The organism is Cellulosimicrobium funkei (assembly GCF_001019615.1).
GTDB classification, from domain to species: domain Bacteria; phylum Actinomycetota; class Actinomycetes; order Actinomycetales; family Cellulomonadaceae; genus Cellulosimicrobium; species Cellulosimicrobium cellulans_E.
Window position 1 is genome coordinate 171956 of the sequence record NZ_JNBQ01000001.1, and the last position, 226169, is coordinate 398124.

Here is a 226169-nt window from a genome sequence, read left to right on the forward strand (position 1 = left end):
ACGGCGGGGCGGGCCCGGGCGGGTCGGGTGCCCCGGCGCCGGGCTACGCGAGCCCGCACGCGCAGGCGCCGTACGACACCGACCCGTACGGCACGGGAGGTCGTCGGGGCCCCGGCCGGCCCGGCGACCCGCACGCCACGCTCCCGCCCGCGGACACCGGGGCGACCTGGCCGCCCGCGGGGACGGCGCCCGGGTACGCGCCGCCGCCCCCGCCGCCCGGCGCCCCCGCGGGCCCCCACGCGCACGGCGCCCCGTACGGTACGCCGACGGCTCCGTACGCCACCCCGTCCGGCCCCGCCTACGGCGCACCGGACGACGCGACGGTCGTGCCGGGGCCGCCTGGTCCGCCGTCGGACCCCTACGGCTTCTCCCCGTACGCGACGCCCCCCGGCCACGGCTCGCGCAAGTGGCTCGTGCCCGTCCTCGCGGGCGTGGGCGCGTTCGTCGTCGTCGCGGGCGGCCTCGGCGTGTGGCTCGCGGTGCGCGACGACGCCCCGCCCGCCCCGGAGCCGACGACAGCCGAGCAGGCGCCCGCGACGGACGCGCCGGTGGAGCCGGAGGCGACCGAGGAGCCCGAGCCGACCGAGGAGCCCGTCGACACCGACGTCACGGACGACGAGCCGTGGCTCGAGCAGCAGTACCGCGCGGGCGCGGAGATGGACCCGGAGTCGGGCCCCGCGCTCGCGCCGATGTCGTGGGACTACTTCTCCGACAACGACTACCTGGTCAACGAGGACCGCATCGCGCTCGTGGCGCGGCGGGACTTCGCGTGCGACGACCTGCCCGCGATCCCGGCGATCGAGGCGCTCGCGGGCTCGTGCCAGGCCGGGTTCGAGGCCCGCGTCGTGTCCGACGACGGCCCGACCCTCGCGCTCGACCTGGTCCTGGTGGACGTCGGGTCGGAGGAGGAGGCCGAGCGCGCGGCCGCCGCCTTCAGCGACGCGCCGGAGGGCGACCCCCTCGCGGACACCACGGGGCCCGCGCACCCGACCCTCGCCGCCGCGGTGCCGCAGCCGGGGTTCCAGGGCACGTACGCGCTGCTCGACGACGGGGACTCGCCGGGGGTCATGCTCAACACCGGGACCGTCGTCATGCTGTACCGGCTCGGCATCGACGACGGGCTGGAGCGCGACCAGATCCTGCCCGTCGCGCAGGCCGTCGGCTTCGTCATCACGGACCACGAGCTCGCGAAGTCGTTCGGCGAGAAGAAGTGGCTGGACACGAAGGCGGGCTGAGCGCGGGTCTGCCGGGCTGGGTACGCTGAGGGCGGTGATGGATCCCGCCAGGGCTAGCCGCCCGAACCGCCGCCAGGGCTGATGGTTCCTGTCTCGTCGCACGTCGGCGGGCAGGGTGCTGCCCGCGGGAAGAGGTCCGCATGAGAGCCAGACCCGTGCCCCAGCCCGCGCTCGACCGCATGGTCCCGTTCGCCGGGCACCCCGTGGTCGTGGGCGTCGTGCCGGGCGGCGACCCGCTCGTCGTCCGGACGGCCGCGGCCTGGGCGGGTGCCGTCGGGTCCCGCGTGGTCGCCGCGTTCGCCGACACCTCCCGCCACGTCGTGGAGGAGCGCCCCGACGGCTCGGTGACGCACGCGCCGCTCGACCCGGACTCCGCCGACGACTCCTGGCAGGACGTCGAGGCGCGGCTGCGGACCGAGGTCGCGGAGGCGCTGCGGGGCACGGGCGTGGCATGGGACCTGCACTATCTCGCGGGCCGTCCCGACCGCGCGCTGACGCACCTCGCGCGGGCGGTCGACGCCGCGGTGATCGTCGTCGGGACGCGCGCGCCCGGGTCGACGGCGCACCTGCGCGAGCTCGTCGAGGGGTCCGTCGCCGCGCACCTCGCCCACCATCAGCACCGGCCGGTGCTCACGGTCCCGCTCGCGGTCGTGGACTGGAAGGAGCTCCGCACGCCGTGGGAGAGGTGAGACGACGGACGCCGCTCCTCGCGCTCGCGGGGCTCGTCGCGCTGGGGGGAGCGGTCGGCACGACGGCGCGCGCGCTCCTCGAGCAGGCGTTCGCCCCCGTGCCCGGGTCGTGGCCGTGGACGACGTTCTGGATCAACCTCGCCGGGTCGTTCGTGCTCGGCGCGCTGCTCGAGACGCTGCTCCGCTCGGGTCCCGACGCCGGATGGCGGCGGGGCGTGCGGCTCGGCTGCGGGACGGGCGTCCTCGGCGGGTTCACGACGTACTCGACGTTCGCCGTCGAGGTCGAGCGGCTGGCGAGCGGGGGCCACGCCGCCCTCGGCGCGGCGTACGCGCTGGGGAGCGTCGTGCTCGGCGTCGCGGCCGCGGTGGCCGGCATCGCGCTCGCCGCCGCGGTCCGACGGCGCCTGGTCGCCCGGGGCGGTGGGGCGCGGTGACGGGCGTCCCCGAGCTGGCGCTCGTCGCCCTCGCCGGTGGGCTCGGCGCGGCGTCGCGGTTCCTGCTGGACACGCTCGTGGCCCGGCACAACCGGTGGTCGACGCCGCTCGGCACGGTCGCCGTGAACGTCACCGCGTGCTTCCTCCTGGGGCTGCTCACGGGCTGGGGAGCGACGCACCCGGGGTACGGCGACGCCGCGGCGGTGCTCGGGGTCGGCTTCCTGGGCGGCTACTCGACGTTCTCGACGGCGTCGGTCGAGGGCGCGCGCCTGCTCCTCGTGGGCCGCGGCGCCGTCGCGCTGGCGCACGCGCTCGGGATGCTCGTCGTGTGCCTCGCGGCCGCGGCGGCGGGGATCGCGGCCGGGAGTGCATGAGCGAGCGCGCTCTCGACACGACGCAACCGAGGGGTTGCGCTGACGGGATCCATGTGCAACTCTGAAGTTGCAGACAGACGTTCTTCGCAGCGGAGAGGAAGCACCATGACCACCACCAACGAGCCGGCCGTCGTCGACCGCGAGGCGTACACCGTGTCCCGGACCGTGACCATCGACGCCCCGGCGGCACGCGTCTGGGCGGCGCTCACCCAGGAGGACCTCATCAGCGGCTGGTTCGGCCAGCGGACCGAGCTCCCGGACCTGCGCGTCGGCGGCGAGGGCGTGTTCAGCTGGCCGGACGCGCCCGACGTCCAGGTGCGCATCGAGGAGTACGACCCCACGACGGCGTTCGCCTTCCGGTGGGGGACCCCGGTGGGGCAGGTCATGGACGAGACCAGCTCGACCGTCGCGCGCTTCACGCTCGAGCCCCAGGGGCCGACGACCGTCCTGCGCGTCGTCGAGACCGGGTTCGACCTCGTCGCCGACCCCGACGGACTGCTCGAGAGCCACCAGCAGGGGTGGACGAGCGAGCTCGACGAGCTCGTCGATCTCCTCGAGGGGGCGCTCGCGGCCGAGGGCGGTCGCGCGTGACCGCACCCGCGACGGAGCTCGCCCCCGTGTTCTCCGCGCTCGCGGACGACACGCGATGGCGGATCCTCCAGGAGCTCGGCAGCGCGGACCTCTCGGCGTCCGCGCTCGCCGAGCGCCTGCCGGTGAGCCGCCAGGCCATCGCGAAGCACCTGGGGGTGCTCGCGGAGGTGGGGCTCGTGGAGTCCGTCCGCGTGGGCCGCGAGGTCCGCTACCGCGCCGTCGGCGCCCGGCTGGGCGAGACCGCGCGCGCCCTCGAGGCCATCGGCGCGGCCTGGGACCGCCGGCTCGCGGCGATCAAGCGCATCGCGGAGTCGTAGCGGTCGTCGGTCAGGAGCCGGGGGCCGGGACCGGGTGCGCCTCGAGCGCCGTCGCGACGGCGTGCAGTTTGTGCGCCATGAGGCGGCCCGTCTCCCGGGCCCACTCGTGGCCGTGCCCCGTCTGCACGTAGTCGGGGCCCGGTCCGGGGCCCTGGTTCCAGTAGGTCCAGGCCTGGCCGGGGATCGTGTACCCGATGTCGGCCAGGGCGCCGCTGACCTCCGAGATGACGTGGTGCGCGCCGTCCTCGTTGCCCGTGACCACCACGCCCGCCACCCGGTTGTAGGCGACGGGGACACCGTCGGGGCCTTCCTCGGAGATCATCGCGTCCATGCGCTCGAGCATGCGCTGCGCGAGCGACGCCGGGCGCCCGAGCCACGTCGGCGTGAGCACCACGAGGATCTGCGCGTCCAGCAGCCGCTCGTGCACGCTCGGCCACCCGTCTCCCTCGCCGACGTCGGTGACGACGCCCGGTGGGACGTCGAGGTCGACGAGCTGGACGTGCTCGACCTCGACGCCGCGGTCCTGGAGCGCGTCGGCGACCACGCGCCCGAGCGCCTCGGTGTTGGACGGTTCCGGGGACTTCTTGAGCGTGCAGCTCACGAACAGCGCCTTCATGGGGTCCCCCCGTGTCGCCGGACGGGGCGACGGTGTGCACGTGCCTCCGCCCGGGCGCCGACGGCGGGTGGCTTCACCGTCCCGTCCAGCGTCACGGTGCAGCCCGCCGTCGTCCCGAGCGCGAGCACGACCACGAGCACGTGCCCCAGCACGGACCCGGATCGGGCGGTGCGCGCGCGACGTCCCACGTCAGCGATGGTCCCGCCCGGGGGAGGCCGCTCGCGCACGGACGACCCCTCGAGGCGGGTCGTCGCGACGCGCGGTCACCGTGCGCCGAGGCCCGCCTCGTGCGCGAGGATCGCGGTCTGCGTGCGGTTCACGGTGCCCAGCTTCGTCATGGCGTGCGCCAGGTAGGCCTTGACCGTCGACTCCGCGAGGTACAGCCGTCGCGCGATCTCGGCGTTGGAGAGCCCGTCCGCGAGCGCCCCCACCACCTCCCGCTCCTGCGGCGCGAGCGCGTCGAGCCGCTGACGCGCGGCGGCGCGCCGGGCGGGCACGTCGTCGCCCGCGGCGGCGAGCAGGTGCCGCGCGACGGCGGGGGAGAGGATCGCGTCCCCGGCGACGGCCGCGCGGATGCCGTGGTGCAGCTCTTCCGGCGTGGAGTCCTTGAGCAGGTAGCCGACGGCGCCGGCTCGCAGGGCGGGCAGCACGTACTCGTCGCTGAGGAAGCTCGTCAGCACGACGACCGCGGTCTCGGGGTGCTCGCGCCGGACCGCCACGAGCGCGTCCAGCCCGTCCATGACGGGCATCTGCATGTCGAGCAGGAGGGCGTCCGGGGCGAGCTCGCGGACGAGCTCGACCGCGCGGGCTCCGTCGCCGCCCTCACCGACGACCTCGAGGTCCGGCGCCGTCCCGATGAGCCGGACCACGCCGGCGCGCAGCAGCGCCTCGTCGTCCACGACCACCACGCGGATCATGGCGTCCTCCTCGGGAGCGTCGCCCGCAGCCGGTAGCCGCCCGGCGGCGTGGGTCCGGACTCCAGGGTGCCGCCCAGGAGCTCGACCCGCTCGCGCAGCCCGGTGAGCCCGAAGCCGCCGGTCGTGAGGCCGGTCGCTGGGCGGGTGGGCGGGCCGTTGTCGACCGTGACGCGGACGCCGCCCTCGACCGGTGCCACCTCCACGGTGGTGTCGGCGCCCGGGGAGTGCCGGACGGCGTTCGTCAGGCCCTCCCCGACGACGCGGGCCACCGTCCGGTCCACGAGGTCCGGCGGGTTCGACGGCGGCGCGGAGACGTGGACCCGGACGGGCTGGCCGGCGGTGCGTGCCTCGGTGGCCAGCGCCTCGATCGCGGCCGGACCGGGGGCGGCGGTCTCGTTCGTCGCCCCGTTCGCGCCCCGCGCGGGCTCGGGGGCGTCCGCCGCGAGCGCCGTGAGGACCTGCCGCATCTCGGCGAGCGCCGCGCGGCCGCTCGTGCCGATCTCGTCCGCGACACGACGGACGTCGGTGTCCTCGGTCGTGGTCGCGAGCACCTCCGCCTCGACGACGGCGTAGCTCACGCGGTGGGAGACGACGTCGTGCAGCTCGCGGGCGAGCCGGGCACGCTCGCCCGCCCGTGCCGCCTCCTCGGCGCTCGCCGCGGCCCGGCGGTCCGCCTCGGCGCGGGAGCGCTCGGCTCGTCCCGCGACGTACGCGAACAGGGTCATGAGCGTCGCGACCCAGAGGGTCGTCGGTCCCGACGGCTCGGCCGTCGCACGCCATGCCGGCCACGTCGCGGCGACGACGCCGAGCACCGCGGCCCCGCTGGTGCGGGCGGACCGGACCTCGGTCCCCACGGCGTAGAGCGCCGCGAGGGTCGCGACGGCCGGGGAGACGAACGACAGCACGACGCACGCGCCCAGGACGGCGAGGGGGTACCGCCGCCGCACGAGGAGCAGGGCCGACGCCGCGAGCTGGGCGGCGACCTCCGTCCCCACCGACGCCCATCCCAGACCGGACGACGCGCGCAGCACGACGAGGAGCGCCCCGGCGGCCCCGCTGGACACCGCGACGAGGACGTCGGCCCGCGAGACCTGGACCCCCACGCCGCTCAGGCTAGCCACGGGAGGGCGACCGGGCCCGCTGAGCGGGTCGCGAGGAGTCGACTTTCGGAGGTAGTGGTCGCCTCCGTTCGGGCGTGCCGGAGAGGTGCCCCCGGGGCGGAACGTGGAGTCATCGGGAAACACCCGCCACGACAGCCAGAGGAGCTCCACCATGAAGGTTCTTCGCACCGCCACGACGACCGCCGTCTCCGCCGCCCTCGTGCTGGGGGCTCCGCTGGCCGCGTTCGCGAACGACGGCGAGGCCCCGGCCCCCGAGGCGACCGCCCCGGAGGCGACCGCCCCGGAGGCCGCCGCCGACGCCCCCGCCGAGGAGGCCGCCCCGGAGCCGGCCCCCGCGCCCGAGGCGCCCGCCACGGTGACGACGGACGCGGCCCCCGCGCCGGTCGACCCCGTCGTGGCGCCCGCCGCGGAGGCACCGGCCGCGGAGGCACCGGCCGCCGAGACCGTGCCGGAGCCTGCCGCGGCCGGTGCGGAGCCCGCCGTCGAGGCCGACGAGCCCGCCGCGGAGAGCGCCGACGAGACCGCGACCGACGAGACCGCGACCGACGACGTCGTGGAGGGGCTGCCCGAGGACGTCACGGTCGACCCGGCCGTGACGGACGGCGTGGCCGAGGACGTCAGCACGGAGGCCGAGGCGTCGACCGACGCTCCCGCGGGCACGGACGTCGCGACCACCGTCGCCACGGCGGCCACCGCGGGCCTGCTGGGCGCGACGCAGGCCGCCTACCCCGACGCCGAGTACGAGCCGCACTGGCACGACGGCTACAACGAGGGCTTCTGGTGCGACTACTGGTACTTCCAGGAGCCGACCGAGGGCGGTTCCGGCCGTGACTGGTCCGGATGGGGGATGCCGCAGCTGCACGTCCTGCACCACCACCTGGTGGATGACGACGGCACGACCCACATGGTGTACGACCGTGACATCGCGAACTCGTGGTGGCACGCGTGGAGCGGCGAGGTCGCCAAGGCCGACCCGGACGGGATGCACTGGGAGAACACCTCGGCCCAGCAGACGATCCTCGTGAACGGGTTCAAGGGCGGCACCGACATGGGGATGCGGGCCGTCGACGCTCGGGACCTCCTCGCCCGCGCGGGAGTGTCCTCGCAGCGGTCGGACATCGACGACACGACCGCGGAGTACACCGCCTACGAGGCGACGCAGTTCGCCGTCTGGTACTTCTCCACCGGGCACGACGTGATGGGTCTGTTCTTCGACGTCGACGCGTCCAACCACGTGACGCTGAGCGACTTCGCCCGGCAGCAGCTGGGCGGCGAGTGGGCCTGGGGGCAGAGCGACCGCACCGCGACCATGGAGACGGCGGCCTGGCTCATCGAGAAGGCTCTGACCGAGAACGTCGTCATGCCGCAGCCCGGGTTCGTGTCGAACGGGTTCGTCCGCGGCACCGACGGGTCCGTCGACTACGGCTTCACCGCCACGCTCGTCGGGGGCACGGGTGACGTGCACGTCGAGCTGCGCACGGCGGACGGCTCCGCGCTGCCGGCCGGCGTCGTCCTCGTCGACGCGCAGGGACGCGTCGTCAGCACCGTGACCCCGGGGCAGAAGGTGTTCGTCCGGGTCCCTGCGGGGACGGACGTGGCAGCCCTCCCGCCCTTCCAGGTCTGGGGCTCGGCGGAGGGCACGGCGAAGGGCAGCCCGCACTTCTACACCGGTACGGACTACACGAGCGGCGCGCAGCACTGGCTCGTCGGCCTGGGTGAGCTGGACCGTCCGTCGACGGCCTGGGACTGGATCGGTGTGACGCTGGCCGACGAGCCGGAGGCCCCGACGGACCCGACGGACCCGACGGACCCGACCGACCCGACCGACCCGACCGACCCGACCGACCCGACCGACCCGACGGACCCGACCGACCAGACGGACCCGACGGACCCGACGGACCCGGCCGACCCGACGGACCCCACCGACCCGGCCGACCCCGCGGACCCCGCGGACCCGGGCCAGCCCGTCGAGCCGACGGCGCCGATCTACGCCGACGCAGCCGGCAACGTCGTGACGACCGCGGCCTCGTCGTCCGACCCGGCGAACCTCGGTCTGACGGACGCGCAGCCGGTCGCCGAGGTCGAGCGGGCCGCCGCGCAGCGTGACGCGCTCGCGACGACGGGCGCGGACGCGAGCATCCTCGCCGCGGGGGCGTTCATCGTCCTCGCCGGCACGGGTCTCGTCCTCGCCTCGCGTCGCCGTCGGTCCACCGACGCGCGCTGACGACGACGCACGGCCCCTCGGCCCGCCCGGTCCCGCACCCACGGTGCGGGGCCGGGCGTCGTCGTGCACGGGGAGGCGCGGCCTCGGTGGGCCGGCCGAGCCGAAAAGCCCGTGCCGGAGGCGCGTCGTGCTGACAGGCTCGCGGGGTGGAACACCCCGTGCCGATCGACCTCGAGACCTGGCCGCGCCGCGAGCACTTCGAGCACTTCCTCCACGCGTCGCCGTGCACGTACGCGATGACCGTCGAGCTGGACGTGACGGCGCTCGCGGCCGCGCTGGCCGCGTCGTCCCGCAAGACCTACGTCGCACAGGTCTGGGCGCTCGCGACGGTGCTGAACCGGCACGAGGAGTTCCGACTGCGCCTCGACGACGCGGGCGCCCCGGCGGTCTGGCCGGTGGTGCACCCCGCGTTCACCGTGCTCAACCCGGGGCGCGAGACGTTCTCGGCCGTGTGGACGCCGTACGACGCGGACTTCGACGCGTTCCACGCGGCGGCGTCGGCGCTGCTCGCCGAGCACCGGACCGCCACGACGTTCTTCCCGCAGGGCGCGCCGCCGCCGAACGCCTTCGACGTGTCGAGCCTGCCCTGGGCGTCGTTCACGGGCTTCACGCTCGCGATCCGTGACGGCTGGCGGCACCTCGCGCCCATCGTCACGCTCGGGCGGTACGTCGAGCGGGACGGGAGGACGTTCCTCCCGCTCGCGGTCCAGGTGCACCACGCCGCGGCGGACGGGTTCCACGTGGCGCGCCTCGTGAACGAGCTCCAGGAGCTCGTCGACGACCCGGCCTGGCTCGACTGACGCGGCCATGCCCTCCCCGCGGCGGGCGTGCGGGCCGCTCAGGCGGCCTGGTCCGCGCCCCCGAGCACTCGGTCGAGCGCCGGGCGCGGGTCCGCGCCCGCCGGGAGGTCCTGGGCGACCGCGACGATCGCCGCCGCGAGGTCGCGCACCTTGACGTTGGCGAGGCTCGACGAGCGCCGCAACGCCGCGAAGGCCGCGTCCGGGGTCATGCGGTACGCGAGCGCCACGACGCCCTTCGCCTGCTCGATCGCTGCGTGGGACTGCGCCCACAGGCCGATCTGCTCGTTCGCCTGGGCGCGCGCGCCCACGCCGACGACGCTCGTCACGTCGAGCACGACGCCCCGGGCGACGGGGACGCCCGTCGGGTCGCTCCACGCGACGTCCACGAGCACGACGACGGCGCGCTCGCTCCCGCGGGCGTCCTGGATGACCTGGACCTGGACGGGCGCCTCGCCGGACGCGGCGAGCGCGATCGCGGCGAGCGTCCTCTCGCGGTCCTTGCCCGTCGCGCGGTGGTGCCACAGGAGGAGCTCGGTCGTCGGCACGACCTCACCCGGGGCGTAGCCGAACAGCTCGACGAGCGCGTCCGACCACCACCAGGTGTCCGTGCCGGGGTAATAGCGGAACTCGCCGGCGGCGACCGCGCCGGGCGAGGCCACCCATGTCGAGAGGACGGCGTTGCCGGCCGATCCGTTCACCTCTTGCTCCTTGTGGACGACGGTGCGAGGGTGAGGCCGCTGCATGACCCCGTCGCACCGCCGCACATGGTCCCGCAGGACTGCTCCTGGCGACGAATCCCGTGCTCAGGGGCGCAGCAGAGCCTTGATCGCGCGGCGCTCGTCCATCGCGGCGTACCCCTCGGCGGCGTCGTCGAGCGACAGCTCGAGGTCGAACACGCGCGCGGGGTCGATGCGACGCTCGAGGACGAGGTCCATCAGCTCGGGCAGGTACTGGCGGACCGGAGCCGGGCCGCCCGACCAGTGCACGTGGCGGTAGAACATGTCGACGACGGGGAGCTCCACCCCGTGCGGCAGCCCGACGACGCCGACGTGCCCGCCGGGACGCACCGACCCGAGCGCCTGGGCCACGGACTCCGGCGTGCCGACGGCCTCGACCACGCCGTGCGCGCCGAGCCCGTCGGTGAGGTCCAGGACGCGCGCGACGCCCTCGTCGCCGCGCTCCGCGACGACCTCGGTCGCGCCGAACGCCCGGGCGAGCTCCTGGCGGGGCGCGTGCCGGCTCATGGCGACGACCTGCTCGGCCCCGAGCTGCGCGGCGGCGAGGACCGCGAGCAGGCCGACGGCGCCGTCGCCCACCACCACGACCGTCCGGCCCGGTCCCGCCTCGGCCGCGCGGGCGCCGAACCAGCCGGTACCCAGGACGTCGGACGCGGTGAGCAGCCCGGGCAGGAGGTCGTCGTCGGGGCGCTCGGGCGTCGCGACGAGCGTCCCGTCCGCGAGCGGGACGCGCAGCAGCTCGGCCTGGGCGCCGCGCACGGGCTCGCGGTGGACGCACGACGTCTGGTAGCCGGCGCGGCAGATCGGGCACGTGTTGTCGGAGGCGAAGAACGACCCGACGACGAGCTGCCCCGGGCGTACGGTCCGGACGTCGTCGCCCACCTCCTCGACGGTGCCGACGTACTCGTGGCCCATGGCGACGGGGTGCTCGATCCGGTTGACGCCGCGGTACGTCCACAGGTCCGACCCGCACACGCACGCCGCCTCGACGCGCACGATCGCATCGGTGGGCGCGAGCAGGCGCGGGTCGTCGCGCTGCTCGACGCGGACGTCGTACGGGGCGTGGATGACGGTCGCGCGCACGGTGGCTCCCTCGACGGGCGGACGGGACGCCGTCGAGCCTACGGCCGTCCGCGTGCCCCGGCCTGCCCGGAGAGGCACGCCCGGTGCGTGGGAGTCAGGCTTCCTCGGTCCGCCGTGACTGGACGGCGTTGCTCGCGTCGTAGGTGAAGCTCAGCCGTCGCCCGACGACCTCCGCGGCGACGTCCTCGAGCGTCGTCGACCGGGCGAAGGCGTGCGCCCGGAGCACGGCGAGCGCGTCGTGGGGTGCCACGCGGAGCTGGGCCGTGACCATGCCCGTCGCCTGGTGCACCTCGGCGCGTGTCGACCAGTCGAGCGAGTCCAGGTCGGCCAGCAGCGCGAGCCCGACGACGTCCGCCAGGAGCTGCACGTCGTCCGGCTCGCGCGCGAGCCGGGCCGAGGCGGTGAGGAGGCTGAGCACCCCCACCACCTGGCCGCCCGCGTGCATGGGGACGGCGTGGTAGGTCGCGGGGCCGCTGATCGTCGCGGCGACGCCGGCGAACACGGGGAACGCGCTCACGTCGTGGTTCCCGTCGACCTCGGTGACCACGACGCGGTCCTCGGCCAGCGCGAGCTGGGCCGGCCCCTCGCCGAGCGTCTCCTCGAGGTCCTCGATGCGGGCGGCGACGCCGTCGGACGTGGCGACCGTGAGTCGGTCGTCCGCCGTCGCGGCGACGGTGAGCGCGACGCTCTCGGCGCCGAGCACCGTGGCGCACGCCTGACACATGCGTGCGGGCGTCGACAGGGCGTCGTCGACGTCCGCGAGCGCGCGGGCCAGGAGTGTCAGCAGCTCCGACGCGCCCACGTCCGCCTCCGTCCGGTCCTCGTGCACCGCGGTCCAGTTTTTCACCACCTCGTGCGCTCGCTCGGCGACGCGACCTGCGTCGTCACATGGGCGCAGGCGTCGGGTTGCAGAACCCCGCCGCCGGACTAGAGTCCGGGAGTCGAGTCTGGACCTGGCTCACGACCCGCAGAACGACGACGGAGACGACCCATGTCCGTGGAGGACCACGCAACCCTGCACCCGCTGTCCCTCGGCGACGACACGACGCTGGGGCAGTACCGGGTCGACCTGGCGACCGACACCTGGTGGTGGTCGGCCGAGACGTACCGCCTGCACGGCTTCGAGCCGGGCGACGTCGTGCCGACGACGTCGCTCGTGCTGGCCCACAAGCACCCCGACGACCGGGACCGCGTCCGGGACGTGCTGGAGCGCGCGCGTCGCGACGGCGCGCCCTTCTCGAGCCTGCACCGCATCATGGACGCGCGCGGCCGCGAGCGCGTCCTCGTCCTCGTGGGCCAGGGCCGGCGCGACCGAGCCACGGGGCAGGTCGTCGAGCTGCTCGGGTACTTCGTCGACGTGACGCGACCCGTCCGGACGCAGGCCGGACTACAGGCGCAGCGCGACATCGCCGCCGCGGCCGACAGCCGGCGGCCGATCGAGCAGGCGAAGGGCGTCGTGGCCGCCGCGTTCGGGGTCGCCCCCGAGCAGGCGTTCGCGGTCCTCAAGCGCGTGTCGAACGACCGCAACGTCCGCCTGCGCGACCTCGCCCGGCAGGTCGTCGAGGAGGGTACGCGGCCCGACGCCGACCGCGTCGACCGGGTCGCCGCGCTGCTGTCGTAGCCGTCGTCGTCGGCGCCGCGGACGCGACGTCCGACGCCCGCCAGACGCCCCGCCCGCGCGCGACGAGGCTGGGTCCATGACCACCACCTCGACCCGTCCCGCCCCCTCGCACGTCGTGATCGACCCGGGGATCCTGTACTTCGGCACCCCCGTCGCGCTGCTCAGCACGGTCGCCGGGGACGGACGCGTGAACCTCGCCCCGATGTCGTCGGTGTTCTGGCTCGGCCGGACGGCGGTGCTCGGCCTGGGCGCGCGGTCGCAGACGGCGCTCAACCTCCTCGCGACGCGCGAGGTCGTGGTGAACCTGCCCTCCACGGCCGAGGTCGACGCCGTCGACCGCCTCGCCCTGACGACCGGGCGCGACCCGGTCCCGGACCGCAAGGCGTCCGTGGGCTACCGCTACGAGCCGGACAAGTTCGCCCGCGCCGGGCTGACGCCCGTCGCGTCGGACACGGTCGCGCCGCCGCGCGCCGCGCAGTGCCCCGTCGCGGTCGAGGCGCGGCTGGTGCACGCTCATCCGCTCGGTCGCGACGACGCCGCGCGCGCGGGGTCGCTCGTCGCGTTCGAGGTCCGCGTGACCCGGGTGCACGTCCACGAGAGCATCCGCATGCCGGGGACCGCGCACCGCGTCGACCCCGACCGGTGGCGCCCGCTCCTCATGAGCTTCCAGCGCTTCTACGGCCTCGGCCCGGAGGTGCACCCGTCGCGCCTCGCGACGATCGACGAGGACTGGTACCGCTGAGCGGGTCGATCTCGCGGAGGAGGGTGGCGAACGCCTGCTCGACTTGGTGGTCGCGCGGGGCGCCGTAGCCCACGACGACGGCAGGGGCACGGGACGGGGGCGGGCTCCCGGTCGTCGGGGCGCCCGCCCCCGGGAGCCCCGGCGCGACCGCGTAGGCGCCGAGCGCGAGCAGCTCCGCGCCGCGGCGTGCGGCGCGGTCGACCACCGCGTCCTCGTCCGTGCCGGGCGGGAGCTCGAGCACCGCCTGGAGCCCGGCGGGCAGGCCGAGCAGGCGGCCGCCGGGCAGGTGCTCGGCGACGAGCGTCGCGAGCCGCTCGCGGCGGGCGCGGTAGCGGGCGCGCGCCCGGCGGACCGCACGGTCGTACTCGTGGTCGGCGAGGAACCGGGCGAGCGTGAGCTGGCCGATCGCGTCCGGCGACCCGCCGAGCACGCGGCGCTGGGCGACGACGTCGTCCAGGAGCCCCGCCGGGACCGCGCCCCACGCGAGCCCGACGCCGGGCGCCAGCGCCTTGCTCGCCGTCCCCGCGTACACGACGTGGTCGGGGTCGAGCGCCTGCAGCGCCCCGACCGCGCGGCGGTCGTACCGGAGCTCGCCGTCGTAGTCGTCCTCGACGACCGTCGCACCCGTCCGCGCGGCCCACGCGACGAGCGCGCCGCGGCGCGCGGGGGACAGGGGCACGCCCGTGGGGAACTGGTGGGCCGGGGTGAGCAGGACGACGTCCACCGGGCGCTCGCGGCCGAGCGCGTCGAGCAGCGAGACGTCCGCGCCGCCGTCGTCCACGGGGAGCGCGACGACCTCGAGACCGGCCGCGGCGAGCACCGCGCGGTGGGCCGCGTGCCCGTACTGCTCGACGGCGGCGCGCCGGGCGCCGCGCGCGACGAGCGCCCGGGCGACGAGGGAGAGCAGGTCGGCGAACCCGTGCGTGACGACGACCCGGTCGGGGTCGGTCCGGACCCCCCCGGGCGCGGCCGAGGTAGGCGGCGAGCGCGACCCGCAGCGGCTCCGCACCCCGTGGGTCGCCGTAGCCGAGCGCGGCGTCCGGCGCGTCCGCGAGCGCGCGTCTCGCGGCGGCGAGCCACGGGCCGCGGGGGAAGGACGACGGGTCGGGCACGCCGGCCCGCAGGTCGAGCGGCAGGCGTGGCCGACCGGGGGAGGGCGGGGCGGGCGTCGGGCCGACGACGCGGCGCCCGACCCACGTCCCGGCGCCGACGCGGGACTCCAGCCAGCCCTCCGCGGCGAGCTGGGCGTACGCGTCGGCGACCGTGCCGCGCGCGACGCCGAGGTCCGCGGCGAGCGCGCGCGCCGACGGCAGGCGCGTGCCGGCGACGAGGCGGCCGTCGAGCACCGCCGTGCGCAGGGCGTCCTGGAGCGACCGCGCGGGACGCGTCGGCGAGAGCGCGAGGTGGAGGTCGAGGGCACCGGCGAGCGACGGATTGGCCCGTGTTTCTCCCACGACATTGCACTGTAGCCCTGGGCCTCTGCTCCGTAGCGTCGGAGGCATGACGACCACGACCACTGCCACGACCAGCGAGACCGCCGTCCCAGCCGACACCCCCGTCCCCGTCCCCGCCCGGTTCGACGTCGAGGCGCTCACGCCCGACTTCTACGCCGCCGTCGCCGCGGTCGACAAGGCGGCCGCCACCGAGGCGGAGCGCGCCGGGATCTCGCCGGTCCTCGCCGATCTCGTGCGGCTGCGCGCCTCGCAGCTCAACGGCTGCGCCTACTGCGTCGACCTGCACTCCCGCACCGCGCGCCGTGCGGGCGCGGACGAGCAGCTCCTCCAGGCGGTCGCGGTGTGGCGCGAGTCGGGCTTCTTCACGGCGCGCGAGCGCGCGGCGCTCGAGCTCACCGAGTCGGTCACGCGGCTCTCGGAGACGCACGTGCCCGACGACGTCGCGCGGGTCGCGCTCGACGCGCTCGGGGAGCAGGGGACCGCCGCGGTGCTCGCGCTGCTCGTGTCGATCAACGCGTGGAACGCGCTCGCCGTGACCGCCCGCACGTGGGCCCCGGAGCGGAAGACCCGCTGACTCCTGGCGCCGCGCGGCCGGCCGGTCAGCGCCGGCCGAGCGCCCGCACGACGGCCGCGACGTCGGCGGGGGCCTCCTCGGCCATGAAGTGCCCGGCGGTCGTCGTGAGGTGCTCGAGGTCGGTTGCCCAGCGGCGCCAGACGCCCGCGGCGTCGTACCCGAGCCGTGCGCCCCAGTCCTGCTGCACCACGGTGACGGGCATGGTGAGCCGGTCGCCGGCGTCGAGCGACGCCTGGTCGTGCTCGACGTCGACGGTCGCCGTCGCGCGGTAGTCCGCGACGATCGAGTCGACGGCGGCCCGGCTCGCCGCGAGGTAGTGCGCACGGACGTCGTCGGGGATCGAGGCGGGGTCCTGGGTCCACGCGTCGAGGAAGGACCCGAAGAACGCGTCGGCGCTGTGCCGGATCATCGTCTCCGGCAGGCCCGGAGGCTGCGCCATGAGGTAGAGGTGGAACGCGACCGCGGCGTCCACGCCGTGCAGCACGCCCCACGTGTCGAGCGTGGGCACCACGTCGAGGATGCCGAGGTGGCTCACGCGGTCCGGGTGGTCGAGCGCGGCGCGGAACGCGACGAGCGCGCCCCGGTCGTGGCCGACGAGGACGAACCGGTCGACGTCCAGCGCGTCGGCGAGCGCGACGACGTCGGCGCCCATCGTGCGCTTGGCGTAGACGTCGGGCGTGGTCGCGACGGGCTTGGCGCTGTCGCCGTAGCCGCGCAGGTCGGGCACGACGACGCGGTGGTCGCGCGCGAGGTCGGCGGCGACGTGCCGCCACATGTGGCGGGTCTGGGGGAAGCCGTGCAGCAGGACGACGGGCGTGCCCTCGCCCGCGGTCTCGGCGCGCAGGGTGACTCCCGGGGCGACCTCGACGGTGCGGGTCTCGAAGCCGGGGATGTGCATGGGTGGGTCCTCTCTCGGGGTGGTGCGGGCCGCCGCAGGTCGTGCCCGGGCGGCTCGTGACCATCCTCGGAGCGTCGGATCAGCATCCGATCAGTGCCGCGTGCCGCCCGGCCGCGCGCCCGCGCCGCGGCATCGGGTGCGGCGAGAATGGCGGGGTGGTGGAGCTGCGCGTCGAGGTGCTCGGGCCCGTCCGGCTGCTGCGCGACGGCGCGGAGGTCGACCCGGGCGGGCCTCGTCAGCGCGAGCTCCTGGCGCGGCTGGCCGCCGCACGCGGTCGCCCGGTCTCGTTCGAGCGGCTCGCGGCGGACCTGTGGGACGACGACGCGGAGCACGACCCCCGCGCCCGGCGCGGTGCCCTCGCGACGTTCGTCGGCGACCTGCGCCGCCGCCTCGAACCCGAGCGGGCACCGCGCACGCGGCCGCGCGTGCTCGTCACCGAGCACGGCGGCTACGCGTTGCGGCTCCCGGACGGCGCGCTTGACGCGGCGCGGCTGGAGTCGGCCGTCGCCCCGGTGGGTGGACCGACGACGCACGGTCCGGACGCCCCCGCGCCCGGCGCCACGCCGGGGATCGGGGCCGGGGACGCGCCGTCGGGCACGCGTGCTCTGCGCGACGCGGTCGCGGCGTGGCGCGGCGAGCCGTACGCCGACCTGCCGGACAGGGAGTGGGTACGGTCCGAACGGCGGCACCTCGCCGAGGCGCACGCGCGGGCGGTCGAGCTCCTCGCGGAGGCGCTGCTCGCGGACGGCCGCCCGGGGGAGGCGGTCGCCACGCTCGACCCGCACGCCGCCGCGCACCCGTGGCGCGAGCGCGCGTGGGCGCTGCTCGCGCTCGCGCTGTACCGGGAGGGTCGCCAGGCGGACGCGCTCGACGTCGTGCGCCGCGCGCGCCGTCGGCTTGCCGACGAGCTCGGCCTCGACCCAGGACCGGAGCTCGCGCGACTCGAGCGCGACGTGCTCGACCAGGCTCCGTCGCTCGACGGCCCGACGCCGGGGCCCCGCCTCGCGGTGACGGCCCCGACCTCGCGCACGCAGCTGCGGTCCACGGTCGACGTCGCGCGCACGCTCGCGATCGCCGGGGGAGACCACCTCGCGACCGCGCAGCAGCAGCGGGTCGCCGCGGCGCTCGCCGCCGAGGCGACGGGCGACCCGGTGCTCACCGCCCGCACGGTCACGGCGTACGACGTCCCCGCCGTCTGGACGCGGAGCGACGACCCCGAGGCTGCCGGCGCGCTCGTCGGCGTCGCGCGACGCACGCTGCGCCGCCTGGGCCCCGACGCGGCGCCGGTCCTGCGGGCGCGGCTGCTCGCCGTCGTCGGGATCGAGCACCGGGGGACGCGCGACGCGTGGGCGTGGGCGGCGGCGGAGGACGCCGTGGGGATCGCGCGCGACGTCGGCGACCCCGGCACGCTCGCGCTGGCGCTCAACGCCCGGTTCCTCCAGTCGTTCCAGCGGCCGGGGGCGGGCGCCGAGCGGGACCGGACCGGCGCGGAGCTCGTCGCGCTGGCGGAGGCTCACGACCTGCCGACGTTCGCGATCCTCGGGCACCTCGTCCGGCTGCAGGCTGCCGCCGGGGCCGGGCGGTTCGGCGACGCCGACGACCGTGCCGCCGCGGCCGAGGGCGTGGCCGCGGAGTACGAGTCGCCCGTGGTCCCCATGCTCACGGCCTGGTACCGGGCGATGCGCGACGCCGAGACCGCGCCGCCCGATGCCGCGGCACGCGCGTACCGGGCCTCCGACGACCTGCTGGCCGGGGTGCGCATGCCCGGGGTGCGGGACGGACTGCTCCCGCTCGCGCTGCTCACGGTCCGTCTGCGCCACGGCCGCCCGCTCGCCGGGCTCGGCGACCCAGGGCCGTACACGCCGTGGGTCGAGCCGCTGCTCGCGCTCGACGCCGGCGACCGTCGCGGCGCCGCCGACCTGGCGCGCGCGGTCCCGGAACCCCCGGCGGACCACCTGTGCGATCTGCGGTGGGCGCTCGTGGCCGAGACCGCCGTTCGGCTCGGGGACGCGGGCCTGGCGCGGCGTGCCCGTCACGCGCTCGCGCGCGTGCCGGACGAGCTCGCCGGGGCGGGCTCGGGGCTCGTGTCCGCGGGCCCGGTCCGGGCGTGGCTCGACCGCCTCGACGGTCGCCGCGCGTAGGGCTGTCATCGCCGCCGGGGGTTCGCCCGATCAACGCTCCGGGAGCAGCCCTGCCACGAGTGCGTCGATGACGTCGTCGGCCGCGACGCCGGGGTCGATCGGGGTCGTGAGCAGGTCGAGGAGCAGCCCGTCGATCGCGTAGTGGAACAGGGCGATCTCGCGGGGCCCTCCAGGCAGGCCGGCCGACCGGTTGAACTCGACGTCGGCCTCGAACCCCGCGCGCAGCCACGGCCCGAGCAGGGCGGCGAGCTCGGGACGGCGGCCGGACTCGAGCCGCAGCTCGAACAGGGCCCGCGTGACGTCGGCGTCCGCCGACAGCCGGCGCACGATGTCGCGGAGGTAGTCCGCGAAGAGCGCGCGGTCCGGCTTCTGGGCGGCGCGTCGCTCCAGGTCGTCCGGTGTGGGCGCGAGGCGTGCGCCGATGCGCTCGAAGAGCCCCGCGACGAGGGCGTCCCGGCTCCGGAAGTAGTTCGACGTCGTGCCCGTCGGGACGCCCGCCTCCTCGTCGACCGCGCGATGCGTCAGGCCGCGCGACCCCTCGCGTGCGAGCACGGCGATGCCCGCGTCCGCCAGGGCGCTCCGCCGGGTGGAGTTCTTCGCCATGCGCTGACGGTATCGCAACCACTGCACCTGTTGTAGTCTCATACCGACCACTTCACCTGTAGTAGTTGGAGAGATGATGCGAGAACTGACCTACTACGTCGCCGTCAGCCTCGACGGGTACATCGCGGGTCCGGACGGCGAGTTCGACGCGTTCCTCGCCGAGGGCGACCACATGCAGCCGATCTGGGCGCGGTACGGCGGCACCGCGCCGACGGACCTGGCCGCCGCCGCGGGGCTCCCGATCGTCGACAGCCCCTTCGACACGGTCCTCATGGGGTGGAACACCTATGCCGTCGGGCTCCCCGACCACCACCTCACGAACCCCTACCGCCACCTGCGGCAGGTGGTCTTCACCCGGTCGCACGAGGCGCCGAGCGGGAGCGAGGGGGTCGAGTTCACGGGCTCCGACCCGGTCGAGACGGTGCGGGCGCTGAAGCGCGAGGACGGCAAGGGCATCTGGCTGTGCGGCGGAGGCGCGCTGGCCGCGGTGCTCGTCGACGAGATCGACCGGCTCGCGCTCAAGGTCAACCCGGTGATGCTCGGAGCCGGGATCCCGCTGTTCGGCGAGCGGACCTACGCACCCCTGTCCTGGCGGTCGACGAGCACGCAGACGTTCCGCTCCGGCGTGACGTTCGCGGAGTACGAGCGGGCGTGAGGCCCGGCGTGGTGCGGGCGTGAGGCTAGACGTCGAGCGGTCCCCGCACGACGGAGTCGCCCGAGTGCGCGGGGTCGCCGTCGAAGTGCTCCTCCGAGACGTCGACGACGGGGAACTGCGTGAGGTCCAGGCCGTCGGGCAGGTCGAACCGGCCCTCCGCGCCGTCGAGCACGCCGAGGCTCACGAGGCCGCTGAGGTCCTCGGCAAGGAGCCACACCTCGCGATACGTGCCCTCGGGCACCGGCGCATCGACCGTCACGACGACCTGGCGCCGCCCGTCGGGCTGCTCCTCGACACGCGCGTCGCCGCTCGCGCCCTCCCAGTCGGGCAGCGGGTCGAGCGTCGCGCTGGCCACCGTCGTCTCGGGCGGCTCGGCCTCGCGCCGCTCCCACAGGACGCCGCCCGCGACGCCCACGAGGAGCGCGGCCGACGCCGCCGCGACCGGTACCCAGACCCGTCGGCGACGCGGTGCGAGCGGCACGACGACGGCCCCCGCGCGCTCGCCGTCCGGCGCGTCGGCGCGGGACGGGGTGACGGCAGCGGGCTCGTCGAGGTCCGTGCTCGCCGTAGGCAGGTCGAGCTCGGCACGGATCGCGGACCACACCGCCGGGGGCGGCTCGACGAGCTCGTCGGGCGCGTCGGCGCCGTCGAACGCGTCGGCCACGCGCGCGAGCCGGGCGGCGCCGTCGGCGCACTCCGCGCAGGAGGCGAGGTGCGCGCGCGCGTCGTCGTCGAGCACGTCCTCGCCGAGCGCGAGGAGCGCGAGGGTCTCGTCATCGATGTGCTGCACCGTCCACCTCCAATCGGTCGCGCAGCCGGATCAGGCTCCGTCGTACGTGGCTCTTGACCGTACCCAGCGGGAGGCCGAGCTCCTCGGCGATCTGCACGTGCGTCAGGTCACGGAAGAACGCGAGCTCGAGGATCGTCCGGCCGGGATCGCCGAGCCGCTGCAGCTCGTCGGAGAGGAGCACGCGGTCGGCGACGCGTCCGACGTCGGCGTCCTCGTCCACGGCGGGCCGCGGCTCCGTCGCGGCCGCCTGCTCGGACCGTCGCACCCGGGCGCGGGCCTCGTGCGCGTCGGCGACGGTGTGCCGCGTGATCCCGACGAGCCACGCGGGCAGCCGGGCGCGGTCGGGGTCGAACCGGGACCTGCTGCGCCAGGCGGCGACGAACACCTGCTGCGTCACGTCCTCCGCGTCGGCGCGCGTGCCGAGCGACCGCAGGGCGAGGGTGTGCACGAGCGCGGACCACCGCCGGTAGGCCTCCGCGAGGGCGCCCTCGTCGCCGTCCGCGAACGCGCGGCCGAGGCGCCACAGGTCCGGGTCGGGCGTCCCGGTCTCGGTCACGTTCAGGGCGGGTCCTCGAAGGTCGGCGCCGACCGCGCGGGCGGCAGCGGCGAGCGGGTAGCAGCGATCGTAGCGCCGGGGCGGTCGTACGCTCGCGGGGCGCCCCGCGGGCGCCTGCCGGCGAGGGGCGTCACCGGACGGGCGTCGCGGTCACGACGACGTTGTCCGAGTACGAGCGCCGGTCGCGGTCCCACGCGCCCCCGCACGTCACGAGCACGAGGCGGCGCTCGCCCGTGCGGTCGAAGAGCTCGTCGAGCGGGACGTCGGGCTTGGGGACGCTCCGCACGTCCGTCACTGTGTAGGTGTACGAGGCGCCCGTCGCGTCGACGACGTCGACGCGCGCTCCCGTCGTGATCTCCGCGAGCCGGGCGAACGGCCCGACGCCGTCGGGGTCGTCCACGTGGGCCGCGACGACCGTCGTGCCGGCGGGGCTCGCGGGTGCCGGGCCGAACCGGTACCACGCGGCGACGTCCCCGCTGCCCGGCAGCGCCATCCGCCCCTCGGGGTCGACCCCCGCCGGCTCGACGGGGAGGTCGACGTCGAGGTCGGCGGCGACGACGCGCGTGGGCGCGGGCGGCGCGGGGTCGGGCACGTCCTGAGCGGGTCGCACGGGCACGTCCCGGATGGGCCCGGACGGGCCTGCGGTCCCCGTCCCGCCCCGGCCGGGGGCCGGGACGGGCGGGGTGTCGGCCGTCGGTCCGAGGAGTCCGTCGGCCGGCTCGTCGGCGGACGGCGGGGAACATCCGCCGACGACCGCTGCGGTGACGAGCACCGCCCCCAGGAGGGTCAGGAGCCCGGCCCGCGCACCCCGTGCGGGGTGCGCGGGACCGGGGTTCGTGCGCTGCGTCATGCGTCCCGGTCGCTCCGGACGGGGTGCGTGGCGTGCGCGTGCTGCTCCCGCCATGCGCGCGCGAGCATGACGACCGCCGCGACGAGCAGCAGCCCGAACAGGGACGCGCCGAACGCGATCGCGACGCCCGTGGCGGTGCTGCTCGGTGCCTCGGCCGCGAGGCCGGAGAGGCCCGCGGGCACCCCGGACGGCGACGAGTGGAGCCCCTCGACCGTCTGCGTGGCGAGCGCGAGGTTGCCCGCCTCGAGGCTGCCCCACGCGTAGGCGATCGTGTTGACGCCCTCGGCGACCGTGAGGTCGGCCGGCCCGAGCACCGGGTCGGTCGTGCCGGCGGCGGCGATCGACGCCGACACCGTGCCGGCCGGCAGGTCGAGCACGGCCTCCTTCGGGTTCTCGAGGCCCGTGACGACCGCGGTGCCGCCTGCGAGCACGTCGACCGCGGGCGCCGCCGCGACGTGGCGGACGGTCAGGCGGCCCTGGCCGGCCGCCGTCGGCTCGGTCGAGTTGGTGAAGAGCGTCGCGGTCGGATCGCCACCCGCGTCGAGGTGCGCGACGGCGGTGTAGCTCGTCCCGGCCGCGAGCTCGAGGTCGACCGGGCCGATGACCGGGGAGCTCGTGTCGGTCGCGTCCGGCGCGGTGATCGCGACGCTGTACGCCCCGGCCGGGAGGTCGAGCGGGCCGGCGAGGTCGCCCGGCTGGAAGTCGTCGAGCGTGAGCTCGTCGTTCACCCAGACGTCGACGGGGGTGTCGGGCACGCCGTGCAGGACGGAGAGGGAGGCGCCGTCGGCGGTGGCGGCGTGGGCGGGGAGCGCGACGGCTCCTAGCGCGACGAGGGTGGCTGCGCCCGCGAGCGCGGCGCTGCGTCGTGCGGTGCGGTGCATGGTGTCCTCCGGTTCTCGGCCCGGTCGGTACCGGGCGCTCGGGCAGTTGACACCCCCTCTTCCGGCGGGGAGGCGGGTACGGATGCACCGTCGTGCCGCGAGTCTCGGCACGAGCTCTCGGAGGGTTGCGGAGCGTGGGGCGGACCGGTGTCGGGGCAGGGAACCGCGCCCGTCGGGCAGGTGAACTTCGCGGGCGGGGTCTTGAGGCAGCCCGGTCCGCCACGTACCGTGGGCGCGGCGAGGCGGAGCAGCCTCGGCACGACCCCCCCAAGGAGAACTCTCGTGGCCAGACCATCTGCCGCGCGTCTTGACAGCGCTGTCGGACGACGCGGGGCCAGCCCGACGTCCGACCCCCACCCCCGACGAGGCGGTCGCAGCCGGCTCGTGGGTGCCCTCGCGGGCGCCCTCACCGCCGCGCTCGCGGTCGGCGTCCTGCCGCCCGCCGCCGCGGTCGCGGCCCCCGCGGCGAACGCCGCCGAGAGCGACCTCGCGTCGCTCGTCGACGTGTTCGTCGGCACCGAGGGCGACTACGGCAACGACATGCCGGCCGCGCAGGCGCCCAACGGCCTCGCGAAGGTGAACCCGCGCACCATGCCGGGGCGCAACAACACCGGCTACGACTACGCGCAGTCGAAGATCTCGGGCTTCACGCACACCAACCTCGACGGGGTGGGGGGCTCCGGCGGCGGCGGTGACATCCTCGTGGTCCCGACGTCGGGGTCGTACACCGCGCGGCCGGGCACGGGCACGTACGCGCACCCGTTCTCGCACGACGACGAGCAGGCCGGCCCGGGCTCCTACGCCGTCGGGCTCGGCAACATCGCGGGCAAGGACGGCGCGATCGCGGCCGCGCCGGGCACGATCGAGGCCGAGGTCGCGGCGACCACGCGCTCGGGCGTGCACCGCTACGCGTTCCCCGAGGGCTCGACGCCGAGCCTCGTCGTCGACCTCGAGACCAACAACACGAGCCGCCGGTCGTCGTCGGTGCAGGTCGAGACGCGCGCGGACGGCACCGTGGAGCTGTCCGGGCAGGTCACGGGCTACTTCTACAACGCCGCCTACACGCTGTACTACACCGCGCGCACGCTCCAGCCCGCGACGGTGCAGACGTGGGGCGACGACGACAAGCTCGTCGACGCCACGGCCCAGGACGGCGTCGACACCGGCGCGATCCTCACGTTCGACCCGGCCGACGCGGGGGACGTCGGCCTGCAGGTCACGCTGTCGCCGGTGAGCGTCGAGCAGGCGCGGATCGACCAGCAGGTCGAGCTCGGGGACCTGTCCTTCGACGCGATCCGTGACCGCACGCGCGCCGAGTGGAACGCGACGCTCGGGCGGGTCGCGATCGACGCCTCGACGGCGACCGACCCGACGGGCGAGCTCCAGAAGCTCTTCTACACGCACCTCTACCGCATGTTCGCGATGCCGATGAACGCGACGAGCACCTCGGGGACGTACCGCGGGGTCGACGGCGCGGTGCACGCCGCGCAGGGCTTCACGTACTACGACTCGTGGGCCACGTGGGACGACTTCCGCAAGTTCTCCGTCATCGCCTACATCGACCCGGCGCTGTACCGCGACATGGTGCAGTCGCTCGTCTACCTGTTCGCCGACGCCGAGGCGACCGGCACGGGCAGCGGCCTCGGCGGGTTCGTGCACTCGGTCCCGACCGTCCGCTGGGAGCGGTCGTCCGTCGTGGTCGCGGACGCGATCGCCAAGGGCTTCGACGGGTTCGACCGCCTCGACGAGGCATACCCGGCGCTCAAGCGGCTCGTGGGGCAGTACAGCGCGGACGAGCTCCAGCGCGGCTACGTGGCGGGCAACCCCGGCGCGTCCGTGCAGCGCGGCTACGACCAGTACGGCCTGTCCGTGATCGCGGACGAGCTGGGCCTGACGGACGAGGCGCAGACGATGCGCGAGCAGGCGTCGTGGCCGATCGAGAAGCTCACCAAGCCGGGTGCGTGGACCGCGGCCGACGGCACGCAGGTCGGCCTCCTCACCCCGCGCGCCGCCGACGGCTCGTGGCAGAGCGCCGACTACGCGAAGTTCGAGGCCGCGAGCCTCTACCAGGGCACGCTGTGGCAGTACCACTGGTACGACGCGTACGACATGGACGCGCTCGTCGAGGCGATGGGCGGCCCCGAGGCCGCACGGCTCGCGATGCGCCACATGTTCGGTGAGCACGCGCCGGACGACGGCACGGCCATGCTCCACTCGAACGCCAACGAGATCGACCTCCAGGCGCCGTACCTCTTCAACTACACGGGCGAGCCGAGCCTCACCCAGAAGTGGACGCGCGCGATCTACACGCAGGAGACCTGGAACCGATACATCGCGACGGGCTCCTCCAGCGCCGTCCCGAGCGGCGGCGGCGAGTTCACGCCGCCCGTGAAGACGAAGGTCTACCAGCTCGACCCGCGCGGCATGCTCCCCACGATGGACAACGACGCCGGCACGATGTCGACGATGTTCGTCGCCGCGGCCGTCGGGCTGTTCCCGGTGACCGCCGGCTCGTCCGAGTTCCAGATCGGGTCGCCGTTCTTCGACGCCACGACGATCACCTACGACGACGGCAGCGCCTTCACGGTGACGGCCGACGGCGTCTCCGAGGACGCGTTCTACGTCCAGTCCGCGACGCTCGACGGTGCACCGTTCGGCAACACGTGGGTCGACTACGGGACCGTGATCGGGGGCGCGGACCTCGCGTTCCGCATGGGCGAGCAGCCGAGCGACTGGGGCACGGACACCGAGCCCGCGTTCTCGATGAGCACCGCCACCGACGAGCCGGCCGAGGGCCCGCGCGTCAGCGCCGACCCCACGACCGTGCAGACCGGCGACGGCGGCGCTCTCGACGCGACCGTGACGCTCACCCTCGACGGCGCGCGGCTCGCCGCGTCCGCCGGCACGGACCTCGTGGCGAGCGGGGCGGCGAGCGTCGTCGGGCTGCCCGACGGCGTCGCCGCGGCCGTGACGGTCGCGTCGCCGACCGCGCTCACCGTCTCCCTGACGGGGACGGCGTCCGCCGACGCGCGCTTCTACGTCCACCTGGGCGACGGCGCGCTCGCCGACGGCGTCGCCGCGTCGTCGCTGCGCGGGCAGGGCGTCTCGGTGCTCTCCCCGCTCCGCCTGTCCGTGGCGTCCGCCGAGCGTGACGCGCTCGCCGGGCTCGTCGACGACGCCGTGCTCGTGCGGCACGGGAACTACTCCTCGGTGACGTTCGACCGGTTCTCCACCGCGCTGACGAAGGCGCAGGAGGCTCTCGGTGACGAGTCCGCGACGAGCATCGCGCTGCGGTTCGCGGCCGACCGGCTCGGCGCGGCGATCGATGCGCTCGACCTCACGGGCGGCGGCTACCGCACGCTCGAGGCCGAGCAGTCCGAGGCGTGGTCGGGCGGCGAGCTGAAGAACGAGGCGAACAGCTCGTCCGGCAACCTCGGTGGCGTGCGCTCCGGGTCGTGGGTGCAGTACCGCGACATGACCTTCGAGACCGCCGCCGGGGACACCCCGCCGCGCTTCCTCACGGTCCGGTACGACACGAGCTTCGCCCCGACGGACACGCCGAGCACCGTGCGCGTGCACGCCGGCGACGTGAGTGGCCCCGTGGTCGCGACCGTGGACCTCAAGGGCACCAGCGGCTGGGGCAAGTACACCGAGGTGACGGCGGAGCTCGGCGACGTGCAGGCCCTGGTCGACGCGAAGGTCGTGACGTTCGAGCTCCTCGCGCCGTCGGGCCGGAGCTGGGTCGGCAACTTCGACTGGTTCCGGTTCAGCGCTGAGGATCCGACGGCCCCGGGCCAGCCGGGCGAGTCCCCGACCGTGACGATCCAGGCCGAGGACTGGACCGCGAACTCCGGTCGCGGGCTCAAGAAGGAGTCCTCGACGTGGACGAGCGGGCCGGTGACGAACGTCGGCGGCACCGCGGACGGTGACTGGATCGCCTACGGCGAGGTCGACCTCGGTGAGCTCCCGCTCGGCGAGCTGTCGGTCCACTACGTGCACAACTCCAACCGGTCCGGGAAGAACTCGGCGCTGTCGGTGTACCTCGACGCGTTCGACCCGGCGAACCCGGGCGAGCCGTTCGTCACCGTGCCGCTGCCGACGACCGGGTCGAGCTGGACCGCCGACGGGACGGCGACCGTCGTCCTGCCGGAGACGGTGCAGGGGACGCACGAGGTGTTCGTGCGCCTGACGACCGAGCCGTACGCCGACCACCCGTACGTCGCGAACCTCGACAGCCTGACGTTCTCGCCGGGCGGCCCGACGTCGGTCGTCGTCGAGTCCGAGGCCTGGACGTCGAACTCCGGCCGCGGGCTGAAGAACGAGAGCTCGACGTGGACGAGCGGACCGGTGACGAACGTCGGCGGCACCGCGGACGGCGACTGGCTCGCGTACGGCGAGATCGACCTCGGCTCCGCCGCGCTCGACCAGCTCGCCGTGCACTACGTCCACAACTCCAACCGGTCAGGTCGGAACTCCGCGCTGTCGGTGTACCTCGACGCGTTCGACCCGGCGAACCCGGGCGAGCCGTTCGTCACCGTCCCGCTGGCGAACACCGGGTCGAGCTGGACGACGGACGGGACCGCCGTCGTCGACCTGCCGAGCACGGTGCGCGGCAAGCACCAGGTGTGGGTGCGCCTGTCCACCGAGGCGTACGCCGACCACCCGTACGTCGCGAACCTCGACAGCATGCGGTTCTTCACCGACGCGTACGACGTCGAGGCTCCCTCCACGGACACCGCGGCGCTCGCCGCGTCCGTCGAGGACGCCGAGGCGTTCGAGGCGGAGATCGACCGCTACGGCCGGATCGACGCGGGCGTCTTCACGCGGGAGCTCGCCGCCGCACGGTCGCTTCTCTCGGACGCCGGCGCCACCCAGGCGCAGGTCGACGAGCGGGCACGGCGCCTCGGGCTGGCGACCGACCAGCTCGTGCCGGCCGAGCGCCGTCGTCTCGAGAACCTCGTGACGAGCGCGGAGGCCCTGACCGACGACGGGTACAGCCCCGAGTCGTGGCAGGCGTTCCGCACGGCGCTCGCCGCGGCGACCGAGACCCGGGACGACGCCGCGGCGTCGGACGAGGCGCTGCGCGACGCACGCCTCGCGCTCCAGGGTGCGATCGACGGCCTGGAGGAGCCGGCCGACATCGAGCTCGTCGAGGTCACGCTCACCCCGCGCTGCCTCGCCGGCAAGCCGTACGTCGCGGTCCGCGCGGTGAACGTCTCCGACGCCGCGGTGGACGTCGAGCTCGCCTCGGCGCTCGGGGCCAAGACGTTCACGGGCGTCGCGCCCGGAGCGAACGCCTACCAGTCGTTCGCGGCGCGCGGCGCGACCGGTGACCTCGTGGTCACCGTGACCGCCACCGGTCCGGACGGCGAGCAGACGGTCGAGCAGACGGTCACCGTCCCGACCTGCTGACCGCACCCGACGTGCCCGCGTCACGGCCTCACGCCGTGACGCGGGCACGGTCGTCTCTCGGGACGGGAGCGCGAGCGTCGCGTGAGGAGGTCACGCTCTGGAAGAGTCGGAGTGTGGCCAAGTGGACGTGCACGTGTGGAGTGACCATTCGGTCGAGTGGACCCATCCCGAACCCGATCGAATGGCTGCTGGTGTCGGATACGGACTTCGACGAGTTCAGTGGGCGGGCAACTGCCGACGACGTCTACGCCGCCGCTCAGCATGCGTTCCGATGCCCGACGTGCGATCGGCTGCACGTCTTCTGGTCCGGACTGGCAGAACCGTCGACCGTCTACACGCGCGAGGGCTGATGCCTTCAGGTGATGTCGGGACCCGGTCGGCAAGCCACGCTTGATCTCCGGTCCCGGTTCACAGGCGAACCGGAGAGTTCGCTCGGTTGCCCGATGCGCAGTCGAGAACCCCGGCCGTCCGGGCACTCGGTCACGTGCTCAGGTACGACCGGACCGTGTCGATCGTGTCGGCCTCGGCGGCGGTCTTGTCGTCGCGGTAGCGCAGCACGCGCGCGAACCGGAGCGCGAGGCCGCCGGGATAGCGGGTGGAGCGCTGGAGCCCGTCGAACGCGATCTCGACGACCTGCTCGGGCCGCACGTGCACGACGTACCCGTCGTCAGAGGTCTCGAGCTCGCGGAACCGGCGGGTCTGCCACTCCAGCATCTCGTCCGTCATGCCCTTGAACGTCTTGCCGAGCATGACGAACCCGCCGTCGGGGTCGCGCGCGCCGAGCCAGATGTTCGAGAGCCACCCCCGGCGCCGGCCCGAGCCCTGCTCGACAGCGAGCACGACGAGGTCGAGCGTGTGCCGCGGCTTGACCTTGACCCAGCCCGCGCCGCGCCGCCCGGCCGCGTAGGGGGTGTCGAGCGACTTCACGACGACGCCCTCCTGCCCCTCGGCCACGGCGCCCTCGAAGAACGCGGCCGCGGCGTCGGCGTCGTCGGTGACGAGGCGCCGGACGGCGTGCGTCCCGGCCACATCGTCGAGCACCGCGAGCCGGTCGCGCAGCGGCTCGTCGAGCAGGTCGCGGCCGTCGACGTGCAGCACGTCGAAGAAGAACGGCGACAGCTCGAGCGAGGCCGCGAGCTCGGCCTCCTCGGCGGCGCTGCGCTCGCCCTGGGTCGCGGAGCGGGCGGCGGTCTCCTGGAACGGGCGCGGGACGCCGTCGGGCCCGACGACGAGCGCCTCGCCGTCGAGCACGAGGGTCCGGGCCGGGAGGGCCCGGGCCGCGGCGACGATCTCCGGGACGCGCTCGGTGATGTCGTCGAGCGAGCGCGTGAACACGCGCACGTCGTCCCCGTCGCGGTGCACCTGGATGCGGATCCCGTCGAGCTTTACGTCCACGGCCACGGCGGTGCCCGACGGCGGGTGGTCGCCCGCGTCGTCGTCGCTGCCCGTCGCCGGGCCGGCGCCCAGCTTCTCGAGCGCGGCGCCGACGTCGGGCGCGGACTGCGCGAGCATCGGCCGGACGGGGCGGCCGACCGTGAGCCGGAACGTCGCGAGGGCCTCGGTCGCGGCTTCGGGGCTCCCGGCCGTGAGCGCGGCGCGCGCGACCGGTCCCGTCGCTCCGGCGAGCATGACCGCGCGGCGCACCGCGTCGGCGGGGACCCCGGCGGCCTCGGCGACGGCGTCGACCACGACCGAGTCCAGCGCGCCCTGCCGCAGCTCGCCCGAGACGAGCCCCGCGAGGAGCGACTGCTCCCGCGCCGTCGCGGCACCGAACAGCGCGCCGGCCTCGGCCTGGCGGGCCGTCGCCGAGCCCGGGCCGGAGAGGTCGGCCATGCGGGCGAACGCGGCGTCGACGGCCGTCAGCGTGAGGCTCGGCTCCTCGGCCGGGGTGGGCAGGTCGCGTAGGGAACGCCACCCGAGCCCCGTGCGGCGCTGGCGCAGCTCGCCCGCGAGGTACGCGACGGCGATCTCGACCTCGTCGCGCCTGCCTCCGTCGCCGCCGTCGTCGGTGTCGCCAGCGGTGCCGGACGGGCCGGCGTCGGCGGCGACGCGGCGCAGCAGGTCCGCGATGGCCGCGCGCTTGGCGAGGCGCGAGCGCGTGGCGGCGACGGCGTCGGACGTGGCGGCGACCTCGGCGAGCAGCATGCTCCATCCTCACGCCGACCACCCACGTCCGCCCGCGCTCCCTCCGGTGCCGGACCCGGGGTCGCTCCCGACGATCGCAGCCCCGTGGGGAGGAACCCCGGGTTCGGCGGCCCGGGGGAGCGCCCGATCGGGAGCGAGCCCCGGTTCGGCGGCGCGGGACGCCGGCGGCCGGTCAGCGGGCGGGCGCCACCACGACGTCGATCGTCCCGACCGACGGCAGCGCACGCCGCAGCGCGGCGTCGGCCGCGGCCGTGACCTGGTCGGCTGCGGCGACCGGCGTCTGCGGCGGCACGAGGACGCGCGCCTGGACGGCCAGGCGGTGGCCCGACCAGCGCAGCCGGACGTCGTCCACACCGTCCAGCCCGTCCACGCCGTCGAGCGCGTGGCGCGCCCGGTCCGTGAGGTCCGGGTCGACGCCGTCGAGGAGCCGGCGCCCGACGTCGCGCGCGGTGCCCCACAGGAGCACCAGGATCGCGGCGGTGATGAGCAGGCCGACCAGCGGGTCCGCGAGGGGGAGGCCCGCGAGGACGCCGAGCGCGCCGAGCACGACCGCGAGGGACGTGAACCCGTCGGTGCGCGCGTGCACGCCGTCCGCGACGAGCGCGGCCGAGCCGATGCGCCGCCCGACACGGATCCGGTAGACGGCGACCGCCTCGTTGCCCGCGAAGCCGACGATCCCCGCCGCGATCACCCAGCCCAGGTTGTCCACAGGCTGGGGATCGGCGAGGCGCCGCACCGACTCGACGCCCGCGACGACGGCCGAGAGGGCGATCATCGCGACGATGAACAGCCCCGCGAGGTCCTCGGCCCGGCCGTAACCGTGGGTGTACCGGCGCGTCGCGGCACGACGGCCGAGCACGAACGCGATCCACAGCGGCACGGCCGTGAGCGCGTCGGAGAGGTTGTGGACGGTGTCCGCGAGCAGGGCGACGGACCCGCTGACCGCGACGATGCCGAGCTGCGCGAGCGCCGTCGCGCCCAGCACGACGAGGGACACCTTGACCGCCCGGATGCCCTGGCCGCTCGCGACGAGCTCGTCGTCGATCGAGTCCGCGGCGTCGTGCGAGTGCGGCACGAACACCTCGTGCAGCCACCCGCGCAGCCCGGTCGGGTGAGGATGGTCGTGGTCGTGGTCGTGGTCGTGGTCGTGGTCGTGGTCGACGGCGGCCGGGCGGGTCGTGCTCACCGCCGTACCTCGGCATCCACAGCGTCCCCGGCGGTGGGGGAGGATCCGTCGAGCGCGGCGTGCGCGTCGTCGGCGTGGTGCGCGGGATGGTCGTCGACGGCGTGCTGCGCCTGGAAGACCGCCTGGGTCACGAGCGTGCGCGCGTGCTCGTCGACGAGCGAGTAGAAGACGCGGTTGCCCTCCTGGCGCGCGCGCACGATGCGGCCCCAGCGGAGCTTGGCGAGGTGCTGCGAGACCGCCGTCGGGGACTTGCCGACGATCTCCGCGAGCGCGTTGACCGGCAGCTCGGTGTCGCGCAGGGCGAGGACGATCCGGACCCGCGTCGCGTCCGCGAGCAGCGAGAACACCTCCGCCGCGAGCTCGACGTACTGACTGTCGACCCCGAAGGTGCACGCCTTCGTATCTTCACGCATACGCAGATACTAACGGAAGGCGCCGCGGCCCGTGGCGCCGTGTTGATACATGGTTTCATGAATACATGGGAGCGTGTACTGTCGCGTGCATGGTCGAGACGGTCACGCTCACCCACACCGCGGCGCTCGCGCGGCTGGGACACGCCCTGTCGGACGAGACGCGCACGCGGGTCCTGCTCGCGCTGCGGGAGGCGCCGGCCTACCCGTCCGACCTCGCCGACGCGCTCGGCGTCTCGCGCCAGGTGATGTCGAACCAGCTCGCGTGCCTGCGCGGGTGCGGGCTCGTCGAGGCGATCCCCGACGGCCGTCGCACCTGGTACCGCCTCGCGGACCCCCACCTGGCCCCCGCCCTCGACGACCTGCTGCGGCTCGTCGTCCAGGTCGACCCCACGTGCTGCGGCCCCGACGGGTGCACGTGCTCATGACGTCCGTCTCGATCGGCCGCACGCCGCCCGGACCCGCTGCCCCGACCGCCACGCGTCGTGCCGTCCTCGAGCGGAGGGTCCGGGGGGTCGTCGCGGCGACGATCACGTGGAACGTCGTCGAGGCGGTCGTCGCGATCACCGCGGGCCGCGTCGCGTCGTCGGCCGCGCTCGTCGGGTTCGGGCTCGACTCGCTCGTCGAGGTGCTCTCCGCCACCGCGGTGGCCTGGCAGTTCGCCGCGCCCGACCCGCACCGGCGCGAGCGGGCCGCGCTGCGCGTCATCGCGGTGTCGTTCTTCGGCCTCGCGGTCTTCGTCTCCGTCGACGCCGTCCGGTCGCTGCTCGGCGCTGCCGAGCCCGAGCATTCCGTCGTGGGCATCTGGCTCGCGGCGCTGAGCCTCGTCGTCATGCCGTTCCTGTCGTGGTTCGAGCGCCGCACGGGCCGCGAGCTCGGGTCGGCGTCCGCCGTCGCGGACTCGAGGCAGACGCTCCTGTGCACGTACCTGTCGGCGGTTCTGCTCGTCGGGCTCGTGCTCAACGCGACCCTCGGGTGGTCCTGGGCGGACCCGGTCGCCGCCCTCGTCATCGCTGCCGTCGCCGTCAAGGAGGGCGTCGAGGCCTGGCGCGGGGACGCGTGCTGCGCGCCCGCCGCGGCGCTGGTCTGCGAGGGCGAGGCAGCCACCTGCGCCGACGGGTGCTGCGCGCCCCGGGGCGACGGGCCGACGTCGCGCCCCTGAGCGCTCGTGGTCCTGCCGCGGGCTCTACGATCACGACGTGAACGCCTCGGGAGCACCGGCGCGCCGCCGCGTGCCGCTCTGGCTCCTCGCGGCGGTGGTCGTCGTCGTGCTGCCCGCGACCGGGCTGCTCCCGCCCGCCGACGCCCGAGACCTGCTCGCACGCACCGGCCCGGTCCTGGTCTTCCTCCTCGCCATCACCGTGGTCGCCGAGCTGTGCGCGGGTGCGGGCCTGTTCGACGCCGTCGCGGGCCGGGCGGCGCGGCTCGCCCGGGGGCGGCGCCTGGTCCTGTGGGGGCTCGTCGTCGTCCTCGCGACGGCGAGCACGGTCGTGCTGTCGCTCGACACGACGGCGGTGCTCGTCACGCCCGTCGTGCTCGCCCTCGCGCGCCGCACGGGCACGCGGCCCCTGCCGCTCGCGCTCACGGTCCTCGCGCTCGCCAACACGGCGTCGCTGCTCCTGCCCGTCTCGAACCTCACCAACCTGCTCGCGGCGCACCGGTTCGGCACCGGGTACGTCGGGGTGATGTGGGCGCCGGCGCTCGCGGTCCTCGCCGTCACGGTCGTCGTCCTCCTCGCGCTGCACGGCCGTGACCTGGGCGGGCGCTTCACCCTCGCGGGAGCGGGCCCGACGCCGCCCGACCGGCTGCTCCTGCGCGTCACCGCCGCGGTCGTCGCACTCCTGGCGGTCGCGTTCGCGGTCGAGCTCCCCGTCGCGCCGACGGCGCTCGCGGGCGCCGCGGTGCTCGCGCTCGCGACGTGGTGGCGGCGCGTGCGACCCCTCGTGCCGGTGCGCGAGATGCTGCCGTGGCGGTCGGCGCTCGTCGTGGCGGCGCTGTTCGTGCTCGTGGAGACGTGGCACGCGCACGGGCTCGGCGACCTCCTCGCCGCCGTCGCGGGCACGGGCGACGGGCCGGGCGACCTGGCACGGCTCGCCGCGACCGGCGTCGTCGCCGCGAACCTCGTGAACAACCTGCCCGCGTTCCTCGCGCTGCTGCCCGCGGCGGGGGAGAGCGTCGACCGGCTCGCGACGCTCCTCGTCGCGGTGAACGCCGGGCCGCTGATCACGCCGTGGGCGTCGCTCGCGACCGTGCTGTGGTGGCAGCAGTACCGCCGCCACGCGTTCGAGCAGGGGCCGCCGCCCGCATGGCACGTGGTGCGCCAAGGACTCGTGCTCGCACCCCTCGCCGTCGCGGCGGGGGTTGCGGCCGTCGCGCTCGGCTAGGAAGGGGCGGGCTCGTCACCCGGGTGCGTGGTCGGCGTCTCGCCGTCGTGCGCGCGGCGCGCGGCGTCACGTCAGAGGCGGTCGAACGGGGCGGCATAGGTGAACCGTCCCGCGTACTCGTCCCGCCAGGCGCTCAGGGCGCGCGCCTGGAAGTAGTCACCCCACGCCGGCTCGGGAGCCTCGATCCCCAGGGTGCTGGCGGGCACGAACCCGAACCGGGAGTAGAGGGCCGGCTCCCCGAGCAGCACCACGACGGGCTCCCCGAGAGCGTCCGCCGCACCGAGGATCGTGTGCATCAGGGCGGAACCGACCCCGCGCTGCTGGTGGTCGCGCCGGACGCTGAGGGGCCCGAGCCCGAGGGCCGGCCGGTCCCCGAGCCGCCCGCGGGTGGCGACGACGTGTCCGACGACCTGCGGGTCGGGCAGCCCGGTCTCGGCGACGAGCGACAGCTCCGGGATCCACCCGCTGTCCTCGCGCAGCCACCCGACCAGAGTGGCCTCGCCGGGCGCGCCGTCGGGCTCGACCGGTGGTGCAGAATGCTCGACCGCGGAGAAGGCGTCCGCGGTGACCGCCCGGATCGCCTGGACGTCCGACGGGCGCTCGCGTCTGATCAGCATGCCGACACACTCGACGGGTGCGCGCCGGGAGGCAACGGAAATTCGCCACCGGATCGCGGGCCGTCCTCGTTCCGGCGTGTCAGGTCTCCGGACAGTCCGCGGTGATCCGACCGTCGTGCCCGGATCGGCGAGCAACCTTTGGCGGTCCGGGACCGTGTTCTGTGCATGACTGTGACGGGGGGTTTCGTGGCGGCGATCGGTGAGGGCGACGAGGTCGTGCTTGCTGTCGGGGCGGGCGCCCGCACCCAGCGGGACGTGGAGTTCACGGCGTTCATGGTCGACGCGCAGCCGGCGCTCGCTCGGACGGCGTGGTTGTTGTGCGGGGACGTGCACCGGGCCGAGGAGCTGGTGCAGCACGCGTTGGTGCGCACGTACGTCGCATGGCCCCGAGCGCGCGAGGGAGACCCGATCGCCTATGCGCGGCGGGTGCTGGCGAACGCGCGCATCGATCACTGGCGCAAGCACCGACGAGAGCTCCTCACCGAGCCGCACGAGGTGCCCGCACGCGAGCGCGCGTCGGTGGAGGGCAGCCACGCCGAGCGAGACGCGCTCGTCCGAGCCCTGGTGCAGCTGAGTCCGCAGCGTCGACGCGTGGTGGTGCTGCGCTACCTGCTCGACCTGCCGGAGCGGCAGGTCGCCGACGAGCTGGGCCTGAGCCTCGGCGCCGTGAAGTCGGCGGCATCGCGGGGCCTGGCGCACCTGCGCCGGATCCTCGCGAACGAGACGACCACGACCGAGACCCTGAAGGAGGAGCGATGAACGACGAGGACTTCATCCTGAGGCTGCGCTCCGTCTCGCAGCTCACGCCCGACGTCGCCGTCGACCACACCCGGGTCCTCCGGGCCGGTCGCCGCCGCCGCGCGGGACGAGCGGTCGGCGTGACTCTCGGTGTCGGAGCGCTGTGCGGCGGCCTGGTCGCCGGCGCTCTCGCCCTGGTACCACCGCAACCACGCGATACCCCGGTCATGCCCGCCACGAGCACCACGACGACGAGCCCGGAGCCTGCGGAGAGCGCGACCGAGGAGCCGGCTCCGACGGTCGATGCCGCTCCCGCGCTCGGACCGGGCTGGCCCGACGCGCCGTACTGGCACCTGCGCCGCGAGATCCACGAGGTCGAGAGCAACGGGGACGAGCACGTCAACGTCCTCGACGAGTGGTTCGGCAACGACCGGCCGGGGCTGGTGATGAACGACGGCGACCTCGAGTCCGCCACCGGCGTCGGCCCGCACCCCTGGGGGCGCGAGCTGCTGCTGGACGGTGAGCTTGTGGACCTCGGCTGGGACACCTTCTACGCGCTCCCGACCGACCCCGCCGAGCTCGAGACCGTCCTGCGCGACAGCGTCCCCGTGCTGTACCAGCGGCCGAACCCGAGGGAGGACGAGGTGCTGCAGATCGCCGGTTCCTTCATCGGGCGCAGCCCGGCGCCTCCTGCCCTGCGGGACGCGCTGTGGACGGTGATGACGAACCAGCCCACGGCCACGGCGCTCGGCGAGGTCCGTGACCGGCAAGGACGCGTCGGAGTGGGGCTGGAGTCGGTGATCACCACCGGGGGCGAAGGGACCGAGCCCGTCCAGACCGAGCGCTACCGGTACGTGTACGACCCTGTCGAGCGCCGTCTCCTGGAGGTCTCGGGAACGACCACCGCCGGGCCACCCGAGGACTCCGGAGAGGTCGTGCTCACCTTGTGGGACACGTACCTCGAGGAGGGGCCTGTCGAGGTGCTGCCCAAGGAACCGCGCCTCGAGGACAGCCTCTGCCTCAACTCCTGGGATGACTGCTGACCTTCGGCCCGCACGACGACGGCGCCGCACCCCTGGTGGGTACGACGCCGTCGTGCAGACGGACGCCTGGCGGACGGTCGGGTCCCGTCACCTCGAGGGAGCCGACGGCGCGTCACGGTACGCGAGGGCCGCCGAGAGGGCAGCCGGGGTCGCCGGGAGCAGCGGGAGCCGCACGCGCGGGCTGGCGATGCGGCCCTCGGCGGCGAGGACGGCCTTGACCACCGCCGGGCTGGGCTCGGCGAACAGGGCGCGCGTGAGCGGGACCAGCGCGTCGTGCGCCGCCCGGGCGTGGTGGGCCGGCCCGTGCCTCCACGCGCTGACCAGCTCCGCGTAGGCGCGCGGGGAGACGTTGGCGCTCGCGGTGATCGCGCCGCGGGCGCCGAGGGAGATCAGCGGGCCGATGTACAGGTCGTCACCGGCCAGCACCGACACGTCGGGTCGCAGCGCGCCGAGGAACGCGACCGTCGTGTCGTCGATCGAGCCCACCGTGTGCTTGAAGCCGGCCACGCCGGGCAGATCGGCGAGCCGGTGGAGCGTGTGCGCGGTCAGGGACAGGCCCGTCCGGTACGGGACGTTGTAGACGACCAGCGGGACGGGGGACGCGGCGGCGAGGCGCCGGAAGTGCTCGACGACGCCCTCCTGGGAGGGGCGCGTGTAGGCAGGGACCGCGACGAGCGCCGCGGTCGCCCCGGGGTCGAGGTCGGCGATCAGGTCGACCGACGCGGCGGTGCTGCTCGTGCCCGTGCCGACGACGAGCTGCCGGTCGCGTCCCGCGCAGACCGCGGCGCAGACGTCGACGACCTGGCGCGCCTCGGTGGGGGTCAGCGTCGCCGGCTCTCCGGTCGTGCCCAGGGCGACGACGCCGGTCGCGCCCTCGTCGAGCACCGCTGCGGCGAGCGCTGTGAGCGCGTCGAGATCGAGGCGGTCGTCGTCGGTGAACGGCGTGACGAGGGGGACGTAGAGGCCGGAGAGCTCCATGGCCGCAACTCTCGGCCGTCAATTCCCCCCGGTCCAGTTCAGGTTCGTACGGCATGCCGTAAGTTCTTCTTATGCTCGACGTCCGCAGGCTCCGGCTGCTCCGCGAGCTGTCGCACCGCGGGACGATCGCCGCCGTGGCCGAGGCGCTCACCTACACGCCCTCGGCCGTGTCTCAGCAGCTCTCCGCGCTCGAGCGCGACGCCGGGGTGCCGCTCCTGGAGCGGTCGGGCCGCCGGGTCCGGCTCACCGCGGCCGCCGAGACGCTCGTCGGGCACACCGAGAAGATCCTCGAGATCCTCCGCGAGGCCGACGCCGACCTCGCGTCGGCCGCCTCGACGCTCCGCGGGACGCTGCGCATCGGCGTCTTCCCGACGGCCGTGCCGACCCTGCTCACGCCCGCCGTCGTGCGCCTGAGCTCCGACCACCCCGGACTGCGCCTCCTGGTCTCCGAGCTCGACCCCGCCACGGTCCCGGACGCGCTGCGCGGGGACGCGGTCGACGTGGCCCTGGTCCAGGAGTACGACCACGTCCCGCTCGCGGTCGGCCCCGGCATCGAGGCGGAGCCGTTGATGGAGGAGACTGTCCACCTGGCCGCGCTGGACGCGGGGTCGCTCGCCGACCGTCGGGACGCACCCTGGATCGCCGGGACGCCCGGGACCCTGTGCCACGCACTTACGGCCAGGGCCTGCGAGGCCGCGGGCTACGCGCCGAACATCCGTCATCACGCCGACGACTTCGGCGCCGTCCTCGCCCTGGTCGCGTCCGGGCAGGGCGTCGCCCTCGTGCCGGACCTCGCGGCCGGGGGCGCCCCGGACGGCGTGGTCCTCACGCCCCTGGCGATCCGCCGCAGGACCGCCCTGGCCTACCGCCGCGGGTCCGGGACGCACCCGGAGGTGGCGGCCGCCCGCGAGGCGCTGCGCGCGGCGGCGGTGTCGGCCGGCCTCGCGCACACCGCCCGGTAGCCGCGACCGGTCAGCGCGTCGTCACTCCTCGCCGCCGGCGCCCGGAGCGGGGACGTCGGCGAACACGGCGCCGGGGTTGCGCAGCAGGCCCAGGTGGGACAGGGGCCAGACCTTGGCGAACGCCGTCCCCACGACGTTGCCCATCGGCACGAACCCGTCCCCGGGCTTGTCCGTGTTGTACCGGGAGTCCGCCGAGTTCTGCCGGTTGTCGCCCATGACGAACAGCATGTCCTCGGGCACGGTGGTGTCGAAGGCGAGCTCGCTCGGCTCGGAGCCGGGCTTGATGTAGGTCTCGTCGATCGACACCCCGTTGACGCTCGCGCGCCCCTCCGCGTCGCAGCAGACCACGTGGTCGCCCGGCGTGCCGATCACCCGCTTGATGAGGTGCTCGCCGGTGTCCTGCGGCAGCAGACCGACGAAGGTCAGCGCCGCGCGCACCGCCTCCGACACCGGGCTCTCGGCCTGCGGAACCGGCGGCGGCAGCCACCCGCCCGGGTCCTTGAACACCACGACGTCACCCCGGTGCACGTCGAACGCGCCCGGCACGAGCCGGGACACCATCACCCGGTCGCCCTCGACCAGCGTGTCCTCCATCGACGCGCTCGGGATGAAGAACGCCTGCACCAGGAACGTCTTGAGGAGCAGCGAGAGCACGAGCGCGCTGACCACGATGATCGCCGTCTCGCGCAGCAGTGACGGTCGACGTGGGCGGCGCCCGGTCGGCGCGGCGGCCCCGTCGTCGTCGGACGCCGCACGGGCAGCGGTCTGCGTGTCGAGGGTCGGATCAGGGAGCGGATCGCGCAGCGTGGCGTCGTCGGGCACGGGCCTACCCTGTCACGTCGCCGCTCGGCCGAGCGCCACCCGGGGCCGACGGCGCACAGGGCACCGTCAGCTCTCGGGGTCGTCCTGGAACACGCGCACCTCCTGCCGGCACCGGCAGGCGACGGCGATCTTCGCGGCCCACCGGAGCGCCTCGTCGCGCGTGGGCACCTCCAGCACGGTGTAGCCGCCCTCGAGCCGGGCCGTCTGCGGGTACGTGCCGTCGGTGACGGTGCCGTCCCCGGCGACCAGGACCGGCGGGACGCTCTCGTCGATCCCGCCGCCGAACACCCAGACGCCGGCCTCCTTGGCCTCGCGCACGACCGCGTGCGCCGCGTCCGCGGCCGCCTCGAGGCCGCCGGGACCGAGGTCCATCTCGCCGCTGGGGAACGAGATCAGGTACATCGCCATCGCACGACTCCTTCGTCTCCGGGGATCCCGGTCCATCGTCGCGCCAGGTACCCGCTCCGCGCCCACCCTTGACGCCCCGGATGTCCGTCTCGTAACGTCCGTACTGCACGACGCAAGAAGTTGACAGAAGCCCAGCACAAAGCAGTGCACACGCTGCAACTCTCGAATTCCGCCACGGGTCCGACCGGTGACCATCCCTGACGGGTCGTTCGTGGCACTCCCGGCCGACCGGTCTCGACCTGGTTCGATCCCGGTCCCGACGCTGAACCAGCCCTGACCCGACCCACCCGTGACGGTGGCGCGGCACCAGCACGGTCGCGCCCGCCGTCGGGCACCGCTGCCCGCGGGTGGACGAGCCCGCCCTGGCGGGAGAACGAGGACGTTCATGAGAACCCCCTGGAAGCACACGGTCGTGGCGGGCGCCGCGCTGGCGCTCGTCGCGCCGCTCGGCGTCGTCGCCGTGGCGCACGCCGCGGACGCCACCAACCTGGCGCTCGGCAAGCCGATCGCCGCGTCGTCGGTGACGCAGACGTACGTCGCGGGCAACGCCAACGACGGGAACGCCGGCTCCTACTGGGAGGGCGCGGGCGGCCAGTACCCGTCGCACCTCACCGTCGACCTCGGGGCGGAGGCCGACGTCGACCGGGTCGTCGTCACGCTGCCCCCGCCCTCCGTGTGGTCGTCGCGGACGCAGACGTTCAGCGTGCTCGGCCGCTCCGACGGCGAGACGGCGTTCCGGACGCTCAAGGCGTCGGCGGCGTACGGGTTCGACCCGGCGAGCGGCAACAAGGTCGAGATCCCGCTCGACGCCGAGGTCGACGAGGTGCGCCTCGCCTTCACGGCCAACACCGGCGCGGGCAACGGCCAGGTGTCCGAGCTCCAGGTGTGGGGCACGCCCACGGGCGGCACCGACCCGACCGATCCGACCGGCCCGACGGACCCGACCGGCACCAACTACGCGAAGAGCCGTCCCGCGACGGCCTCGTCGACGGAGTGGCAGTTCGTCGCCGCGAACGCGGTCGACGGCAGCGCGACGACCTACTGGGAGGGCGCGGGCGGGCAGTACCCGTCGACGCTCGACGTCGCGCTCGCCGCGCCCACGCAGCTCAGCAGCGTCCGCGTCCGGCTCAACCCCGACGCCGCGTGGGGTCCGCGCACGCAGACGTTCTCCGTCTGGGGCCGCACCGGCACAGGCGCCTGGCAGGAGCTCAAGGCGTCCGCCGGCTACGCGTTCGCGCCGGGCAGCGGCAACCTCGTCGACGTGCCCGTGACCGGCACCGCCACCGACGTGCGCCTGCGCTTCACCGGCAACACGGGCGCGGGCAACGGCCAGGTCGCCGAGCTCGAGGTCTACGGCGCCCCGGCGCCCAACCCCAACCTCACCGTCACCGCGGTGACCGCGTCCCCGGCGTCGCCCACGGCGACGACCCCCGTGACGCTCACGGCCACGGTGAAGAACACGGGCGACCGCGCGTCGTCGGCCACGACCCTGGACGGGAAGCTCGGCGGGTCGACCGCGGGCTCGGCCGCCGTCGCCGCGCTCCAGCCCGGCGCGAGCGCGCAGGTCCAGGTCGCCGCGGGCACCCGGCCCGCGGGCGAGTACACGGTCGGCGCCGTCGTCGACCCGGCGAACACGGTGGCCGAGCAGGACGAGACGGACAACGCGTTCACGGCCCCGGCGAAGCTCGTCGTGGGCGAGGCGCCCGGTCCGGACCTCGAGGTCGTCTCGGTCTCCTCGAACCCGGCCAACCCGGCCGTCGGCTCGGCCGTGACGTTCTCGGTCCAGGTCCGCAACCGCGGCAACCAGCCCGTCGCGGCCGGGTCCGTGACACGCGTCGTTGCCGGCTCCACGACGCTCAACGGCACGACGCCGGCCGTCCCCGCGGGCGCGACCGTCACCGTCACGCCGAGCGGCTCGTGGACCGCGACGAACGGCGGGGTCACCGTGACCGCGACGGCCGACGCGACGGGCGTCGTCGCCGAGACGAACGAGGACAACAACACCGGCACGCTCGCCGTGACCGTCGGGCGCGGCGCGGCCGTCCCGTACACGACGTACGAGGCCGAGGACGGCCAGTACACGGGCACGCTGCTCCAGACCGACGCGCTGCGCACGTTCGGGCACACGAACTTCGCGACCGAGTCGTCGGGCCGCCAGTCCGTGCGCCTGACCAGCACGGGCCAGTACGTCCAGTTCACGTCCACCAACCCGACGAACTCGATCGTCGTGCGCAACTCGATCCCCGACGCCCCCGGCGGCGGGGGCCAGGAGAAGACGATCAGCCTCTACGCGGACGGCCAGTTCGTGCAGAAGCTGACGCTCTCGTCGAAGCACGCCTGGCTCTACGGCACGACCGACCAGCCCGAGGGCCTCGTCAACACCCCGGGCGGCGACGCACGCCGCCTCTTCGACGAGTCTCACGCGCTGCTCGGCCGGTCGTTCCCCGCGGGCACGGTGTTCAAGCTCCAGCGCGACGCGGGCGACGACGCGGCGTTCTACGTCATCGACCTCGTCGAGCTGGAGCAGGTCGCCCCGCCGCTGGCGAAGCCCGCGGGGTGCACGTCGATCACCGAGTACGGCGCCGTGCCGAACGACGGGCTCGAGGACACGGCCGCCATCCAGGCCGCCGTCACCGCGAACCAGAACGGCGACATCGACTGCGTGTGGATCCCGGCGGGGCAGTGGCGCCAGGAGAAGAAGATCCTCACCGACGACCCGCTCAACCGCGGCATGCACAACCAGGTGGGCATCCGCGACGTGACGATCCGCGGTGCGGGCATGTGGCACTCGCAGCTCTACAGCCTCATCCCGCCGCACCTCGCCCCGGGCGTCATCAACCACCCGCACGAGGGCAACTTCGGGTTCGACATCGACGACAACGTCCAGATCTCCGACCTCGCGATCTTCGGCTCCGGGACGATCCGCGGCAACAACGCCCAGGAGGAGGGCGGCGTCGGCCTCAACGGCCGGTTCGGCAAGGACACGAAGATCAGCAACGTGTGGATCGAGCACGCGAACGTCGGCGTGTGGGTCGGGCGCGACTACTCCAACATCCCGGAGCTGTGGAACCCGGGCGACGGGCTGGTCTTCTCCGGCATGCGGATCCGCAACACCTACGCGGACGGCATCAACTTCAGCAACGGGACGCGCAACTCGACGGTGGTGAACTCGACGTTCCGCAACACCGGCGACGACGCGCTCGCCGTCTGGGCCAACCCGTACGTCAAGGACCGGGCCGTGGACATCGGCCACTCCAACACGTTCCGCAACAACACCGTCCAGCTCCCGTGGCGTGCCAACGGCATCGCGATCTACGGCGGCTACGACAACTCGATCGAGAACAACCTCGTCTACGACACCATGAACTACCCCGGCATCATGCTGGCGACCGACCACGACCCCCTGCCGTTCTCGGGGACGACGCTCATCGCCAACAACGGGCTCTACCGCACCGGCGGGGCGTTCTGGAACGAGGACCAGGAGTTCGGCGCGATCACGATCTTCCCGCAGACGCACGACATCGTCGGCGTCACCATCCGCGACACCGACATCGTCGACTCCACGTACGACGGCATCCAGTTCAAGAACGGTGGCGGGAACATGCCGGACGTGAAGATCACGAACGTGCGGATCGACCAGTCCAACAACGGCTCGGGCATCCTCGCGATGGGCGGCGCCCGCGGCAACGCGATCCTGTCGAACGTGACCGTCACGAACTCGCGTGACGGCGACGTCGCGAAGGAGCCCGGCTCGCAGTTCACGTTCACGGGCCAGTAAGGGGGCCGGACCACCCTCGCGGTGCCGAACACGACATGGGGGTCGTTATCCGTCGGATAACGGCCCCCAGGTCGTGTTCGAGGGCGGGGAACGTCGTGGTCGACGGCGCCCCGCTGGGCTGGCTCGCGACCTACCGCACGCCGGTGAAGGTCGCTCACCTCGCGAACAACCCGCACGCGAGCTTCTCCTACTGGGCGCCTCGCGGGAGCGACTTCGCGGCGGCGGACGTCGTCGCCGAGTGGGTCGACGACGAGCGGGACCGCCGCCACGTCTGGGACCTCTACGCGCGAACCAGCCCGGAGGGTGCCGGCTATGACCTCGGCGCCTTCTGGACGTTACCGGCGGACCCGACGCTCCACGTCCTGCGCCTCGACCCCTACCGCGTCCAGGTGATCCGCGGCCTCGATCTGCGCAACCGCATCTGGACCCCGAGCGACGGCCCGTCCGACGCCCCGGCCGTCGCTCCACGAGGGGTCGTCGCCACGGCCTGATGCGCAGTCGCCCCGGTGAGGGGCCTCCGGGGTCCTGGGGTCTGGCACGCGGCCCGGCACCAGGTCGTCTTCCGCTCGGAGAGTGCACCTGTGAGAAGCCCGCGCCGATCCTGTGCGCGGCCGATCTGACGGGCGTGAAGGCATCTAGGGTGCGGAGCGTGACGACGCCCCACCGTCCCGGTGCAGAGCCGATCGGCGACCTCGATCCCGGCGCGGGTGACGGCGCCGTGGCCGGTGACGGGACCGTCCGCGAGCCGGCGCCGCGAGACCGACGGCGGCGGGCCGGGACCGTCCTCGCGGTGTTCGCCGCGGCGGTGCTCGCGACCGGTGCGCTCGTCCCCGCGCTCGCCGACCGGCTGCTGCTGGTCGGTCCCGGGGGAGCGCTGGACCCGACCGTGACCTCCCTCGCCGCGCTGGGGGTGGCCGCAACAGCCGGCGTGGTGGCGCGTGCCCTGCTTCGTCGTCCCGGGCCGGTGCGCGTGTGGGAGGGCGCGGTCGTCTGGGTCGGGGCTGTCGCGACAGCCCTCACCGCGGTGCTCGCGCTGACGGGCGGGTGGTGGATCGCGAGGATTCTGCAGGCGCTGCTCGATCTCGCCGTCGCGCAGGCAGGATGGCCGCTGGTCGTCCTCGTCCTGGCGGCGGTGCAGGTCGGCGCGGTCGTCACGAGGGCGCGGCAGCGTCAGCGGGGCGTGGCGGTCATGCCGTTCGGGCGCTTCTGGGCTCGGGTGGGATGCGCGGCCGGTGCGCTGCTCCTGGTGGGGACCGTGACCGGGCACGCCGTGCGAGCGACCGGCACGGACGTCGTCGTCGCGCGCGACCCCGCGGGTGCCTGCACGATCGTCGTCCGCCAGAGCGAGGACATCTTCACCGGGCCGGTCACGCTCTACTCCGGGTCGGGGTCGGTCGTGACGCGCGTGACGACGATCCCCGACCTGGTCGGCTACCCCCTCCGCGACGGTCGGTACGCCGTGGGCTTCACCGCGGACGGCGCGCACGTCCAGCTCGCCGACGTGACCGAGACCCGCTCCGCCCTGCTGCCCTGCGGCTGAGGTGCTTCACGGGCAGTCGACCCGCACGACCTCCCACGGGGTCTCCTCGTCGGAGGCGTCGAACGAGAGCGTCGCGCCGTGCTCGTCCCAGGCGAGGTCGTACGCCGAGAAGGCCGGGGGCTCGCGGAACGGGAAGCGCTCCTCGAGAGTGACCGGGCCGTCGGTCAGGACGCTCGTCGCGACGACGTCGCCGTGGGGCAGAGCGAGCACGTCGACTCCACCCGTGAACAGGAACGTCCACTGCTCGACCACGACGTCGCACGTCGCCCCCGCGCGCGCCGGGAGCACGAGCGTCGTCGTGCCCCCGGTCAGGGCCAGGTCGAGCGCCGCGCCTCCGAGCAGGCCGACGCCCACGAGGCACCCGGCGACCTCCGCGCCTGCGGGAAGGCGCCACGAGCCCTCGGGTCGCCGCCCCCGGACACTGAGCACCCACGACCCGGCCAGCACGAGCCCGAGCCCGGCGGGGACCAGGACGTTCACCCAGGCGGCCCGGAGCGCGACGCCGTGCAGCACGAGCAACCCGTCGCCGGAGAGCGCGCGGACGGCGACGTGCGCGGCGAGCAGCGCCGTCCCGGTCGCGACGGCCACCCACGGCCCGGTGCGGCGTCGGACGAGCGTGTCGTCCGTCGCCTCCCGCGTCCTGGGCTCCGCGGACGTCGGGGTGCGCGGCCCGACGGGCGTCGAGGTGCTCGGTGGAGCCGGCACGCGCCGTCGGGCGGCGGCGACCACGAGCCGTCCGACCCCGACGACGACCGCCAGCGCAGCGATCAGGACGGCCGCGTACTGCGCGAGCCCGGCGAACAGGCCGACCAGACCGTGCCGGTACCAGAAGGACTCGTCGGTGCCGAGCTGCGTGGCCGCCACCGCGCCGATAAGCACGAGGGCGACGAGGAACGACGGCGACGCGCGGCGTGCCGCGTCCGCGAGCCGGCTGCTCGGCCCGGTATGCGTCGAGATCGCCCCGGTCACGACGAGGGTGGCGGCGCACAGGGCGACGAGCGCGACCGTGTCGGCCGGCGAGAGGAGCATGGGGACGACCTTGGCGCACCGTCGGGCGCCGCCGGTGCGCCCGACGTGCGAGGTTCGTGCAGGTAGCGATCAGCGCGGCGGCAGCCGGTCGGCGACGGGCTCCGGGGCCGGGGGCACGGTGTCCTCCACGAAGCGCGGGCGGCACGCGAACCAGCCGCCGACGACGCCGGGGACCGCGGTGGCGGCGAGCACGAGGAGCGGGATCGACCACGACCCGGTCGCCTCGCGCAGCAGGCCGAGGCCGATCGGGCCGAAGCACGCCAGCGCGTACCCGAGGCCCTGGACGAAGCCGGACACGGCCGACGCGGACTGCGGCGTCCGGGTCCGCCGGTTGATGAGGGTCATGCACAGGGGGAACGTGCTCACCCCGATGCCGAGCGCGCACATCCAGAGCACGGTGCCGTCGAGCGGGGAGAGGAGCAGGCCGAGGTACCCGGTCACGAGCACGACGGCGCACACGACGACCACGACGAACGGGTTCGCCAGCCGCGTGGCGAGGTGCGGCACGACCAGCGCGGCGACCATGCCCCAGGCGGAGTAGAGGGCGACCATGGTGCCGCCGAGCGCGGCGCTGCCGCCCGCGTCGGTGAGGACGGCCGGGACCCAGGTGATGATCCCGTAGTTCGACAGCGAGATCGCCGCGAACAGGACGACGAGGCCCCACACGGTCGACGACCGTCCGATCCGCGGCCTCGTCCCGGAGGCGGCGGTCGCCGCGGGTGCGTGGTGGTCGGCGGGCAGGCGGGTCGCCAGGACGAGCCAGACGACGGCGGCCAGCGCCGCCGGGCCCGCCCAGATCCCGACGGAGAACCGCCAGCTGGTCGCCTCGGCGACCGGGACGGCCAGGAGCGGGGCGACGAACTGCCCCGTCTGCATGAGGATCAGGTAGAGCGACGTCCACAGGGCGATCCGGTCGGGGAACCACGCCTTCACCAGGGGGACGATCACGACGTTCGCCGCGCCGATCCCGGCGAGGGCCAGCACGGTCGACGCCACGAGCCAGCCGGTCGACGGGGAGACGGCGCGCAGCACGAGCGACAAGGCCGTCAGCCCCAGCGCGACCGTGGCCGTGCGCTCGAGGCCGAACCTGCGCGTCACCACCGGGGCGAGGAACCCGAAGAGACCGAACGACACCGCGGGGACGGTGCCGAGCAGCCCGGCGACGGCCACGCCGTAGCCGAGGTCGGCGCCGATGGTCTCCAGCAGCGGGGTGAACCCCGTGACGGCCGTCCGGAGGTTGATCGCCGTCAGCGCGACGGCCAGCCCGGCCCACAGGGTGAGGCGGACACGCCCTGCGGGGACGCGGGTAGGGGAGAGTGTGGCCATGAAGAGCTCCGCTGTGAGGTCGGCCGACGATAGGATCATGGGATGAATCCTGGGCAGTCTGACACGCGCGAGCCGCTGCGTCGAGTAGGACTCATCGACCAGGCGGCGGCACGGTTCCGCGACGAGGTGGTCTCCGGTCGCTGGCCGGTCGGCGAGCGCATCCCGACCGAGGTCGCCCTGGTGGCCGAGTTCGGCATCGGGCGGAACACGGTCCGCGAGGCGCTCCAGTCGCTGGTGCACGCCGGCCTGCTGCGCCGCGAGCAGGGGCGCGGCACGTTCGTCATCTCCCGTTCCGAGCTGACCGGCACCCTCGAGCGCCAGCTCGCCGGGGGGAGCCGCCGCCACTACCTGGAGCTGCGCCTCGCCCTGGACAGCACCGCGGCGTCGCTCGCCGCCGCGAGCCGCACGGACGCCGACGTCACGCTGCTGCGCGAGCTGCGCGACCGGCGGGAGGCGGCGTGGTCGACCGACGACCTCGACGCGCGTGCGAGCGCGGACCTCGACCTGCACCGCGCGATCGTGGAGGCGACGCACAACCCCCTGTACGTGACGCTGTACTCGAGCATGCTCGACGTCTTCGCCGTCCACATGCGCGACGAGGAGAACGAGGACGAGGACGCGGCGCACCGGCACCACCACGAGCTGGTCGAGGCGATCGCCGGCGCGGACGCCGACCGCGCCGCCGAGGCGGTGGCCGCCATCATGGACCCGTTCCTGCGCTGAGCCGCAGCGCGGCGAGCGGGCTCCGCGGTCAGCAGTCTCGGGGTCAGTCCAGGCAGAACTCGTTGCCCTCGACGTCCTGCATGACGATGCACGACTCGTTCTCCTCGTCCGCGACCATCACGCGCACGCACGTCGCGCCGAGGGCGACGAGCCGGTCGCGCTCGGCCTCGAGCGTGGCGAGACGCTCGGCGCCGACGAGCCCGGTGCCGACGCGCACGTCGAGGTGCACCCGGTTCTTCACGACCTTGCCCTCGGGGACCCGCTGGAAGTACAGGCGCGGACCCGCGCCGGTCGGGTCGCTGCACGCGAACCACGCGTCCCGCTGCTCGGGCGGCAGCGCGGTGTTCGCGTCGTCCCACGTCGCGAAGCCCTCCGGGGGCGACGGCGGGACGTAGCCCAGCACCTCGCACCAGAACCGGGCGACGCGCTCCGGCTGCGCGCAGTCGAACGTGACCTGGACCTGCCTGACCGTCGTCGTCATCCCGCCACCCTAGGCGCGCGGGTGCTCCTGGTCGGAGGGCATTTCCGTCACCGCCGCGTCCGTCACCGCCGCGTCCGTCACCGCTGCGTCCGTCACCGCCGCGGTCGGCGCCGCGGGGAACGTGCGCCGCGCGACGAGGACCACGACGAGCGCCACGGCGACGATCCCCGCCCCGACGAAGGGGACGACGTCGAGGCCGGAGCGGGCGAGGACGAGCGCGCCGAGCGCGGCGCCGCCGCCGATGCCGACGTTCGACGTCGCGTTGACGAGCGCGCCCGTGAGATCCGGTGACGCCCCGTGCGCGCGGATCGCCGCCGCCTGGAACACCGGCGCGACGGCGCCGAAGCCCGCGCTCCACACCCCGATCGCGACGAGCACCCCGACGGTTCCGGGGAACGCGAGCCCGACCGCGAGCATGCCCGCCACGACCGCGACGAGCGTCACGACCGTCGTCCGGCGCGGCCGGTGGTCGAGGCGCGCGGCGGCGAACGCCGTCCCGACGAGGCCGAGCGCCCCGAGCACGAGGAGCGCCGGGCCGAGCGCCGACTCCTGGAGGCCCGCGCCCAGGAGCAGGAGCGACACGAAGGTGTAGACCGTGTACTGGCCCAGGTACGCGAGGGAGTTGGTGGTCGTCGCCACCGCGAGCGCGGAGCGCCGGCTCCCGCTCGACGCGTCCGACGGCGGAGCCCCGCCCCCCGGCACGGGCGGCAGCAGGAACGCGATGAGCACGGTGGCCAGCGCGCACGCGCCCGCGAGGACGCCGAACGCGGGACGCCAGCCGATCGCCGTCCCGAGCGTCGTCGTCAGCGGGACGCCGAGCACGAACCCGACCGCCGCGCCCGTGGTGACGAGCGAGAGCGCGCGCCCCGTGAGGTGCGGCAGCACGAGCCGCGACGCGTACCCGATGCTCACCGAGAAGAACACCGCGTGCGACGCGCCGCCCAGCGCCCGCGCCGCCGCGACGACGGCGAACGTCGGCGCGACGGCGACGAGCACGTTGCTCACGGTGTAGAGCACGAGCGTCGTCAGCAGCAGGCCCTTGCGCGGGAGGCGCGCCGTGCCGAGCGTGAGCGGCACGGCGAGCGCCGCGACCATGACCGCGTACGCCGTGACGAGCAGCCCCGCGACGGACTCCGTGACGTCCAGGTCCGCGCTGAGGAGCGGCAGGAGACCGACGGGCACCAGCTCGGTCGTGATGGCGACGAACGTCGCGAGGCCCAGGGCGACGATGCCGCCCGTGGCCTCGCGGACCGTCCCCGGACGGAACGTCGTGGTCATGCGCCGTGCCCGTGCGGTCGCACGTCGCGCCGCACGGCGGGCTGGCCGTCGGTCTCGCTCGGGTCGAGCACGTCGTCCTCCTCGGGTCGTCCCCCCACCCTAGGAGCCCGGCGTGCCCGGGGAGTCCGCCGCGAGCGTCGCGACGGCCTCCACCGCCGCCGCGACGGCGGGCGCGTCCTTGCGGAGGATCGCGCCGTGGTTGCTCCGCACCTTGGCCGCGAGCGCGACGTGCGGGTTGCGGAGCGTCACCTGGTCGAGGCTCGCGCGGATGACCTCCTGCTCGTCGCCGCGGCTGCCGAACGACGTCCCCGAGGCGACGACGTACCGGGTCGGCACGGTGATGCGGTCCAGCACGGGAGCGAGCTCCCGCTCCCGGGAGATCCTCCCGAGCTCGATGTTGCTCTCCGCCTGCTGGGCGGCCGTCATCTGCGGGAGCAGGCCGAGCGGTCGCAGCACGGGCCGCAGGAAGGCGAGGCGCCGGAACAGCATCCGGATGCGCTCCTCCATCGCGTCGTCGAGCCAGTCGTGCGGGAACGCGCCGTCCACGAGGACGATGCCGACCGTCCGCTCGGGGTGACGGTCGGCCCAGTGCGCCGCGACGACCGCGCCGTAGGACCAGCCGACCAGGAGCGCCCGCTCGACGCCGCGCGCGTCGAGCACGGCGGCGACGTCGCGGACCGCGGCCTCGAAGGTGTAGTCGGCCGAGGTGCGTGAACGGCCGCGGGCGCGCTCGTCGAAGGTGAGGTGCCGGTACCCGGGGCCGAGCGCGGCGACGACCCGCTTCCAGTAGCGCTGCGTCGCGAACTGCCCGTTGCAGTAGAGCAGCGGCATGCCGTCGCCGCCGCTGTCGCGGACGGCGAGCGCGGTGTCGTCGACCGGCACCAGGCCGGTCCAGGCGGAGCAGGGCGAAGGGTCCGGGAACTCTGCCGGGGACATGGTGTCTCCTTGTCGGGGGCGGGGCTGCGGCGCGGACGGGGTCCGGGGGGCGGGGCGGCGTCGGGCGTCGTGGTGCGGGCGCTCGCCGGGTGGTGGGCCGTCAGTGCGCTGCCTCGGGCTGGGCCACGGCCTGCTCGGCGGCGCGGCTGACGTGCTCCCACGCGGCCCAGGTCTCGAGGCGCTGGGCCGTGACGTGCTGTGCGACGTCGTAGACCATGCTGCCCAGGAGCAGGCGCAGCGGAGGGTCGTCGCTGTCGACGAGCGTGAGCATCGCCTCGGCGGCGAGCCGCGGGTCGCTGTCCACCGACCCGTCGGCCCACTGGCGCTCGAGCTCGGCGCGCAGGGGCGCGTACGGCTCGGCGGGGGTGGTCGAGGCCATGCTCGTGTACAGGTCGGTCCAGTAGCCGCCGGGCTGCACCACGGTGACCTTCACGCCGAACGACGCGGCCTCCGCCGCGAGGGCCTCGCTCATGCCCTCGAGCGCGAACTTGCTCGCGCTGTACAGCCCCGTGCTCGGGAAGCCGCCGAGCGCGGCGATGCTCGAGACCTGGAGCAGGTGCCCCGAGCCCTGCGCCCGCAGGTGCGGCAGCACCGCCTGGCTGACCCACAGCGCGCCGAAGAAGTTGACCTCGAGCTGGGCGCGGGCCTCGGTCTCGGTGAACTCCTCGACCATGCCCATGGACAGGGTGCCGGCGTTGTTCACGACGACGTCGAGGCGGCCGAAGCGATCGACGGCCGACGACACCGCGGCGTCGACCGCGCTCTTGTCGGTGACGTCCAGGGGCAGCGCGAGGACGCGGTCACGGTGCCGGGTGTCGAACGCGTTCGTGTTCGCCGTCCGCGCCGTGGCGACGACCTGGTCGCCACGCTCGAGCGCGGCGACGGCGAGCGCGTGCCCCAGGCCGCGGCTCGCGCCGGTGATGAACCAGGTGCGGGGAGAGGGAGAGGTGTGGCGCAAGAATGCTCCTCGGGTAAGACGAGACGTTGCGTCTCGTTGTGAGAGCGACCGTAGACCATGGTTCCCGGTTTGACAAGACGGAACGTCTCGTCTCTTTGCGGCTACGCTGAAGGCATGTCGCATCCCGATCCCGCACGCCGCAAGGAGAGCTCCCGCCGTGCCGTCCTCACGGCCACGCTCGAGCTTCTCCAGGAGGTGCCGTACGCACGCCTGAGCATCGAGGGGATCGCCGCGCGCGCCGGCGTCGGCAAGCAGACGATCTACCGCTGGTGGCCCTCGAAGGCCGCCGTCCTCTTCGACGCGTTCCTCCTCCTCAGCGAGTCGGGGGAGGGCGAGACGCCGCAGCTCCCCGACACCGGAGACCTCCGGGCCGACCTCACCCTCGTGCTCCGGGCGACCGTCGCCGAGCTGAACGACCCGCGCCTCGCCGAGCCGATGCGCGCGCTGGCCACCGAGGTCGCGCACGACGAGGCGCTGGCTGCGGCGTACCACGAGCGCCTCGACGCCCCGCTCCGCGAGGCCAAGCGGGCGAGGCTGCGCAGCGCGCAGGAGGCCGGGGAGCTCGCGGACGACCTGGACCTCGACGTCGCGGCCGACATCATCTGGGGTCCCGTGCTGAACCGGTGGCTCCGGCGCAGCGGCCCCCTGACCGACGAGTACGTCGACGCGCTCGTGGACACCGCGCTCCGCGGGATGCTGCGGCGCGCCGAGGAGTCCTGACGGCCGTGCGCGTCGAACCGGTGACCGAGGGCGTCCTCGTGGACCGGGTCGTGGACCTCGTCCTCGGGTTCCGGCGCCGCGACCGGGCGACGGGGCCCGACGGCGCGGTGCGGCTCCTCGTCGACGGTCACCCGTCCGCACGGCCCGAGGCGCTCGCGGACCTGCTGGTCGCGCCCCTGCGGGCTGCCGGCCGACCCGTCGCGCGGGTGCGCGTGCAGGACTTCTGGCGCCCCGCGTCGCTGCGGCTCGAGCACGGCCGGGAGGACCCGGACGCGCTGCTCGACGCGTGGATCGACGTGGCGGGCCTCAACCGCGAGGTGCTCGACGCCGTCGGCCCGGGCGGGTCCGGGCGCTACCTGCCGAGCCTGCGCGACCCCGCGACGAGCCGGTCGACGCGCGCGGGTTTCGTCGCCGCGGAGCCGGGGCTCGTCGTCGTGCTCGACGGCGCGCTGGCCCTCGGCCGCGGGCTCGCCGTCGACCTCTCCGTCCACCTGGCGCTGCGCGCGCCGACGCTCGCGCGCCGCACCGCGGCGGAGGACGCCTGGACGCTCGACGCGTACGCGCGCTACGAGCGGGAGGTGTGCCCCGCGGACGTGGCCGACGTCGTCGCGCGGGTCGACGACGCGCGGCACCCCGCGCTCGTCGTGCGCTGACACCCCGCGCGAGGACCGCGCTCACGACCGTCCGCAGGGTGGCGCGCGCTCAGCGCGGCAGGTGCGCCTCGACGAGGTCGACGATCGCCGGGTCGTCGGGAAGGGTGCGGGGGCGGAAGCGGTGCACCTCGCCGCCGGGCACGACGACGAACTTCTCGAAGTTCCACGTGACCCGGCCGGCCTTGCCCTCGGCGTCCTCGGCCTTCTTCAGCTCCCGGTAGAGCGGGTGGGCGTGGCGCCCGTTGACGCGGACGCGGTCGACCACGGGGAACGTCACGCCGTACGTCAGCGAGCAGAACTCCTGGATCGCCTCGTTGGTGCCGAGCTCCTGGAGGAACTGGTTGCTCGGGAACCCGATGACGGTGAAGCCACGGTCGCGGTACTTCTCCTGCATCGCCTCGAGCGTCGCGTACTGCGGCGCGAGGCCGCACCGCGACGCGACGTTCACGACGAGCACGACGTCGTCCGCGTGCTCGCGCAGGGTGTGCGTCGTCCCGTCCATGGCGTCGAACGGGATGTCGTACAGGCTCATGCGGGACTCTCCTGACGGTCGGACGGGGATGGTTCGCCTCCCATCCTGCACCCGACGACGCCCGAGATGTGAAGATCTCGGGTCGAGGCCGCGCCCGCGGTCGCCGGCCACCACCCGGCCCGTCAGACTCGCGACATGGCCACGCCCGACCTCGACGACACTCGCACCGACGGCACGTCGCGCCTCGGGAGCGCCGTCGTCGGCGTGGTCGTGGGGCTCGTGATCTTCGCGTGCGTGGGCGTCGTGGGGTACTTCCTGTTCGTCGGGGTCGCCATGGAGCGGTGGGCCGAGTCGTACGACGCGTCCGAGCCCGAGGTCACCGCGACGGCCGAGGACACGACCGCCGTCGGGCAGGAGACCGGGCTCGACGCGTCCAACGAGGCGTACCGGCAGCGGACGGGCACGCCCGAGACCGACGCCGAGGCGGCGCTCGCGGTGCCCGCCGTCCAGGCCGCGCTCGACCCGGTCGCCGACGGGTCGGCCGTCGACGGCGACGAGGTCTCGGCCGCGCTCGTCGCGGCGGGGTTCGAGAACGTGCAGGTCGTGGACAGGAACGCCTTCGGCGACGTCGTCCCGGTCGTCGGTGTGGGGGTCGCGGTCCCCGGCGGCTGCGTGTACGGGGCGGTCGCGCCCGACGCCGTGACGCTCGACGCGGGCGGCCCGATCGCCGACGGCGGGTGCCTGGAGATGCCGTCGCACTGACCTCGTCGCGGGGCCGCCGTGAGATCGACCCGTGCGTCCGAGATCGACCTTCGGTGGGTCGATCTCGCGACCTGCGGGTCGACCTGGGTACGGTCAGCGGGGCGGGCGACGGCGCCCGCGCAGGTGACGGAGGGTGAGACATGCGGATCGAGGGCACGGTCGCCCTGGTGACGGGAGGGGCCTCGGGCCTCGGGCGCGCGACGGCGGAGGGTCTGGTCGCGGCGGGGGCGCGGGTGGTCCTCGCGGACCTCGCGTCGTCCGACGGCGTCGCGGTCGCCGACGCGCTCGGTGACGCGGCGCGGTTCGTCCCCACGGACGTGACGAGCGAGGACGACGTCGCGCGGGCGCTCGACGCCGCGGACGCCCTCGGCGGGGCGCGCGTCGTCGTGAGCTGCGCCGGGATCGTGCTCGCGCAGCGCGTGCTCGGCAGGTCCGGGGTGCACGCGCTCGACGCGTTCCGGCGGGTCGTGGACGTCAACCTCGTGGGGACGTTCAACGTCGTCCGGCTCGCGGCCGAGCGCATGCTCGCGCTCGACCCGCTGGGGCCCGACGGTGAGGGCTCGGCAGGGGAGGAGCGTGGCGTCGTCGTGCAGACCGCGTCGGTCGCGGCGTTCGACGGCCAGGTCGGCCAGGCCGCCTACGCGGCCTCCAAGGCGGGCGTCGCGGGCCTCACGCTGCCGCTCGCGCGCGACCTCGCGCAGCACCGGATCCGGGTCATGACGATCGCGCCGGGCATCTTCCGCACCCCGATGATGGCGTCGCTGCCCGAGGCGGCGCAGGAGTCGCTCGGCGCGCAGGTGCCGCACCCGAGCCGGCTCGGCCGCCCGGAGGAGTACGCGCACCTGGTGCGCGCGATCGTCGAGAACCCGATGCTCAACGGCGAGGTGATCCGCCTCGACGGCGCGATCCGCATGGCGCCGCGCTGAGCGCACGGACCACGGGCGCGCCGCGGCGCGGACCGCAGGACCGCGGGCGACCGCCCGCACGAGAGGAGGAGGACGATGCCGCCGTACACGACGGCGACCGACTTCCGCGCCGACCTGCTCGCGCGCGCGACCGCGGCCCAGCGCCGCGCGTACGCCCGCTACTTCCCCGGCGACGACACGCTCGCCGGGGTCAGGATGGGCGACGTGTTCACGCTCGCGAAGAGCGCGCTGGACCTGCCGGTGGACCAGATCGAGCTGCTGCTCGAGGACCGGGTCCACGAGGTCCGCGCGGGCGGCTGCTCGATCATGGGCAAGTCGGCGACGGCCCGGCGCGTAGCCGTCGAGCGGCACGCGGAGCTGGTCGAGCTCTTCCTGCGTCGTCACGACCGGATCGACACGTGGGACCTGGTGGACCTCACCGCGTACCAGGTGCTCGGTTCATGGCTCCTCGACCGGCCGCGCGACGTCCTCGACAGCCTCGCCCAGGCGCCCGACTGGCCGCGTCGGCGCACCGCGATCGTCGCGACGGCCGCCTTCCTGCGCCGCGGCCAGGTCGACGACACGTTCCGGCTCTCCGGGGTCCTCGTCGACGACCCCGAGCCGTACGTGCAGAAGGGCGTCGGCTGGATGCTGCGCCACGCGGGTGACGTCGAGCCCGAGCGGCTGCGCGCGTTCCTCGAGGACCATGCCGCGACCATGCCGCGCGACGTGCTGCGCGCCGCGGTGGAGAAGCTGCCGCCCGCGGAGCGCAAGGAGTGGCTCGCGCGCTGACCGGACGCCGACGAGCGCGGTGCGGCGCCATGACGGAGGACCTTCACCTTTTGATTGACACCCGACAGAAGTCTCGTAGGATGACGACCGGGTGGTAGGTGAATGGCCGCCTGGCACGGTTGGACGCGCTCCTCCGGCACGCCGACGTGCGGAGGACTCGCTCGAGGACGAGACGAGGAGGACCACACGCAGGGTGCTGTTCGGCCCTGACCAGGACGGACGACCAAGCGGACCGCCCGAGGACCTGTCGTCGGTGACGACGAGCGCCGCGTGCCGCTGACTCGCTGCCGACCTGTACCACCGCGGTGCGGCTCGCCCGAGCCGCACCGTCACATCCCTCGAAGGAGAGACGATGAGCAAGTCTCAGATGACGCGCCGCAGCCTGATCAAGGCGCTCGCGACGTCGACCGTGGCCGTCGGCCTCGGTGCCGCCGTCGCCCCGGTGGCCAACGCCGCCCCCGCTCCGACCGCGGCCGGGCCGCTCGCGGCCGCGGGCAACGGTCGCCTGGTCCCCCCGGGCAAGATCGGCATCCAGCTCTACTCGATCCGTGACAAGGTCTCGAGCCTCGGGTTCCGCGCGGTGTTCGAGCAGCTCGCGGACATCGGCTACTCCGAGATCGAGTTCGCCGGCTACACCCAGGGCCAGGTCGGCGCGATCACCCCGGAGGAGATCCGCCAGCTCCTCGACGACAACGGGCTGCGCGCCGTCGGCTCCCACGTCAGCCTCAACGCGCTGCGCAACGACCTCCCGCGCCAGCTCGAGATCGCCAACATCCTCGGCATGCCGCACGTCGGCACCGCGAACGCCCCGACGAACGTCAACACGGTCGACGGGTACCGCGCCGCCGCGGACGAGTTCAACGCCTGGGGCGCCCAGGCGAGCGCGGCAGGGCTCAAGCTCTACCAGCACAACCACGCGGGCGAGTTCGCGTTCGCGACGGACCAGCCGGAGGTGCGTCTGTACGACGTCTTCTTCGACAACACCGACCCCCGCCACGTGTTCCTCGAGATGGACGTCTACTGGGCCTTCGTGGGTCAGTACCGCTTCCCCGGCTTCGAGCCCATCGACTACGTGCGCAACAACCCGCACCGCTACCCGCTCCTGCACCTCAAGGACGGCGCACGCAACGAGGCGAACCCGAACGGGTTCGACATCATCGAGTTCGACGCGGGCGACCTGCCCTACCGCGAGTTCCTCCGTGCGACGAAGGCACGCGGCACGCGCTGGGGCATCTGGGAGCAGGACAACGCCCCCACGACCGCCGTCCCGCCGAACCCGGTCGACTCGTTCGGCAACGCCCGGCGCAGCTACACGTCGATCCTCGGCCTGCGCGGCTGAGTCACCCGGCACCGAGAGCCCCGTCCGCGCACCCGCGGGCGGGGCTCTCGCGCGTGCGCGGTCAGACGTCGCGCACGAACGCCCGGAGGTCGGCGAGCACCGCGGGCCCGTCGTCGCCGCCGAGGAACCCGTGGCTCGCTCCGGGCACCTCGACGAGCTCGCACCGGACGCCGTCGCGCGCGCACGACGCCGCGAGCGTCCGGGCCTCGGGGAGCAGGGTGTCCTGGTCACCGACCGCGAGGAACGTCGGCGGGAGCGCCGACGCGTCGACGTCGAACCGCGGCGCGTCCGCGAGGTGCCCCACCCGCGCCCACGCGCGGAACGACGCGGCGGACAGCGCGGCGTCGGGCCCACCCGGCCGATCCCGGTCGAACGACCCGAGCGTGAGGTCGAGGTTGGGGTTCGTCAGCGCCAGCCACGCCGGCGCGAGCGGCGTCCCGTGCGCCCGGCGGGCGGCCGCGACGGCGACCGTCCCGCCCGCGGAGTCGCCGAACAGGGCCACCCGCTCGACCCCTTCCGCGGCGAGGAGCGCGAGCGCGACGAGCGCGTCGCCTGCCGCCTCGGCGAGCGTGCCCTCGGGCGCGAGCCGGTAGTCGACGGAGACGACGACGGACGCGAGCGCGGTCGCGATGCGCCGGCACGAGGCGTCCTGGAGCTCCAGGTCCCCGAACAGCCCGTACCCGCCGTGCAGGAACATGACCGCGGCGCCGGCGTCGTGCGCCTCCGGCACGTACCGGCGCATCGCGACGCCGTCCCGGGCCTCGTCCCGGACCGTCCCCGCGAACGGCTGCCGCGGCCGGGCCAGGGCGCGCTCGCGCGCCTCACGCCGCAGCGTCGCGGCCTTCTCGGCGAGCTCCACGGGTCGATTCTCGGTCATGCGACCAGGCACCGCGGCCGAGGTGGACGGTCGTGGTCCTACCTCGCGGGCTCGGCGTCCTCCGCGAGGGTCGTCGTGACGGGGTGGGGCGCCGGTCGGGGGAGCGGGCGCACCTGCCCGGCCACGGCGAGCGACAGGACGGTCGCGGCGCAGATGACCAGGAGCATGTGGCGGGCCCCGACCTGGTCGACGAGCAGGCCGAGCAGCGGCGGCGCGGTGAGCATCGCGACGGTCGAGAACGACGTCGCGACGGCGACGCGCGGCGCGGCGTGGGCGGGGTCGTCGGACGCCGCGGCGATGGCGACGGGGTTGGCGAGCGCCGCTCCGCAGCCCCACAGGACGATCCCGACCCACGCGAGCGGCAGGCTCGGCGCGAGGCCGAAGACGAGCAGGCCGACGAGCGCCGAGACGCCCGACGCGCGCAGCACCGACACGCGCCCGAACCGGTCGATGAGGCCCGTCCCGGCGAACCGGAACACCGTCATCGCGCCGACGAACGTGCCGTACGCGACGGCGCCGAGCGCCTCGCGCACCTCGAACCCGTCGACGACCGCGATGGAGAGCCAGTTGCCCGCCGACCCCTCGGACAGCGACGACGCGAGCAGCACGAGCCCGATCAGCAGCGTGCGCGGCTCGCGCCACGCGGCGAGCGCGGCGCGGACCCCGGCCCCGCGGCGCGGCGAGGTCGCGGCTGCGGGCGCGGCGCCGTCGTCGTCCGGGTCGGTGGCGCCCGACGGCGCAGGCGCGCCGGGAGCGACCCGGTCGGGCGCGAGCGCGGTCGCGGGGGCGATGAGCGCGGCGCGGGCCACCGTGACGGCGAGCGTCACGACGAGGATCTGCGCCGTGATGCCGACGTGCGCCCACGAGAACGCGGCCGCGACGAGCGCGCCGCACGCGGCGCCGATCGAGAACGCGGCGTGGAAGTGGGGCAGGATCGCCCGCCCCACGTGCTGCTCGACGGACGCCGCGCAGATGTTGATCGGCACGTTGGTCAGGGCGCCGCACACGCCGTTGAGGAACGCCCCGGCCGCGAAGAGGACGACCCCGCCCGTCCCGGTCCCGAGCGCGACGAGCCCGAACCCGACGACGTTCCCCACCGTCGCGACGACGAGCGTCGTGCGGCTGCCGAACCGTGCCACGACCGCGCCCGCGGACACCACGGACACGAGCGACCCCAGGCCGCCGACGACGAGCAGCAGGCCGAGCTGGCTGGCGCTGATCCCGAGCGCCTCCCGCACCGAGGGCAGTCGGCTCATCCAGGACGCGCCGATGACCCCGAACAGCCCGAACTGCACCATGAGTGCCCAGCGGGCGCGCGCGACGACCGCGCGGTCCGTCAGGGCGCGGTCGGACCCGGAAACAGGTGGGGTTCTTGACACTTGCCCCAGTCTACGGAGCCCGGGGCCCGCCGAGCCCGTGGATATCGCCGGGACCGAGCGCCGGACCCGGCGATGTCCCCGGGTTCGGCGGCGAGGCCTCGACCCGTCACCGGCGCAGGGTCAGAGGCGGACGGTCCCCGCCACGCACGTGACGCTCGCGCCGCCGACCCAGACCGTCCCCGAGCGGTCGCGCTCGACGTGCACGCGACCGGCCCGGCCGAGCGCGGCGCCCTGGGCTGCGACGTAGCGATCCGGGAGGCGGCCGTCGCGCACGAGCCACTGCCCGACGACGGCGTTGAGGCTCCCGGTGACCGGGTCCTCCGGGATGCCCATGGCGAGCGCGAACCCCCGGACCTCGACCGCCGCGCCGTCAGGGCCGCCGTCGTCCCCGTACAGCCCGGCGACCCCGACGGAGAGGTCCGGGTGCTCGACGCGCAGCCTCGACCAGTCCGGCGCGAGCCCGGCGACGCGGTCGGCGGAGTCGAGCAGCACGACGCGCCAGCCCGGCCCGTTGTCGAGGACGCGGTGGTCGAGCACGGCGTCGTCCGGGACGCCCAGCGCGGCGACGATCGCGGCGAGGTCGTCGGCCGGCACCGGCTCGTCGGCGAGCAGGTCGGGCGCAGCGAACGCGAGCCTCCCGGTGTCCTCGGGCTCGTCGTCCGGCGCGACGGCGGCGCGCACCTCGCGCCGGATCGTCACCAGCCCGACGCCGCACTCCTGCACGACGGCGTCGCCCGCCCGGGGCGCGCCGCCCGCCTCGAGCCACGCGTGGGCCGAGCCGAGCGTCGGGTGCCCGGCGAAGGGCAGCTCGCCGCCGGGGGTGAAGATCCGCAGGCGGTAGTCGGCGCCGCCGGCGGCCCCGTCGGGGCTGGGCGGCAGGAGGAATGTCGTCTCCGAGAGGTTCGTCCAGCGGGCGAACGCGGCCATCTGCTCGTCGGTGAGCCCGTCGCCGTCGAGCACGACCGCGACGGGGTTGCCGAGGGTCGGGACCTCGGTGAACACGTCGACCTGCGCGAACGGCCGGGACGCGGTGCTGTCGGCGATGTCGCCGTGGCGTGCGCCCATGCCTCCGAGCGTACGTCCGGGCAGGCCAGAGCACTTTTGTCGATCACGAGTCGGAAGTTGTAGACACATCGATAGAACGAGGGCTAGCCTGTCCAGCGTTGTCATCGACGGAGCCAGGCAGGGGTTACGCTCCGTGGACTCGAAGTCCGACCGAGTATTAGGGAGCAACGATGCTCGAACGCACCAGCCTGCCGGTGTCCCGCCGGATCAGGTACCGACGCGGCGCGGCCGCCCTCACCCTCGGCGCCGTGGTCGTCGCGGGCTGGGCCGTCCCCGCCGCGGCCGACCTTCCCGAGCAGGAGCCCGGCGTCACGCTGCGCACCTTCCAGCTCGCGCAGAACCCCGGGGCCGTCTGCACCCTCAAGTCCGGCCAGACGCCCAACGTCGACAAGCTCATGCCGACCATCGACTGGTCGACGGCCGAGCAGTTCGGCGCGGAGGACAACTTCATCTCGCAGGTCAGCGCGAACCTGCACGTCCCCGCCGACGGTCAGTACCAGTTCCGCGTGACCAACGACGACGGGGCGCTCGTCTACATCGACGGCCAGCTCGTCGTCGAGAACGACGGCCCGAACGACTCGACCTCCGTCGAGGGCAGCGCGACCCTCACGGCGGGCGTGCACGACCTCCGGGTCGACTACTACGAGGGCGGCGACAAGCAGCGCCTCACGCTCGCGTGGAAGACGCCGGGCAGCTCCTCCTTCCAGGTGATCCCGACCTCGGCGCTCAGCACCGAGGCCGGCGTCGTGCGCGTGACCGCGCCCGGGTACAAGTACTGCGAGGGCGCCACCGACACGGCCGGCGACGGTCTGCGCCTCGACACGGTCAACCCCAACTACGACCTCGTCGACCTGCGCCCCGCGGGCTTCGAGCCGAAGGTCTCGGGTCTGGCGTTCACGCCGGACGAGAAGCTCGCCGTCGTGACGACGGGCGAGGTCAGCTCCGGCGGCTGGCGTCCGGACCCGGTGTCCGGCGAGGTGTACTTCCTCGACGGCGTCACCACGGCCGACGGCCCCGAGGACGTCACGGCGACCAAGGTCGCGGACGAGCTGCTGAACCCGATGGGCATCGAGGTCGTCGAGGACTCGATCTTCGTCTCGGAGCGCTACCAGCTCACGCAGCTCACCGACCCCGACGGCGACGGCTTCTACGACCAGCACACGAAGATCGCGGAGTGGCCCGACGGCGGCAACTTCCACGAGTTCGCGTTCGGCCTGATCCACGACGAGGACTACTTCTACGTCAACCTGTCCGTCGCCATCAACAACGGCGGCGCGACGACCAACCCGCAGCCGGCGGCCAACCGCGGCACGTCGATCAAGATCGACCGTGAGACCGGCGAGGTCACCTACGTCGCGGGCGGCCTCCGCACGCCCAACGGCATCGGCTTCGGCCCCGAGGGCGAGATCTTCGCGACGGACAACCAGGGCGCCTGGCTCCCGTCGAACAAGCTCATCCACGTGCAGCAGGACAAGTTCTACAACCACTACACGAACCCGGCCGGGCCGTTCGACTCGAACCCCGTCGCCCCGCCGGCCGTGTGGCTCCCGCAGAACGAGATCGCCAACTCCCCGGGCAACCCGATCCTCGTCGAGGACGGCGAGTTCGCCGGCCAGATGCTGCTCGGCGACGTCACGTACGGCGGCATCCAGCGCGCGTTCCTCGAGAAGGTCGACGGCGAGTTCCAGGGTGCGGTCTTCCGCCACACCGCGGGCCTCGAGGTCGGCGTGAACCGTGTCATCTACGGCCCCGACGGCGCGCTGTACGCCGGCGGCACCGGTGAGGGCGGCAACTGGGGCGAGTCGGGCAAGCTCCGGTTCGGCCTCCAGAAGCTCGTGCCCGTGAACGAGGACTCCTTCGACATGAAGGAGATGCGCGTGGTCGAGGGCGGCTTCGAGATCGAGTACACCGACCCGGTGTCCGACGAGGTCGTCGAGAAGCTCGCCGACGCCTACCAGGTCAAGCAGTGGCGCTACGTGCCGACGCAGCAGTACGGCGGCCCGAAGGTCGACGAGGAGCCCCTCTTCGTCACCGACGCCACGGTGTCCGAGGACCGCACGACCGTCACGCTGAAGATCGACGGCCTCAAGCCCGGCCACGTCGTCTACATCCGCTCGCCGCGCCCGTTCGCGTCCGCGGAGGGCACCGAGCTCCTCAGCACCGAGGCCTGGTACACGCTCAACTCGCTCCCCGGCTACGTCGCCCCGGCCGACCGCGGCTGGTACGAGGCGGAGCTCGCGCAGCCCCTCGGCAGCTCGAGCATCGGCTCGGACCACAGCAACTACTCGGGCTCCGGCTTCGCCGCGGGCATGACGAGCGTCGGCGCCGGCCGCACGTTCTCCGTGACCGTCCCCGAGGCGGGCACCTACCCGGTCAACGTGCGCTACGCCAACGGCATCCACCCGTACACGACGCTGCGCGCGAAGAACGTCTCGCTGCACGTGAACGGCCAGGACCTCGGTCAGTGGAACTTCCCCACGACGGGGAGCTGGAAGGACTGGGGCGTGCTGACGCGCAACCTCGAGCTCCAGGCCGGAGTCAACACCATCACGCTCGCGTACGAGACCGGCGACGAGGGCAACATCAACATCGACGTGCTCTCGATCGGCGAGAACCCGGACATCTGCTCGCCGGGTGAGGTCGAGGACGGCTACACCGCGATCTACGACGGGACCCTCGCGAGCCTCCAGGAGGGCTGGCGCATGGCCGGTCCGGGTGGCTTCGGCCGCCAGGAGGACTGCTCGATCCGCGGTGCGGGTGGCATGGGCCTGCTCTGGTACGACCAGGAGCTCGGCGAGAACTACAGCCTGAAGCTCGACTGGAAGCTCACGAAGGACGACAACGGCGGCGTGTTCGTCGGGTTCCCGAACCCGGGCGACGACCCGTGGGTGGCCGTCAACAAGGGCTACGAGATCCAGATCGACGCGACGGACGCCGACGACCGCACCACCGGCGCGGTCTACACGTTCCAGGGCGCCGACGAGGCGGCCCGTGACGCCGCCCTCAAGCCGGTCGGGCAGTGGAACGCGTACGACATCCGGGTCGAGGGGGACCGCATCCGCATCTACCTCAACGACGTGCTCGTCAACGACTTCACGAGCACCGACCCGGCCCGGCTCGTGAACAGCTTCGTCGGCATCCAGAACCACGGCAGCGGCGAGATGGTCAACTACCGGAACATCCGGTTCAAGGCGCTGACCGACGAGCCGGTCGAGGAGCTCGCGATCTCGACGACGGTCCAGACCCGCTGCATGGCGGGCAAGGTCTACGTCGCGGTCCGTGCCACGAACGACGACACGGTGCCGGCCGACATCACGCTGACGACGCCGTTCGGGACGAAGACGGTGACCGGCGTCCAGCCGGGTGCCTCCGCGTACCAGTCGTTCGCGTCGCGCTCGACCTCGGTCGAGGCGGGCGCCGCCCAGGTGTCCGCGACGGGCGGCGACCTGACGTTCCAGGCGGACGTCGCCTACGAGGCCGCGTCCTGCGGCTGAGCTGAGACCCCGGGGCGGGCGGCGTGAGTCGCCCGCCCCGGGACGGACCGGGCGGGGGCGGCAGCACGAGCCGTCCCCGCCCGTCCCGTCTCATCCCTTCTCCACCTCGGTCTCCCGAGGCGCCCCCCGCACGGGCGGAGCGTGGTCCGACGGCGCTCCCACCCTCGCGTAGGGTGCTCACCTCACGTCCTCGCTCCCGCGGGGCCTCGCACGACTCCCGCACGACGTTCCTCGACGAGGAGGACAGCCCATGGCGCTCGGACGCCTCCTGCACCGGACCGGACGGTTCGCCGCGCGCCGTCGCGCCGTCGTCCTCGGCGTCTGGGCCGTCCTCCTCGTCCTCGGCGCGGTGCTCGGCGGCGCCGTCTTCGACAAGACCACCGACGTCGAGCCCGCCCCGCCCGGCAGCGCCTCCGCGCTCGCCGCGGAGCGCCTCGACGAGCTCGAGCCCGAGGGCGAGACCGTCGTCGCCGTCCTCTCGGGGCGCGACTACTTCTCCACGGAGCTGATCGTCCAGGCGAGCGAGGTCATGCACGGCATCCGCGCGATGCCGGGCGTCGTCGAGCTGTTCGACGCCTACACGGGCGGCGGCCTCATCGCCGACGACGGCCAGGGCTCGCTGGTCGTCGTCGAGCTCGACCCCGCGCTGTCCGACGACGAGGCGCTGGCCCTCGCGCACCAGGTCGCCGACGCGCTCCACACCGTCGACACCCCCGAGGTCCTCGTCGGCGGGGCGCTGCTCGCCGAGGAGGCGTTCGTCGACCAGGCGATCACCGACGCCGCCGTGGGCGAGGGCGTGGCGATCGCCGTCCTGCTGGTCGTGCTCGTCGTCGTCCTCGGTGGCCTGCGCGCGGGCCTGGTGCCGTTGCTGTCCGCACTCGCCGCGATCGCGGTCGCGCTGCTCGTGCTCAGCGGCCTGCTGGGGATCGTGCCCGTCAACGAGTTCGCCGTGAACGTCGTGACGCTGCTCGGCCTCGGCCTCACCGTCGACTACTCCCTGCTCGTGCTCGCGCGCTTCCGCGAGGAGCGCGCCGAGAACCCGGGGCTCCCGCTCGACGAGCTCGTCGGGCGCACGCTCGCGACGGCCGGGCGCGCCGTGCTGGCGTCGGGGCTCGCCGTCGCGATCGCCCTCACCGGCCTGCTCCTGCTCGGCGACTCGCTGCTCTCCGGCATGGCCGTCGGCGGCGCCGTCGTCGTGCTCGTCGCGACAGCCGCCGGGCTCACGCTCGTGCCCGCGCTCGTCGCCACGTGGCACCGCGCCATCCCCGCGCCGGGCGCGCGGACGTGGTCCCACCCGTGGACGGGGCGCGGCGGCGCCGGCACGCTCGGCCGCCTCGCCCGCACCGCGCAGCGGCACGCCGTGCTCGTCACGCTCGGCGCGACGGCCCTCCTCCTCGCGCTCGCCGTGCCGCTCGGCTCGATGACGCTCGGCAGCTCCGAGGTCCACTCCCTGCCCGCCGACGCCGAGGCGCGGCTCGCCGCCGACGCGTCCACCTCGCGCTTCGCCGATCTCGGCGTCACCCCGATCACCGTGCTCGTCGAGGCACCCCGCGGCGACGAGGCCGCGTCCGCCTACCTCGACCGCGTCGCGGCCCTGCCCGGCGTCGAGGACGCGATGCAGGACACCGACTACCCGCCCGAGGTCCTCGTCGTCGACGTCACTCCCGACGTCGGTGAGGGCGGCGACGCGACCGCCGCCGAGGCCCAGAACCTCCTGCGCGCGATCCGCGCGATCGACACCGGCGACCTCGACGTGCACGTCGCCGGCCCGGCCGCCGAGGTCGTCGACACCCAGGAGCACCTCGCGCAGCGCCTCCCGCTCGCCGCTGGTGTCGTCGTGCTCGCGACGTTCGCGCTCCTCTTCCTGCTCACCGGCTCGCTCGTCGTGCCGCTCAAGGCGCTCGTGCTCAACCTGCTCACGCTCGCCGCGACGCTCGGCGTGCTCGTCTCCGTGTTCCAGCACGGCGTCGGCGCCTCGCTGCTCGGGTTCGAGCCGTGGGGCGCGCTCGACGTCACGACGCCCCTGCTCATCGGCATGCTCGTGTTCGGCCTGTCCACCGACTACGAGGTGTTCCTCCTCGCGCGCACGGCCGAGGAGTGGCGCGCCCGCACGCCCGGGGAGGACCCGCGCGCCGCCAACGACCGGGCCGTGCTCCGCGGCATCACCGCGACCGGCCCGGTCGTCACGACGGCGGCCGTCGCCATCGGCATCGTGTTCCTCGGCTTCGCGGCGGGCGAGCTCGTCGCGATGAAGGAGGTCGGAGTCGGCATGGCCGTCGCCGTGCTGCTCGACGTGACCGTCGTGCGCGGGCTCCTCCTCCCCGCGACGATGACGCTCCTCGGGCGCTGGAACTGGTGGCCGTGGTGGCGGGACGGTTCCGAGGGTTCCGTCCGGGCGAAGGCTCCGCGGGGGCGCGACGGGTCTTCCATCCGCCGCTCGTCCCTCGCGGCTCCCGCCAGACCCGCCACGACCCGTCACACCCCCGCTCCGCCCTCGCCCTCGGCGTCCGGCTCGCCCTCCGCTCCGCCGAGGTAGAGCCCTGGTGGGCCGAGGTAGAGCCGTGGTGCGTCAGGCGTCGCGCATGACCTCGGTGACGAAGCGGGCGGAGCGTTCGCGGAGGCCGTCGACGCGGAGCTCGACGAACAGCTCGCGCATCGACTCGTCGTCGCCGATCTCGGTGCGGGTCGGGGCGCGGCGCACGTTCTGCGAGCACAGGAACTGCGTGCAGATGAGGGTGCCGACGGTGTTGCCGCGGCGCCCGGCGGCGCCGGCGCGCCGCGCGACGTAGAGGCTGACGTCGTCCGTCACGACGACGTCCTCGCACCACGCGCAGACGGCACGCTTGCGCATGCCGCCCGTCTTGGCGTCGGTGGAGCGCAGCAGGACGCCGCGGGGCTCGCCGTCGACCACGACGACGGCGTACGCGAGCAGCGGCGCCTTGCGGTCGCGCCACCCGAGGTAGTCGAGGCGGTCCCAGTCGAGCGAGTCGAGCTCGGGGAGGGTCGCCTGCGCGGCCTCGCGCTTGGACGCGTTGACGAACGACGCGCGGATCTGCTTCTCGGTCAGGGGAATCATGGGTTCAGGGCTTCCGTGTCGGTACGGTCCCACCCTGCCCGACGGCGTGCCGCGGCGCAGGCGGTCGGCTCACGACGACGCAGGGTCGCCGTGGCGCACGACGGCGCCGCTCGGCCGAGCGGGGAGGGTGGGGATGACGGCGTGCCCGCGACCGCCGTCGCCAAGACCTGCTGAGCGCGGGTCATCTGTCGTCAGGGACATGACGACGAATGCCCAGCGCTCGACGGGGCGGGGCGCCGGGTCGGCGTCCGGCTGAAGGGCTCAGCGGGTGACGGTGCGGGAGGGGAGGGCGCCCGAGCAGGCCGTCATGGCCACCCCGCAGCCTGCGGTGCCGTGCATCCGCGTCTCCTCGTCCCGTGCGGCGCGCCGTCCGGCGCGACCTGATCCGTGGTCGTGCCGTCCGGCACGACGAACGGCTGCCCTCGGCAACCGTCACCCTCGATGGTGCGCCTCGCACACCGCCGCCGTCAACGTGATTCCGGTCGCGCGGGGACGTCCGGCCGCCCAGACCGGGGTTCCTCCCCAGGATGCGCCCTGCGTGGGGAGCGACCCCGAGCTCGGCACGCGCATCGTGCCCGGTGACCTCCGGCGACGGGGAAGGGACGAAAGACGGCGGGTCCGAAGCGCGCTCGGGCGCGAGACTCGGAGGCTCCGCCACCCGTCGTCGAGGAGGATCCTCCGTGCCCGTCGCGCCGTCACCGTCCGAGACCGCCGCACCCGTGGGGGAGCGCCTGGTGTCCGTCGAGGTGGTGGTGCCGTCCGGGGTGTTCTGGTCGGGCCCGGCGCGCAGCGTCACGGTGCCGTCGGTGTCCGGCACGCTCGGGATCCTCGCGCGGCACCAGCCCGTCGCGGCGACCTTGAAGGCCGGGCGCGTGCGGCTGCGCACGCCCGACCGCCCGACGGCGGAGCTGCGCATCGGCGGCGGCTTCGTCGTGGTCGACGACGACGAGGTGACGATCCTCGCCGACGACGCGACGTGGGTGCAGGCCCGGTAGCTCCTACGCGGGGTCGCCCACCGGACCGAGCTGCACGACGACGACCCGGTGCCCGTCGGGGTCGTTGACGTGCGCGAACCGGTCCCCGGACTCGGCGTCGGCGTCCGGGCCGACGAACGGCTCGACCCCGACGGCGGCGAGCCGCGCGAGGGTCGCGTCGAGGTCGTCGACGTAGAGCACGAGGTTCGGCAGGCCGTGGCGCACGAGCGGTGCGCCGCCCGCGGGGAGCGGGACGAGCCACAGCCCGGGCTCGTCGACGCGGCCGGGTCCGACGTGCAGCAGCGGGAACCCCTCGGTCTCGCCGCGGAACAGCGTGCCGAACCCGAACCCGTCCGCCCAGAACGCGGCGCTCGCGTCGAGGTCACGGCAGAGCAGGACCGTGCGGCCGATCGTCGTCGTCATGCGGCGAGCCTAGGCCGTGCCGCCGACGCCGCGCCCGCGCGGCGCCCGACCTCCCGGGCGCACGTGCGCCGTCGGGCATACCGTGGACGCATGGCGACCGACGGCGGCATCCGCAGGACGATCAGCGACCTCGTGGCGCAGGAGCGCGAGCTCCGCGAGCAGCTCGCGCAGGGGGAGATCACCGGGAGGCAGGAGCACGAGCGGCTGCACGCGATCGAGGTCGAGCTCGACCAGTGCTGGGACCTGCTGCGCCAGCGCGACGCCGCGCGCGAGTTCGGGAGCGACCCGGATGCGGCGACCGTGCGCGACCCCGGTACGGTGGAGAACTACCTGGACTGATCGTCGCCGACGACGACGTCCGGGCCCGCGCACCGACCTCAGAAGGAGAACGCCATGACCACGACCAGCGAGCAGGCGGCCGACAGCCCCCTTCCCACCGGGACGGAAGGCCGCGACATCCCCGGGCACGCGGGCGCGCTGGCGCGGTTCGTCGTCTCGTTCGCCCTGTTCGTCGGGGGTCTGGTCCTCATGGGGTCGGGCATGTCCGGCGTCGACGGCGGCGTGTGGCTCTTCGTCGGCGGTCTCCTCGCCGCGACGCTCGCGTTCGCCCTCCCGATGGCGGGGACGGGCACGACCGAGCGCTGACCGACGCGACGCGGAGGCCGGGTTCCGACGGGAACCCGGCCTCCGGCGTGTCCGGGGTCAGCCGAGCGTCGCCCGGACCGCCTGTGCGGCCGCGACGAGGTGCTCGAGCGACGGCACGGTCTCCTCGTAGCGGCGGGTCTTCAGCCCGCAGTCGGGGTTGACCCACACGACCTTCGGGTCGATCGACTTCACCGCGAGCTCCAGCAGCTCGGTGACCTCCTCCGTCGAGGGGATGCGCGGGCTGTGGATGTCGTAGACGCCCGGCCCGATGCCGCGTGCGTACCCGGCGTCGCGCAGCTCGGGCACGATCTCCATGCGCGAGCGTGCCGCCTCGACCGACGTCACGTCGGCGTCGAGGCCGTCGATCGCACCGATGACCTCGCCGAACTCCGAGTAGCACAGGTGCGTGTGGATCTGCGTCGCCGCCGCCACGCCCGACGTCGCGAGCCGGAACGAGCCGACCGACCAGTCGAGGTACGCGGGCTGGTCGGCCTTGCGCAGGGGCAGGAGCTCGCGCAGCGCGGGCTCGTCGACCTGCACGATCCCGATGCCGGCGGCCTCCAGGTCCGCGATCTCGTCGCGCAGCGCGAGGCCCACCTGGTTCGCGGTGTCGCCGAGCGGCTGGTCGTCGCGCACGAACGACCACGCGAGGATCGTCACGGGCCCGGTGAGCATGCCCTTGACGGGCTTCTCGGTGAGCGACGCCGTGTACGACGACCACTCGACCGTGATCGGCGCCGGGCGCGTCACGTCGCCCCACAGGATCGGCGGCCGCACGCAGCGCGACCCGTACGACTGCACCCAGCCGTTCGCGGTGACGGCGAACCCGTCGAGGTGCTCCGCGAAGTACTGCACCATGTCGTTGCGCTCGGGCTCGCCGTGCACGAGGACGTCGAGGCCCAGCTCCTCCTGGAGCGCGACGACGCGCGCGATCTCCTCACGCATCGCGGTCGTGTAGTCCGCGTCCGACAGCTCGCCCTTCGTCCACAGCGCGCGGGCGCGGCGGATCTCCGGCGTCTGCGGGAACGAGCCGATCGTCGTCGTGGGCAGCGGCGGCAGGTTCAGGCGCTCCTGCTGCGCGGCCGCACGCTCGGCGTAGTCGCCGCGCGCGAAGTCCGCGTCGGTCAGCGCGGCGGCGCGCTCGCGCACCGCGGGCACGACGACGCCGCTCGCCGCGGCGCGCGAGGCCACCGCCGCGCGAGACGCCTCGATCTCCGTCGCGACGGCGTCGCGACCCTCGGTCAGCGCGCGCGCGAGTGTCGCGACCTCGCCGACCTTCTGGTCCGCGAACGCGAGCCAGTCGCGCAGGCGGGGGTCGAGCGTGGTGCCCGACGCCGTCCCCGCCTCGGCGAACATCTCGTCCTCCACGTCGTGGGGCACGTGCAGCAGCGACGTCGACGTGCCGACGGCGACCGCGCCTGCACCGAGGTCGCGTGCGGCATCGAGCACGTCGAGCTTCGTGGACAGATCGGCACGCCAGATGTTGTGCCCGTCGATCGCCCCGACGACGAGCGTCTTCGACACGAGGTCGTCGTAGGGCGAGTCCGGAAGGTCTGCCCGGACGGCGTCGATCGCGATCGCTTCGACGTCCGTGCCCGCGAGCGTCGCCAGGAAGTCGTGGGTCCCGCCGTCGGCGTCGACCGGCGTCTCCAACCCGCCGAACGGCGTCGCGACGAGGATCGCGGGCCGCGCGTCCTGCGTCGAACCCGGGATCGCTCCCGACCCGGAGGTCTCCGTGGGGAGCGACCCCGGGTTCGACACGGGGCGGAGGTCGGTCGCGAGGGTGCGGTAGGCCGACTCCACCGCTGCCGCGAGCTCCGTGAACGGCACGTCGACCGAGTCGGTGACGAGGATCGGCTCGTCGAGCTGGACCCAGGGTGCCCCCGCGGCGGCGAGCGCGCGCAGCAGGTCGGCGTAGGCGGCGACGACGTCGTCCAGGCGGTCGAGCGGCGAGTACCCGGCGGGCGCGTCGTCGGCGGCCTTGGACAGCGCGAGGAACGTCACGGGCCCGACGACGACGGGCCGCGTCACGACGCCCGCCTCCTCGGCCTCGACGAACTCGCGCACGACGCGGTCGTCGACGAACCGGATCGGGGTGTCCGGGCCGATCTCGGGCACGAGGTAGTGGTAGTTCGTGTCGAACCACTTGGTCATCTCGAGCGGCGCGTCGTCGCCCTGGCCGCGCGCCACGGTGAAGTGGCCCGCGAGGTCGAGGCGGCCGGCGTCGTCGGTGAGCGACGCGAACCGCGACGGGACCGCTCCGAGGGAGGCCGCGACGTCGAGCACCTGGTCGTAGTAGGAGAACGAGCCGGGGACGGACGCGTCGTCGGCGCCGAGGCCGAGGTCGACGAGCCGGCGGACGGTCGCGAGGCGCAGCTCGCGGGCCGTGGCCTCGAGCTCGTCGACCGACGTCTTGCCGGCCCAGAACGCCTCGACGGCCTTCTTGAGCTCGCGGCGGCGCCCGATGCGCGGGTAGCCGAGCACGGTGCCGGCGGGGAAGCCGACCGGGTTCTGGGTAGGGGAGGGTACGGAAGTGGCCATGATCGAAACCTCTTGCTGGTCCGGAGGACCGGTCAGACGGGCGTGCCGTGCGTGGCGGCGCTCGTCGTGGGCAGGGAGGTGCCGGTGACCCACGGCCCGCTGGCCAGGTCCGGGACGAGCGGGGCGGCGGCAGCGCTGGTGCTGCCTCCCGTCCCGGCCGACCCGCCGCCGAGGTGGACACCCTCGAGCAGGTCAAGAGCGGCGCGGTGCTTGTTGAACGTGTACACGTGCAGACCGGGCGTGCCCGCGTCGAGGACGCGCTGCGCGAGGTCCACGGTGTACGCGATCCCGTAGGCGTGCTGCGCCTCCGGGTCGGGCAGGGCGTCGAGCGCGTCCAGCAGGTGCTGGGGCGCGCGCACGCCCGTGAGCTCCTCGACGCGACGGAGCCGCGCGGGCTCCGTCGTGGGCAGCAGCCCGGCGAGGATGGGGATCGTCACGCCGGCCGCGCGGGCCTCGGCGACGAAGTCGGTGTACGACGACGCGTCGTAGAAGAGCTGCGTGATCGCGAAGCTCGCGCCGGCCTGCTGCTTCTGCCAGAGGCGGCGCACCTCCTGGGCGCGCGTCGTGCCGGCGGCGGGGTTGCCGTCGCAGAACGTCGCGACGGCGATCGTCAGCGGGCGGGCCGCGCCGCGCAGCGCCGCGGCCGGGTCGGACGCGCAGCGCGACGCCTCGACCTCGCGCAGGAGCGCGACGAGCTCGGTCGACGACCGCACGCCGTCGGGCGCGGGCTGCCAGTCCGGCTGGTCGCGCGGCGGGTCGCCGCGCAGCGCGAGGAAGCTGCGCACGCCCTCGTCGAGGAAGTCGGAGATGACCTCCTCGACGTCCTCGCGCGACGCCCCGACGCACGTGAGGTGCGCGATCGGCAGCACGGGCGTGCCCTGGAGCAGGCGGCCGACGACCTGGCGCGCGGTCGCGCGGTCGGTCCCGGCCGCGCCGTACGTCACGGACACGAAGTCGGGGTGGGTCGCGACGAGCCGCCGCGCCGTCTCCCAGAACTTGGGCGCCGCGTCCGGGCGCCGCGGGGGCATGAGCTCGAACGAGACCGTGGGGCGTGCGGCCCCGCCGTGGGCCTGCCCGACGGCGTCCGCGACGCTCACGACGTCGCTCCGACCGGGGTGCGTGCGTGCGCGACCGCCGTCGGGCACGTGCTGCCCGGACGGTGCGCGAAGGATGCCTCTGAGACCATTAGTCGCTCCATCGACCCTGGCGTTAGCACCTTTGTCCTCGGGAGGCTTCCGTCGGCGGGTTGCTGCGGTGTCGTCGAGCCAGGACTCTCGACCGCTCTGGATGGTTGGCACGATCCTACGGCGCATCCGCCATGCGGTCGAGGGTGCTCGCCTGCTGAGACGCCCGCCCGGTCGAGGCCTCCTTCCTATGATGGGCGGACGGTCACGACCTGTCGCTCGGAGCGCTCAGGAGGATCCGATGAAGCACTCGTCCAAGCCGCGGCACCGCTCCCGGGAGGTCGACGGGGTAGGTATCCACTACCGCGAGGCCGGGGTGCCCTCGTCGACCGCGGTGCTGCTCCTGCACGGCTTCCCCGCCTCGTCCCACTCGTTCCGGGACGTGATGCCGGTGCTCGCCGACCACGCGTACGTCGTCGCCCCCGACCTTCCCGGCTTCGGCTTCTCCGACGCCCTCCCGCCCGAGGAGTACACGTTCGAGCGCCTGACGGACGTGATCGAGGCGCTGGTCACGAGCCTGGGGATCGAGCGCTACGTCCTCTACGTCACCGACTTCGGCACTCCCGTCGGGTACTCGCTGGCGATGCGCGACCCCGGCCACGTGCTGGGACTGGTCGTGCAGAACGGCAACGCCCACGACGCGGGCCTCGGGGACACCTGGGACACGGCCCGGCGTTTCTGGGCCGACCCGACCCCGGAGAACCGGGCGGCGCTCCCGGACTGGCTGACCTTCGAAGGGACCCGGGACCAGTACCTCGCCGGGTCGCCTCCGAGCGTCCAGGAGCTTCATCCGCCCGAGTCGTGGCACCTCGACTGGGGGCGGCTGTCGCGCCCGGGCATGACCGACCTGCAGTTCCGGCTCTTCACCGACTACCGGTCGCACGTCGCACGCTTCCCCGCGATCGCCGCCTACCACCGGCGCCACCAGCCCCCGTGCCTGGTCCTCTGGGGCCGCTTCGACACGTTCTTCGACATCCGCGAGGTCGTCGCCTACCACGAGGTCATGGAGACCCTCGCCGTGCACGTCTACGACGCCGGTCACTTCCTGCTCGAGACGCACGCGAGCGAGGTCGCCGCACTCCTCGCCGCCTTCGTCGACGACGCGCTCGACCGGGCGGGGTCCACCGCGCGGTGGGCAGCCAGGTCGGCGCGAACCGATGCGCCGGAGGCGCCGGCCCGGGACTAGGGTGAGCCGACCTCTCACCGACGCCGAGCGAGCACAGGAGCCCGCCATGTACGCGACCCCGACCCGCCCGATGACGCAGGACGAGCTCGATCGGATCTGCCGCGTGTGGGCCGACTGCGGCAGCGACGACCCCACCGACCGGTGGCTCGAGCTCTGGGACGGCGGCGACGCGGACGACCACCCGGAGCAGCGCGACGCGATCGTCGCGATCGCGCGGGAGGTCGGCCTGGAGACTGCGGTCGAGGACGGCGTGCTGCGCGTGCAGAAGACGCAGCAGCTCCACGACGAGATCGGCGCGCGCTGGATCTGACCAGGTCAGGGCTCCTGCGCCACAGATCTCACGCTTTCTACGCTACAGATCTCAGGCCGCGCACCGTCGTCAACGGCGCCGGAGCTCCGGGACGTGCAGGCGCCGGAGGAACCGGTCGGTGCGCAGGGGCGGGCCGTGGCGGTCGAGCAGGGACACGACGACGACCGTCGCGGTCGCGATCGGGATGGTCCATGCCGCGGGCTGGGCGAGCAGGGCGCGCACGACGCCGACGCCGTCGGCCGCCTCCTCAGTCGGGCCGGCCCCGTAGCCCGCGGCCCCGAGCGCGGACGAGGCGAGCAGCGCCGTCGCGCACAGGACGGACCCCACGACCATCCCCGCCACCGCGCCGCGCGCGGTGAGGCGGCGCCACCACACGCCCAGCAGGATCACGGGCGACAGCGCGGAGGCGGCGAAGACGAACACCGTCCCGACGCTCGTCACGAGCCCCTGCGGGATGGTGACGAGCGCGAACGCGAGCGGGATGAGCGTGCACGCCACCGCCGACCACCGGAACGACCGCACGGTCCCGCCGAACAGGTCCTGGCTCACGACGCCCGCGAGCGCCACGACGAGCCCCGAGGACGTGCCGAGGAACGCGGCGAACGCCCCGGCGACGACGAGCGCGGCGAGCAGCTCGCCGCCGAGCCCGGGCACGAGGCGGGTCGGCAGGGTGAGGACCACGGTGTCCGCGACCCCGGGCTCGGCGAGGTCGGGAGCGACGACCCGCGCGACGAGCCCGAGCGTGCTCGACACCATGTAGAACACGCTGATCATCACGAGCACGACGACTGTCGTGCGGCGGGCCGAGCCGCCGTCGGGCGAGGTGTAGAAGCGCACGAGGACGTGCGGCAGGCCGGTCGTGCCGAGCAGGAGCGCGAGCAGGAGCGAGACGGTCGCGTACGCGTCGAGGCCGCCGGGTCCGGCGTCGTGGGGGAACACGGCGGCGGGGTCGAACGTGACGATCGCGCCGCCGGGCTCGAACGCCCCGCCGAGCGCCATGAGCACGAACACGAGGGGCAGCGCGAGCGCCGTGAGCTTGACCCAGAACTGGAACGCCTGGACGAACGTGATGGAGCGCATGCCGCCCGCCGCGACGACCGCGCTCACGACGACCGCGATCCCGACCGACCCGACCCACGGCGGGACGGGCGCGACGCTCGTGATGACGAGCGCCGCGCCGTGGAGCTGCGGCACCACGTAGAGCCACCCGATGACGAGCACGAGGACGCTCGTGACGCGGCGCGCGACGACGGAGTCGAGCCGGGCGTGGACGAAGTCGGGGATCGTGTACGCGCCGCTGCGGCGCAGCGGGCCGGCGACGAACAGCAGGACGAGCAGGTAGCCCGCCGCGTACCCGACGGGGAACCAGAACGCCTCGGCGCCGGAGAGCAGCACGAGCCCCGAGAGGCCGAGGAACGTGCCCGCGGACAGGTACTCGCCGCTGATCGCGGACGCGTTCCACACGGGCCGCACCGTGCGCGACGCGACGAAGAAGTCGCTCGTGGTGCGGGAGATGCGCAGGCCGTAGAACCCGATGAGGCCGGTCGCGAGCAGGAGCAGCCCGATCGCGACGAGGGGCAGCGCGCTCACGGGGCGCCCGCCTGGTCGGGGACCGCCTCGTCCGGGCCGGCCTCGGCGGGCCCGGCCGATCCCTCGGCGAGGGCGCGGTACCGGCGCTCGTTGCGCGCCGCCGCGACGGCGAACACGACCGCGAACGCGACGATCACGGGGTAGAAGCCGTACGCGTGCACGAGCCAGGGGAGCGGGACGCCGAGGATCACGACGGCGTCCAGCGCGGGCACCGCGCTCATCGTCACCGTGAGCAGCGCGACGACGGCGAGGAACGAGACCACGCACGCGAGCCCGAGCCGGAGCTGCGCCCGGACGAGGCCGCGCGTGTAGTGGGCCACGTCGTCGTCCGGCTCCTCGGGTCGGCCTCGCGGGGTGCCCGACGGCGGCCCGGCGTCGGGTCGCGCGTCCGTCGACCGGACGCGCACGCGCTCGGCGGGCGGGGTCGGGTCCGACGACGGGCCCGGGTCGCTCACGACGGCCCCCGGTGCGGGCCGAGCAGCGCCTCGCGCACCGCCGGGACCATGCGGCGGCTCACCGGGACCTCGTGGCCCGCGACGACGAGCGCGGGCTGCGCGCCCCCGAACCGCGCCGCGGTCACGGCCGCGCGGTCCACGAGGTACGACCGGTGGACGCGCAGGAACCCGGCCGGGGCCCACCGCTCCTCCAGGTCGGACAGCGGCTCGCGCACGAGGAACTGCTCGGTGTCCGTCACGAGCCGCGAGTAGTCGCCCTGCGCCTGCACCCATCGCACCGCGCTGCGCCGGACGAGCCGCGTCGTCGTCCCGACCGTCACGACCAGCGTCTCGTCCTCCGGCACGTCGGGCCCCGCACCGGACCCCACGACCGGGGGAGCGGCGCTCGCGGCCGTCGCCCCGGCGTCCGGCACGGCACCTGACCCGCCGACGCGGCCCGCGCGGTCCGCGACGCGCTCCACGACCCGGTCGACGGCGCGTGTCAGGCGCTCGCGGCGCACGGGCTTGAGCACGTAGTCGACCGCCTCGACGTCGAACGCCTCGAGCGCGCGAGCCTCGTCGGCGGTGACGAACACGACGGCCGGGCGGTCGGCGAACCGCGAGAGCGCGCGCGCGAGGTCGAGGCCCGTCAGCCCGGGCATGTGGATGTCGAGGAAGGCCGCGTCGACCGTGCGCGAGGAGAGCTCGCGCAGCGCCTCCGAGCCGGTCGCGACCCCGAGCACGGTCCGCACGCGCGGGTCGCGCCGCAGCAGGGCGACGAGCTCGTCGAGCACGGGCCGCTCGTCGTCGGCGACGAGCACGTCGAGCCCGACGGCGGCCGGGTCCTCGGGCGCCGGGCCCGGGGTCGCTTCGGTGCCGGTCACGGCACGCTCACCTCCGTCTCGTGCAGGGGCTGGGAGCGGGGCACGCGCAGGCGCACGAGCGTGCCCGAGCCGGGGGCGGTCTCGATGTCGAGCGCGTGGTCGTCGCCGTAGAGCTGGCGCACGCGCCGGTCGACGTTGCGCAGCCCCACGTGCTCGCTCCCGCGGGACGTGAGGAGCTCGCGCACGACCGCCGGGTCCATGCCGACGCCGTCGTCCTCGACCGTGATCTCCGTCTGGGTGCCCTCGTCGCGCGCGGTGATGACGATCGTGCCGCCGCGCTCCCGGGGCTCCAGCCCGTGCCGGACCGCGTTCTCGACGAGCGGCTGCACCGACAGGAACGGGATCACGGTGGTCAACGACTCGGGCGCGATCTGGAGGGTCACGGCGAGGCGCTCGCCGAACCGTGCGCGCTCGAGCTCGACGTAGGAGTGGATGGAGCGCAGCTCGTCCGCGAGGGTCGTGAAGTCGCCGCGGCCCCGGAAGGAGTAGCGCGTGAAGTCGGCGAAGTCGAGCACGAGGTCGCGCGCCCGCTCCGGGTCCGTGCTGATGAACGACGCGATGGCGCCGAGCGCGTTGTAGACGAAGTGCGGGCTGATCTGGGCGCGCAGCGCGCGCAGCTCGGCCTGCGCGAGCGCCGTGCGCGACGCCTCCAGCTCGCCGAGCTCGAGCTGGGCCGAGCACCACTGCGCGACCTCGCCCGTCGCGCGCACGAGCGGTGGGCGGACCGTGCCGGCGAACGCGACGACCACGCCCGCGACGCGCCCGCCCGCGACGACTGGCGCCCCGACGGCGTCCGCGACGTCGCCGCCCGCCTCGTCGCCGTTCTTGTGGTCCCGGCTCTCGACGTGGCGGCGACCGGTGGCGAGCACGCGCTCGGCGACCCGGCGCGCGTCGGGCTCGAGGGTCGTGCTGCCGTCGAGCGCGACGGCGCCCTCGGCCGTGACCACGGCGAGCGCCTCGGCGCCGAGGAGCTGGCGCAGGGAGCGTGCCGCGCGGCCGACGTCGTCGCCGTCGAGGCCGCCCCGCAGGTGCGTCGCGGCGCGCGACGCGAGGTGCAGGGTGCGGAACGTGGCGCGGTCCGAGTCGCTCCCGAGCTCGCGCGACCCGCGCGCGAGCCGCCAGGCGAGCACGAGCCCGAGGGTGAGCAGCACGCCCACGGCGAGACCGGCGACGGCGCCGGCGAACACGGGCCCGGACATGCAGTGATCGTATCCAGCGCGGCGTCACCCACCCGGCGGGCCAGATAAGGTTAGGCAGCCCTATCCCATGACGAAGGAACCTCCTGTGCCGATCTCCCGGACCACGTCGAGCCCGCGCGTGCGCCGCAGCGTCACCACCACCGCCCTCGTGCTCGCCGCCGCCCTCCTCGCGGCGTGCTCGTCCGACCCCGAGCCCGCGCCGACCGGTGCGCCGGCGCCGGACGACACCGCGGCGGGGTACGCCGTCGAGCACGCGCGCGGGACAGCCGAGCTCGCGGCGGCGCCGCAGCGCGTCGTGACGCTCGAGCCCGTGGAGACGGACACCGCGGTCGCGCTCGGCGTCGTCCCGGTCGGTGCCGCCGTGCTGAGCGTCGAGGCCGGCGTGCCGGCGTACCTCGGCGAGGACGCGCAGGCGATCGAGGTCGTGGGCACGGTGCCCGAGCCGAGCCTCGAGGCCATCGCCGCGCTCGAGCCGGACCTCATCCTCGGCACGGAGTCGCGCCACGCCGACCTCTACGCCCAGCTCGCGGGGATCGCGCCGACGGTGTTCATGGCGACGCAGACCGACCCCTGGCAGGAGAACGTGCTGCTCGTGGGCCGCGCGCTCGGCCGCGAGACCGACGCCCAGGCCCTGCTGGACGCCTACGACGAGCGGTGCGCCCAGCTCCAGGAGGACTACGACGTCACCGGGACGGCGCAGCTGCTGCGCCCGCGCGACGGCATCGTGTCCGCCTACGGCCCGCGGTCGTTCGCGGGCAGCACGCTCGAGTGCGTCGGGTTCTCGACGCCGGAGCAGGACTGGGGCGAGGACATCTCGGTCGACCTGTCGCCCGAGCGCGTGACCGAGGCCGCCGCCGACCTCGTCCTCGTCTCTGCCGCCGACCCGGCCGACCCGGCCGCGGTCCCGGCCGAGATCCCGCTCAACGCGGGGTCGTTCCCCGACGTGCGCGTCGTCGACCAGTCGTACTGGATCAGCGGCGTCGGGCCGCTCGGTGGGCAGGCCGTCCTCGACGACGTCGAGCAGTTCCTCCAGGACCGTGCCGGGTCCTGACCGGCGGGCCGGGTCCTCGGCCACGGCCGCGAGCACGGCCGGGAGCGTGGCGGGGTGCCGGTTCCACCGGTCGCCCAACGTCCTCTTCCCGACGACGGTCGCGCGCGTGCACGACGTCGGCCCGCGCCTCGTGCGCGTGACCCTCGCCGGCCCGGACCTGGCGGGGTGCGCCGACGTCGGGCTCGACCAGCGCGTGAAGATCCTGCTCCCCGGCCCGGGTGCGGACGAGCTCGCGCGGCGCGCGGGGCTCGCGGTCGAGAGCGTGTGGCGGCGCGGGTGGTCCGCGCTCGACGACGACGTGCGACCGGTGATGCGCTCGTACACGCCTGTGGCCGTGCGGCCGCGGGCCGCCGAGGTGGACCTCGACCTGTACCTGCACGAGCCCGCCGGACCGGCGAGCGCCTGGGCACGCCGCGCGGCGCCCGGGGATCGCGTGCTGCTCTCGGCGCCGCACGCGCGGTACGGCGTGACCGACCACGGCACCCAGTGGGACCCGGGGCTCGACGTCGCGCACGTGCTGCTCGTGGGTGACGAGACCTCGGCGCCCGCGGTGCGCGGCATCCTCGCGAGCCTGCGTCCCGACGTGCGGGCGCACGTGCTCGTGGAGGCCGACGACCCGGCCGACGCGCCGGTCGGCGACGTGCCCGGGACCGTGCGCGTCGAGCACGTGCCTCGGCATCGCCGTGGGGCCGAGCGGGCCGTGCTGGGCGCGGTCCGGGACTGGGCAGCGGAGCACGGCCGGTCCGCGGCCGACGCGGGCACCGGCTTCTACGCGTGGTGCGCGACGGAGAGCGCCACCGTCGCGCGGGTCCGCGCCGAGCTCGTGGCGGCGGGGATCGAGAGGTCGCGCGTGCACGCGCAGGGCTACTGGCACGACCGGTCCCGGCGGGACGGGGTGCTCAGACGATGAGCGCGACCAGGACGACGAACAGCACTACGAGGACGAGGAGCGTGCCGAGCCCGACCAGCAGGCCGAGGGCGACCGGGTGCGCCTGCGGCCAGGGCACGAGCCGCCGGTCGAACGCGCGGAGCTGGGCCGGCGTGACCGGCTGGTGCCAGGGCGTGAGCGGGACGCCGCGGCGCGCGAGGTCGAGCGCGACGGTCGAGAGCTGGTCGCGGTCCCACATCTGCCCGACGAGCAGGAGCAGCCGCTTGGTGGGGCCGAGGACGATGAGGTGGTGCGTCGCCCCGGCCATCCCGAACGCCATGCGGTCCACCGTGACGACGCGGTCGACGTCCGTGACCGTGAACCGCTTCGGTCGGCCCCACCCGTGCACGGTGTACGTCCCGTCGCCCAGGACGATCCGCGCGCGGTCGACCATGCGCCGCCCGATCGCGTACGTCAGCGGGATCATGGACAGCGCGAAGACGAGGAACCCGACGGCGAGGGCCATGTTCCCGCCCGTGATCGCCGCGGGGAGCTGGGCGAGGCCCACGAGCGGCGCGAGGATCGAGATCAGCGTCATGTTGGAGCGCAGCACCTGACGCTTCGCGGCGTCGCTCATGGCCAGCTCGATCACGGGCGGGAACGTCCCACGTCCGGTCGTCGTCGCGTCAGCCACGGCGGAAGAGCTTTCGCCCGGTGGCCGGGTGGAGGGGCGACCCGGCCGCGATCTCGACGGCGTTCGCCCAGACCGGGACGTCGTCGGGGCGTAGCGCCCCGGCGCGGACGGCGCGGTCGCACAGGCCGCGCGCGACGGCGCCGAGGCTCTCGCGGCAGGAGAAGGCGCCGTCGACGAGGGACAGGGCGACGGTCGAGGCGGGAGCCTGGCCCGTTCCCGGGTCGAGGGGCCCGACCGTCGCGACGGCCCGGCCGTGCGAGAAGAACGCCGTGGCGCGCGGGGTGACCCAGCGCAGCACGTCGAGGTCGTCGAGGAAGAAGGCGCGACCGGCGCCCCCGATCTCCCACAGCGCCGCACCGGCCTGGTGGGCGGCGTCCGAGGCGCGACGCTTCCAGCGCTGGGAGCCGAACGCCTCGGCGACCCAGCCGGCCGCGGTCGAGGGGTCGGTGGCGAGCACGACCGTGACGGTGGGGATCTGACCCCGCGGCGGGTCGAGCGTGATGGGGACGGGAGGGCGAGCCACGCCCGTCACCGTAGCGGTCGCGGCGGCGCGGTCGTCGACCGGGCCAGGTGCCGAGCACGACCTTGGTGTCGTTGTCGGGCGGATAGCGACACCCAGGTCGTGCTCGACGGCGAGCAGGGTCGTGCTGGTCGGCGAGGCGTCGGCCGGCCCGCGGCTCAGCAGCAGCGCGAGCCCGGGTTCGCGTCCTGCTCGGCGTGGCGCATGCGCCAGAACTCGCGCTCGGTCAGCACGACACCGCCCGGGTGCACCGCGCGCTGGTGCGCGGCGTAGGTCGCGTACGCGTCGTCGCCCATGACCTGCCGCACGTACCAGCGGACGGCGCGGAGCCCCGCCACGACGGTCGCGCGGACCGTCGTGGCGGGACCCTGCGAGCCCTGCCGCACCGTCACCGGTGCCCCGTCGCGGCAGGGCGCTTCTCGGGCGGCAGGGCCGCCCACTCCTTCTGGATCTCCTTCTCGGCCTTCGTCGCGAACAGGTCGGCCGGGGCGAAGCGCCGCGAGGCCACGGGCGGGTCCTCGTGGTTCGTGCCGCCGCCGACGCGCAGCGCCTTCGCGGTCACGAGGACCGAGGCGACGATGACGACGATCGCGAGCACGACGAACACGATCGAGAGCGTGCCCTGGACGAACGTGTTGCGGACGACCGCCTCCATCGCCTCGACCGAGCCGGCCGTGCCGAACGACGTCTCGCCGGCGGCGAGCGCGTCCTTGAACGCGTTGTGGTTGGCCCAGTACCCGACCGCGGGGACGGGGGAGAAGATCTTCTCGATCGACGCCCAGATGGTGATGACCGCGGTGAACGCGAGCGGCGCCGCGACGATCCACAACCAGCGCTGGTAGCTGCGCCCGCGCTTGGCGACGATCGCCAGCACGACGGCGAGCGCGATCGCCGCGAGGAGCTGGTTCGCGATGCCGAAGAGCGGGAAGAACGTGTTGATGCCGCCGAGCGGGTCGGTGACGCCGAGGTAGAGGATGCTGCCCCACCCGGCGACCATGATCGCGGTGCACAACCACACACCCGGCCGCCACGTCACGTCCCGGAACCTGGGCGCCACGTTGCCGATCGTGTCCTGGAGCATGAACCGCGCGACGCGCGTGCCGGCGTCGACGGCCGTGAGGATGAACAGCGCCTCGAACATGATCGCGAAGTGATACCAGAAGCCCATCATCGCGGTGCCGCCCACGAGCTGCTGCATGATGTGCGCGAGGCCGAGCGCGAGCGTCGGGGCACCGCCCGTGCGGGACACGATCGACGGTTCACCGACGGCCTCGGCGGTCGACGTGAGCATGTCCGGGGTGAGGTTGACCCCCATGAGGCCGAGCCCGTTGACGAACGCGACCGCGCCCTCGACCGTGCCGCCCGTGGCGGCCGCGGAGGAGTTCATCGCGAAGTAGATCCCGCGGTCGATCGAGATCGCGGCGACGAGCGCCATGATCGCGACGAACGACTCCATGAGCATGCCGCCGTAGCCGATGAAGCGCGTCTGGCGCTCCTTCTCGACGAGCTTGGGCGTGGTACCCGACGCGATGAGCGCGTGGAAGCCGGACAGCGCGCCGCACGCGATGGTGACGAAGAGGAACGGGAACAACGCCCCGGACACGACCGGGCCCGTCTCGCCGCTCGCGAACTCGCTGATCGCGGGCACCGTGATCTCGGGCCGCACGACGATCACCGCGACCGCGAGGACGACGATGACGCCGACCTTCATGAACGTCGAGAGGTAGTCGCGGGGCGCGAGCAGGAGCCACACGGGCAGGACGGCGGCGACGAAGCCGTAGACGATCACGCCGACCGCGATGGTCGTGCGGTCGAGGTGGAAGAGCTCGGCGCCCCACGACGTGTCCGCGATCCAGCCGCCCGCGACGATCGCGGCGAGGAGCAGGACGAACCCGATGATCGAGACCTCGGTGATCTTCCCCGGGCGGATGTAGCGCAGGTAGACGCCCATGAAGAGCGCGATCGGGATCGTCATCGAGACGGAGAAGACGCCCCACGGGCTCTCGCCGAGCGCGTTGACGACCACGAGCGCGAGGATCGCGACGATGATGATCATGATGAGCAGCGACGCGACGATCGCGGCGGTGCCGCCCACGCGGCCCAGCTCCTGGCGCGCCATCTGGCCGATGGTCCGGCCGCCGCGGCGCATGGAGAAGAACAGGACGAGGTAGTCCTGCACCGCGCCCGCGAGCACGACGCCGACGATGATCCAGATCGTGCCCGGCAGGTAGCCCATCTGCGCGGCGAGCACCGGGCCGACGAGCGGGCCCGCGCCGGCGATCGCGGCGAAGTGGTGGCCGAACAGCACGTGGCGGTCGGTCGGGACGTAGTCCTTGCCGTCCTCGCGCACCTCGGCCGGGGTCGCCCGGCGGTCGTCGGGGCGCGTGATGTAGCGCTCGATGACCTTGGAGTAGAAGCGGTACCCGATGAGGTAGGTGCAGACGGCCGCGAACACGAACCAGATCGCGTTGACGGTCTCGCCGCGGACGACCGCGAGCATGACCCAGGCGACGCCGCCGAGCAGCGAGATCGCGGCCCACAGGGCGATCTTCTGCGGCGTCCAGCGGGTCCGCGTCTGCGCCCCGGGGACGGAGTCGGGCACTGCGGTGGGGGGCAGCGACGGGTCCGGCGTGATCTCCGGCTCGTCGGGGGCGGCGTTCCGCGCCGCGCGGGTGTCTGTCGTCATCGAGCCTCTCCAGGTCGCGTCGTTGCGGTCCGACCACGGAAGGCTAGGGAGGCCGCGAGGGGGTGATCCAGGTCACGTCGACCGGCGGTCGAGGTGTGCGACGAACGGTGGCCCGCGTGCGACGAACGGCACGACGCCGGACTGCTGCCGGACGCCGGGCGCGCCGTGGCGCGCCGGGTTAGCGTCGGGTGACGACCCGCGCCCCGAGCCCGCAGGAGTGTCCGTGCCCACGTCCCCCCGCTCCCTCGACCGCGCCTCCGTGGCGGCCGTGCTCGCGCTGACGGTCGTGCTCGCCGTCCTGGCGGCCGTCGCCGTCACGGGTGGCCGCGCCGCCGCGGCGCAGGCCGAGACCGGTCGCCTCTCGCTCTTCAAGCGGATCGAGAACCTCGACACGGGATCCTCAGAGGGACGCCGCGAGCTGTGGACGATGCACGCGGTGAACGTCACCACGGGCGCGACGATCGAGGGCGACGGGCTCAACGGCGTGCAGTCGCTCGAGGTCCCGGCGGGGACCTACCGCATCTCCGAGTCGGGCGGCGTGTCCGGCTACCGGTTCCAGAACTGGAACTGCGGCGGGGCGGACATCCTCGACCCGACGCCCGAGGTCGTCGTGCCTCCCGGCGGTTCGGTGCAGTGCACGGTCGACAACGAGGCGGTCCGCCCGAGCCTGACGCTCGTCAAGGAGGTCGAGGGCGGCACGGCGTCGCCGGCCGACTGGACGCTGCGCGCGCAGGGGCCCGAGTCTGTGGCCGGGCCGTCCGGCAGCCCCGCGGTGACGGGCGTGCCGATGCGGGTCGGGCAGTACACGCTGTCGGAGGAGGGCGGCCCGGCCGGGTACCGGAGCGAGGGCTGGACGTGCGACGGCGCCCCGCTGTCGGGGGACGTCGTCACCCTCGACCTGGGGCGGTCGGTCACGTGCACGGTCCGCAACGTGTCGGGCGCGGGCGGTGGGGCGGAGCCGACGCTCACGCTCGTCAAGAAGGTCGTCGGCGGCCCGGCCGGCGCCGAGGACTGGACGCTCAGCGCGACCGGGCCGCAGGCGGTCTCGGGCGTGACCGGCGACCCGGAGGTGACGGCGGCAGGCGTCGCGCCCGGCGAGTACGCGCTCGGGGAGCAGGGACCCGTCGGCTACGCGGGTGCGTGGTCCTGCACGGGCGCCGCGGCGGGCGACGGAGCCGGCGGGAGCGTGACGATCGCCCCGGCCGAGCACGTCACGTGCACCGCGACCAACACGTGGCAGGGCGGGATCCTCACGCTCGTCAAGGAGATCGAGGGCACGACGACGGCCGTCCCCGCGGACTGGACCCTCACCGCGGCGGGCGAGGGCACCACCGTCTCGGGGTCGAGCGGCTCGCCGGACGTCACCGGCGTGGACGTCCCGCCCGGTGACTACGCGCTCTCCGAGGCGGGCTGGACGGGGTTCGACCCGGGACCGTGGCAGTGCACAGGCGGCGCGCTCGACGGCTCGGTCGTCAGCGTCGAGCCCGGCGCGACGGTCGTGTGCACGGTGACGAACGCCGTCGTGCTGCCGCACCTCACGCTGGTCAAGGAGGTCCAGGGTGGGCCGACCGTGCCCGCCGACTGGTCGCTCGCGGCGACGGGGCCGCAGGCCGGGGGTGGGACGGCCACGATCACGGGCCCGTCCGGCGGGGTCGAGGTGTCCCACGTGCACGTGGGCGCAGGTGAGCACACGCTCGCAGAGCTCACGACCCTGCCCGACCACGAGTCGGGGGAGTGGGTGTGCGAGGGGGCGACCGGCCAGGCGGGAGACGTCGTGACGATCGCGCCGGACGACGACGTGGTCTGCACGGTGACGAACACCTACGTCGGCTCGACGCTCACGCTCGTCAAGGACGTCGTGGGCGGGTCCGCCGACCCGGCCGCGTGGACCCTCACCGCGACCGACGCGGCCGGGGACGCGGTCGTCGAGGGCGCGAGCGGGACCCCCGCGACGACGCAGCGGCACCTGTCCGCCGGCGACTACGAGCTCGCGGAGACGGGAGGGTTCGGCGGGTACGACAGCGAGGGGTGGTCATGCACGGGAGACGCGACGCTCACGGGCTCGACGGTGTCGCTGCCCGCGGGCGGCGTCGCGACGTGCACGGTGACCAACGTCGCGCAGCTCCCGCACCTCACGCTCGTCAAGGAGCTCGACGACCGCGGGTTCACCGGCGAGGTCGACGCCACGGAGTGGACGCTCTCCGCCGAGGGCGCCGGGCTGTCGGCCTCGGGCCCGACCGCGAGCGCCGCCGTCTCGCACATGAGCGTCGAGCCCGGACGGTATGCCCTCGCGGAGAGCGGCGGACCCGAGGGGTGGACCTCGCTCGGCTGGAGCTGCGAGGGTGCGCGCGTGGCGGGGTCCACGGTGATCGTCCCCGCGGGCGCCGACGTCGTGTGCACGGTGACGAACCACTGGCTCGCCGGCACGCTGACGCTCCACAAGGAGGTCGTCGACGACGCGGCCCCGGCCGACGACTGGGAGCTCACCGCCGCAGGACCGACCCCGCTGTCGGGTCACGACGGCAGCCCCGACGTGACCACCGTCCCCGTCGCCGAGGGCGCTTACGACCTCTCGGAGTCGGACAGCGAGTGGGACTACGAGCAGGTGGCGTGGGCCTGCGACGGCGGCGAGCTGGTCGACGACACGGTCCGGGTCGGGGACGGTGCCGACGTCACGTGCACCGTCACCAACACGGTCACCGCCCCGACGACGCCCACCGAGCCGGGCGAGACGTCGCCGCCCACGGACGGGCCGACGTCGGACGTGCCCGGGCCGGACGCGACCCCCACGTCCGGTGCGACCACCGGCGCGGAGGACCTCGCCACGACCGGCTCGGCCGTCACGGGGCTGCTCGCCACGGCGCTCGCGGCCCTCGTGCTGGGCGGTGTCCTGCTCGCGCTGCGACGGCGCCGCGCGCGTGACGACGCGGGCTGACGCGGGCTGACTGCACCGAGGCCTGCGTGCCGCGGTCGCCGCGCGCGACCGCGCCGTGCGGGCTACGGTCCTGAGGTGGCCGACGAAGAAGCGGACAGCGAGGGCGGCCGGTCGTGGCGCGAGACCGTGACCGTGGTGCTGCTCGCGGTGACGGCCGTCCTCACGGCGTGGAGCGGGTTCGAGGCGAGCAAGTGGGGCGGCGAGATGTCGATCGCCTTCTCGCGCGCGTCGACCCAGCGCATCGAGGCGTCCACGGAGCGCGCGCACGCCGACACCGCCCGGTCGATCGACCTCCAGGTGTTCAGCCTGTGGCTCGAGGCGTACGCGACCGGGGACACGGAGCTGGAGGAGTTCACGCGCGCGCGCTTCACGCCCCACTTCCAGCCCGCGTTCGACGAGTGGCTCGCCTCGCGCCCTCTCCGGAACCCCGACGCCGCCCCGAGCCCGTTCGCGCTCGACGCCTACGTCCCGCCGGGTGCGGTCGAGGCGGTCGAGGCCGACGAGCGGGCCGACGCCCTCTTCGCGCAGGCGCTCGTCAACAACCAGCGGGGCGACAACTACACGCTGACCACCGTGCTCTTCGCGCTCGTGCTGTTCTTCGGCGCCTTCGCCGGTCGGTTCCGCTCGGAGCGCGCCTCCTGGGCCATGGTCGGCCTCGCGTGCGTGGTCCTCGTGGTCGGCATCGTCTTCCTGGCGACCTTTCCCAAGATCATCTGACGCCGCGGTCCCCAGGCACCGGAGGGCCTCGTAGCCTGGGGCGATGCAGACCTTGACGACAGCGCGGCTCACCCTCCGCCCGTGGCAGCCCGACGACGCCGACGCCGTCCTCGACATCTACTCGCGCTGGGACGTCATGCGGTTCATCGGCGTGACGCCGCGCGTCCTGGAGCACCGGGACGAGGCGCTGGAGCGGGTCGAGCGCTGGGTCGCCGCCGACGACGGCACGCACGGGGTGTGGGCCGTCGTCCCGCGCGAGGGGGAGGGCGCGGGCCTGCCCGACGCCGCGCCCGTGGGGACCATCCTGCTCAAGCTCATCCCGGCGTCGGGCACGGGCGACCCGTTGCAGCCCTCGGACGACACGGAGATCGGGTGGCACTTCCACCCCGACGTGTGGGGCCGCGGGTACGCGACCGAGGCGGCCTCCGCGGTGCTCGCGCACGCGTTCGAGCGCGGGCTCGACCGCGTCGTCGCCGTGACGCACGTCGACAACGCCGCCTCCCAGGCGGTGTGCCGCCGGATCGGCATGACCCACCGCGGCACCACCGACGCGTACTACGACACCACGTGCGAGCTGTTCGAGGTGACCGCGCCCTGACGGGAGCGCGCCGTCAGGGCACCCGCGTGAGACGCCGGACCGCGCCGAGGACGTCGACGTCGTCGTGCGGCTGGGTGTCGAGCGCGCGGTGGATGGTCATGCCCTCGATGAACGCGTCGAGCACGCGGCACGTCGCGGGGTCGAAGTGGCGCCCGAGGGCGTCGCGGCTGCGGCGCATCCAGTCGTTCGTGAGCGTCCGGTACGCGGGGTCGCGCGCCGCGAGCGTGTAGAGCTCGTGCGACAGGACGAGGTCGCGCTGGGTCGCGAACACGTCGTGCGTGATGAGCGTCGTGACCGCCTGCACGGCCTCCTCGGGCGTGCGCGCGTCGCTCATGCGGCGCTCGAACTGGGCGGCGGCGTCGCGCGTGAACCGGCCGAACGCCTCGCGCAGGAGCTCGTCCATCCCGGCGAAGTGGTACGTCATCGACCCGAGCGGGACGTCCGCCGCGGCCGCGACGCGCCGGTGCGACGTGCCCGCCACGCCGTGCTCGGCGACGACGTCGAGGCACGCGTCGATGATGCGGTCGCGCCGCTCCGGGTCGTGGCGGCGGGCGCGGGGCGTCGGCCCGGTCGGGTCCGCGGGGGCGCTCATGGTCAGATGTTCTCGCGGATCACCCGGGCCGGGTTGCCCACCGCCACCACGTTCGCGGGCAGGTCGCGCGTCACGACGGAGCCCGCGCCCACCACGGTGTTGTCGCCGATCGTCACGCCCGGGCACACGATGACGCCGCCGCCGAGCCACACGTTGTCGCCGAGCGTGATGGGCTCCGCCGCCTCGAGCTTGTCGCGCCGGGGCTGCGGGTCGACGGGGTGGGTCGGGGTGAGGAGCTGGACGTTCGGCCCGATGAGGCAGTCGTCGCCGACGGTGATCGCCGCGACGTCGAGCGCGGTGAGCCCGGAGTTGACGAACGTCCGGTCGCCGAGGTGCACGTTGCTGCCGAAGTCCACCGCGAGGGGCGGCTTGACCCACGACCCCTCGCCGAGCGACCCGAGCAGGTCGGCGAGGATCTCGCGGGCGCGCGTGTCGTCGCCGTCGCCGTCGAGGACGGCGCGGTGGAACGCGTCGACGAGGCGCAGGCCGCGCTGGACGCCGCGCGCGATCTCCGGGTCGTCGGCGACGTACAGGTCGCCCGCGGCCATGCGCTCGTAGCTCGTGCGGTCGTCGCCGGCGAAGTAGTCGGTGGTCATGCGGTGGTGGCCTCCTCGGGCGCGGGGGTCGTGCGACGGTCGGGGTCATCATGCCGGTCGGCGGCGTCCGGCCGACCCGGGGGCCGGCGCGGGGCGAGGACGCCGGCCAGGAGCACGACGACGAGGCCCGCGAGCGGCAGGACGAGCAGCCCGGTGCGCAGGCTCGTGGCGTCGGCGACTAGCCCGACGATCGGCGGGGACAGGAGGAACCCGAGCCGCATGAGCCACGAGACGAGCGTGAGTCCGGTCCCCGCGCGCAGTCCCGGGAGCTCGTCGGCCTGCTGCATCGCGGCCGGGACGAGGGTCGCGACGCCGAACCCGGCCGCGGCGAACCCGGCGATCGTGCCCGGGACGGACGGGAACGCGAGCGCGAGCCCGGTACCGAGCAGCACGAGCGCGCCGCCGGTCCGGGCGACGGCGCGCTGCCCGAACCGGTCGACGAGGCGGTCGCCCACGAGGCGCCCGACGAACTGCGCGCCGACGAGCGCGACGAACCCCGCCGCGGCGGTCGTCGCCGGGGCACCGAGCGAGCCGGAGAGGTAGACCGCCGCCCACGTGCTGCCCGCGTCCTCGACGAGGGTCCCCGCGACGGCCACCAGGACGAGCGCGGCGAGGACGGCGGCCGTGCGGGCGCGGGAGGTGCGCGCCAGCGCTGCGGCGCCGGCCCCCGAGAGGGCTGTGCCGGCGGGGGCGCCGGGCGAGGCGCTCGCGTCGGCCTCCGTCGCGGCGCCGTCGGACGCCTCGCCGTCGAGCCCCGGGAGGCACCAGCGCAGCGCGAGGAGCGCGACGACCGCGAACAGGCTGCCCGTGATCGCGAGGTGCACGCCGAGCGGGAGGTTGAGGGCGATCGCGGCGGCGGCCATGCCGCCGCCGACCACGGCGCCGACCGACCACAGCGCATGGAAGCCGTTGATGATCGAGCGGCCGTAGCGGCGCTGCACGCGCAGGCCGTGGGCGTTCTGCGCGACGTCGGTGAACGCGTCCATCGCTCCCGCCGCGAACAGCGCGACGACGAGCAGCGGCAGGGCGGGCGCGAGGCCCGCGAGCAGCAGCCCGGTCGCCGTGAGCACGGTGCCGGCGACCGCGACGCGCGCCGACCCGAACCGGCGCACGAGCGCCGCCGCGGCGAGCCCCGCCGTGATGGCCCCTGCCGGGAACGCGGCGACGGCGAGCCCGTACGTGGCGTTGCCCAGGTCGAGCCCGGCCTTGATCTCGGGGTAACGCGGCACGAGGTTCGCGAACAGCGCGCCGTTCGTGAGGAACAGCGCGGCGACGGCGACCCGCGCCCGCCGGACGTCCGGCGCCGGGCGCGCGAGGGTGGGAGACGGCATGCGGACGATCGTACACACCGTATGTACGAACGTACATACGGCCCGGGTCAGTGTCGGTCCACCTCGCGGACGAAGCGCACCAGCACGTCGGCCATCGCCGCCGGATCCCACGAGTGGAAGGCGCCTTCGACCTCGTGGACCTCGCCGTGCGGGACCGCCGCGACGACCTTCCGCGCGGAGACGGGCATCTCGGGGAACGTGGCCGTCCCGTAGGTCGCGAGCACCGGCACGTCCACGGTCGCGAGCGTGCCGTCCTCGAGCGCCGTCGTCGCCCAGACGAGGGACTCGCCGTCGGCGCGCTGGCTGCGGGAGCCGCGCGCGAGCTGCTCGAAGTCGGGGGAGCGGCGCATCCCGTCGAGCCACTCGGGCGGCATGTCCTTCATGTACTGCTCGGTCGCGCCGACGTAGTCCTCGGCGTCGAGCCGGCGCTCGAACTCGTCGATCCACTCCTTCGTCGCGGCCGCGTCGTCGCCGAGCGGCGCCTCCCACAGCACGAGGCCGGTGACGGGCAGCCCCGCGTGCGCGGCGGCGAGGGCGATCGTGCAGCCTGACGAGTGCCCGCACAGCACGGCACCTCGGCCCGACCCGCCGTCCGCCACGGCGATCGCCGCCGCGACGGCGGCCAGCTCGCGCTCGAGGTCCAGCGCGCCGTCGGCCGGGCTCTCGCCGCGCCCGAGGCGGTCGTGGACGACCGTCGTCACGCCCTGCGCGGAGACGCGCTCGGCCGTCTCGGTGGTGATCGGGTCGATCGCACGGAACGGGCCCGCGCCGGCGACGAACACGAGGCCGGGGCCCTCGCCGCGGAGGTCGTAGGTGACGGTGTCTCCTCGGGCGGTGAGGACGTGGCTCGTCGTGACGCGGTCGGTCATGGCTGCTCCCTCGGCTCGGTGCGGCGGCCGCCGTCGGGCCGCCACCGAGGACGACCGGCGCCGAGCGCGGGACTCATCGACGCGGGCTCTCCATGCTGTTCGGCGGGGCGGCGCGGCGGGCAGCACCTAGGCTGGCGGGCATGGACACCGAGGAGCGCCTGGCCGTCTTCATCGACTACGAGAACCTCGCGCTCGGGGCGCGCGAGCACCTGGGCGGCATGACGTTCGACTTCGGCCCGATCGCCGACGCGCTCGCCGTGCGCGGGCGCGTCGTCGTGCGGCGCGCGTACGCGGACTGGTCGTACTTCGACGAGGACCGGCGCTCGCTCACGCGGCACCAGGTCGAGCTCATCGAGATGCCCCAGCGCATGGGGGCGTCGCGCAAGAACGCGGCCGACATCAAGATGGTCGTCGACGCGATCGAGATGGCGTTCGAGCGCGACTACATCTCGACGTTCGTCATGTGCACGGGGGACAGCGACTTCTCCCCGCTCGTCCACAAGCTGCGCGAGCTCAACAAGCGCGTCATCGGCGTGGGCGTCGAGAAGTCGACGTCGCGGCTCCTGCCGCCCGCGTGCGACGAGTTCCTCTTCTACGACCGGCTCGAGGGCGTCGACGTCCCGGACGAGCCGGAGCCTCGCTCGGTCCGGGGCTCGCGCGCGTCCGGCGCGACGGCGTCGGGCGGTGCCAAGGCCAAGCGTTCCGGTGGACGCACGTCCGGGCGGCGCAAGGCGACCGAGATCGCCGAGCCGGAGGTCGAGACGCCGGCCGCGGCGGCGCTCGCGGAGCTGGGCGAGGCCGTCGGGCGCTCCTCCCGCCGCGGCGAGCCCGTCGTGACGGAGAACGCCGAGGTCGACGGCGAGACGACTCCCGTCGAGCAGCCCGCCGCCGAGCCCGCGCTCGCCGCGTCCGCCCCCGAGGCCGACGACGACGCGCCGTCGGGCGAGGACGTCCCGATGGAGGTGCGCGTCGCCCAGACGCTCGCCGACCTCGAGGCGTCCACGAGCGGACCCGTGACCGCGTCCGTGCTCAAGCGCACGCTCCTGCGCAAGGACCCGACGTTCAGCGAGGCGGACTACGGGTTCCGCAACTTCGGCGAGTTCCTGCGGTTCCTGGCTGACCGGAGCTTCGTGGAGCTCGCGCCGGGACCCGCGACGGGCGACCCCGAGGTGTCGCTGCCCGCGCAGGGCGACACGGACCAGGCGTTCGCGCTCGTGCGCGACGTGGTCCGCGAGGAGGGCGGCTCGACGGTCCTGTCCGGGCTGAAGAACGCGATCCGCAAGAAGCGCCCCGACTTCAGCGAGAAGGCCCTCGGGTACCGCGGCTTCCTGCAGTTCTGCAAGGCGGCCCAGGCCGCGGGCGCCGTCGACCTCGCCTGGGACGACGACGCCGACGACTACCGCGTGTCGGTCGCCTGAGGCCGCGCGCGACGAAGGCCCGGGCGCCGGTCTCCCGGCGCCCGGGCCTCGGTGTCGGGGCCTGACGTCCGGGCCTGGACGTCAGGCGCGGGTCAGTGCCCGACGAAGGCGAGCAGCGCCTCGTTGACCTCGGCCGCGTGCGTGACGAGGAGGCCGTGGGGCGCGCCCTCGACCTCGACGTACTCGGCGTCCGGGACGAGCTCGCGGAAGCGGCGCCCGGTGGCGTCGATCGGGAGGATGTTGTCCTTCGTGCCGTGGAGGATGAGCGTCGGCTTGCCGGCCGCGCGGACCGCCTCGACGTCGGCCCGGAAGTCCTCGATCCACGTGGGCACGACGGCGTACGCGGCGACGGGGGCGGACCCGATCGCGGTGATCCAGCTCGCGCGCACGGTGTCCTCGCTGATGCGCTTCCCGAGGTTCTCGTCGAGGTTGTAGAAGTTCTTGTAGAAGTCGGTGTACCAGGCGTACCGGTCGGCGCGGGCCGCCTCGACGATCCCGTCGAACACGGACTGGGGGACGCCCTCCGGGTTGTCGTCGCGCTGGACGAGGAACGGCTCGAGCGAGGCGAGGAACGCGAGCTTGGCGACGCGCTCGTGCCCGTGGTTGTGGACGTAGCGGGCGAGCTCGCCCGTGCCCATGGAGAACCCGACGAGGATCACGTCGCGCAGGTCGAGCGTCTCGAGGACGGTGTTCAGGTCGGCCGCGAACGTGTCGTAGTCGTACCCGCTGCCGACCTTGCTCGATGCGCCGAACCCGCGGCGGTCGTAGATGATCACGCGGTAGCCGGCGTCCAGGAGCTCGCGCTTCTGGAGCTCCCAGCTGTGCCCGTCGAGGGGGTAGCCGTGGATGAGGACGACCGGCTGCCCGGCGCCCTGGTCCTCGTAGTAGAGCTCGATGTCGGTGGAGTTCTCCTGGCCGACGGTGATGTACCCCATGGTCGTGCTCCCTTCGCGGAGGGGGAGAACGGTCGTTCTCCCCGCTGGTCGCTACAATAGAGAACGATGGTTCTCACCGCAAGTGGTGCGACGTGAACAGGAGATGACGATGCTCGACGACGCGAGCGCACGCGCGGCGGTCGTGGCCGCCGCCGACCGGCTGTTCTACGCGCGGGGCGTCCAGTCCGTGGGGATGGACGCGGTCCGCACCGAGGCCGGGGTGTCGCTCAAGCGCATCTACTCGCTGTTCCCGTCCAAGGACGACCTCGTCGTCGCCGTGCTGCGGCACCGCACCGAGCAGTGGGACGCGGGGATCGCGCGCGCCGCGGCCGGAGCGACCGCGCCCCGCGGCCGGCTGCTCGCCGTGTTCGACTTCCTCGACGCGTGGTTCCGCGAGGACGGGTTCCGCGGGTGCGCGTTCATCAACTCGTTCGGCGAGCTCGGTGCGACCTCGCCCGCCGTCGCAGCGGCCGTGCGCGAGCACAAGGAGTCGTTCCAGCGGTACGCGCGCGGTGTCGTGCGCGAGGCGGGGCTGCCCGACGACGTCGCGCTCCAGGTCGTGCTGCTCGCCGAGGGCGCACAGACGACGGCGGCCATCACGCAGGACGTCGACGTCGCGCGCCAGGCCCGCCGCGCGGCGGAGGCGATCCTCGACGCGGCGGTCCCGGCGACGGCCTGACCCGGGCAGGCTCGCGCGCCGGGCGCCGTCGGCGCCGTCCCCGTCCCGCTGTCGGTTCGCCGGCGATGTGGGAGCGATCCCACGACACGCCGAGAGAGCGCTTGCTCGGTGTCGTCCCGCCACCGTAGGTTCGCGGACGGAGGGCCGAGGAACGGCCCCCGCCCGGTGCAGAGTCGCGCCGAGAGCACGTCGCGCACCGTGGCGAGACGCAGGCGGCACCGCCGCCGGACTGGAGGATCGATGGACCTCGCACGTCAGCGCTCCCTGCCCACCACCCCGCCTGGCGCCCCACCCGAAACCCGAGCCCGCGCCGTCGCCCGCACGCGCCGCCGGGTCGCGGGCGTCGTCGTCGCCGCGCTCACCGCCGCCGCGGCGGCGCTCGCCGTGACCGTCCCGGCGACGTCGGCCGCCGCCGCGCCGGGGGACATCGTCTGGTCGGACGAGTTCGACGGCGCCGCCGGCTCGGCCCCGAGCTCCGCTCGCTGGAACCACGAGACCGGTGCCGGCGGCTGGGGCAACGCCGAGCTCCAGAACTACACGACCTCCCGCGCGAACTCCGCGCTCGACGGCCAGGGCCACCTCGTCATCACCGCGCGCCGTGAGGCGGACGGGTCGTACACGTCCGCGCGCATGACGACCCAGGGGAAGTACCAGCCGCAATACGGGCGCGTCGAGGCGCGCATCCAGATCCCGCGGGGCCAGGGCATCTGGCCCGCATTCTGGATGCTCGGCGGCAACCTCCCGGGGGTGGGCTGGCCGACGTCGGGCGAGATCGACGTCATGGAGAACGTCGGCTTCGAGCCGCACCGCGTGCACGGCACGGTGCACGGGCCGGGGTACTCCGGCGGCGCCGGCATCACGGGCATGTACCAGCACCCGCAGGGCTGGTCGTTCGCCGACGACTTCCACACCTTCGCGGTGGACTGGAAGCCCGGCGAGATCACGTGGTTCGTGGACGGCCAGCAGTTCCACCGCGTCACGCGCGCGAGCGTCGGCGCGAACGCGTGGGTGTTCGACCAGCCGTTCTTCCTCATCCTCAACGTCGCCGTCGGCGGGCAGTGGCCTGGGTACCCCGACGGCACGACCCAGCTCCCCCAGCAGATGAAGGTGGACTACGTCCGGGTCTACGACAACGGCTCAGGAACCTCGAACCCCGGGAACCCCGGGGGCGGCCTCCCGACCGGGACCGGGACCATCCGGATCGCGAACGGGTACTGCCTCGACGTCCCGTGGGGCCAGACGCACGACGGCAACCGCGTGCAGATCGTCCCGTGCAACGGCAACGTCGCCCAGTCGTGGACGCGGGGGAGCGACGGGACGATCAGGGCGCTCGGCAAGTGCCTCGACGTGAGCGGCAGCGGCACCGCCAACGGGACGGTGGTCCAGCTCTGGACGTGCAACGGCACGAACGCGCAGAGATGGGCCTACGACGCGGGGTCGAAGACGCTGCGCAACCCGCAGTCGGGCAGGTGCCTGGACGCCGAGGGCGGCAACCCGCTCTACGAGGGCCAGCGGTTCGTGATCTGGGACTGCCACGGGTCGGCCAACCAGCAGTGGATCTTCTGACTCGTCCGCAGCCGAGCGATGCGTCCGTGTCCGAGCGCTGCGTCCCCGGACGCATCTCTCGCGCACGGACGCATCGCTCGCCCGGCGAGTCATCCGCCGGCGCGTTCCTCCGTCGGCGGGGGCGCGGACTCGCCGGCCTCCGGGGGGCGTGGGCCCAGCCGGCTCGCGACCATGGGGAGCACGATCACGGACAGCACGCCCGCACCGACGAGCGCCGCGCCGACGCGCGACGTCATCGCGCCCTGCTCGACCGCGATCTCCGTGAGCGCGACGAGCAGCGGCAGCGCGGTCGCCGCGTAGAGCGCCGTCTGGACGCGCTCGACCGACGGGAGCTCGCGCCGGAACCACAGGAGCACCGGGCCGCCCCGCACGACCACCATGAGCACGAAGAACGTCAGCGGCAGCAGCGGCGACGCGACGATGGAGTCGATGTCCAGGCCCATGCCGGAGCTGACGAAGAACACGGGCACGAACACGCCCCACGCGACCGCGTCGAGCTTCTTCTCGAGCGCCTCGACGTCGCCGGGCGCCCAGCGCCGCAGCACCATGCCGCCGACGAACGCGCCCAGCACCGCGTCGAACCCGAGCCCGGCGGCGAGCGCGAGCAGCGCGACGAGCAGCAGCACCGTGAGGCGCAGCGTGCTCTGGCCCGTCCCGTGCTCCGCGGCGCTGAAGAGCCGGTCGCCGCCGAGCGCCTTGAGGCGCCCCAGCCGGCCCGGGAGCGCGGAGAGCGCCACGGCGACGACGGCGAAGAGGACGAGCAGGATCGCCGCGACGCCGCTCTCGCGCGTCCCGAGCAGCACGGCCATCGCGACGATCGGACCGAGCTCGCCGACCGCCCCGACCACCAGCACCGCGCGGCCGAGTCGCGAGCCGAGCTGACCGCCGTCGCGCAGGATCGGGAGCACCACGCCGAGCGCCGTCGTCGTGAGCGCGATCGCCCCCGCCGCGACGGCGTGCGGCGAGTCGTGACCCACGACCACGAGGACGAGCAGCGCCCCGACGACGAGCGACGTCAGCCACGCCGCGCCGGCGCGTCGCCCCACGCGCTCGCGCAGCAGGCTCGGCTCGAGCTCGTACCCGGCGAGGAGGAACAGGAAGCCCATGCCGAGGTCGGAGAGGAGCGTGACGTCGTCGGGCGTCGCGAGGTCGAGCGCGGCCGGACCGATGAGGATGCCGCCGAGCAGCAGCACGACGACCTGCGGGACGCGCGACCGCACCGGCATGAGGCCCGCGAGCAGCGGCGCGAGCAGCGCGACGACGAACACCGGGACGAGCGGGGCGTAGACGTTCACGGTCGGGTCTCCGGGTGTCGGCGGGCGGCGGGTCCCAGGATCCCGCAGCGCCGCAGGTCGCGCGCGGCGGAGGTCCGCGTCGTCGTCCGCCGGGGTTGACGGTCCGTCACGGCCCGGCCTACGGTCGGCCCAGCCGCGGTTCCCGCGGCACCTGGATCGGCAGACAGGACCACTGAGCCGGCGCACCGTGGCGCCGGAGCCGCGCCTCGGTGAGCACGAGCCACCAGGAGGCACCATGACCAGCACCCGCACCTGGGTCCGTGACCCGCTCGGCGTCTTCACCGCGGACGACTCCCCGGACGCGCCCGACGCGCGCGGCGGCATCGTCGTCGAGGACGGGGTGATCACCGAGGTCGTCGCGGCGGGCGCGCGGCCGTCCGCCCCGGTCGACGCGACGTTCGACGCGTCCCAGCACGTGCTCACGCCCGGGCTGATCAACACGCACCACCACTTCTACCAGACGCTCACGCGCGCCTGGGGGCCGGTCGCCGACGCCCCGCTCTTCCCCTGGCTCCAGCGCCTCTACCCGGTGTGGGCGCGCCTGACCCCGCGCGACCACGAGCTCGCGACGACGGTCGCGCTCGCCGAGCTGCTGCTCTCCGGCTGCACGACGGCGGCCGACCACCACTACGTCTTCCCGGCCGGTCTCGACGACGCGATCGACCTCCAGGTCGCGGCGGTCCAGCGGCTCGGGATGCGCGCGACCCTCACGCGCGGGTCCATGACGCTCGGCCAGGACGACGGCGGCCTGCCGCCGCAGTCGGTCGTGCAGAGCCTGGACGTCATCCTCGCCGACTCGCAGCGCCTCGTGGAGCGCTATCACGAGCGGGGCGCCGGGGCGCAGGTCCAGATCGCGCTCGCGCCGTGCTCGCCGTTCTCGGTGACAACCGACGCGATGCGCGAGAGCGCGGCGCTCGCGGAGGATCTCGACGTCCGCCTGCACACGCACCTCGCCGAGACGATCGACGAGGAGGACTTCTGCCGCGAGCGCTTCGGGATGCGCACGGTCGACTACCTCGAGTCGGTCGGCTGGCTCACGGACCGCGCGTGGCTCGGTCACGGCATCCACTTCGACGACGAGGAGGTGCGCCGCCTCGGGGCCGCGGGCACCGGCGTCGCGCACTGCCCGACGTCGAACATGCGCCTCGCGTCCGGGATCGCGCGGGCCGTGGAGCTCGAGGACGCGGGCGCGCCCGTCGGGCTCGGGGTCGACGGCTCGGCGTCGAACGACGCCTCGACGATGATCCTCGAGGCGCGCCAGGCGCTCTACCTCCAGCGCCTCAGGTACGGCGCCGACATCCCCGTGACCCGTGCGCTCGGCTGGGGCACGCGCGGGTCGGCGCGCGTCCTGGGCCGGGACGACGTCGGCGTGCTCGCCGTCGGCAAGCAGGCGGACCTCGCGTTGTGGCGCCTCGACGAGCTGCGCTTCTCCGGCTCGCACGACCCGGTCGCGGCGCTCCTGCTGTGCGGGGCCGACCGCGCGGACCGCGTCATGGTCGGCGGCGAGTGGCGCGTGGTCGACGGGGCGATCCCGGGCCTCGACCTCGCCGCCCTGGTCGCCGAGCACTCGGCCGCGGCCCGCCGCCTCGTCGCGGGCTGACGTGCGCCGGCGGGGACGGCCCGGCCACCGACCGGGGCGTCCCCGCCGCGCTCAGAGCTCGCGGTAGTAGTGGACGACGGGGAGGGCGGTGAAGCCGCTCGACTCGTACAGGGCGCGTGCGGCGTCGTGTCCCGGGTCGCCGCCGGTCCAGACGTTGGCGTACGCGCACCCGGCGTCGCGCAGGAGCTGCAGCGCGGCGTCCACGAGGAGCCTCCCGACGCCCTCGCCCTGCACGTCAGGGTCGACGGCGATGATCTCGAGGTCGCCGGCGCGGGCCCCCTCGGCAGGAGGCTCGCCGATCACCGCGGTGGCGAACCCGACGACCCGGCCGGCCCGCTCCGCGACGACCGTCGTCGCGGGGTGCTTCTCGCACGCGCCGCGGACCTCCGCCTCCTGGCTGCGCCGCCAGTCGGGGTAGGCGAGCCCGTAGAGGCGCTCGCCGAGGATGTCGCGCCACGAGGCGAAGGCGTCCTCCCACGCGCGCAGGGACAGGTCGGCGACGGCGTCGAGGTCGGTGGGCCGGAAGGGGCGGAGCGTGGTGGTCACGGCTGGAGGGTAGGGAGACCGGGCGGGCGAGTGCCAGCGCTTTGACGCGGTCGGCGACGGAGAGACGTCACCGCAGGCCACGCACGAGTTGCCGGGAGGGACTTGACACGCGTCACACTTGGCGTTCGAATAGTGGAAGTAGTTTTCCGCCAAGCGGAACGATAGCTGACGAGGAGGTCCGCTATGAACGCGCGAGCCACGAGGGCCACGGGCGGCGCCGAACGTCGTCCGGTACGCCCCGAGGACGAGCGGCTGCCCATCGGGTCGACGTTCGGGTACGGGTTCCAGCACGTGCTCACGATGTACGGCGGCATCATCGCCCCGCCGCTCATCGTGGGCGGCGCCGCCGGGCTGACCGGGGCCGAGATCGGGACGCTCGTCGCGGCGTCCCTCTTCATGGGCGGCCTCGCGACGATCCTCCAGACGCTCGGCATCCCGTTCTTCGGGTCGCAGCTCCCGCTCGTGCAGGGCGTGTCGTTCGCGGGCGTGTCGACGATGGTCGCGATCGTCAACGGCGGGGGAGGGATCCCCGGGGTGCTCGGGGCCGTGCTCGTCGCGTCGGCGGTCGGCCTGCTCATCACGCCGTTCTTCGCACAGATCATCCGGTTCTTCCCGCCGGTCGTCACGGGCGTCGTCATCACGACGATCGGGCTGACGCTCATGCCCGTCGCGGCGAACTGGGCGATGGGCGGCAACGCGAGCGCGCCCGACTACGGCTCGGTGAGCAACATCGGCCTCGCCGCGCTGACGTTCGCGATCGTCATCCTGCTGTCGAAGGTGGGCAGCGGCACCATCTCGCGCCTGTCCATCCTCATCGCGATCGTCGTCGGCACCCTCATCGCCCTCGCGCTCGGCAAGGCGGACTTCTCCGGCGTGGGCGACGGTCCGGTCGCCGCGTTCCCGTCGTTCCTCGGCTTCGGCGCACCGACGTTCGAGATCGCCGCGATCATCTCGATGCTCATCGTCATCCTCGTGACCCTCACCGAGACGACGGCGGACATCATCGCCGTGGGCGAGATCGTCGGCACCAAGGTGGACCGCAAGCGCATCGCGAACGGCCTGCGCGCCGACATGGCGTCGTCCGTCGTCTCGCCGTTCTTCGGCTCGTTCACGCAGTCGGCGTTCGCGCAGAACGTCGGGCTCGTGGCCATCACGGGCGTGAAGTCGCGGTTCGTCGTGGCGGCGGGCGGCGCGATCCTCGTGGTCCTCGGCCTGCTGCCGGTCCTGGGTCGCGTGGTGGCCGCGGTGCCGACACCGGTCCTCGGCGGTGCGGGAGTCGTGCTGTTCGGCTCGGTCGCCGCGTCGGGCATCCGCACGCTCGCGAAGGTCGACTACTCCCGGCCGATGAACCTCATCATCGTGGCGGCGTCGATCTCGTTCGGCATGATCCCCATCGCCAAGCCCGACTTCTACGACCAGTTCCCCACGTGGTTCGGCATCATCTTCCACTCGGGCATCAGCTCCGCCGCGGTCATGGCGATCCTGCTCAACCTGCTGTTCAACCACGTCAAGCTCGGCAACCCGCCCGACCCGTCCGTGTTCGCCGCAGGCGCGGAGCACGGTGCGAGCTCCGTGGACGAGGACGACCTCGACGACCTCGAGGACGACGGCGTCATCAACGGCTCGACCCGACGCCCCGTGGCCGGCGACGCGACGCCTCCCGAGCCGGTGACCCCGGCCGCCCCGGGCGACGGCCAGGACCGCGACGGCCGACCGGCCGACGGCAGCACCGACGCCACGCCGCAGCCCGCACCGCCCGCCGGGGCGACCGGCGGCGAGAGCAGCGCACCGCGGCACCACGCCGTCGCACCGCTCCCGCGGACCGCGACCCCGTAGGCGCCGGCACAGCGTCGTGCCCGACGCTGCCCCGCACCCGAGCGACCCCCTCGCGCCGGGTGCGGGGCGCCGTCGTGCCCGGGGCGGAGCATCCCGGGCCGGAGCGTCCCCGGACGGGCCTGCGCGCGGTAGGCGGCGACGGGCCGTGTAGCGTCGTGGGTCGGCGTCGAGCACGGCGACCGGGACCCGACCGCAGGACCGCACCATGAGCACCCCCATGCCCGAACCCACGGCACCGACCGGGCACCCGTCTCCCTCGGAGCGACCGCGGGCGTCCGACGGCCCCACCGGGTCCGCGACCTCCGCCGACCACCTGGGCACCGGGCTGCGCACGCGGCACCTGACGATGATGGGGCTCGGCTCCGCGATCGGCGCGGGCCTGTTCCTCGGGTCGGGAGTCGGGATCGCGACCGCCGGCCCCGCCGTGCTCGTGTCCTACGCGATCGCGGGCGTCGTCGTCATCCTCGTCATGCGGATGCTCGCCGAGATGGCGAGCGCGCGGCCCGCGAGCGGGTCGTTCTCCGTGTACGCGGAGGAGGCGCTCGGGCCGTGGGCCGGGTTCCTGCTGGGCTGGCTCTACTGGTTCATGCTCGTGATGGTTCTCGGCGCGGAGATCACCGGCGCGGCGCGCATCGTCACCGGCTGGTACCCGGACGTGCCGCAGTGGGGCGTCGCGCTCGTCGTGGTCGTCGTCTTCGCGGTGATCAACCTGTGGGGCGTGCGGCAGTTCGGCGAGCTCGAGTTCTGGTTCGCGTTCGTCAAGGTCGCGGCGATCGTCGGGTTCCTCGTCGTCGGCGTCCTGCTGGTCCTCGGGCTGCTGCCCGGGACCGACCCCGTCGGCACGTCGAACCTCCTGGGTCACGGGGGCTTCGCGCCCGAGGGCTGGGGCGGGATCGCCGCGGGGCTGCTCGTCGTCGTCTTCGCGTTCGGCGGCATCGAGATCGTCACGATCGCGGCGGCGGAGGCGCGCGAGCCGCGCACGGCCGTCGCGCGCGCGACCCGCAGCATCGTGTGGCGGATCCTCGTCTTCTACCTGGGCTCGGTCGCGATCATGGTGCTCGTGCTGCCGTGGGACTCGCCGCTGCTCGCGGAGAGCCCGTTCGTCGCGGTGCTCGACCTCGCCGGGCTCCAGGGGGCGGCGCGCGTCATGGAGGTCGTCGTGGTGATCGCGCTCCTGTCGGCGTTCAACGCGAACGTCTACGGGACGTCGCGCATGGCGTACTCCCTCGCCGGGCGCGGCGACGGGCCGCGGGCGCTGCGGCGCGTGTCGCGCCGTGACGTGCCGTGGGTCTCGGTGCTCGTGTCGGTGTTCTTCGCGCTCGTCGCGGTCGGGCTCAACTGGCTCCTGCCCGAGGCGCTGCTCGGCATCCTCCTCAACGCCGTGGGCGCGGCGCTGCTCGTCGTGTGGGTGCTCGTGGCGGTGTCGCAGCTCCGGCTGCGCCGCCGGATCGAGGCGGGCGCACGCGCGTCGGGCGAGCCCATGACGCTGCGGATGTGGGGCTTCCCGTGGCTCACGTGGGCCGTGCTCGCCGGGCTCGCGGCGCTCGCGGTCCTCATGCTGACCGACGACGCCGCGCGGGCCCAGCTCGTGTCCACGGCCGGTCTGGTGGTCGTCATCCTGGCGCTCTACGCGGTCACGCGCGGCGGCCGTGCGCGCCGCGTGGCGTCGGCGGAGACGCGCCGGGACGCGTGAACCGGAGGTGACGCCGGACGACCTGCGGGGACACCGGGGACGAACGCCGCGTGCACGGACGTGCGGCGCCGAGAGTGCACAATGAACGAATGACCTATCGCGTCCTGAGGCTCATCCTGTCGCTGCTCGCCTACGTGCTGCTGCGGCCACAGGTGACCGGACGCAACAACATCCCGCGCAACGGGGCGGTCATCCTCGCGAGCAACCACCTGTCGTTCATCGACTCGATCCTCATCCCGATCGTCGCGCCGCGGCACGTCACGTTCCTCGCCAAGGCCGAGTACTTCACCGGCCGCGGTCTCAAGGGCCGCCTGTCGCGCTGGTTCTTCACGACGATCGGCATGATCCCCGTCCAGCGCGACGACCCGCGCGCCGGGCAGCGCTCGCTCGAGGACGCCCTCGAGGTGCTCCAGCGCGGCGGCGCGTTCGGCATCTACCCCGAGGGCACGCGCTCGCGCGACGGCAAGCTGCACGCGGGTCGCACCGGCGTGGCGTGGCTGGCGCTCGCCGGGCACGCCCCGGTGGTCCCCGTCGCGGTGCGCGGCACGGACAAGGTCCAGCCCATCGGCAAGCGGATCCCGCGGCTGCACCGCGTCGAGGTGCACTTCGGCAAGCCCATCGACCCGCAGCGTCAGATCACGGCCGGCACCAAGCCCGCGCAGGCGCGGCGCGAGCTCACGGACGAGGTCATGGCGTCGATCCACCGCATGAGCGGCCAGGACCTCGCGGCCTGACGCTCAGAGCGAGCTCAGCCCGAACGCCGTCGCGAAGCCCAGCACCGTGACGAGCCCGGTGACCGGGCCGCCGAACTCCGTGGCCTCCGGGATCATCGTGTCGACGAGCATGGTGAGCAGCGCCCCGGCGGCGAACGCCTGGGTGATCGCCACGACCGCGGGCGACGCGCCGTCGAGCGCGACGTAGCCGATCCCGGCCGCGAGCGCCGAGACCAGGGTCGTCGACCCCCACAGCACCCAGAGGCGCGACGGCTTCGTGCCCGCCTTGAGCAGCCCGGACGTCGCGGACATCGCCTCGGGCAGGTTCGAGACGAACACGGCGGCGAGCATCGCGACGCTCACCCCGCCGCCCCCGATGAGCGTCGCTCCGAGGACGACCGACTCGGGGATGCCGTCGAGCACCGTGCCGAGCGCGATCGCCGCGCCCCCGGTCCCGCCCGCCGCCTGGACGGACTCCGCCTGCACGCCGGTGGACCGCTTGCGGCCCTCGCCGCCCATCCGGTCGATGATGCGGTCGCCGACGAAGAACGTCAGCGCGCCGCCCGCGAGGCCCGCGAGCAGCACGAGCCCGCTCGCGTGCGTGGACGCGTCCTCCACGAGGTCGTACGCGACCGCGCTGATGAGGACGCCCGAGCCGAACGCCATGATGAGCCCGACGAGCCGCTGGCCCGGCGGTCGCCAGAAGACCAGCGCCGCGCCGAGGAGCAGCGACGACGCGCCGACGAGGCCCCACCAGAAGCCGACCATGCGCCCATTGGACCAGCGGCCGGGCGGGACCGCGCGGGGACGGGGGCGCGCGTCGCGAGGTCCCCCGGCCGGGGGAGGCGCACCCTGGCCCGCCCCGAGAGACTGGGGCCATGACGTTCGACGACGCGCGCCCGGACCGTCCGGCGGCCGTGCCGGGGCGGAGCGGGTGGGACCGGGTCGTCGCGCCGCTGCGCAGCGCGGCCACGGTCCGGGCCGGGGTCTACCTCGTGGTCGGGGGCGTGGTCGCCGGCGCGTACGTGACGCTGGTCGCCGGGTTCGTGCAGATGTTCGCCTCGCTGCAGACGCCGCGTGTCGCGACCCTCGTCCTCGCGCTCGTCTCCGCGGTCCTCGTGAGCACGCCGCCGTTCCTCGCGCCCGTCCGCGCGCTCGAGATCGCGGCCGTGCGGACGTTCCTCGACGTCGACGTGCCCGTGCCGGCGGGTGCCTCGCCCCCGGGCGCGGCGACCCGCTGGCGCGCCGCGGCCTGGTACGGGCTGCACCTCGCGCTCGGCGCCGCGGTGCTCGTCGTGGTGCTGTTCCTCGTCCCGGTCGCGACGCAGCTCGTGCTCTCCGCGACGGGCGTCGAGCCGGTGCTCCTCACCGACTGGCGGCCGTGGGAGGCGCTGCCCGCGTGGACGTGGCTGGTCACCGCGGTGCTCGCGCTGCTCGCCGTCCCGTACGCGGTCGCGCTCGCGCGCGCGGTGCTCCGGCAGGCGGCCCTCCCGCTCCTCGGGCCCGACCAGTCGGAGCGCATCGCGGAGCTCGAGGCGGCGGCCGACCGCGACGCCGAGCGGGGCCGGCTCGCGCGCGAGCTCCACGACTCGGTGGGCCACGCCCTGACCGTCACGACCCTCCAGGCGGCCGCGGCCGCCCGTCTCCTCGACTCCGACCCCGCCGCGGCACGTGCCGCGCTCGCCGCGATCGAGGAGACGGGCCGTACCGCGATGGCGGACCTCGACCACGTCCTCGGGCTGCTCCGCGCGGAGGCGTCGCCGGCCGAGGCGGGCGGACCGCGCGCGCCCGTGCGCAGCCCGGCGCGCACGCTCGCCGACCTCGACGCCCTGCTCGACGACGCACGCCGCACGGGCGTCGACGTGCACCTCGCGCGGGACGACGCCATGCTGCCGGACGTGCCGCGCGCGGTGTCCCAGGAGGCGTACCGCGTGGTCCAGGAGGCGCTCACGAACGTGCTCCGGCACGCCCCGGGCGAGCCGGTCGCCGTCGCGGTGGCGCGGGGTCCGGGCGGCGCGCTCGTGGCCGAGGTGCGCAACCCCCTCAAACCGGGCACGCGTCGTCAGGCACCCGAGGGGTCCGGCCGCGAGCGCCGCGGCCTCGCGGGCATGCGCGAACGGGCCCGCCTGCTGCGCGGGGAGGTCGCGGCGGGCCCCACGCCCGACGGCGGCGCGTGGGTCGTGCGCGCGACGTTCCCGCTGGCAGGATCGGGCGGATGAGCGACGGGACGACGCGCGTGGTGCTGGTGGACGACGAGCCGCTCGTGCGCGCAGGGCTGCGCGTGATCCTCGACGCGGAGCCCGACCTCGAGGTCGTCGGCGAGGCGGCAGACGGCGCGGAGGTGCCGGGGGTCGTCGCGCGGGCGCGCCCCGACGTCGTGCTCATGGACGTGCGCATGCCGCGCGTCGACGGCATCGCCGCGACGCGCGCGCTCCTCGCGCGCGAGGACGCACCGCGCGTGCTCGTCCTCACGACGTTCGAGAACGACGACCACGTGCTCGACGCGCTCCGGGCGGGGGCGCACGGGTTCCTGCTCAAGCGCGCGCGGCCGGAGGAGGTCGCGCAGGCCGTGCGGGTCGTCGCGCGCGGCGAGTCGCTCCTGTTCCCCGACGCGGTGCGGCGCCTCGCGACGGCACGACCGCCCGCGGGCGACGAGCTGCGCGCCGCGCACCTCACCGAGCGCGAGGGCGTGGTGCTGCGGCTCGTCGCGCAGGGGCTGTCGAACGCGGAGATCGCGGGCGAGCTCTACCTCGGTGTCGAGACGGTGCGCACCCACGTCGGCAACGTCCTCGCCAAGCTCGGCGTGCGCGACCGCACCCAGGCCGTCGTGCGCGCCTACGAGTCCGGGTTCGTGCGGGCCGGCTGACGGGCGGGCCGACGCGGGGCGCTGCGGGTGTCCCGGCCCGGTGCGACGATCGCGCCATGGACCTCTCCGTGCTCACCCGCCCCGCACCACCCGTCCCGCCCGTCGCGACGCTCGCCCGCGTCGCCCTCGGGCTCGCCCTGGTGGGTGCGGGCGTCAGCCACCTCACGGTCGCGCGGGAGGAGTTCCAGGCCCAGGTGCCGTCCTGGTTCCCTGTCGACGAGGACGTGACGGTCCTCGCCTCGGGGGCCGTCGAGATCGCGCTCGGCGGGTCGCTCGTCGTGCTGTCCCGCTGGCGGGTCGCGGTGGGCCTGGTCGCCGCCGCGTTCTTCGTCGTGATCTTCCCGGGGAACGTGGGCCAGTGGCTCGAGGGCAAGGACGGGTTCGGCCTCGACACGGACGCCAAGCGGTTCGTGCGGCTCTTCTTCCAGCCCGTCCTCGTGGCGTGGGCGCTGTGGTCCACGGGCGCGCTCCGGGCGTTGCGTCGCGGGCCCGCGCGCGACTGATCCCCCGCGCGGGGGAGCGACGTCGTCGCCGCGGGGGATCCGGCGCGGCCTGCCGGACGCGAGGGTCGAGTCATGAGCACACGAACCTCGCCCCCGTCCTCTGCTGCACCGTCCGGCCCGCGCACGGTCGCCGTCGGGTCCCTCGCCGGCGCGCCGCCCGGTCCCGGGGCGCACGCCGCCCGTGGTCGGTGGATCGCCCCGACCGCCGCGGCGTGGTGGGCGGTCGGGGGAGTCGCGGCCCTCGTCGTCACCCTGACCGGCGGCACGCTCGCGGTGGGCGACGCGAACGACCTGTCGTTCGGTGCCCTGAGCGGGGTCGCGGGCGCGGCGCTCACGCCGTGGGTCGCGGTCCTCGCGCTCGTCGGTGCGGCGACCGCCCTGCGGGCGTGGCTCGGGGCCCGGCACGGCCTCGTCTCCCGGGCCGACCGCGCGCTGACCGTCGCGGCGACCGCGCTCGTCTCGGCCGGGGTGCTCGCCCTCACCGACGCGTCGATCCTGGCGCGGCTCGGGTATCTCCCGGTCACGCTCGTCATGGCGCCGTTCGACCCCGTGATCCGGGCGGCGTTCGAGGACTTCCTGGGCCCCGGCCCGCTGACCCAGCTCGCGCTCCTGGCCGGCGCGGCCCTGCTCGTCGCCGCGACGTGGCGGTTCGTGCGCCGCGGCGCCGGCGCGTGCGCGTCGTGCGGCCGCCGGCACGACGGCCACGACCCCGCGTGGACGACACCTGCCGCCGCGGCGCGCTGGGGCCGGGCGGCCGCGCTCGTCGCCGCCGCGATCCCGACGTTCTACGCGGTGACGCGCATCGCGTGGGTCCTCGGCATCCCGCTCGGCTTCTCGGCCGAGAACGTCGCCGACCTCGCGGGGAAGGACGGCCTGGTCGCGGCGCTCGGGCTGGGCGGTTTCGCGCTGGTCGGCGCGGTGCTCACCCTGGGCCTGTTCCAGCGCTGGGGCGAGGTCTTCCCCCGGTGGATGGTCGGGCTCGCGGGGCGCAGGGTCCCCGTCGGGCTGGCGGTCGTCCCCGCGACGATCGTCGCGGTCGCGGTGCTCCCCGCGGGACTCTCGCTCATCGTCATCGGGCTCGGCGAGAGCAGGCTGGCGCTCACCGCGGACTCGTGGGGCGCCGTCGGCCCGACGTTCCTCTGGCCGGTGTGGTCCCTCGCCCTGGGCGCGGCGACCTACGCCTACTGGCTCCGCCGCCGCTGCACGTGCCGCGCCTGCGGCCGCGGGTAGCGCCCGGCGCCGCTCCGCCGACCACGACGCCGCTCGCCGTCGAGCACGACATCGCTGTCGTTATCAGCCCGATAACGACAGCAACGTCGTGCTCGACGGGGCTACTGGGGCTCTACCGGGCCGTCTTGGCCCGCTACCAGGTCGCCGCAGGTGGTTTCCTGGGCGGTCGTGACGACCGGGTCGTCCGGGGCGGCGTCCTGCGCGACCGTCTCCTCCTCGCCGTTCGTCGCCGTCTGCGCGCCCGCGTCGAGGTCGACGAAGGTGCGCGAGACGGTGAAGGACGTGCCGTCGTCGGACACGGCGTTCAGGCCCGCGAGGTGCAGCTCCCCGTCGACCTCCGTGCACCCGACGCCCGTGCCGAACCCGGTGAAGCCCTTGTCGAACGTGTACTGCTCGCCCTGGGCGTTCTGCGTCGGCGTGACGGCGCAGTCGGCGGCGGAGAACAGCAGGACCTCGCGGCCCGTGTCGACGAGCGCGATTGGTGCCGTGGCGTCGCCCGCGGCGACGAGCTGGACGATCGCGCTCGCCGCGACCGGGCTCGCGGACTCGATCGGCGCGGAGAACGTCGCGCCCGACGCCGTCGTGATCCCGAAGGCGCGGTCCGCGCCGCCGGTCAGCCACGCGGTGTCCGGGCGGCCGTCGCCGTCCACGTCGACGATCTCGTGCGTGCCCGCCCCCGCGGGGACGCCGTCGCCCGCCGCGGGGCACCCCTCGGCGGCGGGCGTCGACGCGTCGTCGGTCGGCGTGCCCGTGTCCGTCGGCGACGGGTTCGGCGACTCCGTCGCCGACGGGGTCTCCGCCGCGGGCGCGTCGTCCGTCGGGCGGTTGACGAGCCACACGACGACACCGATCACCACCACCGCGACGATCGTGAGCACGATCCACGGCCAGGTGCGTCGCGGCTGCTCGGGCTCGGGTTCGGGCGTGGGGAAGGGCAGCTCGGGCGTCGTCATTCCCCCAGGCAACCACCACGCGTCGGCGACGGCACCCCGGACGCGTCACGTTGTGTCACGTTCGTCCGGTATGCGAGAACAGGCTTCCGGACGACAGCCACGCCCGAGGACCATGACGCCATGACCGGCACTCTTCCTCCTGCGGAGCGCGAGCCGCGCGCCGGCGTGCTGTGTCGCTGGGGCGACGGACCCCGACCCGTCGCGAGGTAGACCGCTCCTGCGGTCCCCGCGGCCGTCCGTCGCCCCGCGCACCGGACCGCCGCCCTCCACTGCGACAGGAACACCATGAGCGAGAACGCACCTCCCGACGCCGCGCGCGTCGAGCCACCCGTCACCGTCGAGACCGTCCGCCGGGTCCACCTCTCCGAGGACTGGCTCGCGACCGGCGTCGGCCTCCTGATCGTCGCCCTCGGCCTGCTCGGCCTGATCCCCGAAGGGCTGGTGCCCTGATGAGCGCTCCCACCCCGCCTCCCGCCGCGACGAGCACCGAGCCCAGTACCGAGCCGAGCACCGGGCCGAGCACCGAGGCGACCACCGACCCGGCGACGGCACCCGAGGGGCGTGGACCGACGTCGGGCACGAGCCTCGAGGAGTCCGTCGTCCAGGACGGCCGCAACCCCGGGGCGGGCTACCTCGTCGCCGGGCTCGTCGTCCTCCTCGGTCTCGCCTGGTCGGTCCGCTACCTCGAGCAGAACGTGCCCGACTGGCTCGCGGACACGCCGCTGTCCGGTATCGCCAAGGCGGTCGAGTATCCGGTGTACGCGATCGCTCTCGGGCTGCTCGGCAACCTCGTGCTCACCGCGCTCGGGCTGCGCGACCGGCTCGCCGCCGCGTTCCGCACCGAGTTCTTCATCAAGACCGGGCTCGTCCTGCTGGGTGCGACGGTGAACCTGGCGCTCATCGTCTCCGCGGCGGGACCGGCGATCGCGCAGGCGTTCCTGCTCATCACGCTCGTGTTCGGGTTCACGTGGTGGCTCGGCGGGCGCCTCGGGATCGACGACAAGCTGCGCGCGCTGCTCGCGTCCGCCGTCTCGATCTGCGGCGTGAGCGCTGCGATCAGCGCCGCCGGGGCCGTGCAGGCGAAGAAGGAGCAGCTCGCGTACGCGGCGAGCGTCGTCATCCTCTTCGCGCTCCCGTCGATCTTCGTCCTCCCGGCGCTCGCCGAGGCGTTCGGGCTCACTCCTGCCGTCGCGGGTGCCTGGATCGGCGGCAACATCGACACGACGGCGGCCGTCACCGCGGCGGGCGCCCTCGCCGGGGACGAGGCCCTCCAGGTCGCGGCGATCGTCAAGACGACGCAGAACGCGCTCATCGGCGTCGTGGCGATCGCGCTCACCGCGTACTTCGCGTTCAAGGTGGAGCGGACGCCGGGGGCCTCGGCCCCGCGCCTGAGCGAGCTGTGGACGCGGTTCCCGAAGTTCGTGCTCGGCTTCCTCGCAGCGTCGATCGCGGCCACGGTGTACGTGAACGCCGTGGGTGCCGACGCGTCGGCGGACAGCATCGCGGTCCTCAAGTCGCTGAGCACCGTGTTCTTCATCGTCGCGTTCGTGTCCATCGGCCTGGAGTTCAAGGTCACGGCCGTCCGCGAGGCGGGCTGGAAGCCGCTCGTCGTGTTCGGGTCCGCGACGGTGTTCAACCTCGTCGTCGGGCTCGGCCTCGCGAGCGTCCTGTTCGCGAACGTCGAGGTCTGACGCGGGTCGACGAGGTGCTGCTATCGGCGTCGTGTCGATCCTGGGGAGCGGCCCTCCCCCGGGTCCCGGGCGGGAGCTGCCTGTACCCCGGCGAGGTACGAGTACGCGACTCGGACGTCCTGCCCGGCGAACGCCCTGACCCACCACGGCCATGAGCGAAGGGGGTTGCCGTCGAGGAACTGGGTGATGCTGTTGCTCACCCAGACCTCGGTGGCGGCCGTCGCCACGGTCAGGACGACGGGCAGGGGAAGGAGAGCGAAGCAGTACCAGGAGGAGAGCCCCTGAGCGGCCGCGAAGACGCCCATGAGCGCCAGCGCGATGGCGGAGAGGAGCGCGAAGACCTGCACCGGCGTCTGGGAAGGCATAATCGCGCGAACCAACCGTTGACGCAGCCGAGCCCGCACGACCGCGGCAAGGGCAAGTGACTCGCGCGACGCCGGAGAGGCCTCGGCGCGGACAGTCGTCAGGCTCGTGTAGAGGTCGAGGTCGGCCGCGAGCGCTTCATGGCGGCGGGAGTCCCGATCCACCGCGATGCGTGTCGTCAGGAACGACCAGAGGGCACCGGACCCGATTACCGCGACCACGATAGGTACAAGACTGTCCACGAGTTCCCCCCGCTCGCTCTGGATGGTGACCAAAGTAGCGACGCGCCGGTGCCCCTCAGAACCGGCGTGATGCCACGTCTCGAGGGTGCCGGGCCGCGTTCCGCGCTCGACGAGCGGGCGGCCGGCGTGCGGCCGTCTGCCGTCGGGTCAGCGGCGCAGGGCCCGGGCGAGGGCTCGGGTGAGCGCGTCGCCGTCGGGGCCGAACGCCGTCGGGACGCCGCTGCCGACCTCGCCCGGGAGGCTTCCCGGCGTGGGCAGCGGGGAGCCGTGGGCGAGGACCTGCTGCGCGGGCGTGAGCTCGCGGATCGCGACGGCCGCGACGTGGTCCGGGTACCGCCGCGCGGCACGCGCGTAGATCTCGGGGTCGTGCTGGCCGTCGTCGCCCACCAGCAGCCAGTCGACGTCGGGCAGCTCGCGGAAGAGGCGGTCGAGGGACGTGTCCTTGTGCTCGGGGCCGCTGCGGAACCAGCCGGTGTTCGTCGGGCCCCAGTCGGTGAGCAGGAGCGGGCCGGGCGGGAACCCGTGGCGCTGGAGAAACCGCCGCAGGTTCGCGGCGGTGTTCCAGGCGCCGGTCGACACGTAGACGAACGGCGTGCCGGGGCGCTCCGTCGCGATCCCGCGGTAGAGGGCGGCCATCCCCGGCACGGGCACGCGCGCGCTCGAGTGCCGGACGAACGTGTTCCACGCCGCGATGAACGGGCGGGGGACGGCGGTCACCATCGCGGTGTCGTCGATGTCGGACACGACGCCGAGCCGGCGCCCGTCCGCCACGACGAACACGCGGCCCTTCGCGACGGCGCCCGACGACGGGCGGAACGTCACGTCGTGCCAGCCGGGGGCGAGCGCGACGTCGATCGTGGCGTCGAGGTAGCCGCCGCGGTCGGACACGAGGTCGACGGTCGTGTCGCCCACGTGGACCCGGACCTCCTCCCGCGGCGCCGGGGCGGTGAAGAAGTACCGCCAGCCGCGGCGGTCCGCGGACTCGCGCTCGTGCAGCGCGGGGTCGAACGCGGGGCTCGCGAGGAGCACGCGCCCCAGGACGCGGACGCGTCGGGGGCTGCCGTACCCGGCGAACGGCTCCACGCGCGGACGCCACCCGCGCGCCTTCTGGAAGCGGGAGACGACGGCGCGCCACCGGTCCTCGAGCCGCGCCGCCCGGTGGGGTCGCTGGGTCGGGGTGGCCTCGGTCGTGACGGTCGGTACGGGTGCGGTCTGGGGCATGGGCGCAGCGGTGTCCTCGGTCGGGGGTGGCTGGTCAACCCTGTCACAGCCTGCCGACGCGCGCGGTCCCGGCCGGACCGCGGCGTGCGGTCCCTTGGCCCCGGCGGGGTGCGGGCGGGTGCACCCGAACCTAGCGTGGGCGCGTGAGCGACCAGACGCCCCCGAACCCTGCCGACCTGCCGACGCGGGCGACCCCGCCGGGCGTGAGCGACGCGACCGTCGAGGCGCTCGGCGCGCTGAGCGAGGCGCTCGAGACGACCGAGCGGGCGCGCGGGCACCTGTACACGTTCCACCAGCTCACCGGGGAGGCGGACCTCGCGCTCGGCGACGCCGCCGAGAAGCTCCGGGCGGCGGGGCACGCGGAGGTCGCCGACCGGATCGCGACCGACCTGGTGGGGCGCAACGTCGCGCCCGGACGCTGGACGTTCCAGCTCGTCGAGGAGTACGACGACGGCTACTGGTCGGTGTTCCGCGACCACGAGCGCGCCGCGCGCGAACAGCTCGCGGGCGGCGTGCGCCATCTCTTCGAGGCGCGCATGAAGCAGGAGCGCCGCACGGCCGGGCGGCCGGGCCACGAGGCGGGGCCCGGCGACCTGGGCTGAGGCCGATGAGTCCGGGCGCGCTCGACGGTCCCAGGAGGGACGGACGAGACCGCCGACGAGAGGACTCCGCATGACGACCGCACCCCCCACGAGCACGCCCCGCGCGCCGGAGGGCACGCTGATCCCCGGCTACAGCTCCCCGGGCGCGAGCCCGGTTCCCTGGGAATCCGTCCGGCGGGCGCTCGAGCGCGCCGAGATCTCCTGGATCTCGACCGTGCGGCCCGACGGCCGGCCGCACGTCACGCCGCTCATGACGGTCGTCGCGGACGGCTGCCTGCACGTCACCACGGGGCCGAACGAGCGCAAGGCCCGCAACCTGGCCGAGAACGCGCACGTGGTGCTCACGACCGGGACGAACGTCTACGAGGACGCGCTCGACGTCGTCGTGGAAGGGACGGCCGTGCGCGTCACCGAGGACGCTGCGCTGCACCGCCTCGCCGAGCGGTGGCGCTGCAAGTACGGCGACGAGTGGTCGTTCACGGTCGAGGACGGCGCGTTCGTCAACGACGGCGACCCGGCGCTCGTCTTCGCGGTGCGGCCCGAGGTCGTGTTCGCCTACGAGCGCACGGCCGAGCACGCGGCGATGCGGTGGCGGTTCGGGTCGGGCGAGCGGCCCGACCTGCGTGCCCCGGACGCACCGCAGCCCGCCTCGTGAGGCGGGCTGCGGCGTCGTGCCGGGAAGTGGTCAGTTGCGCGTGATGGTGAAGGTCGACGTCGTGTTCTCGATGTCCCGGTAGTTGCCCGAGAACGTGAGGTTGGTGAACGTCGCCGTGCCCACGGCCGGGCCCTGGCCGGCCTCCGGCATCGGGTTGGCCCAGATGCCGTAGCCGGACTTCGCGTCGTACTGGTCGCCGCTCTTCTTCGCCCCCGTGATGGTCACGTTGGTGAAGGTCGGGTTCTGGAAGGTGTTCTGCGGCTGCCCGCCGACGTAGTTCGTCTGGAACATGATCCCGGAGTACGTCGGGTCGATGACGTCGAGGTTGTTCACCTGGATGTTCCCGAACGCCTTGGACGCCGAGAACATCCACACGGCCCCGAACACCTGGTCACCCCAGAAGTGGCCGCCGGAGCGGACGACCGTGAGCCCGTCGAACACCGTCGGTGCCGGACCGAAGCCCTCCATCGGGTACCCGAAGTCGAGCGAGCTGATCGTGACGCCCGAGTAGACGAGGGTGTCCGCGATGTAGATGTTGCGGAACGTGTTGTCCTGGCCTCCGTAGACCGCGAGGCCCGCCGCACGCCACGTGTTGGTCGAGGTGAGGTTCTCGAACACGTTGCCGCGCTGCCCGCTGCCGCCGTTGTCGGTGGCCGCGAAGAGCGCGAACGAGTCGTCGCCCGTGCCGCGCGCCTGGTTGTTGTGCACGTGGTTGTTCGCGCTGCCGTTGGTCATGTTGATCGCGTCCGCGAACGTGTTGCGGATGCGCGAGTTCGTGACCTCCGAGTCGTCCATGTTGGACGCCCAGAACATGCAGATCATGTGCTCGACCCAGATGTTGTCGATCGTCATGTTCTTCACGTTGGCGAAGTCGAACACCTTGCCCGGGCCGTCGATGCGCGACGTGTAGTTCCCGAAGTACGCGAAGTCGCGGAACGTCGAGCCGTTCGCGCTCGCCTCGGCACGGAAGCCGACGTCGGTGTTCTCCTGGCCCTGCGGCGCGAAGAACCGCGTGAACCACGGCCCGGCGCCGACGACGTCGACCCCCTTGCCGTAGACCTGGAACTTGCTCGACGTCTGGTAGTCGCCGGCCGGGAGGTAGACGCCCTTGAGCGTGCCCGTGGCGTCCATGCGGACCTTGTCGAGCGCGGCCTGGACGTCCTGGTGCGTGAAGCCCGCGGGCTGCGTGTACTGCGCGGGGTTCGGGTTGGCTCGCGGCGTCGCGAGCTCGAGGTCGACGAAGTCGATCGCGTACTGGCTCGTGTTGCCCGCCGTCTTCTGGAGGCGGATCTTCGAGCCCGCCGGGACGGTCGTGCCGAGCAGCGTGCTCGCCTCGTCGTAGACGTGCCGCGGCGCGCCCTGGCCCGGCTGGTTGCCCGGGTTGGTCTCGTTGCCGTAGAGCCACGCGTAGCGCGAGGTGAGGTCGATGTTCTTGAGGAACTGGCCGTCGACGTAGATCGCGAGGGTCGCGTTCGTCCCGCCGCCGCCCGCCGAGTCGGGGATGGAGAAGCGGGTCAGCAGGGTGTTCGTCGGGGCCTTGGTGGTCCACTCGACGTACGCGCCGGTCTGGTTGAGCGTCACCGCGCGCCGGCCCGAGGCCTCGCCCGCGAGGTCGCCGACGACGCGGTTGGGTGCCAGCACGGTCGCGCCGCCGCCCGTGACGCCGTCCTCCGCCTCGTACGTGTCGAACGGCAGGTTGGCGCCGCGCCCGACGAAGAGGGGTCGCGTGGCGGTGTTGTTGGCCTGCTTCGCGGCGGCCTCGGTCGAGTCCGGCGCGGCGACGACCTTGACGTCGTAGTTGCCGTTCGCGGCGGTCCACGTGCCGAGGTTGACGCTCGCGCTGCTCGCGCCCGCGGCGATCGCGCCGCTCGCGGAGCCGGTGAGGGTGCGCACGACGGCGCCCGTCGCCTTGTTCGTCACGGTGACGGTGAGGCCGTGCGCGGCCGTCGACGTCGCGACGTTGCCCTGGTTCGCGATCGTCGCCGAGAACGTCACCGTGCTGCCCGCGGCGGGGTTGCTCGGCGACCACGTGAGGGTCGGGACGAGGTCCGAGCTCGGGACGGCGGTGACGACGAGCGGGGTCGGGTTCGCGTACCCGTTGTTGCCCTCGTTCTGCTCGGCGACCGTGCCGCCCGCGTCGGCGACCGCGCCGATCGTGTAGCTACCGGCGGAGCGGGCGCCGACGTCCGCGGTGACGGTCGCCTGGGCGCCCGCCGCAAGGCCGCCGACCGGCTTGGTCGCGACCGTCTGGCCGTTCAGCGTGAACGCGACGTCGGTCGCGGCGGACGCCTGCGTGCCGATGTTCTTGACGACCGCCGACAGCGTGATCGCCTGCGACTCCAGCGGCGACGCCGGGGTCGCGGTGACGCTCGTGACGACGAGGTCCGGGTTGGGCGCGGCGGTGCCGAACACCTGGAGCTCGGCGACCTGGCCGTTGCCGGAGCCGGTGTTGCCGGTGAACCTCAGGCGCACGTCCTTGGCCGTGCCGGTGACGGGGACCGTCACCGTGTTCCCCGACGTCGGGGAGAACTGGTAGCCCGCCGACGGCTTGAGCGTCTGCCACGCGCCGGTCGCGGTCGCGCGACCTTGGACCTCGAAGGTCTGGGTGCGCGGGCCCCACGCCGACGCCGGCGGGAGCTTGACGACGACGTTCGTGAGCTGCGTCGCGGCGTCCAGGGAGACCGTGAGCGTGCTCGGGTACTGGCCGCCCGCGCCCTCCCAGTAGGTCGACGTGCTGTCGTCGTTCGCGTTCTTCGCCACGAACTGCCACTCCGTCGACGACCCCTCGATCGGCTTGTTCAGCGCGAGGTTGGTGCCGGTCGGAGGCTCCGGGTTGCCAGGGCCTCCCGGGTCGGTGCTGCCGGCCGTGCCGCGCACCTCGAGCTCGGAGAGCTGGCCCGCGGGCCAACCCGTGTTCGCCGTGATCTGCACGCGCACGTAGCGGGCGGACGTGTCCGGGACGTCGATGGTCACGGTGTTCCCCGACGCGGGGTTGAACGCGTACGCCTGCGACGCCTTGATCGTGGCGAAGCTCGAGCCGTCGGTGCTCGACTGCACGCTGAGGGTCTGGCTGCGCGTCTCCCAGCCCGTGGGCAGCTTGAGCACGAGGTCCTCGACCGTGGCGGCCGCGCCGAGGTCGACCTGGGCCCACTGCGGGAACGTGTTGTTGGTCGACTCCCAGTAGGTGCCCTGGTTGCCGTCGGTGAGGTTGCCGGACAGGTACGGCGAGTTGTTGCTGCTCGCCGCCGTCGACTTCCCGGAGGACAGCACCGTGGGCGCCGCCGTCGCGGTGGTCGTCAGGCCGAGCGGGACGAGCAGGGCCGCCGCTCCCGCCGTCGCGGCGAGCAGTCGGAGCCGGCGCGGCGGCGCCCCGGCGGGTGTGCGGTTCGACGTGCTGGGTCGATGTCTCATCGATGTCCTCGATCTCCCGTCGTCGTCGACGGGCGTCAGGCCGCGCCGAGCGCGACCCCGCGCCGGACCGGACGCCCGGGTCGGAGGACGGGCCGCGGCGCACGTCCGGCCGTGGCCGGCTGGCTCGGGTCAGTACCTTCGAGAATTGCGGACCCGCTGTGCCGCACCGCACAACGGAGTGTTGATTTCTTGCGTCAACACGCAAGAACGCTACTGCCGGGTGAAGGAGGCGTCAAGAGATGTCGCAAGCGCCCGATGCGCCAGGTTCGTCGAGGTCAGAACCGCGGTCCCGCGAGGTGGAGCCGTGGTCGCGCGAGGTAGAGCCGTGGTTCTTGGGTTCGACGGCGTGTGGTCGCCCTGGCTGGGTGGGGTGGGTGGTGGTGCCGCGTCTACCATCCGCCGCTCGTTCCTCGCGGCTCCCGCCAGGCCCGCCACGACGCGGCACCACCACCCACCCCGCCCTGCTCCGTCTCGCCCTGGTCGTCGCGCACCCCGGGCGACAGCCCGCGGTGGACGACCTGGTGCTGCGAGGAGCGGGCTCGGGGCCGGTAGGGTCCGCGCATGGGAATCGGGCCGATCTACCCGCTGCTGATCCTGCTCTACGTCGCCGTGATCGCGACCGTCGCCGTCCTGGTGATCTGGGCGTTGATCCTCACGATCCGGCTGCTGCGCAGCGTGCTCTCGGAGCGCGACGCCCGAGCCCGCGCGGGCTGGCCGCCGCCTCCGTCGGCGTAGTTGCTCGGTTCGCCCTCAGTCCGCGGCAGGGCCGAAGCGCTCGGTCTTGACGCGCGCCGGGTCGTGGCCGAGCGAGACGAGCTGGCGGGCGACGGCCTCGACGAAACCCGTCGGCCCGCACACGAAGCACGCGGGCTCGATCTCGGCGGGCCACCCCCACGTGGCGAGGTCGCGGCGCTCGAGGCGCCCGGGGCCGCGCATCGACCCGAGCGGCGTCGAGCGCGTGAAGACGACCTGGACGTCGAGGCCGTCGTGCGCGGCGGCGAGCCGGTCGAGGTCGTCGACGTACAGCCGGTCCTCCGGGCGGCGCACCGAGTACACGAGCCGGAACGGCGTGCGGTCGCCGGCGTCGCGGCGGGTCCGCAGCATCGCCATGAGCGGCACGAGGCCCGACCCGCCGGCCGCGAGCAGGACCGGCGTCCCGGCGTCGCGCTCCGGGGACCAGACGAACCAGCCGCCGACCGGCCCGCGCAGCTCGATCGCGTCCCCCACCGCGAAGGCGTCGGTGAGGTACGTCGAGACCTCCCCGCCCGGGACGCGCTGCACGGTCACCTCGACGCGCGCGGGGGAGGAGGCGCCGTCGTGCACGCCGTTTGTGGCGACGGCGGACACCCCGTCCGCGGCGTCGCCATCGCGCACGGGGGCGCGGGTCGCCGCGCTGCCGATCGAGTAGCTGCGCTCGGCGGTGTAGCCGTCGGGCGCGGTGAGGCGCAGGTCGACGTGCTGCCCGGCCAGGTGCCCGGGCCAGGCGGGGACCTCGAGGACGAGCGTCCGCGCGGACGGGCTCTCCTCCCACGCGTCGACGAGCGTCGCGACCTGCCAGCGCGACGGCGTCGCGTACCGGGCGCCGAGGCGGACGGGCGCCTCAGTCATCTCGAGGCTCAATCACCCTGGTACCTCTGCTCGCGCCACGGGTCGCCGAGGTCGTGGTAGCCCAGCCGCTCCCAGAAGCCCTGCCGGTCCATGGGCATCAGCGTGATGCTGTTGACCCACTTGGCCGACTTCCAGAAGTACAGGTGCGGCACCAGCAGCCGGGCCGGGCCGCCGTGCACCGGGTGCAGCGGGGCGCCGTCGAACGTGTGCACGACCCACGCCTTGCCGCCCAGCAGCTCCGCGACGGGGAGGTTCGTCGTGTAGCCGCCGTAGCAGCCGATCATCGCGAAGTCGGCGGTCGACTCGACGTCGGCGAGGAGCGTGTCGAGCGAGACGCCGCGCCACGACGTCCCGAACTTGGACCAGCGGGTCACGCAGTGGATGTCGACGGTCGGCTCGTCCTGGGGGAGGGCCATGAGGTCCGCCCACGACCAGGCGTGCGTCGTGCCGGTCTCGGTGGTGACGTCGAGCCGCCAGGTCGCGGTGTCGACGCGCGGTGTGGGCCCCGCCGAGAGCACCGGGAACCCGGTCTCGACGTACTGGCCCGGCGGGAGCGCCACGCCCTGCGGGCGTGGCCGGCCGTGGAAGCCGGGGGTGAGGGTGCTCATGGCACACGGTAGGCGCGGTGCCCGACGGCGCGCCAGGGCTCAGGCGTTCGCGTCTCCGGTCGGCGGTGCCGCGACGAGGCGCACGACGGCGTCGCGCAGCCAGGCGCGGTACCGCTCGTCCGACCAGCCCGCCCCCTCGACGAAGTGGGACCAGCCCTCGGGCGCGAGCAGGTAGGAGAGGGCCTCGGCCGCCTCCTCCCGGGCGGTGTGCGGGCGGAACCCGTGCGCCACGAGCACGTCGACGCTCGCGCGCAGGTCGGCGCGGCGGCGTCCGAGGAGCGCGTCGAGCTCCGCGGCGACGGCCTCGTCGGAGCGTGCCGCCGACGTGAAGGCGGACCACAGGCCGGCGACGCGGGCGTTCGCCGCCGCGACGAGCGCGACGAGCCCGTCGAGGAACTCTTCGGGGTCGGTGGTGCCGGCGACCGAGCGACCCTCGGGTCGCTCACCGAGCGACTCCCGACCCTCGGACCCGGCGAACGTGAGCTCGAACGCGGCGAGGAGCAGTGCGCGCTTGGGCCCGTGCGCCTTGACCGTCTCCAGCGACACGCCCGCGCGCTCGGCGACGCGCGCGAGGGTCGTGCGCTCGTAGCCGCGCTCGGCGAGCTCCTGTGCGGCGGCGCGGACCACCCGCTCGCGCGTGCGCGCGGCCTGCTCGGCGCGGAGGTCGGACGTGTAGGCGCGCGGGACCACTATTGACTACCCCTTGAAGGTGATGAATACTCCTGACGGTTGATCGATCTTCTCACACGCCGGCTCCCCACCGGCGACCCCCGCGCAGACGGCCCGGTCCTGCGCCTTCCGTCCGTCCGGCGCGCCGCGCGCCGCCACGAGAGAGGCACCACCGATGGCCGACGTCCTGCTCTGCTCCACCCCCGTGCACGCCCACGTCACGCCGCTGCTCGCCGTCACGCGGGCGCTCGTCGCCCGCGGGCACGACGTCCGGTTCCTGACGGGGGCCCGGTTCGCCGCGGCCGTCGAGGCAGCGGGCGCCACGTTCCTCGCGCTCCCCGCAGAAGCCGACTTCGACGACCGGGACCTCGCGGCCGCGTTCCCCGGTCGCGCGGGGCGCACCGGACTCGACGCGATCCGGCACGACATGCTGGAGATCTTCGTCGGACCCGGCGTCGCGCAGCACCGTGCGGTGGTCGACGCCCTCGCGTCGCGCCCGGCGGACGCCGTGCTCGTCGAGCCGCTGTTCCTCGGCGCGATGCCGCTCGTGGCGACGCCCGCCGACGGTCGGCCGCCCGTGCTCGCGCTCGGCATCTTCCCGCTCGGGCTGAAGAGCGACCGCACCGCGCCGTTCGGCCTCGGGGTCCTGCCCGCGCGCGGACCGCTCGGCGTGGCGCGCAACAGGGTGCTGCACCGGTTCGTCGAGCAGGTCGCGTTCGCCGCCCCGCAGCGCGCCGCGCAGGACATGGTCCGTGCTGCGGGCGGGGAGCCGAGCGGCACCTTCTTCCTCGGCTGGCCGGCCGACGCGGACGCCGTCGTGCAGCTCACCGTCCCCGAGCTCGAGTACCCGCGGCCCGACGTCGCGACCCCGGTCCGGTTCGTCGGCCCACCGCGCCCGGCGGCGGGGAGCGGCGACCTCCCGGCGTGGTGGGGCGACCTCGACACCCGCCGGCCGGTCGTGCACGTCACGCAGGGGACCGTCGCGAACGAGGACCCGACCCAGCTCCTCGTCCCCACGCTGCGCGCGCTCGCCGACGAGGACGTGCTCGTGGTCGCCGCGACGGGCGGCCGCCCCGTCGGTTCGCTCGGGCCGCTCCCGGCGAACGCGCGCGCGGCCGCGTACCTCCCGTACGACGCGCTGCTGCCGCGCACGTCGGTCCTCGTGACCAACGGCGGCTACGGCGGCGTCCACCACGCGCTGCGCCACGGCGTTCCCGTGGTCGTGGCCGGCAAGACCGAGGACAAGGCCGAGGTCGCGGCACGCGTCGCGTGGACGGGCGCCGGTGTGCGGCTGCGGACGAGCACGCCGCGGCCCGCCCAGGTGCGGCGCGCGGTGCGGCGTCTGCTCGCCGACCCGTCGTACGCGCGGGCCAGCGCACGCATCGGCGAGCGCATCGCCGCCTCGCCGGGCGAGGACGGCGTCGTCGACGTCGTCGAGGAGGTCGTCGCCGCCCGCGGGGCGTCGCGCGCCGTCCGCTGACGGGGGCAGGATCGGGGGATGCCCAGCGACCTGCTCATGCGCATCCACGGCCCCGAGTTCCGCGCCATGTCCGAGAGGGTGCTGCGCGCCACGGAGCTCACCTCGCGGCTCAACGTCCTGCCGTTCGACGACGAGGAGGGCCGGGCACGGCTGTTCGAGCAGATCCTCGGCCGACCGATGCCGCCGCGCGTGACGATCTACCCGCCGTTCTTCACGGACCACGGCCTGAACCTGGACCTGGGGGAGCAAGTGTTCGTCAACCAGAACTGCACGTTCCTCGACTACGCGGGCATCCGGCTGGCCGAGCGCGTCATGGTCGCCCCGAAGGTCACGTTCATCACCGTCGGGCACCCGGTCGACACCGACGACCGCAAGGTCTGGCTGACCGGCGGCCCGATCGACGTGCACGAGAACGTGTGGATCGGCGCCGGCGCGACGATCCTGCCCGGCGTGACCATCGGTCGCGACGCGGTCGTCGCCGCCGGCGCGGTCGTGACCGACGACGTCCCGCCACGCAGCCTGGTCACCGGCACCAAGGCGGCGGTGCGTCGCACCTGGTGACCGGCGGCCTCCGGCTCAGCATGCGTGCTGTGGGTCGTGCTGGAGCCTGCGCTTGCTTCGCTGCGCTCCGGCTCAGCACCGGAGCTGTCGGTCGTGCTGAAGCCTGCGCTTGCTTCGCTGCGCTCCGGCTCAGCACTCGACGACGTTGACGGCGAGGCCGCCCGTCGAGGTCTCCTTGTACTTGGTCGACATGTCGACGCCGGTCTGGCGCATCGTCTCGATGACCGTGTCGAGCGAGACGACGTGCGAGCCGTCACCCTGGAGCGCGAGGCGCGCCGCGGAGACGGCGGTGCAGGCGGCGATGGCGTTGCGCTCGATGCACGGGACCTGGACGAGCCCGCCGACGGGGTCGCACGTGAGCCCGAGGTTGTGCTCCATCGCGATCTCGGCCGCGTTCTCCACCTGCGCCGGGGTGCCGCCGAGCACGGCGCAGATCGCGCCCGCCGCCATGGAGCACGCCGAGCCGACCTCGCCCTGGCAGCCCGCCTCCGCGCCGGAGATCGACGCGTTGCGCTTGTAGAGCGCGCCGATCGCGGCGGCCGTGAGGAGGTAGGTGCGCATGGCCCGACGCCGGCGCGCGGGGTCCGCGGCGACGTCCGGGTGGGTGCGCAGGAAGTGCCGACCGACCGCCGGGATGATCCCGGCGGCGCCGTTCGTCGGGGCGGTCACGACCCGGCGCCCGTCGGCGTTCTCCTCGTTGACGGCCATGGCGAAGGCCTGGAGCCACTCGATCGTGGTGTCGGCGCCGCGCTCGTCCGCGAGCTCGAGGCGCTCGCGCTGGGCCCGCGCCCGACGGCGGACCTTGAGGCGCCCGGGCAGCACGCCGTCGCGCTCGAGCCCGGCGTCGACGCACGCGCTCATGGTGTCCCAGATCCGGTCGACACCCGCCTCGACCTCGGCGGCGGGGCGCAGGGTGGACTCGTTCGCCCACGCGACGGCGGCGATGGACGTGCGCTCGCGCTCGCACAGGGCGAGGAGCTCGGCGGCGTTGGCGAAGGGGAACGGCACGCCCGACGGCTCGGTCCGGGGGTCGATCGCCTCGCCCGCGAGCTCGGCGCCGAGCTGCGCGGCCTCGTTCGCGGCGGCGGACTCGAGCTCGGCGGCCGTGAGGACGAACCCGCCGCCCACCGAGTAGTACGCCTCCTCGGCGAGCGGGGCGCCGCTCGCGTCGAGCGCGGTGAACCGCATGCCGTTGGGGTGGCCGGGCATGCGGGTCAGCGGCGCGAGGCGCACGTCGTCGCTCGTCATCGTGATGCGGTGCCGGCCCAGCAGCGCGACGGGCGCGCCCTCGCCCAGCTTCTCCCACGAGCCCGGCACTCGGGCGGGGTCGCACGTCTCGGGGTCGAGGCCGAGCAGCCCCGCGACCACGGCGTCCGGCGTGCCGTGACCGACGCCCGTCGCCCCGAGCGACCCGCACAGCACGACCCGCAGGCCGGCGACCGCGTCCAGCACGCCGCCGTCCTCCAACGTCGCGACGAAAGCCTTCGCGGCCCGCATCGGCCCGACGGTGTGCGAGCTCGACGGCCCCACGCCGACGGAGAAGAGGTCGAGGACCGACACGTACGCGCTCATGGAGACCATGGTCGCACCTCGTCCCACGATGCGGGCGGTTTTTGCTATAGCGAATGGTGTGGCCGGTCGACCCTGCCGAGAACGACGGGGCAGGTCGCGAGGTGGTCGTCCACGAGGCCGCAGGCCTGCATCGCGGCATATGCCGTCGTCGGCCCGACGAACCGGAACCCGTGCTTCTTGAGCGCCTTCGAGAGCGCGGTCGACTCGGGGGTGAGCCCGGGGACGTCGCCCCAGGTCGCGGGGCGCTCGCGACCGGCCGGTGGCGCGAACGACCAGATCAGCTCGTCCAGCGTGCGCCCGCTCTCCTGGAGCGCCAGCAGGGCGCGCGCGTTGTCGATCGTCGCGGTGATCTTCTGCCGGTTGCGGATGATGCGGGCGTCGCCGAGCAGACGCTCGACGTCGGCCTCGTCGAACGCGGCGACGGCCGCCGGGTCGAACCCCGCGAAGACCTCGCGGAAGGCGGGGCGCTTGCGCAGCACGGTGATCCAGGACAGGCCCGACTGGAACCCCTCGAGCGCCAGGCGCTCGAACAGCGCCGTGTCCCCGTGCACCGGGACCGCCCACTCCGTGTCGTGGTACTCCTCGTAGAGCGGGTCGCCGTCGCCGAAGCACCGGACGCCGGGCTGCGGGGAGGCGGGCACGTCGTCGGGCACCGCCAGGGGCGTCGGCGGGGTCGTGTCGGTCGTCATGCGTCCACTCTGCCCGGTCCCGCCGACACGGCGACTGCGCCGTACGCCGGGTGTGGACGGGGACCTCGCGATCGGGGCCTGTGCACGCTCACGCTCCCGGAGGCGACGTGGGCGGCAGGCGGAGGTCCGCGATCGCGCGCAGCGCGTCGAGGTGCGCGCCCAGCGCCGCGCGGCCGGCGCCCGTCAGGCGGACCCACGTGCGCGCCCGGCGACCCGACCGCTCCTTGGAGATCTCGACGTACCCCGCGGCCTCCAGCACGGTGAGCTGCTTGGACAGCGTCGGGTCGGAGAGCTCGATGGTGTCACGCAGGGTCTTGAAGTCGGCCTTCTCGACGCCGGACAGCGCCGCGACCACCGAGAGGCGCACGGGGGAGTGGATCACCTCGTCGAGGGTGTGGCGTGGGTGGTGCTCGGCGGCGTCGCCCGTCGACGACCCGGTGGGCTCGGTCGTCACGCCGTCACCGCCGTCTCCCGTGGCGCGGGGATCCACGCCGCGAGGAGCAGCGGGACGGCGCTGACGAGCGCCGCGGGGACCCAGAACGCGACCTCGCCGGCGAACCGGTCGAGACCGACGAAGAGCGTCGCGCCGTAGACGACGGCCCAGGCGCCGGCACCGAGGGCCAGTCGCGGGCGCGCGCCGGCGACCATGGCTCCCTGGCGCGCGGCCCAGGTGACGCCCACGGTCACGAGCAGCGCCCAGGCGCTCATGCCGACCACGAAGCCGGCCCGGCCACCGAGGCCGAGCGCGAGCACCAGGCAGACGCTCGCTGCGGCCCAGCCCGTGAGGTAGAGGCGGACCCATCGCCAGGCCCTGGCGCGGGTGGAGGCGGCGAGCCGCGACGCGTCCGCCAGCGCCGAGGAAGCCTCGGCGGGGCTGGGCGCGGTGCGGGAGGGCGTGTCGTCGGTGCTCATGGATGCCATTCAAGCACCCAGTTTCCAAATTGGCAACTAGTTTCCTCGGGGAGTTCTGCCGATGGCCGGGCGTCAGTCGTCCAGGGCACACTGGGTCCCGGCCGGGTGCACCCGGCGCGATGACGCCGTCGTCCCGACCATCGTCTCCCCGAGGAGCAGCCATGTCCGACGCCCTGGCCGCGCTCGCCGCCGCCGTCGCGGCGGCGCCGTCGAGCGCCCCCCTGCGCGTCCACTACGCGAGCCTCCTGCTGGCCGCCGGGCGACCGGTCGAGGCGCTCGAGCAGGCGAGCGCCGCGCTGCGGATCGACCCGGCCGACGGCGAGGCGCTCCGCCTGGTCCAGGACTCGGCCGTCGCCGCGGCGACGGGGGCCCGGCCGGCGGCCGACCCGCCCGCGACGGGTCCCGGCGCGTCGTCGGCCCCGGTCGCCGGGCTGCACGCACCGACGTCCGCGCCGGGAGGCCTCGACGACGGGATCATCACCGGCGTGCCGTCCGACGCGACCGTCCCGCGCGCGCCCGGCGCGCCCGCGCCCGGCACCCCGACCGCGGAGGTCCCCGCGGCACCCGCCCCCGCGTCCACGCCCGGCGTTCCCGCCGCGCCTGGCCCCGCGGCATCCGGTCCCGCGGCGCCGTCGGGCATCGACTGGGACCGGTGGGAGCACGAGGTGGGTGTCCACGTCCCGGCACCCTTCGTCGAGACCCCGGCCGTCGAGGCGCCGCCCGGGCAGGCGCCCGCCGTGCCGCCCGCCGGGCCGGGCTCCGCTCCCCACGAGGAGGCCGACGGGGCCGCGCCGCCCGCACCGGGGGGCCAGCCGTTCCTCGTGCCCGCGCGCGACGACGCCCCCGACGACGGGTCCGGGCTGCTCGAGGTCTCGCGCGAGACGGTGACGCTCGCGGACGTCGGCGGGCTCGAGCCGGTGAAGCAGCGTATCCGGGAGGCGTTCCTGGAGCCGATGCGCCACCAGGCGATCGCCAAGGCGTTCGGCAAGTCGCTGCGCGGCGGGCTCCTGCTCTACGGGCCGCCCGGGACCGGCAAGACGTACATGGCCCGGGCCGTCGCGGGCGAGCTCGGGGCGCGCTTCCTCACGGTGACGCTCGCGGACATCCTCGACAAGTACATCGGGGAGAGCGAGCAGAACCTGCACGCGCTGTTCCAGAGGGCGCGACAGCTCGCTCCCGCCGTGCTCTTCCTCGACGAGGTCGACGCGATCGGCGGCAAGCGCGCGCAGTACTCCGGCTCGTCGGGCATGCGGACCGTCGTCAACCAGCTCCTCCAGGAGATGGACGGCATCGGCTCCGACAACGACGGGCTGTTCGTCCTCGGCGCGACGAACCACCCGTGGGACGTCGACACGGCGCTGCTGCGCCCGGGGCGGTTCGACCGCGTCGTGCTCGTGCTGCCGCCCGACGAGCCGGCGCGCGAGGCGATCCTGCGCCACCACCTCGCCGGCCGCCCGGTCGCCGGGATCGACCTGCGCTCGGTCGTGCAGCGCACCGACGGCTTCTCCGGCGCCGACCTCGAGCACCTCGCGGCGACGGCGGCCGAGAAGGCGATGATGGACTCGATCGCGTCGGGGCAGGTGCGGCCGATCACCATGGCGGACCTGGACGCCGCGCTCGCCGACGTGCGTCCCTCGACGACGGCGTGGCTCCAGTCCGCGCGGAACGTCGTCACCTTCGCGAACAACGACGGACGCTACGACGACCTCGCCGCGCACCTGCGCGCGCGGCGCATGCTCTGAGCCGCGGGCCCGGACCGTGAGCACCACGACCGACCCGCGCGCCGTCGCCTCGCGCGCGGAGCTGCTCGTCCAGATGGGGCGGCCCGAGCGCGCGCTCGACGAGGTCGACGACGCGCTCGCGAGCCTGCCCGACGACCCGCGCCTGCTCCTCGCCGCCGCCTGGGTGCGGCTGCACCTCCAGCGGTCGGCCGAGGCGCTGCCGCTCCTGGAGCAGGTCGTCGGCGCGCAGCCCGCGGCCGACGGCGCGCTCTACCTGCTCTCGATCGCGCGGCAGAACACCGGCGACGTGGCCGGGGCGCGCGACGCCGCGGCGAGGGCGCTCGAGCTCGACCCCGACGACGCGCGGTACCACCTCCAGCTCGCCGACACCCACCTGTCGGGCCGGGTCCGCGGTGCCGACCGGAGGCTCGCGCGCGAGCGCATCGACTCGGCGCTCGAGCTCGCTCCGGAGAACCCCGACCGGATCGTGCAGGCCGCGCGGCTCTGGTCGAGGCTCGGCGACGACGACCGGGCACGCACGCTCGTGCGCCAGGGCCTCGCCGTCGCCCCGGAGCACGAGGACCTGCTCTACCTCGACGCGGCGCTCGCCCTCGACGCTGGCCGCAGCGCGAAGGGGTACAGCGGCGTCCTCGCGATGAACCCCGAGCACGCCGAGGCCGGCTACCTGCTGCACCTCAGCGTGTGGCAGCAGATCCTGCGTCTCGTCGAGATGCCGGTGCTGCTCGTCGGCGCGGTCGCGCTCGTCGTCGCCTTCTCGATGAGCGACGCGTACGTCGGCAGCGTCCCGGTCTGGGGGATCGTGGTCCTGCTGTGGACCGGGATCACCGCCCTGCGCGTGCTGCCCGTCCTCCTCCAGGTGCCGCGCGGCCTGCTGCGCCGCACGCTGCGCCGGACGCCGTTCCGGGGCGGGACCGTCGCCGCCGTGGTCGTGGGCTGGGTGGGCGTGCTCGCGGGTCTCGCGCTGCTCTACGTGGTGCGCGACGCCGTCGTCGTGCGCTGGTTCCTCGTCGGCCTGGGCGGGGTGCTGGCGGTCACGGCCGTGACGTCCGCGGTCCTGCACGCGGCCATGCTCACGCAGACGCGCGAGCTCGGGTACCTCCCGCCCGGCCCCGCGGGGGCGGCCCGCGTCGCCGGGCTGCGGTCAGGGCTGCGCGGCGCCGTCGTGCGGCGCACGGTGGTCATGGGCCTCGTCGCGATCGTGGTCGCCGCGATCGGCCCGGGAGGGTTCGCGCGCGGCGACGCCCGCCCCGTCGCGGCGCTCGCCGCCGTCGCGTTCGTCCTGCCGGTCGCGGTCGGCCTGTGGGTCGCCTGGCGCGTGGCCGCCCAGCAGCGCGCGGCGACGGACGAGCGCCCGGCCGTCAGCGCCGGCGCGGCCGTCCGTGCCGGCCTGGGCGCAGCGGTCCTCCTCGTCACGACGGCGCTCCTCGCGCTCGGCGGGGTGGCGGCGCTCGCCGCGTTGCCCGTCAGCCCGGGCGAGCACGACGCCGACGGCCGCTACGTCCAGGCGCCGAAGGCGCCGCGCGACCCGGACTCGGACGTCCAGGAGTGCGCCGGCCGCCCCGTGACGCGCCTCTCCTGCATCCAGGAGAACAACCGCACCCGGCAGGAGGAGCTGCGCGACCGGATGGAGGGCATCGACATCCCGAGCATCGACGTCCCGACGCTCGACCTGCCGGACCTGCCCGAGGTCCAGGTGCCCGACGCCCCGGCCCAGCCGACTCCCTGACGAGGTGAGACTCCGGCCGAACGGGTGGGGCGCCGGCCCACCCGTGGGCCCGGCACCGCGCGGCGGTCAGCCGTGGTCGGCGACCGCGCGGGCGGCGGCACGCTGGGCGACGAACGCCTCGATCCCGTCGAGGAGGATGTCGAGCCCGAACCCGATGTCGCTCTCCCAGTCGTCGGACTGGGCCTCGGCCGGCGTCCATGCGGCGAGCGCCCCGGTGAGCGCGGGGTAGGTCTCGGGGTCGACGAGCCGGGTGAGCACGAACTCGTAGTCGGCGTACGGGTTGGCGGCCGGGACCGCGTCCTGGTCGAGCTCGGCCTCGGGCGTGTCGGCCGGGAGCCCCTGCGCGTGGCGCACGGCCTCGGCGGCGGCGCGCCGGGTCTCGACCTGGACGCGCCCCTCGCCGAGCACGTGCTGCGCGAGGAGCCCCACGATCTGGAGCTTCTCGTCCGTCGTCAGGTCGAGCGGCGCGAGGATCGCGAACGCGCGGTCGATCCAGCGCAGGCGGTTCGGGCCGACCTGCGCGGTCGTCAGCGGCAGGTCAAGGAACCAGGGGCGCGCGAGGACGCCCGCGATCTGCGCGCGCGTCCAGGCCTCGAGCCCGGCGCGCCAGTCGCCCTCCTCGTACGGGGGCAGCTCGAGCACGTCCGCGGCGGCGTCGGCCATGAGGACGAGGAGCTCGTCCTTGCTCTCGACGTAGCGGTAGAGCGCCATCGACGAGTACCCGAGCGACTCGGCGACGCGCGCCATGGACACCGCGGGCAGGCCCTCGGCGTCGGCGAGGTCGATGGCCGCGCGCACCACCTGCTCGACGGTGAGCGCGGGCTTGGGGCCGCGCCGCGGGGCGGGGCCGCGTCCCCAGAGGCGCGCGATGACGGGCGGGAGCTCCGTCCCGGCGTCCGGTCGGTCGGTGCTGGGTCGGTCGTCGGCATCGGTCCCGGTCATGTCGTCATCCTCCCGCGGGCCTTGACCGCTCACGAAACTGTGTCTACCGTCAGCAGAATAGTGTCGACCACAAACAGTTTCTTTCCAACGCCATTTCCACCACGTCCCAGGGAGTCCCCATGCCAGCACCCGACGTGCTCGTGCGCGCCGAGGGCCTGCGCAAGAGCTACGGCTCCGCCCGCAGGTCGGTGCGCGTGCTCGACGGCGTCGACCTCACGTTGCACCGCGGCGAGGTCCTCGCCCTCCTCGGCCCCAACGGCGCCGGGAAGACCACCACCGTCCGCATCCTCGCCACGCTCCTGCGCCCCGACGGCGGGACGGCCACCGTCGCGGGCCACGACGTCGTGCACGACGCCGCGCGCGTGCGCGGCCTCATCAGCCTCACCGGCCAGTACGCCGCGGTCGACGAGAAGCAGTCGGGCCGCGAGAACCTCACGATGATGGGTCGCCTCGCGCACCTGCCGCGCCGGTCCGCGCGGGCCCGCGTCGACAGCCTGCTCGACGCGTTCGACCTCGCCGCGGCCGCCGACCGGCGGGTCGGCACCTACTCCGGCGGCATGCGGCGTCGGCTCGACCTGGCGGCCGGGCTCCTCACCCGTCCCCAGGTCATGTTCCTCGACGAGCCCACCACCGGCCTCGACCCGCGCAGCCGCCAGACCATGTGGGAGGTGATCCGCGGCGTCGTCGCCGACGGCACGAGCCTGTTCCTCACGACGCAGTACCTCGAGGAGGCCGACCAGCTCGCCGACCGCGTGGCGCTCATCGACGACGGCCGCGTCGTGGCCGAGGGCTCGCCGTCGGACCTCAAGCGCCGCGTCGGCGACGCGAGCATCGAGCTCACCTTCGCGTCGGTCGCCGAGGCGGCGTCGGTGGGTTCTGCGGGGGCTTGGCCGGACACGCTCGGCCCCACGTCCCTGACGCTCCGCGTCCCCACCGACGGGTCGGTGGAGCACGTGCGCGACGTCCTCGCCGCGGTCGCGGCGACCGGCGTCGAGCCCGTGCGGTGGGAGGTGCGCGAGCCGACCCTCGACGACGTGTTCCTCACCCTGACGGGCCACGCCGCGCGGACGCGCGACCGGGACGGCGTCGCGACCGCGACCGACCACGAGGAGACCGCAGCATGACCGCCGTGACCAGCGCTGCGCCGTCGGGCACGACGCCGCGTCTCCCCGCCCCCGCGGCCCGGCCGGGCCGCCACGTGCTCGCCGACGCCGGGACGATGGTCGCGCGCTCGCTGCGGCTCGTCCGTCGCGAGCCGGACGAGCTGGTCCTCGCGCTCGTGCTGCCCGTGATGCTCATGATCCTGTTCGTGTACGTGTTCGGCGGCGCGATGAGCGTCGGCACGGACTACGCCACGTACGCGACGCCGGGGATCATCCTGCTCTGCGCGGGCTACGGGGCGTCGAACACGGCGATCGCCGTGGAGCAGGACATGTCCGGCGGCATCATGGACCGGTTCCGGTCGATGCCGATCGCGAGCTGGACGGTGCTCGTGGGGCACGTCGTGGCGAGCGTCGTGAAGAACCTCGTGACGACGGCCGTCGTGCTGGGCGTCGCGTTCCTCATCGGCTTCCGGCCCGACGCGAACGCGCTCGAGTGGCTGGGGGCCGTCGGGGTCGTCGCGGCGTACGTGCTCGCGATCACGAGCATCGCGGCCTTCGTGGGCGTGCTCGTGCGCTCGCCCGCGGCGGCCGGGGGGTTCAGCTTCTTCATGCTCTTCCTGCCGTACGTGTCGAGCGCGTTCGTGCCGCCGGAGACCATGCCGTCGTGGCTGCGCGGGTTCGCGGAGCACCAGCCCGTCACGCCGGTGATCGAGACGATCCGCGGCCTGCTCGTCGGCATGGACTCGACCGGCGCGCCGGTCACGGACCTGGGCCCGACGGCGGCCCTCGCCCTCGCGTGGTGCCTCGGCCTGGTCCTGGTGTTCCTCGGTGCCGCGGCGTGCGTGTTCGCCCGGCGCCGCCGTCAGTAGCGGGTGCGACGGCCTGCCGCGCCCGCGGCGAGCCGCCCGGCGAGGGGGACGACGGCCTGGACGGCCAGGCTGGCGGCCAGCGCGACCGAGAACGCCGCGGCGACGCCCAGGCGTTCGACGAGGAGCGCGACGAGGAGGCAGAACACCGCGAACCCGGTGAGCCCGGCGAGCAGTCCCCGCAGGAGGCGGACCGTCTCGGCCGAGCCGCGCTGCGCGAGCGCGAACGCGGCGACCACGCTCGACGCGATCGGGAACGGCGCGAGCACGCCCGTCATCGCCGGTCCGAGCGCGCCCGACGCGGTGGTGACGGCGAGGACGAGCGCCGCCGTCGTCGCGGCACGGGCGGGAAGGTCCCACCAGGGCGGCGGGACGGTCGACGGTGGCGGGCCCGGCGCGTCGGGCGGCATGACCCGGGACGCGCCCCAGAACGTCGCGAGCGCCACCACGAACGCGATACCGGCGGGAAGCGTCAGCCGGGCGAGGGCGACGTCCGCCACGAGGCACGCGGCCCAGGACGCCGCGAGCGCACCGACCCAGCCGGTCCGGCGCGAGCACCAGCCGAACACCACGGCGAACAGGGCGAGCGACGTGAGGCCGAGGAGCGCCGAGGACGCCGCGGCGGCGCCGAACGCGGTGCCGTGGTCGAGCGTGGTGATGAGCAGGATCGGCCCGGCCACGACGGGCAGCCCGACGAGGACTCCCGTGAGCCGCGCGCCCCAGCGTCGTCCGGCGAGCGTGGACGCGACCACCAGAGCAGGTGCCAGCACGAGCTTGAGGAGCAGCGTCACGCGGTCACGGTAGCCGGTGCCGGTGCCGGTGCCGGTGCCGGTGCCGGTGCCGGTGCCGGTGACCGACCGCTCGCCCGGGCAGGAGGCCCCAGGGACACGAAGAAGGGCGGCGGTCCCGGAGTCCTGTCCACCGGGACCGCCGCCCGCGGGGGCGACACCGTCGACGTGAGGCCGCCCCCGAGTCGGGGGCCGGGCGGTGAGGAGGCCCCGCCCGGCCGTGCGCGACGGTCGGTCAGACCGCCGCGAGCCGACGGCGCAGCCCGAGCCCGACGCCCGCGACGCCCGCGAGCACGGTCCCGCCGACGAGCGCCGACATGCCGAGCGACACCCGTTCGACGGGGCTGTTCTCGACGCTGTCCTTGAGCTCCGCCGTGCCGTCGGAGAGGGTTCCCGTCCCGTCGGACAGCGTGGCGGCGCCGTCCGCGATGCGGGTGCTGCCGTCGTGCAGGTCCGCCGCGCCGTCGGCGAGCGTCGTCGTCCCGGCGTGCAGCGTCGTCGAGCCCTCGGCGAGCGCGGCGTTGCCCGCCGCCAGGGTCGTCGCGCCGGTGGACAGCGTCGTGAGCCCGTTCTGCAGGCGCAGCGTCCCGTCCTCCAGGCGGGTCGTCCCGGCGAACAGGTCGCCCGCGCCCGTGCGCAGCCGCACCGTGCCGGCGGAGAGGTCCGCCGCCCCGGTCGAGGCCCTGGTCGTCCCGGCCTTGAGGTCGGCGGCACCGGTGGCGAGGTCCGCCGCGCCCGTCGCGAGCTCGGAGGTCTTCGTCGCGAGGAACGCGTTGCCACCCGCGATCTGGAACGCGCCCTCGGCAAGGAGCACCGTGCCCTGGGCGAGCGCTGCCGAGGCCTCGGCTGCTCCCGTGTTCCCCGCGGAGAGCCGGGCGGCGCCGTCCGCCGTCGCGGCGTTCCCGGCGGCGAGGGTCGTCGCGCCTCCGGACACCTGAGCGGCACCGTCGGCGAGGGCGCGAGTCGCCCCGGCGAGCGAGGCGTTGCCCGCCGAGACCGTGCTCGCACCGGCGGCCAGCGCCTCGGCCCCTCCGGAGAGCTGAGCCGTCCCGGTGGCGAGGCTCTGTGCTCCGCCGGAGACCGTGGCGGCACCGGAGGCGAGCCCAGCAGCACCCTCCGCGAGTCGCGTGGCGCCCGCGTTCGCCTCCTGGGCGCCGCTGGACACCCGTGCGGCTCCGGTGCTCAGGTCCCGAAGACCCGCCTCGAGCCGAGCCGCGCCTGCGGCGGCGCCCTGGTCACCCGCCAGTCCGTCGCGCAGGGCGGCTGCCCCGGCGACGAGCCCCCCGGCGCCGGCGTCGACCTGCGCCGCGCCGTCGCGCACCGAGCCCGCTGCGCCGGCGAGCGCGTCGAGCTTGGCCTTGAGGGCCGGGTCGTCGGTCGCCGCGGCCAGTCCCTGGAGCTGTGCCGCGAGGGAGTCCGCTCCCGCGTGGACCTGGTCGGCGCCCTGGGCCACCGACCGCGTCTCGTCGGCCAGCCGGACCGCACCGTCGCGAGCCGAGGAGAGACCCGTGGCGAGCCCCGACGCGCCGTCCCGGAGCTGCGCGGCCGCGGCCGCGACCTGCTGAGCACCCGGTGCCAGAAGTGCTGTGCCCGCCTGCAGCGAGCCCGCGCCGGCGGACAGCTGCCCGGCTCCCTGCGCGACCGTCGCCGCGCCCGGTGCGAGCGCGCTCGCGCCTCGTGCGGTGGCGGCGACACCGTCGCGCAGGGTCGATGCGCCCGCGGAGACGCTGCTCGCACCGGTCGCCAGGTCGCGTGCGCCGGACGCAGCCCCGGAGAGACCCGTGGTGACCGTCGACGCCCCGTCCGCGAGGGTGCTCGCCCCGACGGCGAGCCGCGCGGTGCCGTCAGCGAGGTCGGACGCGCCGGCGGCGAGGGTCGAGGTGCCCTCGGCGAGCAGCCCGGCGCCGTGCGCGGCCGTCGCGTTGCCGACGTACAGCTCGGCGGCGCCGTCCTTGAGCGTGCTCGCGCCGTCGGCGATCTGCGAGGCACCGTCGGCAGCGCGCGCGTTGCCGACGGCGAGGCGGGCGGCCCCGGCGTCGAGGTCCTTGCTGCCCGCGGCGAGGCGGGCGGCGCCGCTCGCGGCGTCCCCCGTGCCCGCGGCGAGGCGGGCGGCCCCGGCGTTCAGCTCGTCCGCGCCGGCGGCGAGCTCGGTCGCCCCGTCGAGCGCGGTGGTGCCGCCCGCGGCGAGCTGGGCGGCGCCGTCGGAGGCCTTCTGCGCCCCGGCGACGAGCTCGCCGGCGCCGTCCTCCAGGTCGCCGGCCCCGTCGGCCAGGCGCTGGGCGCCGGCCTGGGCCTCGACGGTCCCGTCGGCGAGCGTCGACGCGCCGTCGGAGAGCTGCGTGGCGCCGTCGTCGAGGCGGGTCGCGCCGTCGGCGACCTTGCCGTTGTACACGAGCAGGAACGCGATCAGGCCGGCCACCGCGAGGGCGAGCACGGCGAGCGCGACGGACGTGAGGACCGTGTGGGTGCGCGACGGTCGGGGAGAGGCGTGCTGCGTCATCGGTCGTCCTTCCTCGCGCCCGGCGTCGTCGCAGGGCGGTCGGCAAGAGGGGAGAGGAGCGGGAGAGAGGCGGGGTCACGTGCGTGCCCGCCGCGGGAGTGCGCCGGGACCATGTCCCGCCAACGTTGGCGGGACGTGGAGTAGCAGGTAAATCCCGAACGACGCTAGCAACCGCCAGGACGGGGCGGACAGCGAGTACTAGGTACTTTCGCCGTCACGATTCGGTCACGGGGCCGAAGTATCAAGTACTCCGTACCGGAAACCGTCGCTCGGGGCAACGGACGCTCTCCATCGGCCCGCACCCGTCGCCGCACACTGTTCATCCGCCCGTCACCGGGCGGTCCCGGGACGGTCGTCGTCGCGCCACCGCGGGACACCACCCTCTGCTCGACCCTCGTCGAAGGAGAGACATGTCAGTCATCCCTGAGCAGGCCCCTCGGCGGACCGCGATGCGCACCTCCGGGCGCGCACCGGCCCGCCGCGCGCGCCTCGCCGCGCTCGTCGCCACGGGCGCGACGCTCACCCTGGGGCTGGGCGCGCTGCCTGCGCTCGCCGCGGCTCCCGCGCACCCGGCCGGCGCCGCGTCCCCGACCCCGAAGACGGCGCTCGCGACGGCGGGCGCCTGGACGACGCCCGCCGCGGACGAGACGTTCCACCGCCTCGCCACGTACCCCGTGTTCCAGAACCGCCCGGCCGGCGAGGACGCCGCCGCCGAGACGGTCGCCGAGATCTCGGCGGTCAGCGAGGACGGGCGCACGGTCGTCCACACGGACGCGCTCGCGCGCCGCATCGGCTTCCTCGACATCACGGACCCGGGCGCGCCGAAGGGCCTGGGCACGCTCAGTCTCGCCGAGCTCGGCTCGGAGCACGACGAGCCGACGTCGGTCGCGATCGTCGGCGGGTACGTCCTCGTCGTGGTGGACACGTCGGTGAGCTTCACCGAGCCGAGCGGGCGCCTCGACGTCGTCGACCTCGCGACGCGCGAGCGCGTGCGGTCGCTCGACCTCGGCGGCCAGCCTGACTCGATCGCCGTCACGCCCGACGGCACGCACGCCGTCGTCGCGATCGAGAACCAGCGCGACGAGGAGTTCGCCCCCGAGGGTGGCGACGAGGGCGACCTCCCGCAGCTCCCCGCGGGCTTCCTCCAGATCCTCGACCTGCCGGGCGACGACCCGGCGGCCTGGTCGACCCGGGCCGTCGCGTTCCTCGACGAGGCCGGCGCGCCGCTGCCCGTGGTCGAGGCGGCCGGCCTCGACACCCCGCAGGACCCCGAGCCCGAGTACGTCGCGGTCAACCCGGCGGGCACCAAGGTCGCGGTGACGCTCCAGGAGAACAACGGCGTCGCCGTCGTCGACATCGCGACGGGCGAGATCGAGACCGTCTTCTCCGCGGGCGCGGTCGCCGTGTCCGGGATCGACGTGAAGAAGGACGGCGTGATCGACCAGACCGGGTCGATCCCGGCGACGCCGCGCGAGCCCGACGCGATCGGCTGGCTCGACGACGCGCACGTCGCGACCGCGAACGAGGGCGACTGGAAGGGCGGCTCGCGCGGCTGGTCGGTGTTCGACGCCGCGTCGGGCGAGGTCGTGTGGGACGCGGGCGCCGAGCTCGAGCGCCTCGCCGCCCGCATCGGCCCGCACACCGAGGACCGCGCGGCCAAGAAGGGCGTCGAGCCCGAGGGCCTGACCGTCGCGACGCTCGGCGGGACGCGCTACGCGTTCGTCGGCTCCGAGCGCTCGAACTTCGTCGCGGTCTACGACGTCTCCGACCCGAGCGCCCCGCGGTTCGTCCAGGTGCTCGCGACGACCAACGGTCCCGAGGGCCTGCTCGTCGTCCCGCAGCGCGACCTGCTCGTCGTGTCGAGCGAGGAGGACGACGCCGGTGCGGGCGTGCGGTCGGCCGTCACGGTGTTCGGGCGCGGCGCGCAGTGGGCCGACGGCGCGGGGTCGCCGCAGTTCCCGAGCGTCGTCTCCGCGGTCGCGACCGAGGGCGCGCAGGCCGGTGCCCCGATCGGCTGGGGCGCGCTCGGCGCGCTGACCGCCGACCCGACCGATCCCCAGCGCCTGTGGACGGCGACCGACGCCGCGTACTCCACGACGCAGCTCCTGTCGCTCGACGTGCGCGGCTACGGCGCGGGCTCACCGGCCGTCATCGACCGGACGGTGACGCTCACGCGGGACGGCGCCCCGGTGGGCCTCGACGTCGAGGGCGTCGCGGCCCGCGCCGACGGCGGGTTCTGGCTCGGGGTCGAGGGCGCGAAGGGCGCGGAGAACGCGATCGTGCGCGTCGACGCCGCGGGTGCGGTCGTCGAGTCCGTCGCGCTGCCCGAGGCGGTCGCCGCGGGCCTCGGCAAGCAGGGCATCGAGGGCGTCGCGGTCGCTCCGGCCGTCTCGACGGCCGACGGAGACGCGGGAGAGGCTGCGGGCGAGCAGGTGTGGGTCGCGCTCCAGCGCGGCCTGACCACCGACGACGGCGGCACGGCGGGCACTGCGCGCCTCGGCCGCTACGACGTCGCGTCGGGCACGTGGGACTGGTTCGCGTACCCGCTCGAGCGGACCACGACCGACGGCGACTGGCTGGGTCTCAGCGAGGTGACCGTCGTCGACCACGACACCCTCGCCGTGATCGAGCGCGACAAGCTCAACGGCCCCGCCGCCGCGGTGAAGCGCGTCTACGCGGTCGACGTGCCCGACGTCGCCGTCGGGACCGCGTCAGCGGCCCCGGTCGCGGTGACCAAGGCGCTGGCGCACGACGTGCTGCCCGGCCTGCGCGCCACGAACGGCTGGACGCAGGAGAAGCTCGAGGGCCTCACGGTCGGCGGCGACGGCACGGTCTGGGCCATCACCGACAACGACGGCCTCGCCGATGCCACGGGCGAGACCGTGCTCCTGAGCCTCGGTGCGGCGTCGGACGTGTTCGAGGGCCACCTCGACGGCGAGAACCCCGGCGGACCGGGCGAGCCCGGCGAGACGCCCGGCGCCGGCGAGCAGCCGCCGTCGTCCCCGCTGCACACGGTCGGCGCGGACGACCTCACCGACGCGAACCACGGCGGCGTCACTCTCTCCCCGGCGCGCGTCCGGGCGGGTGAGCAGGTCACGGCGACGGCCGAGGGCTTCGCGCCCGGCGAGTGGGTCTCCGCGACCCTCTTCTCGACGCCGGCGGACCTCGGGATGTACCGCGCCGACGCGTCGGGCACGCTCACGGCGACCGTGACGGTCCCGGTCGACGTCGCGGCGGGCGAGCACCGGTTCGCGATCGTCGGGCAGGTGGACGGGCGCGTCCTGTGGACGGAGCTCGAGGTCCTCGCGGTGGACGGCGCGGCCGGAGGGGCCGACGGCGAGGGGGCGGGCCGGCCGGACGGGCTCGCCACGACCGGCGCGCACGTCGGTGCCTTGGTGGGCCTCGCGATCGTGCTCGTCGCCGGCGGGGCGACGATCGTCGTCGCCCGGCGCCGCATGCGCGGCCTCCCGGGCTGACTGCCCGGCCCACGCCGAACCCGGGCTTGCGGGCGGTCTCGAGACCGAGACCGACCGCAATCCCGGGTTCGGCCGTCCGGGTGACCGGCGCGACCGGCTCAGTCGCGGTCGTTGGGCATGAGGGCCCAGAGGACGAGGTAGGCGATGACCTGCGGGCCGGGGAGCAGGATCGAGACCGCGGCGACGATGCGCACGACGGTCGGGTCCCACCCGAACCGGCGGGCGATCCCTGCGCACACGCCCGCGATCATCCGACCGTGGCGCGGCCGGGACAGGGTCGGCCGGAACGAGGCTGCGGAGGCGTCTGAGGTGCTCATACCTCGACGGTAGGAGCGCGCCCGTCGCGGCGGTATCGGGAAGTCCCCCGAACCGACCCTGATCCTCGGGACACGGACCCTGACCCTGACTTCTGGTTCAACGCCCGAGCGCGGCCTCGAACGCCGCCAGGGCGCGGGGCGACGCGAGCGCGAACGTCACCGCCGTGACGCCGTCGCCGGGGTCGGCGCTCGGACGGGCGGCGGACCACCCGCGCACGGCCCCGACCGCGACCCGCGCGACGTCGTCGACGTCCCAGCCGTAGACGCCCGCGCTCACGGCGGGGAAGGCGACGGTCGCGGCGCCGAGGTCGGCGGCGACGTCGAGCGAGCGCGTGAAGCACGACGCGAGGAGCGCGGGGTCGGTCTGGCCGCGGTGGCGGTTCGGCCCGACCGTGTGGACGACCCAGCGGGCGGGCAGGTCGTAGGCGCCGGTCGCGACGGCGTCGCCGACGGGCAGGCCGTCGGGGAGGGTCGTGCGCCGGATCCGTCGGCACTCCTCCAGGAGCCCGGGACCGGCGGCGGCATGGATCGCGCCGTCCACGCCCCCGCCGCCGAGCAGCGACGAGTTGGCGGCGTTGACGATCGCGTCGACCGTGAGCGTCGTGATGTCGGCGAGCCGGGCGTCGAGGTCCATGCCCCCATCGTGCCTCGCGGCGCGTCGCGACGGCCGAGCACGTCCTCACGCGCGGTCGAGCACGACCTGAAGGACGGAAAGCGCCCCAAAACGACCTTCAGGTCGTGTTCGGCGGGGGAGGTCAGTCGCGCGAGACGATCACGCTCGCGCTGTGGCCGCCGAACCCGAACGCGTTGACCAGCGCGTGCCGGGCGGTCGTCTCCCGGGCGGTGCCGCGGACGACGTCGAGGTCGATCGCCGGGTCCAGCGCGTCGAGGTTGAGCGTCGGCGGCACGCGGCCGTCGCGCACGGCGAGCAGCGCGACGAGGATGCCCAGCGCGCCGGAGGCGCCGAGCAGGTGGCCCGTCGCGCCCTTGGTGCTCGTCACGGGCGGCGGCATGCCGAGCGCGGCGTGGAGGGCGTCGGACTCGTTGACGTCGCCCACCGGGGTCGACGTCGCGTGCGCGTGGACGAGGCCGAGGTCGCCGGGGGAGAGGCCCGCCGACCGCAGGGCCATCCCGATCGTCCGGGCCTGGTTCTCGGGGTCGCCGCCGACGATGTCGAACGCGTCGGACGTCAGGGCGGCGCCGGAGACGACGCCGTGCACCGCGGCACCGCGCGCCCGCGCGTGCTCCTCGCTCTCCAGGACGAGGAGCGTCGAGCCCTCGCCCATGACGAAGCCGTCGCGGTGCGCGTCGAACGGTCGCGACGCCTGCTCGGGCTCGTCGTTGCGCGTCGACATGGCCCGCGCCGCGGCGAACGCGGCGAGGGAGAACGGCCGGACCCCCGCCTCCACGCCGCCGCACACGACGACGTCTGCCGACCCGGCGAGGATCATCTCGCGGCCCATCGTGATCGCCTCCGACCCCGCGGCGCACGCGCTGATCGGCGCCCGCGCGCCCGCCTTGGCCCCCAGGTCGATCGAGAGCCAGGCCGCCGGACCGTTGGCCATGAGCATGGTGACGGTGTGCGGCGAGACGCGCCGGGGCCCCTGCTCGTCGAGCACGTGGGACTGGTCGAGCGTCGTCGCGATCCCGCCGTTCGCCGACCCGACGACGACGGCGAGGCGCGTGGGGTCGACGTCGGGCGACCCGGCCGACGCCCAGGCCTCGCGGCCCGCGACGAGCGTGAGCTGCTCGGCCCGGTCCGTCCGGCGCACCTCGCGCACGGCGAGCCCCTCCGCGAAGGCGTCGTCCACCCGTGCCGCGATGCGCACGGGCAGGTCGGCGGCCCAGTCCTCCTTGATGGCCCGCACCCCGGGCTCGCCGCGCAGCAGCGCGTCCCAGGTGTCCTCCGCGGTGAGCCCCACGGGGGTCACCGCCCCGTAGCCGGTGACGACGGCTCGTGTCATGGTGTCCCCCTACCTGCGGGCGTCGCCCCGGCGGCGACGGTTGTGGTCGATGGGTCCCATTTCAAGACATCCGTATGGGGTTTGTCTTGTCCGACAGTGTGACAGTGCGCACGCTGTCACTCACCACGAGTGAAGCGGCGGGTCGGCGATCCGAGCGCGGCGGGTTCGCAAGGTCGCGTACGGTCGGCACACAGACGGGACATGGAGGAGCGCCAGGTGGGTCGTGCAGCGGGAGCGGTCGGCGCGGTCGTGGCCGCCGTGCTGGGGCTCGCGGGCTGCGCGACGGCGGACGGGCCGGCAGGCGGTACCGCGGGGGAGGGTTCGTACCGGTGCTGGGAGACGGTGGTCCCCGACGACGTGCTGGAGTCGGGCGTGACGGCGGACCACCTCAGCGAGGACGGGCGGGCCGCGCTCGACGGTCTCGAGGTGCCGCCGATCGACCCCGCCGAGTGGACCGTCGTCGAGGACGGAGCCGAGCGCGTCGCCCTCCTGCGCGAGCTCGACGACCCCGAGGACCTCGGCGCGGGTGACGTGCGCACGCACGAGATGCTCGTGATCGAGTGGACCGACGCGCCCAACCTCGACCCGTCGCCCACGTGGTTCCTCACCGCCGCGCAGACCTGCGCCCTGCGCGCCGACCTCGGCGAGCTCGGCACCGCGACGCTCACCCTGGACCCGGAGCACCCGCCGGTGCCCGACGCACGCGAGCTGCACCTCCTCGTCACCGAGATGGCGTGCAACGGCGGGGAGGACGCCGAGGGCCGGGTGCGGCTGTCAGCGCTCGCCGTGCGTGACGACGCCGTCGCGGTGACGGTCGGCGTCGAGCCGCGCACGGGCGAGGCGAACTGCCCGTCGAACCCGCCGACACCGTTCGTCGTCGAGCTCGACGAGGCCCTCGGCGACCGGGTCGTGCTCGACGCGTCGGTGCACCCGGCGCGGGAGGTCGTGCTGCCGTGAGCGGGGCGTGGTCCCGGGGCACGACGGCGGTCGCCGTCGTGAGCGTCGTGCTCGCGGTCTCGGGTGGGTGCGCCGTCGAGCGCACGTTCACGGACACCGCGAGCCCGCTCGAGGTGCCGGCGCCGGAGCCTCCGCCGACCGCGGGAGTCCTCGACTACCAGCTCGGCGGCGCGTACGACGAGGTCGACGCCGGTTCCGGGCCCGTGGCGCCCGACGTCGTCGTGCGGGACGCGACCGCCGAGCCCCTTCCCGGCGCGTACTCGGTCTGCTACGTCAACGGGTTCCAGACCCAGCCCGGCGAGGCCGACCGGTGGCTCGACGACCACGAGGACCTGCTCCTGCACGACGCGTCTGGTGGCCTCGTCGTCGACCCCGACTGGCCGGACGAGCACGTCCTCGACCCGTCGACCCCCGAGCAGCGCGAGGGCATCCTCGCGATCCTCGGCCCGGTCGTCACGGGCTGCGCCGACGACGGGTTCGACGCCGTCGAGATCGACAACCTCGACACGTGGACACGGTTCGACGCGATCGACGAGGACGGCGCCCACGCGCTCGCGCGCGCGTACGTCGACCTCGCGCACGACGCCGGCCTCGCGATCGCGCAGAAGAACGCCGCGGAGGTCGCGGGTGTCGCGCGCGGTGTCCTGGGGTTCGACTTCGCCGTCACCGAGGAGTGCGCGGTCTTCGACGAGTGCGCCGCCTACACCGACGTCTACGGCGACCACGTGCTCCAGGTCGAGTACCCCGACGCGCTCGACGACGCGGGTCTCACCTTCGACGACGTCTGCGCCCGCGACGACCGCGCCCCGCTCACCGTCCTGCGCGACCGCGACCTCGTCACCCCCGACGACCCCGACTACGTCTACATGACCTGTTGACCGCGATGTTGAGGAGATTCGGCCAGAAGCGTCGAGTGCAAGCAGCCGACGCGTTGTAGCGGTGCCCCCGGCGTTCTGGTGCACTGTCCGGTGTGAGCGCACAGACTCCTGCCGGAGCGGCTCTCCGGGAACTCGTTCCGGAGCTGATGGCCGGGTATGACGACATCGTGTGGCAGTTCGACGACGGATCCGACGCCCTCTGCGTCGTCATGAGCCCGGTCGGAGCGCCCGAGCGTGTCGCGCGCGTGCTCGTCCACCACGGTGAGGAGGTCTTCGCACTGCAGTTCGGTTCCCACGTAGGGGTGACGTTCGCGTATCAGCAGGACGAGAAGCCGGACGAGCTCCGCGATCGGATCGCTACCGCGGTTGCCGCGGTCCGCGGACCCAGCCGCCTCGTCCTGACCTTTGCCGGCACGACACAGACACGGAGTGAGCTCGTGCTCGCACCCGATTCGCCCGACGAGCACAGCGACGGCGTCTGGATGGAGCGGCAGACCGCCGAGCTCCTCTGGCGCGTGCGACGGCGCCGACTTCGGCGAGAGGTGCGCGACTTCCCCAGGCTCTAGCCTGCCCGCCCGTCTCCTCGCCGAGGCCACGCCAGCGATCGAGCCGTCACCAGCCGTCGGGCGTGAGCAGCTTGCGGATGCGCTTCTCGCTCACCGGGCCGTCGGTCCCGAGCTGCTGCGCGAACAGCGAGACGCGCAGCTCCTCGACCAGCCACCGCACCTCGGCCAGGTCGGCAGCGCGGACGGGGTCAGCCGGGCCCTGGGCGTAGGCGGCACGGGCGCGCTGGTACGCCTCCTCGACGTCGTGCACGCGCCACGCGAGCTCGGCGTCCCGGTTCGGGTTCGCCTGCGCCTTCTCCAGCCGGTACGACGCCGCGCGCAGGTAGCGCGTCAGGTGCGGCAGGCGCCGGGGCGGGGTCTGGGAGACGAAGCCGTCGTGGATCAGACCCGCGGCCTGGTCGCGCAGGTCGGTGAGCGTGTTGAGCAGCGCGAGGCTGTTCGACGCGCGGATCTCCGCGTCGAGGTTCCGCGACGCGGTGAGCGCCGCGACCACGTGCCCGACCACCTGGTGCACCTGGTCCTCCAGGTGCGTCCGCACGAACGCCCGCGCCGCCGCGTAGGCCTCGGCGTCGCGGATCGACGCGACGTCCGGCTGCGTGCCGTACTGCCCGCTGCCGCTGCTCGTCAGCGCGATCACCGCGGCGAGCTGGAGGTCCGCGACGAGCGCGTCCGTGTTCCGGTACGGGCTGGCCGCCATCGTGAGCGACTGCGTCCCGTTCCACCGGCTCGTGATGCGCCCGGTCTGGAGTGCCGTCTCGGACAGCAGCAGACGCCGCACGCCGCGCGCATGCTCGCGCGCCTGCGCGTTCGCGTCGGCCAGCACGCGCAGCGCGACGACCGGCTTACCCTTCGCGTCCTGCTCCTCGACGACCGCGGGATACCCCCGCACGACCACCCCACCCCCGAGGTCCGTCGACACGCTGCTGGGTAGCGTCCCGTCAATGAGGCTCGCAGGCCACGTGGTGAGCCCACTCTGCTCGGTGACGAGCACGCTCGTGGTCGGGTCCGCGGCGGCTGCCGCCGCTCGACCTGCATCTCGCCCGGGCGAGTCGGTCGCCGTGGCCACCCGCTCGCCGTCGGGCCCCGCGGCCTGGCTTCCGAGTGTCGGTGAGCCGGACGCGGAGGTGGTGGAGGGGGCGTCGGATGCGAAGGGCGTGGCGGGCCTGGCGGGAGCGCCGTGAGGAACGAGCGGCGCGGATGGTAGCCCGAGCACCGACGCCCCCTCCGCCGCCGAACCCGACCCAGAGACCGACGCACCCGACCCCGGAACCGAGCCAGAGGCCGCCTCGCGCAGAGCAGCACCCACCGCGCCCTTGACCGCTGCGCGGACCGCCGCCTGGTTGTGGGCGGCGAGGCGCCGCTGGAGGGCGAGGAGGTCCTTCGACTCGTCGAGGACCACGGACCCGCCGCGGCCGCGCGGGTCCTCGACGCGGAACGTCATGCGCAGGTGCGCGGGCAGGCGCGCCTCCTGCTCGGGGCCCCACGCGTCGTCGGGGATGACGACGTCGCGCAGCGCCCGGACGGCGCGCGTGAACGCGACGTGGAACGGCTCGGCCATGTCGCCCGCGCGGGCCATGTCCTCCCAGGTGGGCGTGTGCTCGCGGAGCCAGGCCACGACGTCGCGCGCGACGTCGGGCGCGGGCACGAGCTGGACGCGGACCGGCTTGGGCAGCGAGCGGATCGTCGCCGTGGCGAGCTCGTCGAGCAGGCCGGGGACCATCCAGTCGAACCCGTCGGGCACGACGCGGTTGAGCACGGAGATCGGGACGTGCACGGTGACGCCGTCGGCCTCGGTCCCGGGCTGGAACTGGTAGGTGAGCGGGAGCGTGAGCTCGCCCTGGGGCCAGGTCTCGGGGAACTGCGAGGTGTCGATCTGCTCGGCGTCGGGCACGAGCTGCTCGAGCGTGAAGGTGAGCAGGTCGGGGTCGCGGCGCCGCGCCGTCTTCCACCACCGGTCGAAGTGCGCGGCGGACACGACGTCGTCGGGCACGCGCTCGTCGTAGAAGTCGAACAGCACGTCGTCGTCGACGACGAGCCCGCGCTGGCGCGAGCGCGCCTCGAGCTCCTCGGCCTCCTCGAGGAGCTTGCGGTTGTCGTGGAAGAACCGGTGGTGCGTGGTCCACTCGCCCTGCACGAGCGCGTGCCGCACGAACATCTCGCGCGCGGCCTCGGGGTCGACCTTGGCGTAGAGAACCTTGCGGTCGGCGACGATCGGCACGCCGTACAGCAGCACCTTCTCGGTCGCGATCGCCGCGCCGCGCTTGGTCGACCAGTGCGGCTCGGAGTACGTGCGCCGCGCGAGGTCGCCCGCGAGGTCCTCGGCCCACTCGGGCTGGATGCGCGCGACGTCGCGCGCCCACAGCCGCGACGTCTCCACGAGCTCGCCCGCCATGATCCAGGCCGGCGGCTTCTTGCTGAGCGGCGACCCGGGGAAGATCGCGAACCGCGCACCGCGCGCGCCGGTGTACTCGTTGCGTGCCTGCTTCTGCGCGCGCCGCAGCGCCTTGGCGCGGGCCTCGCCCTTGAGGTGCGCGACCGAGGACGCCTTCACGTCGCCCGTGTCCTGCATCCCGATCTGGGAGAGCAGCCCGGACAGCAGCGCCTTGTGGATCGTGTCGCCGTCCCAGGCGCGCTTGTACGCCTGGGTGTCGGGGGTTGCGTCGGGAGCGGTGGTCGGGTCCGCGGCGGCTGCCCCCGAGGTGCTCGGGCTACCGGCCGCGCCGCGTGCGCGCGGCTTGTACGACATGTCGATGCCGAGAGGCTTGGACATCTCGCGGAGCTGGGCGACGACGTCCTGCCACTCGCGGATGCGCAGGAAGTTGAGGTACTCGGCCTTGCACAGGCGGCGGAACGCCGAGGACGAGAGCTCGTGCTGCTGCTCGCGGACGTACTCCCAGACGTTGAGGTAGGTGAGGAAGTCGGAGTGCGGGTCGGTGAAGCGCGCGTGCGCCTGGTCGGCCTGCGCGCGGACCTCGGCGGGGCGCTCGCGCGGGTCCTGGATCGACATGACGGCGGCGATGATCGCGACCTCGCGCGCGACGCCGAGCCTCGACCCCTCCCAGATCATGCGGGCGAGGCGCGGGTCCATGGGGAGCTGCGCGAGCACGCGCCCGACCTCGGTGAGGCGCGTGACGCCGTCGGACGCGGCGAGGGCGCCGAGCTCGGTGAGGAGCTGGACGCCGTCCCGGACGGCGCGCGTGTCCGGGGGCTCGACGAACGGGAAGCGCGCGACCTCGTCGGGGGTCTCGACGACGCCCACGGAGATCATCTGGAGCAGCACGGACGCGAGCGAGGTGCGCAGGATCTCGGGCTCGGTGAACTCGGGCCGGGAGACGAAGTCGTCCTCGGAGTAGAGCCGGATCGCGATGCCGTCGGCGACGCGGCCCGAGCGGCCGGAGCGCTGGTTGGCGCTCGCCTGCGACACGGGCTCGATCGGCAGGCGCTGGACCTTGGTCGCCTTGGAGTAGCGCGAGATGCGGGCGGTGCCCGGGTCGACGACGTAGTGGATGCCCGGAACGGTCAGCGAGGTCTCGGCGACGTTGGTCGCGAGCACGATGCGCCGCGACGAGTGCGCCTGGAACACGCGGTGCTGCTCGGCCGACGACAGCCGCGCGTACAGCGGCAGGATCTCGACGCGCTGCGGGTGCTTCGGGTCGGTGACGCGGTCCTTGAGGTGGCCGGTGAGCGCGTCGGCGGCGTCGTGGATCTCGCGTTCGCCCGAGAGGAACACGAGGATGTCGCCGTGCCCCTCACGCATGAGCTCGTCGCACGCGTCGACGATGCCGGTCACGAGGTCCTTCTCCTCGGCGCTCGCGCGCCCCTTCGCCTTCCCGGAGCCGGGGTCGACGTCGGGCGACAGCGGCCGGTACCGGATCTCCACCGGGTAGGTGCGGCCGGACACCTCGACCACGGGCGCGGCGTCGGGCAGCGCGTCGATCACGTAGTCCGGTGCGCCGCCCAGCGCGGCGAGGTGCGCGGGGGAGAAGTGCTGCGCGAAGCGCTCGGAGTCGATCGTCGCCGACGTGATGATGAGCTTGAGGTCGGGACGGCGCGGCAGGAGCCTCGCGAGGTAGCCGAGCAGGAAGTCGATGTTGAGGGACCGCTCGTGCGCCTCGTCGACGACGATCGTGTCGTACGCGAGGAGCTCGGGGTCGCGCTGGATCTGCGCGAGCAGGATGCCGTCGGTCATGACCTTGACGAGCGTGTCCTCGCTGGAGGTGTCGGTGAACCGCACCTGGTACCCGACGACGCCGCCCAGCTCCGTGCCGAGCTCCTCCGCGATGCGCTCGGCGACCGTGCGCGCGGCGATGCGGCGGGGCTGCGTGTGCCCGACCTGACCCTTGCGGCCACGGCCGAGCTCGAGCGCGATCTTGGGCAGCTGCGTCGTCTTGCCGGAGCCCGTCTCGCCCGCGACGATGACGACCTGGTGGTCCCGGATCGCGGCGGCGATGTCCGCGCGTCGGGCGCTGACGGGGAGCTGCTCGGGGTACGTGATGGGCGGGACCGTCACGGTCTCGCGTGCCTGTGCGGCCCGCTCGAGCTGCGCGCGGCTCACCTGCCGCGGGCCCGACGGCGTCCGCTCGCCTCGGCCGCGACGCGTCGCCGTCGTGCCGGTCGGGGTGCCCGACGCCGGGCGGTCACCCTGCCCGCGGCCGCGGCGGTTCCCGCGACGCCGGCGACCCTCGCGCGGGGTGCCCTCGGCGGCGCCGCCCTGCTGGGCAGGGCGCGCGTCAGGCTGGTTCGCTGCGGGCTCGGTACTCACGACGGTCCATTCTCTCAACCCGTCGCAACTTCATTGCTCCGAGGGTGGGGCGACCCTGGTGGAGGGTGCTGTCGTTTTGCTAGCGTGGTGATCGGAGGTGGTCGAGGTGGCGACGCTGACGATCCGAGGGCTCGACGACGACGTGCGCGAGCGGCTGCGAGCGCGTGCCGCAGAGCACGGCCGGTCGATGGAGGCGGAGATCCGCGCGATCCTCACGTCCGCGGTGACGGCACCGAGCGGGTTGGAACGCGGGCTCGGCACGTTCATCCACAGCTCGTTCGCCGACGCCGGGCTGACGGTCGAGCTCGACCTGCCCCCGCGCTCGGAGCACGGACGCGCCGTCGACTTCTCCGACGAGCCGGGCGGGTCGAACCGCGAGGTCGCGGACGCGTGATCGTCCTCGACACGAACGTCGTGTCCGAGGCGATTCGCCCGGTGCCCGAGGCGCGCGTGCTTCGCTGGCTCGACGCGCGGACTCCGGAGGCGCTGTGGATCACGGCGGTCACGGTCGGCGAGATCGTCCACGGCGTGGCGCGGCTGCCCGACGGGCGGCGCCGAGACCGCCTCGCCGCGCTCATCGAGGAGCACGTCACCACGACGTTCGCGGGCCGCGTGCTCGCGTACGACGCCGACGCCGCGCGCGTCGGGGGCACCCTCCTCGCGCTCCGCGAGCGAGCGGGGCGGCCGATGAGCATGGCCGACGCGCAGATCGCCGCGATCTGTCGCGTGCACGGCGCGACGCTCGCGACGCGCAACGTCCGCGACTTCGTCGGCACCGGCGTGGCCGTCGTCGACCCGTGGAGACCCGTGCCTTCCTGACCCGGCACGCTCCTGACCTGCACGCTCAGCCGAGCGCGCGGCGCATCACGACCCGCGGCACGCCGCCGCTCACGCCGGTGGTCGGGGCCGCACGCACGAACCCGGCCTGCTCGAACAGCGTTACCGTGCCGACGTACCCGGAGATCACGTCGACACGCTCGCCGCCCGCGTCGACGGGGTAGCCCTCGACCGCGGGTGCGCCGTGCGCGGCGGCGTGCTCGACGGCGCCGGCGAGGAGGTCGTGCATGAGCCCGCGACGCCGGTACCCGGCCCGGACGACGAAGCACACCGCGCTCCACGCGTCGAGGTCGTCGACGAACGGGATGGTCCGGGCGTTCATCAGCCGCCGGTAGGTGCTGCGCGGCGCCACCGAGCACCAGCCCGCGACCTCACCGTCGACGTACGCGAGCACGCCCGGCCCGGGGTCGGTCGTGCACAGGTCGGCCATGAACCCGGGGCGATCCTCGGCGCTGACGCGGCTGTCGCGGTAGGACATGCACCAGCACCCGCGCACCCCGGCCTTCCGCGGCCCGACCACGGCGGCGAAGTCGTCGTAGCGCCCGACGGCGGAGCGCACCTCCACGTCCATCCCGCCCACGCTAGGCGCGCCCGCCCACGCGGGCGAGCGCCGTCGTCGGGCCGGCGTCGGGGAAGCGGCGCCCAGAACGACCCCACCCGCCGTCGAGCACGACCTGAAGGACGGAAAGCGATGGATAACGACCCCCATGTCGTGTTCGACGGCGGGCAGAGGCGTTCTCGGGGCGGGGTCAGGCGGGGGTCGCGCGGGCGTAGCGGGTTGCCAGGGTGCGGACGTGGTCGACGAGAGCCTGCGGCTCCGTCACGTGGAAGTCGAGGCCGAGCATGCCGACCCACACCGCGACGACCTCGACGCTGTCGCCGCCGGTGACGAGGACGCAACGGTCGTCGTCGAGCGGCTCGACCGTGCCGACCGTCGGGTTGATGCGCCGCAGCACCTCCGCGGCGGGCGCGGCGACGACGATCCGGGCGTGGACGGCCCACCCGGTGCGCGCGACCTCGCGCACGACGAACTCGGTCATGTCCCCGGGGAAGTCCACCGGCACGAACCGGCGCCCGCCCGGCACGCGCAGCACGAGCCAGTCGACACGGTAGGGACCCCACGCGCCGGTCGTCGGGTCGCGCGCGACGAGGAACCAGCGGCGCTGCCACGCGACGAGGCGGTACGGCTCCAGCTCGAGCGGCTCGTCGCGGTAGAAGCAGCGCAGACCCTGGTGGTCGCGCACGGCGTCGGCGAGGGCGGTCAGCGTGTCCGGGTCGACGACCGGGTCCTCGACGTTCGAGTCGGTGTTGGCCGGCCCGGCGGCGCTCGCGGACCGCAGCGCGACGAGGCGGCGGCGCAGCCGGTCGGGCATGACCTGCTCGAGCTTGGCGAGCGCCGACGCCCCGGCCTCCTCGAACCCCGCCGTGCCGGTCGCGGCCCGCAGCCCGACGGCGACCGCGACGGCCTCGGCGTCGTCGAGCAGGAGCGGGGGCAGCCGCGCGCCCGCCCCCAGCCGGTACCGGCCGCCCGGTCCGCGCACGGCGTCGACGGGGTAGCCGAGCTCGCGCAGGCGCGCGACGTCGTTGCGGACGGTGCGGTCGGTGACGTCGAGGCGCGCGGCGAGCTCGGCGCCCGACCAGTCGGGGCGCGACTGGAGCAGCCCGAGCAGGGCGAGCATGCGGGCCGAGGTGGAGGCCACGAGGTCCCTCCGAGAGATCGCCGGAAGTAAGCCGGAGCTGGGCCAGAATAACGGAAGAAAGCGTTCCTGAACCCTGCGTAACGTCGGTATCAGAGCAGGGCACGAGGCCCGCTCCGACCGAGGAGGCATCATGAGCAGCACGACCCTCGAGCACCGCCCGTTCTCCGTGGCCGTCCCGCAGGCCGACCTGGACGACCTGCGCGAGCGCCTCGAGCGGACCCGCTTCGCGCCGGCTGCGCCCGGCGACTCCTGGGACTACGGCACGCCCGCGTCCTACCTGCGCGACATGGTCGGGCGCTGGACGGCGTTCGACTGGCGCGCCGTCGAGGACCGGGTGAACGCCTACCCGGGCTTCCGCACGGAGATCGACGGCCAGCCGATCCACTACCTGCACGTGCGCTCGCAGCACGAGGACGCGACGCCGCTGCTGCTCGCGCACAGCTACCCGGGCTCGATCCTCGACTTCCTCGACATGATCGACCCGCTCGTCGACCCCGTCGCGCACGGCGGCCGGCCCGAGGACGCGTTCCACCTCGTGATCCCGTCCATGCCGGGCTTCGGGTTCTCCACGCCCGTCGTCGGGGACACGGACTGGACCATGGCGCGTGTCGCCCGTGCCTACGACGTGCTCATGCGTGACCTCGGCTACGCGTCCTACGGGATTCACGGGAGCGACGGCGGCGCGATGGTCTCGCGCGAGCTCGCGATCCTCGACCCCGAGGGCTTCCTCGGCGCCCACGTGCTCCAGCTCTTCTCCTTCCCGTCCGGCGCGCCGGGCGAGATGGACGGCTTCGGGGAGAAGGAGTTCGCGGCGCTCGGCCACCTCCAGTGGTTCCAGTCCGTGGGCGCCTACAACACGATGAACGCCTCCCGGCCGCAGACCGTGGCCGCCGGCCTCGCCGACTCACCGGTCGCCGTGCTGGCGTACCACGAGCTGTTCGAGAGCTTCGGCAACGGGACGAGCCTCGTGAGCGCCGACCAGGTGCTCGCGCAGGCGACGCTCTACTGGCTGACCAACTCCTACGCGACCGCCGCGCGCTACCACTACGCGGAGCAGCGCTCCGGTGCCGAGCCGGTCGTGAGCCAGGGCCGGATCGGCGTCGCCGTGTTCAAGGACGACTTCCAGACGATCCGGGCGTTCGCGGAGCGCGACAACGCCCGGATCGAGCACTGGTCCGAGCACCCGCGCGGCGGCCACTACGCGTCGCTCGAGGTCCCGCTCGACGTCGTCGCCGACCTCCGGGTGTTCTTCGCCTGACACCCGCGATCAGCGAGGACGGGTGACGCGCCCTCGACCACGACGTCGCTGTCGTCATCGGCCGGATGACGACAGCGACGTCGTGCTCGGCGCAGAATGGGGCGGTGCTCGACCGACCCGTGACCCGCCTCGACCTCGTCCCGCGCCGCGTCCGCGTGCACCGCGTCCAGGAGACGTCCGGCGCGCTGCGACGCATCACGTTCCGCGACGCCGCCCCGGTCGTGCACGACGACCGGCGTGCGGCCGGGCCGGGTGCCGACGGCTCGCGCGGGGCCTCGCTCGCGGCACTGCACGCCCCGGGCCCGGACGACCACGTCAAGGTCTTCCTGCCCGACCCGACGACCGGCGTCCTGCACGCCCCGACGCTCACGACCGACGGCGCGCTCCAGCGCCCGACGGGCGTGGTCTCCATCTCGCGCGAGCTGACGGTCCGGGCGACGCGGGTCGTCGACGGGGTCGCGGAGGTCGACGTCGACTGGGTGCTGCACGGCGGCGGCGACCCGGGCGCGCCGCCCACCGGCGAGGGCGGACCCGCGTCCGCCTGGGCGGCCCGAGCCCAGGTCGGCGACGAGGTCGTGCTCGCAGGCCCGACGACGAGCCGCGCCGTGCCGGACGGCGTCGCGCGGTTGCTGCTCGTCGGGGACGAGGCCGGGCTGCCCGCGCTCGCGCGGTGGGTCGACGCCGTCGGGGCGGACGTGCCGGTGACGGCGATCGTCGAGATCGGCGACGACGTGGACGAGGCCTTCGTCGAGGACGAGCTCGGCCGCGCGACGGTCGAGATCCTCTACCGCACCGACGGTCCCGGCCAGCTCGCGGAGGCGGTCCGCTCGCTCGGCCCCCTCGGCGACGGCGAGTACGTGTTCGGTGCCGGCGAGGCGACCGACCTCGCGCAGGTGCGCCGCGACCTGCGGCGGGGCGGCGCGCGTCCCGACCAGCTCGCCCTCCACGGCTACTGGCGCCGCGGCGTGGTCAACCTCGACCCCGACGCACCTCTGGACCCGACCGAGCCCGATTGAGCGTCGGACCGGCGCGCTCCACCCGGGTTCCCGGGTCAGTCGTCGTGGAGCACGTCCACGGCGAGCCCACGCCCGGCGACGGCGAGCCGCGCGTCGTTCGTCCACAGGGCCGTGCACCCGTGCACCTGCGCAGCGGCGAGGTGGAGTGCGTCGGGCGTACGGAGCGACGAGGCTGCGCGGAGACGCGCGGCACGCTCGAAGACGGTCGCGTCGAGCGGCACCTCGGCGAACAGCCGGAGTGCCGCGCGGTACCGGTCCTCGAGCTCGACGTCCCCGGACCGGAGCGGCCCGACGAGGCACTCGAGCCGGACGAGCGGGCTGATCGCGAACTCCTCCTCGCCGTGCCTGGCGAGCAGCCCGCGCACGTGCGCCCCGCGCTCCGCGTCCTCGACCAGGTAGATCACGAGGCACGTGTCGAGATAGATCACTCCCAGCCCTCGCGCTCGGCTTCGATGGCGGCGTCGACCTGCTCCGCGGGCCTGGGCGAACGCGTCGCGTGCGGGTGGTCGTCCAGCCACTCGACGATCGCCGCGCCTGTCCCGTGCGCGAGGTCGGCGCTCACCGGCACGAGCCGGACCAGCGGTACACCGCGGCGGGCGATGACCACGTCCTCGCCCGCCGCGGCACGGTTGACGAGCTGAGAGAGGTTGTTCTTGGCTTCGAGCACATTGACCTGCACGGCGCCTCCTCGGTGTTCCGACGACGTGATGGCCAGGATACCTGGCCAGGTCTGTCGGGCGGAACCCCGTGGAGGAGATCTGTCCGGGCGCGTGCCACCGGCCGTCTGCCGGAGGCGTAAACCGGCTGCGGGCGACCTCGCACCGGGGGAGAGTAAGGCCATGACGCGTCTCCTGGTCCTTGGCGGCTCCGACTTCGTGGGGCGCGCCGTCGTCGACGACGCCCTCGCCCGCGGGTGGGACGTCACCGTCCTCAACCGGGGCAGCACGCCCGTGCCCGACGGCGTCCGGCAGCTCGTCGGCGACCGCACCCGGCAGGACGGCCTCGACGCGCTGCACGCCGAGGACGTCCCGCAGAAGTGGGACGTCGTGGTGGACACGTGGTCGTGGGCGCCCGTCGCGGTGCGCGACGCGGCGCGCGTGCTCGCGGGACGGCTCCCCGGCGACAACCGGTACGTCTACGTGTCGTCACGCTCGGTGTACCCGTTCCCGCCCGCGCGCGGCGCCGCCGAGACCGCCGCGCTCGTCGAGGGCGACCCGGAGGACGAGGCGTCCGACGACTACGCGCGGGCCAAGCGGGGTGCGGAGATCGCCGCCGTGGACGCGCTCGGCGACCGGGCGATCCTGCTCCGTGCAGGCCTGATCCTCGGCCCGCGCGAGAACGTCGGCCGCCTGCCGTGGTGGCTGCGGCGCGTCGCGCGCGGCGGGCCGGTGCTCGCGCCCGGACCGGCGGACCTGCCGCTGCAGTACGTCGACGCGCGCGACCTCGCGGCGTTCGCGCTCGACGCGGCGCTCGCGGGCGCGTCGGGGCCGGTCGACGTCGTCAGCGCCCCGGGCCACACGACCATGGGTGAGCTGCTCGCGGCGTGCGTCGAGGCGACGGCGGACGACGCGGCGGCGGCCGGGAACCCGCCCGCCGAGCTCGTCTGGGTCGAGCCGGAGGCCGTGCTCGCGGCGGGCATCGAGCCGTGGACTCAGCTCCCGGTCTGGCTCCCGCCGGGCGAGCTGCACGACGCGCTCCACGGTTCCGACACCTCGCGCGCGTACGCCCTCGGGCTCCGCCCCCGCGACGTGCGCGAGACCGTGCGCGACACCTGGACGTGGCTCCGCGCGCTCGACGCCGCGGGCGAGGCGACGCCGCAGCGCACGGACCGCCCCGCCGTCGGCCTCCCGCCCGACCTTGAGGCGGCTGCGCTCCGCGCTGCCGGGCGCTGAGCCGACGGGGGTCGGTCAGCCCTCGGCGAGGAGCTCGCGCACGCGCGGGATCACCTGCGTGCCGTACAGCTCGATGCTGCGGAGCATGGCCGAGTGGGGGAGCGTGCCGGTCGAGTACTTGAGGTCGAACCGGCCGGCGCCGAGGAGCCGCACCGTCCGGGCGATCTTGCGCGCGACGGTCTCGGGCGAGCCGACGTAGAGCGACCCGTCGCGTACGTCATGGGCGAAGCGCCCGCGGTGGTAGGCGGGCCAGCCGCGCTCGCGGCCGATGCGGTTGTTCATCGCCGCGAAGTGCTCGTAGACCTCCTCCTGCGCCTGCTCGTCGGTCTCGGCGACGTGGCCGGGCGAGTGGACGCCCACCGGCAGCACCGGGTTGCCGAGCTCCTCGACCGCGCGGTGGTAAAGGTCTACGTAGGGGCGGAACCGCTCGGGCTCGCCACCGATGATCGCGAGCATGAGGCCGAGCCCGTGCCGCGCGGTCCGCACGACCGACTCGGGCGAGCCGCCCACGCCGACCCACGTGCGGAGCCGACCGCTCTCCGTCTTGGGCCAGACCTCCTGGTCGGCGAGCCCGGCGCGGGTCGTGCCCGACCACGTGACAGGGCCCTCGTCGAGCAGGTGGACGAACAGGTCGAGCTTCTCCTCGAACAGCACCTCGTAGTCGCTGAGGTCGTACCCGAACAGCGGGAACGACTCGATGAACGACCCGCGCCCGAGGATGACCTCCGCGCGCCCGCCGGACAGCGCGTCGAGCGTCGAGAACCGCTCGAACACGCGCACCGGGTCGTCCGAGCTGAGCACGGTCACGGCCGACCCGAGCCGGATGCGCGACGTCCGCGTCGCGATCCCCGCGAGCACGACCTCCGGCGCGCTGATCGCGAAGTCCGCGCGGTGGTGCTCGCCGACGCCGAAGAAGTCGACGCCGACCTGGTCCGCGAGGACCGCCTCCTCCACGACGTCGCGGATCGTGCGCGCCCCGCTGAGGAGCGCACCGTCCGGGCCGGCCGTCACGTCGCCGAACGTGTCGAGGCCGAGCTCGACGGCGGCGGGGTCGGCCGGGGTGCGGTCGGGTGCGGTCGGGGAGGTCGTGTCGTCGGTCATCGTCTGCTCCTGCGGTCGGTCGACCGTCGGCGGACCGGTGCTCTCACCGGCGGCGCGGTCGTGCGCCGTCTCAACCGTGCCGGGTCCGTCCTTCTTCCGCGACCCGTCCGGTCCCGCGGCGACTCGCGGCCGGGGCACGACGACGGCCGCCGCCCCGGGAGGGACGACGGCCGTCGGGCGTGGCGCCAGCGTGCGGTGCGCCGACTCAGTACGTCGAGACGTCGCCGCTCGCGACGAGCGCCGCGATGGCGACGACGTAGATGATGAAGCCGATGGCGCCGAGCACGGTGAAGACGATGCTGAGGATGAGACCCCACTTGGCGAGCTGGTTGTCGAAGCCCGCCTCCTTGCTCTTCTTGCGCGCGATCGCGCTGACGACGATGCCCGCGATCGCGAAGACGAACGCGAGGACGAAGCCGACGATGCCGAGGGTCTTGCCCGGGTCCTCGATCGGGGCCGAGTAGCCGGCGGGAGCCTGCGGGGCGGCGGGGTACTGCTGGGCCATGGTTCTTCTGCTTTCTGGTGGGGCCGACGTGGTCGAGTCCGGACGGGGCGCGGACGGGGTGCCGTCCGCGCGACTGCGGGCCTCATTGTGGGGCATCACGCGTGTGCCTGAACAGGGGGAGTTCTCCCCGATGTCCGTGAAAGAGCGACAAAAGGGATAGGGGCGACGTACTACCCCGCCGTGGGGTCCGTCGGCGCGTACAGCCGGACCGCGCCGCGTCGCATCGTGAGACGGACGGTGACCGGCCCGGCACCCGCGGTCCCGGCGAGCGCGAGCGCCTCGCCGTCGTGCGCGAGCACCACGGGCGGCGACGTCGCGGCCCCGGACGAGGCGTCGCCGTCGGGTCCGGGCGGTCCGTCCGGCCCGACCACGGCGCCCCGGGCGGGGAACCGCAGCTCGAGCGTCGGGACCACCGTCGCGTCGACCACCAGGTGGCTCCGGACGCCGGGCACGCGTCGTGCGACCCGCGTCCCCGTGTCGCCCGCGGCGACCTCGAGGAACGTCCGCAGTCGGCTCGCGCGGCGCTCGGCGCGGGCCGTGCGGACGTCGAGCACGCCGTCGTCGAGGCGGTGGCGCTCGACGGGCGCGAGGCTCTGTGGGAAGTAGCGGTTGACGCCCGCGAAGAGCGACCAGTACTCGCCCTCGTGGCCCTCGACCGACATCCGCACGCGGTGCGCCCGCCGCAGCACGCGGGCCGCGGCGAGCACCGCCGCAGGCCACTTGCCGAGGCGGTGCTCGTGCTTCTCGCGCTCCGTGACGAGCTCCGGGTAGACCCCGGCGGAGAACGTGTTGAGCACGGTCCGCGGCGGCCCGTCGTGCCCGTCGACCTCGAGGTCCGCGACGTCGATCGTCACGCCGGAGCCGGTGCGGACCGCCGTGGCCGTCGCGGTCATCGACGTGAGGTCGGCGGCGCGCGCGAAGTGGTTGAGCGTGCCCCCGGGGAAGACGGCGAGCGGGAGGTCGTGCGCGCGGGCCGCCGCGGCGGCCGTGGCGACGGTCCCGTCGCCCCCGCTGATGCCGAGCGCCCGAGCGCCCCGTCCGGCGGCCTCGTCGAAGAGGCGCCGGAGGTCGTCGTCCGCGCCGAGCACGTGCACGTCCGCGCGCGGCAGGTTCGCGCGCAGCGCGACGAGCGGGTCCTCCTTGAGCAGGCGGCCCGACCCCGCGGCCGGGTTGACGACCACGAAGAGCCCCACGCCGTCGTCGAGCGCCGGGACGACGGCGGGCGGGCCGGCGGGCACGTCGGGGCCGCGCTCCGTCGTGCCGGGCACGAGGGCGCGACCCACGAGCGCGACCCCCGCCCCGAGCGCGGCGCCCGCAGCGACGTCCGAGAACCAGTGGGAACCGGTGTGGAGGCGCGAGTACATGACCGCTCCGGCCAGCGGCGCGAGCGCCAGGCCCAGCGTGGGCCACACGGTCGCGACGCCCGTGACGAACGCCGCCGCCGACGCCGAGTGGCCGGACGGGAACGACGGCGACGTCGGCGGGTCGGCGAGCCGGCGCCACAGGGGCAGCGGTTCGAGCGAGGGGCGCTCGCCGCCGAACACGGTCTTGCCGACGACGTTCGCCAGGAGGCTCGAGACGAGCAGCGAGCCGTAGCCGCGCAGCGCTGCCTCGCGCCCGCGCCGGCCGGTCGCGGCGATCCCGAGGGCCGCGCCCGCCCACAGCACGCTGTGGTCGGCCGCGGTCGACAGGCGCGAGAGCGCGGCGTCCGCGAGGGGTCCCAGGGCGCGACGGTTGGTCCAGTCGTTGACCGCGCGGTCGAGCCGGGCGACTCCGGGGAACGCCTCGTGCGGCTTGACGATCCCGGTGACGCGCGGCATCCCGCCATCGTAGGAAGCGTCGCGACGGACCGCGCGGCGGCGGTCGTGCCCGCGAGATCGACTCCACCGTCACGAGATCGACCCACCGAGGGTCGATCTCGACCGTGCGGGTCGATCTCGCGAGGAGGAGGGCGGGGTCAGACCCCGGCGCGGCTCGTCTCGCCGCGGAGCACGTCGATGTGGGCCTGCAGCCGCTCGAGCGCGACGGCGACGCCCTCGCCCGCGTCGTGCGCGAGGTCCGTCGCGTAACGGAGCTGCGCGGACGCGGCGTCGAGGGCGACCTGCGCGTCGGCCAGCGCGACGGCGGCCCGGCCGTCGGCGGCCTCGTCGCCGTCGGTCGCGCGGTCGAGCGCGGAACGGGCCTCGTCCGTCGCCGCCTGGACCGACTCGACGGCGTCGAGCACGTCGTTGCGGAGCACGGGGTGGAGGGCGGGGAGCTGGGCGTGGACGCGGTCGAGGTCGTCGCCGATCGTCTCGGTCTGGACCTGCGCGTCGGCGATGAGCTGCTGGACCTCGGCGGCGCTCGCCGTCGAGCACATCGGGAGCATCATGGCCAGCGCGAGCAGGCTCGCCGCGGCGAACCGGGCAGACGTGCGCGTGCGCTGCGGCGTCGTGGGCTCGCTCGTCCTCGCTGACATGGCACCCAGTCTCCCGGTCGAACCTGAGAAGAGCCAGGGAATCGTGGGCGAATTCATGGAGATTTCGCACACAGCGCACGTGGGCGACACGTCGCCCGTCGTCCGGAACGGGCGCATCCCGCCGAGCGGGGGTCAGACCCGGACGAGGCGGCGGCGTCGTGCTGCGGCCACGCGGGTCCCGATCAGGCCGTGGCGCGGGCTGAACAGGTACGCGAGGGCGAACGCGACGCCGAGCGCGACGACGACCGTGCCGCCCGAGGCGGTGTCGAGGTAATAGCTCACGTAGATCCCGACGACCCCGCACACCGCCGCGACGAGCGGCGAGATCCACAGCATCCGCGAGAACCGGTCGGTGAGCAGGTAGGCCGTCGCACCGGGCGTGATGAGCAGCGCGACCACGAGCACGACCCCGACCGCCTGGAGCGCGACGACGACCGTCAGGGCGAGCAGGCCGAGGAGCAGCGCGCCGAGCCGGCGCGGGGACAGCCCGATCGCGTGCGCGTGGGTCGGGTCGAACGCGTAGAGCGTGAGGTCGCGCCGCTTGAGCACGACGACCACGAGCGTCACCGCCCCGAGGACCAGCACCTGGAGCAGGTCGGCGCGTGACACCCCGAGCAGGTTGCCGAACAGGATGTGGTTGAGGTCGGTCTGGCTCGGCGTCACGGAGATGAGCACGAGGCCGAGCGCGAAGAGCGTCGTGAACACGACCCCGATGGCCGCGTCCTCCTTCACGCGGCTCGTGTCCCGGACCGCGCCGATGAGCAGGACGGCGAGCAGCCCGAAGACGAGGGCCCCGAGCGCGAACGGCGCCCCGACCACGTACGCGAGCACGACGCCGGGCAGCACCGCGTGCGAGACGGCGTCGCCCATGAGCGACCACCCGACGAGCACGAGCCAGCACGACAGCACGCCGCACACGATCCCGGCGGTGACCGTGACCGCGAGGGCGGTGCGCAGGAACTCGAACGAGAGCGGCTCGAGGAGCACGGCGAGGACGTCGGTCACGGGGCCACCTCCACGCCGAACGCGAGCGCGAGGTTCTCGGGCCGCAGGACCTCCGCGGGCGTCGCGTGCAGCAGGACGCGCTGCTGGAGCAGCACCGCCTCGTCCGCGAGCTCGGGCAGCGCGTGCAGGTCGTGGGTCGAGACGAGGACGGTCGCGCCGTCGGCCGCGAGCTCGCGCAGCAGCGCGGTGATCGTGGCCTCCGTACGCTTGTCGACGCCCGCGAACGGCTCGTCGAGCAGCAGGATCGTCGCGCCCTGCGCGAGCCCGCGCGCGACGAACGCGCGCTTGCGCTGGCCGCCCGAGAGCGCGCCGATCTGCCGGTCCGCGAGGTCGGTCAGCTCGACGCGCTCGAGCGCGTGCGCGACGGCGTCGCGGTCCGCGGGCCGCGTGCGCCGCGTGAACCCCTGGTAGCCGTAGCGGCCGGTCATGACGACGTCGCGCACGCTCAGCGGGAAGGCCCAGTCCACGTCCTCGCTCTGCGGCACGTACCCCACGGCCTGGGCGCGGCGGGCACGCGCCGGGGGTGCGCCGTCGACCAGGACGGTGCCGCGGTCCGGGCGCACCATGCCCATGACCGCCTTGCACAGCGTCGACTTGCCCGAGCCGTTCATGCCCACGAGCCCGCACACGGTGCCCGGCCCGCCCGCCGACCCCAGGGCGAGGGTCGCGCCGTCGAGGGCGAGGACGTCGCCGTAGTGGACGGTGAGGTCGCGCACGTCGATCGCGGGCGTGCCCGACGGCGTCCGCTCGCCCGCGCTCACGCGTCGCCCTCCGCCGTCGTCCCGGCGAGGCCCGCGACGATGGTCTCCGTGTCGTGCCGCAGGAGGTCCAGGTACGTCGGGACGGGGCCGCCGGGCTCCGAGAGCGAGTCGACGTAGAGCGTGCCGCCGAACGCCGCCCCGGACTCCAGCGCCACCTGGCGCATCGCCTTGTCCGAGACGGTGGACTCGCAGAACACGGCTGGGACGTCGTGCTCCTCGACGAACTCGATCGCGCCGACCACGGACCGCGGCGTCGCCTGCTGCTCGGCGTTGACCGCCCACAGGTACTGCTCGGCGAGGCCCGCGTCGCGCGCGAGGTAGGAGAACGCGCCCTCGCACGAGACGAGCGCGCGGTGGCTCTCAGGGAGCGCGTCGAGCGCGTCGGTCAGCTCGTCGTGCACGGCCGCGAGCTCGGCCGAGTACGCCTCGGCGTTCGCCGCGTAGTCGTCGGCGTGCGCGGGGTCGAGCTCGGCGAACGCGTCGGCCATGTTCTGCGCGTAGAGCTGGCCGTTGACGGGCGACATCCACGCGTGCGGGTTGTCCTTGCCCTGGTGCTCCTCGGCGGTGTCGTCGCCGAGGGCGTCCTCGATGGGAAGAGCGTCGACGCCCTCGCTCACGACGACGTGCGGCACGTCCAGCCCGTCGACGAACCGCCCGAACCACGCCTCGAGCCCCATGCCGTTGTCGAGGATCAGGTCCGCGTCCGCCGCCCTGCGGAGGTCGCCCGGCGTCGGCTCGTAACCGTGGATCTCCGCGCCGACCTTGATGATCGACTCGACGCGCAGGTGGTCGCCTGCCACGTTCTGCGCCATGTCCGCGAGCACGGTGAACGTGGTGAGGACGACGGGCCGGCCGTCGTCGACGACGGTCTCGCCGCCCGCGTCGGTCCCGGCGGAGCACCCGACGAGAGCGAGCGCGGTCACCGTCGCCAGCGCGACGACCCGACCGGTGGTTCTTCCGGTAATCCGGGACACAAAGTTCGGCACACCGAAAAATCTAGTCCGCACGGCCGGTGGACGCAACGACCCGCCCGCCGAGACGGCGGCTGACCTCGGTGGCGGCGCGGCCGACGGCGGCGGCGAGCTCGGCGCGGCGGGCGGGCGGGGCGTCGTCGGCCCAGAAGGTGAGGGCGATGCCGGCGACGGGGAGGCCGGTGTGGTCCACCGCCGCGTGGGCGACGGACGCGAGGCCGGGCGTGACCTCGCCGTCCTCCTCGGCCCAGCCGCGCCGTCGGACTCCGCGCAGGATCTCGCGCAGGGCGCTGAGGGACTGCGGGCCGACGCCGGTGCGGTCGGCGAACGCGGCGGCGTTCGGGAAGAGGGCGCGGACCTGGGCGGCGGGCAGGCCCGCGAGGACGGCGCGCCCGCTCGCGGTGAGGTGGGCGGGGAGGCGGACGTCGACGTCGGTCACGAGCGTGGGGCGGCGCGGCGCGCGCTGCTCGACGAGGTAGAGGACCTCGCGCCCGTTGAGGACGGCGAGGTGGGCGCTCTCGCCGGTGGACTCGACGAGGCGCGCGACCACGGGCCGCGCGAGGCGGGCGAGCGGCGCCTGGCGCGCGTACGCGGACCCGAGCGCGAGCGACGCCGTGCCGAGCCCGTACCGGTGCTCCTCGGGGAGGTGCGTCACGAACCCCTCGTCCACGAGGACGGAGAGCAGGTGGTAGACGGTCGAGCGGGGGAGCCCGAGGCCCTGCGCGACGGCGGCCGCAGGCGACGGGCCGGCCTGCGCGGCGAGGTACGTGAGCACGCGGACGGCCTGGCGCGCGGCGGGGACGTCGCTCGGCATGGAGACCACGGTAGGGCCGTGGCACGATCGAGGCGTGACGACCCTCCCCGACGACCAGCGCCTGCGCGACCTCGCGCGGCTGCGGCGCGTGCGGGACCGGATCGACCGCGAGTACGCGCAGCCGCTCGACGTCGCGGCGCTCGCGGCCGGCGTGCACGTGTCGGCCGGGCACCTGAGCCGCGAGTTCAAGGCCGCGTACGGGGAGTCGGTGTACGCGTACCTCATGACGCGGCGCATCGAGCGCGCGAAGGCGCTGCTGCGTCGCGGCGACCTGAGCGTCACGGACGTGTGCTTCGCGGTCGGGTGCTCGTCGCTGGGGACGTTCAGCACGCGCTTCACCGAGCTCGTGGGCGTGCCGCCGAGCGTCTACCGGCGCCGCGCCGCCGAGCCCGACGTCGGAGCGGGCACGACCGACGTCGTCGTGACGGGTGGCTCCGGGCTGGAGGCTCCGGACGGGTCGGGGGACGACCCCGGGGGCGAGCGGCTCGACGGCATGCCCGCGTGCGTCGCGCGGCGCGTCACGCGACCGGTCAGGAATCGAGAAGCGCGGGCGGGACGACGGTCCTAGCGTCGTTCCCATGAACCTCACCATCAACTCCAGCTTCCTGCCCCAGACCGACCCCGACGCCTCGCTGGCCTTCTACCGCGACGTCCTCGGCTTCGAGATCCGGAACGACGTCGGCTACGAGGGGATGCGGTGGATCACCGTGGGCCCGGCCGACCAGCCGGACACGGCGATCGTGCTGCACCCGCCGGCCGCGACGCCGGGCCTCAGCGACGACGACAAGCGTGCGCTCCTGGAGATCGTCGCGAAGGGCGCCTACTTCGGCGTGAACCTCGCGACGGCAGACGTCGACGAGACGTTCGCGCGGATCGAGGCGGCGGGCGCGGAGGTCGTGCAGGAGCCGATCGACCAGCCCTACGGCGTGCGCGACTGCGCGTTCCGCGACCCGGCGGGCAACGAGATCCGCATCCAGCAGCGCCGCTGAGGTCGTCAGACCCGGCCGCTCGACCCCGCCGCCTCGAGGTCGAGCGTGAGCGCGAGCGGCCCGAGCTCGGCCGCGACCTGGGAGAACTCGGCGACGAGCGGGGGGATCGGCCCGGCGCGCCGGACGAGCCCCCAGCGCAGCACGGGCCGCTCGTCGAGCGGCACGTAGGCCACGTCCGAGCGCTCGAGGTAGCGGATGCCCTGGGCGCACGCGACGGCGACGCCGTCGCCGGACATGACGCGCCACAGCACCTCCTCGCGCGTCGGGGTGGCGCCGCCGCGGTCAGGCTCGCTGCGGGGGACGGGGCTGACGGCGTCCTCCCAGTAGTCGGGGACGGGCAGGCCGGACGGGAGCACGTTCTCGTCGGCCAGCTCCGCCACGGACACCGACGAGCGCGTGGCCAGCGGGTGCGTCCGCCCGACGGCGAGCACGATCGGCTCGGTGAAGGTCACCGGGCCGACCGCGAGGTCCTTCTCCTCGACGGGCAGCCACAGGAGCGCGACGTCGACCTCGCCCTCGCGCAGGAGGCGGAAGGGCTCGTCGATGCGGACCTCGCGCATGCGCAGGTCGACGTGCGGGTTGCGGGCGCGGAACAGCGCCGTGACGGGGGCGAGCTCCTGCCACAGGGGTCCCATGACGCCGAACGTCAGGGTCTCGCGCGCGGCCCGTGCGGTGCTCGCGGCGGACTCGACGCCCTCGAGGATCCGGCGGTACCCGGCCTCGAGGTCGGCGCGGAGCTGCTCCCCGAGGGGCGTGAGCGTGACGCGCCGGCTGGTGCGCTCGAACAGGGGCGCGCCGATCCGGCGCTCCTGCTTGGCGATCGCCTGGCTCACCCGGGGCGCGGACACGTGCAGGCGCTCTGCCGTGCGCCCGAAGTGCAGCTCCTCGGCGAGCGTCAGGAAGATCTCGATGTCACGCAGCTCCACCCGACGATCGTCGCGTTCGTTAACCCCGGGCGCAACCACCGTTACGGGATCGGCCGTTGTTCGCGCGAACGCCCGGCCTGAGCCTGGAAGGGCACGGCGAGAGGCGCCGGGCACGATCGGGAGGAGGCGACCATGGCCGTCGTCAGGACGCACCGGTACACGGTGGAGACGGGCCGGCTGGCCCAGATGCTCGAGCAGCGCAGCGCGCTGATCCAGGGGCTGCGTGCGGCGAACCCCGCGTTCACCGCGGCCACGCTCGTGCGGCTCGAGGACGGGTCGTACCTCGACATCTGGCGGTGGGACTCGGCGGCCGCGATGCAGACGGCGGCGCAGGCCGCGCGCGACGTCCCGCTCGTCGGGGCGACGCTCGGCCTCACCACCGACCACGAGGCGCTCGACGGCGAGGTGCTGGACGAGCGGTGAGGACCGCCGTCGTCCCCGGTCGCCACGGCGGGGGACGACGGCCCGGACGGACGGCCGCGACCGACGCGGCCATGCAGGGTACGGCTGGACCGACGCAGGAGGAGCAGGACGATGAGCACCGAAGGACGGACGACGAACGACGCGGGTCGCGCCCCGGGCACGCCGGGACGGTTCTCGCGCTGGATGCAGCGCCGCTCGAACGCGCGCCTCGTGCGCAAGGTCCGTGGCGGCAAGGCCACGTTCATGGGGATGGACGTCCTCGTGCTGCACACGGTCGGCCGCCGCAGCGGCGCGCCGCGCGAGACGCCGCTCATGTGGCTGCCGGACGAGGGCGACGCGGTCCTCGTCGTCGCCTCGGGAGGCGGCAGCCGCAACCCGGACTGGCACGCCAACCTTGCGGCCCACCCCGAGGGCGTCGCGATCGAGCTGCCCGGGAGCGCGCCCGTCCCGGCGACGCCGCACGTGCTCGACGGCGCGGACCGGGAGCGCGCGTGGCAACGCGTCGCGACGGCGCAGCCGCGCATCGCGAGGTACCAGAGCAAGGCGGAGCGGCAGTACCCGCTCGTGCGGCTCACGCCGCGGTGAGTTCCGCCCGCGCGGCCGGTCCTGTCACAGGACGCCCGCGCGGCGCAGCAGAATCCACGCGCCGGATCGACCCGCTCTCAGGCAGACTTTCACCGGGCTGCCGAGGTCGGGCGGTCGGCGCCGTCGACCGGCCAGTCGACCGACTCAGCAGTGGCCGCGCGACGAGGCTCGACGACGAGGAGACACGATGAGCACGGCAACGACGACGGGAACGCAGACCTCGGTGCCCCAGGACCCCGACGCGCACGACGTCATCCGGGTACAGGGAGCGCGGGCGAACAACCTCCAGGACGTGAGCGTCGAGATCCCCAAGCGGCGCCTCACGGTGTTCACGGGCGTCTCCGGGTCGGGCAAGAGCTCGCTCGTGTTCGACACGGTCGCGGCCGAGTCGCAGCGCCTCATCAACGAGACGTATCCCGCGTTCCTCCAGGGCTTCATGCCGACGCTCGACCGCCCCGACGTCGACGTCCTCGAGGGGCTCACCACCGCGATCGTCGTGGACCAGGAGCGCCTGGGCGCCAACCCGCGGTCCACGGTGGGCACGGTGACCGACGCCAACGCGATCCTCCGGGTGCTGTTCAGCCGGTTCGGCGAGCCGCAGGTCGGCCCGCCCACGGCGTTCTCCTTCAACATCCCCGCGCGCAAGGCGAGCGGCATCATGACGTCGGCCACCGGCGAGAAGACGATCGTCCGCAACGCGATCTACCACGGCGGCATGTGCCCGCGGTGCGAGGGGCGCGGCGCGGTCTCGGACCTCGACCTCACGGAGATCTTCGACGACTCCAAGTCGCTGCTCGACGGCGCGATCAAGGTCCCGGGGTACACGGCCGACGGGTGGATGGTGCGCGGGTTCGCCGAGTCGGGGTTCTTCCCGGGCGACCGGCCGATCCGCGAGTTCACGGACCAGCAGATGCAGGACTTCCTCTACAAGGAGCCCACCAAGATCAAGGCGATGGGGATCAACGTCACCTACGAGGGCCTGATCCCCAAGATCCAGAAGTCGATGTTCTCCAAGGACGTCGACTCGCTCCAGCCGCACGTCCGCGCGTTCGTCGAGCGCGCCGCGACGTTCGCGCCGTGCCCCGACTGCGGCGGCACGCGCCTGTCGGAGTCGGCACGCTCGTCGAAGATCCGCGGGGTGAACATCGCCGATCTGTGCGCGATGCAGATTACCGACCTCGCCGCGTGGATCCGGGACCTTGACGACCCGAACATGGCGCCGGTCGTCAACGCGCTCGGGGACAACCTCGCGTCGTTCGTCGAGCTCGGGCTGGGCTACCTCAGCCTCGACCGGCCGTCGGGCACGCTGTCGGGCGGCGAGTCGCAGCGCATCAAGATGCTGCGCCACCTGGGCTCGTCGCTCACGGACGTCACCTACGTGTTCGACGAGCCGACGATCGGCCTGCACCCGCACGACATCGACCGCATGAACGGCCTCCTGCTCCAGCTGCGCGACAAGGGCAACACGGTGCTCGTCGTCGAGCACAAGCCGGAGACGATCGTCGTCGCGGACCACGTCGTCGACCTCGGGCCGGGCGCGGGCACGGCCGGTGGGCACGTGACGTTCGAGGGCACGGTCGACGGGCTCCGGGCGAGCGACACCGTCACCGGCCGCCACCTCGACGACCGCGCGACGCTCAAGGAGGAGGTGCGCTCGCCGTCGGGCGCGCTGGAGATCCGCGGCGCGGACGCGCACAACCTGCAGGACGTGGACGTCGACATCCCGCTCGGGGTGCTCGTCGTGCTGACCGGGGTGGCCGGGTCGGGCAAGAGCTCGCTCGTCGAGGGGTCGGTGTCGCGGCGCGAGGGCGTCGTGACGATCGACCAGAGCGCGGTGCGGGGGTCGCGCCGCAGCAACCCCGCGACCTACACGGGCCTGCTGGAGCCGATCCGCAAGGCGTTCGCCAAGGCCAACGGCGTCAAGCCCGCCCTGTTCAGCGCGAACTCCGAGGGCGCGTGCCCCGAGTGCAAGGGCGCGGGCGTCATCTACACCGAGCTCGGCTTCATGGAGACCGTCTCCACGCCGTGCGAGGACTGCGGCGGCCGCCGGTTCCAGGCCGCGGTGCTCGACTACACGCTCGGCGGGCTGAACATCGCCGACGTGCTCGACCTCCCGGTCGCGAAGGCGCGCGCGTTCTTCTCGTCCGGCGAGGCCAAGGTGCCCGCGGCGAAGGCGATCCTCGAGCGGCTCGACGACGTCGGCCTCGGGTACGTGAGCCTCGGCCAGCCGCTCACGACCCTGTCCGGCGGCGAGCGCCAGCGCCTCAAGCTCGCCACCCACCTGGGCGACAAGGGCGGCGTCATCGTCCTCGACGAGCCGACGACGGGCCTGCACCTCGCCGACGTGCAGAACCTCCTCGGCCTGCTCGACCGGATCGTCGACTCCGGCAAGTCCGTCATCGTCATCGAGCACCACCAGGCGGTCATGGCGCACGCGGACTGGATCATCGACCTCGGCCCGGGCGCCGGGCACGACGGTGGTCGCGTCGTCTTCGAGGGCACCCCGGCCGACCTCGTGGCGGCCCGCTCCACGCTCACGGCCGAGCACCTAGCAACCTACGTGGCCTGACCGCCGCGTCCCCGCCACGCCGAACACGACATGGGGGTCGTATCCGCCCGATAACGACCCCCGTGTCGTGCTCGACGGCGGGCAGGGTCGTGCTCGACCGGGAGGATGCGTCTGGGATCCCAGACTGAACTGCCGTCGCGGGCCTGTCGGCTCGGCGTGCGGCGGTGTGTGCTGGCGGCATGGCAGCCACGACGCACTCCCCGGTCGACCCCGGCCCGACGGCGGTCCTCGCCCCCGACCCGGCCCGCGCCGCGCGCGTGGTCGTCGTCGGCGACGGCCCGCTGACGATCGACGACGTGGTCGACGTCGCGCGGCACGGCGCGCGCGTCCGGCTCGCGGACGCGGCGGTCGAGGCCATGGCGGCGAGCCGCGCCGTCGTGGAGGGGCTCGCGGACGACGACCGCCCGCACTACGGCGTCTCGACCGGGTTCGGTGCGCTCGCGCGGCGGCACATCCCGGTCGAGCGGCGCGCGCAGCTCCAGCTCAGCCTCGTGCGGTCGCACGCGGCGGGGTCGGGGCCGGAGGTCGAGTGCGAGGTCGTCCGCGCGCTGCAGCTCCTGCGGCTCGCGACCCTGGCGACCGGACGGACCGGGGCGCGCCCCGTCGTCGCGCAGACGTACGCCGCGATGCTCGACGCGCAGGTGACGCCCGTGGTGCGCGAGTTCGGCTCGCTCGGCTGCTCGGGCGACCTCGCGCCGCTCGCGCACGTGGCGCTCGCGGCGCTCGGCGAGGGCGAGGTCCGGGACGCGACCGGCGCGCTCGTGTCCGCCGCCGACGCGCTCGCCGCGGCGGGGATCGCGCCGCTCGCGCTGCGCGAGAAGGAGGGCCTCGCGCTCATCAACGGCACGGACGGCATGCTCGGCATGCTCGCCCTCGCGCTGCACGACCTGCGGTTTCTGCTCACGACGGCCGACGTCGCGGCGGCGGCGAGCGTCGAGGCGCTGCTCGGCTCGGACGCGCCGTTCGCGGCCGACCTCGTGGCGATGCGGCCCCACCCCGGCCAGGCGGCGTCGGCCGCGAACCTGCGCGCGCTGCTCGACGGCTCGCCCGTCGTGGCGAGCCACCGCACGCTCGACGCCGACGGCCGGCCCGAGTGCACGCGGGTGCAGGACGCGTACTCGCTGCGGTGCGCGCCCCAGGTGCACGGCGCGGCGCGCGACACGCTCGACCACGCGACCGCCGTCGCGCGCCGCGAGCTCGCGGCGGCGATCGACAACCCGGTCGTCACGGTGGACGGGCGCGTCGAGTCGAACGGGAACTTCCACGGCGCGCCGGTCGCGTACGTGCTCGACTTCCTCGCCATCGCGGCGGCCGACGTCGCGAGCATGAGCGAGCGCCGCACGGACCGGTTCCTCGACAAGGCCCGTAACGAGGGCCTGCCGCCGTTCCTCGCCGACGACCCGGGCGTCGACTCCGGCCTGATGATCGCGCAGTACACGGCGGCGGGGATCGTCTCGGAGCTCAAGCGGCTCGCGGTGCCGTCGAGCGTCGACTCGATCCCGTCGTCGGCCATGCAGGAGGACCACGTGTCCATGGGCTGGGCCGGGGCGCGCAAGCTCCGCCGCGCCGTCGACGGGCTGGGCCGCGTCCTCGCGATCGAGCTGCTCACCGCGACGAGGGCCCTCGACCTCCGCTGCGCCCCGGGTGGGTCGCGCCCCGCGCAGGGGACCGGCGCCGTGCGCGACCTCGTGCGCACTGCCGCCGCGGGACCCGGACCGGACCGCTACCTCGCGCCCGAGATCGAGGCCGTGACCCACCTCGTCGCGACGGGTGCCGTGACCGCGGCGGCGAGCGCCGCCGTCGGGCACCTGGCCTGACCGCCCGACCCCGAAGGAGCGAGACGACCATGACCCACGAGCCGACCCACCGCCTCGGCACGCCCGTCCCGGTCCGCGCCCCGCGCGGCACGACCCTCACCGCGCGGTCGTGGCAGACCGAGGCGCCGCTGCGGATGCTCATGAACAACCTCGACCCGGAGGTCGCGGAGCGGCCCGACGACCTGGTCGTCTACGGCGGCACCGGCCGGGCGGCGCGCGACTGGCCGAGCTACCACGCGATCGTCCGCACGCTCACGACGCTCGCGGACGACGAGACGCTCCTCGTGCAGTCGGGCAAGCCGGTCGGGGTGCTGCGGACGCACGAGTGGGCGCCGCGCGTGCTGCTCGCGAACTCGAACCTCGTGGGGGACTGGGCGACGTGGCCCGAGTTCCGGCGGCTCGAGGCGATGGGCCTGACGATGTACGGGCAGATGACGGCGGGGTCGTGGATCTACATCGGCGCGCAGGGCATCCTCCAGGGCACGTACGAGACGCTCGCCGCGGTCGCCGCGAAGCGGTTCGGGGGGACCCTCGCCGGGACGCTCACGCTCACCGGCGGGTGCGGCGGCATGGGCGGCGCGCAGCCGCTCGCGGTGACGCTCAACGGCGGGGCGTGCCTCGTGGTCGACGTCGACCGGTCGCGCCTCGACCGGCGCGTGCGCGAGCGGTACCTCGACGTGGTCGCCGACGACCTCGACGCCGCGGTCCGGCTCGTCGAGGACGCGCGGCGCGAGCGCCGGGCGCTGTCGGTAGGCGTCGAGGGGAACAGCGCGGTCGTGGTCCCCGAGCTTCTGCGGCGCGGCGTCGAGGTCGACGTCGTCACGGACCAGACGTCGGCGCACGACCCGCTCTCGTACCTCCCGGTCGGGGTGCCGGTCGAGGAGTGGGCCGACTACGCGGCGGCCAAGCCCGACGAGTTCACCGACCGCGCGCGCGAGTCCATGGCGCGGCACGTCGAGGGGATGGTGGGCTTCCTCGACGCGGGCGCCGAGGTGTTCGACTACGGCAACTCGATCCGTGACGAGGCGCGCCGCGGCGGGTACGACCGGGCGTTCGACTTCCCCGGGTTCGTGCCCGCGTACATCCGGCCCCTGTTCGCGCAGGGCAAGGGCCCGTTCCGGTGGGCCGCGCTGTCGGGCGACCCGCGCGACATCGCCGCGACCGACTCCGCCGTGCTCGACCTGTTCGACGACGACCACCTCCACCGCTGGATCCGCGCCGCGCAGGAGCGGGTCGCGTTCCAGGGCCTGCCCGCGCGCATCTGCTGGCTCGGGCACGGCGAGCGCGACCGCGCGGGCCTCGCGTTCAACGACCTCGTCGCGTCGGGCGCGGTGCGCGCTCCGGTCGTCATCGGCCGCGACCACCTCGACGCCGGGTCGGTCGCGTCCCCGTACCGCGAGACGGAGGCCATGGCCGACGGCTCCGACGCGATCGCCGACTGGCCGCTGCTCAACGCGCTCACGGCCGCGTCGTCGGGCGCGACGTGGGTGTCGATCCACCACGGCGGTGGCGTCGGCATGGGCCGCTCGATCCACGCGGGCCAGGTGTCCGTCGCGGACGGGACACCCCTCGCCGCGGCGAAGCTCGCGCGCGTGCTCTCCAACGATCCGGGCCTCGGCGTGCTGCGCCATGTCGACGCCGGGTACGACGACGCCGTCGCCGCGGCCGAGCGCGGCGGCCTCCGCGTCCCGACGCGGGAGTCCTGATGTCTCACCCCCCGGTGCCGAACCCGGGGTCGTTCCCCACGGGCGGCCGATCCTGGGGAGCGATCCCGGGCTCGGCAGCGTCCGGGTGGGGAGCGATCCCGGATTCGCCAGGCGGATCGACGCTCCTCACCGGGATCGGCGAGCTGACGACCAACGTGCCCGGCGGGGCCGGCACGGGTGACGGCGACCCGACCGGGTTGGTGACCGACGCCGTCGTGCTGCTCGACGGCGGCCGGGTCGCCTGGGCGGGGCCGGCCCGCGAGGCGCGGGACGCCGTCGGGCGCGCGCTCGACGGTCGCGCGCCGGACGTCACGGTCGACGTGGGCGGGCGCGCGGTGATCCCCGGGTTCGTCGACTCGCACACGCACCTCGTGTTCGCGGGCGACCGCGCCGCCGAGTTCGAGGCGCGCATGGCGGGCCGCCCGTACGAGGCGGGCGGCATCCGCTCCACCGTCGCGGCGACGCGCGCGGCGCCCGACGACGTCCTGCGGGCAGGCCTCGCGCGGCACCTCGACGAGGCGGCCCGGCAGGGCACGACCACGGTCGAGGTGAAGAGCGGCTACGGGCTCACGGTCGCCGACGAGGAGCGGTCCGTGCGGCTCGCGCGCGAGGTGACCCCGGAGGTGACGTTCCTCGGGGCGCACGTCGTGCCGGCGGAGCTTGCCGGGCGCGCGGACGCGTACGTCGACCTCGTGTGCGGCGACATGCTCGCCGCGTGCGCGCCGCACGCGCGGTGGGTCGACGTGTTCTGCGAGACCGGCGCGTTCACGCCCGAGCAGTCGCGCCGCGTCCTCGAGGCCGGCGCCGCAGCGGGCCTGGGCGTGCGCGTGCACGCCAACCAGCTCGGGCCGGGAGAGGGTGTGCGCCTCGCCGTCGAGCTGGGCGCGGCCGCCGTGGACCACTGCACGTACCTCACCGACGCCGACGTCGCGGCGCTCGCCGGGTCGTGGACCGGCAGCGGGGCGTGGCCGGACGGGGCGTCGGGAGCGGTCGCCGGGACCGTGGCGACCCTGCTCCCCGGCGTGGAGTTCTCCACGCGCCAGCCCTACCCCGACGCGCGACGCCTTCTCGACGCGGGCGCCGTCGTCGCGCTCGCGAGCGACTGCAACCCCGGGTCGAGCTACACGTCGTCGATGCCGCTGTGCGTCGCCCTCGCCGTCCGCGAGATGCGCATGACGGTCGCCGAGGCCGTCTGGTCCGCGACCGCGGGCGGCGCCCTCGCGCTGCGCCGCGACGACGTCGGGCACCTCGCCCCCGGCGCGCGGGCCGACGTCGTGCTGCTCGACGCCCCGAGCCGCACCCACCTCGCCTACCGCCCGGGCGTCCCGCTCGCCGCCGCGGTCTGGAAGGACGGCGTCCGCCTCCCGGCGGGCTGAAGCCCACCCGCCGAGCGGGTGATTCTGGCGTGCCTCGACCGCGTGAGGGACCACGACCTCCGGTTCGCCCGACCAGGATCGCCTGGTCGGCCGACTGGCCCCCTACACCTGCACGGGCTCCGGGCCCGGCACGCGGAGGGCGAGGCCGGCGGCGAGCTCGAGGACGCAGAGGGCGGCGAGGCGGACGGTGCGGCCGTCGGGGGCGTCGGCGGTGGCGTCGACCTCGACGATGTCGGCAGTGCGGAGACGCTCGTCGACCGCCGCCGCCCGGACGAGGGCGCGCAGCTCCCACGCCGTGATGCCGCCGGGGACGCTCGCCGGGCACCCGGGGGCGACGGACCGGTCGCACACGTCGACGTCGACGTCGAGGTGCACCGGCCCGCCCGCGGCACCGGCGATCTCGAGTGCCGCCCGCATCACGTCCTCCGGGCCGCGCCGGCGCAGCTCGTCGACGTGCACGACCGTGATCCCGAGCTCGACCGCCCGGCGCGCGTACTCGGCCGAGTTGGCGAAGTCCGCGATGCCGACCTGCACGACCCGCCGCGGGTCGAGACCGGCCTCGACCAGCCGCCGCACGGGCGACCCGTTCGACACGCCGTCGCGCAGGTCGTGGTGGGCGTCGAGGGTGACGAGGCCGGCCGTGCCGAGGTCGTCGCCCCACGCGCCGAGCGCCGTCGCGACGGTCACGGAGTTGTCGCCGCCGAGCGCGACGAGCAGGCGCGCGCGCTCCAGCGATGCGCGGACCGCCGCGCGCGTCCGCGCCTCGCCCTCCGCGCCGTCGGGCTCGTCGACGTCGCCGACGTCAGCGAACGCGAGGCGCGAAAGGTCGACCGGCCCGGCACGGCCCGACGACGCTCCTCGCTCGCTCCCGACAGCCCCCGTCGCGGCCGGTCCGGTCGCGGCGGCGGGCCGCACGCGGGCGGAGGGCCCGTCGTCGGGCAGGGGACGGTCGGGAGCGAGCGCGGGGCTGAACCGGCGCAGCGCGTCGCGCACGGCAGCGGGGGTCGCGTGCGCGCCGGTGGGGGAGAGCGAAGTGCGCCAGGCCGGGACGCCGAGGATCGCGACGTCGACGTCGGTGTCCCCGCCGAGCGGGGGCCAGTCGCCCGCCCGGGGCCAGGAGGGGTCGTGGGACAGGGGCTGCGCGGCGCTGCTCACCCCTCGACCGTAGCAACGCGCCGGGTGGCGGGAACCGTCAGGACGCGAGCGTCGCGACGAGGGTCGCGAGCCCGAAGCCGGACTGACCGAGGGTCCCGGTCCACAGGCGGTGGTCGGAGACCCACAGCACGACCCCGCCGAGCGTCATGAAGCCCGCGGTGTACAGGACGAGGGTGCGGCCCTCGTCCACGAGGCCGTTCGCCGCGAGCACGACCCCGAGCACCGTCCCGGCGCCGAGGAACATGTTGTAGAAGGCGACGTTGAACGCCCAGAGCGTGACCTCGGGCGGCGAGAAGCGCTTGCGCAGCAGGAACTGCTGGGCCCAGGGCCGGTGGAAGAAGAAGGCCTCGACGACCCCGACGCCGACGTGCAGCACGCCGGCGGCGACGGCGAGGACCTGGGCGAGCGTGCTCATGGGAGCTCCTCCTGGTCGTGCGGCGCGAACGAGCGGGCGAGGCGGCGGGCGCCGTCACCGTCCAGGAGGGCGAGGGCCGCGGGTCGCCCGGTGAGCAGCAGGAGGAGCGCGGTCATGGTGCCGGTCACCTGCTGGCCCTCGCCGCGCTGCCAGGGCACGTCGACGGCGGCGAGGCGGAACCCGGCGAGGCGCCGCCGGGCGCGGAAGGGGAACGACACCGCCCACACGCGCTCGGCCGCCTCGCGGGAGGCGAGCGGCGGTGCGGGGAGGTCGATCCCGAGCGCGACGGCGACGTCCTGGGCGTGGACGAGCGCGTCGACGAGCGCGACGTGCGGGGTGGTCCCCGGCGCGAGGCGACGCGACCCGACGGCCGCGCGCAGGGCGGCGAGCACCTCCTCGCGCGGGCGTTCCCCGGCCTCGCGCGTGAGGAGGTCCATCATCCCGTCGAAGCTCGCGCGGCCGCGGACGAGCGCCCGGGCGAGCCCGCGGGCGAGCGCCGCGCGCGAGGAGGTGGGGGCGAGGGTGAGGTGGGCCGCGACGTCGTGGACGCGCCATCCCGTGCACAGGCTGGGGCGCTCCCAGTCGGCGGGGTCGAGACCGGCGACGAGGTCCACGAAGGAGGCCCGGGCGGTCGCGACGGCCGCCCACACGTCGTCCTCCGTCATCCAGTAGTCGGGTGCACTCATGGGAGCGCCTCCAGAACTGATACGATGATCTGACTACTTTAGTCAGTCGGGCTGACGATGGTCAACCCCTCGACACCCCACGGAGGCGCCCGTGAGCGAGCAGGACGAGCTCAACACCGGGCTGCTCCTGTTCATCCCGTACCGCGCGCTCGAGCTGCGGGTCTACACCGCGGTCCGGGAAGCGGGGTTCGACGACGCGACGCCCGCACAGCTCCGCGTGTTCCAACGGGTCGGGCCGCACGGCACGCGCCTCACCGAGCTCGCGGAGGCGGCCGAGATCACCAAGCAGACCGCGGGGTTCCTCGTCGACCAGCTCGAGGCAGCCGGATACGTCGAGCGCGTCCCCGACCCGGCCGACCGCCGTGCGCGGCTCGTGCGCGTCACGGCCCGGGGGGAGGCGGCGTCCCGCGTCGCCGCGGCGGAGCTCGCGCGGGTCGAGGCGGAGTGGACCGCGCACCTCGGGGCGCGCGGCATGGCGTCGCTGCGGCGTCAGCTCGCGCGCCTGCGCGAGATCACCGACCCCTGGGCGTAGGGCGTCCGGCCTACGCCTTCTCGGCGTGCACGACGGCGACCGGGTGCGTCGCGTGGTGCAGCACCTGCTGGCTCACGGAACCCAGGACCATGCCGCGCAGGTCGCCCCGGCCGCGCGAGCCGACGACGGTCAGCGCGGCTCCCGCCGCGGCCTCCCGGATCGCGACGGACGGCTCGCGGTCCACGACGAACGTCTCGACGAGGACGCCGTCGTGCTCGGAGGTCCGCACCCGCGCGAGCGCCGCCTCGACGGTGCGCGACGCCTCGGCCCGCGCGTCGCGCTCGGCCGCGGTGTAGAACGACGGGTTCTCCTCCCACAGGGGCCCCACCGGCAGCCGCCACGCGCACACCGCGACGACGCGCGACCGGGCGCGGGCCGCCTCGTCGAGCGCGAACCGCAGCGCCGCGTCGCCGTGCACGGACCCGTCGACGCCGACCACGACGTCGGTCGTGCGCTCGGCGCGGTCCACGACGGGCGGCACGACGACGACCGGCACGGGCGAGCGTGCGGCGAGCCGCGTGCCGACGGACCCGAAGAACATGGAGCCGACGGAGCCCAGGCCGCGCGACCCGACGACGACGAGGTCGGCGTCCTTGGCCTCGTCGAGCAGCGCCTCCGCGGGCGGGCCGGAGCGCAGGGTGGTGCGCACGGGCACCGTGGGGTCGACGTGGGCGGCGCGCTCCGCGGCGGCCGACAGGATGGGCCCGGCGATCTCCCCGAGCTCCTCGACGCTCGGGTAGTACGCGCCCCCGACGAACGGCGTCGCGACCACCGGCACGTAGGCGACGTGCAGCACGCGGAGCTGGGCGCCGCGCCGCGCCGCCTCGCGCACGGCCCAGTCCAGGGCCTTGCCGCTCGTCGCGCTGCCGTCCACACCGACCAGCACGACCTGCTGCGTCGATCCGCTCACGGTTCCCACCTCGGTCCTCGTCCCCTTCGCGGCGGGTGTCCTCCCGCCGCCTGCACACCTCCTGGATACTCCCCGGGACCGGGCGTGCGCACCCTGCGACCGCCACTGCGCGCGGGGACCCACGGCTCCAGGTCGCGGGACGAAGGTCCCGCACCTGCGGCGGCACACCCACGCGCGCGCGAGAATCCGCCCCCGACGGGCTACGTTGAGGGCATGGGCTCTCCCCACCCGATCCGTGTGTTCCTGCTCGACGACCACGAGGTGGTCCGCCGTGGCGTCGCCGCGCTGCTCGAGGCGGCCGGTGACATCACCGTCGTCGGCGAGGCCGGCACCGCCGCCTCCGCGCTCGCGCGCATCAAGGCGACGCGACCGGACGTCGCGATCCTCGACGTGCGCCTGCCCGACGGCTCCGGCGTCGAGGTGTGCCGTGAGGTGCGCTCCGAGCTGCCCGAGGTCGGCTGCCTCATGCTCACGTCGTTCGCCGACGACGAGGCGCTGTTCCAGGCCGTGCTCGCCGGCGCGTCGGGGTACGTGCTCAAGCAGATCCACGGGTCCGACCTCGTGGGCGCGGTCCGCACCGTCGCCGCGGGCGGCTCGCTGCTCGACCCGGCGAGCACCGCGCGCGTGCTCGAGCGCCTGCGCCGCGCCGCGGACGAGATCCCGGACCGGCTCGAGGGCCTGTCCCAGCAGGAGCGCCAGATCGTCGCGCTCATCGGCGAAGGGCTGACGAACCGCGAGATCGGCAAGCGCCTCTACCTCGCGGAGAAGACGGTCAAGAACTACGTCTCGCACGTCCTCGCGACGCTCGGGCTCCAGCGGCGCACCCAGGTCGCGGTGCTCGCGACCGAGATGCGCCAGGAGGAGGCGACGCGCCAGGGCGGCACCCCGGGCGCGGGCGCGCCGGCGGGGGACCGGCAGCACGGTGGCCAGCCCTTCCGTCCCTGACGGCGGCACCGGGGCCGTGCGTCCCGGGGGGCCCGAGGGCTCGTCGCCGGACGGACCGGGGGCCGACGGCGAGGGTCCGGGCGACCGCGCGGCGTCGGGACCTTCGGCTCTCGCCGATCTGACACCGCGGCGCGACGATGTGGAGATGGACACAGTCGAGCGGACCGGGACAGGGGCACCGGTGTCGGGTGCGGGGGCCATGACGGCCGAGCGCCCGCGCGCCTCGGCAGGGCTCTCGGAGCTCACGCCGGAGGAGAGCTACGCGCTCCTCGCGACCGTCCCCGTGGGCAGGATCGTCTACACCGACCACGCGCTGCCGGCGATCCAGCCGGTGAACTTCGTCCTCGACGGTCCGGACGTCGTGTTCCGAACCGCCGAGGGGTCCAAGCTCGCCGTCGCCGCGAGCCGGGCGGTCGTCGCGTTCGAGGTGGACCAGTTCGACGCCGAGGCACGCTCCGGCTGGTCCGTCGTGCTCGTCGGCCGCACGTTCGAGGTCACCGAGCCGGTGGAGCGCGCACGGCTGCTCGCCCTCCCGCTCGTGACGTTCGTGCCCGGCGTGCGCGACCGCGTCATCAAGGTCGTCCCGCGCATCGTCACCGGGCGGCGGATACTGCGCTGAGGCGGCCCGGGCGACGGGTCAGACGAGCGGCACCCACCACTCGAGGCACGTGCCGCCGTCGGGCAGCGCGGTCGCGGTGCTCGACCCGCCCAGCGCCGCCGCGCGCGCCTGCATGTTCCGCAGCCCCGAGCGGCGACCGCCGGGCTGGATGCCCACGCCGTCGTCCGTCACCGTGAGGCGCGCCTCGTGCGCGGTCACGGAGAGGTGCACGACGACGTGGCTCGCCTGCGCGTGCCGGGCCACGTTCGTCAGGGACTCGCCGAGCACGACGACGAGCTGGTCGGCGACCTCGGCGGGCAGGCTCGGGCCGCCGTCGGACACGCCCGCGCCCGAGCCCTCGGCCGCGACCTCGACGCTCACCTCCGGGGCGAAGCCCAGGACCGTCGTCGCGGCCTCCGCCTGGGCGCGGAACCGGTCCTCGATCGACGGCGCGTCCGGGTCGGTCGCCGTGTGCAGGGCGAAGATGGTCGAGCGGATCTGCCGGATCGTCTCGTCGAGGTCGGAGACGGTCTCCTCGATGCGGGTCCGCGCGTTCGGGTCGGCGACGAGCGGCTGCACGCTCATGAGCGTCATCGCCGACGCGAACAGGCGCTGGATCACCACGTCGTGCAGGTCGCGCGCGATGCGGTCGCGGTCCTCGAGCACGCCCACCTGCTTGGCGCGCCCGTAGAGCCGCGCGTTCTCGATCGCGACGCCCGCGGCCGCGGCGAGCGCGATGACGGCCGCCTCGTCCTCGGCCGTGAACTCCGTCGTGGAGTCCTCGCCGCCCGCCCCGGGCACCCGCTTGTCCGTGAGGTACAGGTTGCCGAACACCGTCTCGCGCACCCGGACCGGGACGCCGAGGAACGTGTGCATGGGCGGGTGACCCTCGGGGAAGCCCGCGGACCGGACGTCGTCGGCGATCTCCGGGACGCGGATGGGCTCGGGGCGGTCGATCAGCTCGCCGAGCAGGCCCTCGCCGTGCGGCCAGTGGTCGATCGCGGCGACCTCGTCGTCCGAGAGCCCCAGCGGGATGAACTGCGCGAGGCGCTCGCGGCCCGAGGCGTCGAGCACGCCCAGCGCGCCGTACCGGGCGCCGGTCAGCTCCATGGCCGCCTCGACGATGCGCCGGAGCACCTGCGGGAGGTCGAGGTCGCTCGTCACCGCCACGACGGCGTCCAGCACGCGTTGCCCGGCGGTGGCCGGCAGGTCCGTCGTTCCGCTCACCCGAGCCAGTCTCCCAGACGCCGGGCCCCCGGCGGCACCCGGCCCGACGTGGAGGTGTGACGTGGGCGACACCCGCGCGCTATCGTGCGTCCACATCTCGGGACGTCCGTCGCCGTCCTGCCGGTCGCTCACCGCAGCCGGCCCGGCGCGAGCCGACCGAGGCCGTCGACGCAGGGGGCCGAAGGGACGCGGTGCCGCATGCCGACCACCGACCAGAGCGCGGGCCCCGCCACGGCGACCGCGCTCGCCGACCTGCGGGCCGCCGTCGGGCACCTGCACCCCGACGACCCCGCGGAGCTCGTCGCCATCGCCGACGACCTGCGCACCCTCGGCAGTCCCGCCGCCGCGGTGCCGTTCTACGAGTCGGCCGTCGAGCACGGCGTCCCGGGGGCCGTGTACCGGTTGGGGGTCGCGCACCACGAGGCCGGCGACGCCGCCGAGGCGTTCCGCTGCTTCGAGCTCGCGGGGCTCGCGGGCGACGTCCTCGGCGCGTTCATGGCCGCGCAGGTCGCGACGGAGCGCGGCGACCTGCACGCCGCCCGGCGGTGGTACGAGCAGGCGCAGGACGTCGAGGGCGCCTCCGTCCGGCTCGCGCAGGTGCTCGTCGAGCTGGGGGAGCGGGACGCCGCGGACGACCTCCTCGTCGCGACGTCGGGCGAGAGCTGGGAGGCGGCCGTCGAGCTGGCGCGCAGCGGCACACTCTCGGGTGACGACGCCGTGGCGCTCCTCGAGGGCTGGGCGCAGGCAGGCGAGGCGCGCGTCGCGGCGGCGCTGGCGGACCTCTACGTCCGTGCCGGCCGCGCCCTCGACGCGGAGGACCTGCTGGAGCAGGCGGCGCTCGTGGGCGAGCCGACCGCACGCACGAGCCTCGGCGTCCTGCGGCTGCGGGCCGGCCGGGTCGCCGAGGCCATGACGCTCTGGAGCGAGGCCGCCGCGCAGGGCGACCCCCAGGCGGCGGAGCTGCTCGCGCGCTTCGGCTGAGCACGGGCACGGGTGCAGACAGAAAGGCGCCCGGCGGGCGACCCGCTCCGTCGAGCGTCGGTCGCCCTGCCGGGCGCGGAGGGGCGGGACGTGCGGGTGGTCTCCCCACCGCCCGCACGTCCCTCTTCCCCCGGGAGCGACTCCCTGCAGCGACGGCCTCAGAATCGTCGCGCGGTATCGGTCGCCCCGTAGGCCCGCCGCACACGGCGGGCTGTCGGAACCGTCAGACCAGCCAGGCGTTGCGCTGGACGAACGGGATCTTCTTCCACGTCTTGCCGAGGCCGAGCACGCTGCCCGCCCCGAGGAGCGTGAGCGCGATGATCGTCAGGGCCATCGTGATGTGGTCGTCGATGATCGGGTTGGTCACGAGCGGGAGCTCGGCCAGGTACATGAGCAGGAGCAGGAGCGTGCCGCTCACCGAGGCGACCCGCATGCCGATGCCCAGGATGAGGGCGAGCCCGATGCCGAGCAGGCCGACCATGAACAGCACGTCGATGAACGCGTTGCCGGCCAGGCCGCTGAAGAAGCCCGAGAACGTGCCCTCGAGGTTCGACAGGAAGCCGGTGGTCGGGCTGTTCCCGTTGATCCACGACCGCTCGGCGGGGGTCGCGAACCCGAGTCCGAACGTCTTGTCGAGGAACGCCCAGAGGAAGTAGAAGCCGATCACGATCCGCAGGACGCCGAGGACGACCTGGGTGTGTCGCGGAGCACGCTCCGCGAGGCTGAGGGTCTCCGGCTCGCTGCCTTCGACCGTGGGGAGCGGCGCGTTGGCGTTCCGCTCGATCGTCCCCTTCATCACTGTCCCCTCTCATCGACCCGGCCGGTGCGGTCGGGCTCCTGAGACCAAGCAAACCCCTGTGAAGGAAGGGTGGACGTCAGGCAAAGGTCGCCGCCCGCGGGGACCTAGGTCACCGGTGCGCCGGGGCGATTCCGCTCGCCGGGCCCTGCGGCCGGGTCGCCTAGGAGCCGGTGGAGCCTTCGAGCTCGGCACGCAGCTCGTCGACGCGCTCTCGCAGGCTCTCGATCGCGTCCCGGACGGCGGCGTCCGCGCCGGAGAGGGAGTCGGCGACCGCGTCGAGCTCGGTGGACGCGTCCTCGAGCGCCGTCTCCGCCTCCGCGAGGCGCTGCTCGGCCTCGGCGCGGGTGTCGTCGGTGGCCGTGGCGGCCTCGTCCGCCGCGGCGCGGGCCTCGTCCGCGGCCTCCTGCGCCGCCGTGGCGGCGTCCTCGGCACGTGTGCGGGCCTCGCCGGACAGCGAGCCGAGGTCGTCGGTGAGGGAGCGGACGTCCTCGCCGATGGTCTCGGCCTGGGACCGGGCGTCGTCGAGGAACTGCTGGACCTGGTCCCCGGTGAGGGTGAACTCCGGCACGCTCACCGAGCCGTCCTCCGCGCACCCGGCGAGCGCGAGGGTCGTGACGACCGCCGCGCCCAGCGCGAACGAGCGTGACGTTGACCTGCGGTGACGCGTCGGTGAACTCATGGCGGCATTCTCCCCCGCGAACATGAGACGGGGGTGAGAGCCTCGTGGAGGCGGTGTACGGTAGGCGGACGAGGGCACTGTGGCGTGCGGCACACCGACCGGTGGACGTGCGCAGCCGTGACGTCGGGCGCGACGACGCGCAGAACCGGCGTGCGGGACCGCAGGTCCGTGGCAGGGCACGAAGCACGGGAGTGAGCGGTGAGCACCACGGCGGAGCACGAGGGCGCGGCGGACGACGTGCCCCAGATGCCTGAGCCTGCCGCGCCCGCCCCCGCGCAGTCCCCGGCCTTCGCGCGACGCGCTCGCGCCGTCTCCCACGTCCTCATCTCCTCGGCGCTCGCGATCACGCTGGCCGCGGCGCTCGCCGGGAGCGTCGAGCCCCGCCCCGGTGCGTCCTTCTTCGCCGAGGCTGCGGCGGCGACGCAGGTCTCGGCGCTGTCGAGCACGCTCGGCGCCGGCCTCGACGAGGACCAGCAGCTCGACGGCGCGATCGAGGTCCTCGCGACGGCGAACTCCCTCGCCGACGGCGAGGTCACCGCTCCCGTGGAGCAGGCGCGTGCCGAGCTCGGCATGCTCCTCGCCACCTACCTCGCTCAGCAGGACGCCGCGCGCCGGGTGCCCGTCCAGGTGGTCCCCGACGGCGGGCTCGACCTCGACGAGTCGCTCGACGACACCGAGGTGCCGGACCTCCCGGAGCCGGTCGACCCGGGCGCGGGCTCCGACGACCTCGACCTCCCCGGTGCGGACGAGGACGGGACGACGGCCCCCGGAGGCCCCGCGCAGCAGCCCGCGTCCGTGGACGCGGCGGGCGACACGGACGCGGTGCGCACCTCCGCCGTCCGCACCACGCCGAGCCCGAGCCCGACGAGCAGCCCCGACCCCACCGCGTCCCCGAGCCCGAGCGGGTCGCCGAGCCCCAGCGGGTCGCCGAGCCCGTCGCCCTCGGGCGACGCCCCGACAGGACCGACGGCGCCCGGCAGCACCGGGGGCTCCCCGGGAGATCGCACGCTCCCCGAGGACGCCGTGCCCGCTCCCGACGGCGTCGCCCCGGGGGAGCTCGGCGGTACCCAGGGGGACCTGGGCGACCCGTCGGGTGACAGCGGTGACGGCGAGCACGCGGAGGACGACGACCACGCGCACGGCGACGTGACGCTCGAGGACGTCGTCGTCTCGGCGACCCACCTCGCGGACCTGCTCGGCACGGACTACTCCCCGGTCGGCGTCGTCCCGGCGGCCGGGGCCACGGCGCTCGCGGGCACGACCCTCGCGGAGCGGCTCGCCGAGGTGGTCGAGAAGTACGCCGGCTCGACGGCGCAGTACCAGAACGGGCGGATCCCGGCCGAGGCGCTGTGCGCGCTCGACTTCGCGCCGGGCAAGACGCTGCGCTGCGACGCGGCCGAGCAGCTCGAGGCGCTCGCCGCGGAGTTCGAGAAGGAGTTCGGGTACGCGCTCAAGATCACCGACGCGTACCGCCCCTACGACGACCAGGTGCGGCTCAAGGCGATCAAGCCCTACCTCGCCGCGGTGCCCGGGACGTCCCAGCACGGCTGGGGCCTCGCGATCGACGTCGGCGGCAACGTCCCGTCCGGGACCTCGCGCGAGTACGTGTGGCTCCGCATGCACGGTCCGGACTACGGCTGGGACAACCCCGCCTGGGCGCGACCGAACGGCTCCAAGCCGGAGCCGTGGCACTTCGAGTTCTTCGCTGCGGGCAAGATGCCGACGCGCTACACGCCGTCCGAGAGCACGGCTCCGTCGACCCCCCAGAAGCCGTCGACGCCCGGCGCGCCCGCCCCGGCGCCCAAGCCCACCCCGACCGAGCCCACGAAGCCGACCACACCCACCAAGCCGACCACGCCGACCACCCCGAAGCCGGAGCCCGAGCAGCCCGCGAAGGTCGCCGTGCCCGCCGGGCTCGTCGGCACGACGCAGGCCCAGGCCGAGGCCGCGCTCGCGAAGGCCGGGCTCAAGGTCAGCGTGACGACGGAGGAGAACGCCGCCGCGGCAGGCACGGTGCTCTCGGTCAACCCGGGCTCGGGCGCCCAGGTCGCGCCGGGGAGCACGGTGACGATCGTCGTCTCGTCCGGGCCTGCGCAAGAGCCGGAGCCCGAGCCGGAGCCGACCGAACCCGAGCCGACCCCCGACCCCGAGCCGACGGAGGAGCCGACCGCCGCGCCGACGTCCGCGCCGACCGAGGAGCCCACGGCGGACGCGACGGAGACGACCGCACCCTGACGCGCGACGGCGTCGCGCCCAGCGCGGGGAGGGCGGTCGCGCCCGCTCGTCCCACGAGCCCCCGATATTCGCGTGCGCCGCGGCGAGCGTCCGCGTAGCCTCGTCAGCGATGTGATCCTCACCTGCCCCGACCGCTCCGTCCCGTCGAGCCCGTCGTCGTGGCCCCCGCGCCGTCCCTGGCGCGTGCGCGTGCCGCCCGGGCACCTTGGTAGGTGATCGCCCCATGGCCCGTTCCACCCCTGTCCTCCGTGCGTCCGACGTCCGCGTGTCCTTCGCGGGCCGTCCCGTGCTGCGCGGCGTCGACCTCGCCGTCGACCCCGGCCACCGCACGGGTCTCGTCGGCGAGAACGGCGTCGGCAAGTCCACCCTGCTGCGCGTGCTCGCGGGCACGCTCGCGCCCGACGACGGGGCCGTGACCCGGCCCGACGACCTCGGGTTCCTGCACCAGGAGTTCCCCTACCCGCCGACGACGACCGTGCGTGCGGTCGTCGACGACGCGCTGGCCCGCGTCCGGGCGATCGAGCGCGAGCTCGAGGAGGCGGCGCTCGCCCTCGCGGGCCCGGACGTCGCGGGGCCTGTCGCGGGGGTCGAGGAGGCGTACGCGCGCGCCCTCGACCGGGCCGAGCTCGCGGACGTGTGGGACGCCGACGCGCGCGCCGCGCGCACGCTCGCCGGCCTGGGACTCGACGTCGACGGCGTCGCCGGCCGCGCCGTCGGCTCGCTCTCGGGCGGGCAGCGGACGCGGCTCGGGCTCGCCGCGCTGCTGGTGCGTCAACCCGGCGCGCTGCTGCTCGACGAGCCGACGAACCACCTCGACGACGCCGCGGCCGAGTTCCTGGCGGCGGCGCTGCGCGCGCTCCCCGGCGCCGTCGTGCTCGCGAGCCACGACCGGGTGTTCCTCGACGAGGTCTGCACCGAGATCCTCGACCTCGACCCGGTGGCCGAGCCGCTGCGGGGCGCCGCGGACGGCGCGTCGCGGCCCGGTGGCGCGGCCACCCTGTACGGGGGCACGTACAGCGACTACCTGGAGGCCAAGCGCGTCGAGCGCGCGCGCTGGGAGCAGCGGTTCGAGACCGAGCAGGCGGAGCTCGCCGAGCTGCGCCGGTCCGTCGCGGTCACCGCGCGCGACGTCTCGAAGAACCGCGAGCGCGGCAACCAGGCGAAGATCCTCTACGACTTCAAGGGGGAGCGCGTCCAGAGCCAGGTGTCGCGGCGCGTGCGCAACGCCCAGCTGCGGCTCGACACCCTCGATCGCGACCAGGTGCGCAAGCCCCCGCCGCCGCTGCGCTTCGCCCCGCCGAGCGGCTACGGCGCGGTCACCCCCGGCGGGGGCGACGTCGTCGCCTGGGCGCGGGGCGTCGTCGTGCACCGGCCGGTGGGTACGGGCGCGCCCGGCGAGCGCGCCGACCGGCTCGACATGACGGCGTCGGGCGTGCCCTCGGTCGAGGTCGCGCGCGGCACGCGGCTGCTCGTCACGGGCGCCAACGGCGCGGGGAAGTCGACGCTCCTGCACGTCCTGGCGGGCGACCTCGCAGCCGACGCGGGCACGGTCGGTCGGGCACGCGGCGTCCGGGTCGGCCTGCTGGAGCAGGACGTCCACCTCCACGACGACGACCGCACCCCGCGCGAGCTCCTCGCCCTCGCGCAGGGCTGGGACCCGGCGGACCGGGCGGGCGCGCGCGAGGCCGCGGTCGACGCCCACGGGCTCCTCGCGCCGCGCGACCTCGGGCGCCCGCTCGCAGAGCTGTCGGTCGGCCAGCGGCGGCGCGTGGTGCTCGCGATGCTCGTGACGCAGGCCCCCGACGTGCTGCTCCTCGACGAGCCGACGAACCACGTCTCCCTGACGCTCGCGGGGGAGCTCATGGAGGCGGTCGACGAGTGGCCGGGCGCGGTGGTCGTCGCGTCGCACGACCGGTGGCTCCGGCAGCGCTGGACGGGCGACGTCGTGCACCTCGCGTAAGCGCTGACAACTCGCTGGCCGTGTGCGCCGGAGGGTGCTTAGGGTCGGTGGGTGGACGTCGAGCAGAACGGTGCCGTGGCACCGGACAACGCGTGGAAGCAGGTCGTCGCGTCGCTCGCGGACGCGGGTCGGCTGGAGGTGCTCGCGCGCGTCGTGACGGAGGGCCCCGCCGAGGCGGTGCTCTCGACCGACGAGCGGCGGCGGCTCGGGCCGCTCCTCGCCGCCGGGGTGATCGTGCGCGACGACGGCGGGTTCCTGCGCGCCGCGCCCGAGCGGTTCGCGGCGCTCCTCGCGACGGCGCCCACGCCCCGGCCCACGGGCCCCGAGCGGTTCCTCGTCGACGGGCGCCTGCTGCGCTCGCCCAAGCGCCTGCGCGACCGCGAGCTCGTGGTGCGGTTCCTCGCGGCGCAGGTGCTGCCCCTGGAGGAGCCCGTCACCGAGCTCACGCTGACCAAGCGGCTCGCGGCCCGCGCGGCGGACCCGGTGTCGCTGCGCCGCGCGATGGTCGACGCCGGCCTCGTGCACCGCACGCGCGACGGCGCCGAGTACTGGCGCACGGTCGTCACGGAGTTCGACGACGTCTGACCACCGGGCGCGCGGGTGCGCGGCGGGGGTGGGCGTCGGACGCGGCGACTAGGGTCGGTGGCATGAGCAGCGAGCGCGCCCTCGCGGCGCTGGAGGCGTCGGGCATCGACTACACCGTCACGCGGCACGGGCGGGTGGGGTCGCTCGAGGAGGCCGCCGCGGCGCGGGGCGTGGACCCGTCGCGCGTCCTCAAGACGATCGTCGTGCGGCGTGCGGAGGACGACTACCTGTTCGTGCTCGTCCCGGGCGACCGCCAGATCTCCTGGCCCAAGCTGCGCTCCCTCCTCGGCGTCTCGCGCCTCTCCATGCCGGACAAGGAGGTCGCGCGCGACGTCACGGGCTACGAGCGCGGCACGATCACGCCGTTCGGCTCGACGCACGCCTGGCCGGTCGTGGCGGACGTCCGGGTCGTGGCGGGACCGGCGACGAGCGACGAGGTCGACGTCGCGGGGGGCGAGATCGCGGAGCCCGACGCCGCAGCGCGCCTGGTCTCGATCGGCGGCGGTGCGCACGGCGTCGCCGCGACGGTGGACGGGCAGGCGCTCGTCGGCGCGCTGGGCGCGCAGGTCGCGGACGTCACGGAGCCGCTGTAGCGCCCTCGACCGCCCCTGGCGCGGCGGTTGTGTGGGTTCGGAGAAAGGTCGAGGACCACCCCCTCGGGGGCTGGTGTGCGCCGCGCGTCGGGTGCAGACTCTTTCTGCTCCGGTCGCGGTCGCCCGGCGCGACCCGTCGCCCGACGGCGGCGCCTGCGACCGTACGGAGCCTCGCGGGGGCGCGCGGGGAACAGGCCGTCACCACCGGACGTTGTCCGGAGGGGCGGCCGACAGCACGCAGGACGACTCGAGAGAGACGGTGAGCGGGAACCGTGGACACAGGCAGCGCGATCGACCGGACGAGCGGGATCGTCTACGCCCCGGCGGACGGCGGCGTGGTCGTGACGATGTGGGGAGAGATCGACGCGGCGCTGCGCGACCGCGCGAGCGAGGCGATGTCCTACGTGCTGGACACACGCGGGCGCGTGGTGGTCGACGTCGCCGACGTGACCTTCATCGACTCGTCGGGCATCGCGTTCATCATCCAGCTCTACATGCTCGGCGAGGAGGACGGCCGCGACGTGGTGCTCCGCGACCCGTCGACGAGCATCGTCGAGCTGCTCGAGATGATCGGCATGGGCGGACGCATCCCCGTCGAGCGCAGCGGCGCGACGACGGGCCCCATCGAGGTCGTCGGCGCGGTCTGACGCCGGCCCGCGCCCACCCGCCCGGGTCCCGGATGCTGTGGGACCCGGCCGGTACGGTGCGGTCATGCGCATCCTGCACACGTCCGACTGGCACCTCGGGCGGACGCTGCACGGGGTCGACCTGCTGGAGCACCAGGCCGCGCACCTCGACCACCTCGTCGAGCTGACCCGCACGGAGCGCGTCGACGCCGTCGTCGTCGCGGGCGACGTGTACGACCGCGCGATCCCTCCCGTCGACGCGGTGTCGCTCCTCTCGGACGCGGTCACGCGGCTCGCGGAGCACGCGCACGTCGTCGTCACCCCGGGCAACCACGACTCCGCGGTCCGGCTCGGGTTCGGGGATCGCGTCATGCGTCCGGGCGTGCACCTGCGCGCACGGCTGGCCGACGTCGGGTCGCCCGTCGTCCTCGCACCACGCCGCGGGAGCGGTACGGGCGACGCTCCGCTGCTCGTCTACGCCCTCCCGTACCTCGACCCGGACACGGCGCGCCACGCGCTGGCCGACGACGCCGGGTCCGCGGGCGCGGACCACGGCGCGGCCCCGCGCGCCGGCGGGGCGCGGACGCCGCTCGCCCGGTCGCACGAGGCGGTCATGGGAGCCGCGATGCGGCGCGTCGGGGCCGACCTCGCGCGTCGCCGCGCGCAGGACCCGGCCGCACGGGCCGTCGTCGTCGGCCACGCGTTCGTGGTCGGTGGGCTCGCGTCGGAGTCGGAGCGGGACATTCGCGTGGGTGGGGTCGACGCCGTGCCCGCGGCGACGTTCGGGGGTTGGGGGATCGACTACGTCGCGCTCGGGCACCTGCACGGGCCGCAGCGCGTCACCGTGCCCGACGTTTCACGTGAAACCGCAGGTCACGGCAGCGGGTCGGCGACGGTCGCGCGCTACTCGGGGTCGCCGCTCGCGTTCTCCTTCTCGGAGCTGCACCAGCGCAAGTCCACCGCGCTTGTCGACCTGGACCCGCTGGGCGCCGGCGGGGACCCGGACGCGGCGGTCGAGCTCGTCCCCGCGCCGGTGCCGCGCCGCCTCGCGGAGGTCACGGGGACGCTCGACGACCTGCTCGGGACGGTCGGCGAGCAGTACGTCGACGACTGGCTGCGGGTGGTCGTGACGGACCCCGTGCGACCCACCGAGCTCTACGCGCGCGTCCGGGCCCGTTTCCCGCACGCCCTCCAGGTGACCCATCGCCCGCCGCGCGTCGCCGAGCGGGAGGTCGTGACCGCCGTCGGGCCGGGCCGCGACCCGCTCGACGTCGCGCGGGACTTCGTCGAGCACGTGGCGGGCCATGCGCCGAGCGCCGCGGAGGTCGCCGTGCTGCGCGAGGCGTTCGAGCTCGCGCTGGCGGAGGAGCGGAGCGCCTGATGCACCTGCACTCGCTGACCTTCCAGGCGATCGGTCCGTTCGCGGGCCTCCATCGCGTCGACCTCGCGTCCCTCGGTGCGTCCGGGATCTTCCTGCTCGACGGGCCCACGGGCGCAGGCAAGTCGACGGTCATCGACGCGATCGTCTTCGCTCTGTACGGCAAGGTCGCGTCCGACGCGGCGAGCGACGACCGCCTCCGTTCGGCGTTCGCGGCCCCGGAGGTCGAGTCGTTCGTGGACCTCGTGCTGGAGGTCCCGTCGGGCGTGTACCGGGTGCGTCGGACGCCCGAGTACCTCCGGCCCAAGAAGCGCGGCACGGGCACGACGACCCAGCAGGCCTCGGTGCGGCTCTGGCGCCTGGCGGGCGTGCCGTCCGCCGAGGCCGTCGCGGGGGTCGACGGCCCGCCCGGCGAGCTGCTCTCGGCTCGGCTCGACGAGGCCGGCGACGAGATCCGCCGGATCGTCGGGCTCGACCGACGCCAGCTCGTGCAGACCGTCGTGCTGCCCCAGGGCGAGTTCGCGACGTTCCTGCGCGCGAAGCCCGAGGACCGGGCCGTGCTGCTCCAGAAGGTCTTCGGCACCGAGCTCTACCACCGCGCGGCGGTGCGGCTCGCCGAGCTCGCGCGCACGGCGCGGGCGCGGTCGGACGGTGCGCGGCAGGGGGTTCGTGGCGCGGTCGAGCGGTTCGCCGGGGCAGCGGGGCTCGTGCCCGACGACGCCCGGCGACTGCGCGAGGCCGCGCAGGACGACGCGCGGCTGCGGCGGGCCGACGAGGCTGACGTCGCCCGGGCCGAGGCGGACGTCGCTGGGGGTGTGGCGAACCTCGCTCGGGGTGCGGTGGAGGCGGCGAGGCGGACGGGCCTCGCCGCCGCGGACACCGCGCCGTCGTCCCTGGCGCCGCTCGACGACGGACGGGTCACGGGGTCGGAGCCCGCCGCACCCGCGGCGGTGATCGAGGAGACAGCAGCCCCGGTCGCGGGCGTGCACGCGCTCGCCCTGGCGCGCGTCGCGGGGCTGGAGGCCGACGCGGAGGTGCTGGCCGAGCGCGAGCTCGCGGCCAACGCGACGCTCGTCGCGGCGCGCGACCGCCTCGACGCCGAGCGGGCGGTCGCCGACGCCGTGGACCGCCGGGCACGGCTGCGCGTCGAGGAGGCGCGCCTCGCGGAGGAGGAGCCCCGGGTCGCCGCCGACCGTCGGCGCGTCGACGCCGCGACCCGTGCCGCGGTGGTCGCCCCCGCGGCGCAGGGTCTCGTCCGCGCGGAGCAGCTCCTCGCCGCCGCGCACGACCGGCTCGCGCTCGCGCGGACCGGCGCGCCCGCGCCCCTCGCCGACGCCGACCCGACCACGCTCGAGGCGCTGCGCGCCGACGTCGCGACGGCCGGGGTGCGCGTGACCCGCCTGCTCCCCGTCGGTGCCTCGCTCCCGAGCCGTGACCGTGCGGTCGCCGACGGTCGCAAGGACGTCGCGCAGGCGGCCGAGGAACGGGCGCGCGTCCTCGACGAGCTCGCCGCGCGCCCGGCGCGCCGTGAGGAGCTGCGCCTGCGGCTGGCGTCGCTCGCGGAGACGGCCGGGACGCTCGGGGCCTGCCAGGAGCGGGCGCTGCGTGCGCGTGCCATCGAGGAGGCGGCGCGGCAGGCCGCGACGGCCGCCGCGGAGGAGGAGATGGCCCGTGCCGTGCGCACGGAGGCCGCGACGGCCGCGCGCGCCGCGGTCGAGCAGGAGGCGCGGGTCCGGGCGGCCCGCATCGCCGGCCTCGCGGGCGAGCTCGCCGCCGGTCTCGTCGAGGAGTCCCCGTGCCCGGTGTGCGGCGGCACGGACCACCCGGCCCCGGCGCCGCTCGCGGACGACCACCCCACGGCGCAGGACGTCGAGGAGGCCGAGCACGGCCGGGCGGAGGCCGAGCGGACGCTGCACGACGCCTCCGCGCGGGTCGAGGTCCTCGCGGAGCGGCTGGCCGCGCGCCGTCGGGACGCGGAGGGGCTGACGCCGCACGAGGCGGCGGAGCGGGTCGCGGAGGTCGACGCGCTCGTCACGATCGCGCGAGCGGCGGCGCGCGAGCGTGCGGACGCCGAGCGCGAGCTCGACGCCCTCGACGCCGCCACGCTCGCCCTCCAGGAGCGGGTCGCCGCGCTGGCGGAGATGATCGCCGCCACGACGGCCCGCGTCGACGAGCTCGCGACGATGCTCGACGCCGACCGGGCCGAGATCCGTGCGGAGGTCGCCGCGGCCGGACCGCTGGTGGAGCTGGCCGACCTGCCCGACGCCCTCGCCGACGAGGGCGGGACCCGGAACCCGGTCGCCGTCCTCGCCGCCGCGCTGGACGACCGGCTCCGCACGATCGACGCGCTCGCCGACGCGGGCGCCGCGGTCGCCACCGCTCAGAGGGCCGTCGACGAGCGCGCGGCCGAGCTCGCCACGCTCGTCGACCGGTCCGGGTTCGTGGACGCCGCCGACGCGCTCGCCGCCGTCCTCGACGAGCCGGACCGTCGGGCGCTCGCTCGGCGCGTGGCCGAGCACGAGGCGGCGCGCGCCGCCACGACCGCCGGGCTCGCCGACCCGGCCCTCGCGGACGTGCCCGAGGACGCGCGCGCGGACGTCCCCGCGGCACGGGCAGCGGTCGCCGAGGCTGAGGCGACGGCACGGGCAGCAGGCCGCCGGCACGAGCTCGTGGCCCGCCAGGCGCAGTCCGCGCGCGCCGCGGCGGAGGGGATCGGGGCGGCAGCGGACGACTGGGCCAGGGCCCGCGACGCGGCAGAGCCGGTCGCGCGCATGGCCGCGCTGGCGTCCGGCTCCGGCGACAACGCCCACGCGCTCACGCTCGCGACGTTCGTCCTCGTCCAGCGGTTCGAGGACGTCGTCGCGGCGGCGAACGAGCGCCTCGCCGAGATGTCGTCGGGCCGGTACGAGCTCGTGCGCAGCGCGACGCGCGAGGACGTGCGCGCGCACAAGCGTGGGCTCGCGATGAAGGTCCTCGACCACGTCACCGAGCGCGAGCGCGACCCGCGGACGCTGTCCGGCGGCGAGACGTTCTACGTGTCCCTGTGCCTGGCCCTGGGTCTCGCGGACGTCGTCACCGCGGAGGCGGGCGGGGTCGAGCTGGGGACGCTCTTCGTCGACGAGGGCTTCGGCAGCCTGGACCCCGAGACGCTCGAGGCCGTGCTCGCGGCTCTCGGTCGGCTCCAGGCGGGTGGGCGCGTCGTCGGCGTCGTGTCGCACGTGGAGGCGCTCAAGCAGTCCATCGCGGAGCGCATCGAGGTGCGGCGCGTGCCCGGAGGCGGGAGCACGCTCACCGTGCGAGCGTGAGGACGGCGGTGCTCACCCGGGACGTCGGCCGGGTGACCTCGACCGGGTGACACCGGCCGGAGACGCCGAGCGGAGAACGTCGGCCGGAGGCGCCGACGACCGACCGGTCGAGGCGACCGGGTGCAGCGGGCCGCCACCGGCGATGAGGGGTGGTGCGGGTGGCAGGACCGGCACGGCACGACGGCGCGGCGAGCCCGCGCGACGCCCGGCTGCGGCGGCGCTGGGACCGGGAGGCGGGCGCCTACGACCGCGGCATGGCCGTGGCCGAGCGGCGATTCTTCCCGGACGTCCGCCCCCGCGCGTGCGCGCTCGCGACGGGCGAGACGCTGGAGGTCGCGATCGGCACGGGACTCAACCTGGCCCACTACCCGGCGCCGGTCCTGGCCGGCCGACTGACGGGCGTCGAGTGGAGCCCGGGGATGCTCGCGGTCGCGCGACGGCGCGCAGCGGAGCGGAGCATCGACGTCGACCTCCGGCTCGGTGACGCGCAGCGGCTCGACCTCCCCGACGACTCCTACGACACCGTGGTCTGCACCTTCTCGCTGTGTGCGATCCCCGACCACCGTGCCGCGCTCGCGGAGATGGTCCGCGTGCTGCGGCCCGGCGGCCTGCTCGTCCTCGCGGACCACGTCGCGTCGACGTCGTGGCCGTTCCGCGCGCTCCAGGCGATGGCCGACGTCGTGAGCGTCCCGCTCGCGGGGGAGCACTTCCGTCGCCGCCCGTTGCGCTGGGTGCTCGACGCCGGGCTCGCCGTCGAGCGGCACGAGCGCACGCGGGCGGGCGTCATCGAGTGGTTCGCGGCGCGCACACCCGGTCCACGAGCTCGGTGACCGCTGCGCGCACGGGGTGTGGCGGCGCGCCGCCGTCGAGCGCGAGCGCCGCGCGGTCGAAGGCCGCGGAGAGCAGGAGAGTCAGCGCGTCGAGGCGGTCGTCCTGCGCGACGTCGTCCCCGACGCGCGGCGGCGTCGGCCGGTCCCTCCCCGCGAGGCGGGGGCCGCCGTCGCGTGCGTGACGGGCGCGGGCCTCGTCGTCGGGTGCGCCGTCGTCAGGTGCGCCGTCGTCAGGTGCGGCCTCGCCGGGCGTGGTGTCGATCGCCGCGGCGAGGCCTGCGCGCAGCGTGCGACGGGCGTGGCGCGCGTCGAGGGCGTCGGCCTCGGCGGCGCCGAGCACGGCCGGGGCGTCGACGAGCAGCAGGCGCGTCCGGCCCGGGACCGCCATCGCGTCGAGGTAGGCCCGCGCGCCCTCGATGAGCATCCCGCGGGCGTCGAGCGCGTCGGCTGCGACCTCGTGGGCGCTGGCGAGCGGACCGGTCCGCGCCTCGATCTCGCGCGCGACGGCCTCCGCCTCGGCCTCGACGACCGCCCGGAACAGGTCCCGCTTGTCCGCGTAGTGGTGGTAGAGCGCGCCCCGCGTGACGCGCGCGGCCGCGGCGATCTGGGGTGTCGACGCCTCCGCGTACCCGGGGTCGACGAACAGCTCGCGTGCCGCGGCGACGAGCGCGGTCCGGGTGGCGAGGGTGCGCTCGGCGTTGCTCCGACGTGTCTCTTGCATACCGACAGACTGTAGGTCACTCTTAGATACATACAGCCTGTTTGTTTGTTTCCCTTGGGCGCCCGCCCACGACCAGAGGAGAAGACCCGTGCGCATCACGAGCTGGTACCCGGTGATCATGACCGGAGACGTCGCCGCGACCGCCGCGTTCTACGTCGAGCACCTCGACCTCCGGCCGCTCTTCACGAGCGACTGGTACGTGCACCTTCAGTCCGCGCACGACGAGGCCGTGAACCTCGCCGTGCTGGACGGCGACCACGAGACGATCCCCGAGAGCGGGCGGGGGAGGGCGAACGGGCTCCTGCTCAACCTCGAGGTCGAGGGCGTCGACGCCGTCCACGACCGCTTCGTCGCGGCGGGTCTGCCGATCCTGCGCTCGCTGCGCGACGAGGCGTTCGGCCAGCGCCACTTCATCACCGCCGACCCGAACGGTGTCCTGATCGACGTCATCACGCCCATCCCGCCGACGGGCGAGTTCGTCGAGCAGTACGAGGAGTCGGCTCTCCCCGCCGACTGACCGGACGTCCCCTCAGGACGTGCGGGGGCAGAACCCTGTCGCGCTGGTCGTGACGACACCTGCGACGACCACGACCGCGACCAGCACCGCGGTCCGCGCCCGGGGCGGGCACTGCCGTCGGCCATGGATCCTCCCGTCATCGGTACCCGCCGGAGGGGAGGCGGCCGGCCGTGCGATCGGCGGGCCTCGGTCCCGACCCGGTCACCATGTCACAAGACGGCGCCTCCTCGGTCTCTCTCCTACGGGGGCAGGAGCGGCGACCGAGGTTCGCGGTCGCCGCGCGTCATCGCCGGGTGGGCACCCGGTCCGACCGGGGCGTCCCCGGCGCCGTCGAAGGAGAGCAGCAATGTCAGCAGCATCGTCCCCGCTCGAGCGTGAGCTGCGGCGCATGGAGGTCATCGCGCGCCGCGAGCAGCTCCGGCTCGTGGGTCGCGCCCTGCCCCGCGTGGCGGAGCGCCGCCGGTGGGCGGACGCCCCGCGCCGTCAGTCCCCGACGACCGCGACCCGGTAGACGCACCGCAGACGCACGTCAGGCCGAGCGCTGCACCACTGGCCCAGCGCTGCACCGCCGGCTGCCGCCCTCGGCCCGGAGCGCGTCTCTCCACGTGCGGGTGCTCAGTCCAGGGCGCTCAGGCCGGCGAGGTCGCGCGCGCGCAGCAGCACGTCGTCGAGCATCTGGGGCGTGAGACGCCCGGTGAAGGTGTTCTGCTGGCTCACGTGGAAGCACCCCAGGAGGGTGAGGGTCTGCGCGGGGGGCGGCTGCCCGCCGTCGGGCACCTCGCCGTCGTGGTGAGCCCCCGCGGTGTCCGTCCCCGGCGCGGGTGTCCGACGGCGCAGCGTCACCTCCGCGCCGTGCGTGAACCGCGGCCGTGGCCGGGGCACGTCCCAGCCCTGCTCGGCGAGCGTGGACAGGAGCGCCTGCCACCCGAATCCGCCGAGCACGACGGCGACGCGCACGGTCTCCCCGAGCAGCTCCACCTCGCGCGCGAGGTACGGCCCGCACCGGCGGCGCTCCTCGGGCGTGGGCTTGTTGTCGGGCGGGGCGCACCGCACCGGGGCGGTGACGCGGATCCCGGTGAGGCGCAGCCCGTCGTCCGCGGACACGGACGTCGCCTGGTTGGCCAGGCCCGTGCGGTGCATGGACGCGAAGAGGAAGTCGCCGCTGCGGTCGCCCGTGAACATGCGGCCGGTGCGGTTGGCCCCGTGCGCGGCGGGTGCGAGCCCGACGACGAGGATCCCCGCGCGCTCGTCGCCGAACCCGGGCACGGGCCGGGCCCAGTAGTCGTCGTCGCGGAACGACGCGCGCTTGACCTCGGCGACGTGCTCGCGCCACGCGACCAGACGCGGGCAGGCCCGGCACTGGATGAGGTGGTCGTCGAGCGCCGCGAGCGACGGCGCGGTCCGCGCGGCGAGCGGGTATTCGGGGTCGTCGGTCGTCACGCACCCCATCTTCCGCGCCGAGCACGACATGGGGGTCGTCATCCGCCGGATAGCGACCCCCATGTCGTGCTCGACCGCGAGCGAAGTCGTGCTCGACGGCGCCTGTCCCGGCCGGTCAGGCGCCGCGGTCGGCGAGCACCGTCGCCTCGGCGAGCGCGGCGGCGTCGTCGGGGACGTCGACGGCCGCCTCGCGACCGGTCGTCGCGGCGGTCGTGCCGCCGGCCGGCTCGCGCGTGCCGAGCGCGTCGGCGGCGGCGTCAGGGACGGGCGCGCCGAACGTGTGCCGCAGGCCGAGCAGGACCGCGCCGGCGACCACGACGACGCCGAACATCACGGCGGCCATCGTCACGGGCGGCGACCCGCCGAGCAGGCCGGTCACCGGCGCGACGATCGCGCCGACGCCGAACTGGAAGGCCCCGATGAGCGCCGCGGCGCTCCCGGCGCGGTGCGCGTTGCGCTCGAGCGCGATGGCGGGGACGGACGGCATGACGAAGCCGGCGGTACCGAGCGTGAGGACGATGAGGGGGACGAGCCACGCGAGGCCGGCGCCGGCGAGCGCCGCGACGAGGAGCCCGCCCGAGAGCACGAAGCCCGCGGCGACCGCGCCCTGGAGGATGCGCTCGGGCGCGACGCGGCCCACGAGCGCGCCGTTGATCTGGCTGCCCGCCGTCACGGACACGGCGCCGACGCCGAACACGATCGCGTACTGCTGGGCCGACATGCCGAAGAAGTCCTGGAACACGAACGTCGACGCGGAGATGTACGTGAACATCGCGGCCATGTAGAAGCCCGCGATGAGCGCGAGCCCGATGAACGACCAGTCGCCCAGGAGCGAGCCGTACGACCGCAGGGCGGCGACGGTCCCGCCGGAACGTCGGCGCTCGGCCGGCAGCGTCTCGCGCAGGCGGAGCAGCACGAGCACGAACAGCACGGCGCCGACCACGGCGAGCGCGACGAACATGCCGCGCCAGGAGCCGAGCCGCAGGAACTGGGCGCCGATGGTCGGGGCGAGGATCGGCGCGACGCCTACGACGAGCATGAGGCGCGCGATGACCTTGCCGATCTGGTAGCCCTCGAACGAGTCGCGCACGATCGCCATGGAGAGCACCATCCCGGCGGCCGCGGAGAGCCCCTGGACGAACCGCAGGCCGGTGAGCGCGGCGACCGAGCCGGCGAAGACGATCCCCACGGACGCGGCGACGTACACCGCGAGGGAGACCAGCAGGGGAGCGCGGCGGCCGATCGCGTCCGAGACGGACCCGATGAGGAGCTGGCCGATCGCGAGCCCGGCGAGCGTCGCGGTGAGCGTGAGCTGGACGCGGGACTCGGTCGTGCCGAGCTCGTCGACGATGCGCGGGAAGGCGGAGAGGTACAGGTCGATCGTCAGCGGACCGATCGCGGTGAGCGCGGAGAGCAGCAGGACGAGCCCCGCGCTGATGCGCCCGGGTCGGGCGGGAGCGGCGGGACTCGTGGAGCCGGTGCCCGGCGGGGCGGCGACGGGCGCGGTCGGCGCCGGGGTCGCGGGGGGAGTGGAGGCCATGACAGGGGCAACCCCGCGCGGGGTGCCGCATGTTCCCGGACGCCGTACGTGATCGGATGCTGAGACGGCGGAGGTCTCAGGCTCTGCCGCGCGCCCCGCCGTCGTGCTGGCGGTCTCCGTCGTCGGCGCCGAACCCGTGCCCTGCGGCTGCGAGACCGCGCCGCGCACGGGCCTCCTCGGCGGCGTCGTCGAGCTCGACGGCGAGCGCGCGGGCCGCGTCGTGCAGGTCCGCCGCGCGAGAGGCGTCGCCCGCGGCGAGCACGGCCTCCCCGAGCGCGTTGAGCGCCTCCGTCTCGACGAGGCGTGCGCGGACGCGGCGCGCCAGGTCGACCGCGGCCTCGCCCGCGGTCACCGCCTCGGCGACGGAGCCCGCCGCGAGCAGCGCGGTCGCGAGCGCGCTGCGGGCCTCGGCCTCGGCGTCGGGGTCCCCGAGCGCGACGGCCGCGTCGACCGCGGCACGCAGCTCCACGACCCCGGCCCCCGCCGCGTCGGAGCGTGCGAGGAGCCGACCCACGTGCACCCGTGCCCGCGTCGCCAGCCCCGCGTCGCCCAGGGAGGTCGCGCTCGCAAGGGCGTCGCGGTGCAGCGCGAGCGCGCGGTCGAGGCTGCCCTCCGCCTCGGAGAGGATCGCGGCGTTGCTCGACACGATCGCGACGTTGAGGACGTCGCCCACGCGACGTGACAGCGCGAGCGCCCGGTCGTAGCCGTCGCGCGCGTCGTCCCGCCGCCCGAGGATGCGGTGCACGTCGGCCAGGTTGCCGACGGCGCGGCCCTCGCTCACGGGGTCGCCCGCGGTCCGCGCGCCGGCCGCCGCGTCGCGGTACGCCGTCTCGGCCTCGTCGAAGCGCCCGAGCCGCTTGTACACGTTGCCGACGCGGTTGAGCGTCTGGCCGGGACGCGGGTCGTCGCCGCGCTCGAGCGAGCGGACGAGCTGGGCGAGCGCCTCGTCGTACCGGCCGAGCCGTTCGAGCGCGCGCCCGAGGTCGCGCCCGGCCTGGGACCGCCCGGAGGGCCGTCCGTGCTCGACGGCCGCCGTGTGCACCGCGACCGCGTCGTCCCAGCGCCCCGCCGAGTCGAGGTACGGCGCGAGCAGGGCGGAGAGGTCGGTCACCGGGTCGGCGAGCTCGTGCTCCGCGGCGAGCGCCGACGTCGCGACGAGCAGGTCCCGGTGGGTGTCGAGCCACGCGAGCGCGACGTCGGTGGTGCTCCTCACCGCCGCGGCGCCCGACGGGGCGGAGCCCAACCCGGTCGGACCCTGCTCGGCCGAGCGCCCGGTCGCGTCGTGGTGAGGCGCCGCTGCGCGCACGGCGGGCCGGGCGTCGTCGAGCAGCCGGGCGGCGAGGCGCCCGACGGCCGCAGCCCGCGCGGAGAACGGGTCGTCGGACCGGGCGAGGTCGGCGGCGAGGGCGCGGACGGCGTCGGGCACGACGACCTCGCCGCGCGGCCCGTCCGTGACGAGGTGAGCGCGCCCCAGCGCGGCGAGCGCGTCCCGGCTCTCGCTCGTCGAGACACCGAGGAGTACGGCGACCCACGCGGCGTCGAGCGGCACCGGGACGAGGGCGAGGAGGCGCAGGGCTCGGGCGTGGTCCGCGGGGAGGTCGCGGTGCGCCGCGGCGAGCGCGGGGTGCAGGGCCGGTCCGGGGAGGTCCTCCACCCGGCGGGCGTGGTCGGCGAGCGACCAGCCGGGCCGGGCGCGGACGTCGTCGGCGACGCGCACCAGCGCGGCGGGGAGGCCCCCGCACGCGCGGACCAGCCGAGTGGCCGCGCTCGGCTCGGCGACCGCGCGGTCCGCGCCGACGAGCGACCCCAGGAGCGCGAGCGCGTCGTCCTCGGGGAGCGGGTCCAGGGTCGTCCCGGCCGCGCCGGGGAGGTCGAGCACGTGGTGCGCCGTGGCCACGACGCGTGCCCCGGCCGGCAGGTGCGCGACGACGTCCGCGACCTGGGCGGCGGCGGTCACGTCGTCGAGGACGACCGTCGTGCGACGCCCGGCGAGCGCGGCCGCGAGGGCCGCGGCGAGCGCGAGGACGTCGCGCGCCTGCGCGTCCGGCGGCGGCGCGCCGAGCGACTGGAGCAGCGCGTCGAGCACGACGGCGGCCGGTGGCGCCTCAGCGGCAGGCACCCGGCGCAGGTCGACGAGCGCGACGACGTCCGCGGGGACCTCGCGCGCGACGGCGAGCGCGACGCTCGTCGTCCCCGTCCCGGCGAGGCCGGTGACGGTCACGACGCGCGGACCTTCGGGGATGCCGGGGAGCCCGTCGGGCCGTCCGGCCCCGAGCGCTGCGGCGAGGCGCGCGGCGTCGTCCGTACGGCCCACGAGGGGGCCCTCGTCCGCGAACGGTCCCAGCCGGACCGACGGCGGCGCTGCCGCCGGGACGGCGGCGGGCACGGCCGCGGTCCGGTACGCGGCGCGCCAGGCCGCGGGCCGGCGGTCACCGAGGACCCGCGCGACGTCGGCGAGCAGGTCGACGTCGAGCCGGGACCGACCCGCTCGGAAGACGTCGTAGACGGTCACACGGCCGGGGCGCGCCTCCGCGGCGGGGACGCCCCGGGAGGTGCGGAGCGCGCCGACGCGCCGCGCGATCTCGGTGTACGAGGGGTCGCCGGCCCAGGTCCGGAGCGCGCACAGCCGTGCCGCGAGCTCGTCCACCGACCCGGCGCCCACGGGGGACGGTGGGGGGTCGGGGGGCATCGCGCCAGGCTAGCGACGGCTACCCACCGGTGCGCGGCGACGCCGCTACGCGACAGCGCGGCTGCTGACCGGGACGCGCTCGTCCGCGTCCTTGATGACCCAGGCGACGACGGCGAGGCCGAGGATCGCCACGACGGGGGTGGCGAGCCCGGCGAAGGGCACGGTGGCGTCGTTGTGCCCGACGGTGAAGACGGAGATGTCCCACAGGCCGTGCAGGGCCATGGCCCACACGAGGGAGCCGGTCGTGCGACGCAGGATGTAGAAGACCGTCCCGGAGCCGAAGGCGACGAGGACCTGGGGGAGGGCCTTGTCGAGGGGGGAGCCGGAGAGGATGTTGAGCAGGTGCATGGCCCCGAACAGCACGGAGCTCCACAGCCAGACCCAGACCTCGCGGTAGCGCGAGCGCAGCCCGACGAGGAGCGTGCCGCGCGCGACCAGCTCCTCGCAGAACCCGACCCCGATCCCCAGCAGGAGGAGGGCGAGGAGGAACGTCGCGTCGAAGTCCTCCCACGTGGTCTGGGCGAGGCTGACGATTGCCACGACGAGCATGAGAACAGGGGCGATGATCGGCCAGCGGCGGGCGCTGCGTGCGCGCTCGAAGAGCGCGGGGCGCCACCATCCCAGCGCGGTGGTGACCACGACGAGGTAGAGGGCCCCGATGACGAACGAGGGCACGGTGACGCGGAAGATGCTCTCGGCGCTGGTCCCGACGTCCTCGTAGGGGACGCCGGAGAGCGCGGCGACGATCGCGATGATGACGAGATAGCCGATGAGGATCGCGATTCCGATCCAGGCTCGGGGTGGGACGCGCATGTGCTACCTCTCTCCGGTCGGGTGCTCGGGGGTCGTTCGGTCGGGTCCGGGTCGCGCGTCGACGAGCAATCGCGCGTCGAGCCGCGCGAGCTCGGCTCGTGCGAACGCGACGCGGTCGGTCTCCTGGGCGTCGGCTGCGGCGATCTCGTCGGCGAGGTCGTGCGCGGCGGCGAGGCGGTGCTTGCGGCGCCTGCGGTCGTGCCGGCCCGCCGCGTCCTTGCGGTACCGGCGACGCTGCCTCCACCCGCCGGAGAGGGCGTCGAGCTCCTCGGCGGACAGGGTGCCGTCGAGGACCTCGGGGGACATGACGGCGCGCATGGTGCGTCGCTCGTCGCGGACGGTGAGGTGGAAGACGCCGACCACGGTCGCGATCGCGACGGCGGCGATCACGACGATGAGGACCAGGGAGAGGGGGCCGTTGCCGCCGCTCAGTGCTCCGACGGCGTCCCACAGGAAGTGCAGGGCCATCGCGGTCGCGCAGAGCCCGAGGCCGAGCCCGACCCGCCGCCGCTGGGCGCGGGTCCCGACGAGGTAGATGAGCCCGGCCCCGAAGACGGCCGAGTACAGGATGTGCGAGGTGAAGCCGCTCGCGAGGCGCAGCCCGACGGTGCCGAGGCTGTTGCCGACCGGGTCGGAACCGAACTGGGTCTGAGCGGAGTTGAGGGCGTAGAGAACGTCCTCGAAGATCTGGAACCCGAGCCCCGCGAAGGCGCCGAGGACGAACCCGTCGTACGCCGTGCGGACCACGGTGGGTGCGATGAACAGCAGCAGGAGCACGCCGGCGCCTTTGCCGAGCTCCTCGGTGAACGGGGCGGACAACGGAGCCCACCAGGTGTCGGCGACCTGCTGTCCCAGGAGCGTGAGGTAGAGGCCGCGGAGCGCGTCGTTCGCGCTGACCGCGATGACCCAGGTGGCGGCGACGCCGCCCCAGGCGAAGGCCGCGACGCGCAGCGACACGGGTTGGGGCGAGTACCGGTCGATGACGGTGGTGAACCACCAGAAGAGCAGCCCGTAGGCGCCGAAGATCAGCGCGGACAGCCCTAGGGCGGTCCCGAAGGCGCGCACGGTGGTGTCGAGGATGTGCAGCATCTGGTAGAGCCCGTACGCGAGGACGAGCACGAAGACCCACCAGCACGCGTTGCGGGGCTGCCACCAGCGAACCGGGTTCCCCCACCCGCTGGTCTCGAGCGACTGCCGCCGCAGGGCGAGCGCGTCTGCGCGGTCGACGTCGCTCATGACGTGGCCTCTTCCTCGACGGGGGCGATCGACTGGATCATGGCTGCCACGTCCGCCGTGGTGACCGGGTCCGTGGTGTCCGGCCCGAGGGCGACCACCTCGATGCCCTGGTCGTCGACGACGAAGGTGGCGACCAGCCCGCTCCCGGACGTGCCGGTGAACCGTGCTGCGACGCCGGTCAGGCCGTCGTCGGTCGTGACGGCGAGGGGGTCGCCGGCGACCCGGTATCCCGCCTCGCCCCGCAGGCCCGCGCCGGTCTTCCGGAGCTGGTCGAGCAGCTCCTGCGGGGTGCCGTCGTAGGTGTCCGTCTGGATGTTGAGCACCACGCCGTCGCCGGACACGGTCGCGGAGGTCGCGAACCGGTCGGCGGGACCGGGCTCGTCCTCGCGCTGCCCGGACAGGATGTTCCAGCCCGGCGTGGGGGAGAACGTGACGGCGTCGCCGAGCCGGATGACGTCGCCCGTCCGGGCCGGGTTGTCGCGCGCGATGCGCTCGTTGAGAGTCGGCAGGACGACGACCGCCACCAGCAGGAGGGCGAGGACGGCGAGAGCCGGGGCGATCGTCGAGCGGTCCAGGCCGAGGAGGCGCCGCTCGACGGGGACCCATCCCTCAGGACGAACCGGTCCCGCGCCCGGCGCGTCGGCGCTCACCCGCGTCCTGCCGCCGCGGGAGGGACACGGTCCGTGGCCGGGGATGTCGCTGGGACGGGCATCTGACCTCGTTCCGTCGGTGTGGTGGACCCGGGTCTCCCGCCGGAGTGGTGACCCGATCGAGTCACACCGGTGTGGTCCGATGCGCCGACGCTAACGACAGCGCGGCCATTGCGCGCGGCGAACCGGGCAGGTGCGCTCTGCGTCGCAGACCGGGCGCTCGTGGGGACCGGCGCCGGTCTCGAGATGTCGAGTGCTGGTGCAGGCCCTAGCGTGGCGGACGACGACGACCCCTCGACGAGAGCAGGTGGCAGATGTCGGTGCGGAACGCCCCGCTGGTCCGGGACGCGGCGACGGGGAGGCGTGTCACGCGCTGGTGGGTCGCCTACCTCGTGGTCTTCGTCGGAGCGGTCTTCGTCGTGCAGTTCGGCGTCCTGGGTGCACTCGGTCAGGCGTGGAAGGTCTCCGCGGGCTCGCCGGCGGCCCAGGTCCAGGAGGCGATCGCGTGCGCCGTGTCGATCCTCGTGGTCTTCGCCTGGGTCGGCTGGTACGAGCGACGCCACGTCCGCACCGTCGGGTTCCGCCGGCCGGGCCGCGGGGTGCTGCTCCTGCTCACGGGGATCCTCGTCGGCCTGGCGATGATCTCGCTGCCGATCCTGTTCCTCTGGGCGACCGGCGCGTACGAGCGGGTGGACGCCCCGGCGGCGTCGGGCTCCGGAGGGGGCTGGGCGGCGCTCCCGCTGGTCCTGGCGCTCGTGGTGCTGTTCGTGTTCCAGGGTGGCCAGGAGGAGGTCCTCACGCGGGGCTTCCTCCTGCAGAACTCCGGGCTCCAGCTCCCCGGATGGGTCGCGATCGGGCTCCCCGCCTTCATCTTCACCGTCCTGCACGGCGTGCTGTCGTTGCCCCTCGCGTTCGTGACGATCCTGCTCTACGCGGTCTTCGCCTCGTTCGTCGCGCTCCAGCAGGGGTCGCTGTGGCTCATCGGCGGCATCCACGCCGGCTGGAACTGGGCTCTGGGCAACGTGTGGGGCATCCCGGTGAGCGGGCTCGCCCCCAAGGACGAGTCCCTGGTGTACCTGCGACCCACGGAAGGAGCGCCCGACTGGCTCACCGGTGGGACGTTCGGGACCGAGGGGAGCCTGCCCGCCGTCGTCATGATCGTCGCCGCGACGGCGGTCGCGTTCGTGCTCTACCGCCGCCGTGCCCGGACCTGGGCGGACGACGCGGAGCCCGCGGCCCCCGCACCGACACCTCCTGCCGCTGAGAGCCCGTCCTCGGCCGCGGTCGACTGAGCCACCGGCTTGGCCTGGCGCCCGCGTCGTTCGGGATCGTTCGGGACGCGTGCGGCGGCGGTGGCCCTGCCGTCAATCTCCTCCAGGGCCGCGACGACCGCGGCGCGACGGACCGCGTCGGTGGCGCGGGGAGACGAAGGAGCGACGGTGGGCCTGTTCGACAAGCTCAAGGACATGTTCTCGGGGACCGCGGACCTGTACGCGAAGGAGGACGCGCCCGCGCTCACGCCCGCGCAGCAGCGGGGTCTCGCGCTGGGCGCGGTCTACGCGGTCGAGGGCGTGCTGCCCATCAACGCGCTGACCGTGGAGGCGGACGCCCGTACGGCCGCGAAGCCGCTCGCGGCCGGGTGGGACGTGCGGGGCGCGGACGACGTCGAGCGCACGTACGAGCTCCTGCTCACCCAGGGCCACCGCGGCTACTACGCGATCGCGATGCCCAAGGTCGAGGAGCTGTACTCGGGCCGGCTGAGCCGCCGGGACGCGAAGGGCGCGGCCGAGCAGCACGCCGCGCAGGTGCGGCAGGAGGCGACGGCGCGCGGGCTCGACCCCGAGCGCGCGGTCGCGTTCTACCAGGGCTGGAGCGCGTCGGCGCAGGTCGGCGGGCACGGCGAGCTCGCGGACCCGCTGCCGCCGTCGATCGCGGCGTGGGACGCGGCACGCGTGGTGCACGTCAGCCGCCTGGCGATCGACGCCGGGTTCGTCACGCCCGAGCGGGCGTGGGCGGCGATCGAGGAGGCCGTCGTGATGTCGCGCCCCGCGTACGCGTCGTGGGAGCAGTTCGGCGACGGGTTCCTCGCCGGACGCGCGTTCTGGTCGGCGGGCAACCGCACCCCGCTCGACCAGGACCTGCCCGACTTCAAGCGCGCGGTGCGCCGACTGCTCGACACCGAGTCGTCGCCGTGGCGGACACTGTCGTACTGACGGCGGCCGACCCGCGTCCGGCGGACGGGCAGCGGACGGTCCGCGGGCGCTGAGGGATCGAGCGGCATGACGGGAGGGCGGACGGTGCACCGGTCGCCGTGGTGGTGGCGGGCAGGGGTCCTGCTCGTCGTGGTCGGCATCGGCACGGCGGTCGTGGCCGCCGACGACGGTCTGCGCTCCGAGGTCCACGCGGCGCTGTCGAACCTCGCGCGGGCGCTGTTCTGACGACGGACGCGCCGCCGAGAACGACGGCACGCCCCGTCGAGCACGACCCTGCTGTCGCCACGAGCGTCAGGACGACAGCAAGGTCGTGCTCGGCTGGTGGTCACCCCTGGGCGTCGCGCCAGGCGACCCACTCCCGCACGAGCGACAGGTCGTAGTCCGGCCCGCTCGTACCGACCGTGAAGAGCGTCGCGCCCGCGGCGACGAGCGCGTCCGCGGACTCCGACGGCGCCCGTGACACGCCGACCGAGCGCTCGACGAGCGCGGCGGTGTCGCGGCCGACCGCCTCGCCGTGCTCGTCGAGGATCGCGCTCTTGCGTGCGAGCGTCTCCGCGTCGCCGAACGAGTGCCACACGTCCGCGTGCTCCGCGACGACGCGCAGGGTCTTGCGCTCGCCGCCGCCACCGACGAGCACGGGGATGTCGCGCGTCGGCGTGGGGTTCGACTCCGCCCAGCGGGCCTTGATGCGCGGCAGCGCCTCGGCGAGGTCGGCGATGCGCCCGCCCGCGGTGCCGAACTCGTAGCCGAACCGGTCGTAGTCCTTCTCGAACCAGCCCGCCCCGATCCCGAGGATCAGGCGCCCGCCACTGATGTGGTCGACAGTCCGCGCCATGTCGGCCAAGAGGTCGGGGTTCCGGTAGCTGTTGCACGTGACGAGGGCGCCGATCTGGACCCGCTCCGTCTGCTCGGCCCACGCGCCGAGCATCGTCCAGCACTCGAAGTGCTTGCCGTCGGGGTCGCCGGTCAGGGGGAAGAAGTGGTCCCAGTTGAAGATGACGTCGACGCCGAGGTCCTCCGCGCGCCGGACGGCGTCACGGATCTGGGCGTAGTCGGCGTGCTGCGGCTGGAGCTGGACGCCGATGCGGTAGGGGTGCCGGGATGAGGTCATGCCGGGCAATCTACGTCCGGGTCGAGGACGACGACACCCCGCGTCGAGCACGAGGTTCTTGGCGTCACGCGCGCCGGAACGACAGCGGGGTCGTGCTCGCCGGACCTAGGGTGGGCGCATGAAGCGACTGGTGGGCCTGCTCGTGACGCTCGTGGTGCTCGTGGCGGTCGCCGTCGTGGCGGACCGGGTCGCGGTCGGCGCCGCGGAGCGCGGCGCGGTGACGGCGTTCGAGCAGCAGGCCGACGACGTCTCCGGGGCGCAGCTCGACATCACGGGGTTCCCGTTCCTCACGCAGCTCGCGCGCGGCGAGCTGACGCACGTCACCGGCTCGGCGGACTCCGCGTCCTTCGGCGGCTACGCGATCTCCGACCTCCAGGTCGAGGCCGACGGCGTGAGCACGTCGGAGCCGTACCGCATCGCGTCCGGGACCGCGTCGGGGGTCATCGCCGCCGAGTCGCTCCAGCAGATCGTCGCGGAGCAGACGGGCCTGGACGTGGGGATCACCGCGTCCGACGACGTCCTGTCGCTGGCCTTCGACCTCCTCGGCGCCACGATCACGGTCGACGTCACGCCGCGCGTCTCCGGGCCGGCCGAGCTCGCCGTCGACGTCGTCGCGGTCCGCACGGGCCTCGGGACCGTGTCGGTCGACGACCTCCCGTCCGGGATCTCCCGCGCGCTGTCCGACCTGCGGGTCCCGCTCGACCTGCCCGACGGCGTCGCGCTCGACTCCGTGTCCGTCGTCGACGGCGGGGTGCGCGTCACGGTGACGGGGACCGACGTCGTCGCCGAGGACCTGGTGGCGTCGTGACCGGCACGGTGGGGGAGACGCGGTGAGCGAGAGGGCCGTGGACGAGCGCCACGTGCTCGCGGCGCGCCTCGCCGCGCACCGCCTGCGCGCGCCCGACCTGCCCGACGTGCCGACCGCCGTCGGGCACCTCGTCGCGGTGCAGGGCCAGGAGTTCCACCCCGCGCTGTGGGGCCTCACGCGGCGGCTGCGCCCCGACGCGCGGCCCGGCGCGGCGGGCGCGGTCGCGGCGTGCGACCGCGGCGAGGTGCTGCGCACGCACGTGCTGCGCCCCACGTGGCACCTCGTCCGGCCCGCCGACGCCCGCTGGCTCGTCGAGCTCAGCGCGCCGCGGGTGCACCAGGCCAACGGGACGCTGTACCGGCAGGTGGGGACGGACGGGCACGGCGCGGAGACCGACCTCGTCCTCGCGGCCGTGCAGGAGCGGCCCCGCACGCGCCGCGAGCTCGCGGGGCTGCTCGCCGCCCACGGCCGCCCGCTCGAGGGCATCGCGCTCGGGTACGTGCTCATGCGCGCCGAGCTCGACCGTCTCCTGGTCAGCGGCCCGCTCGACGGCAAGCAGCAGACGTACGCCGCGTTCGACGACCGCGTCCCCGCGGGCTACGGGCCGCTCGGCGAGCGGTTCGACCGGGACGCCGCGCTCGTCGAGCTGCTGCGCCGCTACCTCGCGAGCCGCGCGTGCGCGACGGTCAAGGACGTCGCGCAGTGGTCGGGCTTCACGCTCACCGACGTGCGGCACGCGCTCGACCTGCTCGGCGAGGAGGTCGTGGCGGTGCCCGGGTCGGGCACGTTCGAGGGGCTGACGCTCTGGCGCCTCGCGGACCCCGGCGGGCGGGTGCTCGAGCCCGGGCCGTTCGTCGGCGCCCTCGCGCCCGACGGCGACCCGGCTCGACCCGTCGTCGACCTGCTGCAGAGCTACGACGAGCTCTTCATGTCCTACGGCGAGACGCGCGCGGTCGTCGTGGCCGACGGCGTCGACCTCGGCGACCGGCTCGGGTCGTTCATCCACGCCGTCGCGGTCGACGGGGTCGTCGTGGGGCGGTGGCGCTGGGTCGTCGGGACGCGCGACGTCGTCGTCGAGCCGCAGTGGCGCCGCGCGCCCACCCCTGCGGAGACGGCGGCGTTCGACGAGCAGGTCGCCGCCGTCTCCGCGCACTGGGCCCGGGCCGCCTGAGCTCAGCCCTCCGCGGGCCCGGTGAGCGCCTCGAGGCCCGCGGCGGCGCACGCCTCGTCCGCCATGCCGTCGGGCGCGCCGCCGACGCCGATGCCCGCGATCGTCGCGCCGTCGATCTTCACCGGGACGGCGCCCGGGAGGAAGAGCGTGCCGGGCAGGTCGGCGACCGTCGCGCCGTCGCCGACCGCGCGCGGCGCGAGCTCGCTCGTCGCGGCGCCGAACGCTGCCGACGTGTACGCCTTGGCCTGGGCGGCCTCGAGCGTGTGCACCGCGGCGCCGTCGCCGCGCACGAGCGCCTGCACCTGGCCCGCGCGGTCGACGACGGCGACGCTGACGAAGCCGAGGTCCTCGGCCTGGCACGCGGCCAGCGCGGCGCTCGCGGCCTCCTGCGCCGCCGCGACGGTGAGCCGGCCGACCTGCACGACCTCGTCCGTCGTGACGTCGGCGACCGCGACGGCGGCGGGCTGCGCGGGCCGGTCGGCCGCCGCGTCGTCGCTCCCGGACGCGCCCGCCGTGCAGGCGGTGAGCGTGAGGGCGGTCGCGAGCGCGACGGCGGTGAGGGTCAGCGGGCGGAGGCGCGAGGCGGCCATGGTGGTGCCTTTCTCGGGGTGGTAGGACGCAGACGTCCGGGGTCGCGACCAGTCTTGGCGGCGGGTCCGGGCCGCCGCGTCGGCGGATCGGGGCCGGGCTGCTGCCCCGTTCGTCGCGGCGGGCCTCGTCCGATCGGCTGATGTGCGGCGCACGCGCGACGCCTACCGTGGGTCGGTGCCCACCGACCTGCCCGCGCCTCCCGCAGAGGCTCGTCCGGCTGCCGGGCGCGCGCTCGACGTCGGGGTGCACGCGACGTTCCTCGCGCTCGTCGCGACGTCCACGACGCGGTACGTCGTGCGGCACGGCGCGGACGACCGCTGGCAGCTCGTCGTGGTGCTGGCCGCGGTGACGGTCGTCGCGTACGGGGCGCTCCTCGTGGCGTCGCGCCACGCCTCGTCGCGATCGGTCCCCGCGCGGGCGGCGACCCTCGTGCTCCTCGCGACGTGGTCGGTGCTGGCGCTCCTGGCCCCGAGCTTCGCGTGGTGCGCGCTCCCGCTCTTCTTCGTGTGCCGTCTCGGCTTCCGCCCGCCGTGGTCGCACGTGCTCGTCGGGGAGGTCGCGGTCGTGACGTCGGTCGCGCTGCTGCGGCTCTCGGACGGGACCGACTGGGCCGCGCTCGTCGGCCCGCCGTGCGTCGCGGTGCTCCTCACGCTCGTCACCGACCGTGTGGAGCGCGACGCGGCAGCACGGGTCCAGCTCCAGGAGCAGATCGCGCAGGCGCAGGCCCGGCTCGCCCGGTCCGAGCGCGAGGCGGGGATCGTGGCCGAGCGCGAACGCCTCGCGCGCGAGATCCACGACACCGTGACGCAAGGCCTCGCGAGCGGTGTCCTGCTGCTGGAGGCGGCGGACCAGACGTGGGACGCCGCGCCCGACGACGCGCGCTCGGCCGTGCGCCGCGCCGCCGTGGCCGTGCGAGCGAGCCTCGCGGACACGCGCAACCTCGTCCACGACCTCGCGTCCGCGCGGGTCGACCCGGACGGGTTCCACGCGTCGCTGCTCGCCGCCGCGCAGGGCCAGGTGCCGAGCGCGTGCCTCACGACGTGGGGCGACGCGCGCGCCGTCGCGCCCGAGGTCGCGCACGCGCTGCTGCGGGTCACGCAGAGCGCCGCGGCGAACGTCGCGCAGCACGCCGCCGCGGACCGCCTCGACGTGACCCTCACGTACCTGCCCGGCGCGGTCGCGCTCGACGTGTACGACGACGGCAGCGGCTTCGACCCCGAGGCGGTCGCCGCGCCGTCGAGCACCGGCGGGTACGGCCTGCGCGCGATGCGCCGCCGGGTCACGCAGCTCGGCGGCACGGTCACGGTGGAGAGCGCACCCGGCGAGGGGACCGTGGTCGCGGCGCAGGTCCCGACCGACGACGACGCGCCCGCGGTCCCCGTGGGGGACGACCTCGAGGAGGGCTCCCGATGAACGACCCCGCACCCGTCGCCGTGCTGCTCGTCGACGACCAGCCGGTCGTGCGCGCCGGGCTGCGCGCGCTCCTGGAGTCGCAGCCCGACCTGCGGGTCGTCGCCGAGGCCGGGTCGGGCGAGGAGGGGCTCGCGCTGGTCGAGGGCGCCGCTCCCGACGTCGTCATGATGGACCTCGAGCTGGGCGACGGCATGGACGGGATCGACGCGACCCGGCGCCTGCGCGCCGCGCACCCGCGGGTCCCGGTGCTCGTCTTCACCACGTACGACACCGACGCCGACATCGTGCGCGTCATCGACGCCGGCGCGACCGGGTACCTGCTCAAGGACGCGCAGCCGCACGAGATCTTCGCCGCCGTCCGGGCGGCCGCCGCGGGCCGCAGCGTCCTGTCGCCGCCGGTGGCGTCGCGGCTCATGCACTCGATGCAGCACCCGGGCACCGCCCTCACCCCGCGCGAGGCCGAGCTCCTCACGCTCCTCGCCGACGGGCTGTCCAACCGCGAGCTCGGCCGTCGCCTGCACATCAGCGAGGCGACGGTGAAGACGCACCTGGCGCACGTCTACGCCAAGCTCGGCGTGGAGACGCGCGCGGCGGCCGTCGCGCACGCGCTGCGCGCCCGGGGCGTCCGCCGCTGACACCGCCCGACCGCACCGGTAGGGTGCGGACACGCCCGCAGAGCGGCGGGTCACGCGGGGACAGGGGGACGACGATGCAGGACGCCACGCCCAGGGACGAGACGCCCGTCGAGGGCTCGGCCGACGACGACAGGCCCGGGCGTCGTCCGCGCGCGCGGGCCCTGCTCGTGGGGGGAGTGCTCGCCGTCGCCGTCCTCGGGGTCGGGATCGCCGCGGCGCTGACCGGTCGCGCGGCCGGGACCGAGCCGAGCGACGCCGTCGGCGGTGCGCCGGCCGTGGAGGCGCCCGACGCCGACCCGGCGCTCGCCGCGGAGACCTCGGCACCCCCGCCCGTGGAGACGAACGGGGTGCAGGCGTGCGGCGGCTTCGCCGGCTCCGCGGGGACGCCGATCCAGGTCCGGGGCGACGACGGCGAGCCGGCCGAGCTGGGCGGGCTCGAGGGCTGGTGGAACAGCACGCCGGCGAGCGACGCCGGTGGATGGCTCGACGTCGAGAAGTGGCCTCGTCAGGTGCTCGACCACCCGGCGACGGTCACCGTCGAGACGACGACCGGTACCGTCCTGGAGTCGTTCGACCGCCGTACGTGCACCGGCGTCGAGGGCTGGACGGCGCCGGACCTGTCCGCGCTCCCGGCGTCGACCGTCGTCGTGCTCGACGCTGAGACCGGCGAGGTGCTGGCCCAGCACCCCGTGGAGCTCGTGACGCCCTGACCTCGCCCCGCTCAGGGGCGGGGTGCGCCGGGTCGCGTGACGAGGTGGATCAGCACCGAGGTCAGCACGATCACCCCCGTGTAGACCGCCATCGCGGGCGGCGACGTGACGGCGAGGAACGTCAGGGCGGCGTTGCCCACGAGGTGCAGCGCGACCGCGGCCGGCACGCCGCCGCGCAGACGCTCGCTGACCAGCCAGTACGCGCTCGAGAGCGGGATCATCGCGAGCAGGAACAGCACCGCCTCGACGCTCACGAGTCCGAGGGACGACTGCCACGTCCCGGTGAGGGCGAACAGCGGCAGGTGCCAGACCGCCCACACCGCGCCGAGCACGACCGACGTCGCGAGCGGCGGGAGCCGACGCCGCAGGCGCGGCTGCGCGTAGCCGCGCCAGCCGAACTCCTCCGACAGCGGCCCCGCGCACAGCGAGACGAGGGCGAACAGGAGCGCGCCCCCTGCCCCGGCGACGGCCGCCGCCCCGGCCGAGAGGTCCGCCGTCGGGCCGCCGAGGGACGGGACGACGAGCGCCGTCAGGACCGCCGGCGCAGCGCCGATCCCGACCGCGGCCGCGAGCCATCGCCCGGCCGCGCCCCAGCGCGCCGTCCGCGGGCTGCGGCGCCCCGCCGCGCGCAGCACGAGCGCGGCCAGCGTCGGGCCGAAGCCGCCGAGCGCGAAGAGCGCGAACACGACGGGGTCGGCGAGGTCGCCCCCGAGCAGCCACGCGGCACCCCACGACGCCCAGGACAGTCCGAACGCGAGCACCCAGAACGCGGTGAGCCCGCCGCGGAGGGGCCGCTCGGGGCCTTCCGCGGACAGGGTGGAGGCGTCCGGGGACGAGGCGGGCGAGACGCGCCGGGACCGTGCGGCAGCAGGGAGAGGACGTGCGCTGGTCGTCATGTCTCGATCCCACCGGTTCGTCCGGCTCCGGAGAGCCCGGGCCGCCCCCGAGCCGGGGTGGGGACAACCCCCGCGGACGGGCTGGTCCGGGAGGTGGCAGGGTGGGGGCGTGACGACGACGCCCGACGCCCCGCGCCCCGCCAACTGGGCGGGCAACCTCACCTACTCCTCGGCAGAGGTCGTGCACCCCACGACGCCGGAGGAGCTCGCCGACGTCGTGCGGCGGTCGACGCGCGTCAAGGCGCTCGGGTCGCGGCACTCGTTCGGGGACGTCGCGGACACACCCGGGACGCACGTCGTCCTCGACCGGTACGACGACGGCCGACCGCCCGTCGCGGTCGACCCCGCCACGGGCGTGGCCTCGGTCGCGGCGGGGCTGCGGTACGGCGACGTGACGCGCCACGTGCAGGCCGCGGGTCGCGCGCTCGCGAACCTCGCGTCGCTCCCGCACATCTCCGTCGCGGGGTCCGTCGCGACGGCGACCCACGGATCGGGCGACGAGGTCGGCTCGCTGGCGAGCGCCGTCGTCGGGCTCGAGCTGGTCACCGGCGACGGCGAGCGCCGGACGCTGCGGCGCGAGGACGCGGACTTTCCCGGCGCGGTCGTCGCGCTCGGGGCGCTGGGCGTGGTGACCCGGGTCGAGCTCGAGACCGTCCCGACGTTCGACGTGCGCCAGGACGTGCACGTCGGGCTGCCGTGGGGCGCGGTGGCCGCGCACTACGACGAGCTCACGGCGTCGGCGTACTCGGTGAGCCTCTTCACGGACTGGGGGCCCGACGGCGTGCAGCAGGTCTGGCGCAAGTCGCGCCTCGCGCCGGGGGAGGCCGGGACCGCGCGCGAGGACCTCTTCGGGGCGACGCCCGCGACGACGATGCTGCACCCCCTGCCGGGCATCGACCCCGTGCACTGCACGCCCCAGCTCGGCGAGCACGGCCCGTGGAACGAGCGGCTGCCGCACTTCCGGCTCGACTTCACGCCGAGCAACGGCGCGGAGCTCCAGTCGGAGTACCTCGTGCCGCGCGCCCGCGCGCAGGAGGCGTTCGCGGTGATGCGCGACCTCGGCCCGCGCGTGACCCCGCTGCTCCAGGTGGGGGAGATCCGCAGCGTCGCGGCCGACGCGGAGCCGCTGTGGCTCAGCCCGTTCGACGGCCCGGCGGTCGGCGTGCACCTCACGTGGAAGCCGTTGCCCGACGACGTCGCGCGCGTCCTGCCCGACGTCGAGGCGGCGCTCCTCCCGCTCGGCGCGCGCCCGCACTGGGGCAAGCTCTCGCACGCGCTCGTCCACGACCCCGGCTCGGTCGCGACGCTCTACCCGCGCTTCGACGACTTCGGCGAGCTCGTGCAGCGGTACGACCCCGACGGTCGCTTCCTCGGCGGCTACGTCGAGCGTCTCCTCGCGGGCTGACCGCTCGGGCAGGGTGGTTCGTCACGGTTCGGCGTCGATGTCCCCGCCGGTTTGGTGAGTGGGACGGTACGGCCTCACACTCGTGCGCAGGTGCTGCGCACCGCCGGGTCCTCTGTTCCCCGTACGTTCCTCGGCCCCCGGGCCGGGTGCTGACGTAACACGACGGAGACGATCGGTGTCTACGCTGCCCCTGCCCGGCCCCCACCCGATCGGAGAACATCGTGCGTACGACCCTACGCAAGCTCCCCCTCGGCCTCGTCGCGCTCACCGCGACGAGCGCCCTCCTGCTCACCGCGTGCACCGACGCGTCCCAGACCGGGACGGACGGCAGCACCGCAGGGTCCGACGAGACGTCGTCCGCGCCGTCGTTCGACCCCTCGACGGTCGAGGTCGACGACGCGGCCGCCGCGCTGCTGCCTGACGACGTCGCGTCCGCGGGGACGCTCGTCGTCGCCTCGAACACGGAGTACGCGCCCGCCGAGTTCATCGACGCGGACGGCACGACCCCGATCGGCTTCGACATCGACGTCATCAAGGCCGTCGGCGCGACGCTCGGCCTCGACGTCGACGTGCAGTCGGCCGACTTCCCGGCGATCATCCCCGCGCTCGGCACCAAGTACGACGCCGGCATCTCCTCCTTCACGATCACCGAGGAGCGCATGAAGGAGGCCAACATGATCTCCTTCCTCAACGCGGGCTCCGCGTACGCGGTCGCGGCGGGCAACCCGGACGACGTCGACCCGGCGAGCCTGTGCGGGCTGACCGTCGCCGTCCAGACGGGCACCATCCAGGACGAGGACATCGCCGTGCAGAGCCAGGCGTGCACCGACGCGGGCGAGGAGAAGATCGACATCCTCCAGTACGAGTCGCAGTCTGACGCCACGACGAACGTCGCGGGCGGCAAGGCGCAGGTCCTCTACGCCGACTCGCCGGTCATCGGCTACGCGGTCGAGCAGACCGGCGGCCAGCTCGAGCAGCTCGGCGACGTGTTCGACAGCGCGCCCCAGGGCGTCGTCGTCGCGAAGGACGACACCGAGCTCGCCGCCGCGATCCAGGCGGCGCTCCAGTCGCTCATGGACAGCGGCCAGCTCGAGGAGATCCTCGGGGCGTGGGGTAGCGGCGACGCCGCGCTCGACACCGCGGAGATCAACCCGTCCGTCGGCTGACGCCCCCGCGCAGCCCCAGCCCATCCCAGATCCCAGTCCCCGCCGTGTCGCGGGCGCCCACCCGGCGCCCGCGACCGGCACACTGGACGCCTGCGCGGACGACGTCGTCCGCGCGGCCCGGCTCGTGCCCCGAGCCCCGACCCCCCGAGGTGCACCATGACCGGTAGGACACCCGGCGGCGACGCCGCCGGCGCACCGGGAGACGACCCGGTCCCCGACCGCATCCACGCCCGACCCGTCCCGCGGCCCGGCCGGTGGATCTCCGCCGTCGTGCTGCTGGTCCTCGCCGCGATGGCCGCCAACGCCCTGCTGACGAACGAGAAGTTCCGCTGGGACGTCGTCTGGCTCTACTTCCGCGACGTGACGGTCGTGCGCGGCGTGGGCTGGACGCTCGTGCTGACGTTCTGCTCGATGGCGATCGCGATCGTGCTCGCCGTGCTGCTCGCGATCATGCGACGGTCGGACAACCCCGTCATGAAGTCGGTGAGCTGGGGCTACATCTGGTTCTTCCGCGGCACCCCGATCTACACCCAGCTCGTGTTCTGGGGCCTCGTGTCGGTGCTCTACCCCCGCCTGAGCCTCGGCATCCCGTTCGGCCCCGAGTTCTTCGAGTTCCGCACGGCGGACCTGTTCACCGCGTTCGTGTGCGCGCTCATCGGGCTCTCGCTCAACGAGGCCGCGTACCTCGCGGAGATCGTGCGCGCCGGTCTCGGGTCCGTCGACCCGGGCCAGACCGAGGCGGCCAAGGCGCTCGGCATGAAGGACGGCAAGATCCTGCGGCGCATCGTGCTGCCGCAGGCGATGCGCGTCATCGTGCCCCCGACGGGCAACGAGACGATCTCCCTGCTCAAGACGACGTCCCTCGTGCTCGCGGTGCCGTTCACGCTCGACCTCCAGTACTCGACCAACGCCATCGGCAACCGGATCTTCCTGCCGATCCCGCTGCTCATGGTCGCGGCGATCTGGTACCTGCTCATCACGAGCGTCCTCATGGTCGGCCAGCACTACATCGAGCGGTACTACGGCCGGGGGTTCGGCACGCAGACGACGGCCCGACGTCGCGGGCGCGGGCCGGGAGGCACGGGCGGCGGCCGCAGGAAGCCCAGCAAGCAGGACCTCATCGCCGCGTCCGGCACGACCAAGGACGACCCCTTCCTGGAGGTGACCCCGTGAGCGGGACGCACGACGCGGCATCCTCGCCGGCCGGCCGCACGACGACCACGGACGCCACGCCGATGGTGCAGGTCGAGGGCCTGCACAAGATGTTCGGCGACCTGCACGTGCTCCGGGGCGTGGACCTCGAGGTCCCGCGCGGCTCGGTGTGCGTCGTCCTGGGACCGTCCGGGTCCGGCAAGTCGACGCTCCTGCGCTGCGTCAACGAGCTCGAGGAGATCACCGGTGGGCGCATCCGCGTCGACGGCGAGCTCATGGGCTACCGCGAGGTGACCAAGGACGGGCGCACCCGCCTGCACCGCCTGCACCCCAAGGTCGTCGCGCGCCAGCGCTCGCGCATCGGCATGGTGTTCCAGCGCTTCAACCTGTTCCCGCACATGACGGCGCTCGAGAACGTCGCGGAGGCGCCGGTGCAGGTGCACGGGCTCGCCAAGTCGGCCGCGCGCGCACGGGCGACCGAGCTCCTGGAGCGCGTCGGCCTCGCCGACCGCGCGGACCACTACCCGGCGCAGCTCTCCGGCGGGCAGCAGCAGCGCGTGGCGATCGCGCGGGCGCTCGCCATGGAGCCCGAGCTCATGCTGTTCGACGAGCCGACGTCGGCCCTCGACCCCGAGCTCGTCGGCGAGGTGCTCGCCGTCATGCGCGACCTCGCGCGGTCCGGCATGACGATGATGGTCGTGACGCACGAGATCGGGTTCGCGCGCGAGGTCGCGGACGCCGTCGTCTTCATGGACGAGGGCGTCATCGTCGAGCAGGGCACGCCCGAGCAGGTGCTCGGGGACCCGCAGCACGAGCGCACGCGGTCGTTCCTCGCGCACGTGCTGTAGGGAGGGCGCCCCTCAGCCCGCGCGACGGCGGCGCGGCAGGGCGGGGGCGTCGTGCGACGCGAGGAGGCGGGGCGAGAGCCCGGTGGGGCGAGCGACGGTGACCATCTCCCCGCTGAGCGCCCGGCCCAGGTGCACGAGCGGCAGCATGTTCTCGTGCTCGACCACGAGCGCGTCGTAGATCGGGGTCTCGCTGTCCGGGGCGTGGGAGCGGGTGTGGGAGGGAGATCGCGTCAGCACGCCTCCCACCTTCCGTGAGGGACGTGCGTTCCGCGACCGGAAGCGGTGACGTGTCCGTGAGACGTTCGTGGAGACCGGGCGCGCACGCCGCACACCGGCGCTGACGAGCCACCGGTGGCGCGACGTCGTCGCGCGCGGTTCACTGCATCCTGACGCGCACCGGCCGCCGCGTCCCGGTCGCACCCGGGAGGACCGCATGAGCCTCGCCCCGATCGTCCACGAGCTCCGGCTCGCGTGCCCCGTCGAGGTCGCGTTCGACACGTACGTCGACCGGATCGGGGAGTGGTGGCCACCCGGGTACGCCGACGACGCCCGCTCGTTCACCGGTCTCGTCGTCGAGCCCGTGGTCGGGGGTCGCGTGGTCGCGTCCCACGGTGCCGACGAGCGGGTGTGGGGGCGCGTGACGCTCTGGGAGCGGGCGACCCACCTCGCCCACACGTTCACCCCGGGGCAGCCGCCCGGCCGGGCGTCGCTCGTCCGGGTCGACCTGCGGCCGAGCGCCACCGGGACCGCCGTGCGGTTCGAGCACGGCGGGTGGGCGCCCGGCAGCGAGCGCGTGCGGTCGCGCTTCACCGGGTGGCCACGCATCCTCAGCCGCTACGCGCACCTCGCCGAGCACCCCGACCCGGAGAAGTGAGCCCCGGGCTCGCGGGGGACCACCGTGGTCTCACCAGCCCCAGTCGCCCCAGTCCCAGCTGCCGTCGTCGGCGTTCTCACCGTTGCCGTTGTTCCCGTTGCCGTTGTTCCCGTTGCCGTCGTTCCCCGGGCCGGGCTGGTTCTGCCGGTCGCGCTCGTCCTGCTGCTTCTGCCGGTCGTCGAGCTCCTGCGACCGCTGGGCGGCGTCCTCCTCGGCCTTCGTGATCGCCGCCTCGCGCTCGGTGAGCTGCGTCGTCGCCGCGTCGAGCTCGGCTCGCTGGGCCTCCAGGTCGGCCCGCTCCGACTCGAGCTGCTCGCGCTCGGCCGCGACCTCGCTCTGCACGCGCTGCGCCTCGGCCTTCTCGCGCTGCGCCTCCCCCTGCGCGGAGAGCGTCAGGCCGATGCCGACGAGCAGGCCGAGAGCGACGCCCGCGAGGCCGACGGCGGTCGGGACGAGCCACCGGCGGCCGCGGTCGGGGGCGGCGTCCTCGTCGTCGTCGGCGCCGGGGAGCGCGAGCGGACCGACGCCCCCGGAGGCGCGCGCCGGGACCGCCGTCGCGCGCGGCGGTGCCGCTGCCGGGCCGGCGGGCGTCGGACCGACGGGGACCACGCCGGACCGCGCGGCTCCCGCCGAGACCGTCGGGGCCGCGCCCGCGCCCGCCGGGCGTGCGGCCGGGTCGTCCAGCAGCGCGCCGAGTGCGGGCAGGATCATCGTCGAGCCGGCGACCGGGTGGTCGTCGACGGCGCCCGCCGCGACCGGGGCGAGCGTCGCCACGTGCGTCGCCTCGACCCCCGGACCCGCGGGGGATGCGCCGGCCACAGGGGTCGCGCCGACCACCGAGGTCGCTCCGACCGCCGGGGTCGCTCCGGACGAGCGCGCGCGCAGCGACCGGCGCGTCGGCGTCCCGGCTCCGGAGGGCAGGGGCTCGGTCGTGCGGAGGACCGGCGCGTCCGGGAGGGGCACCGGGACCGGGGACCCCGAGGTCGCGGCGTCCTCCCAGAACACCCAGCCCGGGGGCGGGGCCGGCCAGGACGGGTCCGGGTGCCAGTCGGTCGTGGGGGTGAAGCCCTCGGGGACGGGCCACCCCGGGGGCGGCACGAACCGCACGGCCATGGGGTCCTCCTTCGGTAGCGTCCGGCGCACGGTCGACGGGGACGCAGGGTCTCGACGGGGCTCCGGGTTCGACGGGAACAGTAGGGGAGTCGTGGCCACCGGCACGAATCGGCGCCGCGACGTGGGTGGCCGCTGGTAGAACGGACGCAGACCGGCGAGGCGGCCCCGCTCCCGCCCCGGCAGCGATCGTCCCCCGACCCGGAGGTGTGCGTGTTCCTCGTCGACGAGCCGGCGCTGCGGACCGTCGCGGCCGACCCCCGCCGGGCCGCCACCGGCGGCGCGCCCGCGAGCGAGCGCGTCCTCGTGCACTCCGCGAGCGACCTCGTGGTCGCCGCCGACTGCGAGTACCGGCTCCTGTGCCGGCTCGACGAGCAGCTCGGCCGTGCCCCGCGCCCGGACGCGGGGGAGGACGCCATGCTCGCGCGCACCGCCGCGCTCGGGGCGCGGCACGAGTGCGAGGTCCTCGCGCGCTACGAGGCCGAGCACGGCGCGTTCGACCCGACGACGGGACGTGGCGTCGTGCGGCTCGAGCCGCCGCGCACGATCTCCTGGGACGAGCTCGTGGGCGCCCAGGCGAGCACGCTCGCCGCGCTCGAGGCCGGCGCCGACGTCGTCCACCAGGCGGCGTTCTTCGACGGCTCGTTCCACGGGCGCGCCGACTTCCTCGTCCGGACCGGCGCCGACGACACGGGAGCGGCCCGCTACGCCGTCGTGGACACCAAGCTCGCGCGGCGCGCCAAGGTCCCCGCGCTGCTCCAGCTCGCCGCGTACGGCGACCAGCTCCAGGCCGCGGGCGTGCCCGTCGACCCCGACGTCTCGCTCGTGCTCGGCACGCGCGAGCGCACGTCGCACCGCCTCGCCGACCTCCTGCCCGTGTTCCGGGACCGCCGCGACCACCTCGTCCGGCTCACGGCCGAGCACGTCGCGCGCGACGGCCGCGCCCCCTGGGACGACCCCGCCGTCCGGGCGTGCGGGCGCTGCGCCGACTGCCGGGCGCAGATCGACGCGCACCGCGACGTGCTGCTCGTGGGCGGGGTGTACGAGTCGCAGCGGGCACGTCTGCACGCGGCGGGGATCCGCACGATCGACGAGCTCGCGGCCGCGACCGACGAGACGCCGGTCCCCGACGGCATGAGCCGGTCCACGTTCACGAAGGTCCGACGCCAGGCCGCGCTCCAGCTCGGCACGGGCCCGTCCGACGGCACGGTCGTGTGGGCCGACGCGTCGGGGCCGCACGAGCTCTCGTGGCGCATCGACGACCCGACGCCCGTGCTCGCGCTGCCCGCGCCGAGCCCCGGCGACGTCTTCTTCGACTTCGAGGGCGACCCGCTGTGGACGGACGCGAGCGGCACGAGCTGGGGCCTCGACTACCTGTTCGGCTGGGTCGAGCGTCCCGACGCGGAGGAGGACCGCCCGCCGTTCCACGCGCTGTGGGCGCACGACCTCGCGGCGGAGCGCGACTCCCTCGTCGCGTTCGTCGACCACGTCAACGCGCGCCGCCGCACGTACCCGGAGTTGCACGTCTACCACTACGCCGACTACGAGCGCGCGCACCTGCTCGCCATCGCCGCGCGGCACGGCGTGTACGAGGAGGAGGTCGACGACCTCCTGCGCGACGGCGTCCTCGTCGACCTCTACGCCGTCGTACGGCAGGCGCTGCACGTCTCCGACAAGTCTCGCTCGATCAAGAAGCTCGAGCCTCTCTACATGGGGGACGAGCTGCGCACCGGCGACGTGACCACCGCCGCCGCGTCCGTCGTCGCGTACGCGGAGTACACCGCGCTGCGCGAGGCCGGCCGCGACGACGAGGCGGACGAGCTGCTCCGCGGGATCGCGGACTACAACCGGTACGACTGCGTCTCGACGCTGCGGCTGACGGACTGGTTGCGGCGTGCGGTCGCTGCTCGTGACGACGCGATGGTCGGCCCGGGTGCGTCCGTCGCCTCTCCCTGGGGCCAGTCCGCGGCTGACAGCCGTGGGGAGGCTTCGGCGGAAGGGATCGCCGTGCGGGAGCGGTCGTCCGCGGTGGTGCTGGAGGAGGAGATCCGGCAGGTCGTGGGGGAGGACCGCGCCCGGCGCGGTGCCGACGAGCGGGCGCTCGCGCTGTACGGCGCGGCCACCGGGTACTTCCGGCGCGAGGCGAAGCCGTTCTGGCACGAGCACTACTCGCGGCTCTCGCTCCCGGTGGACGAGTGGCTGGGGCGCCGCAACGCGTTCCTCGTCGAGCAGGCCGAGGTCGTCTCGGGCTGGGAGGTCGAGCCAGGGCGTCGGACGTGGTCGCGCCGCCTCGAGCTCGTGGGCCGGCTCCCGGAGGGCAGCGACCTGCGCGTCGGTGTGGCGCCGTACGTCCTCTACGACCCGCCGCTGCCCCCGTGCGTCAAGACCGCGGCCGACGGGGTGCGCGGCTGGCTCACGGGGGCGTCGGTCCTCGACGCAGGGCGCCGCGCGACGCCCGCAGGGGAGCGCGACGTGCTCGTCGTGCGTGAGCAGCTCCCGACCGGTGCCGAGCCGTTCGACGCGACCCCCGTCGCGCTCACCCCGTCGCCCGGCCCGAGCGCGAAGCCGCTCGAGGCGGCGGCGGAGGCCGCCGCGCGGACCGCGCTCCGGACGTGGCAGACGACGCGCGCGCTGCCGCTCGACGCCGCGACCGACGTGCTCCTGCGGCGGCACCCACGGCTCGTTCCGGCGCCCGCCGCACGCTCGACGGAGGGTGACGACGGCGCGCGCCTCCCGGCGGGCGCCGACGGAGCGACCGTGCCCGGGCTGCCGCGCGTCGTGGACGGTGACGTCGTCGCGGCGGTCACGGCCGCCGTCGAACGCCTCGACGACTCCTACCTCGCGGTCCAGGGCCCGCCCGGCACGGGCAAGACGTACGTCGGGTCGCGCGTCGTCGCGCGGCTCGTCGCGCAGGGCTGGCGGGTCGGCGTCGTCGCGCAGTCGCACGCCGTCGTCGAGAACATGCTGCGGGCGGTCGTGCTCGGTGCGGGCGTCCCGCGCGAGGTCGTCGCGAAGAAGATCGCGGCGGACGGGCCGTCGGCGCGCGCCGTGTACGACGAGCTCGACGGCGCCCACCTCGCGGCGTTCGCGACGCAGCCGGGACCGCGGGTCGTCGGCGGGACCGCCTGGGACTTCGCGGGCGACCGGCTCCCGGCGGGCACGCTCGACCTGCTCGTCGTCGACGAGGCCGGTCAGCTCTCGCTCGCGACCACGGTCGCCGTGTCGCGCGCCGCGCGCCGGCTCCTCCTGCTCGGCGACCCGCAGCAGCTCCCGCAGGTGAGCCAGGGCCGGCACCCGGAGCCCGTCGACCGGTCCGCGCTCGGCTGGCTGGCCGACGGCCACGGCGTGCTCCCCTCGGACCGTGGCTACTTCCTGCCGACGACCTGGCGCATGCACCCGCGCCTCGCGCAGGCCGTCTCGACCCTCGCGTACGAGGACCGTCTCCACGCGCACCCGTGCACGGCGGAGCGCGAGCTCGACGGCGTCCCGCCCGGGGTCGAGCAGGTGCTCGTGGAGCACACGGGGAACTCGGTGCGCTCGCCCGAGGAGGCGGCCGAGGTCGTCCGCCAGGTCGAGCGGGTCCTCGGGCGCACGTGGACGACGGCGGTCGACGGGGTCGAGGAGCGACGCCCGCTCGGACAGGGGGACGTCCTGGTCGTCGCGGCGTACAACGCGCAGGTGTGGGCCGTGCGCGGCGCGCTGGAGGCGGCGGGGTACCCGGACGTCCAGGTGGGCACGGTCGACCGGTTCCAGGGCAAGGAGGCACCGGTCGTCGTCGTGACGCTCGCCGCCTCGTCGGGCCGCGAGGCGTCGCGCGGGCTCGGGTTCCTGCTCTCGCGGCACCGGGTCAACGTCGCCGTGTCGCGTGCGCAGTGGAGCGCGGTCGTCGTGCGCTCGCCCGGTCTCACCGACCTCCTGCCGCACTCCCCGCGGGGTGTGGAGGAGCTCGGCGCGTTCCTCGGGCTGACGGGCTCCGCACCCGCCGGCTGAGCGTCGTCCGGCGGGCCGAGCACGTTCCGCCCGGCCGGGCACGATCCGCCCGGCCGGACGAGACGGTACCGGCGGTGCGCCGGGTCAGAACTCCCCGAAGCCGCCGAAGTCGTCGAACCCTCCGCCGAAGTCTCCGCCGCCGAAGTCTCCGCCGCCGAAGTCGCCACCGCCGTCGTCACCGCCGCCCGAGGGGTCCTCGCCCGCCGCCTCGACCGCTCCGCCGTCGGCGCCCTCGGCCGCGCCGGGGTCCTCGGCGCCGCCCTGCTCGGCGGCTGCGTCCTCCGCGACGGGCTGCGTCGGGTCGGCGAACGCGGGGCCGAACAGGGCGTTCGCGACCGCCGATCCGATGACGACGCCCGCGATCGTGCCGAGCAGGCTCGAGCCGACCATGGCGCCGAAGCCAGGTGCGCCCTGGCCGCGGCCGGCGAACGTGCGCTCGAGCGTGCCGGGCTGGCGCATCTCGGCGCGCGTCGCCATCCGGGCGAGGTCCTGCGGTGCGTCGGACGTCGCGCGCTCCGACGCCGGGACCTGCTCGCCCAGCTCGGTGAGCACCTGTCGCCGCTGCTCGGGCGTCAGGCGGGCGAACGCCTCGGCGTGCGCCTGCTCGACCTGGTCCGGCGGCGCGGTGCGCAGCAGGTACCGGTAGCGGTCGACCGCGACCTGGTCGGGGGTGCGGGGTGCGGCCGTCGCGGCGCGCGCGTCCTGCGGGGCGCTCCCGTAGGCGGGCTGGCCGGGGTGCTGGGGCGGGTACTGCGTGGGGTGCTGCGACGGCGAGCCGTAGGGGCCCGCCTGCGGGGCGCCGTGCGGGTCGCGCGGCTCGCGGCCGAGGAGCCGGTCCAGGAATCCCATGGGTCGTCCTCCGAGTTCGGTGGCGCGGCGTCGGATGCGCGCGCGGGGGGTCGTGGCCGGGTACGGCTCACTCCCGGACCAACGAGGAGTCCCGGCCCGCGGTTCCGCCCCGCGCCGAACCCGGGTTCTCTCCTCACCGCACCCGACGAGTGAGGAGCTGCCCCGGGTTCGGCGCACCACCCGGGCGCGACCGCCCCGGACGCACGAGCGCCCCCGACCGGAGGGTCGGGGGCGCTCGGTGAACGATCGGTCGGCGCGACCCGCGAGGGTCGTCACCCGGGAGATCGGATCAGATCGCGCGGATGTTCTCCGCCTGCGGGCCCTTGGGGCCCTGCGTCACGTCGAACTCGACGCGCTGGTTCTCCTCCAGCGTGCGGAAGCCCTGCGACTGGATCGCGGAGTAGTGCGCGAACACGTCGGCCGAGCCGTCCTCGGGGGCGATGAAGCCGTAGCCCTTCTCGCTGTTGAACCACTTCACGGTTCCGGTAGCCATTGTTACTCCTTCAAGAGTGTGGAAACACCCCCCGCGGGCGCAGGGGAGTACATCACGGTGTTCGTCGTCAACTCTTGGGTAACAAGGTCCGCCGGGCGCCCGCCGGGTGGCGGTCACGTCGACGCGAGGACAAGCGAGGCACTGCAATCTCGGGGTCAACCGTACAGGGTATGCCCCTTCTTGGCCATGGGTTGCCCCGCGAGTGTCGTGACGACCTCACGACGGCCCGACGCCGCAGGTCACGGCCCGAGCGCGGTCAGCTCCACCACCGGCACGACCCGTCGCCAGTCGGCCTCCCCGCGCTCGGCGGCGAGGGGCTCCGCCCACTCCCGGAGCACCGGTTCCAGCACCGCCCAGCCCCGCGCGTACCGGGAGGCGTACTCGTCCAGGAGCCGGGCGCCGTCGTCGGGCGGGAGCGTGCGGGCGGTGCTCCGCACGTGCCGGCGGCGCCCCACCCACACGAGGACGCGCGGGTCCGCGACGACGTTGCGGTACCACTGCGAACGGGGTCCCAGCCCGGCGACGACGACCCACGACCCCGGCGCGGGCCGGTCGGTCACCTCGAGGACGACGTACCGCGCCTCGCCCGTGGACCGACCGCGGTGACCGAGGAGCAGGAGCCGCCCGCCGGCGAGGAAGCCGAGGCCGGAGCGGAAGAGGACGATCGGGGCCCGGACGAACCAGCGGGTGCGCAGGAGGCGGGACGCGAGGGTCATCGCCCCACCGTAGGCCGACGCCGAAATCGGCACATTCGTACCGTCCACGGAACGAAACGAGACCCGCACGTTACGAGTCGGTAACAACTCCCTGCGTCTCACGAAATCCGATCCGCCTACGTTCGCGTCACCCAGGAACGCG

212 protein-coding genes, 1 pseudogene and 2 riboswitches (1 of these 215 cut by a window edge) are annotated in these 226169 nt (G+C 74.8%); of the genes and pseudogenes, 109 read left to right on the forward strand and 104 right to left on the reverse strand.

Annotation, left to right across the window (positions count from 1 at the left end; genetic code table 11):
* The 6 genes from FB00_RS00755 to FB00_RS00780 form a co-directional block, all read left to right on the forward strand.
* On the forward strand, positions 1-1235 hold the 3' portion of the coding sequence (locus FB00_RS00755) for a hypothetical protein (RefSeq protein WP_047230926.1). 76 nt of this gene lie to the left of the window's left edge; the window shows 1235 of its 1311 coding nt (coding positions 77-1311); its start codon lies beyond the left edge, outside the window; it ends in the stop codon at positions 1233-1235.
* A gap of 24 nt (positions 1236-1259) precedes the next feature.
* Positions 1260-1333: riboswitch (Fluoride riboswitch) on the forward strand.
* Between the two features lie 42 nt (positions 1334-1375).
* Positions 1376-1924, forward strand: a complete 549-nt coding sequence (locus FB00_RS00760) for a universal stress protein (RefSeq protein WP_047230927.1) — start codon at positions 1376-1378, stop codon at positions 1922-1924.
* The gene (locus FB00_RS21850; protein ID WP_052877329.1) at positions 1921-2358 is read left to right on the forward strand and encodes a FluC/FEX family fluoride channel; all 438 of its coding nucleotides are present in this window, start codon (positions 1921-1923) and stop codon (positions 2356-2358) included. The genes FB00_RS00760 and FB00_RS21850 overlap by 4 nt, the downstream gene beginning before the upstream one ends.
* Positions 2355-2732 carry a fluoride efflux transporter FluC gene (locus FB00_RS21855; RefSeq protein WP_047230929.1) on the forward strand — a complete coding sequence of 126 codons (378 nt, stop codon included), beginning with the start codon at positions 2355-2357 and terminating at the stop codon, positions 2730-2732. The genes FB00_RS21850 and FB00_RS21855 overlap by 4 nt, the downstream gene beginning before the upstream one ends.
* Positions 2733-2837: 105 nt before the next feature.
* On the forward strand, positions 2838-3323 hold the full coding sequence (locus tag FB00_RS00775; RefSeq protein WP_047230930.1) for an SRPBCC domain-containing protein: 486 nt from the start codon (positions 2838-2840) through the stop codon (positions 3321-3323).
* Complete coding sequence (locus FB00_RS00780; RefSeq protein WP_047230931.1) at positions 3320-3640, forward strand: ArsR/SmtB family transcription factor; 321 nt, start codon at positions 3320-3322, stop codon at positions 3638-3640. The genes FB00_RS00775 and FB00_RS00780 overlap by 4 nt, the downstream gene beginning before the upstream one ends.
* Positions 3641-3650: 10 nt before the next feature.
* Here FB00_RS00780 and FB00_RS00785 read toward each other — a convergent pair whose 3' ends face one another.
* From FB00_RS00785 to FB00_RS20800, 3 genes are all read right to left on the reverse strand, one after another.
* Complete coding sequence (locus FB00_RS00785; RefSeq protein WP_047230932.1) at positions 3651-4256, reverse strand: flavodoxin family protein; 606 nt, start codon at positions 4254-4256, stop codon at positions 3651-3653.
* 263 nt (positions 4257-4519) lie between these two features.
* A complete protein-coding gene (locus tag FB00_RS00790) occupies positions 4520-5173 on the reverse strand; it encodes a response regulator (protein ID WP_047230933.1) in 654 nt (217 codons plus the stop codon).
* Positions 5170-6276 carry a sensor histidine kinase gene (locus tag FB00_RS20800; RefSeq protein ID WP_052877330.1) on the reverse strand — a complete coding sequence of 369 codons (1107 nt, stop codon included), beginning with the start codon at positions 6274-6276 and terminating at the stop codon, positions 5170-5172. Before FB00_RS20800 ends, FB00_RS00790 begins: the two co-directional genes overlap by 4 nt.
* 169 nt (positions 6277-6445) lie before the next feature.
* Here FB00_RS20800 and FB00_RS22220 point away from each other — a divergent pair, with 169 nt between their 5' ends.
* Positions 6446-8518, forward strand: coding sequence for a Cys-Gln thioester bond-forming surface protein (locus tag FB00_RS22220; protein ID WP_052877331.1), 2073 nt, complete (start codon positions 6446-6448; stop codon positions 8516-8518).
* 146 nt (positions 8519-8664) lie between these two features.
* Positions 8665-9318 (forward strand): CatA-like O-acetyltransferase, encoded by a 654-nt coding sequence (locus tag FB00_RS00805; protein ID WP_047230934.1) that lies wholly within the window; start codon positions 8665-8667, stop codon positions 9316-9318.
* Positions 9319-9356: 38 nt separating this feature from the next.
* Here the strand turns inward: FB00_RS00805 and FB00_RS00810 are convergent, their stop codons facing one another.
* The 3 genes from FB00_RS00810 to FB00_RS00820 form a co-directional block, all read right to left on the reverse strand.
* Positions 9357-10016 carry an ANTAR domain-containing protein gene (locus FB00_RS00810; protein WP_052877332.1) on the reverse strand — a complete coding sequence of 220 codons (660 nt, stop codon included), beginning with the start codon at positions 10014-10016 and terminating at the stop codon, positions 9357-9359.
* A gap of 105 nt (positions 10017-10121) precedes the next feature.
* Complete coding sequence (locus FB00_RS00815; RefSeq protein ID WP_047230935.1) at positions 10122-11138, reverse strand: zinc-binding dehydrogenase; 1017 nt, start codon at positions 11136-11138, stop codon at positions 10122-10124.
* 94 nt (positions 11139-11232) lie between these two features.
* Positions 11233-11985 (reverse strand): GAF and ANTAR domain-containing protein, encoded by a 753-nt coding sequence (locus FB00_RS00820; protein WP_156186245.1) that lies wholly within the window; start codon positions 11983-11985, stop codon positions 11233-11235.
* 144 nt (positions 11986-12129) lie between these two features.
* On the opposite strand from FB00_RS00820, the gene FB00_RS00825 reads away from it, so the two are divergent.
* Both FB00_RS00825 and FB00_RS00830 read left to right on the forward strand, forming a co-directional pair.
* Positions 12130-12759 (forward strand): PAS and ANTAR domain-containing protein, encoded by a 630-nt coding sequence (locus tag FB00_RS00825; protein WP_047230936.1) that lies wholly within the window; start codon positions 12130-12132, stop codon positions 12757-12759.
* Positions 12760-12835: 76 nt separating this feature from the next.
* A complete protein-coding gene (locus tag FB00_RS00830; RefSeq protein ID WP_047230937.1) occupies positions 12836-13501 on the forward strand; it encodes a flavin reductase family protein in 666 nt (221 codons plus the stop codon).
* Here FB00_RS00830 and FB00_RS00835 read toward each other — a convergent pair.
* Together FB00_RS00835 and FB00_RS23165 are read right to left on the reverse strand one after the other, a co-directional pair.
* Positions 13416-14510 carry a PLP-dependent aminotransferase family protein gene (locus tag FB00_RS00835; RefSeq protein WP_197088705.1) on the reverse strand — a complete coding sequence of 365 codons (1095 nt, stop codon included), beginning with the start codon at positions 14508-14510 and terminating at the stop codon, positions 13416-13418. The two genes, FB00_RS00830 and FB00_RS00835, sit on opposite strands and share 86 nt — an antisense overlap.
* A 241-nt stretch (positions 14511-14751) precedes the next feature.
* A pseudogene (locus tag FB00_RS23165) lies at positions 14752-15003 on the reverse strand (GntR family transcriptional regulator); the annotation flags it as partial.
* On the opposite strand from FB00_RS23165, the gene FB00_RS00840 reads away from it, so the two are divergent.
* Positions 15002-15529: a carboxymuconolactone decarboxylase family protein gene (locus tag FB00_RS00840; RefSeq protein WP_047230938.1), complete on the forward strand. Its 528-nt coding sequence runs from the start codon at positions 15002-15004 to the stop codon at positions 15527-15529. The pseudogene FB00_RS23165 and the gene FB00_RS00840 overlap by 2 nt on opposite strands.
* A gap of 25 nt (positions 15530-15554) precedes the next feature.
* Here FB00_RS00840 and FB00_RS00845 read toward each other — a convergent pair whose 3' ends face one another.
* Positions 15555-16427, reverse strand: a complete 873-nt coding sequence (locus tag FB00_RS00845) for an alpha/beta fold hydrolase (RefSeq protein WP_047230939.1) — start codon at positions 16425-16427, stop codon at positions 15555-15557.
* A gap of 155 nt (positions 16428-16582) precedes the next feature.
* Here FB00_RS00845 and FB00_RS00850 point away from each other — a divergent pair, with 155 nt between their 5' ends.
* On the forward strand, positions 16583-18568 hold the full coding sequence (locus FB00_RS00850) for a BTAD domain-containing putative transcriptional regulator (protein ID WP_197088706.1): 1986 nt from the start codon (positions 16583-16585) through the stop codon (positions 18566-18568).
* 30 nt (positions 18569-18598) lie between these two features.
* Here FB00_RS00850 and FB00_RS00855 read toward each other — a convergent pair whose 3' ends face one another.
* On the reverse strand, positions 18599-19171 hold the full coding sequence (locus FB00_RS00855) for a TetR/AcrR family transcriptional regulator (protein WP_047230940.1): 573 nt from the start codon (positions 19169-19171) through the stop codon (positions 18599-18601).
* 76 nt (positions 19172-19247) lie between these two features.
* Here FB00_RS00855 and FB00_RS00860 point away from each other — a divergent pair, with 76 nt between their 5' ends.
* The gene (locus FB00_RS00860) at positions 19248-19826 is read left to right on the forward strand and encodes a dihydrofolate reductase family protein (RefSeq protein WP_047231224.1); all 579 of its coding nucleotides are present in this window, start codon (positions 19248-19250) and stop codon (positions 19824-19826) included.
* Positions 19827-19851: 25 nt separating this feature from the next.
* On the opposite strand, the gene FB00_RS00865 is transcribed toward FB00_RS00860, so the two are convergent.
* The 4 genes from FB00_RS00865 to FB00_RS00880 all read right to left on the reverse strand — a co-directional run bounded on the left by FB00_RS00865 (position 19852) and on the right by FB00_RS00880 (position 22903).
* Complete coding sequence (locus FB00_RS00865; protein ID WP_047230941.1) at positions 19852-20616, reverse strand: anti-sigma factor; 765 nt, start codon at positions 20614-20616, stop codon at positions 19852-19854.
* Complete coding sequence (locus FB00_RS00870) at positions 20600-21172, reverse strand: RNA polymerase sigma factor (protein ID WP_052877334.1); 573 nt, start codon at positions 21170-21172, stop codon at positions 20600-20602. The genes FB00_RS00865 and FB00_RS00870 overlap by 17 nt, the downstream gene beginning before the upstream one ends.
* A 130-nt stretch (positions 21173-21302) precedes the next feature.
* Complete coding sequence (locus FB00_RS00875; RefSeq protein WP_047230943.1) at positions 21303-22022, reverse strand: class F sortase; 720 nt, start codon at positions 22020-22022, stop codon at positions 21303-21305.
* Complete coding sequence (locus FB00_RS00880; protein ID WP_047230944.1) at positions 22019-22903, reverse strand: DUF4397 domain-containing protein; 885 nt, start codon at positions 22901-22903, stop codon at positions 22019-22021. The genes FB00_RS00875 and FB00_RS00880 overlap by 4 nt, the downstream gene beginning before the upstream one ends.
* A gap of 384 nt (positions 22904-23287) precedes the next feature.
* Between FB00_RS00880 and FB00_RS20810 the strand changes: the two genes are divergently transcribed.
* Positions 23288-28315 (forward strand): glycoside hydrolase domain-containing protein, encoded by a 5028-nt coding sequence (locus FB00_RS20810; protein WP_052877335.1) that lies wholly within the window; start codon positions 23288-23290, stop codon positions 28313-28315.
* A 480-nt stretch (positions 28316-28795) separates the two neighbouring features.
* Here FB00_RS20810 and FB00_RS00895 read toward each other — a convergent pair whose 3' ends face one another.
* The 3 genes from FB00_RS00895 to FB00_RS00905 form a co-directional block, all read right to left on the reverse strand.
* Positions 28796-30460, reverse strand: a complete 1665-nt coding sequence (locus FB00_RS00895) for an ATP-dependent DNA ligase (protein ID WP_047230946.1) — start codon at positions 30458-30460, stop codon at positions 28796-28798.
* Between the two features lie 172 nt (positions 30461-30632).
* On the reverse strand, positions 30633-31646 hold the full coding sequence (locus tag FB00_RS00900) for a cation diffusion facilitator family transporter (RefSeq protein ID WP_047230947.1): 1014 nt from the start codon (positions 31644-31646) through the stop codon (positions 30633-30635).
* Complete coding sequence (locus FB00_RS00905) at positions 31643-32059, reverse strand: ArsR/SmtB family transcription factor (RefSeq protein ID WP_047230948.1); 417 nt, start codon at positions 32057-32059, stop codon at positions 31643-31645. Before FB00_RS00905 ends, FB00_RS00900 begins: the two co-directional genes overlap by 4 nt.
* Positions 32060-32148: 89 nt before the next feature.
* Here FB00_RS00905 and FB00_RS00910 point away from each other — a divergent pair, with 89 nt between their 5' ends.
* The 3 genes from FB00_RS00910 to FB00_RS00920 are packed head-to-tail and all read left to right on the forward strand — an operon-like array spanning position 32149 to position 34440.
* Positions 32149-32484 (forward strand): ArsR/SmtB family transcription factor, encoded by a 336-nt coding sequence (locus tag FB00_RS00910; RefSeq protein ID WP_047230949.1) that lies wholly within the window; start codon positions 32149-32151, stop codon positions 32482-32484.
* On the forward strand, positions 32481-33218 hold the full coding sequence (locus FB00_RS00915; RefSeq protein ID WP_047231226.1) for a cation diffusion facilitator family transporter: 738 nt from the start codon (positions 32481-32483) through the stop codon (positions 33216-33218). Before FB00_RS00910 ends, FB00_RS00915 begins: the two co-directional genes overlap by 4 nt.
* A 37-nt stretch (positions 33219-33255) precedes the next feature.
* Entirely contained in the window at positions 33256-34440 is a 1185-nt protein-coding gene (locus FB00_RS00920; protein WP_082140829.1) for an SLC13 family permease, read from the forward strand.
* Positions 34441-34511: 71 nt separating this feature from the next.
* On the opposite strand, the gene FB00_RS00925 is transcribed toward FB00_RS00920, so the two are convergent.
* A complete protein-coding gene (locus tag FB00_RS00925; protein ID WP_047230951.1) occupies positions 34512-35057 on the reverse strand; it encodes a GNAT family N-acetyltransferase in 546 nt (181 codons plus the stop codon).
* 138 nt (positions 35058-35195) lie between these two features.
* On the opposite strand from FB00_RS00925, the gene FB00_RS00930 reads away from it, so the two are divergent.
* Both FB00_RS00930 and FB00_RS00935 read left to right on the forward strand, forming a co-directional pair.
* Positions 35196-35816, forward strand: a complete 621-nt coding sequence (locus tag FB00_RS00930; RefSeq protein ID WP_231581654.1) for a SigE family RNA polymerase sigma factor — start codon at positions 35196-35198, stop codon at positions 35814-35816.
* Positions 35813-36838 carry a hypothetical protein gene (locus tag FB00_RS00935; RefSeq protein ID WP_047230953.1) on the forward strand — a complete coding sequence of 342 codons (1026 nt, stop codon included), beginning with the start codon at positions 35813-35815 and terminating at the stop codon, positions 36836-36838. Before FB00_RS00930 ends, FB00_RS00935 begins: the two co-directional genes overlap by 4 nt.
* Before the next feature lie 87 nt (positions 36839-36925).
* On the opposite strand, the gene dapA is transcribed toward FB00_RS00935, so the two are convergent.
* Positions 36926-37816, reverse strand: a complete 891-nt coding sequence (gene dapA, locus FB00_RS00940) for a 4-hydroxy-tetrahydrodipicolinate synthase (RefSeq protein WP_047230954.1) — start codon at positions 37814-37816, stop codon at positions 36926-36928.
* Positions 37817-37887: 71 nt separating this feature from the next.
* On the opposite strand from dapA, the gene FB00_RS00945 reads away from it, so the two are divergent.
* Positions 37888-38778 carry a LysR family transcriptional regulator gene (locus FB00_RS00945; protein WP_047230955.1) on the forward strand — a complete coding sequence of 297 codons (891 nt, stop codon included), beginning with the start codon at positions 37888-37890 and terminating at the stop codon, positions 38776-38778.
* Positions 38779-38799: 21 nt separating this feature from the next.
* On the opposite strand, the gene lepB is transcribed toward FB00_RS00945, so the two are convergent.
* Both lepB and FB00_RS00955 read right to left on the reverse strand, forming a co-directional pair.
* Positions 38800-39600: a signal peptidase I gene (gene lepB, locus FB00_RS00950; RefSeq protein ID WP_231581655.1), complete on the reverse strand. Its 801-nt coding sequence runs from the start codon at positions 39598-39600 to the stop codon at positions 38800-38802.
* A 66-nt stretch (positions 39601-39666) separates the two neighbouring features.
* The gene (locus tag FB00_RS00955) at positions 39667-40008 is read right to left on the reverse strand and encodes a YciI family protein (protein WP_047230956.1); all 342 of its coding nucleotides are present in this window, start codon (positions 40006-40008) and stop codon (positions 39667-39669) included.
* 385 nt (positions 40009-40393) lie between these two features.
* Between FB00_RS00955 and FB00_RS00960 the strand changes: the two genes are divergently transcribed.
* The 3 genes from FB00_RS00960 (at position 40394) to FB00_RS00970 (ending at position 45326) form a co-directional block, all read left to right on the forward strand.
* The gene (locus tag FB00_RS00960) at positions 40394-43786 is read left to right on the forward strand and encodes a CARDB domain-containing protein (protein WP_047230957.1); all 3393 of its coding nucleotides are present in this window, start codon (positions 40394-40396) and stop codon (positions 43784-43786) included.
* Between the two features lie 95 nt (positions 43787-43881).
* Complete coding sequence (locus tag FB00_RS00965; RefSeq protein ID WP_197088707.1) at positions 43882-44277, forward strand: hypothetical protein; 396 nt, start codon at positions 43882-43884, stop codon at positions 44275-44277.
* A gap of 158 nt (positions 44278-44435) precedes the next feature.
* Positions 44436-45326 carry a hypothetical protein gene (locus FB00_RS00970; RefSeq protein WP_047230958.1) on the forward strand — a complete coding sequence of 297 codons (891 nt, stop codon included), beginning with the start codon at positions 44436-44438 and terminating at the stop codon, positions 45324-45326.
* 6 nt (positions 45327-45332) lie between these two features.
* On the opposite strand, the gene FB00_RS00975 is transcribed toward FB00_RS00970, so the two are convergent.
* A complete protein-coding gene (locus FB00_RS00975; protein WP_047230959.1) occupies positions 45333-46355 on the reverse strand; it encodes a hypothetical protein in 1023 nt (340 codons plus the stop codon).
* Positions 46356-46424: 69 nt separating this feature from the next.
* Positions 46425-47720, reverse strand: a complete 1296-nt coding sequence (locus FB00_RS00980; protein ID WP_052877336.1) for a CynX/NimT family MFS transporter — start codon at positions 47718-47720, stop codon at positions 46425-46427.
* Positions 47721-47723: 3 nt separating this feature from the next.
* On the opposite strand from FB00_RS00980, the gene FB00_RS00985 reads away from it, so the two are divergent.
* Complete coding sequence (locus FB00_RS00985) at positions 47724-48404, forward strand: FadR/GntR family transcriptional regulator (RefSeq protein WP_047230960.1); 681 nt, start codon at positions 47724-47726, stop codon at positions 48402-48404.
* A gap of 43 nt (positions 48405-48447) precedes the next feature.
* Here the strand turns inward: FB00_RS00985 and FB00_RS00990 are convergent, their stop codons facing one another.
* The 4 genes from FB00_RS00990 to FB00_RS01005 form a co-directional block, all read right to left on the reverse strand.
* On the reverse strand, positions 48448-48885 hold the full coding sequence (locus FB00_RS00990) for a VOC family protein (protein WP_047230961.1): 438 nt from the start codon (positions 48883-48885) through the stop codon (positions 48448-48450).
* A 9-nt stretch (positions 48886-48894) separates the two neighbouring features.
* Positions 48895-50163, reverse strand: a complete 1269-nt coding sequence (locus FB00_RS00995; RefSeq protein WP_082140830.1) for an MFS transporter — start codon at positions 50161-50163, stop codon at positions 48895-48897.
* Positions 50164-50262: 99 nt separating this feature from the next.
* Complete coding sequence (locus FB00_RS01000; protein WP_047230962.1) at positions 50263-51099, reverse strand: alpha/beta fold hydrolase; 837 nt, start codon at positions 51097-51099, stop codon at positions 50263-50265.
* A gap of 100 nt (positions 51100-51199) precedes the next feature.
* On the reverse strand, positions 51200-52057 hold the full coding sequence (locus FB00_RS01005; protein ID WP_047230963.1) for an SDR family NAD(P)-dependent oxidoreductase: 858 nt from the start codon (positions 52055-52057) through the stop codon (positions 51200-51202).
* A 114-nt stretch (positions 52058-52171) separates the two neighbouring features.
* On the opposite strand from FB00_RS01005, the gene FB00_RS01010 reads away from it, so the two are divergent.
* On the forward strand, positions 52172-52777 hold the full coding sequence (locus FB00_RS01010) for a TetR/AcrR family transcriptional regulator (RefSeq protein WP_047230964.1): 606 nt from the start codon (positions 52172-52174) through the stop codon (positions 52775-52777).
* Positions 52778-52782: 5 nt separating this feature from the next.
* Positions 52783-53430 (forward strand): uridine kinase, encoded by a 648-nt coding sequence (locus FB00_RS01015; RefSeq protein WP_052877337.1) that lies wholly within the window; start codon positions 52783-52785, stop codon positions 53428-53430.
* A gap of 49 nt (positions 53431-53479) precedes the next feature.
* Here FB00_RS01015 and FB00_RS01020 read toward each other — a convergent pair whose 3' ends face one another.
* Positions 53480-53962: a glutathione peroxidase gene (locus FB00_RS01020; RefSeq protein WP_047230965.1), complete on the reverse strand. Its 483-nt coding sequence runs from the start codon at positions 53960-53962 to the stop codon at positions 53480-53482.
* A gap of 135 nt (positions 53963-54097) precedes the next feature.
* Between FB00_RS01020 and FB00_RS01025 the strand changes: the two genes are divergently transcribed.
* The 4 genes from FB00_RS01025 (at position 54098) to FB00_RS01040 (ending at position 57700) form a co-directional block, all read left to right on the forward strand.
* The gene (locus FB00_RS01025; RefSeq protein ID WP_047230966.1) at positions 54098-54664 is read left to right on the forward strand and encodes a DUF6993 domain-containing protein; all 567 of its coding nucleotides are present in this window, start codon (positions 54098-54100) and stop codon (positions 54662-54664) included.
* A 140-nt stretch (positions 54665-54804) separates the two neighbouring features.
* Entirely contained in the window at positions 54805-55590 is a 786-nt protein-coding gene (locus tag FB00_RS01030) for an SDR family NAD(P)-dependent oxidoreductase (protein WP_047230967.1), read from the forward strand.
* Positions 55591-55665: 75 nt separating this feature from the next.
* Complete coding sequence (locus FB00_RS01035; RefSeq protein WP_052877338.1) at positions 55666-56361, forward strand: DNA alkylation repair protein; 696 nt, start codon at positions 55666-55668, stop codon at positions 56359-56361.
* Between the two features lie 352 nt (positions 56362-56713).
* Positions 56714-57700 carry a sugar phosphate isomerase/epimerase family protein gene (locus FB00_RS01040; RefSeq protein WP_047230968.1) on the forward strand — a complete coding sequence of 329 codons (987 nt, stop codon included), beginning with the start codon at positions 56714-56716 and terminating at the stop codon, positions 57698-57700.
* A gap of 61 nt (positions 57701-57761) precedes the next feature.
* On the opposite strand, the gene FB00_RS20815 is transcribed toward FB00_RS01040, so the two are convergent.
* The 3 genes from FB00_RS20815 to FB00_RS01055 form a co-directional block, all read right to left on the reverse strand.
* Complete coding sequence (locus tag FB00_RS20815) at positions 57762-58577, reverse strand: alpha/beta hydrolase (protein ID WP_082140831.1); 816 nt, start codon at positions 58575-58577, stop codon at positions 57762-57764.
* 38 nt (positions 58578-58615) lie between these two features.
* On the reverse strand, positions 58616-59956 hold the full coding sequence (locus FB00_RS01050; RefSeq protein WP_156186247.1) for an MFS transporter: 1341 nt from the start codon (positions 59954-59956) through the stop codon (positions 58616-58618).
* Between the two features lie 120 nt (positions 59957-60076).
* A complete protein-coding gene (locus FB00_RS01055; protein WP_047230969.1) occupies positions 60077-61021 on the reverse strand; it encodes a PhzF family phenazine biosynthesis protein in 945 nt (314 codons plus the stop codon).
* Between the two features lie 170 nt (positions 61022-61191).
* On the opposite strand from FB00_RS01055, the gene FB00_RS01060 reads away from it, so the two are divergent.
* A complete protein-coding gene (locus FB00_RS01060) occupies positions 61192-64515 on the forward strand; it encodes a family 16 glycoside hydrolase (RefSeq protein WP_082140832.1) in 3324 nt (1107 codons plus the stop codon).
* Between the two features lie 250 nt (positions 64516-64765).
* The gene (locus FB00_RS01065; RefSeq protein WP_052877341.1) at positions 64766-67051 is read left to right on the forward strand and encodes an MMPL family transporter; all 2286 of its coding nucleotides are present in this window, start codon (positions 64766-64768) and stop codon (positions 67049-67051) included.
* 33 nt (positions 67052-67084) lie between these two features.
* Here the strand turns inward: FB00_RS01065 and FB00_RS01070 are convergent, their stop codons facing one another.
* Positions 67085-67591: an FBP domain-containing protein gene (locus FB00_RS01070; protein WP_047230970.1), complete on the reverse strand. Its 507-nt coding sequence runs from the start codon at positions 67589-67591 to the stop codon at positions 67085-67087.
* 680 nt (positions 67592-68271) lie between these two features.
* Between FB00_RS01070 and atpC the strand changes: the two genes are divergently transcribed.
* Positions 68272-68586, forward strand: a complete 315-nt coding sequence (gene atpC / locus FB00_RS01075) for an ATP synthase F1 subunit epsilon (protein WP_052877342.1) — start codon at positions 68272-68274, stop codon at positions 68584-68586.
* A gap of 3 nt (positions 68587-68589) precedes the next feature.
* Here atpC and FB00_RS20820 read toward each other — a convergent pair whose 3' ends face one another.
* The gene (locus tag FB00_RS20820; RefSeq protein ID WP_052877343.1) at positions 68590-68988 is read right to left on the reverse strand and encodes a VOC family protein; all 399 of its coding nucleotides are present in this window, start codon (positions 68986-68988) and stop codon (positions 68590-68592) included.
* A 90-nt stretch (positions 68989-69078) separates the two neighbouring features.
* Between FB00_RS20820 and FB00_RS01085 the strand changes: the two genes are divergently transcribed.
* Positions 69079-69327, forward strand: coding sequence for a DUF2630 family protein (locus FB00_RS01085; protein WP_047230971.1), 249 nt, complete (start codon positions 69079-69081; stop codon positions 69325-69327).
* A gap of 54 nt (positions 69328-69381) precedes the next feature.
* The gene (locus FB00_RS01090) at positions 69382-69633 is read left to right on the forward strand and encodes a hypothetical protein (protein WP_231581656.1); all 252 of its coding nucleotides are present in this window, start codon (positions 69382-69384) and stop codon (positions 69631-69633) included.
* Between the two features lie 57 nt (positions 69634-69690).
* On the opposite strand, the gene metE is transcribed toward FB00_RS01090, so the two are convergent.
* Positions 69691-72174, reverse strand: coding sequence for a 5-methyltetrahydropteroyltriglutamate--homocysteine S-methyltransferase (gene metE, locus FB00_RS01095; protein ID WP_047230972.1), 2484 nt, complete (start codon positions 72172-72174; stop codon positions 69691-69693).
* 32 nt (positions 72175-72206) lie between these two features.
* Positions 72207-73202: a methylenetetrahydrofolate reductase gene (locus FB00_RS01100; RefSeq protein WP_082140886.1), complete on the reverse strand. Its 996-nt coding sequence runs from the start codon at positions 73200-73202 to the stop codon at positions 72207-72209.
* 163 nt (positions 73203-73365) lie between these two features.
* Positions 73366-73468, reverse strand: a riboswitch (SAM riboswitch).
* A gap of 131 nt (positions 73469-73599) precedes the next feature.
* On the opposite strand from FB00_RS01100, the gene FB00_RS01105 reads away from it, so the two are divergent.
* Both FB00_RS01105 and FB00_RS01110 read left to right on the forward strand, forming a co-directional pair.
* Positions 73600-74544, forward strand: coding sequence for an alpha/beta fold hydrolase (locus FB00_RS01105; RefSeq protein ID WP_047230973.1), 945 nt, complete (start codon positions 73600-73602; stop codon positions 74542-74544).
* A 46-nt stretch (positions 74545-74590) separates the two neighbouring features.
* A complete protein-coding gene (locus FB00_RS01110) occupies positions 74591-74854 on the forward strand; it encodes a hypothetical protein (RefSeq protein ID WP_047230974.1) in 264 nt (87 codons plus the stop codon).
* 69 nt (positions 74855-74923) lie between these two features.
* Here the strand turns inward: FB00_RS01110 and FB00_RS01115 are convergent, their stop codons facing one another.
* Genes FB00_RS01115 through FB00_RS01130 form a run of 4 tightly spaced genes read right to left on the reverse strand, consistent with a single transcriptional unit; the run spans position 74924 to position 78961 of the window.
* Positions 74924-76444, reverse strand: a complete 1521-nt coding sequence (locus FB00_RS01115) for a cation acetate symporter (protein WP_047230975.1) — start codon at positions 76442-76444, stop codon at positions 74924-74926.
* Entirely contained in the window at positions 76441-76899 is a 459-nt protein-coding gene (locus FB00_RS01120; protein WP_052877344.1) for a hypothetical protein, read from the reverse strand. The genes FB00_RS01115 and FB00_RS01120 overlap by 4 nt, the downstream gene beginning before the upstream one ends.
* A complete protein-coding gene (locus tag FB00_RS01125; RefSeq protein ID WP_047230976.1) occupies positions 76896-77762 on the reverse strand; it encodes a LytR/AlgR family response regulator transcription factor in 867 nt (288 codons plus the stop codon). The genes FB00_RS01120 and FB00_RS01125 overlap by 4 nt, the downstream gene beginning before the upstream one ends.
* On the reverse strand, positions 77759-78961 hold the full coding sequence (locus tag FB00_RS01130; RefSeq protein ID WP_047230977.1) for a sensor histidine kinase: 1203 nt from the start codon (positions 78959-78961) through the stop codon (positions 77759-77761). Before FB00_RS01130 ends, FB00_RS01125 begins: the two co-directional genes overlap by 4 nt.
* 67 nt (positions 78962-79028) lie before the next feature.
* Here FB00_RS01130 and FB00_RS01135 point away from each other — a divergent pair, with 67 nt between their 5' ends.
* Together FB00_RS01135 and FB00_RS01140 are read left to right on the forward strand one after the other, a co-directional pair.
* On the forward strand, positions 79029-80012 hold the full coding sequence (locus FB00_RS01135) for an iron-siderophore ABC transporter substrate-binding protein (RefSeq protein ID WP_082140834.1): 984 nt from the start codon (positions 79029-79031) through the stop codon (positions 80010-80012).
* 106 nt (positions 80013-80118) lie between these two features.
* Positions 80119-80922: a siderophore-interacting protein gene (locus tag FB00_RS01140; protein ID WP_047231242.1), complete on the forward strand. Its 804-nt coding sequence runs from the start codon at positions 80119-80121 to the stop codon at positions 80920-80922.
* Here FB00_RS01140 and FB00_RS01145 read toward each other — a convergent pair.
* The 4 genes from FB00_RS01145 to FB00_RS01160 form a co-directional block, all read right to left on the reverse strand.
* A complete protein-coding gene (locus tag FB00_RS01145; RefSeq protein ID WP_047230978.1) occupies positions 80912-81532 on the reverse strand; it encodes a hypothetical protein in 621 nt (206 codons plus the stop codon). The two genes, FB00_RS01140 and FB00_RS01145, sit on opposite strands and share 11 nt — an antisense overlap.
* 34 nt (positions 81533-81566) lie before the next feature.
* Positions 81567-82097 (reverse strand): hypothetical protein, encoded by a 531-nt coding sequence (locus FB00_RS01150; RefSeq protein WP_156186250.1) that lies wholly within the window; start codon positions 82095-82097, stop codon positions 81567-81569.
* 155 nt (positions 82098-82252) lie between these two features.
* Positions 82253-82486 (reverse strand): YbdD/YjiX family protein, encoded by a 234-nt coding sequence (locus tag FB00_RS22560; protein WP_313662293.1) that lies wholly within the window; start codon positions 82484-82486, stop codon positions 82253-82255.
* Positions 82483-84780 (reverse strand): carbon starvation CstA family protein, encoded by a 2298-nt coding sequence (locus FB00_RS01160; RefSeq protein ID WP_047230980.1) that lies wholly within the window; start codon positions 84778-84780, stop codon positions 82483-82485. Before FB00_RS01160 ends, FB00_RS22560 begins: the two co-directional genes overlap by 4 nt.
* Positions 84781-85003: 223 nt before the next feature.
* On the opposite strand from FB00_RS01160, the gene FB00_RS01165 reads away from it, so the two are divergent.
* The 3 genes from FB00_RS01165 (at position 85004) to FB00_RS01175 (ending at position 89030) form a co-directional block, all read left to right on the forward strand.
* Positions 85004-87715, forward strand: a complete 2712-nt coding sequence (locus FB00_RS01165) for a hypothetical protein (protein WP_156186251.1) — start codon at positions 85004-85006, stop codon at positions 87713-87715.
* A gap of 75 nt (positions 87716-87790) precedes the next feature.
* Complete coding sequence (locus FB00_RS01170) at positions 87791-88432, forward strand: hypothetical protein (RefSeq protein WP_047230982.1); 642 nt, start codon at positions 87791-87793, stop codon at positions 88430-88432.
* 43 nt (positions 88433-88475) lie between these two features.
* A complete protein-coding gene (locus FB00_RS01175) occupies positions 88476-89030 on the forward strand; it encodes a GNAT family N-acetyltransferase (protein ID WP_047230983.1) in 555 nt (184 codons plus the stop codon).
* A gap of 13 nt (positions 89031-89043) precedes the next feature.
* Here FB00_RS01175 and FB00_RS01180 read toward each other — a convergent pair whose 3' ends face one another.
* The 4 genes from FB00_RS01180 to FB00_RS01195 are packed head-to-tail and all read right to left on the reverse strand — an operon-like array spanning position 89044 to position 92418.
* Positions 89044-89622, reverse strand: coding sequence for a TetR/AcrR family transcriptional regulator (locus tag FB00_RS01180; protein WP_047230984.1), 579 nt, complete (start codon positions 89620-89622; stop codon positions 89044-89046).
* 2 nt (positions 89623-89624) lie between these two features.
* Entirely contained in the window at positions 89625-90218 is a 594-nt protein-coding gene (locus FB00_RS01185; protein ID WP_047230985.1) for a sugar O-acetyltransferase, read from the reverse strand.
* Positions 90215-91549, reverse strand: a complete 1335-nt coding sequence (locus FB00_RS01190) for an MFS transporter (RefSeq protein ID WP_082140835.1) — start codon at positions 91547-91549, stop codon at positions 90215-90217. The genes FB00_RS01185 and FB00_RS01190 overlap by 4 nt, the downstream gene beginning before the upstream one ends.
* A 47-nt stretch (positions 91550-91596) precedes the next feature.
* Positions 91597-92418, reverse strand: coding sequence for an alpha/beta fold hydrolase (locus FB00_RS01195; protein WP_047230986.1), 822 nt, complete (start codon positions 92416-92418; stop codon positions 91597-91599).
* 140 nt (positions 92419-92558) lie between these two features.
* Between FB00_RS01195 and FB00_RS01200 the strand changes: the two genes are divergently transcribed.
* The gene (locus FB00_RS01200) at positions 92559-93836 is read left to right on the forward strand and encodes an NYN domain-containing protein (RefSeq protein WP_047230987.1); all 1278 of its coding nucleotides are present in this window, start codon (positions 92559-92561) and stop codon (positions 93834-93836) included.
* Between the two features lie 92 nt (positions 93837-93928).
* On the opposite strand, the gene FB00_RS01205 is transcribed toward FB00_RS01200, so the two are convergent.
* Entirely contained in the window at positions 93929-94771 is an 843-nt protein-coding gene (locus FB00_RS01205) for an alpha/beta fold hydrolase (protein WP_047230988.1), read from the reverse strand.
* Positions 94772-94880: 109 nt separating this feature from the next.
* On the opposite strand from FB00_RS01205, the gene FB00_RS01210 reads away from it, so the two are divergent.
* Positions 94881-95450: a TetR/AcrR family transcriptional regulator gene (locus FB00_RS01210; protein ID WP_197088718.1), complete on the forward strand. Its 570-nt coding sequence runs from the start codon at positions 94881-94883 to the stop codon at positions 95448-95450.
* Positions 95451-95690: 240 nt separating this feature from the next.
* The gene (locus FB00_RS01215; protein WP_082140836.1) at positions 95691-97016 is read left to right on the forward strand and encodes a glycoside hydrolase family 16 protein; all 1326 of its coding nucleotides are present in this window, start codon (positions 95691-95693) and stop codon (positions 97014-97016) included.
* An 89-nt stretch (positions 97017-97105) separates the two neighbouring features.
* Here the strand turns inward: FB00_RS01215 and FB00_RS01220 are convergent, their stop codons facing one another.
* Positions 97106-98311, reverse strand: a complete 1206-nt coding sequence (locus FB00_RS01220; RefSeq protein ID WP_047230990.1) for a cation:proton antiporter — start codon at positions 98309-98311, stop codon at positions 97106-97108.
* A gap of 235 nt (positions 98312-98546) precedes the next feature.
* Between FB00_RS01220 and FB00_RS01225 the strand changes: the two genes are divergently transcribed.
* Positions 98547-99911, forward strand: coding sequence for an 8-oxoguanine deaminase (locus tag FB00_RS01225; RefSeq protein WP_047230991.1), 1365 nt, complete (start codon positions 98547-98549; stop codon positions 99909-99911).
* Between the two features lie 51 nt (positions 99912-99962).
* Here FB00_RS01225 and FB00_RS01230 read toward each other — a convergent pair whose 3' ends face one another.
* Positions 99963-100457 (reverse strand): GNAT family N-acetyltransferase, encoded by a 495-nt coding sequence (locus FB00_RS01230; protein ID WP_047230992.1) that lies wholly within the window; start codon positions 100455-100457, stop codon positions 99963-99965.
* A gap of 183 nt (positions 100458-100640) precedes the next feature.
* Between FB00_RS01230 and FB00_RS01235 the strand changes: the two genes are divergently transcribed.
* From FB00_RS01235 to FB00_RS01245, 3 genes are all read left to right on the forward strand, one after another.
* Positions 100641-102293 carry a nucleobase:cation symporter-2 family protein gene (locus tag FB00_RS01235; RefSeq protein WP_231581657.1) on the forward strand — a complete coding sequence of 551 codons (1653 nt, stop codon included), beginning with the start codon at positions 100641-100643 and terminating at the stop codon, positions 102291-102293.
* A gap of 205 nt (positions 102294-102498) precedes the next feature.
* Positions 102499-103986, forward strand: a complete 1488-nt coding sequence (locus FB00_RS01240; protein ID WP_082140837.1) for an amino acid permease — start codon at positions 102499-102501, stop codon at positions 103984-103986.
* An 89-nt stretch (positions 103987-104075) separates the two neighbouring features.
* Positions 104076-104720, forward strand: a complete 645-nt coding sequence (locus FB00_RS01245) for a lysophospholipid acyltransferase family protein (RefSeq protein WP_047230993.1) — start codon at positions 104076-104078, stop codon at positions 104718-104720.
* A 3-nt stretch (positions 104721-104723) separates the two neighbouring features.
* Here the strand turns inward: FB00_RS01245 and FB00_RS01250 are convergent, their stop codons facing one another.
* A complete protein-coding gene (locus FB00_RS01250) occupies positions 104724-105467 on the reverse strand; it encodes a ZIP family metal transporter (RefSeq protein WP_047230994.1) in 744 nt (247 codons plus the stop codon).
* 110 nt (positions 105468-105577) lie between these two features.
* Between FB00_RS01250 and FB00_RS01255 the strand changes: the two genes are divergently transcribed.
* The 4 genes from FB00_RS01255 (at position 105578) to FB00_RS01270 (ending at position 109298) form a co-directional block, all read left to right on the forward strand.
* Positions 105578-106918, forward strand: a complete 1341-nt coding sequence (locus tag FB00_RS01255) for a sensor histidine kinase (protein ID WP_052877345.1) — start codon at positions 105578-105580, stop codon at positions 106916-106918.
* Complete coding sequence (locus FB00_RS01260) at positions 106915-107565, forward strand: response regulator (RefSeq protein WP_047230995.1); 651 nt, start codon at positions 106915-106917, stop codon at positions 107563-107565. The genes FB00_RS01255 and FB00_RS01260 overlap by 4 nt, the downstream gene beginning before the upstream one ends.
* 56 nt (positions 107566-107621) lie before the next feature.
* Positions 107622-108068: a membrane protein gene (locus FB00_RS01265; protein ID WP_047230996.1), complete on the forward strand. Its 447-nt coding sequence runs from the start codon at positions 107622-107624 to the stop codon at positions 108066-108068.
* 72 nt (positions 108069-108140) lie between these two features.
* Positions 108141-109298: a hypothetical protein gene (locus tag FB00_RS01270; RefSeq protein ID WP_156186252.1), complete on the forward strand. Its 1158-nt coding sequence runs from the start codon at positions 108141-108143 to the stop codon at positions 109296-109298.
* A 101-nt stretch (positions 109299-109399) separates the two neighbouring features.
* Here FB00_RS01270 and FB00_RS01275 read toward each other — a convergent pair whose 3' ends face one another.
* Positions 109400-110251, reverse strand: coding sequence for a hypothetical protein (locus FB00_RS01275; RefSeq protein WP_047230997.1), 852 nt, complete (start codon positions 110249-110251; stop codon positions 109400-109402).
* Positions 110252-110536: 285 nt separating this feature from the next.
* On the opposite strand from FB00_RS01275, the gene FB00_RS22225 reads away from it, so the two are divergent.
* Positions 110537-110701, forward strand: coding sequence for a hypothetical protein (locus tag FB00_RS22225; protein ID WP_172820025.1), 165 nt, complete (start codon positions 110537-110539; stop codon positions 110699-110701).
* Positions 110701-111942: a putative sulfate exporter family transporter gene (locus FB00_RS01280; protein WP_082140838.1), complete on the forward strand. Its 1242-nt coding sequence runs from the start codon at positions 110701-110703 to the stop codon at positions 111940-111942. The genes FB00_RS22225 and FB00_RS01280 overlap by 1 nt, the downstream gene beginning before the upstream one ends.
* A gap of 20 nt (positions 111943-111962) precedes the next feature.
* Here the strand turns inward: FB00_RS01280 and FB00_RS01285 are convergent, their stop codons facing one another.
* On the reverse strand, positions 111963-112526 hold the full coding sequence (locus FB00_RS01285; RefSeq protein ID WP_047230998.1) for a hypothetical protein: 564 nt from the start codon (positions 112524-112526) through the stop codon (positions 111963-111965).
* 168 nt (positions 112527-112694) lie between these two features.
* Positions 112695-113768: an App1 family protein gene (locus tag FB00_RS01290; RefSeq protein ID WP_047230999.1), complete on the reverse strand. Its 1074-nt coding sequence runs from the start codon at positions 113766-113768 to the stop codon at positions 112695-112697.
* 143 nt (positions 113769-113911) lie between these two features.
* Between FB00_RS01290 and FB00_RS01295 the strand changes: the two genes are divergently transcribed.
* The gene (locus FB00_RS01295; RefSeq protein ID WP_047231000.1) at positions 113912-114370 is read left to right on the forward strand and encodes a hypothetical protein; all 459 of its coding nucleotides are present in this window, start codon (positions 113912-113914) and stop codon (positions 114368-114370) included.
* Between the two features lie 70 nt (positions 114371-114440).
* Complete coding sequence (locus tag FB00_RS01300; RefSeq protein WP_047231001.1) at positions 114441-115025, forward strand: pyridoxamine 5'-phosphate oxidase family protein; 585 nt, start codon at positions 114441-114443, stop codon at positions 115023-115025.
* 30 nt (positions 115026-115055) lie between these two features.
* On the opposite strand, the gene FB00_RS01305 is transcribed toward FB00_RS01300, so the two are convergent.
* Positions 115056-118436 carry a discoidin domain-containing protein gene (locus FB00_RS01305; RefSeq protein WP_047231002.1) on the reverse strand — a complete coding sequence of 1127 codons (3381 nt, stop codon included), beginning with the start codon at positions 118434-118436 and terminating at the stop codon, positions 115056-115058.
* 561 nt (positions 118437-118997) lie between these two features.
* On the opposite strand from FB00_RS01305, the gene FB00_RS21865 reads away from it, so the two are divergent.
* Entirely contained in the window at positions 118998-119171 is a 174-nt protein-coding gene (locus tag FB00_RS21865) for a hypothetical protein (protein WP_156186253.1), read from the forward strand.
* Positions 119172-119186: 15 nt separating this feature from the next.
* Here FB00_RS21865 and FB00_RS01310 read toward each other — a convergent pair whose 3' ends face one another.
* From FB00_RS01310 to FB00_RS01320, 3 genes are read right to left on the reverse strand one after another with little or no spacing between them, the layout of a single operon-like run.
* Complete coding sequence (locus FB00_RS01310; protein ID WP_047231003.1) at positions 119187-120044, reverse strand: ferredoxin reductase; 858 nt, start codon at positions 120042-120044, stop codon at positions 119187-119189.
* A gap of 8 nt (positions 120045-120052) precedes the next feature.
* Entirely contained in the window at positions 120053-120652 is a 600-nt protein-coding gene (locus FB00_RS01315) for a sulfite oxidase-like oxidoreductase (protein WP_047231004.1), read from the reverse strand.
* Between the two features lie 39 nt (positions 120653-120691).
* Positions 120692-121342, reverse strand: coding sequence for a TetR/AcrR family transcriptional regulator (locus FB00_RS01320; RefSeq protein ID WP_231581658.1), 651 nt, complete (start codon positions 121340-121342; stop codon positions 120692-120694).
* A 154-nt stretch (positions 121343-121496) separates the two neighbouring features.
* Here FB00_RS01320 and FB00_RS01325 point away from each other — a divergent pair, with 154 nt between their 5' ends.
* Both FB00_RS01325 and FB00_RS01330 read left to right on the forward strand, forming a co-directional pair.
* Positions 121497-122801, forward strand: coding sequence for a glycosyltransferase (locus FB00_RS01325; protein ID WP_047231006.1), 1305 nt, complete (start codon positions 121497-121499; stop codon positions 122799-122801).
* An 18-nt stretch (positions 122802-122819) separates the two neighbouring features.
* The gene (locus FB00_RS01330; RefSeq protein WP_047231007.1) at positions 122820-123362 is read left to right on the forward strand and encodes a DapH/DapD/GlmU-related protein; all 543 of its coding nucleotides are present in this window, start codon (positions 122820-122822) and stop codon (positions 123360-123362) included.
* Positions 123363-123491: 129 nt separating this feature from the next.
* Here the strand turns inward: FB00_RS01330 and FB00_RS01335 are convergent, their stop codons facing one another.
* The 4 genes from FB00_RS01335 to FB00_RS22570 all read right to left on the reverse strand — a co-directional run bounded on the left by FB00_RS01335 (position 123492) and on the right by FB00_RS22570 (position 126535).
* Positions 123492-124934, reverse strand: coding sequence for an L-serine ammonia-lyase (locus tag FB00_RS01335; protein WP_047231251.1), 1443 nt, complete (start codon positions 124932-124934; stop codon positions 123492-123494).
* 44 nt (positions 124935-124978) lie between these two features.
* Positions 124979-125623 (reverse strand): DNA-3-methyladenine glycosylase I, encoded by a 645-nt coding sequence (locus FB00_RS01340; RefSeq protein WP_047231008.1) that lies wholly within the window; start codon positions 125621-125623, stop codon positions 124979-124981.
* 88 nt (positions 125624-125711) lie between these two features.
* Positions 125712-126077, reverse strand: a complete 366-nt coding sequence (locus FB00_RS22565) for a winged helix-turn-helix domain-containing protein (protein ID WP_047231009.1) — start codon at positions 126075-126077, stop codon at positions 125712-125714.
* A complete protein-coding gene (locus FB00_RS22570) occupies positions 126074-126535 on the reverse strand; it encodes a hypothetical protein (protein WP_156186254.1) in 462 nt (153 codons plus the stop codon). The genes FB00_RS22565 and FB00_RS22570 overlap by 4 nt, the downstream gene beginning before the upstream one ends.
* A 161-nt stretch (positions 126536-126696) precedes the next feature.
* Here FB00_RS22570 and FB00_RS01355 point away from each other — a divergent pair, with 161 nt between their 5' ends.
* Positions 126697-128277 carry an ATP-binding protein gene (locus tag FB00_RS01355; protein ID WP_047231010.1) on the forward strand — a complete coding sequence of 527 codons (1581 nt, stop codon included), beginning with the start codon at positions 126697-126699 and terminating at the stop codon, positions 128275-128277.
* A gap of 16 nt (positions 128278-128293) precedes the next feature.
* Positions 128294-130003 (forward strand): tetratricopeptide repeat protein, encoded by a 1710-nt coding sequence (locus FB00_RS01360; RefSeq protein ID WP_047231011.1) that lies wholly within the window; start codon positions 128294-128296, stop codon positions 130001-130003.
* 66 nt (positions 130004-130069) lie between these two features.
* Here the strand turns inward: FB00_RS01360 and FB00_RS01365 are convergent, their stop codons facing one another.
* Positions 130070-130945, reverse strand: coding sequence for a TetR/AcrR family transcriptional regulator (locus FB00_RS01365; protein WP_047231012.1), 876 nt, complete (start codon positions 130943-130945; stop codon positions 130070-130072).
* A gap of 119 nt (positions 130946-131064) precedes the next feature.
* On the opposite strand from FB00_RS01365, the gene FB00_RS01370 reads away from it, so the two are divergent.
* A complete protein-coding gene (locus FB00_RS01370; protein WP_047231013.1) occupies positions 131065-132069 on the forward strand; it encodes an ATP-binding cassette domain-containing protein in 1005 nt (334 codons plus the stop codon).
* Positions 132066-132917 (forward strand): ABC transporter permease, encoded by an 852-nt coding sequence (locus FB00_RS01375; protein WP_082140840.1) that lies wholly within the window; start codon positions 132066-132068, stop codon positions 132915-132917. The genes FB00_RS01370 and FB00_RS01375 overlap by 4 nt, the downstream gene beginning before the upstream one ends.
* On the opposite strand, the gene FB00_RS01380 is transcribed toward FB00_RS01375, so the two are convergent.
* Together FB00_RS01380 and FB00_RS01385 are read right to left on the reverse strand one after the other, a co-directional pair.
* Positions 132911-133705: a hypothetical protein gene (locus FB00_RS01380; RefSeq protein ID WP_052877347.1), complete on the reverse strand. Its 795-nt coding sequence runs from the start codon at positions 133703-133705 to the stop codon at positions 132911-132913. The genes FB00_RS01375 and FB00_RS01380 overlap by 7 nt on opposite strands.
* A gap of 232 nt (positions 133706-133937) precedes the next feature.
* The gene (locus FB00_RS01385; RefSeq protein WP_047231014.1) at positions 133938-136202 is read right to left on the reverse strand and encodes a hypothetical protein; all 2265 of its coding nucleotides are present in this window, start codon (positions 136200-136202) and stop codon (positions 133938-133940) included.
* A gap of 410 nt (positions 136203-136612) precedes the next feature.
* On the opposite strand from FB00_RS01385, the gene FB00_RS01390 reads away from it, so the two are divergent.
* The gene (locus FB00_RS01390) at positions 136613-139678 is read left to right on the forward strand and encodes an esterase-like activity of phytase family protein (RefSeq protein WP_231581659.1); all 3066 of its coding nucleotides are present in this window, start codon (positions 136613-136615) and stop codon (positions 139676-139678) included.
* A 98-nt stretch (positions 139679-139776) separates the two neighbouring features.
* Here FB00_RS01390 and FB00_RS01395 read toward each other — a convergent pair whose 3' ends face one another.
* The 3 genes from FB00_RS01395 to FB00_RS01405 form a co-directional block, all read right to left on the reverse strand.
* Complete coding sequence (locus tag FB00_RS01395; protein ID WP_047231015.1) at positions 139777-139995, reverse strand: PspC domain-containing protein; 219 nt, start codon at positions 139993-139995, stop codon at positions 139777-139779.
* Between the two features lie 97 nt (positions 139996-140092).
* Positions 140093-140629, reverse strand: a complete 537-nt coding sequence (locus FB00_RS01400; protein ID WP_047231016.1) for an O-acetyl-ADP-ribose deacetylase — start codon at positions 140627-140629, stop codon at positions 140093-140095.
* A gap of 121 nt (positions 140630-140750) precedes the next feature.
* Positions 140751-141959 carry a beta-ketoacyl-[acyl-carrier-protein] synthase family protein gene (locus FB00_RS01405; protein WP_047231017.1) on the reverse strand — a complete coding sequence of 403 codons (1209 nt, stop codon included), beginning with the start codon at positions 141957-141959 and terminating at the stop codon, positions 140751-140753.
* A gap of 216 nt (positions 141960-142175) precedes the next feature.
* On the opposite strand from FB00_RS01405, the gene FB00_RS01410 reads away from it, so the two are divergent.
* The 3 genes from FB00_RS01410 to FB00_RS01420 all read left to right on the forward strand — a co-directional run bounded on the left by FB00_RS01410 (position 142176) and on the right by FB00_RS01420 (position 144360).
* On the forward strand, positions 142176-142916 hold the full coding sequence (locus FB00_RS01410) for a hypothetical protein (RefSeq protein ID WP_197088708.1): 741 nt from the start codon (positions 142176-142178) through the stop codon (positions 142914-142916).
* Positions 142913-143794 carry an endo alpha-1,4 polygalactosaminidase gene (locus FB00_RS01415; protein ID WP_047231019.1) on the forward strand — a complete coding sequence of 294 codons (882 nt, stop codon included), beginning with the start codon at positions 142913-142915 and terminating at the stop codon, positions 143792-143794. Before FB00_RS01410 ends, FB00_RS01415 begins: the two co-directional genes overlap by 4 nt.
* 92 nt (positions 143795-143886) lie before the next feature.
* The gene (locus FB00_RS01420; RefSeq protein WP_156186255.1) at positions 143887-144360 is read left to right on the forward strand and encodes a hypothetical protein; all 474 of its coding nucleotides are present in this window, start codon (positions 143887-143889) and stop codon (positions 144358-144360) included.
* Positions 144361-144406: 46 nt separating this feature from the next.
* On the opposite strand, the gene hrpA is transcribed toward FB00_RS01420, so the two are convergent.
* A complete protein-coding gene (hrpA, locus tag FB00_RS01425) occupies positions 144407-149122 on the reverse strand; it encodes an ATP-dependent RNA helicase HrpA (protein ID WP_052877348.1) in 4716 nt (1571 codons plus the stop codon).
* A gap of 106 nt (positions 149123-149228) precedes the next feature.
* Between hrpA and FB00_RS01430 the strand changes: the two genes are divergently transcribed.
* Together FB00_RS01430 and FB00_RS01435 are read left to right on the forward strand one after the other, a co-directional pair.
* Positions 149229-149516 carry a FitA-like ribbon-helix-helix domain-containing protein gene (locus tag FB00_RS01430; protein ID WP_047231257.1) on the forward strand — a complete coding sequence of 96 codons (288 nt, stop codon included), beginning with the start codon at positions 149229-149231 and terminating at the stop codon, positions 149514-149516.
* Positions 149513-149941 carry a type II toxin-antitoxin system VapC family toxin gene (locus FB00_RS01435; RefSeq protein WP_047231021.1) on the forward strand — a complete coding sequence of 143 codons (429 nt, stop codon included), beginning with the start codon at positions 149513-149515 and terminating at the stop codon, positions 149939-149941. The genes FB00_RS01430 and FB00_RS01435 overlap by 4 nt, the downstream gene beginning before the upstream one ends.
* A 25-nt stretch (positions 149942-149966) precedes the next feature.
* On the opposite strand, the gene FB00_RS01440 is transcribed toward FB00_RS01435, so the two are convergent.
* Together FB00_RS01440 and FB00_RS01445 are read right to left on the reverse strand one after the other, a co-directional pair.
* Positions 149967-150530 (reverse strand): GNAT family N-acetyltransferase, encoded by a 564-nt coding sequence (locus FB00_RS01440; protein WP_047231258.1) that lies wholly within the window; start codon positions 150528-150530, stop codon positions 149967-149969.
* A gap of 178 nt (positions 150531-150708) precedes the next feature.
* Positions 150709-151659, reverse strand: a complete 951-nt coding sequence (locus FB00_RS01445) for a helix-turn-helix transcriptional regulator (protein ID WP_047231022.1) — start codon at positions 151657-151659, stop codon at positions 150709-150711.
* Positions 151660-151789: 130 nt separating this feature from the next.
* Here FB00_RS01445 and FB00_RS01450 point away from each other — a divergent pair, with 130 nt between their 5' ends.
* Complete coding sequence (locus FB00_RS01450) at positions 151790-152917, forward strand: epoxide hydrolase family protein (protein WP_047231023.1); 1128 nt, start codon at positions 151790-151792, stop codon at positions 152915-152917.
* A 104-nt stretch (positions 152918-153021) separates the two neighbouring features.
* Complete coding sequence (locus FB00_RS01455; protein ID WP_052877349.1) at positions 153022-153933, forward strand: siderophore-interacting protein; 912 nt, start codon at positions 153022-153024, stop codon at positions 153931-153933.
* A gap of 35 nt (positions 153934-153968) precedes the next feature.
* On the opposite strand, the gene FB00_RS01460 is transcribed toward FB00_RS01455, so the two are convergent.
* Together FB00_RS01460 and FB00_RS22575 are read right to left on the reverse strand one after the other, a co-directional pair.
* Entirely contained in the window at positions 153969-154361 is a 393-nt protein-coding gene (locus tag FB00_RS01460) for a type II toxin-antitoxin system VapC family toxin (RefSeq protein ID WP_052877350.1), read from the reverse strand.
* On the reverse strand, positions 154358-154612 hold the full coding sequence (locus tag FB00_RS22575) for a type II toxin-antitoxin system Phd/YefM family antitoxin (RefSeq protein ID WP_047231025.1): 255 nt from the start codon (positions 154610-154612) through the stop codon (positions 154358-154360). Before FB00_RS22575 ends, FB00_RS01460 begins: the two co-directional genes overlap by 4 nt.
* A gap of 160 nt (positions 154613-154772) precedes the next feature.
* On the opposite strand from FB00_RS22575, the gene FB00_RS01470 reads away from it, so the two are divergent.
* Complete coding sequence (locus tag FB00_RS01470) at positions 154773-155825, forward strand: NAD-dependent epimerase/dehydratase family protein (protein WP_047231026.1); 1053 nt, start codon at positions 154773-154775, stop codon at positions 155823-155825.
* Positions 155826-155840: 15 nt separating this feature from the next.
* Here FB00_RS01470 and FB00_RS01475 read toward each other — a convergent pair whose 3' ends face one another.
* The 8 genes from FB00_RS01475 to FB00_RS01510 form a co-directional block, all read right to left on the reverse strand.
* Positions 155841-156926: an LLM class flavin-dependent oxidoreductase gene (locus FB00_RS01475; protein ID WP_047231260.1), complete on the reverse strand. Its 1086-nt coding sequence runs from the start codon at positions 156924-156926 to the stop codon at positions 155841-155843.
* Positions 156927-157131: 205 nt separating this feature from the next.
* A complete protein-coding gene (locus FB00_RS01480) occupies positions 157132-157431 on the reverse strand; it encodes a hypothetical protein (RefSeq protein WP_052877351.1) in 300 nt (99 codons plus the stop codon).
* A 170-nt stretch (positions 157432-157601) separates the two neighbouring features.
* Positions 157602-159251, reverse strand: coding sequence for a bifunctional phosphatase PAP2/diacylglycerol kinase family protein (locus FB00_RS01485; protein ID WP_052877352.1), 1650 nt, complete (start codon positions 159249-159251; stop codon positions 157602-157604).
* 137 nt (positions 159252-159388) lie between these two features.
* Positions 159389-159889, reverse strand: a complete 501-nt coding sequence (locus FB00_RS01490; RefSeq protein WP_047231027.1) for a hypothetical protein — start codon at positions 159887-159889, stop codon at positions 159389-159391.
* Between the two features lie 132 nt (positions 159890-160021).
* Positions 160022-160894 carry a metal ABC transporter permease gene (locus tag FB00_RS01495; protein ID WP_047231028.1) on the reverse strand — a complete coding sequence of 291 codons (873 nt, stop codon included), beginning with the start codon at positions 160892-160894 and terminating at the stop codon, positions 160022-160024.
* Positions 160891-161655, reverse strand: a complete 765-nt coding sequence (locus FB00_RS01500) for a metal ABC transporter ATP-binding protein (protein WP_047231029.1) — start codon at positions 161653-161655, stop codon at positions 160891-160893. The genes FB00_RS01495 and FB00_RS01500 overlap by 4 nt, the downstream gene beginning before the upstream one ends.
* Positions 161652-162641, reverse strand: coding sequence for a metal ABC transporter substrate-binding protein (locus tag FB00_RS01505; protein ID WP_052877353.1), 990 nt, complete (start codon positions 162639-162641; stop codon positions 161652-161654). The genes FB00_RS01500 and FB00_RS01505 overlap by 4 nt, the downstream gene beginning before the upstream one ends.
* Before the next feature lie 10 nt (positions 162642-162651).
* Positions 162652-163440: an IclR family transcriptional regulator gene (locus tag FB00_RS01510; protein WP_047231030.1), complete on the reverse strand. Its 789-nt coding sequence runs from the start codon at positions 163438-163440 to the stop codon at positions 162652-162654.
* Between the two features lie 34 nt (positions 163441-163474).
* Between FB00_RS01510 and FB00_RS01515 the strand changes: the two genes are divergently transcribed.
* Both FB00_RS01515 and FB00_RS01520 read left to right on the forward strand, forming a co-directional pair.
* Entirely contained in the window at positions 163475-164008 is a 534-nt protein-coding gene (locus FB00_RS01515) for a helix-turn-helix transcriptional regulator (protein ID WP_047231264.1), read from the forward strand.
* A gap of 10 nt (positions 164009-164018) precedes the next feature.
* A complete protein-coding gene (locus FB00_RS01520; RefSeq protein ID WP_047231031.1) occupies positions 164019-164429 on the forward strand; it encodes a VOC family protein in 411 nt (136 codons plus the stop codon).
* 5 nt (positions 164430-164434) lie between these two features.
* On the opposite strand, the gene FB00_RS01525 is transcribed toward FB00_RS01520, so the two are convergent.
* Complete coding sequence (locus FB00_RS01525; RefSeq protein WP_047231032.1) at positions 164435-165355, reverse strand: LysR family transcriptional regulator; 921 nt, start codon at positions 165353-165355, stop codon at positions 164435-164437.
* 132 nt (positions 165356-165487) lie between these two features.
* Between FB00_RS01525 and FB00_RS01530 the strand changes: the two genes are divergently transcribed.
* From FB00_RS01530 to hutI, 6 genes are all read left to right on the forward strand, one after another.
* Positions 165488-165778 (forward strand): hypothetical protein, encoded by a 291-nt coding sequence (locus FB00_RS01530; RefSeq protein WP_047231033.1) that lies wholly within the window; start codon positions 165488-165490, stop codon positions 165776-165778.
* A 111-nt stretch (positions 165779-165889) separates the two neighbouring features.
* Positions 165890-166363: a nitroreductase family deazaflavin-dependent oxidoreductase gene (locus FB00_RS01535; protein WP_047231034.1), complete on the forward strand. Its 474-nt coding sequence runs from the start codon at positions 165890-165892 to the stop codon at positions 166361-166363.
* 187 nt (positions 166364-166550) lie between these two features.
* Positions 166551-168932: an ATP-binding cassette domain-containing protein gene (locus FB00_RS01540; protein WP_047231035.1), complete on the forward strand. Its 2382-nt coding sequence runs from the start codon at positions 166551-166553 to the stop codon at positions 168930-168932.
* Positions 168933-169111: 179 nt separating this feature from the next.
* Complete coding sequence (hutH, locus tag FB00_RS01545) at positions 169112-170749, forward strand: histidine ammonia-lyase (RefSeq protein ID WP_082140844.1); 1638 nt, start codon at positions 169112-169114, stop codon at positions 170747-170749.
* A gap of 29 nt (positions 170750-170778) precedes the next feature.
* On the forward strand, positions 170779-172455 hold the full coding sequence (gene hutU, locus FB00_RS01550) for a urocanate hydratase (RefSeq protein WP_047231036.1): 1677 nt from the start codon (positions 170779-170781) through the stop codon (positions 172453-172455).
* Positions 172455-173831, forward strand: coding sequence for an imidazolonepropionase (gene hutI, locus FB00_RS01555; protein WP_082140845.1), 1377 nt, complete (start codon positions 172455-172457; stop codon positions 173829-173831). The genes hutU and hutI overlap by 1 nt, the downstream gene beginning before the upstream one ends.
* A 102-nt stretch (positions 173832-173933) precedes the next feature.
* Here the strand turns inward: hutI and FB00_RS01560 are convergent, their stop codons facing one another.
* Genes FB00_RS01560 through FB00_RS01570 form a run of 3 tightly spaced genes read right to left on the reverse strand, consistent with a single transcriptional unit; the run spans position 173934 to position 176087 of the window.
* Positions 173934-174986, reverse strand: a complete 1053-nt coding sequence (locus tag FB00_RS01560; RefSeq protein WP_047231037.1) for an arginase family protein — start codon at positions 174984-174986, stop codon at positions 173934-173936.
* A gap of 37 nt (positions 174987-175023) precedes the next feature.
* Positions 175024-175401, reverse strand: a complete 378-nt coding sequence (locus FB00_RS01565) for a DUF1304 family protein (RefSeq protein ID WP_047231038.1) — start codon at positions 175399-175401, stop codon at positions 175024-175026.
* On the reverse strand, positions 175398-176087 hold the full coding sequence (locus FB00_RS01570) for a maleylpyruvate isomerase family mycothiol-dependent enzyme (protein WP_082140846.1): 690 nt from the start codon (positions 176085-176087) through the stop codon (positions 175398-175400). Before FB00_RS01570 ends, FB00_RS01565 begins: the two co-directional genes overlap by 4 nt.
* Before the next feature lie 91 nt (positions 176088-176178).
* Between FB00_RS01570 and FB00_RS01575 the strand changes: the two genes are divergently transcribed.
* Positions 176179-176619, forward strand: coding sequence for a MarR family winged helix-turn-helix transcriptional regulator (locus FB00_RS01575; RefSeq protein WP_047231040.1), 441 nt, complete (start codon positions 176179-176181; stop codon positions 176617-176619).
* Positions 176620-176629: 10 nt separating this feature from the next.
* Here the strand turns inward: FB00_RS01575 and FB00_RS01580 are convergent, their stop codons facing one another.
* Positions 176630-177529 (reverse strand): universal stress protein, encoded by a 900-nt coding sequence (locus FB00_RS01580; protein WP_052877354.1) that lies wholly within the window; start codon positions 177527-177529, stop codon positions 176630-176632.
* A gap of 213 nt (positions 177530-177742) precedes the next feature.
* On the opposite strand from FB00_RS01580, the gene FB00_RS01585 reads away from it, so the two are divergent.
* Entirely contained in the window at positions 177743-178474 is a 732-nt protein-coding gene (locus FB00_RS01585; protein WP_082140848.1) for a response regulator transcription factor, read from the forward strand.
* A 145-nt stretch (positions 178475-178619) separates the two neighbouring features.
* The gene (locus FB00_RS01590; protein WP_197088709.1) at positions 178620-179093 is read left to right on the forward strand and encodes a pyridoxamine 5'-phosphate oxidase family protein; all 474 of its coding nucleotides are present in this window, start codon (positions 178620-178622) and stop codon (positions 179091-179093) included.
* Between the two features lie 18 nt (positions 179094-179111).
* On the opposite strand, the gene FB00_RS01595 is transcribed toward FB00_RS01590, so the two are convergent.
* Positions 179112-180299, reverse strand: coding sequence for a GAF domain-containing sensor histidine kinase (locus tag FB00_RS01595; RefSeq protein ID WP_186008847.1), 1188 nt, complete (start codon positions 180297-180299; stop codon positions 179112-179114).
* A 198-nt stretch (positions 180300-180497) separates the two neighbouring features.
* Here FB00_RS01595 and FB00_RS01600 point away from each other — a divergent pair, with 198 nt between their 5' ends.
* On the forward strand, positions 180498-181280 hold the full coding sequence (locus tag FB00_RS01600; protein ID WP_047231044.1) for a tetratricopeptide repeat protein: 783 nt from the start codon (positions 180498-180500) through the stop codon (positions 181278-181280).
* 223 nt (positions 181281-181503) lie between these two features.
* Here the strand turns inward: FB00_RS01600 and FB00_RS01605 are convergent, their stop codons facing one another.
* Both FB00_RS01605 and FB00_RS20825 read right to left on the reverse strand, forming a co-directional pair.
* Entirely contained in the window at positions 181504-182076 is a 573-nt protein-coding gene (locus FB00_RS01605; RefSeq protein WP_047231045.1) for a hypothetical protein, read from the reverse strand.
* A gap of 163 nt (positions 182077-182239) precedes the next feature.
* The gene (locus FB00_RS20825; RefSeq protein ID WP_156186256.1) at positions 182240-182758 is read right to left on the reverse strand and encodes a hypothetical protein; all 519 of its coding nucleotides are present in this window, start codon (positions 182756-182758) and stop codon (positions 182240-182242) included.
* Between the two features lie 198 nt (positions 182759-182956).
* Between FB00_RS20825 and FB00_RS20830 the strand changes: the two genes are divergently transcribed.
* The 8 genes from FB00_RS20830 to FB00_RS01650 all read left to right on the forward strand — a co-directional run bounded on the left by FB00_RS20830 (position 182957) and on the right by FB00_RS01650 (position 194270).
* Entirely contained in the window at positions 182957-184993 is a 2037-nt protein-coding gene (locus FB00_RS20830; protein WP_052877356.1) for a M15 family metallopeptidase, read from the forward strand.
* Between the two features lie 223 nt (positions 184994-185216).
* Positions 185217-186953 (forward strand): ABC-F family ATP-binding cassette domain-containing protein, encoded by a 1737-nt coding sequence (locus FB00_RS01620; RefSeq protein WP_047231046.1) that lies wholly within the window; start codon positions 185217-185219, stop codon positions 186951-186953.
* Between the two features lie 51 nt (positions 186954-187004).
* Positions 187005-187538, forward strand: a complete 534-nt coding sequence (locus FB00_RS22580) for a DUF2087 domain-containing protein (RefSeq protein WP_047231047.1) — start codon at positions 187005-187007, stop codon at positions 187536-187538.
* Between the two features lie 62 nt (positions 187539-187600).
* On the forward strand, positions 187601-188131 hold the full coding sequence (locus FB00_RS01630; RefSeq protein WP_047231048.1) for an aminoacyl-tRNA deacylase: 531 nt from the start codon (positions 187601-187603) through the stop codon (positions 188129-188131).
* 272 nt (positions 188132-188403) lie between these two features.
* Positions 188404-188778 carry an STAS domain-containing protein gene (locus FB00_RS01635; protein ID WP_231581660.1) on the forward strand — a complete coding sequence of 125 codons (375 nt, stop codon included), beginning with the start codon at positions 188404-188406 and terminating at the stop codon, positions 188776-188778.
* Positions 188779-188842: 64 nt separating this feature from the next.
* Positions 188843-190138 carry an exonuclease SbcCD subunit D gene (locus tag FB00_RS01640; protein ID WP_047231271.1) on the forward strand — a complete coding sequence of 432 codons (1296 nt, stop codon included), beginning with the start codon at positions 188843-188845 and terminating at the stop codon, positions 190136-190138.
* A complete protein-coding gene (locus tag FB00_RS01645; protein WP_047231049.1) occupies positions 190138-193440 on the forward strand; it encodes an AAA family ATPase in 3303 nt (1100 codons plus the stop codon). The genes FB00_RS01640 and FB00_RS01645 overlap by 1 nt, the downstream gene beginning before the upstream one ends.
* A gap of 158 nt (positions 193441-193598) precedes the next feature.
* The gene (locus FB00_RS01650; RefSeq protein ID WP_047231272.1) at positions 193599-194270 is read left to right on the forward strand and encodes a class I SAM-dependent methyltransferase; all 672 of its coding nucleotides are present in this window, start codon (positions 193599-193601) and stop codon (positions 194268-194270) included.
* Here the strand turns inward: FB00_RS01650 and FB00_RS01655 are convergent.
* Positions 194224-194991 (reverse strand): TetR/AcrR family transcriptional regulator, encoded by a 768-nt coding sequence (locus FB00_RS01655; RefSeq protein WP_047231050.1) that lies wholly within the window; start codon positions 194989-194991, stop codon positions 194224-194226. The genes FB00_RS01650 and FB00_RS01655 overlap by 47 nt on opposite strands.
* 88 nt (positions 194992-195079) lie before the next feature.
* On the opposite strand from FB00_RS01655, the gene FB00_RS01660 reads away from it, so the two are divergent.
* Positions 195080-195508, forward strand: coding sequence for a VOC family protein (locus FB00_RS01660; RefSeq protein WP_047231051.1), 429 nt, complete (start codon positions 195080-195082; stop codon positions 195506-195508).
* Between the two features lie 346 nt (positions 195509-195854).
* On the forward strand, positions 195855-196019 hold the full coding sequence (locus FB00_RS21880; protein WP_156186257.1) for a hypothetical protein: 165 nt from the start codon (positions 195855-195857) through the stop codon (positions 196017-196019).
* A gap of 104 nt (positions 196020-196123) precedes the next feature.
* Here the strand turns inward: FB00_RS21880 and FB00_RS01665 are convergent, their stop codons facing one another.
* From FB00_RS01665 to FB00_RS01690, 6 genes are all read right to left on the reverse strand, one after another.
* The gene (locus FB00_RS01665; protein ID WP_047231273.1) at positions 196124-196957 is read right to left on the reverse strand and encodes a uracil-DNA glycosylase; all 834 of its coding nucleotides are present in this window, start codon (positions 196955-196957) and stop codon (positions 196124-196126) included.
* A gap of 106 nt (positions 196958-197063) precedes the next feature.
* Positions 197064-198488 carry a multidrug effflux MFS transporter gene (locus tag FB00_RS01670; RefSeq protein WP_082140849.1) on the reverse strand — a complete coding sequence of 475 codons (1425 nt, stop codon included), beginning with the start codon at positions 198486-198488 and terminating at the stop codon, positions 197064-197066.
* Positions 198489-198564: 76 nt separating this feature from the next.
* Entirely contained in the window at positions 198565-201177 is a 2613-nt protein-coding gene (locus tag FB00_RS01675; protein ID WP_156186258.1) for a tetratricopeptide repeat protein, read from the reverse strand.
* A gap of 45 nt (positions 201178-201222) precedes the next feature.
* Entirely contained in the window at positions 201223-201990 is a 768-nt protein-coding gene (locus FB00_RS01680) for a CPBP family intramembrane glutamic endopeptidase (protein WP_052877357.1), read from the reverse strand.
* A 3-nt stretch (positions 201991-201993) separates the two neighbouring features.
* Positions 201994-203226, reverse strand: a complete 1233-nt coding sequence (locus FB00_RS01685; protein ID WP_047231053.1) for a PrsW family intramembrane metalloprotease — start codon at positions 203224-203226, stop codon at positions 201994-201996.
* Entirely contained in the window at positions 203223-203876 is a 654-nt protein-coding gene (locus FB00_RS01690; RefSeq protein ID WP_047231054.1) for a hypothetical protein, read from the reverse strand. The genes FB00_RS01685 and FB00_RS01690 overlap by 4 nt, the downstream gene beginning before the upstream one ends.
* A gap of 314 nt (positions 203877-204190) precedes the next feature.
* On the opposite strand from FB00_RS01690, the gene FB00_RS01695 reads away from it, so the two are divergent.
* From FB00_RS01695 to FB00_RS21885, 3 genes are all read left to right on the forward strand, one after another.
* Complete coding sequence (locus FB00_RS01695) at positions 204191-205168, forward strand: CPBP family intramembrane glutamic endopeptidase (protein WP_047231055.1); 978 nt, start codon at positions 204191-204193, stop codon at positions 205166-205168.
* 147 nt (positions 205169-205315) lie between these two features.
* Complete coding sequence (locus tag FB00_RS01700) at positions 205316-206089, forward strand: DUF1266 domain-containing protein (protein ID WP_047231056.1); 774 nt, start codon at positions 205316-205318, stop codon at positions 206087-206089.
* Between the two features lie 66 nt (positions 206090-206155).
* Entirely contained in the window at positions 206156-206314 is a 159-nt protein-coding gene (locus FB00_RS21885) for a hypothetical protein (protein ID WP_156186259.1), read from the forward strand.
* Between the two features lie 100 nt (positions 206315-206414).
* Here FB00_RS21885 and FB00_RS01705 read toward each other — a convergent pair whose 3' ends face one another.
* Complete coding sequence (locus FB00_RS01705; protein ID WP_047231057.1) at positions 206415-207200, reverse strand: LLM class F420-dependent oxidoreductase; 786 nt, start codon at positions 207198-207200, stop codon at positions 206415-206417.
* A gap of 118 nt (positions 207201-207318) precedes the next feature.
* Here FB00_RS01705 and FB00_RS01710 point away from each other — a divergent pair, with 118 nt between their 5' ends.
* Both FB00_RS01710 and FB00_RS01715 read left to right on the forward strand, forming a co-directional pair.
* Positions 207319-208008: a DUF2993 domain-containing protein gene (locus FB00_RS01710; RefSeq protein ID WP_047231058.1), complete on the forward strand. Its 690-nt coding sequence runs from the start codon at positions 207319-207321 to the stop codon at positions 208006-208008.
* A gap of 22 nt (positions 208009-208030) precedes the next feature.
* Positions 208031-209179: a DNA glycosylase AlkZ-like family protein gene (locus tag FB00_RS01715; RefSeq protein ID WP_082140850.1), complete on the forward strand. Its 1149-nt coding sequence runs from the start codon at positions 208031-208033 to the stop codon at positions 209177-209179.
* A 2-nt stretch (positions 209180-209181) separates the two neighbouring features.
* Here FB00_RS01715 and FB00_RS01720 read toward each other — a convergent pair whose 3' ends face one another.
* The gene (locus tag FB00_RS01720; RefSeq protein ID WP_047231059.1) at positions 209182-209769 is read right to left on the reverse strand and encodes a GlcG/HbpS family heme-binding protein; all 588 of its coding nucleotides are present in this window, start codon (positions 209767-209769) and stop codon (positions 209182-209184) included.
* Between the two features lie 175 nt (positions 209770-209944).
* Between FB00_RS01720 and FB00_RS01725 the strand changes: the two genes are divergently transcribed.
* From FB00_RS01725 to FB00_RS01735, 3 genes are all read left to right on the forward strand, one after another.
* Positions 209945-211183 (forward strand): sensor histidine kinase, encoded by a 1239-nt coding sequence (locus FB00_RS01725; protein WP_197088710.1) that lies wholly within the window; start codon positions 209945-209947, stop codon positions 211181-211183.
* Positions 211180-211818 (forward strand): response regulator, encoded by a 639-nt coding sequence (locus FB00_RS01730; protein ID WP_047231060.1) that lies wholly within the window; start codon positions 211180-211182, stop codon positions 211816-211818. Before FB00_RS01725 ends, FB00_RS01730 begins: the two co-directional genes overlap by 4 nt.
* A gap of 74 nt (positions 211819-211892) precedes the next feature.
* Positions 211893-212528 (forward strand): hypothetical protein, encoded by a 636-nt coding sequence (locus FB00_RS01735; RefSeq protein ID WP_047231061.1) that lies wholly within the window; start codon positions 211893-211895, stop codon positions 212526-212528.
* An 11-nt stretch (positions 212529-212539) separates the two neighbouring features.
* Here the strand turns inward: FB00_RS01735 and FB00_RS01740 are convergent, their stop codons facing one another.
* Positions 212540-213424, reverse strand: coding sequence for a CPBP family intramembrane glutamic endopeptidase (locus tag FB00_RS01740; protein ID WP_052877360.1), 885 nt, complete (start codon positions 213422-213424; stop codon positions 212540-212542).
* Between the two features lie 109 nt (positions 213425-213533).
* On the opposite strand from FB00_RS01740, the gene FB00_RS01745 reads away from it, so the two are divergent.
* From FB00_RS01745 to FB00_RS01760, 4 genes are all read left to right on the forward strand, one after another.
* Positions 213534-214829 carry an FAD-binding protein gene (locus tag FB00_RS01745; protein ID WP_047231062.1) on the forward strand — a complete coding sequence of 432 codons (1296 nt, stop codon included), beginning with the start codon at positions 213534-213536 and terminating at the stop codon, positions 214827-214829.
* A 221-nt stretch (positions 214830-215050) separates the two neighbouring features.
* Entirely contained in the window at positions 215051-215995 is a 945-nt protein-coding gene (locus FB00_RS01750; RefSeq protein WP_172820020.1) for an ABC transporter substrate-binding protein, read from the forward strand.
* A 156-nt stretch (positions 215996-216151) separates the two neighbouring features.
* Entirely contained in the window at positions 216152-217168 is a 1017-nt protein-coding gene (locus FB00_RS01755; RefSeq protein WP_047231064.1) for an amino acid ABC transporter permease, read from the forward strand.
* 62 nt (positions 217169-217230) lie between these two features.
* Complete coding sequence (locus tag FB00_RS01760) at positions 217231-217995, forward strand: amino acid ABC transporter ATP-binding protein (RefSeq protein WP_047231279.1); 765 nt, start codon at positions 217231-217233, stop codon at positions 217993-217995.
* A gap of 12 nt (positions 217996-218007) precedes the next feature.
* Here FB00_RS01760 and FB00_RS21890 read toward each other — a convergent pair whose 3' ends face one another.
* Positions 218008-218232 carry a hypothetical protein gene (locus FB00_RS21890; RefSeq protein WP_047231065.1) on the reverse strand — a complete coding sequence of 75 codons (225 nt, stop codon included), beginning with the start codon at positions 218230-218232 and terminating at the stop codon, positions 218008-218010.
* Positions 218233-218428: 196 nt separating this feature from the next.
* On the opposite strand from FB00_RS21890, the gene FB00_RS01770 reads away from it, so the two are divergent.
* A complete protein-coding gene (locus FB00_RS01770) occupies positions 218429-218869 on the forward strand; it encodes an SRPBCC domain-containing protein (protein WP_047231066.1) in 441 nt (146 codons plus the stop codon).
* A gap of 30 nt (positions 218870-218899) precedes the next feature.
* On the opposite strand, the gene FB00_RS01775 is transcribed toward FB00_RS01770, so the two are convergent.
* Positions 218900-219982, reverse strand: a complete 1083-nt coding sequence (locus FB00_RS01775) for a hypothetical protein (RefSeq protein WP_047231067.1) — start codon at positions 219980-219982, stop codon at positions 218900-218902.
* Positions 219983-220192: 210 nt separating this feature from the next.
* On the opposite strand from FB00_RS01775, the gene FB00_RS01780 reads away from it, so the two are divergent.
* A complete protein-coding gene (locus tag FB00_RS01780; RefSeq protein ID WP_231581661.1) occupies positions 220193-223969 on the forward strand; it encodes a TM0106 family RecB-like putative nuclease in 3777 nt (1258 codons plus the stop codon).
* Positions 223970-224053: 84 nt separating this feature from the next.
* Here the strand turns inward: FB00_RS01780 and FB00_RS01785 are convergent, their stop codons facing one another.
* The 3 genes from FB00_RS01785 to FB00_RS21895 form a co-directional block, all read right to left on the reverse strand.
* On the reverse strand, positions 224054-224818 hold the full coding sequence (locus FB00_RS01785; RefSeq protein ID WP_047231068.1) for a hypothetical protein: 765 nt from the start codon (positions 224816-224818) through the stop codon (positions 224054-224056).
* A gap of 289 nt (positions 224819-225107) precedes the next feature.
* Entirely contained in the window at positions 225108-225311 is a 204-nt protein-coding gene (locus FB00_RS01790) for a cold-shock protein (RefSeq protein ID WP_047231069.1), read from the reverse strand.
* A 239-nt stretch (positions 225312-225550) separates the two neighbouring features.
* The gene (locus FB00_RS21895) at positions 225551-226027 is read right to left on the reverse strand and encodes a nitroreductase family deazaflavin-dependent oxidoreductase (RefSeq protein WP_047231070.1); all 477 of its coding nucleotides are present in this window, start codon (positions 226025-226027) and stop codon (positions 225551-225553) included.
* Positions 226028-226169: the final 142 nt, after the last annotated feature.

Bases quoted from the DNA above. Each gene is read 5' to 3' on its own strand.
- FB00_RS00760 (WP_047230927.1), top strand. From the start codon at position 1,376: ATGAGAGCCAGACCCGTGCCCCAGCCCGCGCTCGACCGCATGGTCCCG.
- FB00_RS00775 (WP_047230930.1), top strand. From the start codon at position 2,838: ATGACCACCACCAACGAGCCGGCCGTCGTCGACCGCGAGGCGTACACC.
- FB00_RS00785 (WP_047230932.1), bottom strand. From the start codon at position 4,256: ATGAAGGCGCTGTTCGTGAGCTGCACGCTCAAGAAGTCCCCGGAACCG.
- FB00_RS00790 (WP_047230933.1), bottom strand. From the start codon at position 5,173: ATGATCCGCGTGGTGGTCGTGGACGACGAGGCGCTGCTGCGCGCCGGC.
- FB00_RS22220 (WP_052877331.1), top strand. From the start codon at position 6,446: ATGAAGGTTCTTCGCACCGCCACGACGACCGCCGTCTCCGCCGCCCTC.
- FB00_RS00825 (WP_047230936.1), top strand. From the start codon at position 12,130: ATGTCCGTGGAGGACCACGCAACCCTGCACCCGCTGTCCCTCGGCGAC.
- FB00_RS00830 (WP_047230937.1), top strand. From the start codon at position 12,836: ATGACCACCACCTCGACCCGTCCCGCCCCCTCGCACGTCGTGATCGAC.
- FB00_RS00840 (WP_047230938.1), top strand. From the start codon at position 15,002: ATGACGACCACGACCACTGCCACGACCAGCGAGACCGCCGTCCCAGCC.
- FB00_RS00845 (WP_047230939.1), bottom strand. From the start codon at position 16,427: ATGCACATCCCCGGCTTCGAGACCCGCACCGTCGAGGTCGCCCCGGGA.
- FB00_RS00855 (WP_047230940.1), bottom strand. From the start codon at position 19,171: ATGGCGAAGAACTCCACCCGGCGGAGCGCCCTGGCGGACGCGGGCATC.
- FB00_RS00860 (WP_047231224.1), top strand. From the start codon at position 19,248: ATGCGAGAACTGACCTACTACGTCGCCGTCAGCCTCGACGGGTACATC.
- FB00_RS00875 (WP_047230943.1), bottom strand. From the start codon at position 22,022: ATGACGCAGCGCACGAACCCCGGTCCCGCGCACCCCGCACGGGGTGCG.
- FB00_RS00880 (WP_047230944.1), bottom strand. From the start codon at position 22,903: ATGCACCGCACCGCACGACGCAGCGCCGCGCTCGCGGGCGCAGCCACC.
- FB00_RS00895 (WP_047230946.1), bottom strand. From the start codon at position 30,460: ATGCTGCTCGCCGAGGTCGCCGCCACGTCCGACGCCGTCGCCGCCACG.
- FB00_RS00905 (WP_047230948.1), bottom strand. From the start codon at position 32,059: ATGCGTGAAGATACGAAGGCGTGCACCTTCGGGGTCGACAGTCAGTAC.
- FB00_RS00910 (WP_047230949.1), top strand. From the start codon at position 32,149: ATGGTCGAGACGGTCACGCTCACCCACACCGCGGCGCTCGCGCGGCTG.
- FB00_RS00915 (WP_047231226.1), top strand. From the start codon at position 32,481: ATGACGTCCGTCTCGATCGGCCGCACGCCGCCCGGACCCGCTGCCCCG.
- FB00_RS00925 (WP_047230951.1), bottom strand. From the start codon at position 35,057: ATGCTGATCAGACGCGAGCGCCCGTCGGACGTCCAGGCGATCCGGGCG.
- FB00_RS00935 (WP_047230953.1), top strand. From the start codon at position 35,813: ATGAACGACGAGGACTTCATCCTGAGGCTGCGCTCCGTCTCGCAGCTC.
- dapA (WP_047230954.1), bottom strand. From the start codon at position 37,816: ATGGAGCTCTCCGGCCTCTACGTCCCCCTCGTCACGCCGTTCACCGAC.
- FB00_RS00945 (WP_047230955.1), top strand. From the start codon at position 37,888: ATGCTCGACGTCCGCAGGCTCCGGCTGCTCCGCGAGCTGTCGCACCGC.
- FB00_RS00955 (WP_047230956.1), bottom strand. From the start codon at position 40,008: ATGGCGATGTACCTGATCTCGTTCCCCAGCGGCGAGATGGACCTCGGT.
- FB00_RS00960 (WP_047230957.1), top strand. From the start codon at position 40,394: ATGAGAACCCCCTGGAAGCACACGGTCGTGGCGGGCGCCGCGCTGGCG.
- FB00_RS00975 (WP_047230959.1), bottom strand. From the start codon at position 46,355: ATGCTCCTCTCGCCGGCCGACACGGTCGCGCTCGTCGCCCTGTGCGCC.
- FB00_RS00980 (WP_052877336.1), bottom strand. From the start codon at position 47,720: ATGATCCTATCGTCGGCCGACCTCACAGCGGAGCTCTTCATGGCCACA.
- FB00_RS00985 (WP_047230960.1), top strand. From the start codon at position 47,724: ATGAATCCTGGGCAGTCTGACACGCGCGAGCCGCTGCGTCGAGTAGGA.
- FB00_RS00990 (WP_047230961.1), bottom strand. From the start codon at position 48,885: ATGACGACGACGGTCAGGCAGGTCCAGGTCACGTTCGACTGCGCGCAG.
- FB00_RS00995 (WP_082140830.1), bottom strand. From the start codon at position 50,163: ATGACCACGACGTTCCGTCCGGGGACGGTCCGCGAGGCCACGGGCGGC.
- FB00_RS01000 (WP_047230962.1), bottom strand. From the start codon at position 51,099: ATGTCCCCGGCAGAGTTCCCGGACCCTTCGCCCTGCTCCGCCTGGACC.
- FB00_RS01010 (WP_047230964.1), top strand. From the start codon at position 52,172: ATGTCGCATCCCGATCCCGCACGCCGCAAGGAGAGCTCCCGCCGTGCC.
- FB00_RS01020 (WP_047230965.1), bottom strand. From the start codon at position 53,962: ATGAGCCTGTACGACATCCCGTTCGACGCCATGGACGGGACGACGCAC.
- FB00_RS01025 (WP_047230966.1), top strand. From the start codon at position 54,098: ATGGCCACGCCCGACCTCGACGACACTCGCACCGACGGCACGTCGCGC.
- FB00_RS01030 (WP_047230967.1), top strand. From the start codon at position 54,805: ATGCGGATCGAGGGCACGGTCGCCCTGGTGACGGGAGGGGCCTCGGGC.
- FB00_RS01035 (WP_052877338.1), top strand. From the start codon at position 55,666: ATGCCGCCGTACACGACGGCGACCGACTTCCGCGCCGACCTGCTCGCG.
- FB00_RS01040 (WP_047230968.1), top strand. From the start codon at position 56,714: ATGAGCAAGTCTCAGATGACGCGCCGCAGCCTGATCAAGGCGCTCGCG.
- FB00_RS20815 (WP_082140831.1), bottom strand. From the start codon at position 58,577: ATGACCGAGAATCGACCCGTGGAGCTCGCCGAGAAGGCCGCGACGCTG.
- FB00_RS01055 (WP_047230969.1), bottom strand. From the start codon at position 61,021: ATGGGCGCACGCCACGGCGACATCGCCGACAGCACCGCGTCCCGGCCG.
- FB00_RS01060 (WP_082140832.1), top strand. From the start codon at position 61,192: ATGCTCGAACGCACCAGCCTGCCGGTGTCCCGCCGGATCAGGTACCGA.
- FB00_RS01065 (WP_052877341.1), top strand. From the start codon at position 64,766: ATGGCGCTCGGACGCCTCCTGCACCGGACCGGACGGTTCGCCGCGCGC.
- FB00_RS01070 (WP_047230970.1), bottom strand. From the start codon at position 67,591: ATGATTCCCCTGACCGAGAAGCAGATCCGCGCGTCGTTCGTCAACGCG.
- FB00_RS20820 (WP_052877343.1), bottom strand. From the start codon at position 68,988: ATGACGACGACGATCGGCCGCACGGTCCTGCTCTGCCGTGACCTCGAC.
- FB00_RS01085 (WP_047230971.1), top strand. From the start codon at position 69,079: ATGGCGACCGACGGCGGCATCCGCAGGACGATCAGCGACCTCGTGGCG.
- FB00_RS01090 (WP_231581656.1), top strand. From the start codon at position 69,382: ATGACCACGACCAGCGAGCAGGCGGCCGACAGCCCCCTTCCCACCGGG.
- metE (WP_047230972.1), bottom strand. From the start codon at position 72,174: ATGGCCACTTCCGTACCCTCCCCTACCCAGAACCCGGTCGGCTTCCCC.
- FB00_RS01100 (WP_082140886.1), bottom strand. From the start codon at position 73,202: ATGCCCCCGCGGCGCCCGGACGCGGCGCCCAAGTTCTGGGAGACGGCG.
- FB00_RS01105 (WP_047230973.1), top strand. From the start codon at position 73,600: ATGAAGCACTCGTCCAAGCCGCGGCACCGCTCCCGGGAGGTCGACGGG.
- FB00_RS01110 (WP_047230974.1), top strand. From the start codon at position 74,591: ATGTACGCGACCCCGACCCGCCCGATGACGCAGGACGAGCTCGATCGG.
- FB00_RS01130 (WP_047230977.1), bottom strand. From the start codon at position 78,961: ATGTCCGGGCCCGTGTTCGCCGGCGCCGTCGCCGGTCTCGCCGTGGGC.
- FB00_RS01135 (WP_082140834.1), top strand. From the start codon at position 79,029: ATGACGAAGGAACCTCCTGTGCCGATCTCCCGGACCACGTCGAGCCCG.
- FB00_RS01160 (WP_047230980.1), bottom strand. From the start codon at position 84,780: ATGACGACAGACACCCGCGCGGCGCGGAACGCCGCCCCCGACGAGCCG.
- FB00_RS01175 (WP_047230983.1), top strand. From the start codon at position 88,476: ATGCAGACCTTGACGACAGCGCGGCTCACCCTCCGCCCGTGGCAGCCC.
- FB00_RS01180 (WP_047230984.1), bottom strand. From the start codon at position 89,622: ATGAGCGCCCCCGCGGACCCGACCGGGCCGACGCCCCGCGCCCGCCGC.
- FB00_RS01185 (WP_047230985.1), bottom strand. From the start codon at position 90,218: ATGACCACCGACTACTTCGCCGGCGACGACCGCACGAGCTACGAGCGC.
- FB00_RS01190 (WP_082140835.1), bottom strand. From the start codon at position 91,549: ATGCCGTCTCCCACCCTCGCGCGCCCGGCGCCGGACGTCCGGCGGGCG.
- FB00_RS01195 (WP_047230986.1), bottom strand. From the start codon at position 92,418: ATGACCGACCGCGTCACGACGAGCCACGTCCTCACCGCCCGAGGAGAC.
- FB00_RS01200 (WP_047230987.1), top strand. From the start codon at position 92,559: ATGGACACCGAGGAGCGCCTGGCCGTCTTCATCGACTACGAGAACCTC.
- FB00_RS01205 (WP_047230988.1), bottom strand. From the start codon at position 94,771: ATGGGGTACATCACCGTCGGCCAGGAGAACTCCACCGACATCGAGCTC.
- FB00_RS01210 (WP_197088718.1), top strand. From the start codon at position 94,881: ATGCTCGACGACGCGAGCGCACGCGCGGCGGTCGTGGCCGCCGCCGAC.
- FB00_RS01215 (WP_082140836.1), top strand. From the start codon at position 95,691: ATGGACCTCGCACGTCAGCGCTCCCTGCCCACCACCCCGCCTGGCGCC.
- FB00_RS01225 (WP_047230991.1), top strand. From the start codon at position 98,547: ATGACCAGCACCCGCACCTGGGTCCGTGACCCGCTCGGCGTCTTCACC.
- FB00_RS01235 (WP_231581657.1), top strand. From the start codon at position 100,641: ATGAACGCGCGAGCCACGAGGGCCACGGGCGGCGCCGAACGTCGTCCG.
- FB00_RS01240 (WP_082140837.1), top strand. From the start codon at position 102,499: ATGAGCACCCCCATGCCCGAACCCACGGCACCGACCGGGCACCCGTCT.
- FB00_RS01245 (WP_047230993.1), top strand. From the start codon at position 104,076: ATGACCTATCGCGTCCTGAGGCTCATCCTGTCGCTGCTCGCCTACGTG.
- FB00_RS01250 (WP_047230994.1), bottom strand. From the start codon at position 105,467: ATGGTCGGCTTCTGGTGGGGCCTCGTCGGCGCGTCGTCGCTGCTCCTC.
- FB00_RS01255 (WP_052877345.1), top strand. From the start codon at position 105,578: ATGACGTTCGACGACGCGCGCCCGGACCGTCCGGCGGCCGTGCCGGGG.
- FB00_RS01260 (WP_047230995.1), top strand. From the start codon at position 106,915: ATGAGCGACGGGACGACGCGCGTGGTGCTGGTGGACGACGAGCCGCTC.
- FB00_RS01265 (WP_047230996.1), top strand. From the start codon at position 107,622: ATGGACCTCTCCGTGCTCACCCGCCCCGCACCACCCGTCCCGCCCGTC.
- FB00_RS01270 (WP_156186252.1), top strand. From the start codon at position 108,141: ATGAGCACACGAACCTCGCCCCCGTCCTCTGCTGCACCGTCCGGCCCG.
- FB00_RS01275 (WP_047230997.1), bottom strand. From the start codon at position 110,251: ATGACGACGCCCGAGCTGCCCTTCCCCACGCCCGAACCCGAGCCCGAG.
- FB00_RS22225 (WP_172820025.1), top strand. From the start codon at position 110,537: ATGAGCGAGAACGCACCTCCCGACGCCGCGCGCGTCGAGCCACCCGTC.
- FB00_RS01280 (WP_082140838.1), top strand. From the start codon at position 110,701: ATGAGCGCTCCCACCCCGCCTCCCGCCGCGACGAGCACCGAGCCCAGT.
- FB00_RS01290 (WP_047230999.1), bottom strand. From the start codon at position 113,768: ATGCCCCAGACCGCACCCGTACCGACCGTCACGACCGAGGCCACCCCG.
- FB00_RS01300 (WP_047231001.1), top strand. From the start codon at position 114,441: ATGACGACCGCACCCCCCACGAGCACGCCCCGCGCGCCGGAGGGCACG.
- FB00_RS01305 (WP_047231002.1), bottom strand. From the start codon at position 118,436: ATGAGACATCGACCCAGCACGTCGAACCGCACACCCGCCGGGGCGCCG.
- FB00_RS21865 (WP_156186253.1), top strand. From the start codon at position 118,998: ATGGGAATCGGGCCGATCTACCCGCTGCTGATCCTGCTCTACGTCGCC.
- FB00_RS01310 (WP_047231003.1), bottom strand. From the start codon at position 120,044: ATGACTGAGGCGCCCGTCCGCCTCGGCGCCCGGTACGCGACGCCGTCG.
- FB00_RS01315 (WP_047231004.1), bottom strand. From the start codon at position 120,652: ATGAGCACCCTCACCCCCGGCTTCCACGGCCGGCCACGCCCGCAGGGC.
- FB00_RS01325 (WP_047231006.1), top strand. From the start codon at position 121,497: ATGGCCGACGTCCTGCTCTGCTCCACCCCCGTGCACGCCCACGTCACG.
- FB00_RS01330 (WP_047231007.1), top strand. From the start codon at position 122,820: ATGCCCAGCGACCTGCTCATGCGCATCCACGGCCCCGAGTTCCGCGCC.
- FB00_RS01335 (WP_047231251.1), bottom strand. From the start codon at position 124,934: ATGAGCGCGTACGTGTCGGTCCTCGACCTCTTCTCCGTCGGCGTGGGG.
- FB00_RS01340 (WP_047231008.1), bottom strand. From the start codon at position 125,623: ATGACGACCGACACGACCCCGCCGACGCCCCTGGCGGTGCCCGACGAC.
- FB00_RS22570 (WP_156186254.1), bottom strand. From the start codon at position 126,535: ATGAGCACCGACGACACGCCCTCCCGCACCGCGCCCAGCCCCGCCGAG.
- FB00_RS01355 (WP_047231010.1), top strand. From the start codon at position 126,697: ATGTCCGACGCCCTGGCCGCGCTCGCCGCCGCCGTCGCGGCGGCGCCG.
- FB00_RS01365 (WP_047231012.1), bottom strand. From the start codon at position 130,945: ATGACCGGGACCGATGCCGACGACCGACCCAGCACCGACCGACCGGAC.
- FB00_RS01370 (WP_047231013.1), top strand. From the start codon at position 131,065: ATGCCAGCACCCGACGTGCTCGTGCGCGCCGAGGGCCTGCGCAAGAGC.
- FB00_RS01375 (WP_082140840.1), top strand. From the start codon at position 132,066: ATGACCGCCGTGACCAGCGCTGCGCCGTCGGGCACGACGCCGCGTCTC.
- FB00_RS01385 (WP_047231014.1), bottom strand. From the start codon at position 136,202: ATGACGCAGCACGCCTCTCCCCGACCGTCGCGCACCCACACGGTCCTC.
- FB00_RS01390 (WP_231581659.1), top strand. From the start codon at position 136,613: ATGTCAGTCATCCCTGAGCAGGCCCCTCGGCGGACCGCGATGCGCACC.
- FB00_RS01395 (WP_047231015.1), bottom strand. From the start codon at position 139,995: ATGAGCACCTCAGACGCCTCCGCAGCCTCGTTCCGGCCGACCCTGTCC.
- FB00_RS01400 (WP_047231016.1), bottom strand. From the start codon at position 140,629: ATGGACCTCGACGCCCGGCTCGCCGACATCACGACGCTCACGGTCGAC.
- FB00_RS01405 (WP_047231017.1), bottom strand. From the start codon at position 141,959: ATGACACGAGCCGTCGTCACCGGCTACGGGGCGGTGACCCCCGTGGGG.
- FB00_RS01440 (WP_047231258.1), bottom strand. From the start codon at position 150,530: ATGGACGTGGAGGTGCGCTCCGCCGTCGGGCGCTACGACGACTTCGCC.
- FB00_RS01450 (WP_047231023.1), top strand. From the start codon at position 151,790: ATGAGCAGCACGACCCTCGAGCACCGCCCGTTCTCCGTGGCCGTCCCG.
- FB00_RS01470 (WP_047231026.1), top strand. From the start codon at position 154,773: ATGACGCGTCTCCTGGTCCTTGGCGGCTCCGACTTCGTGGGGCGCGCC.
- FB00_RS01475 (WP_047231260.1), bottom strand. From the start codon at position 156,926: ATGACCGACGACACGACCTCCCCGACCGCACCCGACCGCACCCCGGCC.
- FB00_RS01480 (WP_052877351.1), bottom strand. From the start codon at position 157,431: ATGGCCCAGCAGTACCCCGCCGCCCCGCAGGCTCCCGCCGGCTACTCG.
- FB00_RS01485 (WP_052877352.1), bottom strand. From the start codon at position 159,251: ATGCCGCGCGTCACCGGGATCGTCAAGCCGCACGAGGCGTTCCCCGGA.
- FB00_RS01490 (WP_047231027.1), bottom strand. From the start codon at position 159,889: ATGTCAGCGAGGACGAGCGAGCCCACGACGCCGCAGCGCACGCGCACG.
- FB00_RS01510 (WP_047231030.1), bottom strand. From the start codon at position 163,440: ATGCCGAGCGACGTCCCCGCCGCGCGCCAGGCCGTCCGCGTGCTCACG.
- FB00_RS01520 (WP_047231031.1), top strand. From the start codon at position 164,019: ATGAACCTCACCATCAACTCCAGCTTCCTGCCCCAGACCGACCCCGAC.
- FB00_RS01530 (WP_047231033.1), top strand. From the start codon at position 165,488: ATGGCCGTCGTCAGGACGCACCGGTACACGGTGGAGACGGGCCGGCTG.
- FB00_RS01535 (WP_047231034.1), top strand. From the start codon at position 165,890: ATGAGCACCGAAGGACGGACGACGAACGACGCGGGTCGCGCCCCGGGC.
- FB00_RS01540 (WP_047231035.1), top strand. From the start codon at position 166,551: ATGAGCACGGCAACGACGACGGGAACGCAGACCTCGGTGCCCCAGGAC.
- hutH (WP_082140844.1), top strand. From the start codon at position 169,112: ATGGCAGCCACGACGCACTCCCCGGTCGACCCCGGCCCGACGGCGGTC.
- hutU (WP_047231036.1), top strand. From the start codon at position 170,779: ATGACCCACGAGCCGACCCACCGCCTCGGCACGCCCGTCCCGGTCCGC.
- hutI (WP_082140845.1), top strand. From the start codon at position 172,455: ATGTCTCACCCCCCGGTGCCGAACCCGGGGTCGTTCCCCACGGGCGGC.
- FB00_RS01565 (WP_047231038.1), bottom strand. From the start codon at position 175,401: ATGAGCACGCTCGCCCAGGTCCTCGCCGTCGCCGCCGGCGTGCTGCAC.
- FB00_RS01570 (WP_082140846.1), bottom strand. From the start codon at position 176,087: ATGAGTGCACCCGACTACTGGATGACGGAGGACGACGTGTGGGCGGCC.
- FB00_RS01585 (WP_082140848.1), top strand. From the start codon at position 177,743: ATGGGCTCTCCCCACCCGATCCGTGTGTTCCTGCTCGACGACCACGAG.
- FB00_RS01590 (WP_197088709.1), top strand. From the start codon at position 178,620: ATGGACACAGTCGAGCGGACCGGGACAGGGGCACCGGTGTCGGGTGCG.
- FB00_RS01600 (WP_047231044.1), top strand. From the start codon at position 180,498: ATGCCGACCACCGACCAGAGCGCGGGCCCCGCCACGGCGACCGCGCTC.
- FB00_RS01605 (WP_047231045.1), bottom strand. From the start codon at position 182,076: ATGAAGGGGACGATCGAGCGGAACGCCAACGCGCCGCTCCCCACGGTC.
- FB00_RS20825 (WP_156186256.1), bottom strand. From the start codon at position 182,758: ATGAGTTCACCGACGCGTCACCGCAGGTCAACGTCACGCTCGTTCGCG.
- FB00_RS01620 (WP_047231046.1), top strand. From the start codon at position 185,217: ATGGCCCGTTCCACCCCTGTCCTCCGTGCGTCCGACGTCCGCGTGTCC.
- FB00_RS01630 (WP_047231048.1), top strand. From the start codon at position 187,601: ATGAGCAGCGAGCGCGCCCTCGCGGCGCTGGAGGCGTCGGGCATCGAC.
- FB00_RS01640 (WP_047231271.1), top strand. From the start codon at position 188,843: ATGCGCATCCTGCACACGTCCGACTGGCACCTCGGGCGGACGCTGCAC.
- FB00_RS01645 (WP_047231049.1), top strand. From the start codon at position 190,138: ATGCACCTGCACTCGCTGACCTTCCAGGCGATCGGTCCGTTCGCGGGC.
- FB00_RS01655 (WP_047231050.1), bottom strand. From the start codon at position 194,991: ATGCAAGAGACACGTCGGAGCAACGCCGAGCGCACCCTCGCCACCCGG.
- FB00_RS21880 (WP_156186257.1), top strand. From the start codon at position 195,855: ATGTCAGCAGCATCGTCCCCGCTCGAGCGTGAGCTGCGGCGCATGGAG.
- FB00_RS01665 (WP_047231273.1), bottom strand. From the start codon at position 196,957: ATGGGGTGCGTGACGACCGACGACCCCGAATACCCGCTCGCCGCGCGG.
- FB00_RS01670 (WP_082140849.1), bottom strand. From the start codon at position 198,488: ATGGCCTCCACTCCCCCCGCGACCCCGGCGCCGACCGCGCCCGTCGCC.
- FB00_RS01675 (WP_156186258.1), bottom strand. From the start codon at position 201,177: ATGCCCCCCGACCCCCCACCGTCCCCCGTGGGCGCCGGGTCGGTGGAC.
- FB00_RS01680 (WP_052877357.1), bottom strand. From the start codon at position 201,990: ATGCGCGTCCCACCCCGAGCCTGGATCGGAATCGCGATCCTCATCGGC.
- FB00_RS01685 (WP_047231053.1), bottom strand. From the start codon at position 203,226: ATGAGCGACGTCGACCGCGCAGACGCGCTCGCCCTGCGGCGGCAGTCG.
- FB00_RS01695 (WP_047231055.1), top strand. From the start codon at position 204,191: ATGTCGGTGCGGAACGCCCCGCTGGTCCGGGACGCGGCGACGGGGAGG.
- FB00_RS21885 (WP_156186259.1), top strand. From the start codon at position 206,156: ATGACGGGAGGGCGGACGGTGCACCGGTCGCCGTGGTGGTGGCGGGCA.
- FB00_RS01705 (WP_047231057.1), bottom strand. From the start codon at position 207,200: ATGACCTCATCCCGGCACCCCTACCGCATCGGCGTCCAGCTCCAGCCG.
- FB00_RS01710 (WP_047231058.1), top strand. From the start codon at position 207,319: ATGAAGCGACTGGTGGGCCTGCTCGTGACGCTCGTGGTGCTCGTGGCG.
- FB00_RS01720 (WP_047231059.1), bottom strand. From the start codon at position 209,769: ATGGCCGCCTCGCGCCTCCGCCCGCTGACCCTCACCGCCGTCGCGCTC.
- FB00_RS01730 (WP_047231060.1), top strand. From the start codon at position 211,180: ATGAACGACCCCGCACCCGTCGCCGTGCTGCTCGTCGACGACCAGCCG.
- FB00_RS01735 (WP_047231061.1), top strand. From the start codon at position 211,893: ATGCAGGACGCCACGCCCAGGGACGAGACGCCCGTCGAGGGCTCGGCC.
- FB00_RS01740 (WP_052877360.1), bottom strand. From the start codon at position 213,424: ATGACGACCAGCGCACGTCCTCTCCCTGCTGCCGCACGGTCCCGGCGC.
- FB00_RS01755 (WP_047231064.1), top strand. From the start codon at position 216,152: ATGACCGGTAGGACACCCGGCGGCGACGCCGCCGGCGCACCGGGAGAC.
- FB00_RS01760 (WP_047231279.1), top strand. From the start codon at position 217,231: ATGGTGCAGGTCGAGGGCCTGCACAAGATGTTCGGCGACCTGCACGTG.
- FB00_RS01770 (WP_047231066.1), top strand. From the start codon at position 218,429: ATGAGCCTCGCCCCGATCGTCCACGAGCTCCGGCTCGCGTGCCCCGTC.
- FB00_RS01775 (WP_047231067.1), bottom strand. From the start codon at position 219,982: ATGGCCGTGCGGTTCGTGCCGCCCCCGGGGTGGCCCGTCCCCGAGGGC.
- FB00_RS01785 (WP_047231068.1), bottom strand. From the start codon at position 224,818: ATGGGATTCCTGGACCGGCTCCTCGGCCGCGAGCCGCGCGACCCGCAC.
- FB00_RS01790 (WP_047231069.1), bottom strand. From the start codon at position 225,311: ATGGCTACCGGAACCGTGAAGTGGTTCAACAGCGAGAAGGGCTACGGC.
- FB00_RS21895 (WP_047231070.1), bottom strand. From the start codon at position 226,027: ATGACCCTCGCGTCCCGCCTCCTGCGCACCCGCTGGTTCGTCCGGGCC.